At 71.9% G+C, this 224664-nt stretch carries 211 protein-coding genes, 1 tRNA gene, 4 pseudogenes and 1 riboswitch (1 of these 217 only partly in view); of the genes and pseudogenes, 118 read left to right on the top strand and 98 right to left on the bottom strand.

Annotated features, from left to right (window positions below):
• Nucleotides 1–555 carry the 5' portion of a WD40 repeat domain-containing protein gene (locus ACZ592_RS18770; protein ID WP_471582668.1) on the bottom strand. 459 nt of this gene lie to the left of the window's left edge, so only the first 555 of its 1014 coding nucleotides appear in the window; its start codon is at nt 553–555; the stop codon falls past the left edge of the window.
• Nucleotides 556–640: 85 nt separating this feature from the next.
• Between ACZ592_RS18770 and ACZ592_RS18765 the strand changes: the two genes are divergently transcribed.
• Both ACZ592_RS18765 and ACZ592_RS18760 read left to right on the top strand, forming a co-directional pair.
• The gene (locus ACZ592_RS18765) at nt 641–1393 is read left to right on the top strand and encodes a GDSL-type esterase/lipase family protein (RefSeq protein WP_471582667.1); all 753 of its coding nucleotides are present in this window, start codon (nt 641–643) and stop codon (nt 1391–1393) included.
• Nucleotides 1394–1742: 349 nt separating this feature from the next.
• Nucleotides 1743–2735: an aldo/keto reductase gene (locus ACZ592_RS18760; RefSeq protein WP_471582666.1), complete on the top strand. Its 993-nt coding sequence runs from the start codon at nt 1743–1745 to the stop codon at nt 2733–2735.
• 240 nt (nt 2736–2975) lie between these two features.
• Here ACZ592_RS18760 and thpR read toward each other — a convergent pair whose 3' ends face one another.
• Nucleotides 2976–3566 carry an RNA 2',3'-cyclic phosphodiesterase gene (gene thpR, locus ACZ592_RS18755; protein ID WP_471582665.1) on the bottom strand — a complete coding sequence of 197 codons (591 nt, stop codon included), beginning with the start codon at nt 3564–3566 and terminating at the stop codon, nt 2976–2978.
• Between the two features lie 133 nt (nt 3567–3699).
• Between thpR and ACZ592_RS18750 the strand changes: the two genes are divergently transcribed.
• Complete coding sequence (locus tag ACZ592_RS18750; RefSeq protein WP_471583006.1) at nt 3700–4212, top strand: GNAT family N-acetyltransferase; 513 nt, start codon at nt 3700–3702, stop codon at nt 4210–4212.
• 111 nt (nt 4213–4323) lie between these two features.
• Here ACZ592_RS18750 and ACZ592_RS18745 read toward each other — a convergent pair whose 3' ends face one another.
• Nucleotides 4324–5670, bottom strand: coding sequence for an MFS transporter (locus ACZ592_RS18745; protein ID WP_471582664.1), 1347 nt, complete (start codon nt 5668–5670; stop codon nt 4324–4326).
• A gap of 68 nt (nt 5671–5738) precedes the next feature.
• On the bottom strand, nt 5739–6176 hold the full coding sequence (locus tag ACZ592_RS18740; protein WP_359643815.1) for a MarR family winged helix-turn-helix transcriptional regulator: 438 nt from the start codon (nt 6174–6176) through the stop codon (nt 5739–5741).
• 143 nt (nt 6177–6319) lie between these two features.
• Between ACZ592_RS18740 and ACZ592_RS18735 the strand changes: the two genes are divergently transcribed.
• Nucleotides 6320–6502, top strand: a complete 183-nt coding sequence (locus ACZ592_RS18735; protein ID WP_471582663.1) for a ribbon-helix-helix protein, CopG family — start codon at nt 6320–6322, stop codon at nt 6500–6502.
• Nucleotides 6503–6526: 24 nt separating this feature from the next.
• Here ACZ592_RS18735 and ACZ592_RS18730 read toward each other — a convergent pair whose 3' ends face one another.
• On the bottom strand, nt 6527–7975 hold the full coding sequence (locus ACZ592_RS18730; RefSeq protein WP_471582662.1) for an NCS2 family permease: 1449 nt from the start codon (nt 7973–7975) through the stop codon (nt 6527–6529).
• Nucleotides 7976–8175: 200 nt separating this feature from the next.
• Here ACZ592_RS18730 and ACZ592_RS18725 point away from each other — a divergent pair, with 200 nt between their 5' ends.
• Both ACZ592_RS18725 and ACZ592_RS18720 read left to right on the top strand, forming a co-directional pair.
• Entirely contained in the window at nt 8176–8457 is a 282-nt protein-coding gene (locus tag ACZ592_RS18725) for a DUF2530 domain-containing protein (RefSeq protein WP_471582661.1), read from the top strand.
• A gap of 220 nt (nt 8458–8677) precedes the next feature.
• Nucleotides 8678–11080: an HAD-IC family P-type ATPase gene (locus ACZ592_RS18720; protein WP_471582660.1), complete on the top strand. Its 2403-nt coding sequence runs from the start codon at nt 8678–8680 to the stop codon at nt 11078–11080.
• Nucleotides 11081–11086: 6 nt separating this feature from the next.
• Here the strand turns inward: ACZ592_RS18720 and ACZ592_RS18715 are convergent, their stop codons facing one another.
• The 3 genes from ACZ592_RS18715 to ACZ592_RS18705 all read right to left on the bottom strand — a co-directional run bounded on the left by ACZ592_RS18715 (nt 11087) and on the right by ACZ592_RS18705 (nt 16844).
• A complete protein-coding gene (locus ACZ592_RS18715) occupies nt 11087–11920 on the bottom strand; it encodes a calcium-binding protein (RefSeq protein WP_471582659.1) in 834 nt (277 codons plus the stop codon).
• 264 nt (nt 11921–12184) lie between these two features.
• The gene (locus ACZ592_RS18710; RefSeq protein ID WP_471582658.1) at nt 12185–15442 is read right to left on the bottom strand and encodes a sacsin N-terminal ATP-binding-like domain-containing protein; all 3258 of its coding nucleotides are present in this window, start codon (nt 15440–15442) and stop codon (nt 12185–12187) included.
• Nucleotides 15443–15905: 463 nt separating this feature from the next.
• The gene (locus tag ACZ592_RS18705; protein ID WP_471582657.1) at nt 15906–16844 is read right to left on the bottom strand and encodes a DUF3027 domain-containing protein; all 939 of its coding nucleotides are present in this window, start codon (nt 16842–16844) and stop codon (nt 15906–15908) included.
• A 1145-nt stretch (nt 16845–17989) separates the two neighbouring features.
• Between ACZ592_RS18705 and ACZ592_RS18700 the strand changes: the two genes are divergently transcribed.
• From ACZ592_RS18700 to ACZ592_RS18685, 4 genes are all read left to right on the top strand, one after another.
• Entirely contained in the window at nt 17990–19384 is a 1395-nt protein-coding gene (locus ACZ592_RS18700) for an MFS transporter (RefSeq protein WP_471582656.1), read from the top strand.
• A gap of 200 nt (nt 19385–19584) precedes the next feature.
• On the top strand, nt 19585–20094 hold the full coding sequence (locus ACZ592_RS18695) for a DUF2771 domain-containing protein (protein WP_471582655.1): 510 nt from the start codon (nt 19585–19587) through the stop codon (nt 20092–20094).
• 17 nt (nt 20095–20111) lie between these two features.
• Nucleotides 20112–20798: a futalosine hydrolase gene (locus ACZ592_RS18690; RefSeq protein ID WP_471583005.1), complete on the top strand. Its 687-nt coding sequence runs from the start codon at nt 20112–20114 to the stop codon at nt 20796–20798.
• On the top strand, nt 20791–21705 hold the full coding sequence (locus tag ACZ592_RS18685; protein ID WP_471582654.1) for a 1,4-dihydroxy-6-naphthoate synthase: 915 nt from the start codon (nt 20791–20793) through the stop codon (nt 21703–21705). Before ACZ592_RS18690 ends, ACZ592_RS18685 begins: the two co-directional genes overlap by 8 nt.
• A gap of 61 nt (nt 21706–21766) precedes the next feature.
• On the opposite strand, the gene ACZ592_RS18680 is transcribed toward ACZ592_RS18685, so the two are convergent.
• Nucleotides 21767–22150 carry a cold-shock protein gene (locus tag ACZ592_RS18680; RefSeq protein ID WP_076685560.1) on the bottom strand — a complete coding sequence of 128 codons (384 nt, stop codon included), beginning with the start codon at nt 22148–22150 and terminating at the stop codon, nt 21767–21769.
• Between the two features lie 193 nt (nt 22151–22343).
• Between ACZ592_RS18680 and ACZ592_RS18675 the strand changes: the two genes are divergently transcribed.
• Nucleotides 22344–22595, top strand: coding sequence for a hypothetical protein (locus ACZ592_RS18675; RefSeq protein ID WP_471582653.1), 252 nt, complete (start codon nt 22344–22346; stop codon nt 22593–22595).
• 43 nt (nt 22596–22638) lie between these two features.
• On the opposite strand, the gene ACZ592_RS18670 is transcribed toward ACZ592_RS18675, so the two are convergent.
• A complete protein-coding gene (locus ACZ592_RS18670) occupies nt 22639–23271 on the bottom strand; it encodes an HAD family hydrolase (RefSeq protein WP_471582652.1) in 633 nt (210 codons plus the stop codon).
• A gap of 207 nt (nt 23272–23478) precedes the next feature.
• On the opposite strand from ACZ592_RS18670, the gene ACZ592_RS18665 reads away from it, so the two are divergent.
• From ACZ592_RS18665 to ACZ592_RS18650, 4 genes are all read left to right on the top strand, one after another.
• A complete protein-coding gene (locus ACZ592_RS18665) occupies nt 23479–24477 on the top strand; it encodes a FecCD family ABC transporter permease (RefSeq protein ID WP_471582651.1) in 999 nt (332 codons plus the stop codon).
• On the top strand, nt 24474–25568 hold the full coding sequence (locus ACZ592_RS18660) for a FecCD family ABC transporter permease (RefSeq protein ID WP_471582650.1): 1095 nt from the start codon (nt 24474–24476) through the stop codon (nt 25566–25568). The genes ACZ592_RS18665 and ACZ592_RS18660 overlap by 4 nt, the downstream gene beginning before the upstream one ends.
• Entirely contained in the window at nt 25565–26416 is an 852-nt protein-coding gene (locus tag ACZ592_RS18655) for an ABC transporter ATP-binding protein (RefSeq protein WP_471582649.1), read from the top strand. Before ACZ592_RS18660 ends, ACZ592_RS18655 begins: the two co-directional genes overlap by 4 nt.
• Nucleotides 26417–26519: 103 nt before the next feature.
• Complete coding sequence (locus tag ACZ592_RS18650; protein WP_471582648.1) at nt 26520–27524, top strand: ABC transporter substrate-binding protein; 1005 nt, start codon at nt 26520–26522, stop codon at nt 27522–27524.
• A gap of 113 nt (nt 27525–27637) precedes the next feature.
• Here ACZ592_RS18650 and ACZ592_RS18645 read toward each other — a convergent pair whose 3' ends face one another.
• A complete protein-coding gene (locus ACZ592_RS18645) occupies nt 27638–28840 on the bottom strand; it encodes a hypothetical protein (protein ID WP_471582647.1) in 1203 nt (400 codons plus the stop codon).
• A gap of 241 nt (nt 28841–29081) precedes the next feature.
• On the opposite strand from ACZ592_RS18645, the gene ACZ592_RS18640 reads away from it, so the two are divergent.
• The 3 genes from ACZ592_RS18640 (at nt 29082) to ACZ592_RS18630 (ending at nt 30937) form a co-directional block, all read left to right on the top strand.
• Nucleotides 29082–29264, top strand: a complete 183-nt coding sequence (locus ACZ592_RS18640) for a hypothetical protein (RefSeq protein ID WP_471582646.1) — start codon at nt 29082–29084, stop codon at nt 29262–29264.
• 166 nt (nt 29265–29430) lie between these two features.
• Nucleotides 29431–30624 carry a glycosyltransferase 87 family protein gene (locus ACZ592_RS18635; protein WP_471583004.1) on the top strand — a complete coding sequence of 398 codons (1194 nt, stop codon included), beginning with the start codon at nt 29431–29433 and terminating at the stop codon, nt 30622–30624.
• Nucleotides 30545–30937 carry a hypothetical protein gene (locus ACZ592_RS18630; RefSeq protein ID WP_471582645.1) on the top strand — a complete coding sequence of 131 codons (393 nt, stop codon included), beginning with the start codon at nt 30545–30547 and terminating at the stop codon, nt 30935–30937. The genes ACZ592_RS18635 and ACZ592_RS18630 overlap by 80 nt, the downstream gene beginning before the upstream one ends.
• A gap of 90 nt (nt 30938–31027) precedes the next feature.
• Here the strand turns inward: ACZ592_RS18630 and ACZ592_RS18625 are convergent, their stop codons facing one another.
• Nucleotides 31028–32668: a DNA repair helicase XPB gene (locus tag ACZ592_RS18625; RefSeq protein WP_471582644.1), complete on the bottom strand. Its 1641-nt coding sequence runs from the start codon at nt 32666–32668 to the stop codon at nt 31028–31030.
• A gap of 250 nt (nt 32669–32918) precedes the next feature.
• Here ACZ592_RS18625 and ACZ592_RS18620 point away from each other — a divergent pair, with 250 nt between their 5' ends.
• Together ACZ592_RS18620 and ACZ592_RS18615 are read left to right on the top strand one after the other, a co-directional pair.
• Nucleotides 32919–35471: a helicase-associated domain-containing protein gene (locus ACZ592_RS18620; protein WP_471582643.1), complete on the top strand. Its 2553-nt coding sequence runs from the start codon at nt 32919–32921 to the stop codon at nt 35469–35471.
• An 885-nt stretch (nt 35472–36356) separates the two neighbouring features.
• On the top strand, nt 36357–38393 hold the full coding sequence (locus ACZ592_RS18615) for a HelD family protein (protein ID WP_471583003.1): 2037 nt from the start codon (nt 36357–36359) through the stop codon (nt 38391–38393).
• On the opposite strand, the gene ACZ592_RS18610 is transcribed toward ACZ592_RS18615, so the two are convergent.
• The 3 genes from ACZ592_RS18610 to ACZ592_RS18600 all read right to left on the bottom strand — a co-directional run bounded on the left by ACZ592_RS18610 (nt 38390) and on the right by ACZ592_RS18600 (nt 42256).
• Nucleotides 38390–38974 (bottom strand): DUF2165 domain-containing protein, encoded by a 585-nt coding sequence (locus tag ACZ592_RS18610; protein ID WP_471582642.1) that lies wholly within the window; start codon nt 38972–38974, stop codon nt 38390–38392. The genes ACZ592_RS18615 and ACZ592_RS18610 overlap by 4 nt on opposite strands.
• A 65-nt stretch (nt 38975–39039) precedes the next feature.
• Entirely contained in the window at nt 39040–39729 is a 690-nt protein-coding gene (locus tag ACZ592_RS18605) for a copper homeostasis protein CutC (RefSeq protein ID WP_471582641.1), read from the bottom strand.
• Nucleotides 39730–39952: 223 nt separating this feature from the next.
• Nucleotides 39953–42256: a heavy metal translocating P-type ATPase gene (locus ACZ592_RS18600; protein ID WP_471582640.1), complete on the bottom strand. Its 2304-nt coding sequence runs from the start codon at nt 42254–42256 to the stop codon at nt 39953–39955.
• A 176-nt stretch (nt 42257–42432) separates the two neighbouring features.
• Here ACZ592_RS18600 and ACZ592_RS18595 point away from each other — a divergent pair, with 176 nt between their 5' ends.
• The gene (locus ACZ592_RS18595) at nt 42433–43395 is read left to right on the top strand and encodes a hypothetical protein (RefSeq protein ID WP_471582639.1); all 963 of its coding nucleotides are present in this window, start codon (nt 42433–42435) and stop codon (nt 43393–43395) included.
• A gap of 33 nt (nt 43396–43428) precedes the next feature.
• On the opposite strand, the gene ACZ592_RS18590 is transcribed toward ACZ592_RS18595, so the two are convergent.
• Together ACZ592_RS18590 and ACZ592_RS18585 are read right to left on the bottom strand one after the other, a co-directional pair.
• Nucleotides 43429–44082, bottom strand: coding sequence for a CatB-related O-acetyltransferase (locus tag ACZ592_RS18590; RefSeq protein WP_471582638.1), 654 nt, complete (start codon nt 44080–44082; stop codon nt 43429–43431).
• Between the two features lie 129 nt (nt 44083–44211).
• Nucleotides 44212–44889, bottom strand: coding sequence for a maleylpyruvate isomerase family mycothiol-dependent enzyme (locus ACZ592_RS18585; protein WP_471582637.1), 678 nt, complete (start codon nt 44887–44889; stop codon nt 44212–44214).
• Nucleotides 44890–45030: 141 nt separating this feature from the next.
• Here ACZ592_RS18585 and ACZ592_RS18580 point away from each other — a divergent pair, with 141 nt between their 5' ends.
• The 3 genes from ACZ592_RS18580 to ACZ592_RS18570 all read left to right on the top strand — a co-directional run bounded on the left by ACZ592_RS18580 (nt 45031) and on the right by ACZ592_RS18570 (nt 48541).
• Nucleotides 45031–45744 carry an HD domain-containing protein gene (locus tag ACZ592_RS18580; protein ID WP_471582636.1) on the top strand — a complete coding sequence of 238 codons (714 nt, stop codon included), beginning with the start codon at nt 45031–45033 and terminating at the stop codon, nt 45742–45744.
• A gap of 43 nt (nt 45745–45787) precedes the next feature.
• A complete protein-coding gene (locus ACZ592_RS18575; protein ID WP_471582635.1) occupies nt 45788–46864 on the top strand; it encodes a GNAT family N-acetyltransferase in 1077 nt (358 codons plus the stop codon).
• A gap of 450 nt (nt 46865–47314) precedes the next feature.
• Nucleotides 47315–48541 carry a Cmx/CmrA family chloramphenicol efflux MFS transporter gene (locus ACZ592_RS18570; protein WP_471583002.1) on the top strand — a complete coding sequence of 409 codons (1227 nt, stop codon included), beginning with the start codon at nt 47315–47317 and terminating at the stop codon, nt 48539–48541.
• An 18-nt stretch (nt 48542–48559) separates the two neighbouring features.
• Here the strand turns inward: ACZ592_RS18570 and ACZ592_RS18565 are convergent, their stop codons facing one another.
• The 3 genes from ACZ592_RS18565 to ACZ592_RS18555 form a co-directional block, all read right to left on the bottom strand.
• Nucleotides 48560–48862 (bottom strand): NIPSNAP family protein, encoded by a 303-nt coding sequence (locus ACZ592_RS18565; RefSeq protein ID WP_471582634.1) that lies wholly within the window; start codon nt 48860–48862, stop codon nt 48560–48562.
• A 63-nt stretch (nt 48863–48925) separates the two neighbouring features.
• Nucleotides 48926–49192: a DUF4031 domain-containing protein gene (locus ACZ592_RS18560; RefSeq protein WP_471582633.1), complete on the bottom strand. Its 267-nt coding sequence runs from the start codon at nt 49190–49192 to the stop codon at nt 48926–48928.
• Nucleotides 49189–49545, bottom strand: a complete 357-nt coding sequence (locus tag ACZ592_RS18555; protein WP_471582632.1) for a hypothetical protein — start codon at nt 49543–49545, stop codon at nt 49189–49191. The genes ACZ592_RS18560 and ACZ592_RS18555 overlap by 4 nt, the downstream gene beginning before the upstream one ends.
• Nucleotides 49546–49654: 109 nt before the next feature.
• Between ACZ592_RS18555 and ACZ592_RS18550 the strand changes: the two genes are divergently transcribed.
• The 3 genes from ACZ592_RS18550 (at nt 49655) to ACZ592_RS18540 (ending at nt 53199) form a co-directional block, all read left to right on the top strand.
• Nucleotides 49655–50578: a MurR/RpiR family transcriptional regulator gene (locus tag ACZ592_RS18550; RefSeq protein ID WP_471582631.1), complete on the top strand. Its 924-nt coding sequence runs from the start codon at nt 49655–49657 to the stop codon at nt 50576–50578.
• Between the two features lie 88 nt (nt 50579–50666).
• Nucleotides 50667–51653, top strand: a complete 987-nt coding sequence (gene murQ / locus ACZ592_RS18545) for an N-acetylmuramic acid 6-phosphate etherase (protein ID WP_471582630.1) — start codon at nt 50667–50669, stop codon at nt 51651–51653.
• 55 nt (nt 51654–51708) lie between these two features.
• The gene (locus tag ACZ592_RS18540) at nt 51709–53199 is read left to right on the top strand and encodes a PTS transporter subunit EIIC (protein WP_471582629.1); all 1491 of its coding nucleotides are present in this window, start codon (nt 51709–51711) and stop codon (nt 53197–53199) included.
• A gap of 14 nt (nt 53200–53213) precedes the next feature.
• Here the strand turns inward: ACZ592_RS18540 and ACZ592_RS18535 are convergent, their stop codons facing one another.
• Nucleotides 53214–53444, bottom strand: coding sequence for a hypothetical protein (locus tag ACZ592_RS18535; protein WP_471582628.1), 231 nt, complete (start codon nt 53442–53444; stop codon nt 53214–53216).
• Complete coding sequence (locus ACZ592_RS18530; protein ID WP_471582627.1) at nt 53441–53692, bottom strand: hypothetical protein; 252 nt, start codon at nt 53690–53692, stop codon at nt 53441–53443. Before ACZ592_RS18530 ends, ACZ592_RS18535 begins: the two co-directional genes overlap by 4 nt.
• A 1962-nt stretch (nt 53693–55654) precedes the next feature.
• Here ACZ592_RS18530 and ACZ592_RS18525 point away from each other — a divergent pair.
• Both ACZ592_RS18525 and ACZ592_RS18520 read left to right on the top strand, forming a co-directional pair.
• A complete protein-coding gene (locus ACZ592_RS18525; RefSeq protein WP_471582626.1) occupies nt 55655–56920 on the top strand; it encodes an esterase/lipase family protein in 1266 nt (421 codons plus the stop codon).
• A gap of 132 nt (nt 56921–57052) precedes the next feature.
• A pseudogene (locus ACZ592_RS18520) lies at nt 57053–57201 on the top strand (type II toxin-antitoxin system YoeB family toxin); the annotation flags it as partial.
• Nucleotides 57202–57303: 102 nt separating this feature from the next.
• Here ACZ592_RS18520 and groL read toward each other — a convergent pair.
• The 4 genes from groL to thrC form a co-directional block, all read right to left on the bottom strand.
• Nucleotides 57304–58929 (bottom strand): chaperonin GroEL, encoded by a 1626-nt coding sequence (gene groL / locus ACZ592_RS18515; RefSeq protein WP_471582625.1) that lies wholly within the window; start codon nt 58927–58929, stop codon nt 57304–57306.
• 391 nt (nt 58930–59320) lie between these two features.
• Complete coding sequence (locus tag ACZ592_RS18510) at nt 59321–59524, bottom strand: cold-shock protein (RefSeq protein ID WP_005315736.1); 204 nt, start codon at nt 59522–59524, stop codon at nt 59321–59323.
• Nucleotides 59525–59943: 419 nt separating this feature from the next.
• A complete protein-coding gene (locus ACZ592_RS18505) occupies nt 59944–60219 on the bottom strand; it encodes a ubiquitin-like small modifier protein 1 (protein WP_471582624.1) in 276 nt (91 codons plus the stop codon).
• Between the two features lie 118 nt (nt 60220–60337).
• On the bottom strand, nt 60338–61657 hold the full coding sequence (gene thrC, locus ACZ592_RS18500) for a threonine synthase (protein WP_471582623.1): 1320 nt from the start codon (nt 61655–61657) through the stop codon (nt 60338–60340).
• Nucleotides 61651–61808: riboswitch (SAM riboswitch) on the bottom strand. Its footprint overlaps the gene before it by 7 nt.
• Nucleotides 61809–61942: 134 nt before the next feature.
• Between thrC and ACZ592_RS18495 the strand changes: the two genes are divergently transcribed.
• The 4 genes and pseudogenes from ACZ592_RS18495 to ACZ592_RS18480 form a co-directional block, all read left to right on the top strand.
• On the top strand, nt 61943–62887 hold the full coding sequence (locus tag ACZ592_RS18495) for a glucosyl-3-phosphoglycerate synthase (RefSeq protein WP_471582622.1): 945 nt from the start codon (nt 61943–61945) through the stop codon (nt 62885–62887).
• A 65-nt stretch (nt 62888–62952) separates the two neighbouring features.
• Complete coding sequence (locus ACZ592_RS18490) at nt 62953–65046, top strand: DUF7927 domain-containing protein (protein WP_471582621.1); 2094 nt, start codon at nt 62953–62955, stop codon at nt 65044–65046.
• A 98-nt stretch (nt 65047–65144) separates the two neighbouring features.
• A complete protein-coding gene (locus tag ACZ592_RS18485) occupies nt 65145–66539 on the top strand; it encodes an alpha,alpha-trehalose-phosphate synthase (UDP-forming) (RefSeq protein ID WP_471582620.1) in 1395 nt (464 codons plus the stop codon).
• Nucleotides 66540–66610: 71 nt separating this feature from the next.
• A pseudogene (locus ACZ592_RS18480) lies at nt 66611–67648 on the top strand (right-handed parallel beta-helix repeat-containing protein); the annotation flags it as partial.
• A 446-nt stretch (nt 67649–68094) separates the two neighbouring features.
• On the opposite strand, the gene otsB reads toward ACZ592_RS18480, so the two are convergent.
• Genes otsB through ACZ592_RS18465 form a run of 3 tightly spaced genes read right to left on the bottom strand, consistent with a single transcriptional unit; the run spans nt 68095 to nt 70495 of the window.
• Nucleotides 68095–68958 (bottom strand): trehalose-phosphatase, encoded by an 864-nt coding sequence (gene otsB, locus ACZ592_RS18475; protein ID WP_471582619.1) that lies wholly within the window; start codon nt 68956–68958, stop codon nt 68095–68097.
• A 19-nt stretch (nt 68959–68977) separates the two neighbouring features.
• Entirely contained in the window at nt 68978–69220 is a 243-nt protein-coding gene (locus ACZ592_RS18470) for a DUF3263 domain-containing protein (protein ID WP_471582618.1), read from the bottom strand.
• Between the two features lie 9 nt (nt 69221–69229).
• On the bottom strand, nt 69230–70495 hold the full coding sequence (locus tag ACZ592_RS18465; protein WP_471582617.1) for an extracellular solute-binding protein: 1266 nt from the start codon (nt 70493–70495) through the stop codon (nt 69230–69232).
• Between the two features lie 273 nt (nt 70496–70768).
• Between ACZ592_RS18465 and ACZ592_RS18460 the strand changes: the two genes are divergently transcribed.
• The 5 genes from ACZ592_RS18460 (at nt 70769) to ACZ592_RS18440 (ending at nt 75883) form a co-directional block, all read left to right on the top strand.
• Entirely contained in the window at nt 70769–71662 is an 894-nt protein-coding gene (locus ACZ592_RS18460) for an SIS domain-containing protein (RefSeq protein ID WP_471582616.1), read from the top strand.
• Between the two features lie 128 nt (nt 71663–71790).
• The gene (locus ACZ592_RS18455) at nt 71791–72741 is read left to right on the top strand and encodes an ROK family protein (protein WP_471582615.1); all 951 of its coding nucleotides are present in this window, start codon (nt 71791–71793) and stop codon (nt 72739–72741) included.
• Nucleotides 72741–73880 carry an N-acetylglucosamine-6-phosphate deacetylase gene (gene nagA / locus ACZ592_RS18450; RefSeq protein WP_471582614.1) on the top strand — a complete coding sequence of 380 codons (1140 nt, stop codon included), beginning with the start codon at nt 72741–72743 and terminating at the stop codon, nt 73878–73880. Before ACZ592_RS18455 ends, nagA begins: the two co-directional genes overlap by 1 nt.
• A 144-nt stretch (nt 73881–74024) precedes the next feature.
• The gene (locus tag ACZ592_RS18445; RefSeq protein WP_471583001.1) at nt 74025–74963 is read left to right on the top strand and encodes a 1-phosphofructokinase family hexose kinase; all 939 of its coding nucleotides are present in this window, start codon (nt 74025–74027) and stop codon (nt 74961–74963) included.
• Nucleotides 74964–75034: 71 nt separating this feature from the next.
• A complete protein-coding gene (locus ACZ592_RS18440; protein ID WP_471582613.1) occupies nt 75035–75883 on the top strand; it encodes a class II fructose-bisphosphate aldolase in 849 nt (282 codons plus the stop codon).
• A 42-nt stretch (nt 75884–75925) separates the two neighbouring features.
• Here the strand turns inward: ACZ592_RS18440 and ACZ592_RS18435 are convergent, their stop codons facing one another.
• Nucleotides 75926–76915, bottom strand: coding sequence for a carbohydrate-binding protein (locus ACZ592_RS18435; RefSeq protein ID WP_471582612.1), 990 nt, complete (start codon nt 76913–76915; stop codon nt 75926–75928).
• An 87-nt stretch (nt 76916–77002) separates the two neighbouring features.
• Nucleotides 77003–78637, bottom strand: coding sequence for a diguanylate cyclase CdgB (gene cdgB / locus ACZ592_RS18430; RefSeq protein ID WP_471582611.1), 1635 nt, complete (start codon nt 78635–78637; stop codon nt 77003–77005).
• Nucleotides 78638–79126: 489 nt separating this feature from the next.
• Between cdgB and ACZ592_RS18425 the strand changes: the two genes are divergently transcribed.
• Nucleotides 79127–79618 carry a flavin reductase family protein gene (locus tag ACZ592_RS18425; RefSeq protein WP_471583000.1) on the top strand — a complete coding sequence of 164 codons (492 nt, stop codon included), beginning with the start codon at nt 79127–79129 and terminating at the stop codon, nt 79616–79618.
• 96 nt (nt 79619–79714) lie between these two features.
• On the opposite strand, the gene arfB is transcribed toward ACZ592_RS18425, so the two are convergent.
• Complete coding sequence (arfB, locus tag ACZ592_RS18420; RefSeq protein ID WP_471582610.1) at nt 79715–80143, bottom strand: alternative ribosome rescue aminoacyl-tRNA hydrolase ArfB; 429 nt, start codon at nt 80141–80143, stop codon at nt 79715–79717.
• Nucleotides 80144–80367: 224 nt separating this feature from the next.
• Between arfB and ACZ592_RS18415 the strand changes: the two genes are divergently transcribed.
• The 5 genes from ACZ592_RS18415 to ACZ592_RS18395 all read left to right on the top strand — a co-directional run bounded on the left by ACZ592_RS18415 (nt 80368) and on the right by ACZ592_RS18395 (nt 83541).
• Complete coding sequence (locus ACZ592_RS18415; RefSeq protein ID WP_450344746.1) at nt 80368–80943, top strand: TerD family protein; 576 nt, start codon at nt 80368–80370, stop codon at nt 80941–80943.
• A gap of 150 nt (nt 80944–81093) precedes the next feature.
• The gene (locus ACZ592_RS18410; RefSeq protein ID WP_471582609.1) at nt 81094–81480 is read left to right on the top strand and encodes a VOC family protein; all 387 of its coding nucleotides are present in this window, start codon (nt 81094–81096) and stop codon (nt 81478–81480) included.
• 103 nt (nt 81481–81583) lie between these two features.
• Nucleotides 81584–81952 carry a PadR family transcriptional regulator gene (locus tag ACZ592_RS18405; protein ID WP_471582608.1) on the top strand — a complete coding sequence of 123 codons (369 nt, stop codon included), beginning with the start codon at nt 81584–81586 and terminating at the stop codon, nt 81950–81952.
• Nucleotides 81930–82994 carry a hypothetical protein gene (locus ACZ592_RS18400; protein WP_471582607.1) on the top strand — a complete coding sequence of 355 codons (1065 nt, stop codon included), beginning with the start codon at nt 81930–81932 and terminating at the stop codon, nt 82992–82994. Before ACZ592_RS18405 ends, ACZ592_RS18400 begins: the two co-directional genes overlap by 23 nt.
• 37 nt (nt 82995–83031) lie before the next feature.
• Nucleotides 83032–83541 (top strand): GNAT family N-acetyltransferase, encoded by a 510-nt coding sequence (locus ACZ592_RS18395; RefSeq protein ID WP_471582606.1) that lies wholly within the window; start codon nt 83032–83034, stop codon nt 83539–83541.
• Nucleotides 83542–83572: 31 nt separating this feature from the next.
• On the opposite strand, the gene ACZ592_RS18390 is transcribed toward ACZ592_RS18395, so the two are convergent.
• The 4 genes from ACZ592_RS18390 to ACZ592_RS18375 all read right to left on the bottom strand — a co-directional run bounded on the left by ACZ592_RS18390 (nt 83573) and on the right by ACZ592_RS18375 (nt 87543).
• Nucleotides 83573–85006, bottom strand: coding sequence for a M1 family metallopeptidase (locus tag ACZ592_RS18390; protein ID WP_471582605.1), 1434 nt, complete (start codon nt 85004–85006; stop codon nt 83573–83575).
• A 142-nt stretch (nt 85007–85148) separates the two neighbouring features.
• On the bottom strand, nt 85149–86312 hold the full coding sequence (locus ACZ592_RS18385; protein ID WP_471582604.1) for a YncE family protein: 1164 nt from the start codon (nt 86310–86312) through the stop codon (nt 85149–85151).
• Nucleotides 86309–86911 carry an ankyrin repeat domain-containing protein gene (locus ACZ592_RS18380; protein ID WP_471582603.1) on the bottom strand — a complete coding sequence of 201 codons (603 nt, stop codon included), beginning with the start codon at nt 86909–86911 and terminating at the stop codon, nt 86309–86311. The genes ACZ592_RS18385 and ACZ592_RS18380 overlap by 4 nt, the downstream gene beginning before the upstream one ends.
• A gap of 74 nt (nt 86912–86985) precedes the next feature.
• Nucleotides 86986–87543, bottom strand: a complete 558-nt coding sequence (locus tag ACZ592_RS18375; protein WP_471582602.1) for a GlcG/HbpS family heme-binding protein — start codon at nt 87541–87543, stop codon at nt 86986–86988.
• Nucleotides 87544–87793: 250 nt separating this feature from the next.
• Here ACZ592_RS18375 and ACZ592_RS18370 point away from each other — a divergent pair, with 250 nt between their 5' ends.
• The 3 genes from ACZ592_RS18370 (at nt 87794) to ACZ592_RS18360 (ending at nt 90616) form a co-directional block, all read left to right on the top strand.
• Entirely contained in the window at nt 87794–89143 is a 1350-nt protein-coding gene (locus tag ACZ592_RS18370) for a sensor histidine kinase (RefSeq protein ID WP_471582601.1), read from the top strand.
• On the top strand, nt 89140–89781 hold the full coding sequence (locus ACZ592_RS18365; protein ID WP_471582600.1) for a response regulator: 642 nt from the start codon (nt 89140–89142) through the stop codon (nt 89779–89781). Before ACZ592_RS18370 ends, ACZ592_RS18365 begins: the two co-directional genes overlap by 4 nt.
• 334 nt (nt 89782–90115) lie before the next feature.
• A complete protein-coding gene (locus ACZ592_RS18360) occupies nt 90116–90616 on the top strand; it encodes a hypothetical protein (protein WP_471582599.1) in 501 nt (166 codons plus the stop codon).
• A gap of 623 nt (nt 90617–91239) precedes the next feature.
• Here ACZ592_RS18360 and ACZ592_RS18355 read toward each other — a convergent pair.
• Entirely contained in the window at nt 91240–91932 is a 693-nt protein-coding gene (locus ACZ592_RS18355) for a pentapeptide repeat-containing protein (RefSeq protein WP_471582598.1), read from the bottom strand.
• A gap of 266 nt (nt 91933–92198) precedes the next feature.
• Here ACZ592_RS18355 and ACZ592_RS18350 point away from each other — a divergent pair, with 266 nt between their 5' ends.
• The 4 genes from ACZ592_RS18350 (at nt 92199) to ACZ592_RS18335 (ending at nt 96623) form a co-directional block, all read left to right on the top strand.
• Complete coding sequence (locus ACZ592_RS18350) at nt 92199–93452, top strand: NAD(P)-binding protein (protein ID WP_471582597.1); 1254 nt, start codon at nt 92199–92201, stop codon at nt 93450–93452.
• A 148-nt stretch (nt 93453–93600) separates the two neighbouring features.
• Nucleotides 93601–94617, top strand: a complete 1017-nt coding sequence (locus ACZ592_RS18345) for a zinc-binding dehydrogenase (RefSeq protein WP_471582999.1) — start codon at nt 93601–93603, stop codon at nt 94615–94617.
• Nucleotides 94618–94735: 118 nt separating this feature from the next.
• Entirely contained in the window at nt 94736–95968 is a 1233-nt protein-coding gene (locus ACZ592_RS18340) for a GNAT family N-acetyltransferase (protein ID WP_471582998.1), read from the top strand.
• A gap of 145 nt (nt 95969–96113) precedes the next feature.
• Nucleotides 96114–96623, top strand: a complete 510-nt coding sequence (locus ACZ592_RS18335; protein WP_471582596.1) for a hypothetical protein — start codon at nt 96114–96116, stop codon at nt 96621–96623.
• Nucleotides 96624–97004: 381 nt separating this feature from the next.
• Here the strand turns inward: ACZ592_RS18335 and ACZ592_RS18330 are convergent, their stop codons facing one another.
• A complete protein-coding gene (locus tag ACZ592_RS18330; protein ID WP_471582595.1) occupies nt 97005–97481 on the bottom strand; it encodes a GNAT family N-acetyltransferase in 477 nt (158 codons plus the stop codon).
• A 93-nt stretch (nt 97482–97574) separates the two neighbouring features.
• Entirely contained in the window at nt 97575–98462 is an 888-nt protein-coding gene (locus ACZ592_RS18325; protein WP_471582594.1) for an aminoglycoside phosphotransferase family protein, read from the bottom strand.
• Nucleotides 98463–98496: 34 nt separating this feature from the next.
• Here ACZ592_RS18325 and ACZ592_RS18320 point away from each other — a divergent pair, with 34 nt between their 5' ends.
• Both ACZ592_RS18320 and ACZ592_RS18315 read left to right on the top strand, forming a co-directional pair.
• The gene (locus ACZ592_RS18320) at nt 98497–99216 is read left to right on the top strand and encodes a rhomboid-like protein (protein WP_471582593.1); all 720 of its coding nucleotides are present in this window, start codon (nt 98497–98499) and stop codon (nt 99214–99216) included.
• A 313-nt stretch (nt 99217–99529) separates the two neighbouring features.
• Complete coding sequence (locus ACZ592_RS18315) at nt 99530–99814, top strand: hypothetical protein (RefSeq protein ID WP_471582592.1); 285 nt, start codon at nt 99530–99532, stop codon at nt 99812–99814.
• 262 nt (nt 99815–100076) lie between these two features.
• Here the strand turns inward: ACZ592_RS18315 and ACZ592_RS18310 are convergent, their stop codons facing one another.
• Complete coding sequence (locus ACZ592_RS18310) at nt 100077–100856, bottom strand: DsbA family protein (protein WP_471582591.1); 780 nt, start codon at nt 100854–100856, stop codon at nt 100077–100079.
• 144 nt (nt 100857–101000) lie between these two features.
• On the opposite strand from ACZ592_RS18310, the gene ACZ592_RS18305 reads away from it, so the two are divergent.
• Nucleotides 101001–102431, top strand: a complete 1431-nt coding sequence (locus ACZ592_RS18305; protein ID WP_471582590.1) for an NAD(P)/FAD-dependent oxidoreductase — start codon at nt 101001–101003, stop codon at nt 102429–102431.
• 84 nt (nt 102432–102515) lie between these two features.
• Here ACZ592_RS18305 and ACZ592_RS18300 read toward each other — a convergent pair whose 3' ends face one another.
• Both ACZ592_RS18300 and ACZ592_RS18295 read right to left on the bottom strand, forming a co-directional pair.
• Nucleotides 102516–102950, bottom strand: coding sequence for a TerD family protein (locus ACZ592_RS18300; RefSeq protein WP_471582589.1), 435 nt, complete (start codon nt 102948–102950; stop codon nt 102516–102518).
• A gap of 133 nt (nt 102951–103083) precedes the next feature.
• Nucleotides 103084–103157: transfer RNA gene (locus ACZ592_RS18295), tRNA-Thr, on the bottom strand.
• 214 nt (nt 103158–103371) lie between these two features.
• On the opposite strand from ACZ592_RS18295, the gene ACZ592_RS18290 reads away from it, so the two are divergent.
• The 3 genes from ACZ592_RS18290 (at nt 103372) to ACZ592_RS18280 (ending at nt 105961) form a co-directional block, all read left to right on the top strand.
• The gene (locus tag ACZ592_RS18290) at nt 103372–104508 is read left to right on the top strand and encodes an ABC transporter ATP-binding protein (protein ID WP_471582588.1); all 1137 of its coding nucleotides are present in this window, start codon (nt 103372–103374) and stop codon (nt 104506–104508) included.
• Between the two features lie 235 nt (nt 104509–104743).
• Entirely contained in the window at nt 104744–105205 is a 462-nt protein-coding gene (locus ACZ592_RS18285) for a hypothetical protein (RefSeq protein ID WP_471582587.1), read from the top strand.
• Between the two features lie 36 nt (nt 105206–105241).
• Nucleotides 105242–105961 carry a nucleotidyltransferase family protein gene (locus ACZ592_RS18280; protein ID WP_471582586.1) on the top strand — a complete coding sequence of 240 codons (720 nt, stop codon included), beginning with the start codon at nt 105242–105244 and terminating at the stop codon, nt 105959–105961.
• Nucleotides 105962–106086: 125 nt separating this feature from the next.
• Here the strand turns inward: ACZ592_RS18280 and ACZ592_RS18275 are convergent, their stop codons facing one another.
• From ACZ592_RS18275 to ACZ592_RS18245, 7 genes are all read right to left on the bottom strand, one after another.
• Nucleotides 106087–107727, bottom strand: a complete 1641-nt coding sequence (locus ACZ592_RS18275) for a DoxX family membrane protein (RefSeq protein ID WP_471582585.1) — start codon at nt 107725–107727, stop codon at nt 106087–106089.
• Nucleotides 107728–107822: 95 nt separating this feature from the next.
• Nucleotides 107823–108764, bottom strand: a complete 942-nt coding sequence (gene rlmB / locus ACZ592_RS18270) for a 23S rRNA (guanosine(2251)-2'-O)-methyltransferase RlmB (protein ID WP_471582584.1) — start codon at nt 108762–108764, stop codon at nt 107823–107825.
• A gap of 115 nt (nt 108765–108879) precedes the next feature.
• Entirely contained in the window at nt 108880–110283 is a 1404-nt protein-coding gene (gene cysS, locus ACZ592_RS18265) for a cysteine--tRNA ligase (protein WP_471582583.1), read from the bottom strand.
• Between the two features lie 111 nt (nt 110284–110394).
• Nucleotides 110395–110799: a PPOX class F420-dependent oxidoreductase gene (locus ACZ592_RS18260; protein WP_471582582.1), complete on the bottom strand. Its 405-nt coding sequence runs from the start codon at nt 110797–110799 to the stop codon at nt 110395–110397.
• A gap of 75 nt (nt 110800–110874) precedes the next feature.
• Nucleotides 110875–111378 carry a 2-C-methyl-D-erythritol 2,4-cyclodiphosphate synthase gene (gene ispF / locus ACZ592_RS18255; RefSeq protein ID WP_471582581.1) on the bottom strand — a complete coding sequence of 168 codons (504 nt, stop codon included), beginning with the start codon at nt 111376–111378 and terminating at the stop codon, nt 110875–110877.
• Nucleotides 111368–112099, bottom strand: coding sequence for a 2-C-methyl-D-erythritol 4-phosphate cytidylyltransferase (gene ispD / locus ACZ592_RS18250; RefSeq protein WP_471582580.1), 732 nt, complete (start codon nt 112097–112099; stop codon nt 111368–111370). The genes ispF and ispD overlap by 11 nt, the downstream gene beginning before the upstream one ends.
• Nucleotides 112100–112431: 332 nt before the next feature.
• Nucleotides 112432–112914: a CarD family transcriptional regulator gene (locus tag ACZ592_RS18245; protein WP_003953493.1), complete on the bottom strand. Its 483-nt coding sequence runs from the start codon at nt 112912–112914 to the stop codon at nt 112432–112434.
• A gap of 624 nt (nt 112915–113538) precedes the next feature.
• On the opposite strand from ACZ592_RS18245, the gene ACZ592_RS18240 reads away from it, so the two are divergent.
• Nucleotides 113539–114294 (top strand): copper chaperone PCu(A)C domain-containing protein, encoded by a 756-nt coding sequence (locus ACZ592_RS18240; RefSeq protein WP_471582579.1) that lies wholly within the window; start codon nt 113539–113541, stop codon nt 114292–114294.
• Between the two features lie 86 nt (nt 114295–114380).
• Here the strand turns inward: ACZ592_RS18240 and phoP are convergent, their stop codons facing one another.
• Both phoP and phoR read right to left on the bottom strand, forming a co-directional pair.
• Nucleotides 114381–115061 carry a two-component system response regulator PhoP gene (gene phoP, locus ACZ592_RS18235; RefSeq protein WP_030682312.1) on the bottom strand — a complete coding sequence of 227 codons (681 nt, stop codon included), beginning with the start codon at nt 115059–115061 and terminating at the stop codon, nt 114381–114383.
• Nucleotides 115058–116314, bottom strand: coding sequence for a two-component system sensor histidine kinase PhoR (gene phoR / locus ACZ592_RS18230; protein WP_471582578.1), 1257 nt, complete (start codon nt 116312–116314; stop codon nt 115058–115060). Before phoR ends, phoP begins: the two co-directional genes overlap by 4 nt.
• Before the next feature lie 273 nt (nt 116315–116587).
• On the opposite strand from phoR, the gene phoU reads away from it, so the two are divergent.
• Nucleotides 116588–117268 carry a phosphate signaling complex protein PhoU gene (gene phoU, locus ACZ592_RS18225; protein ID WP_471582577.1) on the top strand — a complete coding sequence of 227 codons (681 nt, stop codon included), beginning with the start codon at nt 116588–116590 and terminating at the stop codon, nt 117266–117268.
• 108 nt (nt 117269–117376) lie between these two features.
• Here phoU and ACZ592_RS18220 read toward each other — a convergent pair whose 3' ends face one another.
• Complete coding sequence (locus tag ACZ592_RS18220; RefSeq protein ID WP_471582576.1) at nt 117377–117535, bottom strand: hypothetical protein; 159 nt, start codon at nt 117533–117535, stop codon at nt 117377–117379.
• Nucleotides 117536–117801: 266 nt separating this feature from the next.
• On the opposite strand from ACZ592_RS18220, the gene ACZ592_RS18215 reads away from it, so the two are divergent.
• From ACZ592_RS18215 to ACZ592_RS18205, 3 genes are all read left to right on the top strand, one after another.
• Nucleotides 117802–118056 carry a hypothetical protein gene (locus tag ACZ592_RS18215; RefSeq protein WP_471582575.1) on the top strand — a complete coding sequence of 85 codons (255 nt, stop codon included), beginning with the start codon at nt 117802–117804 and terminating at the stop codon, nt 118054–118056.
• 145 nt (nt 118057–118201) lie between these two features.
• A complete protein-coding gene (locus ACZ592_RS18210; protein ID WP_471582574.1) occupies nt 118202–120196 on the top strand; it encodes a YncE family protein in 1995 nt (664 codons plus the stop codon).
• 35 nt (nt 120197–120231) lie between these two features.
• Nucleotides 120232–120804: a hypothetical protein gene (locus ACZ592_RS18205; protein WP_471582573.1), complete on the top strand. Its 573-nt coding sequence runs from the start codon at nt 120232–120234 to the stop codon at nt 120802–120804.
• Nucleotides 120805–120857: 53 nt separating this feature from the next.
• Here the strand turns inward: ACZ592_RS18205 and ACZ592_RS18200 are convergent, their stop codons facing one another.
• The gene (locus ACZ592_RS18200; protein WP_471582572.1) at nt 120858–121880 is read right to left on the bottom strand and encodes a S66 peptidase family protein; all 1023 of its coding nucleotides are present in this window, start codon (nt 121878–121880) and stop codon (nt 120858–120860) included.
• A gap of 148 nt (nt 121881–122028) precedes the next feature.
• Nucleotides 122029–122790, bottom strand: a complete 762-nt coding sequence (locus tag ACZ592_RS18195) for a phosphoglyceromutase (protein WP_471582571.1) — start codon at nt 122788–122790, stop codon at nt 122029–122031.
• 183 nt (nt 122791–122973) lie between these two features.
• Between ACZ592_RS18195 and ACZ592_RS18190 the strand changes: the two genes are divergently transcribed.
• Nucleotides 122974–124410, top strand: a complete 1437-nt coding sequence (locus tag ACZ592_RS18190) for an MDR family MFS transporter (RefSeq protein ID WP_471582570.1) — start codon at nt 122974–122976, stop codon at nt 124408–124410.
• Here the strand turns inward: ACZ592_RS18190 and ACZ592_RS18185 are convergent.
• From ACZ592_RS18185 to mshA, 3 genes are all read right to left on the bottom strand, one after another.
• Nucleotides 124334–126157 carry a glycosyl hydrolase family 28-related protein gene (locus ACZ592_RS18185; protein WP_471582569.1) on the bottom strand — a complete coding sequence of 608 codons (1824 nt, stop codon included), beginning with the start codon at nt 126155–126157 and terminating at the stop codon, nt 124334–124336. The genes ACZ592_RS18190 and ACZ592_RS18185 overlap by 77 nt on opposite strands.
• Nucleotides 126158–126593: 436 nt before the next feature.
• Nucleotides 126594–127091, bottom strand: coding sequence for a type III secretion system chaperone family protein (locus tag ACZ592_RS18180; RefSeq protein ID WP_471582568.1), 498 nt, complete (start codon nt 127089–127091; stop codon nt 126594–126596).
• Nucleotides 127084–128457: a D-inositol-3-phosphate glycosyltransferase gene (gene mshA, locus ACZ592_RS18175; RefSeq protein ID WP_471582997.1), complete on the bottom strand. Its 1374-nt coding sequence runs from the start codon at nt 128455–128457 to the stop codon at nt 127084–127086. Before mshA ends, ACZ592_RS18180 begins: the two co-directional genes overlap by 8 nt.
• 168 nt (nt 128458–128625) lie before the next feature.
• On the opposite strand from mshA, the gene ACZ592_RS18170 reads away from it, so the two are divergent.
• The 3 genes from ACZ592_RS18170 to ACZ592_RS18160 all read left to right on the top strand — a co-directional run bounded on the left by ACZ592_RS18170 (nt 128626) and on the right by ACZ592_RS18160 (nt 132467).
• On the top strand, nt 128626–129426 hold the full coding sequence (locus ACZ592_RS18170; protein WP_471582567.1) for a class I SAM-dependent methyltransferase: 801 nt from the start codon (nt 128626–128628) through the stop codon (nt 129424–129426).
• 289 nt (nt 129427–129715) lie between these two features.
• The gene (locus tag ACZ592_RS18165; protein WP_471582566.1) at nt 129716–130777 is read left to right on the top strand and encodes a C40 family peptidase; all 1062 of its coding nucleotides are present in this window, start codon (nt 129716–129718) and stop codon (nt 130775–130777) included.
• Nucleotides 130778–131063: 286 nt separating this feature from the next.
• Complete coding sequence (locus ACZ592_RS18160) at nt 131064–132467, top strand: PP2C family protein-serine/threonine phosphatase (RefSeq protein ID WP_471582565.1); 1404 nt, start codon at nt 131064–131066, stop codon at nt 132465–132467.
• A gap of 113 nt (nt 132468–132580) precedes the next feature.
• On the opposite strand, the gene ACZ592_RS18155 is transcribed toward ACZ592_RS18160, so the two are convergent.
• From ACZ592_RS18155 to ACZ592_RS18130, 6 genes are all read right to left on the bottom strand, one after another.
• Complete coding sequence (locus ACZ592_RS18155) at nt 132581–132916, bottom strand: DUF2516 family protein (protein WP_471582564.1); 336 nt, start codon at nt 132914–132916, stop codon at nt 132581–132583.
• Nucleotides 132917–133093: 177 nt separating this feature from the next.
• Nucleotides 133094–133744, bottom strand: coding sequence for a hypothetical protein (locus ACZ592_RS18150; protein ID WP_471582563.1), 651 nt, complete (start codon nt 133742–133744; stop codon nt 133094–133096).
• Nucleotides 133745–133824: 80 nt separating this feature from the next.
• Nucleotides 133825–134352, bottom strand: coding sequence for a helix-turn-helix domain-containing protein (locus tag ACZ592_RS18145; RefSeq protein WP_471582562.1), 528 nt, complete (start codon nt 134350–134352; stop codon nt 133825–133827).
• Between the two features lie 132 nt (nt 134353–134484).
• A complete protein-coding gene (locus ACZ592_RS18140; RefSeq protein WP_471582561.1) occupies nt 134485–136152 on the bottom strand; it encodes an MFS transporter in 1668 nt (555 codons plus the stop codon).
• A gap of 469 nt (nt 136153–136621) precedes the next feature.
• Entirely contained in the window at nt 136622–137230 is a 609-nt protein-coding gene (locus ACZ592_RS18135; RefSeq protein ID WP_471582560.1) for a deaminase, read from the bottom strand.
• Nucleotides 137227–137907, bottom strand: a complete 681-nt coding sequence (locus tag ACZ592_RS18130) for a DsbA family oxidoreductase (RefSeq protein ID WP_471582559.1) — start codon at nt 137905–137907, stop codon at nt 137227–137229. The genes ACZ592_RS18135 and ACZ592_RS18130 overlap by 4 nt, the downstream gene beginning before the upstream one ends.
• A gap of 138 nt (nt 137908–138045) precedes the next feature.
• On the opposite strand from ACZ592_RS18130, the gene ACZ592_RS18125 reads away from it, so the two are divergent.
• The 3 genes from ACZ592_RS18125 (at nt 138046) to ACZ592_RS18115 (ending at nt 141711) form a co-directional block, all read left to right on the top strand.
• Complete coding sequence (locus ACZ592_RS18125; RefSeq protein ID WP_471582558.1) at nt 138046–138420, top strand: MerR family transcriptional regulator; 375 nt, start codon at nt 138046–138048, stop codon at nt 138418–138420.
• 272 nt (nt 138421–138692) lie between these two features.
• Complete coding sequence (locus ACZ592_RS18120; RefSeq protein WP_471582557.1) at nt 138693–141167, top strand: ATP-binding cassette domain-containing protein; 2475 nt, start codon at nt 138693–138695, stop codon at nt 141165–141167.
• Between the two features lie 127 nt (nt 141168–141294).
• Nucleotides 141295–141711 carry a VOC family protein gene (locus ACZ592_RS18115; protein WP_471582556.1) on the top strand — a complete coding sequence of 139 codons (417 nt, stop codon included), beginning with the start codon at nt 141295–141297 and terminating at the stop codon, nt 141709–141711.
• A gap of 36 nt (nt 141712–141747) precedes the next feature.
• Here the strand turns inward: ACZ592_RS18115 and ACZ592_RS18110 are convergent, their stop codons facing one another.
• From ACZ592_RS18110 to ACZ592_RS18100, 3 genes and pseudogenes are all read right to left on the bottom strand, one after another.
• Nucleotides 141748–143187, bottom strand: a complete 1440-nt coding sequence (locus ACZ592_RS18110) for an MFS transporter (RefSeq protein ID WP_471582555.1) — start codon at nt 143185–143187, stop codon at nt 141748–141750.
• Between the two features lie 11 nt (nt 143188–143198).
• A pseudogene (locus ACZ592_RS18105) lies at nt 143199–143516 on the bottom strand (alkene reductase); the annotation flags it as partial.
• Between the two features lie 182 nt (nt 143517–143698).
• Nucleotides 143699–144691 (bottom strand): helix-turn-helix domain-containing protein, encoded by a 993-nt coding sequence (locus ACZ592_RS18100; protein ID WP_471582554.1) that lies wholly within the window; start codon nt 144689–144691, stop codon nt 143699–143701.
• 110 nt (nt 144692–144801) lie between these two features.
• On the opposite strand from ACZ592_RS18100, the gene ACZ592_RS18095 reads away from it, so the two are divergent.
• Together ACZ592_RS18095 and ACZ592_RS18090 are read left to right on the top strand one after the other, a co-directional pair.
• On the top strand, nt 144802–145869 hold the full coding sequence (locus ACZ592_RS18095; protein ID WP_471582553.1) for an NAD(P)-dependent oxidoreductase: 1068 nt from the start codon (nt 144802–144804) through the stop codon (nt 145867–145869).
• 102 nt (nt 145870–145971) lie between these two features.
• On the top strand, nt 145972–147447 hold the full coding sequence (locus tag ACZ592_RS18090; protein WP_471582552.1) for a peptidoglycan D,D-transpeptidase FtsI family protein: 1476 nt from the start codon (nt 145972–145974) through the stop codon (nt 147445–147447).
• 21 nt (nt 147448–147468) lie between these two features.
• On the opposite strand, the gene ACZ592_RS18085 is transcribed toward ACZ592_RS18090, so the two are convergent.
• Nucleotides 147469–149556 (bottom strand): HelD family protein, encoded by a 2088-nt coding sequence (locus ACZ592_RS18085; RefSeq protein ID WP_471582551.1) that lies wholly within the window; start codon nt 149554–149556, stop codon nt 147469–147471.
• Nucleotides 149557–149623: 67 nt separating this feature from the next.
• Here ACZ592_RS18085 and ACZ592_RS18080 point away from each other — a divergent pair, with 67 nt between their 5' ends.
• On the top strand, nt 149624–150322 hold the full coding sequence (locus ACZ592_RS18080; RefSeq protein ID WP_471582550.1) for a TetR/AcrR family transcriptional regulator: 699 nt from the start codon (nt 149624–149626) through the stop codon (nt 150320–150322).
• Nucleotides 150323–150527: 205 nt separating this feature from the next.
• Nucleotides 150528–150755 (top strand): annotated as a pseudogene (locus tag ACZ592_RS18075) (ABC transporter permease); the annotation flags it as partial.
• Here the strand turns inward: ACZ592_RS18075 and ACZ592_RS18070 are convergent.
• The 4 genes from ACZ592_RS18070 to ACZ592_RS18055 form a co-directional block, all read right to left on the bottom strand.
• Nucleotides 150736–151542 (bottom strand): hypothetical protein, encoded by an 807-nt coding sequence (locus ACZ592_RS18070; RefSeq protein WP_471582549.1) that lies wholly within the window; start codon nt 151540–151542, stop codon nt 150736–150738. The pseudogene ACZ592_RS18075 and the gene ACZ592_RS18070 overlap by 20 nt on opposite strands.
• A gap of 153 nt (nt 151543–151695) precedes the next feature.
• The gene (locus ACZ592_RS18065) at nt 151696–153624 is read right to left on the bottom strand and encodes a phosphotransferase (protein WP_471582548.1); all 1929 of its coding nucleotides are present in this window, start codon (nt 153622–153624) and stop codon (nt 151696–151698) included.
• A gap of 91 nt (nt 153625–153715) precedes the next feature.
• Entirely contained in the window at nt 153716–154420 is a 705-nt protein-coding gene (locus tag ACZ592_RS18060) for an HAD family hydrolase (protein ID WP_471582547.1), read from the bottom strand.
• Nucleotides 154421–154483: 63 nt separating this feature from the next.
• The gene (locus ACZ592_RS18055) at nt 154484–155401 is read right to left on the bottom strand and encodes a winged helix-turn-helix domain-containing protein (RefSeq protein WP_471582996.1); all 918 of its coding nucleotides are present in this window, start codon (nt 155399–155401) and stop codon (nt 154484–154486) included.
• A 125-nt stretch (nt 155402–155526) separates the two neighbouring features.
• Here ACZ592_RS18055 and ACZ592_RS18050 point away from each other — a divergent pair, with 125 nt between their 5' ends.
• Nucleotides 155527–155715 (top strand): hypothetical protein, encoded by a 189-nt coding sequence (locus ACZ592_RS18050; RefSeq protein WP_471582546.1) that lies wholly within the window; start codon nt 155527–155529, stop codon nt 155713–155715.
• A gap of 70 nt (nt 155716–155785) precedes the next feature.
• On the opposite strand, the gene ACZ592_RS18045 is transcribed toward ACZ592_RS18050, so the two are convergent.
• Entirely contained in the window at nt 155786–156691 is a 906-nt protein-coding gene (locus tag ACZ592_RS18045) for a FadR/GntR family transcriptional regulator (protein WP_471582545.1), read from the bottom strand.
• A gap of 235 nt (nt 156692–156926) precedes the next feature.
• Here ACZ592_RS18045 and ACZ592_RS18040 point away from each other — a divergent pair, with 235 nt between their 5' ends.
• Entirely contained in the window at nt 156927–157112 is a 186-nt protein-coding gene (locus ACZ592_RS18040) for a hypothetical protein (RefSeq protein WP_471582544.1), read from the top strand.
• Nucleotides 157113–157271: 159 nt separating this feature from the next.
• On the opposite strand, the gene ACZ592_RS18035 is transcribed toward ACZ592_RS18040, so the two are convergent.
• The gene (locus ACZ592_RS18035) at nt 157272–157880 is read right to left on the bottom strand and encodes an RsiG family protein (RefSeq protein ID WP_471582543.1); all 609 of its coding nucleotides are present in this window, start codon (nt 157878–157880) and stop codon (nt 157272–157274) included.
• A gap of 161 nt (nt 157881–158041) precedes the next feature.
• Between ACZ592_RS18035 and dtd the strand changes: the two genes are divergently transcribed.
• Nucleotides 158042–158479: a D-aminoacyl-tRNA deacylase gene (gene dtd / locus ACZ592_RS18030; RefSeq protein WP_471582542.1), complete on the top strand. Its 438-nt coding sequence runs from the start codon at nt 158042–158044 to the stop codon at nt 158477–158479.
• 64 nt (nt 158480–158543) lie between these two features.
• On the opposite strand, the gene ACZ592_RS18025 is transcribed toward dtd, so the two are convergent.
• On the bottom strand, nt 158544–159473 hold the full coding sequence (locus tag ACZ592_RS18025; RefSeq protein ID WP_471582541.1) for a LysR family transcriptional regulator: 930 nt from the start codon (nt 159471–159473) through the stop codon (nt 158544–158546).
• Nucleotides 159474–159587: 114 nt separating this feature from the next.
• On the opposite strand from ACZ592_RS18025, the gene ACZ592_RS18020 reads away from it, so the two are divergent.
• On the top strand, nt 159588–160115 hold the full coding sequence (locus ACZ592_RS18020; protein WP_471582995.1) for a DapH/DapD/GlmU-related protein: 528 nt from the start codon (nt 159588–159590) through the stop codon (nt 160113–160115).
• Between the two features lie 255 nt (nt 160116–160370).
• Here ACZ592_RS18020 and ygfZ read toward each other — a convergent pair whose 3' ends face one another.
• The 3 genes from ygfZ to ACZ592_RS18005 are packed head-to-tail and all read right to left on the bottom strand — an operon-like array spanning nt 160371 to nt 162467.
• Nucleotides 160371–161336, bottom strand: coding sequence for a CAF17-like 4Fe-4S cluster assembly/insertion protein YgfZ (gene ygfZ, locus ACZ592_RS18015; protein ID WP_471582540.1), 966 nt, complete (start codon nt 161334–161336; stop codon nt 160371–160373).
• Between the two features lie 34 nt (nt 161337–161370).
• Nucleotides 161371–161841 (bottom strand): Fur family transcriptional regulator, encoded by a 471-nt coding sequence (locus tag ACZ592_RS18010; protein WP_471582539.1) that lies wholly within the window; start codon nt 161839–161841, stop codon nt 161371–161373.
• Between the two features lie 53 nt (nt 161842–161894).
• Entirely contained in the window at nt 161895–162467 is a 573-nt protein-coding gene (locus ACZ592_RS18005; protein WP_361171267.1) for a heme-binding beta-barrel domain-containing protein, read from the bottom strand.
• Between the two features lie 273 nt (nt 162468–162740).
• Here ACZ592_RS18005 and ACZ592_RS18000 point away from each other — a divergent pair, with 273 nt between their 5' ends.
• A complete protein-coding gene (locus ACZ592_RS18000) occupies nt 162741–163103 on the top strand; it encodes a DsrE family protein (protein WP_471582538.1) in 363 nt (120 codons plus the stop codon).
• Nucleotides 163104–163145: 42 nt separating this feature from the next.
• Here the strand turns inward: ACZ592_RS18000 and ACZ592_RS17995 are convergent, their stop codons facing one another.
• From ACZ592_RS17995 to ACZ592_RS17960, 8 genes are all read right to left on the bottom strand, one after another.
• On the bottom strand, nt 163146–163409 hold the full coding sequence (locus ACZ592_RS17995) for a DUF3099 domain-containing protein (protein ID WP_471582537.1): 264 nt from the start codon (nt 163407–163409) through the stop codon (nt 163146–163148).
• A 104-nt stretch (nt 163410–163513) separates the two neighbouring features.
• A complete protein-coding gene (locus tag ACZ592_RS17990; protein ID WP_471582536.1) occupies nt 163514–163801 on the bottom strand; it encodes a DUF1416 domain-containing protein in 288 nt (95 codons plus the stop codon).
• 33 nt (nt 163802–163834) lie between these two features.
• Nucleotides 163835–164680, bottom strand: coding sequence for a sulfurtransferase (locus tag ACZ592_RS17985; protein ID WP_471582535.1), 846 nt, complete (start codon nt 164678–164680; stop codon nt 163835–163837).
• A 146-nt stretch (nt 164681–164826) separates the two neighbouring features.
• Nucleotides 164827–164907 carry a putative leader peptide gene (locus tag ACZ592_RS17980; protein ID WP_350893136.1) on the bottom strand — a complete coding sequence of 27 codons (81 nt, stop codon included), beginning with the start codon at nt 164905–164907 and terminating at the stop codon, nt 164827–164829.
• Between the two features lie 193 nt (nt 164908–165100).
• The gene (locus ACZ592_RS17975) at nt 165101–165853 is read right to left on the bottom strand and encodes an LmeA family phospholipid-binding protein (protein WP_471582534.1); all 753 of its coding nucleotides are present in this window, start codon (nt 165851–165853) and stop codon (nt 165101–165103) included.
• Nucleotides 165854–165987: 134 nt separating this feature from the next.
• On the bottom strand, nt 165988–167394 hold the full coding sequence (locus tag ACZ592_RS17970) for a hypothetical protein (RefSeq protein WP_471582533.1): 1407 nt from the start codon (nt 167392–167394) through the stop codon (nt 165988–165990).
• Between the two features lie 5 nt (nt 167395–167399).
• Complete coding sequence (locus tag ACZ592_RS17965; RefSeq protein ID WP_471582532.1) at nt 167400–167654, bottom strand: MoaD/ThiS family protein; 255 nt, start codon at nt 167652–167654, stop codon at nt 167400–167402.
• A 12-nt stretch (nt 167655–167666) separates the two neighbouring features.
• Nucleotides 167667–168512: an alpha/beta hydrolase gene (locus ACZ592_RS17960; RefSeq protein ID WP_471582531.1), complete on the bottom strand. Its 846-nt coding sequence runs from the start codon at nt 168510–168512 to the stop codon at nt 167667–167669.
• Nucleotides 168513–168773: 261 nt separating this feature from the next.
• On the opposite strand from ACZ592_RS17960, the gene ACZ592_RS17955 reads away from it, so the two are divergent.
• The 6 genes from ACZ592_RS17955 (at nt 168774) to ACZ592_RS17930 (ending at nt 174369) form a co-directional block, all read left to right on the top strand.
• Complete coding sequence (locus tag ACZ592_RS17955) at nt 168774–169622, top strand: response regulator transcription factor (protein WP_471582530.1); 849 nt, start codon at nt 168774–168776, stop codon at nt 169620–169622.
• A gap of 23 nt (nt 169623–169645) precedes the next feature.
• On the top strand, nt 169646–170668 hold the full coding sequence (locus ACZ592_RS17950; RefSeq protein WP_471582529.1) for a LacI family DNA-binding transcriptional regulator: 1023 nt from the start codon (nt 169646–169648) through the stop codon (nt 170666–170668).
• Nucleotides 170669–170791: 123 nt separating this feature from the next.
• Nucleotides 170792–171826, top strand: coding sequence for a S1C family serine protease (locus tag ACZ592_RS17945; protein WP_471582528.1), 1035 nt, complete (start codon nt 170792–170794; stop codon nt 171824–171826).
• Between the two features lie 93 nt (nt 171827–171919).
• The gene (locus tag ACZ592_RS17940; protein WP_471582527.1) at nt 171920–172150 is read left to right on the top strand and encodes a hypothetical protein; all 231 of its coding nucleotides are present in this window, start codon (nt 171920–171922) and stop codon (nt 172148–172150) included.
• A 42-nt stretch (nt 172151–172192) separates the two neighbouring features.
• Nucleotides 172193–172930: a response regulator transcription factor gene (locus tag ACZ592_RS17935; RefSeq protein WP_471582526.1), complete on the top strand. Its 738-nt coding sequence runs from the start codon at nt 172193–172195 to the stop codon at nt 172928–172930.
• Nucleotides 172927–174369 carry a sensor histidine kinase gene (locus ACZ592_RS17930; RefSeq protein ID WP_471582525.1) on the top strand — a complete coding sequence of 481 codons (1443 nt, stop codon included), beginning with the start codon at nt 172927–172929 and terminating at the stop codon, nt 174367–174369. The genes ACZ592_RS17935 and ACZ592_RS17930 overlap by 4 nt, the downstream gene beginning before the upstream one ends.
• Nucleotides 174370–174433: 64 nt before the next feature.
• On the opposite strand, the gene ACZ592_RS17925 is transcribed toward ACZ592_RS17930, so the two are convergent.
• Nucleotides 174434–175708 carry an LmeA family phospholipid-binding protein gene (locus tag ACZ592_RS17925; RefSeq protein WP_471582524.1) on the bottom strand — a complete coding sequence of 425 codons (1275 nt, stop codon included), beginning with the start codon at nt 175706–175708 and terminating at the stop codon, nt 174434–174436.
• A 135-nt stretch (nt 175709–175843) separates the two neighbouring features.
• Nucleotides 175844–177688 (bottom strand): bifunctional metallophosphatase/5'-nucleotidase, encoded by a 1845-nt coding sequence (locus ACZ592_RS17920; RefSeq protein ID WP_471582523.1) that lies wholly within the window; start codon nt 177686–177688, stop codon nt 175844–175846.
• A gap of 396 nt (nt 177689–178084) precedes the next feature.
• Here ACZ592_RS17920 and mshD point away from each other — a divergent pair, with 396 nt between their 5' ends.
• Nucleotides 178085–179023, top strand: coding sequence for a mycothiol synthase (mshD, locus tag ACZ592_RS17915; protein ID WP_471582522.1), 939 nt, complete (start codon nt 178085–178087; stop codon nt 179021–179023).
• A 153-nt stretch (nt 179024–179176) separates the two neighbouring features.
• Here mshD and ACZ592_RS17910 read toward each other — a convergent pair whose 3' ends face one another.
• Entirely contained in the window at nt 179177–179584 is a 408-nt protein-coding gene (locus tag ACZ592_RS17910; protein WP_471582521.1) for an LppU/SCO3897 family protein, read from the bottom strand.
• 187 nt (nt 179585–179771) lie between these two features.
• On the opposite strand from ACZ592_RS17910, the gene ACZ592_RS17905 reads away from it, so the two are divergent.
• From ACZ592_RS17905 to pstB, 11 genes are all read left to right on the top strand, one after another.
• Nucleotides 179772–180242, top strand: a complete 471-nt coding sequence (locus ACZ592_RS17905) for a GntR family transcriptional regulator (protein ID WP_471582520.1) — start codon at nt 179772–179774, stop codon at nt 180240–180242.
• Nucleotides 180239–181138 carry an ABC transporter ATP-binding protein gene (locus tag ACZ592_RS17900; protein ID WP_471582519.1) on the top strand — a complete coding sequence of 300 codons (900 nt, stop codon included), beginning with the start codon at nt 180239–180241 and terminating at the stop codon, nt 181136–181138. Before ACZ592_RS17905 ends, ACZ592_RS17900 begins: the two co-directional genes overlap by 4 nt.
• A complete protein-coding gene (locus tag ACZ592_RS17895; RefSeq protein WP_471582518.1) occupies nt 181135–182160 on the top strand; it encodes a hypothetical protein in 1026 nt (341 codons plus the stop codon). Before ACZ592_RS17900 ends, ACZ592_RS17895 begins: the two co-directional genes overlap by 4 nt.
• A gap of 138 nt (nt 182161–182298) precedes the next feature.
• Entirely contained in the window at nt 182299–184650 is a 2352-nt protein-coding gene (locus tag ACZ592_RS17890; RefSeq protein WP_471582517.1) for an RNA degradosome polyphosphate kinase, read from the top strand.
• Nucleotides 184631–185764, top strand: coding sequence for a CHAD domain-containing protein (locus ACZ592_RS17885; protein ID WP_471582516.1), 1134 nt, complete (start codon nt 184631–184633; stop codon nt 185762–185764). Before ACZ592_RS17890 ends, ACZ592_RS17885 begins: the two co-directional genes overlap by 20 nt.
• A complete protein-coding gene (locus ACZ592_RS17880; protein ID WP_471582515.1) occupies nt 185734–186216 on the top strand; it encodes an NUDIX hydrolase in 483 nt (160 codons plus the stop codon). Before ACZ592_RS17885 ends, ACZ592_RS17880 begins: the two co-directional genes overlap by 31 nt.
• Before the next feature lie 104 nt (nt 186217–186320).
• On the top strand, nt 186321–186851 hold the full coding sequence (locus ACZ592_RS17875; RefSeq protein WP_471582514.1) for a carboxymuconolactone decarboxylase family protein: 531 nt from the start codon (nt 186321–186323) through the stop codon (nt 186849–186851).
• Nucleotides 186852–187395: 544 nt separating this feature from the next.
• A complete protein-coding gene (pstS, locus tag ACZ592_RS17870; RefSeq protein ID WP_471582513.1) occupies nt 187396–188523 on the top strand; it encodes a phosphate ABC transporter substrate-binding protein PstS in 1128 nt (375 codons plus the stop codon).
• A 112-nt stretch (nt 188524–188635) separates the two neighbouring features.
• Nucleotides 188636–189664, top strand: coding sequence for a phosphate ABC transporter permease subunit PstC (gene pstC, locus ACZ592_RS17865; protein WP_471582512.1), 1029 nt, complete (start codon nt 188636–188638; stop codon nt 189662–189664).
• A complete protein-coding gene (gene pstA / locus ACZ592_RS17860; RefSeq protein WP_471582511.1) occupies nt 189661–190737 on the top strand; it encodes a phosphate ABC transporter permease PstA in 1077 nt (358 codons plus the stop codon). The genes pstC and pstA overlap by 4 nt, the downstream gene beginning before the upstream one ends.
• A 79-nt stretch (nt 190738–190816) precedes the next feature.
• Nucleotides 190817–191593 carry a phosphate ABC transporter ATP-binding protein PstB gene (gene pstB, locus ACZ592_RS17855; protein WP_471582510.1) on the top strand — a complete coding sequence of 259 codons (777 nt, stop codon included), beginning with the start codon at nt 190817–190819 and terminating at the stop codon, nt 191591–191593.
• Between the two features lie 120 nt (nt 191594–191713).
• Here pstB and ACZ592_RS17850 read toward each other — a convergent pair whose 3' ends face one another.
• Together ACZ592_RS17850 and ACZ592_RS17845 are read right to left on the bottom strand one after the other, a co-directional pair.
• Nucleotides 191714–192712 (bottom strand): inorganic phosphate transporter, encoded by a 999-nt coding sequence (locus tag ACZ592_RS17850; protein WP_098243428.1) that lies wholly within the window; start codon nt 192710–192712, stop codon nt 191714–191716.
• Nucleotides 192713–192721: 9 nt separating this feature from the next.
• Nucleotides 192722–193342 carry a DUF47 domain-containing protein gene (locus ACZ592_RS17845; RefSeq protein WP_365354908.1) on the bottom strand — a complete coding sequence of 207 codons (621 nt, stop codon included), beginning with the start codon at nt 193340–193342 and terminating at the stop codon, nt 192722–192724.
• A 215-nt stretch (nt 193343–193557) separates the two neighbouring features.
• Here ACZ592_RS17845 and ACZ592_RS17840 point away from each other — a divergent pair, with 215 nt between their 5' ends.
• Nucleotides 193558–193920, top strand: coding sequence for a metal-sensitive transcriptional regulator (locus tag ACZ592_RS17840; RefSeq protein WP_471582509.1), 363 nt, complete (start codon nt 193558–193560; stop codon nt 193918–193920).
• A 786-nt stretch (nt 193921–194706) separates the two neighbouring features.
• Here the strand turns inward: ACZ592_RS17840 and ACZ592_RS17835 are convergent.
• Nucleotides 194707–194895: a hypothetical protein gene (locus ACZ592_RS17835; RefSeq protein WP_471582508.1), complete on the bottom strand. Its 189-nt coding sequence runs from the start codon at nt 194893–194895 to the stop codon at nt 194707–194709.
• Nucleotides 194896–195031: 136 nt separating this feature from the next.
• A complete protein-coding gene (locus ACZ592_RS17830) occupies nt 195032–195862 on the bottom strand; it encodes an SCO4651 family lipoprotein (protein ID WP_471582507.1) in 831 nt (276 codons plus the stop codon).
• A 392-nt stretch (nt 195863–196254) separates the two neighbouring features.
• Between ACZ592_RS17830 and ACZ592_RS17825 the strand changes: the two genes are divergently transcribed.
• Together ACZ592_RS17825 and ACZ592_RS17820 are read left to right on the top strand one after the other, a co-directional pair.
• Complete coding sequence (locus ACZ592_RS17825; RefSeq protein WP_471582506.1) at nt 196255–197850, top strand: FAD-binding oxidoreductase; 1596 nt, start codon at nt 196255–196257, stop codon at nt 197848–197850.
• A gap of 120 nt (nt 197851–197970) precedes the next feature.
• Nucleotides 197971–198267 (top strand): hypothetical protein, encoded by a 297-nt coding sequence (locus ACZ592_RS17820; protein WP_471582505.1) that lies wholly within the window; start codon nt 197971–197973, stop codon nt 198265–198267.
• Nucleotides 198268–198298: 31 nt separating this feature from the next.
• Here ACZ592_RS17820 and ACZ592_RS17815 read toward each other — a convergent pair whose 3' ends face one another.
• The gene (locus ACZ592_RS17815; protein ID WP_471582504.1) at nt 198299–199012 is read right to left on the bottom strand and encodes a phosphatase PAP2 family protein; all 714 of its coding nucleotides are present in this window, start codon (nt 199010–199012) and stop codon (nt 198299–198301) included.
• 248 nt (nt 199013–199260) lie between these two features.
• On the bottom strand, nt 199261–200271 hold the full coding sequence (locus tag ACZ592_RS17810) for a C40 family peptidase (protein ID WP_471582503.1): 1011 nt from the start codon (nt 200269–200271) through the stop codon (nt 199261–199263).
• 212 nt (nt 200272–200483) lie between these two features.
• Between ACZ592_RS17810 and ACZ592_RS17805 the strand changes: the two genes are divergently transcribed.
• The 4 genes from ACZ592_RS17805 (at nt 200484) to ACZ592_RS17790 (ending at nt 203422) form a co-directional block, all read left to right on the top strand.
• On the top strand, nt 200484–200810 hold the full coding sequence (locus ACZ592_RS17805) for a hypothetical protein (RefSeq protein WP_471582502.1): 327 nt from the start codon (nt 200484–200486) through the stop codon (nt 200808–200810).
• Nucleotides 200807–202039 (top strand): hypothetical protein, encoded by a 1233-nt coding sequence (locus ACZ592_RS17800; protein WP_471582501.1) that lies wholly within the window; start codon nt 200807–200809, stop codon nt 202037–202039. The genes ACZ592_RS17805 and ACZ592_RS17800 overlap by 4 nt, the downstream gene beginning before the upstream one ends.
• A gap of 106 nt (nt 202040–202145) precedes the next feature.
• Nucleotides 202146–202724: a hypothetical protein gene (locus ACZ592_RS17795; protein ID WP_471582500.1), complete on the top strand. Its 579-nt coding sequence runs from the start codon at nt 202146–202148 to the stop codon at nt 202722–202724.
• A gap of 17 nt (nt 202725–202741) precedes the next feature.
• Nucleotides 202742–203422: a hypothetical protein gene (locus ACZ592_RS17790; protein ID WP_471582499.1), complete on the top strand. Its 681-nt coding sequence runs from the start codon at nt 202742–202744 to the stop codon at nt 203420–203422.
• A 211-nt stretch (nt 203423–203633) separates the two neighbouring features.
• Here the strand turns inward: ACZ592_RS17790 and ACZ592_RS17785 are convergent, their stop codons facing one another.
• Entirely contained in the window at nt 203634–204107 is a 474-nt protein-coding gene (locus ACZ592_RS17785; protein WP_471582498.1) for a GNAT family N-acetyltransferase, read from the bottom strand.
• 270 nt (nt 204108–204377) lie between these two features.
• Between ACZ592_RS17785 and ACZ592_RS17780 the strand changes: the two genes are divergently transcribed.
• The 8 genes from ACZ592_RS17780 (at nt 204378) to ACZ592_RS17745 (ending at nt 214798) form a co-directional block, all read left to right on the top strand.
• A complete protein-coding gene (locus tag ACZ592_RS17780; protein ID WP_471582497.1) occupies nt 204378–205085 on the top strand; it encodes a DUF4232 domain-containing protein in 708 nt (235 codons plus the stop codon).
• A gap of 556 nt (nt 205086–205641) precedes the next feature.
• Nucleotides 205642–207168 carry a hypothetical protein gene (locus tag ACZ592_RS17775; RefSeq protein WP_471582496.1) on the top strand — a complete coding sequence of 509 codons (1527 nt, stop codon included), beginning with the start codon at nt 205642–205644 and terminating at the stop codon, nt 207166–207168.
• A 216-nt stretch (nt 207169–207384) separates the two neighbouring features.
• Nucleotides 207385–207693 carry a hypothetical protein gene (locus ACZ592_RS17770; RefSeq protein ID WP_161706025.1) on the top strand — a complete coding sequence of 103 codons (309 nt, stop codon included), beginning with the start codon at nt 207385–207387 and terminating at the stop codon, nt 207691–207693.
• Nucleotides 207694–207942: 249 nt separating this feature from the next.
• Nucleotides 207943–208791 carry a DUF8175 domain-containg protein gene (locus ACZ592_RS17765; protein ID WP_471582495.1) on the top strand — a complete coding sequence of 283 codons (849 nt, stop codon included), beginning with the start codon at nt 207943–207945 and terminating at the stop codon, nt 208789–208791.
• Complete coding sequence (locus ACZ592_RS17760; protein WP_471582494.1) at nt 208781–210136, top strand: hypothetical protein; 1356 nt, start codon at nt 208781–208783, stop codon at nt 210134–210136. Before ACZ592_RS17765 ends, ACZ592_RS17760 begins: the two co-directional genes overlap by 11 nt.
• Nucleotides 210133–211692: an SCO6880 family protein gene (locus ACZ592_RS17755; protein ID WP_471582493.1), complete on the top strand. Its 1560-nt coding sequence runs from the start codon at nt 210133–210135 to the stop codon at nt 211690–211692. Before ACZ592_RS17760 ends, ACZ592_RS17755 begins: the two co-directional genes overlap by 4 nt.
• 21 nt (nt 211693–211713) lie before the next feature.
• A complete protein-coding gene (locus ACZ592_RS17750) occupies nt 211714–213114 on the top strand; it encodes an ATP-binding protein (protein ID WP_471582492.1) in 1401 nt (466 codons plus the stop codon).
• Nucleotides 213104–214798 carry a type IV secretory system conjugative DNA transfer family protein gene (locus ACZ592_RS17745; RefSeq protein WP_471582491.1) on the top strand — a complete coding sequence of 565 codons (1695 nt, stop codon included), beginning with the start codon at nt 213104–213106 and terminating at the stop codon, nt 214796–214798. Before ACZ592_RS17750 ends, ACZ592_RS17745 begins: the two co-directional genes overlap by 11 nt.
• A gap of 55 nt (nt 214799–214853) precedes the next feature.
• On the opposite strand, the gene ACZ592_RS17740 is transcribed toward ACZ592_RS17745, so the two are convergent.
• Nucleotides 214854–215585, bottom strand: a complete 732-nt coding sequence (locus ACZ592_RS17740) for an SDR family NAD(P)-dependent oxidoreductase (protein ID WP_471582490.1) — start codon at nt 215583–215585, stop codon at nt 214854–214856.
• A gap of 95 nt (nt 215586–215680) precedes the next feature.
• Between ACZ592_RS17740 and ACZ592_RS17735 the strand changes: the two genes are divergently transcribed.
• A complete protein-coding gene (locus ACZ592_RS17735) occupies nt 215681–216802 on the top strand; it encodes a helix-turn-helix transcriptional regulator (RefSeq protein WP_471582489.1) in 1122 nt (373 codons plus the stop codon).
• Nucleotides 216803–216846: 44 nt separating this feature from the next.
• Here the strand turns inward: ACZ592_RS17735 and ACZ592_RS17730 are convergent, their stop codons facing one another.
• Complete coding sequence (locus ACZ592_RS17730) at nt 216847–217548, bottom strand: TetR/AcrR family transcriptional regulator (RefSeq protein ID WP_471582488.1); 702 nt, start codon at nt 217546–217548, stop codon at nt 216847–216849.
• Nucleotides 217549–217615: 67 nt separating this feature from the next.
• Here ACZ592_RS17730 and ACZ592_RS17725 point away from each other — a divergent pair, with 67 nt between their 5' ends.
• Both ACZ592_RS17725 and ACZ592_RS17720 read left to right on the top strand, forming a co-directional pair.
• Entirely contained in the window at nt 217616–219142 is a 1527-nt protein-coding gene (locus ACZ592_RS17725) for an MFS transporter (protein WP_471582487.1), read from the top strand.
• Between the two features lie 145 nt (nt 219143–219287).
• The gene (locus tag ACZ592_RS17720) at nt 219288–219905 is read left to right on the top strand and encodes an NADPH-dependent FMN reductase (RefSeq protein WP_471582486.1); all 618 of its coding nucleotides are present in this window, start codon (nt 219288–219290) and stop codon (nt 219903–219905) included.
• A 166-nt stretch (nt 219906–220071) separates the two neighbouring features.
• Here the strand turns inward: ACZ592_RS17720 and ACZ592_RS17715 are convergent, their stop codons facing one another.
• On the bottom strand, nt 220072–220659 hold the full coding sequence (locus ACZ592_RS17715) for a GNAT family N-acetyltransferase (RefSeq protein ID WP_471582485.1): 588 nt from the start codon (nt 220657–220659) through the stop codon (nt 220072–220074).
• A gap of 125 nt (nt 220660–220784) precedes the next feature.
• Here ACZ592_RS17715 and ACZ592_RS17710 point away from each other — a divergent pair, with 125 nt between their 5' ends.
• From ACZ592_RS17710 to ACZ592_RS17695, 4 genes are all read left to right on the top strand, one after another.
• Entirely contained in the window at nt 220785–221747 is a 963-nt protein-coding gene (locus ACZ592_RS17710; RefSeq protein WP_471582484.1) for an ATP-binding cassette domain-containing protein, read from the top strand.
• The gene (locus tag ACZ592_RS17705) at nt 221744–222568 is read left to right on the top strand and encodes an ABC transporter permease (protein WP_471582483.1); all 825 of its coding nucleotides are present in this window, start codon (nt 221744–221746) and stop codon (nt 222566–222568) included. The genes ACZ592_RS17710 and ACZ592_RS17705 overlap by 4 nt, the downstream gene beginning before the upstream one ends.
• A 67-nt stretch (nt 222569–222635) precedes the next feature.
• The gene (locus ACZ592_RS17700; protein ID WP_471582482.1) at nt 222636–223856 is read left to right on the top strand and encodes a sensor histidine kinase; all 1221 of its coding nucleotides are present in this window, start codon (nt 222636–222638) and stop codon (nt 223854–223856) included.
• Nucleotides 223853–224524 (top strand): response regulator, encoded by a 672-nt coding sequence (locus tag ACZ592_RS17695; protein ID WP_471582481.1) that lies wholly within the window; start codon nt 223853–223855, stop codon nt 224522–224524. Before ACZ592_RS17700 ends, ACZ592_RS17695 begins: the two co-directional genes overlap by 4 nt.
• The last annotated feature ends 140 nt before the right edge of the window (nt 224525–224664 follow it).

Here is a 224664-nt window from a genome sequence, read left to right as displayed (position 1 = left end):
GGTCATCCGCTCGGGGCTCTCGTAGAGCCCGCCGCCTTCCTCGTTCTTGCTCACGATGTAGAGGCGGCCGGTCTTCGGGTGCACCATCAGCGACTCCGCGTCGCGCGCGCCGTCGGCGTACTTCACGACGTACTGCGTGGCGCGGATCGTCTGGTCCTTCAGCTGCTTCGGCTCGGGCAGCTTGTAGATCCAGACGTTGGACCAGGTGCCGTTGAGGTTGTCGCCGATGTCGCCGACGTAGATGTTGCCGTCGCTGCCGACCGAGATCGCCTCGACGTCGCGGGGCGCGCCCACGCCGGTCATCGTGACCGTGGCGACGGTCTCGCCCGTCTTCGAGTCGACGGCGTAGAGGAAGGCGCCCTTGTCCTGGTCGTTGTGCGTCCAGTAGACGCCCGGGTGGGCGCGGGAGGCGGCGAGGCCGCTGGACTCGACGATGCGCGGGTCCTTGATGGTGAACTCCTCGTGGTCGTCGGCCGCGGCGGGCACGGCCCCGGCCACGGCGAGGAGCAGCACGGCACCGGCGAGAACAGACGGAACAGCCCGAAGCGAACGCATGGGCCCAAGGTTGCCATCCGCGCGATCCGGGAGCGTGCTCAGCCTCACATCGCAGCCGACGGCCCCGATCCGCGATGATGAGCGGATGCTCAGGTTCATGTTCGTCGGCGACTCCATGACGATCGGAAGCGCGGGGGAACACACCTGGCGCCATCGCATGTGGCAGCACCTGCGCGACACCCTCGGCCCCGAGGGCTTCGCCGTGGTCGGCCCGCGCACCGCCCTCTACGACAAGGCGGCGGGAGAGCCCCTCTCCCACGACTACGCCGACGCGTCCCCGGACTTCCCCCGCCACCACCTCGCGGGCTGGGGAGAGGGCTGGCTGCACATGGCCCCGCAGATCACCGGCGCCCTCACCCGCGACCCCGCCGACGTCCTGCTCATCTCGCTGGGCCTCATAGACCTCGGCTTCTACACGGACGCGGAGCAGACGGCCAGCAACGTCCGCGCCTTCGTCACCGCGGCCCGCACGGCCAACCCCCGCATCCGCATGGTCCTGCTCCCCGTGATCCCCAACATCCGCGCCGAGACCGACGCGCCCTTCGCCGACGAGGTCGCCCGCTTCAACGTGCTGCTCGCGAAGGCCGTCGCCGACCTGGACACCGGCACCTCGCCGCTGCTCCTGGCGTCCCGCCCGCCGTCGTACGACATCCGCACGGACACGTACGACGGCACGCATCCCGCGGCGAGCGGCGAACACAAGCTGGCGGGGGCGTTCGCGGAGGCGCTGGCGCAGGGGTGGGGCATCGGCGGGGCGTACGCAGGCGCGATCGAACCGGGCGCCCGTCCCGTCGTCCCGACGGACACGGCCCACCCACTCATGGCGCCCAGCGGCTGACCCCGAACTTCCCTCCCTCGCGCCGCACTTCGACGGCCCCTGACCCGCGGAAGTGCGCAGGGACGACCGACTCCCTCTCGTCCGCGGCCCGCCCGAGCACCCGGATACGGGACTCCGCGGCCTGCTCGGAGTCCTCGCGGAAGCACGTGCTGCAGGCCGGGTCCGAGGATCCGCACCGGGGCGCGCAGCGGGACGCCGGTGAAGACGGCACGGTCGGTGCCGGACCGCACCCGCGGGACGCACCTCCGGCTTCTCCCGCGATTGATCCGGCCCGCCCGGCCGGTCGACCGCCCCGACCGCCCCGACCCACCCTTGCCTGGAGCCCACTCCAAGCCGTTGGCTGGGTCCCATGAAGTACACGCAGCTGGGACGTACAGGGCTCAAGGTCAGCCGGCTCACGCTCGGGACCATGAACTTCGGGCCGCAGACCAACGAGGTCGACAGCCACTCGATCATGGACGCCGCGCTCGGCGCGGGCGTCAACTACTTCGACACCGCCAACGTCTACGGCCAGAGCACCGGCAAGGGACGCACGGAAGAGATCATCGGGACCTGGTTCGCGCAGGGCGGCGGGCGTCGCGACAAGGTCGTGCTCGCCACCAAGGTGTTCGGGAACATGACCGCCGACGGCGAAGAGGCCTGGCCCAACCACGACCGGCTCTCCGCGCTGAGCATCCGCCGGGCCGTCGACGCCAGCCTCAAGCGGCTGCAGACCGACCACATCGACATCTACCAGTTCCACCACATCGACCGGCAGACGCCGTTCGAGGAGATCTGGCAGGCGATCGACGTCCTCGTCCAGCAGGGCAAGATCCTCTACGCGGGTTCCAGCAATTTCCCCGGCTACAAGATCGCCCAGGCCAACGAGATCGCACGGCGGCGCGGCAGCTACGGGCTCGTCAGCGAGCAGTGCCTCTACAACCTCGCCGCGCGCGACGCCGAGATGGAGGTCATCCCGGCCTCCCAGGACTACGGCCTCGGCGTCATCCCGTGGTCGCCGCTGCACGGCGGACTGCTCGGCGGCGTCCTGAAGAAGGAGGGCGAGGGCTCGCGCCGCACCGGGGGCCGGTCGGCCCAGAAGCTCGCCGAGCCGGAGGTGCGCGCGCAGATCCAGGCGTACGAGGACCTGCTCGACAAGCACGGTCTGCGGCCCGGCGAGGTCGCGCTGGCCTGGCTGCTGACCCGGCCCGGCGTCACCGCGCCGATCGTCGGCCCGCGCACGGCCGGCCAGCTCGACTCCGCGCTGCGCGCCGTCGAGCTCGACCTGTCCGGGGAGCTCCTCGACGCGCTGGACGAGATCTTCCCGGGGCCGGGCCCGTCGCCGGAGTCCTTCGCCTGGTGATCCCCGTCGGGGGCGTCCGAGTCGGGGCGTCCGAGTCGGGGGCGCGCGGCTGTCAGGGGCGTGCGGGGCCGCCCGCGCCGGTCGGCCGGTCAGCGGGAAGACAGGCCGACCGGCCCGCCGGGGGCCGGTCAGCCGAGGGCCGGTCAGCCGAACGCCGCCGCCACCGCCACCACGACGAACATCATCACGAGCACACCGGCCATGATCCGGTTTCTGGTCTTCGGGTCCACACCGTCGAGGTTAACCGGCGCCGCCCGCCGCCCGGACGCCGCCTCCCAGAACCCAGCGCCCCACTGCCTCGTAACGCGGCCGCTCCCCCGGCACTCCGCTCCGGGGAAGATCGCTGCGTACGAGGGTGAGCTCGCGGGCGGTCCACGCCGTGCCCCCGAACGCGGCGAGCTCGTCGGCATAGGGGCGCAGCTCCGTCTCGCCGCGACCGCGGGCCACCGTCAGGTGCGGGCGGTAGTGCCGGTGCTCCTCCATCGTGACGCCCGCCTTGCGCGCCGCCGCGTCCGCCCGCTGGGCCAGCAGCCGCAGCGCGGGCACGTCACCCGTGGCGCCCGCCCACAGCGCCCGGTCGCCGAAGTGACCGCCGCCGTGCAGGGCGAGGGAGAAGGGCGGCGTGCGGTGGGCGGCCCGCTCCAGGCGGGCGGTGAGGTCCGGCACCGTCGCGTCGTCGACCTCCGCCATGAAGGCGAGCGTGAAGTGCCAGCCGTCCCGGTCCGTCCAGCGCAGCGTGTCCGCGCCGGGCAGCCGGTGCAACGCGCCCACGGCGGTGGCCAGTTCGGTGGTCGCGGAGTCCGGCGGGAGCACCGCGGCGAAGAGTCTCATGAGGAGACGTTAGAGCCTGTGGAGCCCGACCCCCCGAGCGCCCTACCCTCCCTCCATGAACGACATGGAGCCGACAGGAACGCCGATACGGACCCCACCGCAGCCGCCGTTGGACACGGCGCCGGATACGCCCATGAAGATCAGGGCAGGCGGGGCCGAGGACATCCCCGCGATCATCGCCCTCTTCGACGGGGCCGTCGAGTGGCTCGTCGCGCGGGGCCGCACCGGACAGTGGGGGTCGAAGCCCTGGTCCGAGCTGCCCGGGGCGGTCGCGATGGTGGAGCGGTACGTGAGGACGGGTGAGCCCTGGATCGCCGAGATCGACGGCACCGTGGTGGGCACGCTGACGCTCACCGACGGGCCGGGCGGCGACACGATCCCCCGGGCCGGCGAGCCCGAGCGGTACGTCCACATCCTCGCGGCCGACCACGGCCGGTACGCGGGGCGCGGGGTGGGCCGTGCGCTCCTCGCGCACGCCGCCGAGGAGACCCGGAGGCAGGGTGTGTCCCTGCTCCGGGTCGACTGCTACGCGGGCGACGACGGCAAGCTCGTCGCGTACTACGAGAGCAACGGCTTCACCGCCGCCGAGTCCTTCACGGGCCCGGACGGCAGCTGGCCGGGACAGGTGCTGGCCCGGCGCGTCTGAAGCCTCCGCCGGGGAGCCGGGAGAGGCGGGCGGCCCGGACGGCCCGGGGGATCCGGACGACCCGGGGGATCCGGGGGATCCGGGGGATCCGGGGGATCCGGGCGTCCTGCCTCACGCCGCTGCCGCCAGCTCCCGCTCACGGGGCACGAACTGCACGTGCCGGCGGCCGCGGCGCAGGTCGACCTTGAGCCGCAGGTTCGCCGCGCGGGCCAGCATCAGGCCGACACCGACCGCGGCCAGCGCGCAGATGAGACCGCCCGCGGCCATGCTCAGCCGGACGCCGTAGGCGTCGGCGAGCCAGCCGAAGAGCGGGCCGCCCAGCGGTGTGCCGCCGGTGAAGACCATCATGAACAGCGACATGACCCGGCCCCGCATCTCCGGGTCCGTGGCCATCTGGACCGAGGAGTTGGCGGTGACGTTGACCGTCAGGCCGAGGATGCCGATCGGCACGATCAGTGCGACGAACATCCACAGCTCGGGCGCGAAGGCGGCCACGACCTGCAGCACGCCGAAGGCGGTCGCCGCCCCGGCGAGCAGCCGCAGCCGCGAGGTGCCGCGGCGGGCCGCGAGCAGCGCGCCGGCCAGCGAGCCGATGGCCATCAGGGTGTTGAAGAGCCCGTACATCCCCACGCCGCCGTGGAAGATGTCGTCCGCGAAGGCGCTCAGCCAGATCGGGAAGTTGAAGCCGAAGGTGCCGATGAAGCCGACGAGGACGATCGGCCAGATCAGCTCGGGGTTCTTCGAGACGTAGTTCAGGCCTTCCCTGAGCTGCCCCTTGCCGCGCGGCTTGCGCGGCGTGTGGTGCAGCTCGCTCGTGCGCATCAGCAGCAGGCCGGTGAGCGGCGCGAGGAAGGACAGGCCGTTGGCGAGGAACGCCCAGCCGGGCCCGACGGCGGCGGTCAGCGCGCTCGCCACGGCGGGGCCGACGAGGCGGGCGGACTGGAAGTTGGCGGAGTTCAGGCTGACGGCGTTGCGGACCTGGTCGGGGCCGACCATCTCGGACACGAAGGACTGCCGCGTCGGGTTGTCGACGACGGTGACGAGGCCGGTGAAGAAGGCCGCGAAGTAGACGTGCCAGACCTGGACGTGGCCGCTGAGGGTGAGGACGGCGAGGAAGAGCCCGCTGAGGCTCATCGCGCCCTGGGTCACGAAGAGGAGGTTCCGCTTGGCGAACCGGTCGGCGATCACGCCGCCGTACAGGCCGAAGAGGAGCATCGGCAGGAACTGCATGGCCGTGGTGATGCCGACGGCCGCGGAGGATCCGGTCAGGCTCAGGACCAGCCAGTCCTGGGTGATGCGGGCCATCCAGGTGCCGGTGTTCGAGACGACGGCGCCGGAGGCGAAGAGCCGGTAGTTGCGGATCCTCAGCGAGCTGAACATCGAGGTCTTGCGGGGGCGGTCGGGCTTGTCGAGGGCGGTCGGTGCGGGGGCGGAGTCTGCTCCGGATCCCGTACTCAAAGTGGGTTCGCCTCCTTGGCGTACGTAACGTCTCCCGCGGGGTGCCGGAGAGCGGGCGCTGTGCGGAGCTACAGGTGCGCGAGCTTCTCCAGGACGGGGGCGGCGGCGCGCAGACGCGCCCACTCGTCCTCGTCGAGATGCTCGACCAGACCGGCCAGCCAGGCGTTCCGCTTGCGGCGGCTCTCCTCGAGCATCGCCTCGGCGGTCTCCGTCTGGGTCACCACCTTCTGGCGGCGGTCCTCGGGGTGCGGCTCCAGCCGGACCAGCCCCTTGGCCTCGAGCAGGGCGACGATACGGGTCATCGACGGCGGCTGCACGTGCTCCTTGCGGGCGAGTTCGCCCGGGGTGGCGGAGCCGCAGCGGGCGAGGGTGCCGAGCACCGACATTTCGGTGGGGCTCAGCGACTCGTCGACCCGCTGGTGCTTGAGTCGACGGGACAGGCGCATCACAGCGGAGCGCAAGGCGTTCACGGCGACGGCGTCGTCACCATGGGAGAGGTCCGGCATGTTCGTTAGCGTAACTCATTACCCTAGCTAAAGACCACTCGGATTCCCTCACTCCCCACGTCGAACCTTTTAGTCACCCGTACGAGTGAGGTGACTTCGGAAAGCGACGCACCGGCCGCGGGGCGGCGAGGACCCTGTCAGGCATGGGATCGCCAGTGCTCAGCCTGCGCATAGACGGTGAGCTGCTCGAACGGCTCCGACACCACGCGGCCAAAAGGGGAATGAGCGTCCAGGACTATGTGGTCCGGACGCTCATTCGCGACGACTTCGACGAAAGGTTCAAAACCTCCGTCGAGGAAACAGAGAGGTTCTACGGGGCGGCCTGAGGCCGGTGAGGGCCTGTCTGCGTCCTACGTGAGGTTCAGCGCCGGCATCAGGTAGTAGAAGGCGAACACCGCCGAGACGACGTACATGGCGACCGGCACCTCGCGCCCGCGGCCCGCGGCGAGCCTGAGCACCGTGAAGGTGACGAAGCCCATGCCGATGCCGTTCGTGATCGAGTACGTGAACGGCATCATCAGCATCGTCACGAACGCCGGGATCGCGATCGTGTAGTCCGCCCAGTCGATCTGGCGGATGGAGCCCGACAGGATCAGGAAGCCGACCGCGAGGAGCGCGGGCGTGGCCGCCTGGGACGGGACCATCGTGGCGATCGGCGTGAGGAAGAGCGCGACGGCGAAGAGCCCGCCGGTCACGACGTTCGCGAAGCCCGTGCGGGCCCCTTCCCCGACGCCCGCCGTGGACTCCACGAAGCAGGTGGTGGCGGAGGCGGAGGAGGCGCCGCCCGCGGCGACGGCGATGCCGTCGACGAAGAGCACCTTGTTGATGCCCGGCATGTTGCCGCGCTCGTCGGTCAGCCCGGCCTCGTCGCCGATGCCCATGATCGTGCCCATCGCGTCGAAGAAGCACGAGAGCAGCACGGTGAAGACGAAGAGGACGCCGGTCAGGACGCCGACCTTCTCGAAGCCGCCGAACAGGCTGATCTCGCCGACGAGCCCGAAGTCGGGCGTCGAGACGGGGTTGCCGGGCCACTCCGGGGTGGTCAGACCCCAGGAGGGGATGTCGGCGACGGCGTTGATGATCATCGCGACGACCGTCATGACGACGATGCTGATGAGGATGGCGCCCGGCACCTTGCGCACGAGCAGCGCCAGGGTGAGCAGCACGCCGAGCACGAAGACCAGGACGGGCCAGCCGTTCAGGTGCCCGTCGCCGCCGAGCTGCAGCGGAACGGTGGTGTGCGCGGCGTCCGGGATGCGCGAGACGAAGCCGGAGTCGACGAGGCCGATCAGCATGATGAAGAGGCCGATGCCGATCGCGATGCCCTTGCGCAGGCCCAGCGGCACCGCGCTCATCACGCGTTCGCGCAGGCCGGTCGCGACGAGCAGCATCACGACGAAGCCGGCGAGGACGACCATGCCCATCGCGTCGGGCCACGACATGCGGGGCGCGAGCTGGAGGGCGACGACGGTGTTCACGCCGAGTCCCGCGGCCAGCGCGATCGGGACGTTGCCGATGACGCCCATCAGGAGCGTGGTGAAGGCCGCCGTCAGCACGGTCGCGGTGACCAGCTGCTTGTTGTCGAGCTGATGCCCGTACATGTCCTTCGCGCTGCCCAGGATGATCGGGTTCAGCACGACGATGTAGGCCATCGCGAAGAAGGTGGCGAAGCCGCCGCGGACCTCGCGGGCGAGGGTCGAGCCCCGCTCGGAGATCTTGAAGAAGCCGTCGAGTCCGCCCTGCGGGGACTTCGGCGGCTCTTTGCTGGCGTCGACCGGGGCGCTGGCCGAGGGAGACATGCGTGACCTCATGGACTCAGAGAAGGGGAAGATCGTTAAGCGGCGACTTCGGTTCGATTTGTTTCTTCGTACGAAAGCAATCGGCCATTAACGAGCCGTTTCAGTATGAATACATGAGAGAGAAATCGCTATCTCCGCGCGTAGACCCCTGTGCCCCAAGGGGTGTACGAGACGGCGTCGGCCCCTCGTAAGCTAGGCGCATGGAGAAGTGGACCCCCAAGCACGAGGCGCCGGAGCCCCTGGAGGGCCCCGTGGTCGCCACCATCACCGGCGGCACGATCCTCTGGTTCGTCCTCTTCGTGGTCCAGCTCCCGTTCTACGGCTGGTTCGACGACCGCGACGCGACCTGGTGGGTGTGGACCTGCCTGGCCGGCGCGGGCCTCGGCCTCATCGGCATCTGGTACGTCCGCACGCGCGACGCGGCCATCAAGCGGGCGAAGGCCGCGGAGGCGGAGCCGAGCACCGCCGAGGCGCGGCCGTAAGCTCCGCCGGGCACAACACGGCACAGCACGACGCAGCACAGCACGGCACTGGACGTCCGCCCGGACGCAGCAACAGGGCCGAAGGTCCCGGCACCCCAGGACCGGACGTCCTGCGCCCGCAGTACTCCGTACACCCACAGGACCGTCCACGTCCTACCGTGGTCGGATCTTTGGGGCATTCAAGGGGTGAAGCCGCAGGACCGCCCTTACCGTCGAATGCATGACGCATATCGACGCGGGCGCCGAACTCGACCCGGTCCACCCGGTGCCACCCCCCACGGGGCGGGCCACCGGCCTGACCGCCGCCGAGGTCGCCGAGCGGGTCGCCCGCGGCGAGGTCAACGACGTACCGGTCCGCAGCTCGCGCTCGCTGGGCGAGATCGTCCGGGCCAACGTCTTCACCCGGTTCAACGCGATCATCGGCGTGCTCTGGGTGATCATGCTCTTCGTCGCGCCGATCCAGGACAGCCTCTTCGGCTTCGTGATCGTCGCCAACACCGGCATCGGCATCATCCAGGAGTGGCGCGCCAAGAAGACCCTGGACGGCCTCGCCGTCATCGGCGAGGCCAAGCCCACGGTCCGGCGCGACGGCACGGCCGCCGAGATCTCCGCCTCCGAGATCGTCCTCGGCGACCTCGTGGAGCTCGGCCCCGGCGACAAGATCCCGGTCGACGGCGAGACCGTCGAGGCCGACAGCCTGGAGGTCGACGAGTCCCTCCTGACCGGTGAGGCCGACCCCGTCATCAAGAAGCCCGGCGACAAGATGATGTCGGGCTCGTTCGTGGTCGCGGGCGGCGGCGCGTTCACCGCCACCAAGGTCGGCCGCGAGGCGTACGCGGCGCAGCTCGCCGAGGAGGCGAGCCGCTTCACGCTCGTCCACTCCGAGCTGCGCAACGGCATCTCCACGATCCTCAAGTACGTGACGTGGCTGATGGTCCCCACCTCCATCGGCCTGGTGATCTCCCAGCTCGTCGTCAAGGACGACAACTTCAAGGAGTCCATCGCCTACACCGTCGGCGGCATCGTCCCGATGATCCCCGAGGGCCTGGTCCTGCTGACCTCCGTGGCCTTCGCGATCGGCGTGATCCGGCTGGGCCGCCAGCAGTGCCTCGTCCAGGAACTCCCCGCGATCGAGGGCCTGGCCCGTATCGACACCGTCTGTCTCGACAAGACCGGCACCCTCACCGAGGGCGGCATGGACGTCACCGAGCTGCGCCCCCTGAACGGCGCGGAGGAGTCGTACGTCCGCACGGTCCTCGGCGCCCTCGGCGAGTCCGACCCGCGGCCCAACGCCTCGCTCCAGGCGATCATCGACGCCTACCCGGACAGCGTGGACTGGCGTTGCACGGAGTCCCTGCCCTTCTCCTCCGCCCGCAAGTACAGCGGCGCCTCCTTCAGCGAGGGCGACGGCACCACGTCGACCTGGCTCCTCGGCGCCCCCGACGTCCTGCTGCCCGACGGCGACCCCTCGCTCGCCGAGATCGAGGAACTCAACCGGCAGGGCCTGCGCGTCCTCCTCCTGGCCCGCGCGTCCGGCGACCTCGACGACGCCGCCGCGGCCTCCGGGGCGCGCGCCACCGCGCTGGTCGTCCTGGAGCAGCGGCTGCGCCCCGACGCCGCCGACACCCTGCGCTACTTCGCCGAGCAGGACGTCGCCGCCAAGGTCATCTCCGGCGACAACGCCGTCTCCGTGAGCGCGGTGGCGGGCAAGCTCGGCCTGCCCGGCGCCGAGAACACCGTCGACGCGCGCCGGCTGCCCACCGAGCAGGACGAGATGGCCCAGGCCCTCGACGACAACGCCGTCTTCGGCCGCGTCACCCCGCAGCAGAAGCGGGACATGGTGGGCGCGCTCCAGTCGCGCGGCCACACGGTCGCGATGACGGGCGACGGCGTGAACGACGTGCTCGCCCTCAAGGACGCCGACATCGGCGTCTCCATGGGCTCGGGCTCGGAGGCCACGCGGGCGGTCGCCCAGATCGTGCTCCTCAACAACAGCTTCGCGACGCTGCCCTCGGTGGTCGCGGAGGGCCGCCGGGTCATCGGCAACATCACGCGCGTCGCCACGCTGTTCCTGGTCAAGACCGTCTACTCGGTGGTCATCGCGCTGCTCGTGGTCTGCTCGCAGGTCGAGTACATCTTCCTGCCGCGCCACCTGACGCTGCTCTCCACGCTGACGATCGGCGTCCCCGCGTTCTTCCTCGCGCTGGCCCCCAACAAGGAGCGCGCGAAGCCGCACTTCGTCCGCAGAGTCATGCGGTACGCGATCCCCGGCGGCGTCATCGCGGGCGTGGCCACCTTCGTGACGTACCTGCTCGCCCGCCACCACTACGCGGGCGACGGCGCGCGGGAAGCCGAGACCAGCGCGGCGACCCTGGCGCTGTTCCTGATCGCCATGTGGGTGCTCGCCATCATCGCCCGCCCCTACACGTGGTGGCGGCTCGGCCTCATCGGCGCGATGGGTCTCGGCTTCCTGCTCGTGCTGACCGTGCCCTGGCTCCAGGACTTCTTCCAGCTGAAGCTGGTGGGCACGACGATGCCGTGGGCGGCGGTCGCGATCGCGGCGGTGGCCTCACTCGTCATCGAGTTCGTCTACCGCTGGGTGGACCGCCGCTTCCCGGCGTAGCGGCTGCTACTGGACGTCGACGAAGTCACTCGTCGACGTCACGGCCGGGGTCGTGGACGTACCGGCGAAGACGTAACGGAAGTAGCCGTCGGCGGAGGCCTTCACCGTGGTCTTCAGGTTGCCCTTGGTGTCGGACTTCACGGTCTTGAGGGTCGTGTAGCTGCTGGCCCCCTTCTTCTTGTACTGCAGCTTCACGTCCTGCTTGGTGTAGCCCGCGTACTTCAGGGTGTCCCAGTTGGCACGGGTGAGAGCACCGGTGACGGTGAGGGTCTTGCCCTTCTTGATGGGCTCGGGGGAGGCGTTGGTGGTGAGGCGGGCGTAGCGCTGGAAGCGGGCGTCGGACTTGTACTGCTCACCCTCGACGTAACCGCCGCTCTTGCCGTCCACCGCGGCGAAGAGCTTCCAGCCCGAGCCGGCCAGGTCGTTGTAGAGGTCCGCCTTCGGGTCGGCGACGACGCTGAGCGTGCAGGTGGACGTGGTGGAGTCGACGACCTTGCACTTGGCGTCCAGGTCGTCCGGGATGAGGGCGCCGTCGGCGTGGTCGGTGTCGGCCCCGTGGTACAGGAAGGCGCTCGCGCCGCCGATGCCGTTCGGGTCGGTAGCGGTGACGGCGATGCTGAACTTCACCTTGTTGGTGGTGCCGACGACGACGTCCTTGCCACCGTTCACGGAGATCTTGGTGATCTTGGTGGCGCCTGCGGCGGCACCCTTGGCGACCTTGGCGACGGCGGCGTCGAGCTGCTTCAACTGCGGGCCGTCGTCGGCCTGCGCGGCCGGGACAGCGAGTGCGGAAAGGGCCAGGGTGCCGGACAGTGCGGCCACGGTGGCACGGATGCGCATGTGTTTCCCCAGGTGGAGAAGGGGACCCGCGGAGCGTGACGCGGTCACGCGGGTCCCAGTGATCTAGGAGTCTGTTGACTCGGAAGAACAGACTTTCGACACGGGCAACTGGTTGTACACCGAGTGAAGAAATTGTGACCGGGTAATGGAATATCCCGTTCCACCCCATCCGTCATATCCGTCACATCCGTCCCATCCGAGATCAGATGTCGCATGCGACGGCTGGCAGACAGGGCGCAGGGCAGGACGCGCGCAGCGCGCGGGTCAGTCGAACCAGCGGTCCCGGGCCAGTTCTGAGGTTCGGGACGGGTCTTCGAGCAGGGCTGCCACCTCGAAGCGGCGGGGCCACTGGCCCGATGCCCAGGCGAGGCCCGCCGCGACGCCCTCGAGCGTCGCCGCGTGCACCGTGCCGTCCGGGGTGCGGCGCCAGTCCAGTTCCACGCCGCCCGCGGTCAGCTCCTCGTACTCGACGTACGTCTCCGGGGCCGCCGGACCCAGCAGGGTGCGGACGGACTCGGGCACCGCGTGTTCGGCGCCCTCCCCCGACGGCTCGACGGCCGCCGTCTCGCTGAGACGCCGTACCTGGAACAGTTCCGCCAGGTCACCGGCGCGGCCGGGCCGCACGGGCAGCAGCGGTACGCCGTCGGCAAGCGGCAGCAGGTCGGGGGCGTCGGCGACCACCGCGTCCGCCGCGTCGACCACCACGACCTCGCCGTCCACCACCGCGCGCAGCTCGTCCGGCAGCGTCACCTGCTCGGGGTCGAGGTCGGCCAGCGCCCCGTACAGGGCGTGCAGCTGGGCCGCCGTGACGGGGCGGTCCGGGTCGGCGAGCCGGTCCAGGAGTTCGGCCGCTCCGCCCGGCTCCTCCAGGAGGGCGCCCACGGACGTCCGTACGCCCAACGCCCGCAGCACCTGCTCGTCGCCGAACCCGGACGCGTCCGCCGCGTCGTAGAGGCCGGCCAGGAGCGGATCGCCGCCCTCCGCACGGAGCCCGGCGGGACGGCGTCCGTCGAGGACGGGATGGCCGCGCAGCCACCACGCCGTGTACGAGCGGACGGTCTCCGTCGTGCCGTCCGGCAGGAGCACCCGCAGCGGCTGCGTCAGCGCGTCCCGCAGCGGCGGGCGCGACAGCATCGCGAGGGCCTGCGGCCAGCAGTCGTCGTCGACCAGGTCGAGGTCCCGTACGGCGGCGATCTCGGTGGCGACCGGCGGCACCGGCGTGTCGGGCAGCCGGTCGAGCACGTCCTCGCACCACACGTCCACCGCGTCGAGGAGACCCGCGTCGTCCGGTTCGGCGAAGTCGCCCTCGCGGGGCTCCAGTTCGTCCGGGTCCAGGACGACGTCGCTGGCGCGCACGAGGGCGAAGGTCGCGAGCACACCACAGGCGGCAAGCGGCTGCTCGCCCCAGCGGCCGGCCAGCTCCCGGTCGACGAGCGCCAGTTCGTCCTCCCGCATGACCTGCTCGAAGTCACTTCCGGGCAGCACGAGTTCGCCGGCCGGGGCGAGCTCACCGTCCTCGTCGGGCAGCGCGAGCGCGCCCAGCCACGGCTCGTCACCGGGCGCCAGATGGGCGTCCCGCACGAGGGCGAGCACGACGTCCGCCAACTCCTCGGCGTCCAGTGCCTCCTCGTCCCACGTGTCGTCGTCGAGGGACGCGGCCACGGCGGCGCGGACCTGCGGCGTGGTGAGGACGGCGCGCGGCGTCGCGGGCAGCGCGCCGAGCTTCTCCAGCAGGGGGTGCACGGCGTCGGGGTGGGCGATCTTCAGCCCGAGGCGGGCGAGGACCGCCGGGTCCCCCTGGCCGCCGGGGGCGGGCAGCAGCACCTGTCGCGGCCCGATGGTCGTACGCGTCGTCCCGGAAGCGGATCCGGACCCTGAAGGAACGGGACCGAAGCCCGCGTCCGAACCGGACAGCAGATCCGCGTCGTCCGCCGGACCACCCTGCCGCCGGCCGGACGAGGCGTCCCCGGCCAGCGGCACCGGAAGGCCCGAGAGCCGCTCCGGGTCGACCCCGGCGAGCGTGTCGTACAGCCGCCGCCACCAGCCCGGCTCGCGCTCGAGACCGGCCAGGCGGTCGATCGCCTCGGTCAGCGGCACCCGGGCGACATCGAGGGTGCGCAGCTCGGCGCGGCGTTCCAGGCCCGCGGGCAGCAGGCACGGCAGCACCTCGGCGAGCACCCGCACGGTGTCGGCCCCCGCGCCCTCCACGACCTCCGCGTCCCTCGGCCGCAGCGCCTGCGGCAGCTCGTCCTCGTCGTCCTCGGCGCGGGGCAGGGCGGGCGGCAGGAAGGCGGTGCGGGGCAGCCGCTCCAGGATGCCCCGACGCAGCGCACCGTCCAGCTCGCTCTTGCCGAGCGGCCCCGGCACGAGCCCGATGATCGCTTGCGTCACCGGCCGCCACTGAGCGAGGAGTTCGACGTACGTCTCCGCCGCCCGCTCGACGAGGAAGTCCGTCAGCGGCCCGGGCGCGGCGTGCCGGCGCGCGGTGTCCAGCGGGAACGACGCGATGAGCAACGCCGGTACGCCCAGGGGCTCGTCGCTCGGCGTCGGCGCGTGCACGACCTGGGTGGTGCGGGGGCGTTCAGGAGCGCCGTCGCCGTCGGCGGGCACGGCCCAGGTGACGGACCAGTGGGGGCGCAGCCGCTCCTCGACGGGACGGTCCTTCAGGAGGGCGCCGTCCAGCGGGCCCTGCCGGCTCGCGGTGCGCCAGCGGGTCGTGCCGTCGCGGCTGTCATCGATGACGGTGTACGGGTCCTCGACGCGGCGCCGCAGCGTACGGGTCGTGCCGTCCGGCGTCTCGATCCGCACCTCCTCCAGACCGGGCAGGGCCAGGAGCAGCGCGTCGTCGACGCCGTCCAGGAGCCGGGACACGAGGTCCTCGGCCGCGGCGTCGCGCAGCGGCAGGATGACCACGGTGTCGTAGCCGTCCGGGGCGGTCCCCTCGGCGGCCATCGGCAGCCGGAGCAGCGGAACGTGTCCGTCCCTGCGCCGGATCTCGTCACCGAGGCCGGGGCTGAACCGGGCGGTCTCCGCGGCGAGTTCACGGGCCTCGACCAGGGACCAGCGGACCCCGCCGGTACGGCCGACGACGGCGGGCTCGTCGGAGACGGCGAGGACGGCGGCGAAGCCGACGCCGAAGCGGCCGACGCTGGTCGCCGCCCCGTCGGCGGGCGCGTTCCGCTCGGTGCCGTCCCGCTTGGCGGAGGCGCGGAGGGTGGAGAGGGACTCGACGCCGGTGGCGTCGATGGGGGCGCCGCTGTTCGCCGCGGCGAGGACCCCGCCGCGCAGGGTCAGCGCGAGACGGCCGGGGACGCCCGCGCGGGCGGCGGCGTCCGAGGCGTTCTGGGCGAGCTCCACGACGAGGCGGTCGCGGTAGCCGCCGAGGGCGAGGTCCTCCTCGGCGTTGGCGTCCTCACGGAAACGGGCCGGGGCGGCGGCCCAGGCGTCGAGGACCCCGCGGCGGAGGCGGGCGGTGCCGAAGGGGTCGATGCCCTCGGCCGCCGGCCGCACGTTCTTGCTCACGGTCGTCTCTCCTCTGCGCGGTCGCTGCTCCCGGGCTGCGCCCGGGGGGCGAACGGTACCGCGTCCTGGTGAGGGGGCCGGGGGCGAGGCGATGGGCGGGGCGAAGGGCGAGGCGATAGGCGGGGGTGAGGCGAAGGGCGAGGGTGAGGCGAAGGGCGGGCCGGGGTGGAGGGGGGACGCCATGACGCGGCGACGCGGTGCGGGCGCGGTGGGGCGCGGTGCCGTGCGGGCGTGGCGTGGTGCGGCGACGCGGTGCGGGCGCGGTGGGGTGCGGGCGTGACGTGGTGCGGCGACGCGGGCGTGAGGCACCCGGCAATCGCCGCGAACGCGACGGAGGCAGAGCTACGGGTGACCGCCCCGGTGCCGGAACACCGAGGCTGCCGAGCACACCGTAGACGCCGAAGACACCGAAGACGCCGAAGACGCCGAAGACACCGAAGCCACCGCTCACCCGCCGCCGGAACTAGGAGTGGCCGAGGTCCTCGCCGGGCCCGTCCACACTCACCGACCCGGAATCCGCCGCGGGCCGCAACGGGAGTACGTCCACACGCGTCTCGTCCAGCACCGGCGGCGCGGGCCGGGGCGGCTTGGGCATGACCGCCGCCTCGGAGTGCCCGCCACAGCCGTACGACAGGGAGACGACCTGCCCGTCCGCGGGCCCGAACTCATTGGCGCAGATACCGAACGCCTGACCGAGCGAGCCACCGATCCGTACGAGGAAGCCGCAGCTCACGCACGCCGCGGGCGCCGCCTGCGCCATCGCGGTCTTCGCGCCGTGCACCTCGTCCCAGCGGTCCGCGGCCACGTGCAGCCCGTAACGGGACAGGACCCTGGAGCGCCGCATGCCCAGCTCGTCGGCGACCGAGGCGATGGAGCCGCGGGCGGGCGCGACCGGCAGTTCGGCGGGCGGCCCCGCCGTGACCTCGGCGTCCTCCGCCTCGACGAGCTCGGCCATCTCCTGCGACACCACGGAGTTCGGCGGCGGCTCCTCCTCGCCCGAGTAACCGGGCTCCAGGCGCAGATCCTCGGCGTCCGTCGGCAACAGGTCGCCCGGACCCATGTCGCCCGGCCGGAGCCGCTCGCTCCACGGCACCCACTCGGGGGCCAGGAGCGCGTCGGGGCCCGGCAGCAGCACCGTCTCGTCAAGGGTGACGATCTTCGCCCGCGAGGCACGGGCGACCGTCACCGCCCAGCGCCAGCCGCGGTAGCCGAACTCCTTGCACTCGAAGAGGTGCGTGACCACGCGGTCGCCCTCCACGACGACCTCGACGTGCTCACCGACCACACCGGGCGCGGCGGCCTCCTCGGCCGCGGCGCGCGCCAGGCCGACCGCCTCGGCGCACAGGCGGTCGGGGGTACGCGGGGTGCGCGGGGTTCGGCTTCGCGTTGTCGCTGCGCTCACAGGTATCGCTTCTCTCCTACGCCGTCTCACGAGTGCGCCACCCTTACGCGGGGGTGCGGACGGAGCGGACCAGGGGGCCGCGTCAACGTCCGCGCCCGACGTTCCGGGGCGCGCCTACGTCACCCATTCTGCGGGATGACCGAGAGGCGCGCGGCCAAGAACAACCGCCGCAGGCGCGCTACGCACGCTACCTTCTCCTGGCCCCTGGGCCTACACCGACGTACGGCACCGGGTCCCGAGCCGTCGTCCGTGGCCCTCGTCCGCCCCGCGTTTTCACCCTCATCGCACCCCGTCCGGCGTGTCCCCCACGGGACTGGCCCCGGGCCCCGTCACACGCCAGATCCGGCCCCGTACTCGCCGGACCTCGGGCCCCGTCCCCGCAGCGCACGCCACTCCCCCGCGCGGCCTCGCCCCCCAGCACCCCACCAGTTCCCCGGCACCTCCACCCCGCCCCGCCGCCGCTCCGCGGCGTGTCCTCGTCCCCGGTACCCCACCACTCCCCCAGCCCCGGGACGTCCCCGCGTCGCCGCTCCGCGGCGTTTCCCCCACCCACCCGCCCATCTCCTCGGCACGCAGCGACCGGCGGGAGCCGAGGGCCTCGTGGCACGGGTCGACGCGGGTCCGCCGCGAGACGGCGTTGCGGGGGGGGCAGACCGGCTCGTGGGACTCAGGGAGCAGCGGCGACGGCAGCGGCCAACGTCGCGCGGTGATGGCCTCCAGGGCGCGAGACGTGAGGAAGGCGTCGCGGCGAGCTGCCGCGAGCGCGCGATCGGGAGCCGGCGAGTCGCTGCCGGGCTGCCGGGCTGTGATGCGGGCGGGTCGGCGCGCCGGGGGGAAAGGGCGGGTGGGTGGGGGAAACGCCGCGAAGCGGCGACGCAGCACCGCCCGGGCTCCGGGCACCCACCAAGACGACGGCACGCGAGACAGCACCGTGGGCCCAGGACCTCGGACCACGGCGGCGCACGGTGGCGGAAAAGGGCGGGTGGGCGGGGGAAACGCCGCGGAGCGGCGACGCGGCACCGCCCGGGCTCCGGGCGCCCACCAAGACGACCGCACAGAACACACCCCACCACGGCTCACAGCCAGTATCCGCACTAGTAGGCCCCCCAAGGGGGCACTATGACGGGGTGGCCCCCACAAGGTCGATGTCCGTAGGAACCGTCTCGCCGGGACCGGCGCGGCGGACCGCCCGTGCGCTGGGCCGCGCCCTGCACTTCCCGTTCACCGGCACGGCCCGCGGCATCCGCAAGGCCACGCACGCGCACGGGGCGGGCGAGTCGGGGCTCGGCAAACTCATCGAGCTGCACGCCGTGAACGGCGCGGGCGACGTCATGATCACCGTCGCGCTCGCCTCGACCGTGTTCTTCTCGGTACCGACGGACGAGGCGCGCGGCCGCGTCGCGCTCTATCTCGCGATCACGATGGCGCCGTTCACGCTCCTCGCGCCGGTCATCGGCCCGCTCCTGGACCGGCTGCCGCACGGCCGCCGGGCCGCGATGGCGGGTGCGATGCTGGCGCGGGCGCTGCTCGCGCTGGTCCTGTCGGGCGCGGTGGTGACCGGGAGCGTGGAGCTGTATCCGGCCGCACTAGGCGTGCTGGTCGCGTCCAAGGCGTACGGGGTGGTGCGCAGCGCCGTCGTCCCGAGACTGCTGCCACCCGGGTTCTCGCTGGTCAAGGCGAACTCCCGGGTGACGCTCGGCGGTCTGCTCGCCACGGCCGTCGCGGCGCCCGCGGGGGCGGGGCTGCAGGCTCTCGGGCCGCGCTGGCCCCTCTACGGCGCCTTCGTGATCTTCGTCTCGGGGATGCTCCTGTCGTTCTCGCTGCCGCACAAGGTCGACTCGTCGAAGGGCGAGAGCAAGGCGCTGCTCTCGGCCGACGAGGAGCACCTGCATCTGCACGCCCGTGCCGAGGCGGCCGACGACACCTCCCGCAAGCGGCGCCTGGGGCTCCGTACGGTCGGCCCGGCCGTCACCCACGCCCTCGCCGCGAACGCGACGCTGCGCTGTCTGTCCGGCTTCCTCATCTTCTTCCTGGCGTTCCTGCTGCGCGAGCATCCCCTGGCGGGGCAGAGCGCGGCGGTCTCCCTCGGCATCGTGGGCGTCTCGGCGGGCGCGGGCAATGCGCTGGGCACGGCCGTCGGCGCCTGGCTGAAGTCGCGGGCGCCGGAGGTCATCATCGTGACCGTCATCGCGGTGGTCCTCGGTGTCGCGGTCACGGCCGCGCTGTTCTTCTCGGCGGTGGGCGTCGCCTGCCTCGGGGCGTGCGCGGGCTTCGCGCAGGCGCTGTCCAAGCTGTCCCTGGACGCGCTGATCCAGCGGGACGTGCCGGAGCAGGTCCGCACGTCCGCGTTCGCCCGTTCCGAGACGATGCTGCAGGTGGCGTGGGTGGTGGGCGGCGCCGTCGGCATCGCGCTGCCGCTGATCGGGACGCTCGGCCTGTCGGTGGCGGCCGCGATCGTGGCGGTGGGCTGGCTGTCGACCGTCCGCGGCCTCCTCGCCTCGGCCCGGCACGGCGGCCCCCGCCGCGCCCGCGTGGTGTGAGGCCCCACCCCGCCACCCCACACAGCACCCCCGTCACCCGACCACCCCCACACAGCACCCCCACACCCCCACACCCCCACACAGCACCCCCACACCCCCACACCCTCGCCCCTCCTCCCCCTCCTCCTCCCCTCCCCCCCACGGCACGCCCGCGACCCCCACGTAGCAGCACCCCCCGACGCGCCCGATAGCCTTCGCCCATGACCTCCCTGCTCCGCGGCGGAGCCGCGAATGTGAACCACGCGGCGCGCCGCCGCCGCACCGCGGCCGCCCTTGGCGCCGTCTCCGCCGGACTCCTCGTCCTCTCGGCCTGTGACAAGCCGACGCCGCTGGCCACCGTCACGGTCGGCAGCGACTCGGTGAACACCGAAGCCTCCTGCTACAACGACGGCGACGAGCTGAAGCCGTCCCAGCTGAAGTCCTGCCTCCAGGACAAGGACGTGAAGTCCATCAAGGTCGATCCCGACGAGAAGGTCCGCTTCGGCGTCGACCCGGAGATGGCCGAGAAGGGCTGGACGCTGCTGATGAACGGTCAGCCGCTGACCGAGGCCAGCAAGAAGACGTACGTGGTCATCCCGGGCAGCGTCTTCTTCAACCAGCAGTACGGCGGTGGCGGCAAGAAGTCCACCGTCAGCCTCCTCGAGGGCGGCAAGGGCTCGGAGTCGAAGGCCACCGGACTGTGGTCGTTCAAGTTCGAGAAGGACTCCTGACCTCGCACCCCGCGTCCCTGCGCGTCCTCGTCGCCACCGCCGTCCCCGCCGAACGGGACGCGGTGGCAAGGGCGCTGACCGGGGATCCGCACGCCGAGGCGCCGGCCGCGGGCCTCGATGCCGACGCGCTGGCCGTCGGCGTGGGCCCGGCCGCCGCCGCGGCGGGCACGGCGACCGCACTCGCCCGTGCCGCCGCCTCGGGCCGGCCCTACGGACTCGTCGTGTCGGCGGGCATCGGCGGCGGTTTCCCGCCCCACGCGCCCGTCGGCTCGCTCGTCGTCGCCGACGAGATCACCGTCGCCGACCTGGGCGCCGAGACGCCCGACGGCTTCGCGCCCGTCACCGAACTCGGGTTCGGCGCCGTCACCCACCGTCCGCCGCGTTCCCTCGTACGGGGTGTGGCCGACGCCTGCGGTGCCGCGAGGGGCACCGTCCTCACCGTCTCCACCGTGACCGGCTCCGCCGGGCGCGCCGCCGAGCTGCGGCGACGCCATCCGCACGCCCTGGCCGAGGCGATGGAGGGTTTCGGCGTCGCCGAGGCGGCCGCCCTGCACGGCCTGCCCGTCCTGGAGGTCCGCGCGGTCTCCAACCCCGTCGGCCCGCGCGACCGCGCCGCCTGGCGGATCGGCGACGCGCTGACCGCGCTGAGCGACGCGTTCGGGAAGTTCGCGCCGGTACTGAGGAGTTGGAACACACATGACTGAGTCCCCGGCGGCAGCCATCGACCGCCCGCTGCACATCGCGTACTCCCCCTGCCCCAACGACACGTTCGTCTTCGACGCCTGGGCGCACGGCCGGGTGCCCGGCGCCCCGGAGCTGGACGTCACGTTCGCGGACATCGACATCACGAACGGCATCGCCGAGCGTGCCGCCGCCGCGCACTCCTCGGCGCCCGCGTCGCTGTCCTCGCCGGACCTGGACGTGCTGAAGGTGTCGTACGCGGTCCTGCCGTACGTCCTGGACGAGTACGCGCTGCTGCCCTGCGGCGGCGCCCTCGGCCGCGGCTGCGGGCCGCTCGTGCTGACCCGTGAGGCGGGCGTCGACCTCACCGGCAAGACGGTCGCCGTGCCCAGCGAGAAGTCGACGGCGTACCTGCTCTTCCGCCTCTGGGCGGCGGACACGCTGGGCGACACCGGTGTCGGCGGGATCGTGGTGCTGCCGTTCGACGAGATCATGCCCGCGGTGCGCGACGGCAAGGTCGACGCGGGCCTGGTCATCCACGAGGCGCGCTTCACGTACCAGAACTACGGCCTGCACCGGCTGGCCGACATGGGCGAGCACTGGGAGGCCACGACGGGCCTGCCGATCCCGCTGGGCGCGATCATCGCGAAGCGGAGCCTCGGCGCGGCGACCCTCGAACTGCTCGCCGATTCGGTCCGCACCTCGGTCCGGATGGCCTGGGACGACCCGGAGGCCTCCCGTCCGTACGTCCTGGAGCACGCCCAGGAGATGGACCCGGCGGTGGCCGACCAGCACATCGGCCTGTACGTCAACGAGTTCACGGCCGACCTCGGCGAGGACGGCTACGCGGCGATCCGCGGCCTGCTGACGCGCGCCGCGGCCGAGGGGCTCGTGCCGCCCCTCGGCCCGGACGCTCTGGCGTTTCCCTAGCGGTGTTCGAGCGGCGCCGCCCCGGCAGGGCTTCCTGCTGGCGGCGGCGTGCGGCGGCGGGCTACACGTCCAGCTGGTCCGCCACCGCCCGCAGGAGGCCCGCGATCTTCGCGCCCGACGCCTTGTCGGGGTAGCGGCCCTTCTCCAGCATCGGCGTGATGTTCTCCAGCAGGGTCGTCAAGTCCTGGACGATCGAGGCGAGTTCGTCGGGCTTGCGGCGCTGGGCTGCGGCCACGGACGGCGTCGGGTCGAGAATCGCCACGGAAAGGGCCTGGTCACCGCGTTGTCCGGCGACGACGCCGAATTCCACGCGCTGGCCGGGCTTGAGTGTGTCGACGCCGGCGGGCAGTACGGAGGAATGCACGAAGACGTCGCCGCCGTCGTCGCGGGAGAGAAAGCCGAAGCCCTTCTCGCTGTTGAACCACTTGACCTTGCCGGTAGGCACGTGAAGTCCTCGTCCTCGTACTCGTCGTACTCGTCTGTGCCGGGTCCGCCCGTCCGGGTACGGCGGGGCGAAAACGGCTCTGGATAGCACTACAGCGGGTCGCTCGACCCGCCGAACCCAAGACTATTGGTCCCGGGGCCGGTGACAAGACGTCCCCAGATTCTTCCTTCGCGCTGGGAACTACCCTGGTGGGGTGCGTGACAAAACCCAAGCGAATTCGGCCGGACCGGGCGACGGCATGGTCCGGACCGGAGCAATCGTCTTCTTCGTCGGAGCGGTGGCCACACTGGTCACCGTGGCCCCGCTGTTCCTCGGCACCGACCCCTTCCCCTCCCTCGCGTACGCGGTGTGCATGCTGATGGGGGTCGGGTTCGTGCTCGCGGCCGTCGGCGTGCTGCGCGGCATCGCCTTCCAGCGGCGGCAGGCCAGGTCCACCACCCCGTGACGGGCGCCCTTCGCCGACCGGCTGACGGCGCCGGCTGTCGGCGCTAGCTGACGGAGTTCCCCGCGGTGTACGCGTCCAGCCAGGCGGGGAACTCCGCGAGGCCGCCGAGCACGACGTCGGCGCCCGCCGCGCGCAGTTCCGCTGCGTCGCACGGTCCGGTCGCCACCGCGACGGACAGCGCGCCCGCCGTACGCGCACCGCGTACATCACCGGTGTGGTCACCGACGTACACCGACGCGTCGTGCGCGCTCAGCGCCTCGGCCTTCGCCTCCGCCCACAGCCAGCCGATGACGGCGTCGGCCTCGATGCCGAGGTGCGCCAGGTGCAGCTTCGCGTTGGGCTCGTGCTTGGCGGTCACCACGATCACCCGGCCGCCGTGCGCGTGCACCGCCGCGACGGCCTCGCGGGCCCCGTCCATCGCGAGCGTCGGCTCGATGGCGTGTGTGGTGTAGATCTCGCGGTATCGGTCGCCGGTCTCCTGGATCTTGTCCTCGGGAAACCAGTTCCGCAGCTCTTCCTCCAGCGGCGGGCCGAGCCGGGTGACGGCCAGATCGGCGTCGACGTACGTCCCCGTCTCCGCGGAGAGGGCCTCGTAGGCGGCCTTGATACCGGGCCGGGAGTCGATCAGGGTCATGTCGAGGTCGAAGCCGACGGTGAACGTGTGTGAGGTGGTCATGGGCCCATTCTGCCGAGGGCGGGCACCGGCCCCGCCCGTAGACTTAGCCAAGCCTTACCAAGCCGTGCCGCAAACGTCAGCCGTACGCGCGGTGCCGCCGGTGCCGGCCGCGCCACGCCCCGCCGAGCAGCCCGCCCCTCTTCCCACGTGACCCGCCCCGCTCCCCGCGTGACCCTTTCCGCTCCCTACGGGAAACGAGCCCTGCCGATGCGTGTGCCCGTCCGACGTGCCACCGTGCTGGCCGCGGCCGTCGTGGCCCTGCTGCTCGCCGTCCTGCTCAGCCTCGCCGTCGGGGCCCGCGCCATCGCGCCGTCCGCCGTCCTTGACGCCCTGCTGCACGGCGGGCACGGCGAATCCGCCGAGGTGATCAGGGAGATGCGGGTGCCGCGCACCGTCATCGGCGTGCTGGTCGGCGCCTCGCTCGCGGTGGCCGGCACGGTGCTGCAGGGCATGACCCGCAATCCGATCGCCGACCCCGGCATCCTCGGCATCAGCCAGGGCGCCTCGGTGGGCGTCGTCCTCGCCATCGCCTACGCCGGGGTGCACACCCTGTCCGGATACGTGTGGTGGGCGTTCGCCGGAGCGGGCATCGCCTCCGTCGCCGTCTACGCGGTCGCGGCCGGCGGCCGGGGCGGCGCGACCCCCGTGAAACTCGCGCTCGGCGGCGCCGCGGTCAACGCGCTGCTGGTCTCCGTGACGACCGCGGTCCTCACCACCAGGGCGTCCGCGCTCGACGAGTTCAGGTTCTGGCAGGTCGGCTCGCTCGCCGGCCGCGACGCCCGGATCGTCGGCCAGATCTGGCCGTTCCTGCTGGTCGGTCTGGTGCTCGTCCTCGTGGTCGCGCGCGGCCTCGACGCGCTCGCGCTCGGCGAGGACGTGGCGAAGGGACTCGGCCAGAACGTGGCGACGGTACGGATCGTCGGCGGGCTCGGCGCGACGGTCCTCACCGGCGCGGGTGTGGCCGCCGCGGGCCCCATCGCCTTCATCGGCCTGGCCGTCCCGCACCTGGCCCGCGCGGTCATCGGCGGCGACCACCGCTGGGTGCTGCCGCTCGCGGCCTTACTGGGCCCCGTGATGCTCCTGGTCTCCGACACGGTCGGCCGGATCGTGTTCCCGCCGAGCGAGGTCCCCGCCGGGGTGATGACCGCGCTGATCGGAGTGCCGTTCCTGGTGGCCCTCGTCCGCGGGAAGACGGTGGCGGCGTGACGACGGCACCGCGGGCCGAACGCCGGACGAGGCCGGGCCCCCGCGTCCGTCCCGCCGGCTACGCCGTGCTCCGCGTGCGCCGTACCGCCTTCCTCGTGCACCGGCGGGCCGCCGCGGTCGCCGTCGCGCTCACGCTGCTGCTCGCCGCGGCCTGTCTCGCGTACCTCTGTGTCGGGGAGTCCTTCGTGCGGCCCGTCGAGGCCCTGAAGGTCGTCCTCGGCCTGCCCTCCCCCGACACCCTGGTCGTCGGCACGCTCCGCGAACCCCGCATGGTGGTGGGCCTGCTGGTGGGCGCCGCGTTCGGCGTCGCGGGCGCCCTCATCCAGACCGTGGCCCGCAACCCGCTGGCCAGCCCCGACATCATCGGCATCAGCCAGGGCGCGAGCGCGCTCACGGTCGGCGCGATGACGTTCGGCGTGACGTCCTCCACGGTCCTGCCCTACCTCTCCGTGCTCGGCGGGATCACCGCGGCCGCCCTCGTGTACGTCTTCGCGTGGCGCGGGGGCCTGCACGCCACCCGCTTCGTCCTCATCGGCATCGGCTTCGCCGTCGCCCTGCGCTCGGTGACGACGCTCTTCATGACCAAGGGCGACTACCTCGTCGCCCAGCAGGCCCAGATCTGGATGACGGGCTCCCTCAACGGCCGGGGCTGGGCCGAGGCGAACCCGCTCGGCCCGACCCTGCTCGCCCTGCTCCCGTGCGTCCTGTGGGCGGCCCGCGCCCAGCGCGCGGTCACCCTGGACGACGACACGGCGACGGCCCTGGGCACACGCCTGGGACACGTACGCCTCGGCCTCGTCGTGCTCGGTGTCGTCCTCGCCTCGGTGGCGACCGGCGCCGCGGGCCCCGTCGACTTCGTGGCGCTCCTCGCCCCGCAGACCGCCCGCAGGCTGACCCGCACCGCGCAGATCCCGCTGCTGTGCTCGGCGCTGCTCGGCGCGCTGGTCGTGGTCCTCGCCGACCTGGCGGCCCGCCGGCTCTTCTCGCCCACGGAGCTCCCGGTGGGGGTGCTCACGGCGGCCGTCGGGGCCCCGTACCTGATCTGGCTCATCGTCCGCAGCCGTTCCGTCCGCAATGGAGGCACGCCGTGACCGCCCCCGCCCGCCTTTCGGCCCGCGAGCTGACCCTCGCCTACGAGGACCGCACGGTCGTCGACCGCCTCGACCTCGCGGTCCCCGACGGCAGGGTCACGGTCATCGTCGGCCCCAACGCCTGCGGCAAGTCCACGACGTTGCGGGCCCTCGGCCGCCTCCTCAAGCCGCGCGGCGGCGCCGTCCTCCTCGACGGCGAGTCGCTCGCCGGGCTCCCCACCAAGAAGATCGCCCAGCGGATCGGCCTGCTCCCGCAGACGCCCCTGGCACCCGAGGCGATCACCGTCGCCGACCTCGTCGCCCGCGGCCGCCAGCCGCACCAGCACTGGTGGCAGCAGTGGTCCGACGCGGACGAGAGCGCGGTGACGGAGGCGATGCAACGCACCGACGTCACGGCCCTCGCCGAACGCCCCGTCGACGAGCTCTCCGGCGGCCAGCGCCAGCGCGTGTGGATCGCGATGGCCCTGGCCCAGGACACGGACCTGCTGCTCCTCGACGAACCCACGACCTACCTGGACATCTCCCACCAGGTCGAAGTCCTCGATCTCGTACGCCAGTTGAACCACGACCGCGGCCGCACGGTCGTCGTCGTCCTGCACGACCTCAACCAGGCCGCCCGGTACGCCGATCACCTCGTCGCCATGAAGGACGGCGAGATCGTCGCCGAGGGCGCCCCGGCGGACATCGTCACCGAGGATCTCGTACGCCGGGTCTTCGGCCTGGAGTGCGTGGTGGTCCCGGACCCGGTGACGGGCTCGCCGCTGGTGGTGCCGGGGGCGCCGTGGTCGGCGCCGCCGCCGACGCCGGCGGCGGGCGACGGCGCGGGGGCCGCCGGGACTCCCGGATGACCACGGATGACCACGAATGACCGCATGGAACTGCCCGGTCCGCACCCGCCCCTGGACCTGACCCTGGCCCTGGCCCCTCGTGAAACTCGTGAAAGGTGTCCGCATGAACCACTCCCGCTTCCCGCTGCACCGCCGCCCCCGCTCCCTCGTCACCGGCGCGCTGGCCCTGACCGGCGCGCTCGCGCTCGCCGCCTGCGGCTCCTCCGGCTCCGGAGGTTCGGAGGGCTCGGGCGACGGCTCCGGCAGGACCCGGACCGTCAAGACGGCGATGGGCGACGTACAGGTGAAGGAGCATCCGCAGCGGGTCGTCGTCCTCGACACCGCCGAACTGGACTCCGCGATCACGCTGGGCGTACGGCCGGTCGGCTCCACGCACGTCGAGGCGTCCTCGGGCTTCCTGAGCTACCTGCCCAAGGACGAGGTGAGCGGAATCAAGGACGTCGGCGAGATGCTGAACCCGAACATGGAGGCCATCGCCGCCCTCAAGCCGGACCTCATCCTCACCTCCAAGATCCGGCACGCGGCCAAGTACGACCAGCTCAAGGCGATCGCGCCGACCGTCATGACGGAGACGACCGGCTACCCGTGGAAGGAGAACTTCCAGGTGCACGCGGAGGCGTTGGGCAAGCAGGCGGAGGGGAAGAAGACGGTCGCCGCGTACACGGCGCACACCAAGAAGGTCACCAGGGCCATCGGCGGCGCCGCGAAGGCCGGACGGACCGAGGTGAACGTCCTCCGCTTCATCGAGGGCGCCGACATCCGCCTCTACGGCGACCAGAGCTACATCGCCACGCTCCTCAAGGACGTCGGCCTCGGCCGCGCGCCGATCTCCGCGAAGGCCAAGGACGGTTTCTCCTACGACCTGTCCCCCGAGAAGGTCGACCTCGCGGACACGGACGTCATCTTCCGTTCAACGTACGGGGATCCGAAGAAGTCCAAGGAGACCCAGACCGTCGGCAGCAGCCTGTGGAAGAACATGAAGGCGGTGAAGTCGGGCAACGTCCACACCGTCGACGACGAGCTGTGGATCCAGGGCATCGGCTACACCGCGGCGGACAAGATCCTGGACGAACTGCAGGCGGACCTGACGAAGAAGACGAAGCAGTAGACGGAACGGGAACCGGAGGGCACCGGGGGGAGCCGGGGAAGCACCCCCGCCCCTCCCTCACAGCCTCACGGCCTCACAGCCTCACGGCCTCACAGCCTCACGGCCTCACAGCCTCACGGCCGCTGACGCTGCGACCTCCACAGCAGGAAGAGCGCGGAGGCGACGGCCGCGCCGCGCACCACCCACGGCCAGGTGTCGGCGATGGCATCGCTCATGTGCCCGTCCCTGATCGGATCGCCCCAGCGCCCTTCGCCCCGCCCCCACAGCCAGGTGACCCCGGCGGCGACGGCGAGACCCGGCAGCCCCAGGACGGCCAACTTCACCTCGGCGCGGGAGAGCCTGCGGGAGGCGTAGGCGATGAGCCAACCCACGCCGAGGGCGAGGAAGTTGCCGAGGACCGCGCCCACGGTGAGGAGAGCGGCGGCGAGCAGGAGCAGCGGGTTGCTGAAGGCGGGGCCGGTGTCCGCGCCGCCCCGAGTCCGCGGAATCCGCAACAGCCGCCGACCGCGCCCCCCACGCTCGACCCACTCTTCTTCCTCCCCCTCTTCGTCATCGTCTTCTTCATCTTCTTCGTCTGCTTCGCCCTTGGCCGGGGCGGTCGACTTCTTGGTGAGGCGGGGACCGTCGGCGGAGGGCGGGGGCTTGAGTATCTCGGGGATCTCGACGCCGCCGACGAAGCCGGGAACGCTGTCGGCGAGACCGAACGGACTGCTGTCCACCCGCCACCAGTCGGGCTCGGAACCGCGGGGCCCCAGTTCGTCCGTGCCGGCGAGATGCGGCGGCGAGGGCAGCGGCCCGTCGAAGCCGTCCGGATACCCGGGCTCGGGAGCCTCCGGCGCTTCCGGGGCGGCGGCGCGGCGGGGCCGGGGCACGATGCGCCGCAGCCCCTTGGGGGCGACTCCACGCTCGTCGTCCCCGCTCTCGCTGCGCTGCCGCCGAGCCTCCCCGTCCCCCCTGAACGCTTTCGGCTCCCTGGGCTCCCTGGGCTCCTTGGGTTCCCTGGGCTCCCGGCGGGGCCGCGACCGGTTGCCGCGCTGCTCGGGTACGGCGGTACGGGACGGTCCTGCCTGCGCCGATACGTCGCCGGAGGTGCCGCCCGCCGCGTCGACGACCTCTTCCGGGGTGCCCAGGCGGTCGAGGATGCGGCGGACCGTGGCGGGGCTGTCGCCGACGCCCTTCGCCCGGCCGCGGTCGATCCGGTTCCGCAGCTCGGAGACCAGCCGCATCCGGTCCCCGGACGGCAACTGCCGCTGCTGGGCCAGGTCTCCGACCCGGCTCAGATAGTCGTAGACCAGCTGATCGCTCTCAATCCCCACGAAGTCCCCTCCGGGGCGGCTGCGTTGACGCGCCGCGGTTGTGCACAGGGCTCTCGACGGTACCGCTTCCTGGCGGGGGCGCCTACGTGGCACCGCATCCAACAGGGCAAGCGGAAGGCACGCCCTAGGGGATCCCCTCCCCCTCAAGACGGACGTCGTCCACCGCAGGGTGCACGGGAGGCCGGGTCCGACTGCACCGCAGGCCGATGCGCGCGGGCCCGCCGGAAACCACCATGAAGACATGAGCGCACCTACCTTCACCCAGGCATCCGCCCGCACGTCGACGACGGCGACGGCCACCGACACCGCCCCCGGCACCCGCACCCGCGGTGCCCTCCGCGCCGCCAAGGCCTTCGCGGCCGCCGCGTTCGGCGTGGTCGTGCTCGGTGAGTACGCCGAGGAAGCGGGCGTACGCCGACACTGACCGCCCTACCCGCACCGCACACCGCACCACCTGCCCCGCCCCGACCAACACCCCGCACTGCACCGCACCCCGGCAAGGCACCCCCACCACCCCCGCCCCGCCCCACTAGGGTCACACCGTGAAACCACGGAAAGTGATCGAACCGTCACTCGTGGCAGCGGTGTTGCTGCTCGCGGGATCCCTCGCCGCACTGGCCGCCCTCTGCGTCGTCCAGCACGTCCCGATGGCCGACACACTGGTCTACCGGGCCGAGGGCGCCGCCGTCGCCGACGGCAGTGACCTGTACGGGTTCACGGTCACCGAGTGGGAACTTCCCGCCACCTACCCGCCGTTCGCCGCGATCCTCTTCGTACCGACGACCTGGCTCCCCCTGGGCGTCCTCAAGGCCGTCTTCCTCGTCGGCAACGTCGCCCTCCTCGCCTTCATGGTCCGCCTCTCCGGCCGGCTCGCGGGCCTGCCCGTCCGCGCCGCGTCCGTCTGCGCAGCCACCGCCCTCGCACTGTGGCTCGAACCCGTCTTCCAGACCGTCCTGTTCGGCCAGATCAACCTCGCGCTCGCCTGCCTGGTCCTCTGGGACCTCACCCGGCCCCCGGGCGCGCTCGGCAAGGGCTTCGCGCTCGGGGTCGCGGCCGGGATCAAACTGACGCCCGCCGTCTTCATCGCGTACCTCTTCCTGCGCGGGCGCACCCGCGAGGCGCTCACGGCCCTGTCCGCGTTCGCGGGGACCGTGCTGCTCGGCCTGCTGGCGCTGCCCGCCGCGAGCGTCGAGTTCTTCACGCGGCGGGTCTTCGAGACGGGCCGGGTCGGCAAGGCGTGGATCGTCGACAACCAGTCGCTGCAGGGCCTGACCGCCCGGCTCCTGCACGACGCGGAGCCGGGCGCGGCCTGGGCCGTACCTGCGGCGCTGACGGCTCTCGCGGGCCTGTGGCTGGCCCGCCGCGCCGCCGACGAGCCCCGCGCCCTGCTCCTGACGGCGTTCACGGCCGTTCTGGTCTCCCCCATCAGCTGGTCCCACCACTGGGTGTGGTGCGTACCGCTGATCGCCCTCCTGATCGCCGCCGGCAGGCCACGGACGGCGGCCGCCGTGGCGGTGCTCTTCACGGCCCGCACGTTCTGGCTGCTCCCGCACGAGGGCGACCTGGACCTGCGGCTGCCCTGGTGGCAGCAGCCGTTGGCGTCGCCGTACCCGCTGCTGGGTCTGGCGCTGCTGCCGCTCCTGAGTACGTACTTGAGTACGCGCACAGAGGTGCCGCCCCCGCGCGCGACGGTTGACTCACCCCATGAACACCGAGACCCACAGCGGGACGGCCAGCGAGACCCCCTCCGGGACGGAGCCGCGCGCCGAGCGGGCCGCGCGTAACGCCGCCGACGCCGCCGCGCACCCCCTCCCGCGCCCCTCCCGCACCCTCGGTCTCGCCCTGGCGACCCCCGCCGTCCTGCTGCTGCTCACGCTCGGCTGGTTCGTCGTCGGACTCGACGCGGAGCTCGGCGACGCGTCGTCGCAGGCCCACCAGGACCTGGTGGCCCGCTATGTCCTCGCGGTGCTCGGGGGCCCCGGATGTCTGCTGGCGGGCTGGCTCACGCCGCGCGACTCGCGCGCGGCGTGGCTGCGGACGGCGTTCGCCCTCATGTCGGTCGTGACGGTCCCGGCGGCGATGCTCGCGGGCGCCTGACGACGCCCGGGCGACCTGAGTCGTTCAGAACCACCCGAGACCACCCGAGACCACCTGAGAGCACCCGGGACTACCCGGGACCACCCGGGACTACCCGGTCAGCAGATCGTCCGCGTCCACGATCCGGTAGGCGTACCCCTGTTCGGCGAGGAACCGCTGCCGGTGGGCGGCGAAGTCCTGGTCGATGGTGTCGCGCGCGACGACGGAGTAGAAGCGCGCCTCGTGCCCGTCGGCCTTGGGCCGCAGCACGCGCCCGAGCCGCTGCGCCTCCTCCTGCCGCGACCCGAACGTGCCCGAGACCTGAATGGCGACGGTCGCCTCCGGCAGGTCGATGGAGAAGTTGGCGACCTTCGAGACGACAAGGACGGAGAGCTCGCCCTGCCGGAAGGCGTCGAAGAGCTTCTCGCGCTGCGCGTTGGTCGTCTCGCCCTTGATGACGGGCGCGTCCAGGTGCTCGCCGAGCTCGTCGAGCTGGTCGATGTACTGCCCGATGACGAGGGTCTGCTCACCGGCGTGCTTCTTGACCAGCGCCTCCGTCACCTTCCGCTTGGTCGCGGTGGTCGCGCAGAAGCGGTACTTCTCCTCGGCCTCGGCGGTGGCGTACGCGAGCCGCTCGCTGTCGGTGAGGTTGACCCGCACCTCCACGCAGTCGGCGGGCGCGATGTAGCCCTGCGCCTCGATCTCCTTCCACGGGGCGTCGAACCGCTTGGGCCCGATGAGCGAGAAGACGTCGGACTCGCGCCCGTCCTCCCGTACGAGGGTCGCGGTCAGGCCGAGGCGGCGGCGGGCCTGGAGGTCGGCGGTGAACTTGAAGACGGGTGCGGGCAGCAGGTGCACCTCGTCGTACACGATCAGGCCCCAGTCCCTGGAGTCGAAGAGCTCCAGGTGCGGGTAAACGCCCTTCCGCTTCGTCGTGAGCACCTGGTACGTGGCGATGGTGACGGGCCGGATCTCTTTCCTGGTCCCGCTGTACTCGCCGATCTCGTCCTCGGTCAGCGAGGTCCGCTTCACCAGCTCGTGCTTCCACTGGCGGGCGGAGACGGTGTTGGTGACGAGGATGAGGGTGGTGGCCTTGGCCTGCGCCATGGCGCCCGCGCCGACCAGCGTCTTGCCCGCGCCGCAGGGCAGCACGACCACACCGCTGCCGCCGTGCCAGAACCCCTCGACGGCCTGCTGCTGGTAGGGCCGCAGCGACCAGGTGCTCTCGTCCAGGTCGATCTGGTGCGCCTCGCCGTCGACGTACCCGGCGAGGTCCTCGGCGGGCCAGCCGAGCTTCAGCAGCGTCTGCTTGATCTGCCCGCGCTCGGAGGGGTGCACGACGACGCTGTCCGGGTCGATCCGGGCGCCGACGAGCGGCTGGACCTTCTTCGACCGCAGGATCTCTTCGAGGACGGGCCGGTCGGTGGTGGTGAGGACGAGACCGTGAGTGGGGTGCTTGGAGAGCGTGAGGCGTCCGTACCGCGCCATCGTCTCGGCGACGTCGACGAGCAGCGCGTGCGGCACCGGGTACCGGGAGAACTCCACGAGCGCGTCCACGACCTGCTCGGCGTCGTGCCCGGCGGCGCGGGCGTTCCACAGCCCGAGCGGGGTGACGCGGTAGGTGTGGATGTGCTCGGGCGCGCGCTCCAGCTCCGCGAAGGGCGCGATCGCACGACGGCAGGCGTCGGCCTGCTCGTGGTCGACCTCGAGCAGGAGGGTCTTGTCCGACTGGACGATGAGGGGACCGTTCACGCGAGCACCTTCCGTTCAGGCCGATAGGCCAAACGTCCAGTGTGCCGCATGGGGGCGCCTCCGGGTGGTGACGTCGGCTACAGGCCGCCGCGCGCCCGGCCACGCCCGCGGACCGTCCACGGGGACGGCGCCCGCCACCCACCACCCCGCCCGTCGCCCCCACAACCCCGCCCCTCCCGCCCACAACCCCGGCCGCCCCGCCGCGAGCGAGGCCCCCGGCAATCCCGCCCGACCCGCTACCGTGAACCGGATGAGCACCGAGCCGCAGCCCACGGACAGCGTCAGCGCGAGCGCGACCGCACCGCCGCGTGGCGCGGACGCGCCCCGGTCCCTGGCCGAGGCGCTGCGGTCGCGGGCCGACGGGGAGCTCGCCGGGCTGCTCCGGGCCCGGCCCGATCTGCTGAGCCCCGTGCCCGGCGACCTCACGCAGCTCGCCACGCGCGCGGGGACCCGTGCTTCCGTGGTGCGCGCCCTGGAGCGGCTCGACCGGTTCGCGCAGCAGGTCGCCGAGGTGCTCGCGGTGGCACCGGAGCCCGCTTCGTACGAGGAACTGCTCCGGCTCCTTGCGGGCGACGACGGGGACGACGCCGTGGAGCGTGCGCTGCCGCACGCGCTCGGCACCCTGCACGCGCAGGCCCTCGTGTGGGGGACGGACGACCGGCTGCGGCTCGTGCGGACCGCCCGCGAGTTGCTCACCCCCACTGCGCAGCATCCGTCGCCGACGGGGCTCGGGCCCACCGTCGCCGAGGCCACGGCCGGCATGTCGCCGACGCGCGTGCAGGACATCGTCGCGGCGGCGGGGCTGCCCACGACCCACGACCCGGTGTCCGCCGTGCAGTCCCTGACGGCCCTGTTCACGGACCGCGCCCGGATGTCGGCGCTGCTCGACGAGGCGCCGGCCGAGTCCGTGGAGGTGCTGTCCCGCCTGGTGTGGGGGCCTCCGTACGGGCAGGTCACCGCCGACCCGGCCCGGCATCTGCGCTGGCTCCTGGACCGGGGCCTGCTGCTGCCCACCGCGCCCGGCACCGTCGTACTGCCCCGCGAGGCGGCCCTGCACCTGCGCGCGGGCCGCGCCCACCGCACGCCCGAGCCGACGCCGCCGCCCGTGGTGGCCGCGCGCGAACACCGTCCACAGGTTGTGGACGCGACGGCCGCCGGACAGGCGTACACCGCGCTCGCCACCGTCGAGGAACTCCTCAAGGACTGGGACGAGGGCGGGCCCACCGTGCTGCGCGCGGGCGGTCTGAGCGTGCGCGACCTGAAGCGGACGGCGGTCGCGCTCGACGCGGCCGAGCCGCTCGCCGCGTTCTGGGTCGAACTGGCCTACGCGGCGGGCCTGCTGGCCTCCGACGGCGAGGCCGACGAGCGGTACGCGGCGACCCCCGGCTACGACGACTGGCAGGAGCTGCCCGCCGCCGAACGCTGGTCGGTCCTCGCCACCGCCTGGCTGGCGGCCACCCGCACGGCGGGCCTGGTCGGCGGCCGCGACGGCAAGGACCGCACGCTCTCCGCGCTCGGCCCGCACCTGGACCGCTCGGCGGCCCCCGAGGTACGCCACCGGGTCCTGGCCCTCCTCGCCGCGCTGCCCGAGGGCGCGGCCCCCGACCCGGACGCCCTCCGGGCCAGGCTGCGCTGGGAGCGCCCGCCCGCCGCCCGCACCCGCCCCGCCAAGGACAGCGGCGCCCCCGGCGGCGCCGCGAACCCCTCCGACTCCCCGACCGCACCGGACCTGCGCGCCCGCATCGCCCGCTGGACGCTGGACGAGGCGGAACTGCTCGGCATCACGGGCCGGGGCGCGCTGGCGGCACACGGCCGGGCCCTGCTCGCCCAGGACGACGCACAGCACGAGGGCCCCGCGATCCGGGACGCCAACGCGGCCCGCGCCGCCCGGCTCCTGGCTCCCCTCCTGCCCGAACCCCTCGACCACGTCCTGCTCCAGGCCGACCTGACCGCCGTGGCCCCCGGCCCGCTGGAGCGGCCGCTCGGCGACGCGCTGGCCGTGCTCGCCGACGTCGAGTCCAAGGGCGGCGCCACGGTCTACCGCTTCACGCCGGGCTCCGTGCGCCGCGCGCTCGACGCCGGGCAGTCCGCCTCCGACCTGCACGCCTTCCTCGCCGCCCACTCCCGTACGCCGGTTCCGCAGCCCCTCGCGTACCTGATCGACGACGTGGCGCGCCGACACGGCCACCTGCGGATCGGCGCGGCCTCCGCGTACGTGCGCTGCGACGACGAGGCCCTCCTCAACGAGATCCTGGCCGACAAGCGCAGCCAGAACCTGCGCCTGCGCCGCCTCGCGCCCACCGTGCTCGCCACGCAGGCGGACCCCGCGGCCCTCCTCGAAGGCCTCCGCTCCATGGGCTTCGCGCCCGCCGCGGAGAGCGCGGAGGGCGACGTCCTGATCACCCGCGCGCACGCCCACCGCACGCCGCCCCGCTCGGCCCCCGAGCCGGTCCCCGACGGTCCGCCGCTGCCGGGCGCGACGCTCGTCGACGCGGCGGTACGGGCGATCCGCGCGGGCGACCTTGCGTCGACGGCGCCCCGCAAGGAGGCGCCCGCCGCGGCGGACGGGCGGCTGCCCCGGACGACGGCGGCGGAGACGCTCGCGACCATGCAGGCCGCGGTGCTCACCGGTGAGGCGGTCTGGATCGGCTACGTCAACGCGGAGGGCTCCGCGAGCCAGCGCGTCATCGCACCCGTGCGGGTGGAGGGCGGCTTCGTGACGGCGTACGACCACACGGCGGACGAGGTCCGCACGTACCCTCTCCACCGCGTGACCGGCGTCGCGGAACTCGCGGACGAGTAGACCTCCGCCGCCTCGGGCCACCCTGCGGGTGCGGGTTCGCCGTGGCCGCTCGCACAGTTCCCCCCGCCGCCGTTGCAGACCACCCCGCGCGGGCAGCTGCGGGCGCGTCGTGGCTCGTCGCGCAGTTCCCCGCGCCCCTAAAAGCCCACCCGCCGTTGCAGACCACCCCGCCCGGGCGGCTGCGGGTTCGTCGTGGCTCGTCGCGCCGTTCCCCGCGCCCCTGAAGACCCACCCGCCGTTGCTGGCCACCCTGCGTGGGCGGGTGCGGGTGCGTCGTGGCTGGTCGCGCAGTTCCCCGCGCCCCTAAAAGCAACAGCCCGCCGCCCTCGTACCCCTAAAAGCAGCAGCCCGCCGCCCCCGCGCCCCAGGAGGCAACAGCCCGCCGCGCCCCGATGCACCGACCCGCCCAAAGCCCCCCTGAGGCACCGCCCCACCCAAGGCCACACCCGAGACCCCCGGGAGGCACCGGCCCTGCGGGGCTTGCCCGACAAACCCCCACCGGGCCGCAGCCGCACACGCGCCCGAGGGGGCGCGGGGGTATGTGCGCACGGAGCACCGAGGAAACAATGGCGTCTTTGTTCGTGCAGCGTGGCGCAGGGATAGCGAGTACGTACATACCCCCGCGACCCCGCCCCACAGCCGCAGCAAAGGCGAACCCATCCAAGGCCCAGGGGCCAGAACCCGGCAAGAAACCGTTGGCCCCACCAGGGACCCGCCCTCTACGATGCCCCCTTCCCGCCTCCCCCCCGCGGAGCGCCGCCGTCCGGACGGAAACCGGGCGGTACCTCGCAGACGACACCGCTGAACCGCCGGAGGCACCCCGTGCACGCGCCCACCGATCCCGACCCCGTCGACCCCGTCGACCCCGTCGGCCCCGTCGACCCCCTGGCCCCCCTCGCCCGCGAACGCGCCCACCTCACCCGGTCCCGTTCCGCCCTGCGGGCCATGCGCGAGGACGCCGAGGCCCTCGACATCCGCGACGTCACCGCGAACTGGGTGAACGCCGCCGTCCTGGAGCGGCAGATCGGCGACCGCATCAAGTCCCTCGCCGACCTCGCCCACACCCCGCTCTTCTTCGGCCGCCTGGACTACCTGCACGCACCGGGCGCCGACCGGGCGGAGGGCGCCGAGGGCGAGCAGTTCTACATCGGGCGGCGGCACGTGCACGACGCCGACGGCGACCCGATGGTCATCGACTGGCGCGCGCCGGTCTCCCAGCCGTTCTACCGGGCGTCCAAGAAGGACCCGATGGACATCGCGCTGCGCCGCCGCTTCGGCTACACGGCCGGCGACCTCACCGCGTACGAGGACGAGCACCTCAGCGACGCCACGGAGGACGAGCGCACCAGCAAGCTCCTCCAGCAGGAGATCGAGCGGCCGCGCGTGGGCCCGATGCGGGACATCGTGGCCACGATCCAGCCCGAGCAGGACGAGATCGTCCGCAGCGGCCTGGGCGGCAGCGTCTGCGTACAGGGCGGCCCCGGCACGGGAAAGACCGCCGTGGGCCTGCACCGGGTCGCCTACCTGCTCTACGCCCACCGCGACCGCCTCGCCCGCACGGGCACGCTCGTCATCGGCCCGAACGCCTCGTTCCTCCACTACATCGAGCAAGTACTCCCCGCACTGGGCGAGTTGGAGGTGAAGCAGGCCACGGTCGACGACCTGGTCGCCCACGTGGAGGTGCGCGGCACGGACGAGGCGCCCGCCGCACTCGTCAAGGGGGACGCCCGGATGGCGGAGGTGCTGCGCAAGGCCGTGCGCTCGCACGTCACCCCGCCCACCGAGCCCGTCGTGGTGGTGCGCGGCTCGCGCAGGTGGCGGATTCCCGCGTACGAACTGGAGGAGATCGTCCAGGAGTTGCTCGCGCGGGACATCCGGTACGGGGCCGCGCGGGACGCCCTGCCGCAGCGCATCGCGCACGCCGTGCTGGTGCGCATGGAGCAGGCGGGCGAGGCGCCGGACGACCGCGTGCAGGACGCCGTGGCCCGCAACACCGCGGTGAAGGCGGCGGTGAAGGCGGTGTGGCCGCCCGTGGACCCCGCGAAGCTCGTGCTGAGGCTGCTCTCCGACGCGGATTTCCTGGCCGCGCACGCCGGGGGGATCCTGAGCGAGGAGGAGCAGCGGACCGTCCTGTGGGCGAAGCCCGCACGGAGCGTGAAGAGCGCCAAGTGGTCGGTCGCGGACGCGGTGTTGATCGACGAGGCGACCGACCTCGTGGCCCGTACCCACTCGCTGGGCCACGTCGTGCTGGACGAGGCGCAGGACCTGTCCCCCATGCAGTACCGCGCGGTGGGGCGGCGCTGCACGACGGGTTCGGCGACCGTGCTGGGCGACCTGGCGCAGGGCACCACGCCGTGGGCGACCCGGAGTTGGGACGAGGCGCTGGGGCATCTGGGCAAGGGCGACGCCGTGGTGGAGGAGCTGACGGCGGGTTTCCGCGTGCCGCGCGAGGTCATCGCGTACGCCTCGCGGCTGCTGCCGGACATCGCGCCGGGCCTCGCGGCGGTCGCCTCGGTGCGCGAGTCGCCGGGTTCGCTCGCCGTGCGCCGCGTGGCGGACGGCGAGGACCCGGACGCGGCCTGCCTGCGGGCCTGCGCCGATTCGCTGGGGCAGGAGGGGTCGATCGGTCTCATCGCCGCGGACGCCCGCATCCCGGCGCTGGCCGGGGCGCTGACGGCGGCCGGGATCACGTATCTGTCCCCGGGCGAGGAGACGACGCCCGACGCCCGGCTCACGCTCGTGCCCGCGTCCCTCGCGAAGGGCCTGGAGTACGACTACGTGGTGCTCGACGAGCCGTCGGCGGTCGTCGACGGCGAGCCCGACGAGCGGACGGGTCTGCGTCGCCTCTACGTGGCGCTGACCCGTGCCGTGTCGGGGCTGATCGTCGTACACCGCGCGGAACTGCCCGAGCAGCTCGCCTAGGGTGCCTGCGCCCCCTTCCCGGGGCCGTCCGCCGGTCCGACCGGTGCACCGGCGGACGGCAGATGCGTCACGATGAGCGCGATGCCCGCGAGGGTGATGACGCGCGTGGCCGCGTCGACGCCGTTCCAGGCCTCCGACTGCCACATGGCGAACCATTCGCCGCCGATGCCGATGAAGCCGACCCCGAAGAGGAGGAGCATCATCAACAGGCCGATGGAGCCGACCTGTTGGGCCCGGCGCAGCCCTTGGGGGCGGCGCAGCCCGCGGGCCCACAGGACGGTGGACGTGGTCAGGACGAGCGCGGCCAGGGTCTCCCAGACGATGACCCCGACGTAGGCGGCGTCCTGGAGCGCGGTGGACTCCACCGCGCGCCATTTGAGGCCGTTGTCCTTGAAGGTGGTGTCCATCGACAGGACATGGCGTACGAACTGCTGGTTGGTACCGAAGTCCGTGATGTTCCCGAACGCGACGAGCGCGATGTAGAGCGCGACCGTCCCGGTGAGCAGCATCGCGGCGACGGGCAGTGCCCCCGCCGCGAGGATCCGCTCCGCGGGACGCGGCTGATGAGCTGGTGTCGGCATGAGATCCCCTCCGTGTCGACCCAGTTCTATCGCGTCCCGCGAAGAAACGATCAACCGGCGACCGCTCAGCCGTCGAGCGCGGCCCGCCATTGCGCGACCGCCGCGGCGGAGACCGGCGCCGACCAGCCGTCGGGCCGCGCGGCCCCGCCGATGTGGAACGCGTCGACGCCCGCGGCCCGCAGGCGCGGCAGGTGGTCGAGGCGCAGTCCGCCGCCGATCAGGAGCTGCGGCTCGTAGCCGGGCTCGCCGCGGCGGGCCGCTTCGGCGAGCAGGGTGGGAAGCCCGTCGTCGACGCCGGCGGCGGCACCCGCGGTGAGGTAGGTGTCCAGGCCCGGCAGGTCGGCGAGTTGCTTGCGCAGGGCGTCGCGGTCGGCGGCGCGGTCGATGGCCCGGTGGAAAGTCCAGCGGCAGCCGTCGAGGGCGTCGACCAGCGTCTCGACGGCCGCCGTGTCGGCACCGCCCGCCTCGTCGAGGAAGCCGAGGACGAACTCGTCGGCGCCCTCGCTCCGCAGCCCGTGGGCGCGGCGCACCAGTTCGTCGACGTCGCCCGCGTCGAACCCGTCGGCCAGCCTGAGCATCACGCGCAGCGAGATGCCGACGGAGGAGCGGATCGCGGCGAAGGTCTCGCGGGACGGCGTGAGGCCGTCCGCCGCCATGTCGGTCACCAGCTCTAGGCGGTCCGCTCCGCCGGCCTGGGCGGCGACGGCGTCCTCGGCATCGAGGGCGATCACCTCCAGGACTGCACGCTTGCTCATGGATGTCTCTTCCTTCTCGTCGCTGCGGCTGGTCTGCAGGATCGCCGGAATCCTGGGCATAGGTCTAGTCCAATTACCCAGCCTACGCGCAGAACACCCCGACGCGAGCCGAGTCGCTCGCACCGGGGTGAAGAAGTGTTCACAGGGGGTGATGTGAACGGAGGTACGGGAGGGGCTCCACAGGCCGCGAGGCGGACGGCCCCTCCGAGGCTCGGGCCACCCCTCAGGCCAACGGCTTGAACCCCCGCAGCCGCAGGCTGTTGCCGACCACGAAGACCGACGAGAAGGCCATGGCCGCGCCCGCGATCATCGGGTTGAGCAGTCCCGCCGCGGCCAGCGGCAGCGCGCCGACGTTGTAGGCGAAGGCCCAGAAGAGGTTCGACCTGATCGTGCCGAGGGTGCGGCGGGAGAGCCGGATCGCGTCCGCCGCGGCCCGCAGGTCGCCCCGGACGAGCGTCAGGTCGCCGGCCTCGATCGCGGCGTCCGTGCCCGTGCCCATCGCGAGCCCCAGGTCGGCCTGGGCCAGGGCCGCCGCGTCGTTCACACCGTCGCCGACCATGGCGACGCTGCGCCCCTCGCCCTGGAGCCGCTTCACCACGTCGACCTTGTCCTGCGGCATGACCTCGGCGATCACGTGCTCGGGGCCGATGCCGACCTCGGCGGCGACGGATGCCGCGACGGCCCGGTTGTCGCCGGTCAGCAGGATCGGGGTGAGGCCGAGCGCGCGCAGCCGCCGGACGGCCTCGGCGCTGGTGTCCTTGACCGCGTCGGCGACCTCCAGGACCGCGCGGGCCTCGCCGTCCCAGGCGACGGCGACGGCGGTACGTCCCGCCGCCTCGGCCTCGGCCTTGGCGCGCGCGAGCCCGGCGGGCAGGTGGATCTCCCACTCCGCGAGCAGTTGGGTCCGGCCGACCAGGACCGCGTGACCTTCCACGACGCCCTGCACGCCCAGGCCCGCGATGTTCGCGAAGTCCTCGGGGGCGGGCAGTTCGCCGGCCGCCGCGACGGCTCCGGCGGCCACGGCCTGCGCGATCGGGTGCTCCGACGAGTGCTCCAGGGCGCCGGCGAGCCGCAGGGCGTCGGTCTCGGTCACGCCGTCGGCGGTGTGGGTGGCGAGCAGGGTCATCCGGCCGGTGGTGACGGTGCCGGTCTTGTCCAGGACGATGGTGTCGACCTTGCGGGTGGACTCCAGGACCTCGGGGCCCTTGATCAGGATGCCGAGCTGGGCGCCGCGGCCGGTGCCGACCATGAGGGCGGTCGGGGTGGCGAGGCCCAGGGCGCACGGGCAGGCGATGATCAGTACGGCCACGGCGGCGGTGAAGGCGGCGGTCAGGCCCGCGCCGTTGCCGAGCCAGAAGCCGAGGGTGGCGAGCGCCAGGCCGATGACGACGGGCACGAACACCGCGGAGATCCGGTCGGCCAGGCGCTGGGCGGCGGCCTTACCGTTCTGCGCGTCCTCGACGAGCCTGGCCATGCGGGCGAGCTGGGTGTCGGCGCCGACGCGGGTGGCCTCGACGACCAGGCGCCCGCCCACGTTGAGGGTGGCACCGGTGACGGCGTCGCCGACGGCGACCTCGACGGGCACGGACTCACCGGTGAGCATGGCGGCGTCCACGGCCGAGGACCCCTCGACGACCTTGCCGTCGGTCGCGATCTTCTCGCCGGGCCGCACCAGGAAGCGGTCGCCGACGGCCAGCTCCCCCACCGGGACGGTCTCTTCACGCCCGTCCTCGCGCACCACGGTGACGTCCTTGGCGCCGAGCCGGAGCAGTGCCTTCAGGGCGGCGCCCGCCTTCCGCTTGGAGCGGGCCTCGAAGTACCGCCCGGCGAGGATGAAGGCGGTGACGCCGGCCGCCGCCTCCAGGTAGATGTTCCCCGCGCCGTCGCTCCTGGCGATGGTCAGCTCGAAGGGGTGCGTCATGCCGGGGGTGCCCGCGGAGCCGAGGAAGAGCGCCCACAGGGACCAGAGGAAGGCAGCCGACGTGCCGACCGAGATCAGCGTGTCCATGGTGGCCGCGCCGTGCCGGGCGTTGGTGAAGGCCGCCTTGTGGAAGGGCCAGGCCGCGTATGTCACGACGGGCGCGGCGAGGGTGAGCGAGAGCCACTGCCAGTACTCGAACTGCAGCGCGGGAACCATCGCCATGGCGATGACCGGCGTGGAGAGCAGCACGGCGGCGATGAGCCGCTGCCGCAGCGACCGCAGGCCGTCGCCCTCCGCCTCCTCTCCCCCGCCCCCGCCTTCCGGGGGCTCCGCGCGGGGCGGCGCGGGCTCCTGCGCGGTGTAGCCGGTGGCTTCGACGGTGGAGATCAGGTCCCGCACGGAGACGTCATCGCCGCGGTAGGTGACCTTGGCCTTCTCGGTGGCGTAGTTGACGGTCGCCTCGACGCCGTCCATGCGGTTGAGCTTCTTCTCGATGCGGGCGGCGCAGGAGGCGCAGGTCATGCCGCCGATGGCGAGTTCGACCTCCGCGGCGGGGGCGGCGGGCCCCGCGTCGGGGGCGCCTGTGGGGGTGGTGAACGCGGCCATGAGGACTCCCGTGCGAGCGAGGAACGAATCAGATACCCGGGCCGGGTATGGATGTCGAGATCCATGTATACCCCTGGGGGGTATTGCGCGCAAGGGTGAGCCCCACTTGACTTCATACCCCTAGGGGGTATGTTCGACGTCATCGAGCCCACCCGGGACCACCAAAGGGAGCCCCCATGAACACCGGACTGAAGATCACCGCATTCGCCGCCACCGTCGCCGCGACCTTCGGCACCGCGTACGGCGTGGGCAAGGGCATCGACCCCGTGACGGAGAAGCCGCAGACGGCACACGGAGAACACGAGAAGGAGGAGGGCACCCCGCAAGAGCGCACGACGGACCGGACAGACCCGGCGCACGGCGCGAGCACCCCCGCCGGCCTGCAGATCTCCGACCGCGGCTACACGCTCGACCTCAAGGACAAGCGGATCGAGGCGGGCAAGGAGCAGCGGCTGCGCTTCGCGGTCGTCCAGGACGCGTCGGGCCGCAACGTGACCGCGTACCAGAAGGAGCACGACAAGGAGCTGCACCTCATCGTCGCCTCACGCGACCTGACGACCTACCGTCATCTGCACCCGAGCCGCGCGGCGGACGGCACCTGGTCGACTTCGGTCCGGCTGCCCGAGGCGGGCGGCTACCGCGTTTTCGCCGACTTCCGCCCCGAGGGCGCGAAGGAGGGCCTGACACTGGGGACGGACCTCGGGGTCGCGGGCGCGTACGAGCCGAAGGAGCTGCCCGCGCACAGCACGACCGCGCGGGTCGACGGCTACGACGTCACGCTGAAGGGCGAGTTGAAGACGGGGGCGGGCGGTGATCTCACGCTGGACGTGGCGAAGAACGGCAGGCCGGTGCCCGACCTGCAGCCCTACCTGGGCGCGTACGGCCACCTGGTGGCCCTTCGCGCGGGCGACCTCGCCTACCTCCACGTGCACCCGAACGGCACGCCCGGCGACGGCAGGACGAAGGCGGGCCCCGGCATCTCGTTCGCGACGGCGGCGCCGAGCAAGGGCGCGTACCGCCTGTTCCTGGACTTCAAGCACGAGGGCACGGTGCGTACGGCGGAGTTCACGGTGCACGCGGGTGGCGACGACGCCCAGAAGCAGGGCGAGACGCGGAAGGACGAGGGCCACCGGCACTGACACCGGATGGCCCTCGCCCGGAATCCCACCGCCCTAGACGGCCGGCGCCACGGCCGCCAGTTCGTCGACGCTGCCCGACATGACGGTCCGGATGTGCGTGGTCAGATGCTCGGCGGGCCAGTCCCACCAGGCGAGTTCGAGCAGCCGCTCGATGTCGGCGGCGGGGAACCGGTGCCGGATGAGCTTCGCCGGGTTGCCGCCGACGATGCCGTAGTCGGGCACGTCGTCGACGACCACGGCGCCCGACGCGATGATCGCGCCGTGCCCGATGCGGACGCCCGGCATGACGGTCGAGCGGTAGCCGAACCAGACGTCGTTGCCGACGACGGTGTCACCGCGCCCCGGCAGCCCGGAGATCAGGTCGAAGTGGTCGCTCCAGGACCCGCCCATGATCGGGAAGGGGAACGTCGAGGGCCCGTCCATCCGGTGGTTGGCGCCGTTCATGATGAACCGCACGCCCTCCCCCAGCGCGCAGTACTTGCCGATGACCAGCCGCTCGGGCCCGTAGTGGTAGAGCACGTTCTTCGTCTCGAAGGCGGTCGGGTCGTCGGGATCGTCGTAGTACGAGAAGTCCCCCACGTCGATCAGCGGCGAGGTCACGAGCGGCTTGAGCAGCACGACGCGCTCCTGGCCGGGCATCGGGTGCACCACGTTCGGGTCGGCGGGTACGACGGCACCGGAAGACATCGCGCAGCGGCTCCTTGGCAGGCAGGTGGTCGGATCCGACGGACCCGACGGATTCGACGGCCCCGACGGCCCCGACGGATTCGACGAATCCGAGGGCAAGTGAACGGACGGGCCCCCTCATGATCCGTCTCAGCCGAAGAGCGTCAACTCCTTTTCCGTGGCGCCCGCGAGCTCGTACCGCGTGCCGGTCAGGGGCCGCCCGGCGCAGATCCGCACCAGCGTCGGCGCGTCCCCGATGTAGCGGGCCGGCGTCCGCTTGCCGTCCCCGGCGCCCAGGGTCAGCGGCTCGTCGCGACCGTCGACGTCGGCGTGCACCTGCGGCACCGGCGCGACGGCGCTGCGCGACCTGCTGAAGTGTCCGAGCAGGTGCAGCGCGTCCGGCAGCCCGTCCCCGCCGTACGCCCCCGGCCTGCCCCACGCCTCCCGTACGTCCCCGGCGTGCACCCACTCCCCCAGCGCGACGCCGTCCAGGCGCCCCTTGGCGGCGGCGAGAACGGGACCGACCTCCGTCATGCCGCGCTCCAGCTCGTCCACGACGCGGGAGTTCGGCCAGTCGGCGCGCTCGGCGATGTCGCGCTCGTTGCTCTCCGGCGAGTACACGCCCTCCTCGAACCGGCTCTCGATCACACGCATCAGCGCGGAGCCGCAGTGCGCGAGCACGTGCCGCACGGTCCAGCCCGGACAACAGGTGCGGACCGCGTACGCCTCGTCGGGTGCGGCCCGCAACAGCGGTATGAGGGCGTCGCGTTCGGTGAGCAGGAGGCGTCCCGCGCGGTCGGGTTCGTACGTCTCGTCGATGGCGTTCATGACCACCACCCAACAGCCTGCGCCCGCGCAGGACAACGCGTCCGACGACACGTCCGACGACAGGTCCGGCAACGCGCCCCCGAGGGACCGCACACTCCCGGCATACCCCCTACCCGTACCCTCCGATGACAGAATCCCCCCATGGCCGACGACAACGACAGCGAGACCGACACCGGCACCGACAAGGACCTCCACGCCCGGTGGGCCGTCACCCTGCTCCGCGCGAGCCGGACCGCCCCCGACCCCGCGCCCTACGCGCAGCGCCTCCTCGCCCGCTGGTCCGAGCCGCAGCGCCGGTACCACACCACCACCCACCTGGCGGCGGTCCTCGACCACCTCGACTCACTGGAGGAGCACGCCGAGGACCCCGAACTCGTCCGCCTGGCAGCGTGGTTCCACGACGCGGTGTACGCGCCCGACCGCTCCGAGAACGAGGAACGCTCGGCCCGCCTCGCCGAACGCGCGCTGCCCGAGGCCGGTCTGACGCCGGACCAGACCGCGGAGGTGGCCCGCCTGGTCCGCCTCACCGTCACGCACGACCCCGACGAGGGCGACCGCAACGGCGAGGCTCTGTGCGACGCGGACCTGGCGATCCTGGCGGCCCCCTCGGACGCGTACGCCGCCTACGCGGCCGCGGTCCGGGAGGAGTACGGCTTCGTGCCGGACGAGGCGTTCCGCGCGGGAAGGGCGGACGTGCTGCGCCAGTTGATCTCCCTCCCGCGCCTGTTCAGGACCCCGTACGGGACGGCCCACTGGGAGGAGCCGGCCCGCGCGAACCTGGCGACGGAGCTGACGCTTCTGTCCCCGCCGTCCCCTCCGTCTCCGCCGCCCCCGCCGTCCCCGCCGTCCCCCTGAAAATCCCTCCGCTTCCACGGGCCCCCTCCCGTACGCTCGGCGCATGCTGCTCATGGGTGGGGACCGGATCGACGAGGCCGTCGTGCACGCGGCGAAGGTGCTGCGTGGGGCGGCTGACCAGGACTGGAGCCGCCCCGCGGACGGGCTCGACTGGAGCTGCCTGAAGACGGCGGAACACATCACGGGCGACTTCATCGGGTACGCGACCCAGCTGACGGGCCGGGCCACCGACTCCTACCTCCCGTTCGACATCACCCTCGACGAAGACATCGACCCCGAGGGCGCGATCCGCACGATCGAGGCGATGGGCCGGATACTCGCGGCGGCCGTCCGCACGACGCCCCGCGGGGTCCGCGCCTACCACCCCTACCCCTCCGGCGGCTCGGACGCGGCGGGCTTCGCGGCGATGGGTGTGGCGGAGGTCCTGCTCCACACGTACGACATCGCGCAGGCGCTCGGCGTCGACGCGGAGCCGCCCACCCCGCTCTGCGAGGCACTCCTCGCCCACCTCTTCCCGCACGTGCCGCCGGCCCCCGCGGGCTCCACGCCCTGGACGACGCTCCTGTGGGCGACGGGCCGCGGCACGCTGCCGGGCCGCACCCGGCTCGCGCAGTGGCACTGGCACAACGCCCACTCGCTGCCGGCCGGCCCGGTCGACCTGCGCGAGGTGACGCCCGCGGCCGCGGCGGACCTCGCCGTGGGCGGCACGGGCGGGCTCACCTGGCTCGACGGCGGCCCCTTCGAGGGGACGCGGACGGCCGCGGAGATGGTCACGAAGGCGTACGCCTCCGGGGTGTACCGCCCCGAGTGGGGCATGTACGCGCTGGTCCGCACGGACGACGAGCTGGCGGTGGGCGGCATGGGCTTCCACGGGCCGCCGGACGAGAACGGGTGCGTGGAGGTCGGGTACGACCTCGTTCCCGGGGCGCGGGGGCGGGGCTACGCGTCGGGGGCGCTGCGCTCGCTCTCGCAGTGGGCCTTCACGCACCCCGAGGTGACGTCGCTCCTCGCCGTGGTCGAACCCTGGAACACGCCCTCGCAGGCGGTGGCGGCGCGGGCGGGTTACATCCGCCTCCCGGACCGCGACACCAACTTCGCGTACGGTCTGCGCCGGGCTTGAACGGTCCTGGGTGCGTTTTCGTCTGCGGGTTCGTCGTGGCTTGTCGCGCAGTTCCCCGCGCCCCTGGGGTCCGGCTGTGGGGCGGGGTCGCGGGGGTATGTACGTACTCGCTATCCCTGCGCCACGCCTCAAGAACAAAGACGCCACAGTCCGCTCAGTGCTCCGTGCGCACATACCCCCGCGCCCCCTCGGGCGCGCGTGCGACTGCCGGCCATCGGTGGTGGACAAGCCCCGCAGGGGCGAGTGGCCTTTAGGGGCGCGGGGAACGGCGCGACAAGCCACAACGCACCCGCACCCGCCAAGCGTCCGGCCCCCCAGCGGCGGGTGGGCCTTTAGGGGCGCGAGGAACTGCGCGACAAGCCACAACGCACCCGAAGACACACCGCCCAAGGAATGTCAGCAGCCAACTCGGCGTTCACTACTGTTATGCCGAACTCCGTCCCCACTCGAATGCCCGTAGCCGTGTACATGCTCGGCCTGGCCGTCTTCGCCCTCGGTACCAGCGAGTTCATGCTCTCCGGCCTGCTCCCGCCCATCGCCGACGACATGAACGTCTCCATCCCGCGTGCGGGCCTCCTCATCTCCGCCTTCGCCATCGGCATGGTCATCGGCGCCCCGCTCCTCGCCGTGGCCACCCTCCGCCTCCCCCGCCGCACGACCCTGATCACGCTCATCACGGTCTTCGGCCTCGGCCAGGTCGCCGGCGCCCTCGCGCCGACCTACGAGATCCTCTTCGCGTCCCGCGTCGTCAGCGCCCTCGCCTGCGCGGGGTTCTGGGCGGTCGGCGCGGCCGTCGCCATCGCGATGGTCGAGTTCAACCAGCGCGCCCGCGCCATGGCGGTGATGATCGGCGGCCTGTCCATCGCGAACGTGCTCGGCGTCCCGGCGGGCGCCTTCCTGGGGGAGAACTTCGGCTGGCGCTCCGCGTTCTGGGCGGTCGGCGCCGCCTCCGCGATCGCGCTCGTGGGCGTGCTCACCCTCATCCCCCGCATCCCGCTCCCCGCGGAGAAGCCGCAGCTGAAGAAGGAGCTGTCGATCTACGGGGACCGCCAGGTCTGGCTGTCCATAGCCGTGACCGCGCTCGCGGCGGGCGGCGTGTTCTGCGCGTTCTCGTACCTGTCCCCGCTCCTGACGGACGTGGCGGGTCTCTCCGAGAGCTGGGTCCCTTCGGTCCTCGGCCTCTTCGGCGTGGGCGCGCTGGTCGGCACGATGATCGGCGGCCGGGTGGCGGACGCCCACCTCTTCGGCGTCCTGCTGAGCGGCATCGCCGCGTCCACGGTCTTCCTCGTCTCACTGGCCCTTTTCGCCGCCACCCCCGCGGCGGCGATCACGCTGAGCTTCCTGCTCGGCGTCTCCGCGTTCTACACGGCCCCGGCGCTGAACGCCCGCATGTTCAACGTGGCGGGCGCCGCCCCCACGCTCGCGGGCGCGACGACGACGGCGGCGTTCAACCTGGGCAACACGGGCGGCCCCTGGCTGGGCGGCACGGTGATCGACCTGAAGCTCGGCTACGGCGCGACGGCGTGGGCGGGCGCGGCGATGACGGCGGTGGCCATCGTGGCGGTGACCCTCTCCCTCCGCCTGCACCGCACGAGCCCCAGTCGCGTGGTCACGGCGTCCTCGACCCGCACCGTGGCGGACACCGCTGTGGAGTCCGAGGCGTCCGCGACCCACTGATTCCTGCTGCCCCCGCCCTCACTCCAGCGGCCGCAAGAACCTCCGCTCGTACCGCCTGATGCACCCCGTCCGCCGCGCCAGCTCGAACGCCTCCTGGCATGCGGGGTCCGTCGTGCTGTCCGTGCGGTACTGCTCGTACGCGGCGAGGCTCGGGAAGGAGAAGAGGGCGTACGCGATGTCGCTGTCGCCCTCGCTCGGCAGGAAGTAGCCGTGGTGCGTGCCGCCGAAGCGGTTGACGAGGCCGACCCAGCGGCGGCCGTACTCCTCGAAGTCGGCGATGCGGTCCGGGTCGATCTCGTACTTCAGATGAACGGTGATCATGCGCCCGACCCTAGGCGCACGAAGCACCCGCGCCCAGGCACGGACAGGCCGGCACCCTGCCCCCTAGGCAGGCCGCCCCTTCGGCCGCCGCAACCCGGCCCCCGTGAGCCTGCGCACCAGTTCCTTGGAGCCGATCTCCACCGCGCCGGCGCGCACCGCGTCGTCGTAGCGGTGGGACGGCACGTCGTAGTGGTCGCGTTCGAAGGCGCGGGGCGGGCAGCCGACCGACGCGGCGAAGGCGTGGAGTTCCTCGAAGGAGACGTCGCTGACCAGGTGGGACCACATGCGGCCGTGTCCGGGCCAGGCCGGCGGGTCGATGTAGACCGTCACGACAGGCCGCCCACCGGCGCCACGACCACGCCCGCCTTCCCGCACACCCAGTGCGGGTCGGGCCCGAGCTCCGGTTCCACGTCGAGCGCGTGCGGGTCGCCGGAGCCGCAGACGGGGCACAGGGGCCAGCGTCCGTAACGTTCCAGGAGGGCGTCCTGGACGTCCTGGGCGACGAGCCCGGCGACGTACTCGACGCCCTCGGGCCACTGCTCGACCCACCAGCGGCGGTGTGCGACCGCCTCCTCGACCAGCGAGACGACCTCGGCCTCCGCGACCTCGCGGGTGACGAGGTCGGCGAGGACCAGTGCGCGGGCGGCGTGCAACGCCTGCTCCAGGGGGTCGATCGTGTCCATGCCGCCATTGTCGCCCCGCACACCCCGGACGGAAAACGACCGAGGTCCCGGCCGATCCCGGGACCAATGGGGTCTTGACCGGTCACCTGTCCGAAAATATCTTTCAGATGTGACCAATGATGTGAAGGAAATTTTCGCGGGTGCCGCGCCCCCCGCCCCCGCCGCCCTCGCGGCCAAGGTGCGGACCCTGGCGCCGTCGATGACCCGCTCCATGCAGCGCGTCGCCGAGGCCGTCGCCAAGGACCCCGCGGGGTGCGCCGCCCTCACGGTCACCGGCCTCGCCGAACTCACCGGCACCAGCGAGGCGACGGTCGTGCGCACCGCCCGCCTCCTCGGCTACCCCGGCTACCGGGACCTGCGCCTCGCGCTCGCCGGGCTCGCCGCCCAGCAGCAGTCGGGGCGCGCGCCCGCCGTCACCGCGGACATCGCCGTCGACGACCCGATCGCGGACGTCGTGGCCAAGCTCGCCTACGACGAGCAGCAGACCCTCGCCGACACCGCCGCCGGGCTCGACACCGTGCAGCTCGGCGCCGCCGTCGCCGCCCTCGCCACCGCCCGCCGCGTGGAGATCTACGGCGTCGCCGCCTCGGGCCTCGTCGCCCAGGACCTCGCGCAGAAGCTGCTCCGCATCGGGCACATCGCGCACGCGCACTCCGACCCGCACCTGGCCGTCACCAACGCCGTGACGCTGCGCGCCAAGGACGTGGCCATCGCGATCACCCACTCCGGTTCGACGGGTGACGTCATCGAGCCGCTGCGGGTCGCCTTCGAGCACGGGGCGACCACGATCGCGATCACCGGGCGGCCCGGCGCGGCCGTCTCGCAGTACGCCGATCACATACTGACGACCTCCACCGCCCGCGAGAGCGAGCTGCGCCCCGCCGCGATGTCGTCCCGTACGAGCCAACTCCTCGTCGTGGACTGCCTGTTCGTGGGCGTCGCCCAGCGTACGTACGAGACGGCGGCCCCCGCGCTCGCCGCATCCTACGAAGCGCTCGCGCACCGCCACAGCCCGCGCGGCGGCAGCCGCTGAGCCGCCCACGAGCCAGGGCCCCCTCACCGATCCCTCTCCTTGAATCCCTCCCCCTCCCCGTACCGGACACGAAAGAGCCGCAGACGCCATGACCTCCACCACCGACGCCGCCACCCCCGCCCCGCAGGGCGACTCCCAGGGCGACGACACCTACGGCGAGCTCCGCGCCCAGCTCGCCACCCTCACCACCGAGGCGTTCCGCCCCGAGCTCTCCGAGATCGACCGGCTGCCCACGCCGGAGATCGCGAAGATCATGAACGGTGAGGACGCCACCGTTCCGGCCGCCGTCGCCAAGCAGCTGCCCGCGATCGCCGCCGCCATCGACGACACCGCCGAGCGCATGGCCCGCGGCGGCCGGCTGATCTACGCGGGCGCGGGCACCGCGGGCCGGCTCGGGGTCCTCGACGCCTCCGAGTGCCCGCCCACCTTCAACACCGACCCCAGCGAGGTCGTCGGCCTGATCGCGGGCGGCCCGAGCGCCATGGTGACGGCGGTCGAGGGCGCGGAGGACAGCAAGGAGCTGGCCGCCGAGGACCTGGACGCGCTGAACCTGACCTCGGACGACATCGTCGTCGGCATCTCCGCGTCGGGCCGCACCCCGTACGCGATCGGCGCCGTCGAGCACGCCCGCCGGCGCTGCGGCGCGCTCACCATCGGCCTGTCCTGCAACGCGGACAGCGCCCTCGCGGCGGCCGCCGAGCACGGCATCGAGGTCGTCGTCGGCCCCGAACTCCTCACCGGTTCCACCCGGTTGAAGGCGGGCACGGCCCAGAAACTCGTCCTCAACATGCTGTCGACGATCACGATGATCCGCCTCGGCAAGACCTACGGAAACCTGATGGTGGACGTCCGCGCCTCCAACGAGAAGCTGCGCGCACGCTCCCGCCGCATCGTCGCCCTCGCCACCGGCGCCGGGGACGACGAGATCGAGGCGGCCCTCGCCGCGACCGACGGGGAGGTGAAGAACGCCATCCTCACCATCCTCGGCCGGGTCGAGGGGCCCGCCGCCGCCGAGCTGCTCGCCGCCGCCGACGGGCACCTCCGCGCGGCCCTCGACGCCGCCCGCACCACCTGACCCCGCACGTCCGAACCACCCCGCCCCCGGGCACCGCACAGCAAGGCACCGCACCATGGCACCTGACAAGAACCGCGCCACCGCCGCCGCGATCCTCCCCCTCGTCGGCGGCGCCCAGAACGTCAACTCCCTCGCCCACTGCATGACCCGGCTCCGCCTGGAGCTGGCCGACCGCTCACTCGTCGACGACGAGGCGCTGAAGGCACTGCCCGCGGTGATGGGCGTGGTCGAGGACGAGACGTACCAGATCGTGCTCGGCCCGGGCACGGTCGCCCGGGTGACCCCGGAGTTCGAGGCCTTGGTGGCGGAGGGGCGCACCGCAGCTCCCGCCGAACACACCCTGACCGCCGACGAGCTGGCGGCTCAGGGTGCCGCGATCAGGCAGGCCCGCAAGGAGAAGAACGCCACCCCGTTCAAGCTCTTCCTGCGCCGCATCGCGAACATCTTCGTGCCGCTGATCCCCGCCCTGATCGGCTGCGGCATCATCGCGGGCATCAACGGACTGCTCATCAACCTGGAGTGGCTGCCCGGCATCACCCCGGCCCTCGCCGCCATCGCCTCCGGGTTCATGGCGCTGATCGCGGTGTTCGTCGGCTTCAACACGGCGAAGGAGTTCGGCGGTACGCCGATCCTGGGCGGCGCGGTCGCCGCGATCATCGTGTACGCGGGCGTCGCGAACATCGAGGCGTTCGGCCAGAAGCTCTCCCCGGGGCAGGGCGGCGTTCTGGGCGCCCTCGGAGCCGCGGTCCTGGCCACCTACGTCGAGAAGTGGTGCAGGAAGTGGGTTCCGGAGGCGGTGGACGTCCTGGTCACCCCCACCCTCACCGTCCTGGTCTCCGGCCTCGTCACGATCTTCGGCCTGATGTTCCTCGCGGGCGAGGTGTCGACGGGCATCGGCACGGCGGCGAACTGGCTCCTGGACAACACGGGCGCGTTCGCGGGCCTGGTCCTCGGCGGTCTCTTCCTCCCCCTCGTCATGCTGGGCCTGCACCAGGCCCTGATCCCCATCCACACCACGCTCATCGAGCAGCAGGGTTTCACGGTCCTGCTGCCCATCCTGGCGATGGCGGGCGCGGGTCAGGTCGGCTGCGCCATCGCGGTCTACCGGCGCCTCAAGCACAACAAGTCGATCCGTACGACGATCAAGTCCGCGCTCCCCGCGGGCTTCCTGGGCGTCGGCGAACCGCTCATCTACGGCGTCTCGCTCCCCCTCGGCCGCCCCTTCGTCACGGCGTGCGTGGGCGGCGCGGCGGGCGGCGCGTTCATCGGGTTCTTCTCGATGCTCGGCGACAAGGTCGGCTCGACGGCGATCGGCCCGTCCGGCTGGGCGCTGTTCCCGCTCCTGGACGGCACCAAGGGCCTCGGCCCGACGGTCCTCATCTACGGCGGCGGCCTCCTGGTCGGCTACCTCGTCGGCTTCTTCGCCACGTACTTCTTCGGCTTCAGCAAGCAGATGCTGGTGGAGCTGAACGCGGATGTCGACGCGGGCGAGTCCCCGGCGGCCCGGGCGGAGGCGGAGCCGGCGAAGGCGCCGGCGGCGGTCTGAGTCCACACCCGCACTCACCGGGGCCGGGCCTGGGCCTGCCGGTTCAGTTCGCGCACGCGCTCCCTCAGGACATCCTCCGGCGGCGCGTCGCCGACCGACGCCGGCGGGCAGTCCCACTCCCTGCCGCCGCCCAGCGGCCTCAGCTGTACGAGTCCTCCCTCGCAGCCCATGACCTGACCGACACTGCCGTCCCGGTAGTCGATCGCGTACGTCCCCGTCTCGGGCACCCCCGGATCCTCGTTCACCGCGTCCCCTCCAGTACCGCCGCGAGGCGCAGCGCCGTGTCCAGGTTGCAGCGCCCCAGCTCCACCAGCGGCAACGCGCCCTCGCTCGCCGCGGTCAGCGGGTCCACCCGCAGCGACGGCAGCGTGACCCCGGCCCCTTCCAGGCCCGCCCTCAACTGCCGTACGGCCTCCTCCGCCGCCCGCATCCGTTCCTCCGCCGTCAGCGCCATGAACTCCGCCTTTCCTACCGGGTGCTTTCGCCTGCTCACCCAGAGTGTCCGCTCGTGCGTTGCCTGAAAAGCGCAGAGGACCCAACAACCCTCCGTGTTCGGATGAGTTGCCCCATGACGCGCCCCAAGGACCTCGCCCCGCCCCCGGCCCTCCGCCACGACCCTCCGCCACGACCATCAAGCACTACCTGCCGCCGCGAGCTGGTCCGCCTTCGTGACGAACCCCAAGCCGGGGGCTTCGGTGGGCCCGCGTCCTTGAACGGTGACCGGGGCCGCCCGGGTTCTTGCGGAGTGTGGCGGCTCCGGGCCGGCAGTAAAGGGCGCTCCCTGCGGTCGCGTCGGCTACGCCGATTCCGCTCCGCTCCACCCTTGACTCCCGTCCCTCCACCGCGCGTTGACCTTTGACCCGGACGGCCAGGGGTGAGGCGGCGGGCGCTGCGGGGATGGGTCATCACCTCTCGCTGCCGGGTGCGGACCGGCCCAACGTGGGTCATCGACATGGTCGAAGCTCGGCCCTCCCGCCAAGCGGCTGCCCCGGCCGGGTCATCCCCCTTCGTCGCCGAGTGCGGACCGGCCCAACGTGGGCCGACGTCAGAGGCAGGGGGCGAGGCTTGGTTCGCCGGGCGGGCTTGGCTCGGCTTGTGGCATGGGCTCTCGGTGTCGGGCGTGGAGCGGGTCATCGTGGGGCGGCGCCGTGCCTGAGGTTCGGCTCGGGTCGGGCGGGTCGGTTACCTACTTTGGGAAAGTTGCGAATGCGGGTGCCGCGCGCCCCCTCCGCACACTCAATGCGCCGTCGGGTAGGTCGGGTAGTTCGGGTTGGTGGGACAGGGGTCCGGGGTGGGGGATGCGCGGGGCGGCGCGCAGGGCGTGACAGGGGGGCGCGCGGCCATCTGGTTCGCAACTTTCCCAAAGTAGGTGTCTGGTCGAGGGCCCGTATGTCCGTCGGCGCTTCGGTGGTGGCGAGTGTGCGTGCGGTGGTCGGCCCGCCGGTCCGCCGACGGTGGGCCGGTCCGTATTCGGCGGTGAGGGGTGGCGGCCCGACCGGGGGTGCCGCGTGGCGGGCAGGTCGCGTGGCGGGCTGAGCCTTGACCGTGGCGCCCGCCCACGTTGGGCGAGCCCGCACCCGGCAGTGAGAGGTGATGACCCGGCCGGTCAAGCCGCTTGGCGGAAAGGCCGAGCTGCCACTCTGACGCCCGCACCCGGTGCGGACCGGTCCGCACTCGGCGACGAAGGGGGATGACCCGGCCGGGGCAGCCGCTTGGCGGGGGGCTGAGCTGTCTCCCTGACGGCGGCCCACGTTGGGCCGGTCCGCACCCGGCAGCGAAAGGGGATGGCCCGAGCGGCGAGGCCGCTTGGCGGGAGGGGCGAGCTGTCACCCTGACGGCGGCCCACGTTGGGCCGGTCCGCACCCGGCAGCGAGAGGTGATGACCCATCCCCGCAGCGCCCGCCGCCTCACCCCTGGCCGTCCGGGTCAAAGGTCAACGCGCGGTGGAGGGACGGGAGTCAAGGGTGGAGCGGAGCGGAATCGGCGTAGCCGACGCGACCGCAGGGAGCGCCCTTTACTGCCGGCCCGGAGCCGCCACACTCCGCAAGAACCCGGGCGGCCCCGGTCACCGTTCAAGGACGCGGGCCCACCGAAGTCCCCGACAGACGCCCACCCAAGGACTACGTCGACTGATCCCGGTCAGGCCCCGGTCAGGCCCCGACCAGGCCCCGACCAGGCCCCCGGCCAGTCCCCGCCCGGGTCGGCTTCGCGACAGAGTTCCCGCCCGTCGGCGGAGACCGCCCCGCCGGGGAATGGCCGACGCGCCGTCCCCCGCGCGCGGAGCGCACCCGTACGTCCCAGGCCAGGGCGGCCCGCCCCACGCGCCCCACCCACGGAAGGCCGAACTCCCCCTGTCCGAAAGGCTCCCGGCAGCCGCGCGGACTGCCCAAGGATGAGCAGCGCACGTCATGCCCAGCGCAGCGCCGTCGCACCGGTACGACCGGAGGGGACTTTCATGAGCGAGACCGACGAACCGAACTGGCCCGCCGACGAACAGGTCGCCGAGGCCCTGGGGAGCGCCGCCCGTATCACCCTCGCGCCAGGCCCGAGGGAGGCCAGGGAGGCACCCGCCGAGGCGCCCGCGCCGGACGAGGAGTGGACGCTGCCGGGCGGCACCGCCTGGGTCTACCTCGCCGACCGGGACAAGGGCCTGACCCGCCCGGTGATCCTCGCCGACGGCTTCAACTCGGGGCCCAGCGAGCTGGACTTCTCGTGGGAGATCCTGGAACGCGGACCGTACCCGTTCCTGAGTGAACTGCGCGCGAAGGGCCGCGACGTCGTCCTGCTCGGCTTCGACGAGCGCAGCGCCTCCATCCTGGACAACGCCGAGGTCGCCCGCGCCGCGATCCGCGAGGCCCTCGCGCGCCGGCAGGGCGACCACCCGCTGGCCGTCGGCGGGTTCAGCATGGGCGGCCTGGTCACGCGGTACGCGCTGGCCAAGATGGAGCACGAGGGCGGCGCGGAGAACGACCACCAGACCGCCCTCTACTTCTCGTACGACAGCCCGCACCGCGGCGCCTGGATCCCGATCGCGCTGCAGTCGTTCGCGCACTACATCCGCAAGCTCAACGCGGCGTTCTCGCACCAGATGAACAGCCCGGCCGCGCGCCAGCTGCTGTGGCAGCACATCAGTGAGTGGGGCGACGCCCCGGAGACCGACAAGGAGCGCGGCACGTTCCTCGCGGAGCTGGAGCGGGTGGGCGGCTGGCCGTCGAAGCCCCGGAAGATCGGCGTCGCCAACGGCGTGCGCATCGGCGAGAGCAACGGCATCCGCCCCGGCGAGAAGGCGTTCCACGGCAAGGGGCTCGCGATCACCGGCACGCACCTGTTCACGCAGGCGGCGGGCGAGGACGAACTCGTCGCGCAGCTGCGGGTGGTGACCCTGCGCAGGCCGCGCATCCGCACCTCGGGCCTGCCCGAGGTCGACGGCGCGCCGGGCGGCACGCTGGAGGGCTTCGGCATCCTCGCCGACGAACTCGACAAGATCCCCGCGCTGATCGGCCTCGGCTCCGAGGCGGACATCCGCGCCCACTGCTTCGTCCCGACGGTCAGCGCGATCGCCCTGCGGGACATCGACACCCACGAGAAGCTCTACGCCCCGGTGTCGGCGTCCGAGGACGCGGAGAGCGACCTGGACGAGTTCCTCTGCGCCTCCCGGAACGAGCCCCACACGCTGGTGACGGAGGAGCTCTGCACCTGGCTCCTGGACCGTCTGCCGTAGTGGGCCGCGAGGATTCAGACGTGCCGTTCCGCGTACGTACGGGATCCTTGTACCTGCTTGAGGGGGCGGTTGAGGGGGCGGTTGAGGGGGCGGCCATGCGCACGATGACCTACGCGGCTGTGACGCCACGGTCACGGCAACGAGGGCATCGGTAAGCCGGAACCTCTGAAGCACGGGTTCCGGGCTACTGGTCCCGCCGCATCACCGACGAGCAGCGGCTCGTCCACAAGGTCGTCGAGGACGGGATGCGCGTCGCGGCCTGCCGCCATCGCTACGCACGCCGAACCGGTATCCACGAAAGCCCGAGGGCGGTACCCCTTCCTGAGAAGGGGTACCGCCCTCGGGTCGCGTAGAGCGATGAACCGCCGATCCGCCGAAGGGGATCAGAAGTCCATGTCACCGCCCGGCATGCCGCCGCCGGCCGGGGCAGCGCCCGCCTTCTCCGGCTTGTCGGCGATGACGGCCTCGGTGGTGAGGAACAGCGCGGCGATGGAGGCGGCGTTCTGCAGGGCAGAGCGCGTCACCTTCGCCGGGTCGAGGATGCCCTCGGCGATCATGTCCACGTACTCACCGGTCGCGGCGTTGAGGCCGTGGCCGACGGTGAGGTTGCGGACCTTCTCCACGACGACGCCACCCTCGAGACCACCGTTGACGGCGATCTGCTTGAGCGGGGCCTCCAGGGCGAGCTTCACGGCGTTGGCGCCGGTCGCCTCGTCACCCTCGAGCTCGAGCTTCTCGAAGACCGCGGAGGCCTGGAGGAGGGCCACGCCACCACCGGCGACGATGCCCTCTTCGACGGCCGCCTTCGCGTTGCGAACGGCGTCCTCGATGCGGTGCTTGCGCTCCTTGAGCTCGACCTCGGTCGCGGCACCGGCCTTGATGACCGCAACACCGCCGGCGAGCTTCGCCAGGCGCTCCTGCAGCTTCTCGCGGTCGTAGTCGCTGTCCGAGTTCTCGATCTCGGCGCGGATCTGGTTGACGCGACCCTGGACCTGGTCGCTCTCACCGGAGCCGTCGACGATCGTCGTCTCGTCCTTGGTGATGACGACCTTGCGGGCGCGGCCGAGCAGGTCGAGACCGGCGTTCTCCAGCTTGAGGCCGACCTCCTCGGAGATGACGGTGCCACCGGTGAGGATGGCGATGTCGCCGAGCATGGCCTTGCGGCGGTCACCGAAGCCCGGGGCCTTGACGGCGACGGACTTGAACGTGCCACGGATCTTGTTGACGACCAGGGTCGACAGGGCCTCGCCCTCGACGTCCTCGGCGATGATCAGCAGCGGCTTGCCGGACTGCATGACCTTCTCGAGGAGCGGAAGGAGGTCCTTCACGTTCGAGATCTTCGAGTTGACGATCAGGATGTACGGGTCGTCGAGCGACGCCTCCATACGCTCCATGTCGGTGGCGAAGTACGCCGAGATGTAGCCCTTGTCGAAGCGCATGCCCTCGGTGAGCTCAAGCTCGAGCCCGAAGGTCTGCGACTCCTCGACGGTGATGACGCCTTCCTTGCCGACCTTGTCCATCGCCTCGGCGATGAGCTCGCCGATCTGGGTGTCGGCGGCGGAGATGGAGGCCGTCGAAGCGATCTGCTCCTTGGTCTCCACGTCCTTGGCCTGCTCGAGCAGGGCGCCGGAGACGGCCTCGACGGCCTTCTCGATGCCGCGCTTGAGGGCCATCGGGTTGGCGCCGGCCGCGACGTTGCGCAGGCCTTCCTTGACGAGCGCCTGGGCGAGGACGGTCGCGGTCGTCGTGCCGTCACCGGCGACGTCGTCCGTCTTCTTCGCGACCTCCTTGACCAGCTCGGCGCCGATCTTCTCGTACGGGTCCTCGAGCTCGATCTCCTTGGCGATGGAAACACCATCGTTGGTGATCGTGGGGGCGCCCCACTTCTTCTCGAGGACGACGTTGCGACCCTTGGGGCCCAGGGTCACCTTGACGGCGTCGGCGAGCTGGTTCATGCCGCGCTCGAGGCCGCGCCGTGCCTCCTCGTCGAACGCGATGATCTTGGCCATGTGAAGTGGTCCTCCCGGACGGGGTGGAAACGCAAACGGATCGTGCTGGTGCCCGCGACGGACGGCCTGCAGCCCTTGTGGTTCCTTGCCCCACCCGGTCTGCGGGCCTCACCGACCCGATCCAAGTTCTGTCACTCTCACGCGGAGAGTGCTAAGCCCAATGATTAGCACTCGACCCCTGCGAGTGCAAGCGCCTCTCACGGATCTCGGACAGCTCCCGGGGCGCGTGCCCGGCGCCCCGGGGGCGCACACCGCGGCGCCCGGCGCCGCACGTACGAGGGGCCCGGCGCCGCACGCACGAGGCGCCCGGCACCGCACACACGAGGGGCCCGTACCCCTGACGGGATACGAGCCCCTCGCGATGCTTGCTTCGGTGGTCGGTCGCGCCGAGCTAGACGGCGAGTTTGACCATGTCCGCCTGCGGACCCTTCTGGCCCTGCGAGATCTCGAATTCGACTCGCTGACCTTCTTCAAGGGTGCGGTACCCGTCCATCTGGATCGCGCTGTAGTGGACGAAAACATCCGCACCACCGTCGACCGCGATGAAGCCGTACCCCTTCTCCGCGTTGAACCACTTGACGGTGCCCTGAGCCATGCCTAACTCCCCTATTACTGGCCCTTGCACAGGACCGCACTTCGCGGACCCGGGTCAGACCTCACCCCCCACTGATTGGGGGTGTGCGCCGGAACGCGTCGACCGCCGCTGAATGTATCTGTCCAACTGCCGTCTGCAACAGGTCAATCGGACGAGAATTCTGGGCACGCCCGATCGGTAATATGCGGAGAATTCGCTGGAATTCAGGGCAAGTCGGGCCAGGCAAATGCCGCACAAGGTTCAAATGGGCAGCGCTCTTTGGCTACTTCTTGTCGACTCCGGGCCGACTTCGTATATGCGCTCGGCACTAACGGCGAAGCACGCTTCCCAACTGTACCGCGCTCAACCATGCAGAATTGCCCCCTCCGTTTCTCGTACGGAGGGGGCAATTCAGATAACGCAGGGTACTTGCGAAAAGATCAGCCGCCGGCGACGGCGGGAATGATCGAGACGCCGGCGCCGTCCGGCGTCGCGGTCTCGAGGCCCTGCTCGAAACGGACGTCGTCGTCGTTGACGTACACGTTCACGAAGCGGCGGAGCTTGCCCTGGTCGTCCAGGACGCGGGCGGCGATGCCGTTGTGGTTCTTCTCCAGGTCGGCGATGACCTCACCGAGGGTCGCCCCCTCGGCGGCGACCTCGGACTTGCCGCCGGTGTAGGTGCGAAGAATGGTGGGGATGCGAACGTTGACGCTCATGGTGTTCACCTCAGAAGTACGGAGTACGGGGGTGGGGCGCCCCTGAACGGGGCGCGGGGGACCGCGCGAGGACGGACCACGACCGGCAGTCGGCGACGCCGGTCAGGCCCTGCGGCGGCTAACCGGCGAGACCCGCGGAGCGGAACGCCTCGAGGCTCGGCTTGATCGTCGCGGTGGCCTGCGAGGTCTCGGCGACAGCGTCCAGCGTCTTGAGGCCGTCCCCCGTGTTGAGGACCACCGTGGTCAGCGAGGGATCGATGAGCCCCGCGTCGACGAGCTTCTTCGTGACGCCCACGGTGACCCCGCCCGCCGTCTCGGCGAAGATCCCTTCCGTACGGGCGAGAAGCTTGATCGCCTCGACGACCTGCTCGTCGTTCACGTCCTCCACCGCACCGCCCGTGCGGCGCGCGATGTCGAGGACGTACGGGCCGTCGGCCGGGTTGCCGATCGCCAGGGACTTGGCGATGGTGTCCGGCTTCTGCGGGCGCACCACGTCGTGGCCGGCCTTGAAGGCCGTGGACACCGGGGAGCAGCCCTCGGCCTGCGCGCCGAAGATCTTGTAGGGCTTGTCCTCGACCAGGCCGAGCGCGATGAGCTCCTTGAGCCCCTTGTCGATCTTCGTGAGCTGTGAGCCCGAGGCGATCGGGATGACGAGCTGGTCGGGCAGCTCCCAGCCGAGCTGTTCGCAGATCTCGTACGCGAGGGTCTTGGAACCCTCGCCGTAGTACGGCCGCAGGTTGACGTTGACGAAGCCCCAGCCCTCGCCCAGTGGGTCGCCGATGAGCTCGGAGCAGAAGCGGTTCACGTCGTCGTAGTTGCCCTCGATGCCGACGAGCTCGCCGCCGTAGACCGCGGCCATGACGACCTTGCCCTGCTCCAGGTCGTGCGGGATGAACACGCAGGAGCGGAAGCCGGCGCGGGCGGCGGCGGCGCCGACGGCGCCCGCGAGGTTGCCGGTGGAGGAGCAGGACAGGGTGGTGAAGCCGAAGGCGCGCGCCGCTTCGAGCGCCTGCGCGACGACGCGGTCCTTGAAGGAGTGCGTCGGGTTTCCGGAGTCGTCCTTGACGAACAGCTTGCCCGCGTCGACGCCGAGTTCGGCGGCGAGGTTGTCGGCCTTGACCAGCTTGGTCCAGCCCGGGTTGAGGTTCGGCTTGTCGGCCACGTCGGCGGGGACGGGCAGCAGGGGGGCGTAGCGCCAGATGTTGGCGGGTCCCGCCTCGATCTGCTTGCGGAGGGACTCCGGGTCGCCGAGCGGCAGGTCGTAGGCGACTTCGAGGGGGCCGAAACACTCGACGCAGGCGAAGATCGGACCGAGCGGGAACTTGGTGCCGCACTCACGGCAGGAGAGGCCGGAGGCGGGGCCGAGGTCTACGGAAGAGGTGGTGTTCTCAGTGGCGACAGTCTGCACAGCCATGGAGGCGAGGCCCTTTCTCCTCATCTTCCTCGCGACGCATCTCGCCGCGAGACGGAATTGGCACCTTCCCGAGCCGGGAGCCTCGCGGCGCGGATCCGATGGATCGCGTACGAGACCGGCTGGAGGGTTGCCGGGGCTTCAACGGGCCGTTTCCCTCTGCCCCTCTGGATGAGCGGTATTCGGTTGTGACGCCCGGGACCCCCGACATGCGATGGTCACCGGCGTTGTTCAAGACTGTAACCGAAGCCCCGGACCCTTGAGATAGTCGTCCGAACCGCGAGATGGATCACATATGGGAGGACCACGACCGTGCTGGAAGAGGTCGAGCACTGGCTGAGCAGGCGTTCCTGGTCCGTCGCCGACCGTCCGCCGGAGCGGCTCGTCGCCGCGAAACGGGCGTCCGGCACCTCGGTGAGCGTCGTCCTGCCCGCGCTCGACGAGGAGGCCACGGTCGGTGAGATCGTCGCCGAGATCCGCCGCGAGCTGATGGAGAAGGTGCGCCTGGTCGACGAGCTGGTGGTGGTCGACTCCGGCTCCACGGACCGCACCGCCGAGGTCGCCGCGGCGGCGGGCGCCAAGGTCGTGCACCGCGACGAGATCCTGCCGCGCATCGCGCCGGTGCCGGGCAAGGGCGAGGTGCTGTGGCGCTCGCTGCTGGTGACGGACGGCGACGTCGTGGCGTTCGTCGACGCGGACCTGCGGGAGTTCTCGGCGGACTTCGTCTCGGGGATCGTGGGTCCCCTGCTCACGGACCCGGACGTGGACTTCGTGAAGGCGATGTACGACCGCCCGCTGGGCGAGGCGGCCGGGCAGGGCGGGCGGGTGACGGAGCTGATGGCGCGGCCGCTGCTGAACATGCACTGGCCGCGCCTCGCGGGGTTCGTGCAGCCGCTGGGCGGCGAGTACGCGGTGCGCAGGTCGCTCCTGGAGCGGCTGCCGTTCCCGGTCGGGTACGGGGTGGAGCTGGGGCTGCTCGTGGACGCGCTGCACACGGTGGGGCTCGACGCGCTGGCGCAGGTGGACGTGGGGGTGCGCAGGCACCGGCACCAGGACGGGCAGGCGCTCGGCCGGATGGCGGCGGCGATCTACCGGACGGCGCAGCTGCGGCTGGCGCGCGGCCATCTGCTGCGTCCCGAGCTGACGCAGTTCGAGCGGGGCGAGGACGGGTTCGCGCCGCGGACGTATCCGGTCGACACGGAGGAGCGTCCGCCGATGACCGATATTGCTGAGTATGCGCGTCGTCGCGTGGCGTAACCTCAGATGATTGTCCGCTTTGCCTACATTGCCTACTTATGTGGGTCAGACATGCAGTGAAAGCCATGCGGCGGGCGGGCGTCCTCACGCTCGCCTCCGCCACCGTCGCGGCGGGCGCGCTCGTCGCGACCGCGTCGCCCGCGTCCGCGGAGGTCATCGAGCCCTTCGCCAAACGCTACGACGAATCGCTCTACGGCGACTTCAAGACCATCGGCAACACGGTCCTTGACTGCCCGACGAGCCCCGCCGACGTGGCCGCCTCCTGCAAGGAGACCCAGCAGGCCCAGGGCACCAAGAACAACAACAACTTCGTCGAGCACCGCATCGACACCGCGGGGCTCACCGGCACCTTCGACTCCAGCACCGGACAGGTGACGATCCCACCGGGCGCCACGGTCGACTACGCCCGCCTGTTCTGGGGCGGCAACGCGGGCACGCACCGCTTCGGCAACACCGTGCGCAACATCTGCGACCTCAACCGCGAGGGCAACAAGCCCGTGGACCCGGCGCCCGGCGACCCGCTCACCACGGCGCCCGTCATCCGGGTCGACGGCGGCGCGCAGAACACCGTGAGCGTCGAGAACGCGGTCCGCTCCCCCAACGCCACGCAGGGCCCGCACTACTACACCGCCGAGGCGAACGTCACCGACGCCTTCCAGGGCGTCACCACCGGCAGCCCCGTCGAGGTCGCGGTCGGCGACGTGTGGGCGCCGACCGGCCAGGGCTGCGTCGGCGGCTGGTCGCTGACCGTCGTCTACAAGTACGACGGCCCCGACGAGCAGTACGCGCCCGACCGCCGCAACGTCTACCTCTGGGGCGGCCACGTCATCCAGCGCTCGGTCAAGAAGCGCGCGGCGGCCCCCAGCGGCTCCACCACCGTCCCCGTCGACGGCTTCTACCGCACCGAGGGCGACATCCACGCCAGCGTGACGGCGTACGAGGGCGACTGGAACACCAAGGGCGACCAGTTCCTGGTCGACGACAAGCCCGTCACCGAGCCGCACACCGGCAGGACGGACAACTTCTTCATCAGTGAGGACGACGGCGCGGTCAAGCCGAAGTACCGCAACAACCTGAGCATCGACGCCAAGGCGTTCGAGGTGCCGGACGGCGCGATCCCCGTCGGCGCCAAGTCGGCCGACCTGACCTTCACCAGCACCGGCGACGTGTACGTCCCCTCCCAGCTGGCCCTCTCCGTGCCGGTGCCGGACCTGGAGGTCACCAAGACCGCGTCGCCGGCCAAGATCAAGCCGGGCGGCAGGCTGACGTACACGGTCAAGGCGAAGAACATCAGCAAACTGCCCTACCCGGGCGCGAAGTTCAGCGACGACCTGAGCGGCAACCTCGACGACGCGACGTACAACGAGGACGCGAAGGCCTCCACCGGCACCGTCTCGTACACGAAACCCAAGATCGGGTACGTCGGGGACATCGGACCCGGCGAGACCGCGACGGTCACCTACTCGGTCACCGTCAACGACCCGGTCAGCGGGGACGGCAAGCTGCTCAACAACGTCGACGTGGAGACCCCGCGCTCCAACTGCGAGAAGGGCAGCAGCGACCCGAACTGCTCCTCCGACCCGGTCATCGACGCCCCGCAGCCGCCGCTCACCGTCGTCTCCTCACCCGCCCGCAGGACCGTCCCGGCCTGCGGAGCCACCACCAACACCATCACCCTGAAGAACCCCTCGCGCAGCCCGCGCCTCGGTGCCTCCGCCTCGTGGCCCGTGACCCGCGGCTCCCGGCCCGTCGCGAGCTCCGGGAAGGTCGTCAAGCAGGGCTCCCGGTACGTGTGGACGGGCGCGGTCCGCGCCAAGGGCAAGGTCACCATCACCCAACAAGTCAAGGTGTCGTGTACTCCCGGCAAGGTCACCGTCCTCACCGTGACCGCTCCGGGCAGCAACTGCGCCAAGACGCGGCGCGGCGGCGACGACCCGTGCACCACGGCGATCCTCGCCCAGCGGGTGCAGGCGCGGCCCGCCCCGCAGCAGCCCGGCCAGGAGGGGCAGCCCGGCCGGCAGGGGCAGCCGCAGACCGGTGCGGGCGGTGAGCTCGCCGAGACCGGCGACTCCACCACCCTGCTGTACGGCGGGGCCGCGGCCGCGCTGTGCGGGCTCGGCATGCTGGTGCTCGCCACGGTGCGCCGGCGCCGCGACTGACCCGCACGGCACGGAGCACACGGCGGCCGGCCTCCCCGGGAAGGGGAGTCCGGCCGCCGTACGTTTGAGCGTTTCCCGGACGGGCTACGTTCTGCCACATGGTCTCCGAGTCCGCATCGCCCGCAGCGCAGGTCCTGGTCGCGTCCAACCGCGGCCCCGTCACGTACACCGTGGGGGAGGACGGCGAGCTGACCGCCAAGCGCGGCGGGGGCGGCCTGGTCTCCGGCCTCAGCGCCATCGGCGACGAGGCCGACGCCCTGTGGGTGTGCGCGGCCCTCGGCGACGGGGACCGCGAGGCGGTGCGGCGCGGCGTCGGGGAACCGGGCGTACGGATGCTCGACATCGACGCCGACGTCCACGCGGACGCGTACAACGGCATCGCCAACTCGGTGCTCTGGTTCGTCCACCACCTGCTGTACCAGACACCGCTGGAGCCGGCCTTCGGACCGGAGTTCCGCGCCCAGTGGGCGGCGTACGAGACGTACAACCGCGCCTTCGCCGAGGCGCTGGCCGCCGAGGCGGCGCCGGGGGCCGCGGTCCTCGTGCAGGACTACCACCTGGCGCTCGTGCCCGGCATGCTGCGCGAGCTCCGCGAGGACCTGCGCATCGGCCACTTCTCGCACACCCCGTGGGCGCCGGTCGACTACTTCCGGATGCTGCCGGACGACGTCGCCGAACAGCTGCTGCGCGGGATGCTCGGCGCCGACCGGCTCGGCTTTTTGACCGGGCGGTGGGCGGACGCGTTCACCGAGTGCTGCGTGCGGATCGTCGGCGGGATCTCCGGCACCCGGATCGGCGTGCACGGGCTCGGCGCCGACGCGGACTTCCTGCGGGAGCGGTCGCGGCGGGACGACGTCGAGGAGCGGATGCGGGCGCTGCGCGAGCAGGCGGGCGCGGACCGCAAGCTGATCGTCCGGGTGGACAGGACCGAGCTGTCCAAGAACATCGTGCGGGGCCTGCTCGCCTACCGCGAGCTCCTGGACACCCGCCCCGAGTGGCGCGAGCGCGTCGTGCACGTCGCGTTCGCCTACCCCTCCCGGCAGGACCTGGCGGTGTACCGCGACTACACGGCGGAGGTCGCCCGGGTCGCCGAGGAGATCAACGACCGGTACGGGACGCCCGGCTGGACCCCGGTCCTGCTGCACGTCGAGGACGACTTCGCCCGCTCGCTGGCGGCCTACCGGATGGCGGACGTGGCCCTGGTCAACCCCATCCGCGACGGCATGAACCTCGTCGCCAAGGAGGTCCCCGTCGTCTCCGACGAGGGCTGCGCGCTGGTCCTCTCGCGGGAGGCGGGCGCGTACGAGGAGCTGGCCGACGACGCGCTCACCGTGAACCCCTACGACGTGACGGCCACGGCACGGGCCCTGCACACGGGCCTGCTGATGCCCGCCGACGAGCGTGCCGAGCGCACCAAGCGGCTCGCGGCGGCGGCGACGGCGCTGCCGCCCGCGCAGTGGTTCCTGGACCAGCTGCGGGCGCTCACGGGCTGACCCCGGCAGTCCAAGGACAGCTTCCGTTTGTCCATGGGCGCGGCCACGCGGGCGTCACTACGGTCCACCGCATGACCCTGCGTCGCACGAGCATCGTGATCCTCACCGTCCTCGCCGCGTCGGGCGCGGGCCTGGTTCCGGCCGCCGCCGCGCGCACCGGCACGGCGTACCACGTCGACTGCGCGAAGGGCGACGACGCCGCGTCCGGCACCTCCGCCGGGTCGGCCTGGCGCACCGTCGCCAAGGCCAGCGGCCACTCCTTCGGCCCGGGTGACCGGCTCCTGCTCAAGCGGGGCACAAGCTGCACGGGGGTGCTGGCTCCCAAAGGTGCGGGTGCGGCCGGCGCCCCCGTGCTGATCGACGCGTACGGCAGCAAGCGGGCGGCCAAGCCGCGCATCGAGGGCCAGGGCGCCCGCGCGGCCCTGCACCTGGTGAACACCGAGCAGTGGGAGATCCGCAACCTGGACCTCTCCAACACCGGACCCGCCACCACCACCGAGCGCCGCGCGGGCCTGTACGTCCAGCTCACCGACTACGGCGTGGCCCGCCACTTCGTCGTCGAGGGGGTGGACGTGCACGACGTGAACGGCGCCGACCTCAAGGACCCGGACCCCTCCGGCGGCATCCTCTTCGTCGTCCAGGGCACGGCGAAACCCACCCGCTTCGACGGGGTGCGCGTGGCGGACTCCACCGTGCGCCACGTCGACCGCACCGGCATCGCCACCGCCTCCACCTGGGGCCGGGACGTCGAGGGCGCCAACTGGCTGTCCACCGGTGTGGAGTTCCGGCGCAACCAGGTGTACGACGTGGGCGGCGACGGCATCGTCGTGCAGAAGGCCCGCGGGGCGCTGGCCGAGCACAACTACGTCGACGGCTTCAACAGGCGCTCGGCGGGCTACAACGCGGGTCTGTGGGCGTGGCAGTCCGACGACGTCGTCTACCAGTACAACGAGGTGACGGGCGGCCACGGGACGCGCGACTCCATGGCGTACGACATCGACGGCGGCAACCACCGCAACGTCTACCGGTACAACTACAGCCACGACAACGAGGGCGGCTTCCTCCTCGTCTGCAACGCCGAGGACACCGTGAGCGACGGCAACCGGGTCCACGACAACATCAGCGTCAACGACCGGAACACCGCATCGCCCTACGCCGTGATCTCCGTGGTGTGCGGCGCCTCCACGGACACCTCGATCTACCGCAACACCGTGGTCACCAACCGCTCCGACACGGCCCTGGTGTCCAACAACGGGCCGACGGGCGTCACCTTCCGCGACAACATCTTCGTCGGCGCGCCCACCGGCTCCGGCTCCCCCATCAAGGACACGGTCAGCACGTACGAGGGCAACCTGTACTGGCGCACCGCCCAGCCCCGCGACCCGAAGGCCGTGAACGCCGACCCGCGCCTGCGCTCCGCCGCGCCGGGCGCCCCCGGCGACGTGCGCCTGAGGGACGGCTCACCGGCGCGGGGCGCGGGCACGGCGCCCGCCGACGGCACGCCGTACGACTACTTCGGGAACCCGATCCCCGACCCGCCCAACATCGGTGCCGATCAGTCGAGTCGAGCGGCGATCCCCGCCAGCAGCCGCACGACGCCGGCCGGTCCGTCGACGACCAGGTCGGCCCGCCCGGCCAGCTCGGCGACCTCGCCGCTGCCGCTGCACACGAGCAGGCCCGCGACGCCGTCCGAGCGGAGCTTCTCCACGGCGCCGAAGGCGGGCAGGTCGCCGAGGTCGTCGCCCGCGTAGAGGACGGACTCGGCGCCCACCTCGCGCAGGTACTCGCCGAGCGCCACGCCCTTGTCCATGCCGGGCGGCCTGAGCTCCAGGACCATGCGGCCCGGCTCGACGATCAGGCCGTGCCGGTTGGCCAGCTCGGCGAGCGGCTCGCGCAGCGCCTCGAAGGCCGCCTGCGGGTCCGCGGCGCGGCGCGTGTGGACGGCGACGGCGCGGCCCTTCTCCTCGATCCAGGTGCCGCGCCAGGCGCCGATCGCGTCGAGGACCCCGGGGAGTTCGGCGCGCACGGCCGCGACCCCGGGGTGCGGCTCGGCGGCGTGCACCGTGCCGGTGACGGCGTCCCAGCGCTCGGCGCCGTAGTGCCCGAGGACCACGAGGTGCGCGAGGCCAGGCACGCCCGCGAAGCCGCCGTAGCGCACGGCGACGCCCGCGGGGCGGCCCGTGACCACGGCGACCGAGCGCAGGCGCGGGGCGAGGGCGGCGAGCGCGGGCACGGCGTCGGGGTGGGCGCGGGCCTGCTCGGGGTCGGGCACGATCGCGGCGAGCGTGCCGTCGAAGTCGAGGGCCACGACGGCCCGTTCGGGCCGGGCGAGGAGCGCGGCGAGGCCGTCGCGCCCGGCGGGCGTCACGGGCTCGGGCAGTCCGGATCCGGCGGGCTGCGCGTACGTAGAGTCACCCATGGGCCCGACCTTAACGGCGTCAGCGCTCGTCGCGCCGTGACTCCCGCACCCGGCGCAGCCGATTGACCGTAATCGGGTCGTGGGCGAGCGCCCGCGCGTCGTCCAGGAGGGCGTTCAGGACCTGGTAGTAGCGCACCGGCACCATGCCGAGCTCCTCACGGATGGCGCGTTCCTTGGCGCCGGGACCCGGCCACTGACGCCGTTCCAGGGCCAGGACCGCGCGGTCCCGCTCGGAGAGTTCCACCGGCTCCTGTTCGCTCATGCCGCCACGCTATTCCGCGCTCTCCTCGGAGACCGCGCGGCTCTGGATCCTGGCGAGGACCGATTCGGGCGTCCCGCCCTTCTCGACGGTCTTGCCGATGTCCTTCTTGATGTCGGCGGAGACCTGCGCCCAGGACGTCTTGCCCACCGGGTAGAGCTGCGAGGTCGGGAGTTCCTTGAGGAACTTGCCGAGCTCGGTGTCGCCCCGGTCCTTGGCCATCGCCTGGGACGCGGACGTCGTCACGGGCAGGATGTCGTACTCGTTGGAGAACTCGAGCACGCTCTTCTTGCTGTAGGCGTAGTCGAGGAACTTGCCGACCTCCTGGCGGTGGCCGTTCTGCTTGAACGCCATCATCCAGTCGGCGACGCCCATCGTGGCCTGCGCCTTGCCGTTGACGCCGGGCGCCGGCACCATGCCGAACTTCACGCCCTTCTTGGCGGCCATCTTCATCAGCGTCGGGTGGCCGTTGAGCATGCCGACCTCGCCGCGCGAGAACGCCGCGAAGGCATCGGCGCGGTTCATCTTGCCGGGTGCCGTGGGGCCGGTCAGGCCCTCGCCGACGAGCTCGTCCCTGAGCCAGGCGAACGTCTTGGCGTTCTGCTGGGAGTCGATGTCGTAGGAGTTGACGTTGTCGGTGTAGCCACCGCCGCCGCTGAGCATCCACATCAGCGTCTCGGCGGGCGCCTCCTCCGGGCCCAGCGGCAGCGCATAGGGGATCTTCACGCCGCGCGCCTTGAGGGCCTTCGCGTCGGACTGCAGCTCGCTCCAGCTCTGCGGCGGCGTGAGGCCCGCGTCCTTGAAGAGCTTGGTGTTGTAGAAGAGCAGGCGGGTGGAGGAGGCGAACGGCATGCCGTACTGGATGCGGTTGACCTCGCCGGCCTGGGCGAGCGGGCCCAGGAAGTCGGCCTGGGTGGCGATCGAGACGAGCTCGTCGGCCTCGTAGAGCTTGCCCTGCGCGGCGTAGTCGGCGTACGCGCCGATCTGTGCCATGTCGGGGGCCTCGCCCTTCTTGACCATCTCCTTGACCTTGCGGTCCACGTCGTTCCAGGAAAGGACGCTCACCTCGACCTTGATGTCGGGGTTCTCCTTCTCGAAGCCCTGGACCACCTTGTCCCAGTACTTCTTCGAGCTGTTCGCCGCGGAGTCGCCGTAGTCGGCGGCCACCAGCTTGAGGGTGACGTCGCCGGAGTCGCCCGGACCGCCGCAGCCGGCGAGTACGCCCGCCATGCCCAGTACGGCCACCGCCGCGGTCAGTCCTGTCACGCGCCGCTGCACAGCTGTCCCACCCTCATTGCTTCCGCGATCCGGGGCGTCTCGCCCCCATGCTCTTGAACTGCGAGTTTCCCCCGCGTACGGACACAAGGTCTACACCACCCGCGTATCACTTGTGCAACGGGCCCGTGCAGCGGCCCCGCACCGCGGGCCACCGGTCGTCGCACCATCGCCGTCCATTGCCGCGCACGCCCGGTGGCTGCTATGCACGTGACGTTCATGCACAGCACATCGGAAATCCCGCACCAGTCCCGCACTGACGAGGAGCCTCGGCGCATGTCGCGTACCGCAGAAGAAATAGCAACCCAGCCCGCGTGCTGGCACCGGGCGGTGGAGGCGGCGGCCGCCTTCGACGGCCTGCCGAAGACGGGTGAGCGGGTCGCCGTCACCGGGTGCGGGACCTCGTGGTTCATGGCCATCGCCTACGCGGCGCTGCGCGAGGCCGCGGGCCTCGGCGAGACCGACGCGTTCGCCTCGTCGGAGTTCCCCGCGGGCCGCACCTACGACCGGGTCGTGGCGATCACCCGCTCCGGCACGACGACGGAGGTCCTCGAACTCCTGGGACAGCTGAAGGGCACCGTGCCGACGGTGGCGCTGACCGCCGACCCCAAGACGCCCGTCATGGACGCGGCCGACGCGGTGGCCGTCCTGGACTGGGCGGACGAGGAGTCGGTCGTCCAGACCCGCTTCGCCACCACGGCCCTCGCCTTCCTGCGGGCCGGGCTCGGCTACATCCCCGGCATGAAGACGGTGGCCGAGGCGGCCGTCGACGCGGAGCTCGCGGTGACCGAGCCGCTGCCGGCCGCGGTGCTCGGCGCGGAGCAGTGGACGTTCCTGGGGCGCGGCTGGACGTACGGCCTCGCCCTGGAGGCGGCGCTGAAGATGCGGGAGGCCGCGGGCGCCTGGACGGAGTCCTACCCGGCGATGGAGTACCGCCACGGCCCGATCTCCATCACCGGGCCCGGCCGCGTGGCGTGGATGTTCGGCCTGCTCCCCGACGGCCTCGCGGAGGACGTGGCGCGCGTCGGCGGCGAGCTCGTCGCCCGCCAGGAGGCGGACCCGCTGGCGGACCTGGTCCGCGCCCAGCGGCTCGCCGTGGCCCTCGCGGAGTCCCGCGGCTTCGACCCGGACCGCCCGCGCAACCTGACGCGGAGCGTCATCCTCAGCTAGGGCGGGTGCCGGAAGGGGTGTCCGGCGCGGGTTCAAGTCGGGCACCCCCACCGAAAAGGACCTTCGGTCCGCCATACGTGGCCGGAGTGGACTAGACCTCTTGCGGGTGACGCGGGAGACTGTCCCCCGTGAGACACGTCATCGCCCTCGATGTGGGCGGCACCGGAATGAAGGCCGCCCTGGTGGGGGCGGACGGCACGCTGCTGCACGAGGCGCGCCGCCCCACGGGCCGCGAGCGCGGAGCCGACGCGGTCGTCGAGAGCATCCTCGACTTCGCCGCGGACCTCCGCGCCCACGGCATCGCCCGCTTCGGCGAACCCGCCGCCGCGGCCGGCGTCGCCGTGCCCGGCATCGTCGACGCCGAACACGGCATCGCGGTGTACGCGGCCAACCTCGGCTGGAGCGAGGTCCCCCTGCGGGACCTCCTCAGCGCCCGCCTGGCAGGCGCCCCCGTCGCCCTCGGCCACGACGTCCGCACGGGCGGCCTCGCCGAGGGCCGCATCGGCGCGGGCAAGGGCTCCGACCGGTTCCTGTTCGTCCCCCTGGGCACCGGCATCGCCGGCGCCATCGGCATCGGTGGCGCCATCGAGCCCGGCGCGCACGGCTCGGCCGGCGAGATCGGCCACATCGTCGTACGCCCCGGCGGCCCGCCCTGCGGCTGCGGCCAGCGCGGCTGCCTGGAGCGCCTCGCCTCCGCCTCCGCGGTCAGCAAGGCCTGGGCCGAGGCGAGCGGCGACCCCGAGGCGGACGCCGCGGACTGCGCCAAGGCCGTGGAGTCCGGCGACCCCCGCGCCCAGGAGGTCTGGCGCGACGCCGTCGAGGCCCTCGCGGACGGCCTGCTCACCGCCCTCACTCTGCTGGACCCGCACACGCTGATCATCGGTGGCGGTCTCGCCGAGGCCGGGGAAACCTTGTTCACGCCGCTGCGGGCCGCCGTCTCGGCACGCATCGTCCAGTTCCAGACGCTGCCGGACATCGTCCCCGCGGCCCTCGGCGACACCGCCGGGTGCCTGGGGGCGGGCCTGCTCGCCTGGGACCTCATCGACCAGAAGACCGAGCCCACGGAGGTAGCCACCTGATGGCCACTAGCAAGGTTCTCGCCGGTGCACAGGTGGTTCTGCCCACCGGGACCCTCACCGAAGGACGCCTGATCGTCGACGGCACGCGCATCGGGGGGAGCGCTCCCGCGGACGCGGAGACCGTCGACCTCACGGGTCACTGGGTGGTCCCCGGCTTCGTCGACATCCACAACCACGGCGGCGGCGGCGCCTCCTTCACCTCCGGCACCGTCGAGGACGTCCTGAAGGGCGTGCACACCCACCGCCTGCACGGCACCACCACCGTCGTCGCCTCGACCGTCACCGGCGAGATGGACTTCCTCGCCGAGCGCGCCGGGGTGCTCTCCGAACTCGCCGAGCAGGGCGATCTCGCCGGCATCCACTTCGAGGGGCCCTTCATCTCGCCGTGCCGCAAGGGCGCGCACAGCGAGAACCTGCTCCGCGACCCCGACCCCGCCGACGTCCGCAAGCTCCTCGACGCGGCCCGCGGCCAGGCGAAGATGTTCACGCTCGCCACCGAGCTGCCCGGCGGCATCGACTCCGTACGCCTCCTCGCCGAGCACGGCGTGATCGCGGCCATCGGCCACACGGACGCGACGTACGAGCAGACGGTCGAGGCGATCGACGCGGGCGCCACCGTCGCCACGCACCTCTTCAACGCCATGCCGCCCATCGGCCACCGCGCCCCGGGGCCGATCACCGCGCTCCTGGAGGACGAGCGGATCACCGTCGAGCTCATCAACGACGGCACCCACCTCCACCCGGCCGCCTTCGAGCTGGCCTTCCACCACGCGGGCGCGCCCCGCGTCGCCCTCATCACCGACGCCATGGACGCGGCGGGCTTCGGCGACGGCCGCTACATGCTCGGCCCGCTGGAGGTCGAGGTGAAGGACAGCGTGGCGCGGCTCGTCGAGGGCGGCTCGATCGCGGGCTCCACGCTCACCCTGGACCGCGCGTTCAAACGCTCGGTGACCGTCGACGGGCTCTCCGTCCAGGACGCCGTCCGCGCCATCTCCGCCAACCCGGCCCGCCTCCTCGGCCTGTACGACAAGGTCGGCTCCCTGGAGCCCGGCAAGGACGCGGACCTGGTGGTCCTGGACGCGGCCTTCGACCTCAAGGGCGTGATGCGCAAGGGCGAATGGGTGGTTGCACCCTTTTAACCCCCAACTCGGGTGATTTCCGCACCCGTTCACTTGTCATGAAACACAAGGCGGTTGGCCCTGACCTCTGGGCCAACCGCCTTCTGTTTGGCATGATCAGAACCCTAGAGAGGCCGGTGGAAAGGTACTTCGGGGGTGGCACGGATGATCCTCACCGTCACGCTGAACGCGGCCCTCGACCTCACCTACCGCGTCCCCGCCCTCACCCCGCACGCCTCGCACCGCGTCACCGAGGTGACCGAACGCCCCGGCGGCAAGGGCCTGAACGTCGCCCGCGTGCTCGCCGCCCTCGGCCACGACGTGACCGTCACCGGCTTCGCGGGCGGCGACACCGGCCGCACCCTGCACGAACGGCTCGCCGCCGAACCGCGCGTCACCGACGCGCTGGCCCCGGTCGCGGGCGCCACCCGCCGCACCCTCGCCGTCGTCGACGCGGCGAGCGGCGACACCACCCAGCTCAACGAGCCGGGCCCGACCGTCACGCCCGCCGAGTGGGCCGCCTTCCTGGACTCCTACGAGGAGCTGGTGCGCCGCGACGGCCTGGCCGCGATAGCCCTCTGCGGCAGCCTGCCGCCCGGCGTCCCCGTCGGCGCGTACGGGCTGCTCGTCCGGGCCGCCCGCGCCGCCCGCGTCCCCGTCCTGCTCGACACCAGCGGCGAACCGCTGCGCCGCGGCGTCGCCGCCCGCCCCGACATCGTCAAGCCCAACGCCGACGAGCTCGCCGAGCTGACCGGCTCCCACGAACCGGACCGGGCCACCCGCGACGCCCGCCGCAGGGGTGCGCACTCGGTCGTCGCCTCGCTCGGCGCCGACGGCCTGCTCGCCGTCACCCCCGAGGGCGGCTGGCGCGCGCTGCCCCCGCGGCGGGTGCACGGCAATCCGACGGGCGCCGGCGACTCGGCGGTCGCGGGGCTGCTGTCCGGGCTCGCGGAGGGCCTGCCGTGGCCGGAGCGCCTGGCCCGCGCCGTCGCGCTGTCGGCGGCGACCGTGGCGGCGCCGGTGGCGGGCGAGTTCGACCCCTCGACGTACGAGGCGCTGTTGCCGCGGGTCACGGTGACCGGAGCCGTGACCGCCCCCACCTAGACCGCACCACCCGCACCGCCCACACCTGGACCGCACAACGGGGCGCAGCGCCCTGGGATTTGGGGAGCACCGTGCCACTGGTCAGCACCGGAGAACTCGTCGCGGAGGCCCGCGCAGGGCAGCACGGAGTCGCCGCGTTCAACGTCATCACCCTGGAGCACGCGGAGGCGGTGGCCCTCGGCGCGGAACGGGCCGGGGCCCCCGCGATCCTGCAGATATCGGAGAACGCCGTGGCGTTCCACGGCGGCAGGCTCTCCGCGATAGCGGCCGCCGCGACCGCGGTGGCCCGCGCCTCCTCGGCCCGCCTCTCCCTGCACCTGGACCACGTCACGGACGTCGAACTGCTGCGCGCGGCGCACCCGGAGGGCTTCAGCTCGGTGATGTTCGACGCGTCGAAGCTGGCGTACGGCGAGAACGTGAAGGCGACGGCTGACGCGGTGCGCTGGGGCCAGGAGCGCGGCATCTGGGTCGAGGCGGAGCTCGGCAAGGTGGGCGGCAAGGAGGGTGAGGCGCCGCTGGACGCGCACGCGCCGGGGGTGCGGACCGATCCGGCGGAGGCGGCCGCGTACGTCGCGGAGACGGGCGTGGACGCGCTCGCGGTGGCGGTGGGCTCCTCGCACGCGATGACGGAGCGCACGGCGGCCCTGGACCACGCGTTGATCGGTTCGCTGGCGGCGGCCGTGCCGGTGCCGCTCGTGCTGCACGGGTCGAGTGGCGTGCCGGACGAGGAGATCCGGCGGGCCGTCGCGTCCGGCATGGTGAAGATCAATGTCGGCACGGCCCTCAACACGGCGTTCACCGGCGAGGTCCGTGCCTACCTCGACGCCCACGACAAGGGCGTCGACCCCCGGAAGTACCTCGTCCCGGCCCGCGAGGCGATGGCCGGGACGGTGGCGGGGTTCCTGGGGCTGCTCAAGTAGCCCCGGGAAGCCCTCCGTCGGCGGGAGGGGGGCGGTGGGGCGTCAGCCCTTGTCGCCCTCCACGAGCCACATCTGGTCGATGTTCGCCCCGACCGACCCGCACAGGTTGCTCTGGTCGCAGGTGAGCGTCACCGTGTTGGTGCCCTTGGTGAGCTGGACCACCGCCCAGGTGTTGCTCCAGCCCTTCTCCCAGTCGCCTTCCTTGGCGTGGGCGAAGTTCTCCATGTTCAGGGGGCGGGTCTGCTTCTTGCCGTTGACCAGGATGGACGCGTTGGAGTCCTTGCCGGGCACGCCGTAGTTCACGCGCAGGCTGTACGCGCCGGCCTTGGGGATGCCGTTGACGGTCCAGGTGACCTGGGCGCCGACCTTGTCGAACCCGGCCACGTAGACGCCGCCGGCGGCCTTGGCGCCGTCGAGGTCGGACGCCGTGGTCGTGCCGCCCTCCAGCTTCAGGGCCTTGGCGTCCGTCTTGGGCAGCTTGACCGGCTTGTCTGGCTTGTCCGACGGCTTCTCGCTGGGCTCGACGCTCTGCGCCTGCGACGGCTTGCCGCCGGCGTTCGCGTCGTCGCCCTTGTCGTCGTCGTTGCCGGTGAGCACCGCGGCACCGATGCCGAGCGCGACGACGGCCACCACGGCGACCGCGGCGATCAGCAGTCCCTTGGTGTTCGGCCCGCGGCCCCGGCCGCCGCCGCCCGCGGGCGCGTACTGCGGGGAGGCGACGGGCGCCCCGCCGGGCTGCGCCTCGGGGGCGGTGTAGTGCGCGTTCGGCTGGCCGTAGCCCTGCTGGGGCTGCTGCTGCGGGACCTGCTGGCCGTACGTCTGCTGGCCGTAGCCCTGCTGACCGTACGAACGGCGGTCGCCGACCGCCCGGACCTGGTTGTACGAGGAGCGGGGACCCGGGTACCCGTAGCCGCCCCCACCGCTGGGCGGGGTCGCTCCGGCCGCCTGTCCGTCCTCGTACAGGTAGCCGAACGGATCGTCGTCGCCCTGCGGCGCGCTCGGCGCGCTCTCGCCGTTGTTGCCGGGCGTCATTCCCTGGTCACTCCCTCACATCGCTGACGCGGGGAGCCTACCCGGTCCGAGTGAGCCCAAGGGGTGGCGTTGACCTCATCAGGCCCCCTAGCCGGCCCGCCGGTGCTGTTTGGCACGAGACCGTTTCTCCACGTACATCCGCTGGTCGGCGGAGTGCAACACTTCGTCGGCCGACATCCCGCAGTGCGCCCAGCCGATGCCGAAACTCGCCCCCACGCGGACGGCCCTCCCGTCGACGCGGATCGGCGGGATGATCGCGTTCCGCAGCCGGACGGCGAGGTCCTGCGCGTCGGCCCGGCCGAGGCCGTCGGCGAGGACGACGAACTCGTCGCCGCCGAGCCGGGCCACCGTGTCCCCGTCCCGCACGCCGCTGGTGAGCCGCCGCGCCACCTCGATGAGGACGGCGTCGCCGGTGTGGTGCCCGAACCTGTCGTTGATCGACTTGAAGCCGTCGAGGTCGCAGAAGAGGACCGCGAGGCCCTTGGTGCCGTCGTCCACGTCGTCGTCGCCGCCCTCGGGGGCGACGGTGTGCACGTGGTGGTCGAAGCCCTCGTCCTGCTGGGAGGCGTGCCCGAAGTCGAAGCCGTGCTCGTAGGCGGCGTCCAGGGAGTCCACCGCGCTGGGCTGGCCCGCGTGGGGCCTGCGACAGAGACGGGCGCTGAGGCGGGCGCGGAGCTCGGCGGAGTTGGGCAGTCCGGTGAGGGAGTCGTGGCTGGCCCGGTGGGCGAGGTGCAGCTCGCGGCGCTTGCGCTCCTCGATGTCCTCGACGTGGGTGAGGAGGAAGCGGGGGCCGTCGGCGGCGTCGGCCACCACGGAGTTGCGCAGCGACACCCAGACGTACGTCCCGTCGCGGCGGCCGAGCCGCAGCTCGGCGCGGCCCCCCTCGGCGGAGGTCCGCAGCAGCGTGCCGATGTCCTCGGGGTGCACGAGGTCGGAGAACGAGTAGCGCCGCATGGCCGACGCGGGCCTGCCGAGAAGCCGACAGAGCGCGTCGTTGGTGCGCAGGATCCGCCCGTGCTGGTCGCCGCCCATCTCGGCGATGGCCATGCCGGACGGGGCGTACTCGAAGGCCTGCCGGAAGGACTCCTCGCTGGCCCGCAGCGCCTGCTGCTCGCGTTCCAGGCGGACCAGGGCGCGCTGCATGTTGGCGCGGAGCCGTGCGTTGCTGATCGCGATGGCGGCCTGGAAGGCGTACATCTGCAGGGCCTCGCGGCCCCAGGCGCCGGGCCTGCGGCCGTTGCGCGGCCGGTCCACGGAGATCACGCCGAGCAGCTCGCCGCCGGCGGCGCCCGTCGCGTACATGGGCGCGAACAGGCGGTCGGAGGGGTGCCACTCGTCCTCGAAGCGCGGCTCGGGCCCCTCGGTGTACCACTGCGGGACGTCGTCGTCGTCGAGGACCCAGCCCTCGGTGTACGAGATGAAGCGCAGCGCGCCCCAGGCCTCGCCCATGGCAAGGCGCCGCTCCCAGGCGTCGCGCGAGCCGACGCGGCCGGTGATCAGGGCCTCCGCCGAGGAGTTGCCCGCGAAGGCGGCGACGACGAGGTCGCCGTCCGGGCGCACCAGATTCACGCACGCCAATTCATAGCCAAGACCGTTGACGACGCCGTCGGCGACGGTCTGCAGCGTGTCCGCCAGGCTCCGGGCCGTGTTGAGCTCCGCCACCACCTGGTGCAGCTGCCGCAGGGTCGCAAGACGGACGTACGGCTCCGACTCGGTCTCCATGCTCGTTCTCCCCGAGACCTCGACAGCAACTCCAGGATGCGCAGCGCCCGCAGTGTTCTTCTTCGTGTTCTTCTTCGCCCTTGTGCCCTCAGTGTCTTATTGCCACCGTCACTGAATCACAGCGAGCTCTCCACCCGGTACACAGGGTCAACAAAATATGGGCCCTGTGACTCAAGTCACAGGTGAGAAGCCGCCGTTGGTCCAGTCCCTTGGACTAGTCCACCGCATTTCGCGGCACCGCGTGCCACTTCTCGGAGTTCTTTACCTACGCGCTGTGATCAACGCCGTCCCCCGGTGCCGCCCGGCCCCCTCGGCCCCGGGTCCTAGGACCGATCTGGGCCCAGAGGCCGATGTTTCGGGCAGGGCCCACGGGCTAGCGTCCCCCTCGTGGCTCACGTACTGAAGACTCTCCCGGCCCCGCCTTCCCCGCGCCGCCCGTCATCGGATGGGCATGCTGATGGGGTGAGCAACGACGAGTTCCGCGCGGCGATGTCCCGCCTGGCCGCGGGCGTGGTCCTGGTGACGGCGCGCGAGCCCGGCCTGGACCCGGACGACCCCCACGCGCCGCTGGGCGAGGACGTGGGCATGACGGCCACGGCCTTCCTCTCCGTCTCCCTCGACCCGCCGCTGGTCATGGTGAGCCTGCGCGAGGGCTCCCGGATGGACGACCTGCTCGCCGAGCAGCCGCTGTGGGCGGTGTCGGTGCTGTCCGAGAGCCAGCGCCACATCGCGGGCCGCTTCGCGATGAAGGGCCGCATCAGCGACCGGCTCCTCTTTGAGGACATCCCCTACGAACGAGGTGCCGCGTCGGGCGCTCCGCTGGTCGGCGGCGCGCTGTCGACACTGGAGTGCCGCACGGAGCAGACCGTGACGGCGGGCGACCACACGCTGGTGATCGGCCGCGTGCTGACCGCGTCGCTTCCCAGCGCCGACGGCGGCCCCCTGACGTACTTCCGCGGGCGCTACCGCCAGCTGGGCTAGCGGGGCGCGTCGGGGCGCGAGGCCGGCACGTGACCGGCTCCGCCGTGTGGGCGCGAGCCACGGAACAGCCGCGCGCGCAGTCCCCCGCGCCGGGCCCTAGCCCCAGCCCTGGCCCGAGCGGCCCCGCTTGGTGTCGCTGCGGGCCTTCTTGTTGCGCAGGCGTCGTTCGTTGATGCCGCGCGGGATCTTCGTGGCGCGCCGCGGCTTGGGCGGCGGGGCGGTGGCCTCGGCGAGCAGGGACGCGAGCCGGGTGGCCGCCATCTCCCTGTTCCGCCACTGGGAACGGTGCTCACTGGCCCGGACGCTGACGACTCCGTCGACGAGCCGCGCGGCCAGCCGCTCCAGGGCGCGCTGCTTCCACACCTCGGGCAGCGCGTCGGTGTTCGCGAGGTCGAACCGCAGCTCCACCTGGGAGTCGCTGGTGTTCACGTGCTGCCCGCCCGGCCCCGACGACCGCGAGAAACGCCACATGAGCTCGGCCTCGGGCAGCGAGACGGAGCCACGGATGACATGGGGACCGGACATGCCTCCATGGTCCCGCGTCTGTCGGGCTCACGTCACGCTCTTTTTCGGCGGGGCGGGGGCGAGAGGGGCGGGCCGGGACCGAGGTAAAGAAAGTAAAGCCAAGTGGAACCTTGGGGACCCCGGTCGGCGTTGGTACCAGTGAAGGTAGCTTCGTCCCCAGTACGAAGCCCGTGCGCACCGCTCACACAGCGGTGCGTCATTAACGAGGGAAGGGACTCCCAACAATGGCAGTAAGCCTGTCCAAGGGTGGCAACGTCTCGCTCACCAAGGAGGCTCCGGGCCTGACCGCCGTCACCGTGGGCCTCGGCTGGGACGTCCGCACCACCACTGGCACCGACTTCGACCTGGACGCCTCCGCCATCGCGGTGAACACCCAGGGCAAGGTCTTCTCGGACCAGCACTTCGTCTTCTTCAACAACAAGGCGACGCCGGACCAGACCATCGTCCACACCGGTGACAACGTCACGGGCGAGGGCGAGGGCGACGACGAGCAGATCAACGTCAACCTCGCGGGTCTGCCGGCCGACATCGAGAAGATCGTCTTCCCGGTCTCGATCTACGACGCCGAGAACCGCTCGCAGAACTTCGGCCAGGTCCGCAACGCGTTCATCCGCATCCTGAACCAGGCCGGCGGCACCGAGATCGCGCGCTACGACCTCTCCGAGGACGCCGCCACCGAGACCGCCATGGTCTTCGGCGAGCTGTACCGCAACGGCGCCGAGTGGAAGTTCCGCGCGGTCGGCCAGGGCTACGCCTCGGGCCTCGTCGGCATCGCCCAGGACTTCGGCGTGAACGTCTGAGTCCAGCCGTCCGAGCACGCCTGAGACGGCACAACCGGCCTTCACGGGCCGGACGCAGGAAGGCCCCGGCAGCGAGTCGCTGCCGGGGCCTTCCTGCGTCCGGCCACGGCGTCCCACCACGCCTTCCGGCCCTCCCCCTACGCTCCCGCCATGATCGCCACACTGCAGTGCACCGTCCTGGACTGCCCCGCCCCCCTGACCCTCGCGGAGTTCTACCGCACCCTCCTGGGCGGCGCGGTCGACCGGCCGGACCGCCGCTGGGCCACCGGCGACGACTGGAAGACCCTCCACACACCCACGGGCCAGGTCCTGGCCTTCCAGCGCGTCACGGACCACCTCCCGCCCCGGTGGCCCGACCCCTTCGCCCCGCAGCAGTTCCACCTCGACCTCCAGGTGGAGGACCTCGACCGGGCCCACGAGCAGGTCGTGGCGGCGGGTGCGACGGTCCTGGACGCGGAGACCGGGGGCAACGGCTGGCGGGTGTTCGCGGATCCGGCGGGCCACCCGTTCTGCCTGGTGCGCCACGGCTCCCCGTAGCCCCCCGCCATCCCCGCACGGCCGCCCGGTTGTACAGATCGCCGACTATTATGGATACTTGAATAGTCGGCAAGACCGAAGAGTTGAGATCCGAGGGGGACCCATGACCGCCGCCACGCCCACCGCGTGGACCCGCGCTGCCCTCCCCCTCTGCCTGCTCGGAATCCTCGACAGCGAGGCGAAGAGCTACGGGTACGCGCTGCTCAGCAGGCTCGGCGACGCCGGGCTCGACGGCGTGAAGGCCGCGACGCTCTACCCCGCCCTCACCCGCCTCGAGGAAGAGGGCGCCGTGGAGGTCGAGTGGGGCGCCGGGGACGGCGGGCCGGGGCGGAAGTACTACCGGATCACCGAGGAGGGGCGGGCGAGGCTGCGGCGTGACCAGGCCGCGTGGGGGAACTTCTCCCGGACCGTCGCCTCGCTCCTCCCGGCGGAGGCGAAGGGGGATGACGATGAGCAAGACACGTACGCCTGAGATCAGTTGGGACCGCAAGGAGGACGAGGAGTGGGCCGCCACCGTCCAGGTGCGGCTCGTGCTCGACGAGGACGCGCCCGCCGGGTTCTCCGAGGAGATACTCGCCGAGGCCCACCAGCTCGTGACCGAGGCGGGCGAGCCCGCCGCCGAGGTGCTCGGCGACCCGGCCGCGTACGCGCGTACCGTCGCCGCCGAGCGGATCAGCGAGCGGTACCGGGCTGGGATCGACACGCGCGGCATGCGCCCCGGGGAGCGGCTGAGCGCCTCGGTCGGGTCCCTCGGGTTCCTCGTGTTCGGCGTCTTCGGCCTGTACTGGATCGAGGACGGCCTCTGGGTGCAGGTGGGCAGGACCTCGATCGCGGGCTTCGCGGGCATCGCGACGGCCGCCGTGCTGGCGTGCGTCGCCTTCACCGCCCGTGCCGCCGGGCTGTTCCGCGGCATGTGGTGGTTCCTCGCGGGCGCGACCGCCGCGCTGGTGGGCGGGATCGGCCTGGCCAACACCCTCCCCGGCGCGGAGCTGTTCCGCGTGCCCGCCCCGGTGCTCATGGCGGCCGGCGCCGTCTGGGCGGTGGGCGCCTACGCCCTGCCGGACGGCACGGTCGACCGCTGGTTCACACCCGCGCGCCCGGACGGCGGCCCCGACGACGAACGCTGGCTGGACCGCCTGGAGAACCTGCTGCGCGGCCGGCACGGCATGGCGGCCGCGGAAGCGCGCGGTCACGTCAGGGAAGCGCGCCAGCACCTCGCCGCGGCCCCCGGGGACGGCACCGCCGTGGACGTCTTCGGTGACGCCGAGATCTACGCCCTGCGCCTGTCGGAGGGGCCGCGCAGGCAACAGCGCATCACGCGCCAGAAGTTCTACGGCGCCCTGTTCTCCGCCGTGCTCTTCGGCGTCCTGACCGTGGACATGCTGCTCGACGCCCAGGACCGGTCCTCCGGCTGGGTCGCCTGCTACGTCGGCGCGTTCGGCTGCTCGGCCTGGGGCGCGATCGGCGAGTGGCGCACCCTGCGCAAGCAGCGCGGGACCGCACCGCGCGGGTGAGCCGGAATCGTGCCGGACAGGCTCTAACCTGCCCCGCATGATCCTCGAACCGCTCACCGCCGTCGACGGCGCCCTGCCCGGTCACCTCCTCACCGAGGTGACCGGGCTGTACGCGTCGAACCGTGAGTTCTTCGCGCTCAGCGGCGACTTCCCCGACCCCGCCGACATCCGTATCGAACAGGTCGCCAAGGCGCTCGCGGACGAACTCGCGCACCCGGACGCGGAGGTGCTGCTCGCGCGCTCGCGCGGGCGGCTCGTGGGCGTCGCCATCACCCTGGCCCGGCACCCCGACCCCACCGACCCCGACCCGTGGATCGGGCTCCTGATGGTCGACGCCCAGGTGCGGCGCACCGGTCTCGGGCGGGAGTTGGCGACGCTCGTCGAGCAGCGGTTCCGGGACGCGGGGCGCGACGCCGTACGCCTCGCCGTCCTGGAGAACAACCCGAGGGCGCTGCGCTTCTGGACCGCGCTCGGCTACCTCGTCATCGGGCACCGTGAGGACCTCGCCCGGCACCGGCCGTGCGCGATCCTGCGCAAGGCGCTGTAGCGCGGTCCGTTCACCCCGCCCGCACCGGCCCCTACGGGTGGCCGGGCTTCCCGTCCCCGTACAGCCAGTCGCCCCAGATCGCGGCGGCCTTCTTGCGCGCCGCCTCGCTGCCCGCGTGCCGTTCGACGTACTTCGTGAACTCCTCGGTGTCCGCGTTCTTGTGGCGGTACGCCTTCGTCCAGCCCTGCACGATGTCGTAGAACGCGTCGTCGCCGACCGCTCGGCGGATCTTGTGGACGACCATCGCGCCGCGTTCGTAGACGGGCGGGTCGGAGATGTTCGCGGCGCTGTCCGGCCGGGCCGGCGGGAACGCCCAGATCGCCTTGTTGTCCTCGGCGTCCTCGTAATAGTCGCCCTTGTACAACGCGTCGAAGATCTCCTGCGCGCTGTCGCCGTCGTGGTCCTCCTGGTACAGCCACTCCGCGTACGTGGCGAAGCCCTCGTTGAGCCACATGTCCCGCCACGTCCTGGGGGTGACGGAGTTGCCGAACCACTGGTGGGCCAGCTCGTGGACGAGGAGTTCGGCGTCCGGGGCGCCGGGGAAGGTCGGGCGGTTCTGCGTCTCCAGGGCGTAGCCCGCGGCCTCCTCGCGGTCGACGATCGCGCCGGCCGAGGAGAAGGGATAGGGCCCGAAGTTGTACTCCTGCCACTCCAGGATGTCCGGGATCTTCGCGAGGACCTTCTCGCCCGCCTCGGCCTGCGAGGGGTCGACGGCCGTGACGATCGGCAGCCCGTCCTTCGTCTTCGACGTCTTCATCTCGTACGCGCCGATCGCCACGGTCGCCAGATAGCTCGCCATGGGTTCGGCGGTGTGCCAGGTGAAGGTGGTGCGGCCGTTCTTGGTCGACTCGCCCTTCAACTCGCCGTTGGACACGGCCTTGAGGCCCTTGGGGACAGTGACCTGCACGTCGTACGACGCCTTGTCGCTCGGGTGGTGGTTGCCCGGGAACCAGGCCATGGAACCGACCGGCTCCCCGAGCGCGAGCGCGCCGCCCTTCGTCCTGAGCCAGCCCTCCTCGGCGCCGTCCTCGTCGGTGATGGTCTCCGGGGTGCCGGAGTAGCGGACGGTGGTGCGGAAGGTCTCGCCCCGGTCGAGTCCGTCGGCGGGCCGGACCGTCAGCTCCTGGCCGGAGCGCTGGAAGCGGGCGGTCCTGCCCTCGACGGTGACGCCGGAGACGTCCAGGCCCTTGAGGTCGAGGTGGAACGAGCTGAGGTCCTGGGTGGCGCGTGCGGTGATCTCGGCGGTGCCGGTGAGGTGCCCGGAGGAGGGGTCGTAGCCGAGCTTCAGGCCGTAGTGGGACACGTCGTAGCCGCCGTTGCCCAGCTTCGGGAAGTACGGGTCGCCCACGCCGTCGGCGCCCGCCGTGCCGTCACCGCCCGAGCCGCCGCAGGCCCCCACCCCGGCGAGCAGGGCGAGGGCGCAGGTGACGGTGACGGCGCGGGAGGCCGAAGATCGCAGGTCCACACCGGTGATCTTATGCGGCAATTGTTCGGGGCGGGGCGATATGGGCACGTCAGGGGCGCGATATGCGCATGTCAGGGGCGCGGGAGGGGTACGGCAGGGGCCGCGCCCCGAAGACCCCGCCTTGATGGGGCCTGCCGACCGGTCAGAGCACCGCGACGCCCAACGGCCGTTCGCCCGCCGGGAGTCGGCGCACCGACCCGTCCTCCGTGTCGACGACCGAGATGCCGTTCCAGTAGCCGTCGCGCGTGAACCCGCCGGTCACGTACGCGGTACGGCCGTCCTTCGCCACGGCCACGTCCTCGTGCGGCCCGTCCAGCGGGAACACCCGCTCCGTGCCGTCCGCCTTCCGCACGGTCAGCGAGGGCCCCTTGTCGGCGTCCGGGTCGATGGGCCCGGTGCCGACGGCGTAGAGCGTGCCGTCGTCGGTGACCGTCACGCCGTGCTGGTGGGTGTTGGCCGTCATCTTCTCGACGTCGTACTCGCCGGTGCGCGGATCGAGCACGACGAGCTTCTCGCCCTCGAAGGGCAGCAGGAGCCGGCCGTCGGAGGGCCGTACGGCGGTGTAGTGCGGCTTCAGCCAGGAGCCGAGGCCGCCCTCGGTCCCGTAGGGGGCGACCTCGATGCGGCGCGGCTTCAGCGAGTCCGCGCGCACGACCGTCACGTCGAAGGAGTCGTGGTCGGTGGCGTAGACCTCGCGGCCGTCCTCGGACACGTCGACGTCGAAGGGCCGGCGGCCGACGGGCACGGTGTCGGCCACCTCGCGCTCCTGCGTGTCGATGACCTCCAACGCGCCTTTGCCGTCGGGGACGTTGACGCCGACGTAGGCGTGCTTGCCGTCCGGCGCGAGGGCGATGCCCATGCCGCCGCCGCGGTACTCGCCGGTGGTGGCGGGGCCTGTCTCCGTCTCGTACGGGATGCGGTCCAGGCGCTCGCGCTCCTCGGTGTCGACGACGGCGACGCCCTCGGCGGTGGCCACCCAGGCCCGGCCGTCCTTCCCCACGGCAAGACCGTAGGGGGCCTTGCCGACCCTCACCGAGTCGATGGGCCCCTTCTCGGGGTCGACGAAGGTCACCGTGTCGGCGCCGAAGTCGGCGACCAGGAGGGTGCCTTCGGGGGTCCTGGTGTCGGCGGGGAGGGTGACCGTGGTGGTCGGGCGTGCGGGTTCGGCGCGGGACGCGGCGGCCCCGCCCGTACCGGCACCGCAGCCGGCGAGGACGGCGGCGGCGAGCAGGACGGCGGTGCCGCCCAGCACCGTGCGGGGCGCGCGGAGGGAGGGGAGGGGGCGGGGCGCGCGGGGCGTCTTCACGACGCGGCCCTCAGCAGCCCCACGATCTCCGCGAAGCCGCGCCGCTCGGCGTGCGCGAGCGGGGTGACGCCGTCCCGGTCGGCGAGGTCCGGCGTCGCGCCCGCGGCGAGCAGCAGCTCCACGATCTCCTGGTGCGCGCGGCCGCCGTCGCCGAGGATCACGGCCTCCAGCAGGGCGGTCCAGCCGAGGTCGTTGACGTGGTCGACGTCGGTGTCGGTGACGCGCAGCACCTCACGTACGTAGGCGACGTGGCCGCGCTCCGATGCCGGGATCACGGAGATCCCGCCGAACCGGTTGCGCAGCGTCAGATCGGGGCCCGCGGGCAGCAGGACGTGCAGCATGGCGACGCTGCCCGTCACCCCGGTGACCAGCCAGGGGCTGTCGGCGCGGTGGTCCTGGGCGTCGACGTCGGCGCCCGCGGCGACGAGCACCCGGGCGGCCTCGACGTGATCACCGGCGGCAGCGAGCAGCAGCGGGCTGCGCAGTTCGGTGTCGCGGATCTCGACGCGGGCGCCCTCGTCGAGGGCGGCACGGACTTCGGCGGCGTTCCCGGCCCGCGCGGCGTCGAGCAGCCGCCGGTCGGCAGCGGTGTGGTTCATGGCGGATCTCCTCGTCGTACGGGTCCCCGCGCGGACGGGCGCGGGGACCGGGAACAGCCTCAGTGGCACGGGGCTCAGCGGCCGAGCGCCGCCACACCCGCCTTCGCGAACTTCTCGTCCTGGTCGCCGCTCGGGGCGCCCGCGACACCGATGCCCGCGATGGGCGCGTCCTTGGCGGTCACCGGGGCGCCGCCCGCGAGGAACAGGGTGCCGGGGATGTCCTTCAGGGTCGGCGTCTGCTCCAGGCGCTTGGTCAGCTCGGAGGTGGGCGCGTTCCAGGAGACGGCGGTGTACGCCTTCTTCACGGCCGACTCGGGGGACTGCGGGCCGGCGCCGTCGCCGCGCAGCTCGACGATGGTGTTGCCGTTGCGGTCGACGACGGCGACGGAGACGCGCTGGTTCTCCTTCTTCGCGGCGTCGAGGGTGGCCTGCGCGGCCTTGGTCGCGGCGGCGACGGTCAGGTGCGTGGACTGCGTGAGGTTCTTGTTGCCGGCGTCGGCGGTGACGGCCGCCTTCGAGGCGGCGTCGGGGGTCTCGGCGGTGGCGGAGACGGCGCCGAAGGTGCCGGCGCCGAGGACGGCGGCGGTGGCGGCGACGGTGAGGACGCGGGTGCGGCGGGAGAGCTTCTGCATCGGGGGCTCCTGGGGTGAAGTGCGGGAGAGGCAGGAGGGGTGTTCGCCTCTGCCCTCAATCCTGTGGCCGCACCCGGGGCCCACCCCTCGGCACAGCGGCTGGGAGCGGCGCGCGACTCGGCCGACACCAGGGTCAACCGATCGGTTGACCCCGGTGTGGCCCCACCGGGTCACAATGAGGGTGTTTGCCCAGTTCAGCGAGGCCGTGACGCAGTAGCGCTGTGACGACGAGACGAGGCGGCACCACGACATGGCAGTACGAGAGGCAGGCGCCCCGGGCGCCCCGGTGGGACAGCACCCGCCCGACCCGGCCGCCCACCGCACCCCGGACCCCGACGCGCGGTGGCTCGCGGCCGTCATGCACGCCACGTTCTACCTGCTCCTCGCCACCTCGCTGGCCCGCTTCCTGCTGCGCCACCCCGGCGGCGCGCGCGTCCCGTGGATCATCGTGCTCTCGGTGGTCCTGGCCTTCCTGTACGCCCTCCCGTTCCTCGCCGCGGCCCGCTCGCGACGCCCCACCACCCGGTCGCGACGCCCCATCCCCCGGTCGGGACGCCCCACCGCTCCCTACCCCGCCACACCCTTCCCCTCCGGCCCGGCGCCCGGCACCCGCCCCACCCGGCGCCGCCTCGCCTGGCTCGCCCTGGTCGTCGGGGTCTGGCTGGTCCTCGTCGTCCTCGCGCCGAGCTTCGGGTGGTGCGCGGTGCCGCTCTTCTTCACCGGCCTGCAGACGCTGCCGCTGCGCGCGGCCCTCGCCCTGGTGACCGTCCTCACCGGCTGCGTCATCGCCTCACAGCTGCGCCTCGCGGGCCGCTACGACCCGGACCTGATCCTCGGCCCGCCCGCCGTCTGCGCCATCGCGACGGCCGTCTTCGTCCACATGCAGCGCCAGGCGGCCCGGCAGCGCGAACTGATCGACGACCTCATCCGCACCCGCCGCGAACTGGCCGCCACCGAACGCCGCGAAGGCACGCTCGCCGAACGCCAGCGCCTCTCCATGGAGATCCACGACACCCTCGCGCAGGGCCTGTCCAGCCAGCAGATGCTGCTGCAGGCGGCCGACCGCGTCTGGGACTCGGACCCCGCCAAGGCCCGCACCCACGTCCGCACCGCCGAATCGATCACCGAACACGGCCTCGCCGAGGCCCGCCGCTTCGTGCACGACCTGGCCCCCGCCGACCTCGCGGACGGCGGCGGTGTCACCGAGGCACTGCGGAAGCTCGCGGAGCGCGAGACGGGCGCGGGCCTCACGGTGCGCTTCCACGCGGAGGGCCCGCCGGTGCCGCTGCCGGACCGGGTCGGCTCGGCGCTCCTGCGGATCGCGCAGGGCGCCCTGGCGAACGTACGCGAACACGCGGACGCCACGACGGCGGCGCTGACCCTCACGCACCTGGACGACCAGGTGGTCCTGGACATCGCCGACGACGGCCGCGGCTTCACCCCGCCCGCCGCCGCGGGGACCCCGGCGGGCGTACGGGGTCACGGGCTGCCCGCGATCCGCGCCCGGGCCGTCCAGCTGGGCGGCACACTGACGATCGAGTCCGCGCCGGGCGAGGGCGCCGTCCTGTCCGTATCGATCCCGCTGGAGCCGCAGCCATGAACACCGCACCGTCCCACCCCGTCCGCCTCCTGGTCTGCGACGACCACGTCGTGGTCCGCGCGGGCCTGCTCGCACTGCTCGGCAGCGCGCCGGACATCGAGGTGGTCGGCGAGGCGGGCACCGGCGAGGAAGCGGTCGCCCTTGCCGCGAAACTGACCCCCGACGTCGTCCTGATGGACCTGCAACTGGGCGAGGGCATCGACGGCGTGGAGGCGACCCGCCGCATCACGGCCCGGCCCCCCTCCCCCCACGTCCTGGTCCTCACCACCTACGACACGGACGCGGACATCACCCGCGCCATCGAGGCCGGCGCGACGGGCTACCTCCTCAAGGCGGAGCGCCCCGAGGAACTCTTCTCCGCGATCCACGCCGCGTCCCAGGGCCGCACGACCCTCTCACCCCCGGTGGCCTCCCGCGTCATGGCCCGCATGCGCGCCCCCCACCCCACCCTCACGGACCGCGAACGCGACATCCTCGGCCAGCTCTCCCAGGGCCTCGGCAACCGCGAGATCGCCCGCGCCCTGTTCATCAGCGAGGCCACGGTCAAGACCCACCTGGGCCGCATCTACGACAAGCTCGGCGTGGACACGCGCTCGGGCGCGGTAGCGGTGGCGAAGGAACAACGCCTGCTGCCGTGAGGGGAACGGCCCCGGAGAGCGTGGCGATCTCCTGGTGCCCGCACTCCTCGCCCGCGGGCTCCGTGCACAGCACGGCGTGCCCGGCCTCGCGGTCGACGAGCAGGCGGACGGGGATGCCGGCACGGACGTACCCGACGTTCCTCTTGCGGCGGTCGTCGTCGCCGGTGGAACGGGAGGTCACGTCGGCGACGAGGCTGCGGGAGCGTGGTCCTTCTGGCCCCCCTCACACCGGCGGAACCGAAAACCGTTCACCCGAACGCGTGAACACCCACGTTTCCGCAGGTCAGAGCAGCATTTCCAGCTCCCGACCGCGGTCCATGACACCATCGACCCCGTGCTCGACATCGGCTACGCGCTCTCCGCCCGCTTCCCGGACCCCCCTCAGCTGGACTACGGCAGGGCGGACGTCCGGACGCTCCGCCACGACCTGTTCTGCGGAGACGTGTACCTCGCCGACACCAAGGCCGACCGGGAACTGTCCACAGCCTGGGGATGGGTTCCCGTCCTCGACTTCGCGTGGGCGCTGTGCGACATCGTGGAGCTCCTCGACAAGGACCCCCTGGGCAGCAGGGCCTCCCGCCCCCAGTACGCGGAGCTCGACTTCACCGAGTCCACCGACCGCATGCTCTTCGCCCGCCGCTTCGGCTGGGTGGACGTCGAGGCGGACTGGATGGACCCGGAGGAGCCGGCGCTCACGTTCTCCCACACGGAACTCCGGCGCGAGGCGCGCGACTTCCTCCACGACCTCGTGGCCGACCTCACGGACCTCCACGACGGCCTCGCGGACAACCCGGCGCTGTGGTCGCTCCTGGGCCGCTTTCCCCGCGTGGGCTAGCGGGGCGCTTCGGGCGGGTGGGGGTTCGTTGTGGCTTGTCGCGTGGGCTGGCCCCTGGGCCTTGGGCGGTGCGGGGTGGGTGGGTTCCTCCCTGCGCGGGCGGGTGCGGGTGTGGTGTGGCTGGTCGCGCAGTTCCCCGCGCCCCTTAAAAGCCCACCCGCCGTTGCGGGGCGCGCTGCGTGGGCGGGTGCGGGTTCGTTGTGGCTGATCGCGCAGTTCCCCGCGCCCCTAAAAGCAACAGCCCGCCGCCCCCGTACCCCTGAACGCAGCAGCACGCCGCCCCCGTACCCCTGAAAGCAACGGCCCGCCGCCCCCGCGCCCCAGGAGGCAACAGCCCGCCGCGCCCCGATGCACCGCCCCGCCCAAAGCCCCCCCCCTGAGGCACCGCCCCACCCGAGGCCACACCCGAGACCCCCGGGTGGCCCCGGCCCTGCGTGGCTTGCCCGAAGAAGCCCCACCGATGACCGGCAGCCGCACACGCGCCCGAGGGGGCGCGGGGGTATGTGCGCACGGAGCACCGAGGAAACAATGGCGCCTTTGTTCGTGCAGCGGGGCGCAGGGATAGCGAGTACGTACATACCCCCGCGACCCCGCCCCACAGCCGCAGCAAAGGCGAACCCGTCCTAGGCCCAGGGGCCAGAACCCGCCACCCGAACCCCCACCTGCGCGGCAAACGCCGGCGCCAGTTCCATCAGCTGTGCCGGACTGATCACCGCACCGGCCAGACACTCCACCCCCCGCGCGACCTCCAGCTCCCCCGCCGCCCGAAGGTCCACGTCCTTCATCCGCACCCCCGTGAAGTCGACCCCCCGCACCACACAGTCCACGAACTCCACCCGCTCCAGCGACGCCTGCCCGAAGTCCGGTTCCACGAGCACGCACCCCTCGAAGACGACATCCCGCAACCGCGCCTTCCGCAGGTTCAGGTAGTCGATCTTCCCGCCCCGCACCACCACCCGCTCCAGCACGCCCCCGTGCAGCTGTACGCCACCGAGCCGCGCGTCGACCACCTCCACGTCCCGCAGCGACGCCTCCGCGAGGTCCGTCCCCACCCCCCGCAGCCCGGTCAGCACCGAGTCCACGAACCGCGCCCGCGCCAGCCGCGTCTCGTCGACCGCACACCCCGTCACCGCGCAGTCCATGAACAGCGCCCCGCCACCGTCCTGCCCGCCGAGGTCGAGCCCGCCGAACTCGACCCCGTCGTAGTCCCCGTCGGGCGACAGCGTCCCTCCGTCGAAGGGCCGGAGCGGAGGCAACCGCACCTCCGCCCGCCGAGCCGCCTTGACCACCTGCGCCGGTTTCGCCTTCTGAGCCATGCCCCCATCGTGCCCGCCCCCACCGACAACGCCCCGCCCCCGGTGCCACATCCGATGCATCCCGATGTCACATCCGCCGCACCCTGGTGCCACATCCGCCGCACCCCGATGTCACATCCGCCGCACCCCGGTGCCACATCCGCCGCACCCCGATGTCACATCCGCCGCACCCCGGTGCCACATCCGCCGCACCCCGATGTCACATCCGCCGCACCCCCGCACGTCCCAGAGGTGAAGCCCCGCACCCACCCCAGAGGGAGCCCTCGATGACCCGCACCAACCCGGCCAAGACCACCACCCACAGCCCCACTCCCTCCACTCCCTCCACTCCCTCCATCCCTCACCACACCACCATCACCGTCATCGGCGGCGGCTTCGCCGGCCTGACCGCCGCCATCACCGCCGCCGAGGCAGGCGCCCGCGTCACCCTGCGCGAGGCCCACCACACCCTCGGCGGCCGCGCCCGCACCGCCGAAGGCACGTACAAGACGAACGAGGGCCCGCACGCCCTCTACAACGGCGGCCCGCACTGGACCTGGCTCAAGCAGCGCGACCTCCTCGGCCCCCTCGCCCCGCTGCCACCCCTCGAAGGCGCCCGCCTGCGCCTGCTCCACCACGGCGAGCTGCGCCGCGTCCCGCCCCTCGCCATGCTCAAGCTGCTGCGCCGCAAGGCCGGACACGCCCCGGTGGACCGGGACTTCACGTCCTGGGCCACGGAGCAGGTCGGCGAGGAGGGCGCGCGGGCCGCCGCGCACTACATCGCCGTGGCCACGTTCCACCACGACCCCGGCTCGCTCTCCGCCCGCTTCGTGCAGGAGCGCCTGCGCCGCGCCACCAAGCTGCCCCCGGAGGCGCACTACCCGCGCGGCGGCTGGGGCACGGTCGTCGACCGCATGGCCGCGCTCGCCTGGAACATGGGCGTACGCACGGAGACCCTGGACCGCGTCGACAGCCTCGGCGACCTGCCCCGGCACGGCCCGGTGGTGGTCGCCACGTCCCTCGACGCGGCCCGTCGCCTCCTCGGCGACGAGTCCCTGCGCTGGGAGAGCGGCCGCACGACGCTCGTCGACGTGGCGTTCCGTACGCGCAGGGGCGACGCCTTCGCCGTCTCCGACCTGGACAGGACGGGCTGGGTCGAACGGTTCACCGCCCAGGACCGCACGCTCGCCCCCGAGGGCGAACAGCTCGTGCAGGCGCAGATCCCGCTCGCCCCCGACGAGTCGAAGGCGGACGGCGTGGCCCGCGCCGAGCACCTCCTCGACCTGGGCTGCCCCGGCTGGCGCGAGCGCCTGACGTGGCGCCGCGCCTCGGTCGCGAACGGCCGCACCGGCGCGCTCGACCGCCCCGGCACCACCTGGCGGGACCGTCCGGCGATCGACCGCGGCGACGACGTCTACCTGGCGGGCGACCAGGTGGCGGCGCCGGGGCTGCTCTCCGAGGTGTCGTTCAACAGCGCCAGGGAGGCCGTCTCGCTGGCCCTGACCACGTCGGCCCTTGACCTCAAGTCCACTTCACGTTGAAGGGTGAGGGCATACCGGAGCAGCCAAGAGGACGGCCCGCAGCACGTGCCGGACCGGCACCCAGCCCCAAGGAGCCCGCATGCCCCCGACGCCCGCCACCACCAAGCCGCCCACCACCACGCCGCCCACCCCCACACCGCCCACCACCATGCGCGCCGTCCGCCTCCACGCCTTCGGCCCCGCCGAGAACCTCGTACTGGAGGAGACGGCGATCCCCGAACCCGCCGCGGGCCAGGTCCGCGTCACCGTCACCGCGGCCGGCGTGCACCTCCTGGACACCGCGGTCCGCGAGGGCATCCAGGGGCCGCTGCCCGAGCTCCCCGCCCTGCCCACCGTCCCCGGCCGTGAGGTCGCCGGCATCGTGGACGAGCTGGGCGACGGCGTGCCCGCGCACTGGCTGGGCAAGCGCGTCGTCGTCCACATCGGCTTCGCCCCCGGGGGCTACGCGGAGCGTGTCGTCACCGAGGCGTCCCGCCTGCACGAGATCCCCGACGACCTGGACGCCGCCGAGGCGGTCGCCCTGATCGGCACGGGTCGTACGACGATGGGGATCCTGCAGTTCGCGAAGCTGACCGCCGACTCGGTGGCCGTCATTCCCGCCGCCGCGGGCGGCATCGGCACTCTTCTCACGAAGTACGCCAAGCACCGCGGCGCCACGGTGATCGGCCTGGCGGGCGGCCCGGAGAAGACCGACCGCGTCCGCGCGAACGGCGCGGACCTGGCCGTCGACTACACCGACCCGGCGTGGCCCGACACGGTCCGCGCCCACCTGGCCGAGCAGCTCGGTGGCCGCGCGGCCACCGTCGTCTTCGACGGGGTGGGCGGTGCGGCGGGCCTGGCCGCGGTCGGTCTGCTCGGCCCGGGCGGCAGCCACCTCGTCTTCGGCTGGTCCGGCAAGGGCCCGCACGACGGCGATGAGCCGAAGTTCACCGAGGAGGAGCTGGCCGAGCGCGGCATCACCCAGATCAACGTCCTCGGCCCGGCGATGATGCGCAAGGCGGGCGGCGACAACCCCGTCCGCACCCTGGAGCTCGCCGCCCTCACCGCCGCGGCGCTGGGTCACTTCACCCCGGCCGTGCAGCGCTTCCCCCTCGCCCGCGCCGCGGCCGCACACCGCGCGCTGGAGAGCCGCGCCACGATGGGCAAGGTCGTCCTGATCCCCTGAGCCTCTGATCCCCTGAGCCCCCGATCCTCCGATCCCTTGAGCCCCTGAGCTGCTCGCGAACCGGCTCGAAATCCGGATGCCCGCACGACTTCCGGGAACTACCGTCCGTTATATGGGTATGGAATCCGTCCAGTTCCGCGACGTCCCCGAGACGGGGATCGACCGCGCTCTCTCCCTCGCCTACCTCGTCTTCCACGAGAGTCCGGAGGAGGAGAAGCGCAAGCACCACCACGACCTGCTGCTCGGCTGCACCCGCATCGGCGCCTACGAGAACGGCGAACTCGTCGGGTTCCTCGCGGCGTTCCCGTTCAAGGTGTCCGTGCCGGGTGGCGAACTGCCCTGCCCCTGCCTGATGTTCGTGTCCGTGGCGCCGACGCACCGGCGCCGCGGCGTGCTCTCCGGGATGCTCGCCGAGCTGTTCGCGAGGGCGGCGGCGGACGGCGCCCCGATCGCGTCCCTGTGGGCGTCCGAGGACGCGATCTACGGCAGGTTCGGCTTCGGCCCCGCCACCCACGGCCACACCGTGGAGATCGACTCCCGGCGCCCGCTGGCGCTGCGCATCACCCCGGACGACCGCCCGCTGCGCCTGGTCGACCCGTCCGACGTCCCCGGCCTCCTCGGTGACTACTACGACCGCACCCGCGCCGAGCGCGCCGGCCGCATCGGCCGCGGCGAGGCGTGGTGGCGCCAGGAGTGGCTGGTCGAGGAGGACGAGGAGGACGACGAGCTGTCGCCGCCCCGCGTGGTCGTCCTCGGCGAGCCCGGCGAGGGCGCGGCCGGCGTCGCCGGATACGCGATCTACCGCACCAAGACCCGCGACGACGCCCCCGGCCTGGTCCGCCTGGACGAGCTGGAGGCCGACACCCCGGCCGCCGAGGCCGCCCTCTGGCGCTACCTGGCCTCGATCGACCTGACGGGCCTGATCCGCGCGTGGGGCCGCCCCGTGGACGACCCGCTGCACCTCTTCGCCGCCGACCGCGACCAGGTGCGCGTCACGGGCGACTTCCCCGCGCTGTGGGTCCGCCTCGTCGACGTGCGCGCCGCGCTCACGGCCCGCTCCTGGGCGGCCCCCGTGGACGTCGTCCTCGACATCCACGACGACCGCGTCCCCGCCAACGAGGGCCGCCACCGCCTGACGGCGTCCCCCGACGGCTGTACGTACGAACCCACGCAGCGTCCCGCCGACCTCACCATCGACGTGCGCGACCTGGCGGCCTGCTATCTGGGCGGTACGACGATCGACGCGATGCTCCGCGCGGGCCTGGCCACGGAACACACCCCGGGCACGGCCGGGGCACTGGACGCGGCCCTGCGTACGCCCCAACTCCCGCACACGGTCGACGAGTTCTGATACGGCCGGCACTCCTGCCCCGTAACGCGTTCCCCATTGGGGAAGTCGAAGGATCGAGCAAGGTCATTGCATGCACGAAGTGCGCGCTGCTAGCGTCGCGTATGCAATGACCAAGCAATTGCGCGAAGTTGGGGGAACAACTTTTATGAACTTGCGCACCAAAGGCATTTCCGTCGCCATCGCCTGCGTCTTGACCGGGGCCGCGGGCAGTACCGCGTACGCGGCGTCCGAGCCCGCCGGGAATGCGAAGGCGGCACAGCCGGCGGCCACTTCCCAGGCCGCGGGCGCGGACGAGATCTGCGCGGTCCTGGGGATCGGCAGCGGTGCGGCGGGCCTCACCAAGGCGCTGGCCAAGGGCGCTTCGTGGGTAGGGATCGGCGCCAGCGTCGGGTGCTACGCGTACACGAAGGCGAAGGAGGCGACGCCCGCACAGAAGCGCGCCGCCATGATCAAGTCGTACAAGAAGTACCAGGCCATGAGCGACCTCAAGAAGCTCGACGCGCTCGGCTACTACTGCCGCAAGGACGGGGGCGGCGGTGGCGGCGGTACCGATGTCGCACCCGCCAACACCGCGTCCGACGTCCAGGTGATGGCCGGGTGGCGGACCATCAAGATGAAGGGCGTCAAGTACTCCTGCACGGCCAGCAGGGACTGACCGTGCGCCGCGGCCCGGGGGACGGCGAGCGCTTTCTGCTCTCTGTCGCGCTGCTCTTGGTGAGCCTGCTGTGGTTCACACGGGACATGGCCCTGTGGGCGAACGTCCTGTGCGGTGTCGGCGCGGTCGGCGGAGCACTGGGAATGGCCCTCTTCGGCCGTAACTATCTGCGCTCACGCGGTAATGCGCGGTGACGCGTTCGCACCGAATGAATTGACGCGAGGAAGAGCCGCCCGCGCCCTCTGGCGAGGGCGGCCTTTCCCCTGCCTTTCCCCTGCCTTTCCCCTTGGAAACGGCGAAACCACGGAATCGCAGAACCAGGAATCGCGGAGCAGTAGAACCGCAGTACCGCAGTACCGCAGAACTACCGAACCGCCGCAGCTAAAGCGCGCCGAGTGACGTCAGCGCGTCCCCGGCCAGCCGGTTCGTCGTCCATTCGTCCATCGGTACGGCACCGAGGGACCGGTAGAAGTCGATGGCGGGCGAGTTCCAGTCCAGGACCGCCCACTCCAGGCGCTCGTAGCCGCGCCGCACGCAGATGCGGGCGAGCTCGGTCAGGAGCGCCTTGCCGTACCCTCCGCCGCGCGCCTCGGGGCGTACGTACAGGTCCTCCAGGTAGATCCCGTGCACACCGCGCCAGGTGGAGAAGTTCAGGAACCACACCGAGAACCCCACCACCTCGCCGGACGAGTCGTCCTGCGCGATGTGCGCGAAGGCGGCGGGCCGCTCCCCGAACAGCGCCTCGCGCAGCTGTTCCTGGGTGGCCCTCGCCTCGTCGGGAACCTTCTCGTACGCGGCGAGGTCGCGGACCAGGGCGTGGATGACGGGGATGTCGTCGGGTGTCGCGGTACGAATCATGGCCGCAGGCTATGCGGCCCGCTCACCGCCCGAGGAGCCCCCGCCCCGGACAGCCCACGGCCGTCCCATCGCCTCAGCAGCCGCCAGGTCGCCTCACCGCCCCAGCAGCCGCCGTGCGATCTCCATGTCGTCCGGCGGCATCGGCCGGCCGTCCTCCGCCTCCCACAGCGCGTTCTGCAGGACCCGCCCCAGCGTCCACGCGCGCGCCCGCTCCCGGTCGAGGCCGAGGACCTCCGTCATCGCGTCGAATCGCCACAGCACCTCGTCGGGCTCGAAGCGGTTGTCGAGTGCGGGCCACAGGTCGAAGCCGGGGTCGCCGGCGAGCGGCTTCGGGTCGATGGCGAGCCAGGGCTCGCGGTCGCTCGCCAGGACGTTCTCGAAGTGCAGGTCCCAGTGGAGCATCCGGTCACCGGGCTCGCCCATGACCTCGCGCACCGCGCCCCCGCACCGCTCGACGAGCGCGCGCTCGGCGGGGTCGGCGATCTTCTTCAGCGCCCCCGGCAGCTCCTCGACCATCTCGGCCGCGATGTCGCCGAGCCGCCGCATGCCGTCCGGCGCGGGGCCCGCGGTCAGGCGCGCGAGGAGTTCGGCGATGACGAGGACGGCCTTGCGGGTGTCGGCCATCGTCGACAACATCCGCGCGGAGTCGAGGCGTTCGAGCAGCATCGTGCCCGTGCCGCCGTCGTGGTCCAGGAGGCGGACCGCGCCGTCGCCGTCCCACACCCGCAGCGCGACCGGCTCGCCCTCGGTCTCCTCGTCAAGGAGCTGGAACTTGACCGCGGCGGGCGTCCCGTCGGCGCGCGTCACGGGCAGCACCAGCGCGGCCATGCCGTGCATGGGGTCGCCGTCCACCGTGAGGTCCCAGCGCTCGACGATCTCGTGAACCCGCCCGGGCAACGCGGCGATGAAGGCCCGCCCCGGCTCCCCCGCGTACAGGTGCTGCGACTCGATCAGTCCGTCCGGAATGCGAATGTCGATCACGTCCGTGACCCTATCGGCGTGCGTGAATCACCGCATGAGGATTTTCCGCGACGTGCCGGGCGGCGTCCGGGCCACCGCCTCGGCCGCCGGGTCCGCCGTCGTGTCGTACGTGCGCGGCGCCCCGGGCACGTACGTCTGGCTGGCGGCGCTCTTCGTCACGACCGTCGCGATGCACCACATGTCGCCGGAGTTCGAGGACGAGTTCCTGCGCCAGCGCTCCACGAACATCCACGAGTTGTCCCACAACCCGGTGCGCGTGCTGATCTCCAGCGCGTTCTGGATCGACGGGGGAAGCTGGCTGTCGTACGCCGTGCTCTACACCCTCTTCCACGCCAACGCCGAACGCCGGCTCGGCACCCGGCGCTGGCTGGCGGTGGCCGCGCTCTCGCACGTCCTGGCCACGCTCATCAGCGAGGGCGTCCTCGCGGTCGCCGTCCACCACGGGGCCGCCCCGCAGTCGTCCGTCAACACCCTTGATGTGGGCGTGAGTTACGCGCTCGCGGGCGTCGTCGCGGTGCTCACGTACCGGATCCCGAAGCCCTGGCGGTACGGATATCTCCTCGTCGTCCTCGCCGTGTACGGCACGCCGCTGGTGACCGGCAGGACCTTCACCGACCTCGGCCACTTCGCCTCGGTCCTGATCGGCCTGGCGTGCTTCCCGCTGACGCGGGCGGCGGGGCCGGAACCGGGACCCGAACCAGGATCGGGACAGGAACCGGGGAACGGGCCGGGACCAAGGTCCCGGTGGCGGTGAGGCCCAAGGCCCCTGGCCGGAGCACGGACGGCCCGCCTACCTTGTGAGTACGTCTTGAGCACATCGCCAGGAACTTGAGCACACCGCCCGGAAGCACCACCGAACCGCCGGGAAGCACGACCGGAAGGAGGCGATCGTCCATGGACCACAGTCCGAGTCCCGCCCCGACCATCGCCTCGTACTCCGGCACGCGCTGATTCCCGCGATCCCCGCCGCCCGAAGCACGGACGGGCACCCGCGTCACGGGTGGCCCACCGCGCCCGGCCACCCGGATCCCGCACGGCACGTGCCGCCTCATCCCGAGGAGGCCACCGTGCCTTACGCGTTCACGCTGCCCGCGATCCGGCTCCCCCTGGACGGCATCACCGCCGTCTACCTCCTGGAGGACCCCGGCACCCTCCCGGCCGGCCTCTGTCCGCCGCCCGGCGCCGTCTACGACCCGCGGGTCCACGCCGCCTGGGTCCTGGCGGGACAGGGCCACCGGACGTCCTGGCTGGCCACGCACCTCGGTCTGCCGCGCCCCGTCACCCGCATGATCGTCGACGCCGCCCGGTACGCCGACGTCCCGGACCGCCTTCCGCTGCTGCACAGCGCCTGAGAAGCAGCGCTCCCAGCGCCACACCCACACAAGACAGACGCGACGGACTCGGCGACTTCAACAAGGACAGGGACCGCCTGAGCCAACTGACGGAGGACCAGGTCAAGTCAACGGTCGAGAACCGCGAACTGGCCGCGGTCACCCTGATGTCCGTGATCCCCTCGACGTTCGACGAGCGGGACGACTCTGCACGGCCGTCGGCCGCGCCGGGGCGTTCAGGGCCGCCGGGTCACCCACCCCGGCGGCCCTGATCCTCTCGGCGTCAGGAAATCCCGGCGTCCTTCAGCTCCTTGGCGAAGGCCGCCTGCTCGTACAGCGACTCGTTCGCGGGCTTGTCGCCGTCGACGAGGACGGTCGGCGTGCCCTGGACGCCGTCGTCGGTGAAGGACTTCATCGCCTCACCGACCCACTTCTTGTACGTCCCGTTCCGCACGGCCTTGTCGAAGGCGCCGCCGCGCAGCCCGTCCACCTTGTCGGCGATCTTCAGCAGGAACGCCGGGGTGTAGGCGTCGTCCGTCTCCACGTCGGCCTGGTTGGCGAAGAGGGCCGCGTGGAACTGCGGGAACCCGCCCGCCTCGACGGACGCCCGCAGCGCGTTCGCCGCGTTCACCGAGCCGCTGCCGCCGAGGTTCTTGTCGAGGAACGAGGCGATCGTGTACTCGACCTTCACCGTGCCGTCGGCCACCGGCTTCACCAGCGCCTGCGCCCCGCCCTCCTCGAACTTCTTGCAGAACGGGCAGCGCGGGTCCTCGTACACCTTGACCGTATGCTTGGCCTTCGGATCACCGACGGTGATCACACCGCCCTTTACCGAGGCAGGCACCTCGGCGAGCCGGGCACTGGACGCCGGCGGCGCCTCGGCCTCCGGGGCACCGGAGTCCGGGGACCGCTCACCGGCCGACGCGGCGGGCTTCTCATCGGCGCCGGCCTTGCCGTTGTCGTCGCCCGGACCACAGGCGGACGCGGCCACCCCGATCAGTGCCGCCGTCGCCACCGCGGCGGCGACGCGCCCTGCCGAGCGTCCGGCCTTGTGTACGGCCATGAGTGAAGCCCTCCCAAAAAATTCGACACGTATCGCTCAAAGTATCGGATCGTGCCCCACCCCCCTGCCGCCGAACGACCCGCCCCGCAGGACCAAAGCCCCGACCCCTGCACACGGCCCCCACCTGCGCAGTAACGTCCGCCCATGAGCAGCGCGAACAACACCCGGCACGGCTCGGGCAGGGCCGACACGGTCAACGGCGGCATATCGTTCTGGTACGCGGACGAGGGGATGCCCGCGGCCCGCGAACCCCTGACCTCCGACGGCACGGCCGACATCTGCATCGTCGGCGGCGGCTACACGGGGCTGTGGACCGCGTACTACCTGAAGAAGGCCGCGCCCTTCCTGCGCGTCACCGTCCTGGAGCAGAAGTTCTGCGGCTACGGCGCCTCCGGGCGCAACGGCGGCTGGCTCTACAACGGCATCGCGGGCCGCGACCGCTACGCCGGACTCCACGGCCACGAGGCGGCGGTCCGCCTCCAGCAGGCGATGAACGAGACGGTCGACGAGGTGATCCGCGCCGCCGCCGAGGAGGCGATCGACGCGGACATCCACCACGGCGGCGTCCTCGAAGTGGCGTACACCCCGGCGCAGTTGGCCCGCCTCAAGGACTTCCACCACACCGAGCTGTCGTACGGCGAGAAGGACCGCACGCTGCACGGCGCCCGCGAGACGGCCGAGCGGGTGCGGATCGCGGGGGCCGTCGGCTCCACCTGGACGCCGCACGGCGCGCGCCTGCACCCGGTGAAGCTGGTGAAGGGGCTCGCGGCCGCGGTCGAGGCACTCGGCGTCACGATCCACGAGTCGACGCCCGTCACGGAGATCACACCGAAGCACGCCATCACCCCGTACGGCACGGTCCGCGCCCCCTACGTCCTGCGCTGCACGGAGGGCTTCACGGCCTCCCTCAAGGGCCAGCGCCGCACCTGGCTCCCCATGAACTCCTCGATGATCGCGACGGAGCCGCTCTCCCCCGCCCAGTGGGAGACGATCGGCTGGGAGGGCCGCGAGACGCTCGGGGACATGGCGCACGCGTACATGTACGCCCAGCGCACCGCGGACGGCCGCATCGCCATCGGCGGCCGGGGCGTCCCCTACCGCTACGGCTCACGCACCGACAACGACGGCCGCACCCAGCCCGCCACGATCGATGCCCTGCGCACGATCCTCACCCGCTTCTTCCCCCAGCTCACCGGCGTCGGCATCGCCCACGCCTGGTCCGGCGTCCTCGGCGTCCCCCGCGACTGGTGCGCCACGGTCACCCTGGACCGCGCCACGGGCCTCGGCTGGGCGGGCGGCTACGTCGGCTCGGGCGTCGCCACCGCCAACCTCGCCGCCCGCACCCTGCGCGACCTGGTCCAGCAGGACTCGGGCCAGGCGGGCCCCACCGACCTCACGGCCCTCCCCTGGGTCAACCACAAGGTCCGCCGCTGGGAACCGGAACCCTTCCGCTGGCTGGGCGTCCACGGCATGTACGCCACGTACAACGCGGCAGACCACCGCGAACGGTCCACCCACACCCCGACCTCCTCCCGCCTGGCCCGCTGGGCGGACCGGGTGGCGGGCCGCAACTGACACCCACCGCGAGGCGCCCGGGGCGCCGAGCACCCACCCGCCCCCGGGCCACCGCCCCACTGCTCGTCAGCGTCCCCTGCTCGTCTACTCGTCGACGTCTATCCCGAACTCCCGGACCAGCGCCTCCAGCCCGCCCGGATAGCCCTTCCCGCCCACCACGAAGCTCCAGTCACCGCTCGCCCGCCGCCGGAAGGACCCCAGGACCAGCGCGGTCTCCCCCGGCCTGCCGTCCGACACCGGAACCTGGTCCAACTCCACGCCCTCCGCATCCCGCAGCCGGATACCGGCGCCGGAGAACTGACCACCGCGAGCAGCAAGGCGACAGCCGTCAGCCCGAGGTCCGCGACGGGCGCGGGCAGGACGGGCGTCCGAGGCACGGGCCGCGCCGCGAGGCTCGACGCCACGCCTCCGCCCCCGATGGGCAGGAGGGCTCCGTTGCGCAGCATGTTCAGGAGGCGGTGGGCGCGACTGGTGGCACTCACCCGGCGAGGACAGGAGGCGGCCCCGGGTCCTCGACATCGTGGTCAGCGACGCGGTCCGGGACCGGAACTGAGACCGAGGACCGTCGCGCGGCCCGCTCCCGCCGCCGACGCCGCATCCGCTGAACAACAAAACCCCAGGTCGGAGTACATCCGGCCTGGGGTTCCAGAAGAGCCCCCTGTCGGATTCGAACCGACGACCTACGCATTACAAGTGCGTTGCTCTGGCCATCTGAGCTAAGGAGGCACGCACGCCGCGCGGGGCGGACGTGCCCGTGCAGTGTAACCAACGTCGTCCGCGCGCCCCTCGAAAATTTCCTCGAAGGTCGCCGACCCCGACTACTGACAGACCGCAGACCTCCGGGGTACGGTCACGAGCAGTTCACTCAGGTGGACTACACCACTCCTCTCTTTACAACGGATCGTCCGGCACGTTCCTGCCGGTGAAGGGGGCCCTCACCATGGCCACTGTTTCGTTCGACAAGGCGACCCGCATCTACCCGGGTGGCGACAAGCCCGCCGTCGACCAGCTCGAGCTCGACGTCGCGGACGGCGAGTTCCTCGTGCTCGTCGGCCCGTCCGGCTGCGGCAAGTCCACCTCGCTCCGGATGCTCGCGGGGCTCGAGGACGTGAACGCCGGCGCCATCCGCATCGGTGACCGCGACGTCACGCACCTGCCGCCGAAGGACCGGGACATCGCCATGGTGTTCCAGAACTACGCGCTGTACCCGCACATGACCGTCGCCGACAACATGGGCTTCGCCCTGAAGATCGCCGGCGTCAACAAGGCCGAGATCCGCCAGAAGGTCGAGGACGCGGCGAAGATCCTCGACCTCACCGAGTACCTGGGCCGCAAGCCCAAGGCGCTCTCCGGCGGTCAGCGCCAGCGTGTGGCGATGGGCCGCGCGATCGTCCGTGAGCCGCAGGTCTTCCTCATGGACGAGCCGCTGTCGAACCTCGACGCCAAGCTCCGCGTCTCCACGCGTACGCAGATCGCGAGCCTCCAGCGCCGCCTCGGCATCACCACCGTGTACGTCACCCACGACCAGGTCGAGGCCATGACGATGGGCGACCGCGTGGCCGTCCTCAAGGACGGTCTGCTCCAGCAGGTCGACTCGCCGCGCAACATGTACGACCGCCCGGCGAACCTCTTCGTGGCCGGCTTCATCGGCTCGCCCGCGATGAACCTCGTCGAGGTCCCGATCACCGACGGCGGCGTGAAGTTCGGCAACTCCGTGGTCCCCGTGAACCGCGAGGCGCTGTCCGCCGCCGCCGACCGGGGCGACCGCACGGTCACCGTCGGCGTCCGCCCGGAGCACTTCGACATCGTCGAGCAGGACGGCACGACCGCGAAGACCCTCTCCAAGGAGACCGCGGACGCCCCGGCCGGCCTCGCCGTCTCCGTGAACGTCGTCGAGGAACTCGGCGCCGACGGCTACGTCTACGGCTCCGCCGAGGTCGGCGGCGAGCACAAGGACCTCGTGGTCCGCGTGAACGGCCGCCGGGTCCCGGAGAAGGGCACGCAGCTGCACGTCGTACCGCGTCCGGGTGAGATCCACGTGTTCTCGACCTCGACGGGCGAGCGCCTCACCGACTGACGCCCCGCCAGATTCCCCGCAGGGCCCCGCACTCCTTGGGTGCGGGGCCCTGCGCGTACGCCCGACCGGACCGCCGCGGCGGCCCCGGGGAATTCCGGGTTGTCGACAAATACCCCGGCACAACGGTCATTTCGCCCCGGCGTCGTCAACACCGCACCAGAGAAACCCGATTCCCTGTCGCTCGACCGAGTGACTAAATGTCGCCAAATCATCACCTAGCGCTACGCTCACTCGCGTGACGCACTCCGCCAACTACACCCAGAAGCCGCGCCGAGCCCACCGGGGCCCCGCCCGCCGCATCGGCCGCACGCTCGCCCTTGTCCTGCCCGTGATGCTGGTGCTTTCCGGGACCCTAGCGGTCACCAGCGTCAACTGGTCGGGGAACTCCTCGGACTCGATGCTGACCGCGAGCGCCGACAACCTCTCCGTACCCGCCAAGTCCCGCGCTCCGCAGGACCTCCTGCGCGACCGGCTCCTCCTGGAACTCCAGGAGAAGAACCCGGCCGTGGCGCTGACCCACCTCCAGCAGGAGGTGAACCGCCACCCCTCGCTCGCGCGGCACTGCGTATCGATCGCCCGCGCGCTGGGCCGCGCCGCCGTGCGCGTGTACGGCCCGAGCCGCGCGCAGTCCTACTCCAGGCCCGTCTGCGACACGTCCTTCGCCACGGGTGTGGCCGCCGCCCATCAGAACGGCTGAGCGGGCCGGCACGCGGCGCCGCGTAGGGTTTCCGGCATGACCACGCTGAAGCCCACGCAGGCTGTCGTCCTGGCCGGAGGCCAGGGTTCCCGGCTCCGCCCGTACACCGACGACCGGCCCAAGCCGATGGTCGAGATCCCCGGCACGGGGACCCCGATCATCGGCCATCAGCTTGCCTGGCTGGCCGAGGAAGGCGTGACGGACGCGGTCGTCTCCTGCGGGCACCTCGCGGAGGTCCTCCAGGAGTGGCTGGACGGCGCCGACCTCCCGCTGAACGTCACCACGGTCGTCGAGAAGGAGCCGCTGGGCCGCGGCGGCGGCCTCAAGTACGCCGCCCGCCACCTGCCCCACGCCGACCAGCCCTGGTACGCGACGAACGGCGACATCTGGACCCGCTTCTCGCTGCGCGACATGGCGGCCTTCCACGCCGAGCGCGACGCCACCGCGACCCTCGCCCTGGCCCGCCCCCGCATCCCGTGGGGCGCCGTCGAGACGGACGCGTTCGGCCACATCACGGACTTCATCGAGGCCCCGCCGTCCCCGTACCTCATCAACGCGGGCGTGTACGTCTTCGCGGACGCCTTCACCGCGCTCCTGCCGGACCTCGGCGACCACGAGCGCACCACGTTCCCGCGACTGGCCCGGGAGAAGCGCCTGGCGGGCTTCCCGCTGCCGCAGGGCGCCTACTGGCGCGCGATCGACACCGCGAAGGACCTCACCGAGGCCGCCAAGGAGCTCGCCGCACAAGGCCGTTGAGGGCCCACTGGGCCGACTGCGGTCCTCCTCTCGTACGTACGCCGACGGGGCCCCGCACACACGCTGTGCGGGGCCCCGTCGGCGTACCGGAGGAGGCGGGACCCGAGGAGGACGGGCCAAGGGACTCAGCGGCCGAGCACGCCGCCCAGCAGACCGCCGGGCTGCTCGCCCCCGGTGCTGCCCGAGCCGCCCGTGGTGCCCGAACCTGCCGTGCCGCCGCCGGAACCGCCGCTGGTCGTCGGACCGGCGCTGGTGGCGGCGGGCTGCTGCTGTTGTTGCGGCACCGACTGCTGCGGCGGGGCCTGGCCCGTCGTGCCGCTGCCCTGCGTCTGGCTCGGCTGGGTGGCTCCCGCCGCGCCGCCCGTCTCACGCCGGGTCGCGCCCGGCGTCGTGGCGCCGGCGCCCCGCGTGGGGCTCGCGGAGCTGCCCTGCGTCGGCGCGCCGGACGAGGTGGCCGGGCCTTGCGACTGGCGGCCCTGCCGCTTCTTCGCGGGGTCTCCGGGGAGCGGGGAACCCGGCAGCTCGTTGCGCGGCGCCTCGCCGGGTCCTGGCACGGTGACGCGGTCCGCGTCCCGCACCGCGCCGCCCAGCATGGAGCCGATGAGCAGCGTCAGACCGATCGCGATCCCGCCGATGAGACCGCCGCGCCGCAGCACCCGCCGCCGCAGGTCCCAGATGTCGGCGCGCGGCCCGAGCGTGCGCCAGGCCTCGCCCGCGAGGCGGCCGTCGACGGAGTAGACGGGCGCGCCCGCGATGATCAGCGGTGACCAGGCGGCGAGGTAGATGATGTCCGGCGCGTCGTAGGCGGGGACGGTCTTCCAGCTGACGGTGACGATGAGCGCCGCCGACAGGAGCACGCCGATCGAGGCGGCGACGCGCTGCCAGAGCCCGAGCACCGTCAGGACGCCGACGACGACCTGGAGGAAGGCGATGGAGAGTCCGGCGCCCACGGGGTGCTGGAGGGCGAAGTCGCGCAGCGGTTCGGCGAGCGCCCACGGGTGCAGCGAGTTGAGCCACTTGACCATGGAGCCGCGTTCGCCGCCGTCGAAGTAGACGGGGTCGCAGAGCTTGCCCATGCCGGCATAGACGGAGATGAATCCGAGGAAGACGCGCAGCGGGAGCAGCACGACGCCGAGGTTCATCCGGCGCCCGGGGTAATAGGCGTGCCGGACCGGGTCGGAGCCGTGCCTGCGGACCCGCTCCTCGCCCTCGTCCCCGTCGTCGTACGCGGCGGCCTCCTGCTCGGCGAGGCGCTCGTCGTAGTCGCTGCCCGGCAGCCGCATCTGGGGCAGCAGCCGGGTCTCGGAGCCGGGGTTGCGCGGTCCGATGACGGCGGGCGTCTCCGCGGTCTCGGGGCCGTCGTCGAGGTCGACGCGCGGGATGACCTGGGTGGCGCCGCCGTCGTCGTAGGGCCCTGCCTCATCGGCCGAACGGCGCACACTGCTGCCGCGCACGGCCTGCAGCAGTCTGATCGCGCCGGTGTCGTCCGGGTCGGACTTCCCGCTCCAGACGACGGGGGCGCGGCGCCTGGCCGCCGTGCCGACGACGGGGATGCGCACCGTCTGGTCGGGGGTGCCCAAGTGCCGTGAGATGCGGGGGGATTGAGTGCGCCCAGCGGCGGGAAGCTGCACGCGGAAACTCGCGTGATTGACGATGACCTGCGCCGGGTCGCTCGGCACCTTCACCATGCTCAGCGCGGGAGCATCGTCGAAACCTGACGAGCTTCCCCCCGTGGGAGTGCGGGGTGTTCTGGTGTCCACACTCATCTAACCGAGTGATGTGTGTTTAGGACACTGCCTTGACCATGTGGAAATGTCCGGGCCGCGTCAAGAGATCAACGCGGCCCGGACATCGCAGAGGATCAGACGCGGCGGCGGGACGCCTCGTAGAGCACGACACCCGCCGCGACACCGGCGTTCAGCGACTCGGCGCCGCCCGGCATGGGAATCCGCACGCGGTAGTCGCAGGTCTCCCCGACGAGCCGCGACAGGCCCTTGCCCTCGCTGCCGACCACGACGACGACCGGGCCGCCCAGCGCCGCCAGGTCACCGACCTCGTGCTCGCCGTCGGCGGCGAGACCGACGACGGCGACGCCCGCCTTCTTGTACGCCTCCAGGGCGCGCGTCAGGTTCGTGCAGCGCGCGACCGGGGTCCGCGCGGCGGTGCCCGCGGACGACTTCCACGCGCCGGCGGTCATGCCGGCGGCGCGCCGCTCGGGCACGAGGACGCCGTGGCCGCCGAAGGCGGAGACGGAACGGACGACGGCACCCAGGTTGCGCGGGTCCGTCACGCCGTCCAGGGCGACGATCAGCGGGTCCTGGCCCTCGTCGAACGCGGCGGCGACGAGGTCCTCGGGGTGCGCGTACTCGTACGGCGGGACCTGGAGGACGAGGCCCTGGTGGTTCAGGCCGTTCGTCATGCGGTCCAGCTCGGGCCGCGGCGCCTCCATCAGGTGGATGCCGCCGCGCTCGGCCGCGAGCTGCAGGGCCTCGCGGACCCGCTCGTCGTTGTCGATGAACTGCTGGACGTAGAGCGTGGAGGCGGGCACGCCGTCGCGCAGCGCCTCGAAGACCGGGTTGCGGCCCACGACCATCTCGGAGGACGACTTGCCGCCGCGCCTGGGCGCAGGACGGCGGCCGACCGACTTCTTGGCCTTGGCGTTGGCGATGCGGTTCTTCACATGCCCCTTGCGCGCTTCGGCGGGCGGCGTCGGGCCCTTGCCCTCGAGGCCGCGGCGCCGATTGCCGCCGCTGCCGACCTGCGCGCCCTTCTTGCCGGACATGCGGCGGTTGTTAGCGGCCATGACCTACCTGTCTGTCGTGATGCTTCTGCGCATACGTACGTACGCGCACGAGGTGTACGTCTATGAAGTGTGCCGCCCGGAAGGCCGGGAGGCACATCAGCGGGTGCCCGGGGCCCTAGCGCGGGCCCAGCGTCCAGCGCGGGCCGCTCGGGCCGTCCTCGATGACCAGGCCGGACTGGTTGAGTGAGTCGCGGATGGCGTCGGCGGTGCCCCAGTCCTTGCGGCCGCGGGCGGCCTCGCGCTGGTCGAGGACCAGGCGCACCAGGGTGTCGACGACGCCGTGCAGGTCCTCGCCCCGGTCGCTCTCGCCGCCGGCCCAGTGCGGGTCGAGCGGGTCGAGGCCGAGGACGCCGAGCATGGCCCGCACCTCGGCGAGGCGTGCCACGGCGGCTTCCTTGTCGTCGGCGGCCAGCGCGGAGTTCCCCTGGCGCACCGTGGTGTGCACGATGGCGAGCGCCTGCGGGACGCCCATGTCGTCGTCCATGGCGTCGGCGAAGGCGGGCGGCACCTGGTCGGCCGGGTCGACGACCCCGCCGGCCTTCTCCACCACGCGCTGCACGAAGCCCTCGATGCGCGCGAACGCGGACTCGGCCTCGCGCAGCGCCTCCGGGCTGTACTCGATCATCGAGCGGTAGTGCGGGGTGCCGAGGTAGTAGCGCAGGACGATGGGACGCCACTGCTTGACCATCTCGCTGACGAGGACCGAGTTCCCGAGGGACTTCGACATCTTCTCGCCGCTCATGGTGACCCAGCCGTTGTGCACCCAGTACCGCGCGAAGGTGTCGCCGTAGGCCTTGGCCTGGGCGATCTCGTTCTCGTGGTGGGGGAAGATCAGGTCGATCCCGCCGCCGTGGATGTCGAACTCGGTGCCCAGGTACTTGTGGGCCATCGCCGAGCACTCCAGGTGCCAGCCGGGACGGCCGCGGCCCCACGGGGTCTCCCAGCTGGGCTCCCCCTCCTTGGCGGACTTCCACATCGCGAAGTCGCGCGGGTCGCGCTTGCCCGTCTCGCCCTCGCCGGAGGGCTGGCGCAGGTCGTCCAGGTCCTGGTTGGAGAGCTCCAGGTAGCCGGGGAAGGAACGCACGTCGAAGTAGACGTTCCCGTCGGCCTCGTAGGCGTGGCCGCGCTCGATGAGGCCGCGCATCATCTCGACCATCTCGGTGATGTGGCCGGTGGCGCGGGGCTCGTAGGTGGGCGGGAGGCAGCCGAGGGCGTCGTAACCGCTGTTGAACGCGCGCTCGTTCTCGTACCCGATCGACCACCAGGCGCGGCCCTGCTCGGCCGACTTCTTGATGATCTTGTCGTCGATGTCGGTCACGTTCCGCACGAACGTCACGTCGTACCCGCGGTAGGCGAACCAGCGGCGCATGATGTCGAAGTTCAGGCCCGACCTGATGTGCCCGATGTGCGGGGCCGCCTGCACCGTGGCACCACAGAGGTAGATCGAGACACAGCCGTCGACGAGGGGGCTGAAGTCACGGATCTGCCGGGCGCTGGTGTCGTACAGGCGAATCGTCACCACTCCAGGGTAGTGGGCGCAGGGCAGTGCCCCGTGACCGCTTGGGCCACAGGGCACGGAACTGTGACGTTGCGGCTCCCGGACGGCGTCCGTCCGGCTGCCGCGGGGCGCTCAGATGCTGCCGACCACCTTGCGCGCGGAGACGCGGACGACGACGCGCTCGCTGTCGTCCTTGGAGCCCGGATTGAAGTCGGCGTAGTCCTTGCCGGTGTACTTGCGCGACAGCTCGTCGATGAGCTCCTGACCGCCCTCGGTCGTCATCTCGGCGGTGCCGCGGATCTCGGCGTACGTGTACGGGGAGTCGAACGGCTGGACCAGCACGGTCACGCGCGGATCGCGCCGCAGGTTCTTCTCCTTGCGGCGGTCGACCGTCGTCGAGAACAGCACGTCGTCCCCGTCCCGCTTCACCCAGACCGGGGAGACCTGCGGGCTGCCGTCGGGCTGGATGGTGGCGACGTTGATGAAGACGGGGGTGTCGAGCAGCGCCTTGAGTGCGTCGGACAGTGCGGCGGACATGTACCTCACTCCTTCGTGGACCGGACGTACGGGGCATTCGCCTGTACGAGGCATACGACTACCCCGTCACGCGCCTCACGACGACGTACGTACGACCAACGCGGTGGCGATCGCCGCGAGCCCGTCGCCACGGCCCGGGAATCCGAGGCCGTCGGTGGTGGCCCCGGAGACGGAGACGGGCGCGCCCGCGGCCTCGGAGAGCACCTTCTGCGCCTCGTCCCTGCGCTTGCCGATCTTCGGGCGGTCGCCGATGACCTGCACGGCGACGTTGCCGACGGTGAAGCCGGCGTCCCGCACGATCCGGGCCGCCTCGGTGAGCAGGGTCAGCCCGGAGGCGCCGGACCACTCGGGGCGTCCGGTGCCGAAGTGGGCGCCGAGGTCGCCGAGGCCCGCGGCGGAGAACAGCGCGTTGCAGGCCGCGTGCGCGACGACGTCGGCGTCGGAGTGCCCGGCGAGCCCGGGCCCCTGGTCCTCCCACTTCAGGCCCGCGCACCACAGCTCGCGGCCCTCTTCGAAGGCGTGGATGTCGGTGCCGATGCCGACCTGCGGCAGCGGGAACGGCGGCGTCTCAGAAGCCATCGTTGGCCCTCCTGCGGGCGAGGACGGCCTCGGCGAGCACGAGGTCCAGGGGGCGCGTCACCTTGAAGGCCTCCTCGTGTCCCGGCACGACGACGACGGGCAGGCCGAGCTGCTCGACCATGCTCGCGTCGTCCGTGACGTTGTCGGTGACGCTCTCGTGGGCGCGCACGAGCGTGGCGCGGTCGAAGCCCTGCGGGGTCTGCACGGCGCGCAGCCTGGCCCGCTCGGGGGTGGCGACGACGGGCTCGGGCTGTCCGGGGCGGTCCGCGGGCTCGACCTGCTTGACGGTGTCGGCCAGGGGCAGCGCGGGGACCACGGCGGGCGCCCCTTCGCGTACGGCCTCGATGACGCCGTCGACGGTGTCGACGGGCACCAGCGGGCGGGCCGCGTCGTGCACGAGGACGACGTCGAAGCCGGGCGGCAGCACGTCAAGGCCGGCCCGCACGGACTCCTGCCGGCTCTCGCCGCCGGGCACGACGAGGAAGTCGGTGCGCTCGGGCAGCGCGTGGTCGTCGAGGAGGGTCTTGACCTCGGGGGCGCCGTCCGGCGGTGCCACCACGACGACGAGGGAGACGGCCCGGGACTCCGCCATGGCGCGCACGGCGTGGATGAGCATCGGGGTGCCGTTGAGCGCGCGAAGCGCTTTGGGGGCGCCAGGGCCGAGGCGCACGCCCCGCCCTGCCGCGGGAATGACCACCGCGGTACGGGATTCGCTAGACATCGGTTCCGTTCAGGTTTGTGTGCTCGGCCGACGTGGGTATGGCCTGGGCGTGCCCCCTGCTCGAGCGAAGAGCTTGGGGAGAGTGCCGGGCGCGAGCCTCGACCGGACCCCTTCCGTGACATCCGGTCGGATCGGCTGCCGAGCCCGGCACGCCCAACACGGTCCCTTCGGGGGGCCGCCTCACCACATCTGCCCGGATGAGTCAGGTTTTCGATCCGGGTACGAACATGCCGCAGCGCCCGGCGACTCCAAGAAGGGTCAGCGGGCACCGCGGCATTACTGCGTCAGTTCGGCGCGAGAACTGCCGAGGCATGCGCCTCGGACCGTCCGCGTCAGGACGCGAGGACCTCGTCCAGCAGGGCCTCGGCCTTGTCCTCGTTGGTGTTCTCCGCGAGGGCGAGCTCGCTCACCAGGATCTGGCGGGCCTTGGCGAGCATGCGCTTCTCGCCGGCCGACAGTCCACGCTCGCGCTCACGACGCCACAGGTCACGCACGACTTCCGCGACCTTGATGACATCGCCCGAGGCGAGCTTCTCGAGATTCGCCTTGTAGCGACGCGACCAGTTCGTGGGCTCTTCGGCGTACGGCGCGCGCAGTACTTCGAAGACCCGGTCGAGGCCGTCCTGCCCGACCACATCACGCACACCCACGAACTCCGCATTGTCCGCGGGCACACGCACCGTGAGGTCGCCCTGGGCGACCTTCAGCACCAAGTAGGTCTTGTCCACGCCTTTGATCTGGCGAGTTTCGATGGCCTCGATCAGCGCGGCCCCGTGATGGGGATAGACCACGGTGTCGCCAACCTTGAACGTCATGTGACAGGTACCCCTTCCGTGGCTATCCATCCTAACACGAGAATCGCCTCTTCTGAATGGCGTTTTCGCAGGTCAGGGCATATCTCGGGGCTTGACAACAGCAACAGGAACGTGCTGCGCGGGCCCTCCGGAACGGGGTATTCGCAGGTCGGAGCCGCTCTCCGGGGAACCGGAAACATGCCCGTCACAGCCCCCTCAAGAGTGCGCCAAGCGGCCGAACGTCCCGGTTTGCGCGGTTCCGGACGGCGGACTTTCGCTACTCCGTTCGGTGGACGAAGAGGCGTGCCGAGTGACGTCCGACGCGATTCCCGAATTGATCACGCCGGTGGATGATCAATTTCCCGGACCCCCATGCATTCCTTACCGGAAATCCGCAAGGCGGGCCGCGCGAGCCCTTGACGGCACTTATGTGAATGGCGGCCGAGGGGCCAATGGGACGGATGTGGCACAGGATGCCCGCGGAGGCTCCCGAGCCCCGGAGGTGGGTCGGGGGCGCTAAGGGGCGGGTCGGGTGCGGCGGCACCGGAACGGCTCGGTAATGTAAGCGCGCTGACACACCCTTAGGACGGCTTTACCGCCGTCCGACCGTCCTGTACCGCCCACGTTCAAGGAGTTGCCGCCGCCGTGAGCCGCAGCCTTCGACGCGGCGCCCTCGCCGCCACCGCCCTCGCGTTCTCGCTTGCCTCGCTGTCCGCGTGCGCGGCAGGCAACAACGCTCAGACGATGGAGGTCAAGCCGGACAACGCCGCGACCTCCGTCGGCGACATCAAGATCCAGAACGCCATGGTCATCACGCAGCCCGACCTGCAGTCCACGGGCCCGGCCGCGGTCGCCGCCACGATCTTCAACACCGGTGACAAGCCGCAGACCCTGGAAGCCATCTCGGTCGACGGCACGCCCAAGAAGGCCAAGCTCACGCCCGGCAAGGACGACAAGGACTCCAAGCCGAACGGTCCGCTGACCATTCCGGCCGGCGGCTCCATCGTCATCGGCGGCAAGGACAACGCCTCGGCGGTCCTGGACGCCAGCCGCGAGGCCGTCAAGGACGGCAACGCGCAGCCGGTCACGTTCTCCTTCAGCAGCACCGGCGACGTGAAGATGCAGGCGTTCGTCGTCCCCGCCGAGAGCTACTTCAGCAAGTGGGGCCCGAGCGAGCTGCCGCAGGCCCCCGACGGCAAGCCGTCCAAGCCCGCGAAGCCCGGCCAGTCCGGCAAGCCGGGAGAGTCCGGCAAGCCGTCGACGGGTGCCTCCACCGACCCGTCCGGCAACCCCTCGGGCAAGCCGTCCGGGGAAGCGGGCACGGACGCGTCCGGCGCCGCCGGCGACCCGTCGGGCGACGCCTCGCACGGTGCGGGTGCCGGGACCGGCACGGAGCACTGATCTCGGTACGCCGTACGTCAACGCACGGTACGTACGAAGAAGGGCGGGACCCCACCGGGGTCCCGCCCTTCTTCGTGAGCCGCTGTTTACGGCTCGAACTTGTAGCCCAGGCCCCGCACCGTGACCAGGTAGCGCGGCGCCCCCGGGTCCGGCTCGATCTTGGCGCGCAGGCGCTTCACGTGGACGTCGAGGGTCTTGGTGTCGCCCACGTAGTCGGCGCCCCAGACCCGGTCGATGAGCTGCATGCGGGTCAGCACGCGGCCCGCGTTGCGCAGGAGCATCTCCAGGAGGTCGAACTCCTTCAGGGGCAGGTCGACCTTGGAGCCGGAGACCGTGACCACGTGGCGGTCGACGTCCATGCGGACCGGTCCCGCCTCCAGGGCCTGCGGGGTGACCTCCTCGGGCTCGCCCCTGCGGCGCAGGACCGCGCGGATGCGGGCGACCAGTTCGCGCGAGGAGAAGGGCTTGGTGACGTAGTCATCGGCTCCTATCTCCAGGCCGACGACCTTGTCGATCTCGCTGTCCTTGGCGGTCACCATGATCACCGGGACGTTGGAACGGCTGCGCAGCTGGCGGCAGACCTCGGTGCCGGGCAGGCCGGGCAGCATCAGGTCGAGCAGGACGAGGTCGGCGCCGTTGCGCTCGAATTCGTCGAGTCCGTCCGGGCCCGTCGCCGCGATGGCGACTTCGAAGCCCTCCTTGCGGAGCATGTAGGACAGAGCGTCGCTGAAGGATTCCTCGTCCTCGACGACGAGCACTCGGGTCACGGAAGGACCTCCGGGGCAGGAATGGGTTCGTACGAAGTGGTCTCGTCGGACTGGGCGGTCTCTTCGTCGAGTCCGCCGCCGTGACCTGTTCCGCGGTCGCGGTGCGCGGCCGCCTCCGGCAGCCGCAGGGTGAACGTGGAGCCCTGTCCCTCGGAGCTCCACACGGTGACCTCCCCGCCGTGCGAGGCGGCCACGTGCTTGACGATGGCGAGGCCGAGGCCGGTACCGCCGGTGGCCCGTGAGCGGGCCGGGTCGACGCGGTAGAAGCGCTCGAAGATGCGCTCCTTGTCCTTGTCGGAGATGCCGATGCCCTGGTCGGTGACGGCGACCTCGATCATGTCTCCGCCCGGCGCGGCGACCCGGCGGGCGGCGATGCCCACGCGGGTACGGGCCGGCGAGTAGTTCACGGCGTTCTCGACGAGATTGCCGAGGGCCGCCGCGAGCTGGCCGCGGTTGCCCCATATCTGCAGGTCGGCGGTGCCGCCCGAGGCCATGGTGATCTGCTTGTGGGAGGCCTGGTGACGGCTGCGGTCGATCGCCTCCGCCACCAGTTCATCGACACGGACGGGTTCGGCGTCCTCCAGGGGATCGTCGTTCTGCACCCGGGAGAGGTCGATGAGCTCCTGGACGAGGCTGGTCAGGCGGGTCGCCTCGATCTGCATGCGGCCCGCGAAGCGCTCGACGGCCTCCGGGTCGTCCGAGGCGTCCATGACGGCCTCGGAGAGCAGGGAGAGCGCCCCCACGGGGGTCTTCAGCTCGTGGCTCACGTTGGCCACGAAGTCGCGCCGTACGGCCTCGATGCGGCGGGCCTCGGTGAGGTCCTCCACGAGGAGCAGGACGAGGCGTGAGCCGAGCGGGGCCACGCGCGCGGAGACCGCGAGCGCCTCGCCCCGGCCGGTGCCGCGCCGGGGCAGGTCCAGCTCGACCTGGCGTATCTCCCCGTCACGGCGGGTGTCCCTGGCCATCTGCAGCATCGGTTCGACGGCGAGCTTCCCGCCGCGCACGAGTCCGAGCGCGTACGCCGCCGAGCTGGCCTTGACCACGCTGTCGGCCTCGTCGAGGACGACGGCGGAGGAGCGCAGCACGGAGAGCACCGTGTCCACGCCCGGCGGCAGTACGGGGTCGGTGTGCAGGGAGGTCCGGGTGGGGCGTTTCTGGTCGCGCTCGCTCCATCGGAACGCCAGCATGGCGATGACGCCGGTGCACACCCCGGCGATCGCTGCCGCTGCGGCGACCGCCGCGTTCACGTCCATGCACCCAGGTTATGCGCCGGATAAGCACCGGTCACAGCCATACGGGTGCGGGCTCGAACACTCGTCGCCCAGAGTTCACCGTGGAGACGGCACCGGTTCATTTCCCCTGAGCGGCCGAAGACCGGTGTTGCCACGGATGCCGCCCGCCGTCGCCCACAGTTCACCTTGATGACGGTGGCGATTCATGTGGGGTGCCGGAAACGGACGCGTCCGGCCCGCACCGTGGGAGCGTAGGGGCCAGCCCCCTGAGACGTACTAGAGAGGGACAGCCACATGCGGGACGCGTACCACGAGGAACTTGACTCGATCGGCGAGAGCCTGGTCGAGATGGCCCGCCTGGTCGGGTCCGCGATCGGGCGCGCCACGACGGCCATGCTCGACGCCGATCTCAAGATGGCCGAGAGCGTGATCGCGGCCGACCAGAAGGTCGACGATCTGCAGCACGACCTGGAGGCGCGCGCGATAGCCCTGCTCGCCAGGCAGCAGCCGGTCGCCACCGACCTGCGCATCGTCGTCACCTCGCTGCGGATGAGCGCCGACCTGGAGCGCTCGGGCGACCTCGCCCAGCACGTCGCGAAGCTGACGAGGCTCCGTTTCCCCGACTCGGCGGTGCCGCGGGACCTGCACGCCACCATCCTGGAGATGGGCCAGCTCGCGCAGCGCCTGATGGCGAAGGCGGCGGAGGTCATCATCACCAAGGACGTCGACCTGGCGCTCCAGCTGGAGCAGGACGACGACGAGATGGACCAGCTGCACCGCACGCTCTTCCAGCACCTGATGGACGACCGCTGGAAGCACGGCATCGAGACGGCCGTCGACGTGACGCTCCTCGGCCGCTACTACGAGCGCTTCGCGGACCACGCGGTGTCGGTGGCGAAGCGCGTCGTGTACCTGGTCACCGGCGAGCACGCGGACGAGATCCAGCCGACGGGGGCGCCGGTGGAGGGGGCGTAGGCGCCCGGCCGGCGGCGGGGGCGCGGGCCCCGGCTCCCCCGCCGCACGCGTGCGTGCCCCGCCCGACGTCAGGTCGTCGCGCGGGGCACAGCTCTGTCGGTCAGCGGGTCATCCGCAGCCGCCGCCGCACTGGCAGGAGCCGCCGGACTGGCAGCCGCAGCCGCAGCCCGGGCCGCAGCCGCAGGCGCCCAGCAGCACGAGCGCGGGCAGGCCCGGTGTGTCGGCGGGCTGCTGTGGGACGGATTCGCGCGTAGGGGACTCGGCCATGGTCTCCTCCTCGAAGGCGTACCGGCGTACTGCCTGTTGCCCATTCCATGCCCACGAGGACGGGGCGCGTCAACGGCGCACGCGCGCGTGGCCGCGGCCACGGCGCGGGCGGGGCGTGAATTCGCCCCTGCCCGCGCGCCGATCCGGCCCCGCATGAGCGCTTTGCTGCCAAGTACAGGGAAGTGCCCCACCGCGTCACTCCGGCCGGGCTACACAGGAATGTCCGGGTGTTCCGGGTGTTCGCTCCTGTCGGGAGGGGTGGCCCAGTGGTCCTGTCGATCGATCTCGCGTTTCTCCTGGCCGTCGTCATCGTCATCCTGCTGCGCAGGAAGGTGCAGGCCCGCTCACGCTCGGACACGCTCCTGACCATGACCGTGGTGCTGGTCTTCGGCATCCTGGTGGCCCCGACGGACTTCGGCCAGGGCGTCCAGGACGTCGTCACGGACCTGGCGCGGGGCATCTCGGACTCGGAGGCGGGTGGCGGGAGCGGGGGCGGCGGCGGGAGTCCGGGGACGCGGTGACCCCGCCCGGCTCTCCCTTCTCCGCATCCCACTTGTGAAACTCCCTCCACAACTGTCACAGACATGCCATACCCTGCGCCGTGACGGGGGATCAGGCGGCCAGGGCGCACAGCCCGGCCGCATTCATGTGGGGGGTCACATCACTGTGCGCACGCGCAGCATCTCGACCGCGACGGCGCTCGCGGTCATCTTCGGTTCGGTGGTCCTGACGGCCGGCACGGCGGGCACCGCCGCGGCCGACTCCGCCGAGGTCCTGCCGGTCTCCGCGGTCGGGGACATCGTCGTCGACGGCGTCCACCGCCGGGTGTACGTCTCCGACCCGCTCGTCGGCAAGATCGTCGTCACGGACTACGCGGGCAAGGTCGAGGGCACGCTCACCGGCCTGCCGGGCGTCTCCGGCCTCACCCTCTCCGCGGACTCCAAGCAGGTGTACGCGGCGGTCTCCGACAAGAACCGCATCGTGTCCGTGGAGACCGACACGTACACGCAGACGGCGAGCTACGACCTCGCGGGCGCGAAGGGCCCGGCCACGCTGGAGACGGTCGACGGCAAGGTGTGGTTCGGCTACGAGGGCGGCCTCGGCTCGCTGGACCCGTCCGGCACCTCCGGCGACGAGCCCGCGGTGAAGCTCGTCGAGGCCCCTGGCGTCGACTGGGACGGCGTGCCGCTGCTCGGCGCGGACCCGAAGGCGCCCGGCGTCCTGGTGGCCGGCGAGCGCGGCAACACCTGGGCCGACATCGCGGTGTACGACGTCTCGGGCGCCGAGCCCGTCCTGCGCACGACGAAGAACCTGACCGGCAACTTCAAGCAGCTGGACCTGACGCCGGACGGCGAGCAGGTGCTCACCACCTGGGGGGACGGGTTCGGCTACTCCTTCCCCGCGTACTCCACCAAGGACCTCTCCCAGGAGACGGCCTATCCCACGGACGCCTACCCGAACGCCGTGGCCATCGCCTCCGACGGCACGATCGCGGGCGGCAGCGACTCCATCTACGACCCCGACGTGCACATCTACCAGCCGGGCGTGAAGGTGCCGGTGCGGGAGTACGACTTCCCGAACACCGGCAACACCAGCGGCGCCGACGAGCTGGTGCCGGCGGCCCTCGCCTGGGCCCCGGACGACAGCCACCTCTTCGCGGTGTCCGTGAACTCGTACGGCACCTTCTCGCTGCGCACCATGGCCGAGCCGGGCAAGTCCCTGCCGACGCTGACGGTGACCGCTCCGGAGAAAGCGCCCCGCGCCAAGCCCCTGACCGTCACCGGCAAGCTCACGGACACAGTGCCGCTGCCGGCCGGGACGCCCCTGTCGGTCACGCGCACGGACGTGGAGTCGCCGGCCCCCGGCAAGGCGCTGCCGGGCACCAAGACCAAGGCGGACGGCTCCTTCTCCTTCACCGACAGCCCGCCGGCGGGCGGCAAGGTGACGTACAAGGTCACGTACGCGGGAGACGTCACGCACGCCGCGGCGAGCAAGTCGGCGTCGGTGACGGTCTCGCGCTCCAAGTCCACGCTGACCCTGAACAACAACAAGAAGACGTACTCCTACGGGGCGGACGTCCCCTTCACGGCACACCTCGGCAGCACGTACAAGAACCGCACCGTCGAGATCTGGGCCGACCCCTACGGCGGCGACAAGCCGAAGAAGCTGGTCAAGAAGGGCACGGTCAACTCGCACGGCAACCTGTCGGCGACACTCGACATGAAGCGGGACACGAAGGTGACCGCGGTCTTCTCCGGAGACGCGCGCTCGGCCTCCGCGTCGGCCACGTCCACGGCGTACGCCAGGGTCAAGATCTCCGGCACCGTCTCCAGGCACTACAAGACGGGGAAGATCGGCTCCACGAAGTACCACTACTTCCACAAGAACACCGACCCGCAGCTCGCGACGACGATGACGTACTACAAGGGCCGCAAGCAGCGCTTCGAGGTCCAGGTGTACGGCGCCGACCACAAGTGGCACGCGACCGGCTCCCAGTACTTCGCCCTCGCCCCCGACGGCACCTCCACGGTCCGCCTGGAGGCCCCGGGCCAGTCGGGCATCCGCGCCCGGATCCGCTCGGCGTACGTGAACGCGACGTCGGGCGACAACGTCAACTCGACGACGTACGGGGCGTGGAAGTACCTGAACTTCACGCGATAGGACCGCGGGAACCCACCGGCCGATACGCTCGGCCGGTGGACGTCCTGTGGGTGGGTACCGTCTCCACGGTGGTGGGCGCCGTGGCCGGCGCCCTGCTGCAGGCGTGGCGGGAACACGCCGTGCACAGACGGCAGTTGGCGGTCCGCTGGGACGAGGCACTGCTGACCGGACTCGCGGAGTATCTGGCGACGGCCGACCGCGCGCTGAGGGCGCTGCTGCGGTGGCGCCGTGCGCGGGACGCGGGGGCCTCGGGCGGCGCGGGCAGTGCGGGCAGTGCGGACGGTGCGGACGGTGCGGACACGGACGCTCTCGACGCGATGGCGACGGCGGCGCTGGAGGCCTACGAGTCCCTGCACGAACAGTCCCAGCTGATCGCCCTGCTCACCGGCGACCGGTCGGACCCCCTGCGCGTGGCGGCCCGCGGTATGCGCAGGTCCCTGCTCCCGATGTGCGACGAGGCACACGGCGGCGCACACCTGGACGGCCCCCACGTGACCGACCTCATCACCCAGCACCGCGAGGCCCGGGAAGCCCTGATCCTCCAGGCACAAAGGAGACTCAAGGGGGCGTCGCCGGTGGGGTCTTCGGGACGTGACGGGGAGGCGTAGGAGGCGGGACCCCGGAGCGGTCACCGACCGGCCGGCAGCATCCGTCGCGGCGCTCAGTCTCCCGGTCCGGTCTCCGTGAGCGGGCGTACCGCGGGTTCGAGCAGGGCCAAGGTCCGCTGTCGCGCGTCGAGGGCGACGCGCGTACCGACGGGCATCGGGAGGTTCGGGCCGGCGTGTCCGAACTCGACGTTGCCCAGCACGGGGATGTCGCGGTCGCCGAGGACGTCGAGGACCAACTCGGGCAGGGGCGGGGACGCGTCGGGCGAGTCGAGTCCGTCGATCGCGTACGGGACGCCCACGACCATGCCGGAGATGCGGTCGAGGACGCCGCTGTGCCGCAGCACCTGCAGATAGCTCCACACATGCGCTGCCTGGGCCCCCATCTCCTCCCAGAACAGCACCGCGCCGTCGAACCGTTCGAGCGGCAGCGCGTAACGCGTCGCCTGCGTCAGCACGAGGCGATTGAGCAGCCCGCCGATCAGGCGTCCCTCGGCGCGACCGGCACGCCAGCACTCCCACGACGGGGTGGCCGGCAGCGCACCGATCGCCTCCGTACCGGTCAGCAGCGTCGAGTAGAGCCGTTCGAGCTCCGCCCGGCGTGCCGCGGGGGCGGTCTGCCAGTGCCCGCCGAGTCCTGGAGTGGCCAGGTCGGTGTGGAAGCCGACCAGCCCCGTGCGCGCGAAGAGCACGAGGTGCAGCAGTGAGATGTCGCTGTGGCCGAGGATCGGCTTGGGGTCGGACCTGATCGCCTCGACGTCGATCAGGTCGAGGTAGCCGAGCGCTGAGCTGCCGCCGTCATGCGCGACGATGGCCCGCACCTCAGGATCCCGCAGAAGTGCGTTGAGTTCCCCGGCGGTCTCCGCCGGTGTCGCCGCACTCCACCAATGGTGCCGCCCCGCTTCGAGGAGCGGTGCCCGACGCACGCGGAACCCCATCCGCTCGAGTACGCCCACCGCCTGCTCGAGGTCGGGCTCGTACCGGGCGTGCAGCGGCCCGGACAGCGACGCGACGACGACGAGGTCTCCGGGCTTCAGGGCACGAGGGCGAAGGAGTTGAGGCAGCGCGGTAGCGGTCACCGCGGCAGTATCCCGACGCCGCCCACGCCGTGCGACACGTTTTCCGTTCACCGGCCCGGCGGATCCAGCCCGCCGGACAGAGCGGCCCCCCACCGGCGGAGAACCGCAGGTGGGGGGCTGGCAGCGGTGGGGGCTGGAAGCGGTGGGGCTACTTCTTCTTGCCCTGGTTCTTGACCGCCTCGATCGCCGCCTTCGCGGCGTCCGGGTCGAGGTAGGTGCCGCCCGGGTTGAGGGGCTTGAACTCGGCGTCGAGCTCGTAGGAGAGCGGGATGCCCGTGGGGATGTTCAGGCCCGCGATGTCCTCGTCGGAGATGCCGTCCAGGTGCTTGACCAGGGCGCGCAGCGAGTTGCCGTGCGCCGCGACCAGGACCGTCCTGCCGGTGAGGAGGTCGGGGACGATGCCGTCGAACCAGTACGGGAGCATGCGGACGACGACGTCCTTCAGGCACTCCGTCTGGGGGCGCAGCTCGGGCGGGAGCGTCGCGTAGCGGGGGTCGGAGAACTGCGAGTACTCCGCGTCGCGGTCGAGCGCCGGCGGCGGGGTGTCGTAGGAGCGACGCCACAGCATGAACTGCTCCTCGCCGAACTCGGCGAGCGTCTGGGCCTTGTCCTTGCCCTGGAGGGCACCGTAGTGGCGCTCGTTCAGGCGCCAGGAGCGGTGGACCGGGATCCAGTGGCGGTCGGCGGACTCCAGGGCGAGCTGCGCGGTGCGGATCGCGCGCTTCTGGAGCGACGTGTGGACCACGTCGGGGAGCAGGCCGGCGTCCTTCAGCAGCTCACCGCCGCGGACCGCCTCCTTCTCGCCCTTCTCGTTGAGGTTGACGTCCACCCAGCCGGTGAACAGGTTCTTCGCGTTCCATTCGCTCTCGCCGTGGCGGAGGAGGATCAGCTTGTACGGTGCGTCGGCCATGCCTCTGAGCGTAATCGAACCCGGGGGCGCACCGCGCGCGCGGGCGCGGGGGTGAGACGCGGGCGGGACGACGTGCCAGTTGACGGCTCCCGTCAATTGGGTGGCGGGCCGGGACCTTGGACTCGTAACGTTCACATGCCTTAGGAGCCACTTACACATACTGACGCATTCCGGGGGATCACCATGCCGTTCACCGCCGTGAGACGCGCGATCAGCGAGAGCGTCTCGGGCCTGCCCCGCGCCTTCTGGTGGCTGTGGACGAGCACCCTGGTCAACCGGCTCGGGGCTTTCGTCGCCACCTTCATGGCCTTGTACCTGACCTTGGAGCGGGGCTACTCGGCGTCGTACGCGGGGCTCGTCGCCGCCCTCCACGGGCTCGGCGGCGTCGTCTCCTCGCTCGGCGCGGGCGTGATGACCGACCGGCTCGGACGGCGGCCCACGCTGCTGATCGCGCAGGCCTCCACGGCCGTGTCCGTGGCGGTGCTCGGCTTCATGGAGCACCCCGTGGCGATCGCGGGCGTCGCCTTCGCCGTCGGCATGGCGAGCAACGCGTCCCGGCCCGCCGTCCAGGCGATGATGGCGGACATCGTGCGCCCCGAGGACCGTGTGCGGGCCTTCTCCCTCAACTACTGGGCCATCAACCTCGGCTTCGCCGTCTCCTCGGCGGGCGCCGGGTTCATCGCCTCGTACAGCTACCGCGCCGGCTTCCTGATCGAGGCCGTCATGACGATGGCCTGCGCGATCGTCGTCTTCGTGAAGCTGCCGGAGTCCCGGCCCGTGCGGACGGCCCTGGAGAAGGCGGCGGAGCCGGCGGTCGGCCTCGGCACCGTCCTGCGGGACGGCCGGTTCATGGGCGTGGTCGGGCTCTCCTTCCTCGTCGCGCTGATCTTCCAGCAGGGTTCGGTGGGGCTGCCGGTCGCCATGGGCGAGGCGGGCTTCACGCCCGCCGACTACGGTGTCGCGATCGCCGTCAACGGCGTGCTGATCGTCGCCCTCCAGATCCCCGTCACCCGGTTCATCGAACACCGGGACCCGCGACGGCTGTTGGTGATCTCCTCGGTCCTCGCCGGGTACGGCTTCGGGCTCACCGCGTTCGCCGGGTCGGTCGGGGTCTTCGCGCTGACGGTGTGCGTGTGGACGCTCGCCGAGATCGTCAACGCGCCGACCCAGACGGGCCTGGTCGTGCGCCTCTCCCCCACCCACGGGCGCGGCCGCTACCAGGGCATGTACACGCTCTCGTGGTCCGTGGCCGCTCTCGTCGCCCCGCTGATGTCCGGCTTCATGATCGACCGGTTCGGGGCGGAGTGGCTCTGGGCGGCGTGCGCGGTGCTCGGGACGGTGGCGGCGCTCGGGTACTGGGGGCTCATGCGGGGGCTCGACGACGCGTCCCCCGAGTTCTCCGCCCAGACGGTCGTGCCGGTCGGGCCCGTCGACCCGGTGGGTCCGGCGGGGCCGGTCGCGGCGGCGGAGGTCGCCGGTGCGGTGGCGGCCGTCGCGACCGTCCCGGCCGCCGCGACCGCCGTGCCCGCCGCGCCCGCCGACGTCAGGTCCGCGGATACCGGCCGTTCGGCAGGTCCCGCTGCGCCTCGTACAGATTCCGTGGGCGCACCGCGTCCATAGTGCCGTAGAGCTCCAGGCGGGCGTGCAGGTCGCCGGTGAAGTCGGGGACGTCGGTCTGGTCGAACTCGCGGACCGTGTTGAGGCCGACCGTCGCGCTGTACGGCGCGAGGCCGTCGATCTTCATCAGGCCGGCGCGTTCGTTGGTGACGCGGATGTTCCAGTGCGTGAAGCGGGCGCCGAAGAGGGGGCCCGCGCTCGCGTCGCCGCCGTGCCTGCCGTCGTTCTCGACCGTGATGTCCGTACGTACGTTGGCGAAGGGCATCCCGCGGTGCGAGTCGAACGTGCCCATCTCCATGCGGCCCCGCGACCAGACGTTGTGGGAGGAGAGGCCCTCGACGTTGATGCCGTGCAGCTGGGTGCCCGCGGGGGCCGGTGCCGTGCGCTTCTCGATCACGAAGTCCTCGACGAGGTTGTCGTGCGAGCCCTCGCGGCAGAAGTACGGGTGGTGGGCGCCGCGGCCCGCCACGCGGGTGCGGCGCAGGGTGCAGGCGGAGGCGGCGACGAGTCCGAAGCCGTTGTCGACGTGGCGTACGACGACGTCGTCGGCCCAGCAGTCGTACGCGCACTGGAAGGTGATCCCGTTGTACCCCTTGTCAAGGAGGTGCGGGGACTGCGGCGTCTCCACGGCCTCCAGCGTCAGGCCCGCCACTCCGGAGCCGGTCAGCGCCGTGACGTGGGTGGTCAGCCGGGGATCCCACTCCGGGCGTACGTCCAGGGGGAGCGGCCGCTCGAAGGTGACCCGGCGCTCGGCGCGGTCGACGGCGGCGATCCGTACGGGCCACTCGTAGGGGACGTACGAGGTGAGCTTCGTCTTGTCGTCCCAGGTGTACGCCTCCGGGCCCGCGCCGCCGCCCGCCATGTGCTCGAGGAGCGTGTGGCCGGGGTCGTCGGCCAGACGCAGGAGCACGAGGTCCCCCTTGCGCAGGCGGGAGATGTCGGCGACGGCCACGGACCAGGAACCACGGTGGGCAGGGCGGACGGTGGTCAGGCTCTCCCAAACGTCGCGCTTGTTGCCGGTCCAGCCCTCGAAGGGCCAGTCCTTCGCCCTGATGGCACCGGTGAGCTCTTCCCAACGCTCCTGCGGACAGAGCCAGATGAGGCCGCCGGCCCAGGACCAGCTGGACTTGTCGCCGCCGTAGCGGGACCCGTAGGGGCCGATCAGCTCGGTGAGGCTCTTCGTCGCGAGGAGGGTGGTGCGGGCGCTGCCCGCGCCGCGGAGGGTGACGTTGTCGTGGGCGATGCGGATGACGTCGTCGACGCGGTAGGTGCCGGGCTGCAGGACCACGGTCCCGCCGCCCCTGCGGCCCGCCTCGGCGAGGGCGCGGTTGATGGCCGGGGCGGAGTCGGAATCGGTGCCGGGGTGGACGCCGTGGTGGCGGGCGTCCATGGAGTGGGGGGAACTGTCGGGGAGGGCGCGTCCTCCCGTACGGAATCCGGCTCGGCCGATGTAGGGGATCTGGGGGTGGGTGCAGGGGTTGGCGATGAACTCCCGCCAGAGGGTGGGGGTTTGGGATGGAGATGGGGCGGGGGCGGGGGTGACGGCGTGGGCGGTGCCGGTGGCGGTCGCGGTGGCCGCCGCCCCGGCTGCGACCGCGGCTATCGCGCCGGTCAGGAGGGTGCGCCTGCTGGGGGCGTGGGGGGTGTGGGGGCCGTGGGGACTGTGGGGGGTGCTGAGCCTGCCGGGGTGCTGGTCCATGGTGCCGCCGCCTTCCATCATCCATCGTCCACAGATGTGAATGGAGTTCATGTTTGCGATGACTTGATGGGCCCGGAGCATGCCATGGCGTCGCGCTGGACGGAAGGGGGTGGGGGTGGGGGTGGGGGCGCCGGGGTGAGCGACCGGGCAAGTCGCCGAGCGGCGGCGGGGGTTGTCGACCCCCGGGCGACCGGGCGGTACGGAGCAAAGCGCCGCGCGGCGAAGGGAGTTGCCGCTCACCGTGCGGTGCGGTGCGGTGCAAACGGGTGGGCCGGTGGGGGGGAACGCCGCGCAGCGGCGGGAAAGCAACCCACCGGACCGCGGCCCGCACTCAACGCCAGCAGGCCACCCCACAGCAGCGGGCCTGCCGCCCACCGCACGGTGCGAGGCAAGGGGCAAGGAGCAAGGAGCATGGGGCGACCGGCCGGGTGGGAGCGGGCGAGCCGTACGTGTGCCCGGCGGGAGGATCCCGCCAAGCCCCCCTCGCCTACGCCCCGGGGCGAGTCAGATGCGTGAACGCATCAAGGTTCCGCGTCGACTCCCCCCGGGAGATCCTCCACTCGTACTCCTTGCGGATCGCCGACGCGAAGCCGAGCTCCAGGAGCGTGTTGAAGGAGTCGTCCGATGCGGAGAGGACCGAGCCGAGGAGGCGGTCCAGTTCGGCGGGGGTGACCGCGGAGAGCGGGAGCTTGCCGGCGAGGTAGATGTCGCCGAGGGAGTCGATCGCGTAACTGACCCCGTAGAGGCGGAGGTTCCGCTCCAGCAGCCAGCGGTGCACCGCCTCGTGGTTCTCGTCGGGGTGCCGGATCACGAACGCGTTCAGGGAGAGGGAGTGGTTGCCGGCCCGCAGCGAGAGGGTCGTGGAGAGTTTCCGGGTGCCCGGGAGCTTCACCACGTACGAGCCGGGCTCGGTGCTCTCCCATGCGAGCCCGGCCTCGTCCAGGGTCCGCTCGATGATCGCCGCGGTCTCCGCCTGATCAGCCATGGTGCGAGCGTACGTGACGCTGAGCCGTGCGGAAGTCGTGCATCGCGGCGGTGTAGACGTCCGCCGTGGCGGACGCCGCCGTGTCCCAGCCGAAGGACTGCGCGTGCCGGGTCGCGGCCTCGCCCATGCTGTCCACAAGGTGGGGACGGTCGGCGAAGTCGCGCAGCACGCGCGCGTAGTGGGCCGGTTCGTGGCCGTCGATCAGGAATCCGGTCACCTCGTCGCGCACGGCGACGGGCAGACCGCCCACCGAGGCCGCGAGGACCGGCGTGCCCGCGGCCTGCGCCTCGATGGCGACCAGGCCGAAGGACTCGCTGTAGGAGGGCATCACCAGGACCGACGCCGCCCTGAACCAGTCCGCGAGCTGCTCCTGGCCGACCGGCGGCTGGAAGCGGACCACGTCCGCGATCCCCAGCCTCGCGGCGAGCTTCTGCAGCCCTTCGGGCTTCGCGAGGCCGCTGCCGCTCGGGCCGCCCACTATGGGGACGACGATGTTCGAGCGCAGCGCCGGGCGCTCGTCCAGCAGGACGGCGACCGCGCGGAGCAGCAGGTCGGGGGCCTTCAGCGGCTGGATGCGGCCCGCGAAGAGCGGCACGAGGGCGTTCTGGGGCAGGCCCAGGCGGTGCCGGGCCGCGGCGCGTCCGTCGGCGGGCCGGAAGCGGTCGAGGTTGACGCCGGGGTGGACGACGGCGACCTTGCCGGGCTCGGCCTCGTAGTGGCGTACGAGCTCGTCGGCCTCTTCGGCGGTGTTGGCGATGAGGCGGTCGGCGGCGCGGACGATCTGCGTCTCGCCGATGACGCGGGCGGCGGGCTCGGGGGTGTCGCCGTCGGCGAGCGCCGCGTTCTTGACCTTCGCCATGGTGTGCATGGCGTGGACGAGGGGGACGCCCCACCGTTCGGCGGCGAGCCAGCCGACGTGGCCGGAGAGCCAGTAGTGGGAGTGGACCAGGTCGTAGTAGCCGGGGCGGTGGCCCGCCCAGGCCTGCATGACGCCGTGCGTGAAGGCGCAGAGCTGGGCCGGCAGCTCTTCCTTGGCGAGTCCTTCGTAGGGACCCGCGTCGACGTGGCGCACCAGGACGCCGGGCGCCAGGTCCACGGCGGGCGGGAGTCCGCCGGTGGTGGCGCGGGTGAAGATCTCGACCTCGACGTTGATCGCGGCGAGGCGCTTGGCGAGCTCGACGATGTAGACGTTCATGCCGCCCGCGTCCCCCGTGCCCGGCTGGTGCAGCGGCGAGGTGTGCACGCTCAGCATGGCCACGCGGCGGGGGCGCCGGTGGGTGCTGGGGATGCCGGGAATCCCGGGGATGCGGAGGCGTGACGGGGCCGCCTGGGAGCGACGCCCGAGCCTGGACACGTACTGGCTCACGTGGCGGTCCTCCTTGCGTACGGGCATGACTACAGGGAGGGCGTACGGTCCTCCGGAGGAGGAACACTGGAAGCGGCTGCTCCATTTCCACCTGAGGGCCACTCTTCCCGTTTTTGCCAAAGCATTACGCTGCGCCTCTCAACTGTTGTCCCCGCATACCCTTCTCCCATGGCCCCACGCACCCCTTCCCGCCCCGTGGGAACGGTGACGCGCGGGACCACGAACCCGAACCGGCTGCGCCGCATGGACCGCTGGATCGCCGCCTCCCACGGCGCCGCGCTGCGCCGCGCCGCGGACCCCGTCGCCGTCGACCTCGGGTACGGCGCCTCCCCCTGGACCGCCGTCGAGCTGCTGCTCCGGCTCCGTACCGCCGCCCCACGCGCGCGCGTGGTCGGCATCGAGATCGATCCGGCCCGGGTCGCGGGCGCCGCGCCCTACGCGCGCGAAGGGCTCTCCTTCCGGCACGGCGGCTTCGAGGTGCCGCTGTCCGGCGCCGACCCCGTCCTGATCCGGGCCGCGAACGTCCTGCGGCAGTACGACGAGGAGCAGGTCGCCGCCGTCTGGGAGCGGCTGTGCGCCCGGCTCGCTCCCGGCGGACTGCTCGTCGAGGGCACCTGCGACGAGATCGGGCGGCGGCACGTGTGGGTCGCGCTCGGGCCCGAGGGGCCGCGCACGGTGACCTTCGCGACGCGGCTCGGCTCCCTGGAGCAACCCTCCGACCTCGCCGAACGCCTCCCGAAGGCGCTGATCCACCGGAACGTGCCCGGCGAGCCCGTGCACGCGTTCCTGCGGGACTTCGACCGGGCCTGGGCGGCCGCGGCGCCCTACGCCTCGTACGGGGCGCGGCAGCGGTGGATCAGGGCGGTGCGGGACCTGGCCGCCGACTGGCCGGTGCTCGACGGGACTTCGCGGTGGCGACAGGGGGAAGTGACCGTGAGGTGGGCGGCCTTGGCGCCTCGGGCGGACTGAAGCGGCGCCGCGGAGGGGCGGGGAGCGCGTCGGGGCCCGGCCGTCGGCGGTGCGAACACCCGGGTGTCGTACGAGGGTTGCGCCCGGCCCTTCGGCACAGTCCGGCGCCCCGCCCGCAATCGTGCCGCGGTGACCTGCGGGGAACGATCTCCGCGTGCTGTTCGTCACATGGGGCGAGTGGGGGGATCCAAGTGGCTGACGGGCTCTGTCGAATCGGGCTCCGGCATGGCACCATCCCGATGGCGACCAAAAGTTACTGACGGTAAATCAGCTTTGGGGGTGGCGGAGCGTGACTGGCAAGCGATACTCGACGGCGACGGCCGTGGCGCTGATCTGCGCGGCGACGGTGCTGGCGGCACCGGGGACGGCCTTTGCGAGCCCGGCGAGTGCTCCCGCCGACCCGACGCCCCGGACGGACAAGTCCCTCGAAGAGATCCGCAAGGAGATCGACGAGCTCTACCACGACGCGGGCGTGGCCACGGACGCGTACAACGCGGCCGAGGAGAAGGCCGACAAGCAGTCCGAGCAGATCGTGAAGCTGGCCAAGGACATCGCCGAGGGCCAGGCGAAGGTCAAGAAGCTGAAGGCCCGCGCGGGCGCCGCGGCCCGCGCGCAGTACCGCGGCGGCGGCATGCCGAGGGAGGCCCAGCTGATGCTCAGCGACAGCCCGGGCCAGTTCCTGGACGGTGCCGGGCGCATGCGGCAGGGCGAGAAGGCCACCAAGGGCATGCTGACCGAGCTGGAGCGGACGCAGGACGACCTGCGGGTCTACGCCAAGGACGCCACCGCCCGCTGGAAGAAGCTGGAAGCCAACCGCAAGGCGAAGGCCGCGTCGAAGAAGAAGATAAAGAAGAAGATCGCGGACGCCGAGAAGATCGAGTCGACGCTGGAGAAGGAGGAGCGGGAGCGGCTGCGCAAGATGGAGGAGGCCGCCGCCCGCAAGAAGCAGTCGGCGTGGGTGAGTTCCGGCGTCCTGAAGGACGTCGGCGGCGACGCGTCGGCCCGTGGCAAGAAGGCCATCGCGTTCGCCACCGCCCAGATCGGCAAGCCGTACGTGTGGGGTGCCGAGGGCCCGGGTTCGTACGACTGCTCGGGGCTCACCTCGAAGGCCTGGAGTGCGGCGGGGCGCGGCATTCCGCGCACCTCGCAGGAGCAGTGGAAGCAGCTGCCGCGCGTCGACATCAAGAACATGCGCCCCGGCGACCTGATCATCTACCACGCGGACGCGAGCCACGTCGGCATGTACCTGGGCGACGGCGCCATCGTGCACGCGCCGCGTCCGGGCCGGGACGTGACCATCGCGGGCGCGGGGTCGATGCAGATCCTCGGGGTCGTACGCCCCGACAAGTAGTCCGCGCGGCGGCCCGGACGGCAGCCGGCACCCGATGTGCGTCGGGTGCCGGGCATCCGGTGTGACCCAGCGCACCCCGGGCCGCCCCGCTCAACCCTCCCGGCGTGATGTTCGTCATCCCTGGCGGGACCGTGCCGTGCCCAATTGCGTTCCTGGATGCGGCATATGACGGTGGCTGTTTGCCGCGCGCCATTCCAATGGAGGCGCGGCTACCGCTAGGGTCCCCGTCGGTGCCGCGTCGACCTGCGCGGCACCATGCCCTCGGGGGGAGGGAAGGAACCAAGCGATGCCCGTACCCATACCGCGGCAGAGAGCGATCCCGGCCGCGGAAGGCGGTCAGGCTCATGCGGCGCCCCCGTACGACACGGCGGCGCCCACCCACGACGCCGGGGCCCCCGCCCACGACCCGGCGGCCTCCGACCGTCCCACAACCGACAAGGGCAACGGCTCGGGCCCTGGCTCCGGACTCACCCTGCTGGTGATCGAGGACGACCCGGCGGGCTCGCTGACCGTTCCCGAGCTGCTCGACTCCGCGGGCAAGCCCATCCGCATCCGCACCGCCCGCAACCTCACCGAGGCCGAGCGGCTGCTCACGGACGACGTCCACTGCATCCTGCTCGACCTGGCCCTGACCGTCCCGGGCTCCGCGACCTCGTCGAACGGGAACGCGCGCTCCGCCCATGCGGACGAGGGCAAGGGCGAGCGCGAGGACGAGCTCGCCGCGCTCCACCACGTGCTGCGGCTCGCGCCCCGGCACGCCGTCCTCGCGCTCACCGCGAACGACGACTCCGAGCGCGGCGCCGAGGCCGTGCGCGTCGGCGCGCAGGACTATCTCTTCCGGGACGAGCTGGACGGGCGCCTGCTCAGCCGCGCCATCCGGTACGCGGTGGAGCGCAAGCGCGCCGACGCCGCCCAGCGCCAGCTGACCGAGTCCCGGCTGCACGCCCAGGAGAACGCCCGCCTGGAGCGCGGGCTGCTGCCGACGCCGCTCCTGGAGGGCTCACCGCTGCGCTTCGCGGCCCGCTACCGGCCGGGACGCTCCCGCGCGCTGCTCGGCGGCGACTTCTACGACACCGTGCGCACCCCCGACGGCTCCGTCCACGTCATGATCGGCGACGTCTGCGGTCACGGACCCGACGAGGCGGCGCTCGGCGTGGAGCTGCGGATCGCCTGGCGCGCCCTGACCTTCGCGGGGCTGTGCGGCGACGAACTGCTCTCCACGCTCCAGAAGGTCCTGGAGCACGAGCGCGCGGACGACGAGATCTTCGCGACGCTCTGCACGGTCGACATCGCCCCGGACGGCCGCCGGGCCGGCCTCTGCCTCGCCGGGCACCCGTCGCCGCTGATCGCCCGCGAGGGGCGGCTCGCCGAGCTGCTCCCGTACGAGGACGGGGGCCCCGCCCTCGGTCTCCTGCCGCGCGCCCGCTGGCCGCGCCGGCAGGTCGAGCTGGGCGGCGCGTGGAGCCTGATGCTCTACACGGACGGCCTGATCGAGGGCCGCATCGGCCGGGGCAACCAGCGCCTGGGGCAGGACGGCATGGTGGACATGGTCCGCCGCCAGCTCGCCACGGGACTGCGGGGCGACGAACTGCTCGAGGCCGCCGTGAACGAGGCGCGCGACCTCAACGGCGGGGATCTGACGGACGACGTGGCGGTCCTGCTCCTGGACCGGACACCGGGCGCGAGGTGAGTCCGGGCCGGGCGCGAGGTGAGTCCAGCGAGGTGAGTCCGCGGACAGGAACGCCCGGCGCACGCTGAGCGTGGCCGGGCGACTGCGGGGGCGTCCGGGGAGCGGGGTGACCGCTACCGGCCGCCGTTGTACGGGCCGTACGGGCCGTCGCTGCTGGAGCCGCCGCGGCGGCCACCGCCGCCACCGGTGATCTGCCGGAGCGCGGGGCGCACGTCGACCATGTACACGATCGTGGCGACGAGGCCGATGATCGGCAGGAACGACAGGATCGGGAAGAGCAGGTTCACCACGAAGGCGATGCCGAGAATGATCAGCCAGAACGGCTTGGTCTTCTTGTCCGTCGCGCGGTAGGCGTCCTCGCGCCGGACGGCGGCGTCGATGAGCGCGAATCCGCTGAAGACGATCAGGGCCAGCGACAGCAGCCACATGAAGTTCGCGAACCCTTGCATCAGCACAACGTCCACCACCAGTCTCGGCTCATCGATTACCCGGCCACGGTACCCGCTACCCCGTCAACGGAGCGGACACGCCGGGAGTGCCCGCCCCGTGCACACGACGGAATCGTCCCGGAACCCCGGAACCCCGGAACTCCGGAACCCCGGACCACCGGGGCCCGGGGCCCGGGATCACTTCGCGGGCGGCGTGGTCTTCTTCGCCGTCGTCTTGCGGGCCGGGGCCTTCTTCGCGACCGGCTTCTTCGCCGGGGCGGCGGCCACGCCCTTGGGCTCGGCGGTCGCCCCGGTGTCCTTGGCCACGATGGTGTCCTGGGAGGCGGTGGCGGCGACGCTCTTGGCGCCCTGGCCCTCGCCCGCCGTCGGCTCGGCGTCGGGCTCGACCGTCTCGGCGAACTCGAGGATCTCCTCGGCTGCCTCGCCGCGCCAGGACTTCACGGCCTGCTCGCCGTGCTCGGCGACCTCGTCGTACTTCTCGCGCGCCTTGACCGCGAACTCGGCGGCCACGCCGACGCTCCGCAGCGCGAAGTCCTGAGCGGTCTCGCCCAGCTTCTTCAGGTCGGTGTCGAGCGTGCCGAGCACCTCGGTGACCTTGGCCTGGAGGGACTCCTGCGCCTCCTTGGCGCGGGCGGTGGCCTTGTCCTGGACGGCCTTGGGGTCGGTGTTGCGCACCGCGTCGATGCGGGACGGCGCCTCGGCGATCAGCTGCTCGACGAGGCCGGGCACCTTCTTCGCCTGCTGGAGGGCGAGGTCCGCGGACCCGGCGACGAAGTACGCGGGGGTGGGGTTGCTGAGGGTCTTGCGCAGGTCATCGGTGATGGCCATGACGATGGTCCTCCCGGAATCGCGTGGTCTCGGTCAGCTCGGCCGGCCGGATGCGGCCTCGTGGGCTGCGTTCGGCCCGGTCAGTTCGAGGGTGGTTGCTTCGGTTTCTTCTTCTGCTTCGCTTGCTTCGGGTCGGCAGCACTGCGCCCGGCCGTGCGGGGGCCTTCGGCGACGGTGTCCTGGTCCTGCTCCGTGTCCTGAACCTGCTCCGCGAACGGCTCCCGGCCGTCGTACGAATCCTGCTCCGCGTACGACGAGGTCTCGAAGCCGTTCTCCTTGCGGAACGACTCGTAGATCTGCAGGAGCACCTGCTTCTGGCGCTCGTTGATGGAGGGGTCGGCGAGGAGGACGGCACGCGTCTCCAGCTCGTCCCGCTCCTTCTCGTCGAGGATCCCGGCCCGTACGTACAGCGTCTCGGCGGAGATCCGCAGGGCCTTGGCGACCTGCTGCAGGACCTCGGCGCTCGGCTTGCGCAGGCCGCGCTCGATCTGGCTCAGATACGGATTGGACACCCCGGCGGCGTCGGCGAGCTGCCGCAGCGACAGCTGCGCGTTGCGCCGCTGGTCGCGCAGATACTCACCGAGATTGCCGACGTTGAGTGATGCCATGCGTCGATGGTGCAGCACCCTTGCTAACTTTTGCAAGCGCCTGCTTGCAAAAGTGCGCCACGCCACGTCGGGCGGGCCGGGGCGGGGGCGGCGGTGCCTCGGGGTGCGGGCACCGCCGCCGGGGGGAGTTGCTCAGCCGGTCTGGTTCTCGGTCTGGGAGTCGGTTTGGTTTTCGGTCTGGGTTTCGGTCTGGTCAGTTGCCTGGTTGTCGGCCTGTTCGGTGGCGTGCCGGGGCAGGCAGAACAGCAGGGTCCACATCAGGGCGAGGAGGCCGCCGACCCACCACAGCACGGTGACGAACGCGTCGCGGTTGAGTCCGGCCTCGGGCGAGCCGTCGGTGGCGGCGAAGAACACGAGGGCGGTCAGCGCGGTGCCCAGCGCGATGCCCAGGTGCATGGCGGTGTTGAAGAGGCCCGAGGCGGCCCCGGCGTCCTCGTGCGGGACTCCGGCCAGCGACATGTCGGCGAGCGGGCCGCCGACCATGCCGAGGCCGAAGCCGATCAGTACGACCGGAGCGGTCATCGCCACGAGGGTCAGGTCCCCCTGGACCGCGTCGGCCTGAAGTCCGTGGGCGGCCATCGCGGCGAGCGCGATGAGAGCTCCGGCCTGGGGCAGCCTGCGGGCGAAGCGCCCGCCGCTCTTCGCCGCGACCGTCGCACCGGCCAGCTCCCCCACCGAGAGCAGCACGAAGGCCAGCGCCGCGTGGAAGGGGCTCATGCCGAGGCCTCGCTGGAGGTAGAGGGTCCAGGTCATGAAGAACAGCCCGCACAGCAGGCCGAGCGTCAGTTGCGCGGACACTCCGCCGGAGAACGGCCGCCTCTGGAAGAGGGACAGGGGCACAAGGGGCGCTGACAGTGCTCCGGCGGACTGCTTGCGGTTCACGGACTGCTTGCGGTTCACCAGCTGCTTGCGGTGCACGGACTGCTTGCGGTGCACCGGCTGCTTGCGGTTCTGGTGGCGCAGGAAGACACCGAGGACGACGAAGCCGGCGACGAGCAGGGCGAAGCACCACAGCGGCCAGTGGTGGAGATGTCCCTCGGTGAGCGGGAAGACGATCAGGACGACGGCCAGTGCGGACAACAGCATGCCGGTGAGATCGAGCCGGTCGGCCTTCTTGACGGTCGACTCGGGGACGAACCGGCGTCCCAGGACGATCACGGCGAGGCCGACGGGCACGTTGACCAGGAAGACCGGCCGCCAGGACAGCCCGAACAGGTCGGCCTCGGTGAGCAGGCCGCCCATCACCGGGCCCAGGACGTTGGCGAGCGAGAGGACCGCCCCGTACAGGCCGAACGCCTTGCTGCGGTTCCGGCCCTCGAAGGTGACATGGAGGGTGGCCAGGACCTGCGGGATCATCAGCGCGACTCCCACGCCCTGGAGCGCCCGGGCGGCGATCAGCACGCCCGGGCCGGTGGCGAGGCCGCACAGCAGTGAGGCCGTCGTGAACACGGCGGTGCCGATGAGGAGGATCCTGCGCCGGCCGTGGAGGTCGCCGAGACGTCCGCCGGTGATCAGCCCGACGGCGACGGGCAGTGAGTAGCCGGTCGTCAGCCACTGCACCGCGGCCGGTCCCGCGCCGGTCGACTCCTGGATCGCGGGCAGCGCGGTCAGCACGACCGACTGGTCGAGGATGTCCATGAGCTCGGCGACCAGCACCACCAAGAGAGCGATCCGGGCCGCCATGGCCATCTTCGGGTGGTGGGGTGCTGGGGGACGGGGTGCCGAGTGGTGTGGAGGCTCGGTGATGTGCTGCGGCTCGGTGGTGTGCTGCGGCTCGTTGCCGAGCGCGGAGGAAGACACGACGGGAAACTCCTGATCCAAAGGGATCGGGGAGCCCTGCCGGCAGCCACACCGGGGGCCGGGAACCAACACGGCCGGAAAACACGAAACCCGGGGGCAGACGGCAGAGCTGCACCCGGGAAGGAAAACTGCGGGGAGCGGTGACGCAACTCAGGCCAGCGCGACGTCCGCCCCCGGACACGTGCGACAAGACAGCACGCGGGGAACACGGACGACTACATGGCCTGGTTGATAGGACGTCACCTCAAGATCTACGCAGAAGGAACAGGAAGTCTGTCGTTGTCGCCGTCGCCGATGTCTCCGGCGCAGCAAGCAGCTTGTTCACGGTACGACATGGCCGGGTCTTGCCGCACACGAGTTTTTGCCGCACACGAGTCAGTGCGTACGCCCCTGAGGGGGGGTCGTCAGCGGCGCGTCCAGATCTTGCCGCCGGTGTCCTCGTCGTAGCCCTCGCAGCAGACGCTCACGGTCACGGCCCCGGACGTGCCGGGGAGGACGGCGAGGGCGAGGCAGAGCCAGTGCGCGTGAGCGCCCCGTGGCCGGTGAAGTCGTGGCGGTGCAGGGCGGCGTAGCGGGTGAAGGGGGCCAGGCCCCGCTCCACGGGGAGTCGCCGGGCCGTCGCCGCCAGGGGCAGTCGATCGGTCGCGTCGGCGGCGTAGCCGGCCCGGTAGTCGAAGCCCCACGCGGCGGCGGTGTCGCGGCCGACGGCGAAGCGGACGGCGGCGACACCGTGAGCTGCGGCGACGCGGTAGCACAGGGCACACGGCTCTCCCGTCGCCAGCAGGGTGGCCCCCCGCGGAGCGGAACGGCCACGGGCCCGGACGGCCCCCCGCAGGGCGACGATCTCCGCGTGGGCGGTGGGGTCGCCGGTCTCGTGGACGAGGTTCACGCCGGGGTCGGAGACCCACCCGTCGTCTCCGACGAGCAGTCCGACGAAGGGGACCCCGCCGGACTCGACCCGGCGGACGCAGATCTCCACGGCGTGGGCCATGAGAGCCGTGTGGTCCGTGAGATCTGTGTGGTCCGTGAGGGCCAGGATGTCTGTGAGGTCCGTGAGCCGGTTTCTGTCCCCGGTCATGCGATCGTCTCCGCGGCCAAGGCGGTCGCGCCCGCGGCCAAGGCGGTCGCGTCCACGGCCAAGGCGGGCGCGTCCACCGACACACGCGCCGCCGCATCACGCAGTGCCCGGCGGATCGCGCCTTCGGTGGCGACGCCTTCGATGCGCCGGGTGCCGATGACGATCGTGGGTACGACGGTGATCTTCATCCGGGCCGACTCGGCCAGCGCCTGCCGGTGCCGCTCGGCGTACTTCCGCTCGTCGAGGGCCGCCGCGTGGGCGACCGGGTCCAGTCCGGCCTCCTCGGCCAGGCGGGCCAGGACCGCGCGGTCCCCGATGTCGAGGTCCTCGCGGAAGAACGCGGTCATCACGCGCCGGTGATAGGCGTGCGCCCGCCCTTGCTCCGCGGCGTACTGGGCGCCCCGGAACGCCAACTCGGTGCGGGGCTGCGGCGATACGGTCGGCAACCGCATCGGCACCTGGTGGTGGCGTGCCATCGGGTACACGGCGCGCTCCCAGATGTCGGGCAGGTACGGGTCCTCCGGCCGCAGCGTGGGCGTCGGCCGGGGGCGCAACTCGTGCGCGTGGTGGACGACTTCGACGTCGGGCCGGTCGGCGGTCACGCGCTCGACGATCTCGTCGGCGATCAGGCAGAACGGGCAGACGTAGTCCGACCACAGATGGATCTGAGCGGTCACGGCGACCTCCGGTTCCCGAGGCACCCCCGGTGGGTGCGACACCCGGATCGTGTAACTTCACGCCGGTGTCAACTGCAAGGAACGGCAGTTGACGCGGAGCCGGAAGGGCTTGAAGAGGTCGAAGGTTCAGGAGGTCTCATGCGCATCGGTGAGCTGGCGGCAGCCAGCGGCGTCAGCACCCGGTCCCTGCGGTACTACGAGGCGCACGGGCTCATCCGCTCCGAGCGCACCCCCGGCGGGTGGCGCGACTTCGACAGTTCCATGGTCGAGCGGGTCGTCATGATCCAGCACCTGTTCGCCGCCGGCCTGGGCAGCACCACCATCGACGAAGTACTCCCCTGCATGGAGGCCCCGCCGGAGGAGCGCAACGGCGTCATGGAGCAGCTGTTCGCCGAGCAGGCCGAGCGCCTCGAGGCCAAGCGGCGTGACATCGACCGCGAACTCGACACCCTGCAGGCGCTCCGCGTCGAGACGGCCCTGCCCGGCGAGGCCCCCGAGGTCCACCGCAGCTGACCGACCGTCCGCGCCCCGGCGGGCGGGCGACCACTGACGACCGCACACCGAACGGGTCCGGAATCAAACCGCACACCGAACGGGTCCGGAATCGAGAAGCGCCCGCCCTCCGGCGCCGCTAGCGTGGCCCCACAGACCGTTACGCCCGATGACAGCGGCACCGCCCTTCACGCCGACTCCCCCGCACAGCCCACGTGGCGTGCCGGACCTCGATGCGCGGCCGCCCGAGGTGGACCGCCGGCCGGTCCGAGGCCCGACAGATGGAGACCACGATGAGCCAGGCCAGGAAGACACCGAGGACCGGGCAGACGCCCCCGTCGGACCCGCCGGCGGCCGCCGCGCACGCCGCCGACACCCACGACCTGATCCGCGTGCACGGCGCCCGGGAGAACAACCTCAAGGACGTCAGCATCGAGATCCCCAAGCGCCGTCTCACGGTGTTCACGGGCGTCTCCGGCTCGGGCAAGAGCTCGCTGGTGTTCGACACGATCGCCGCCGAGTCGCAGCGGCTGATCAACGAGACGTACAGCGCCTTCGTGCAGGGCTTCATGCCGACACAGGCGCGGCCGGAAGTCGACGTACTCGACGGGCTGACCACCGCGATCACCGTCGGCCAGCAGCGGATGGGCGGCGACCCCCGCTCCACCGTCGGCACCGCCACCGACGCCAACGCGATGCTCCGCATCCTCTTCAGCCGGCTCGGCAAGCCGCACATCGGGCCGCCCGGCGCGTACTCCTTCAACACCGCGTCCGTCCGCGCGAGCGGCTCGATCACCGTCGAGCGGGGCGACAAGACCCACGCACAGAAGGCGACCTTCCAGCGCACCGGCGGGATGTGCACGCGCTGCGAGGGCCGGGGCACGGTCTCCGACATCGACCTGACGCAGCTCTACGACGACTCCAAGTCGCTCGCCGAGGGCGCGTTCACCATCCCCGGCTGGAAGTCGGACAGCCAGTGGACCGTGCAGGTCTACGCCCAGTCCGGCTTCGTCGACCCGGACAAGCCGATCCGCAGGTACACGAAGAAGGAGCTGCAGGCCTTCCTGTACGGCGAGGCGGTGAAGGTGAAGGTCAACGGCGTCAACCTCACCTACGAAGGGCTGATCCCCAAGATCCAGAAGTCGTTCCTGTCCAAGGACAAGGAGTCGATGCAGCCCCACATCCGGGCCTTCGTGGAGCGGGCGGTCACCTTCACCACCTGTCCCGAGTGCGACGGCACCCGGCTCACCGACGCCGTCAGGTCCTCGAAGATCAAGCGGAAGAGCATCGCCGACGCCTGCGCGATGGAGATCAGGGACCTGGCCGAATGGGTCCGCGGCCTCGGCGGCGACGCCGGACCCTCGACGGCGGGCGCCTCGACAGGCTCCTCCGACGGTACGTACGAGTCCGTCGCGCCCCTGCTCGACGCGTTGCAGCAGACCCTCGACTCGTTCGTGGAGATCGGGCTCGGCTACCTCGCGCTCGACCGCCCCGCGGCCACCCTGTCGGGCGGCGAGGCACAGCGCGTGAAGATGATCCGCCACCTCGGCTCCTCCCTCACCGACGTCACGTACGTCTTCGACGAGCCCACCATCGGCCTGCACCCGCACGACATCCGGCGGATGAACGACCTGCTGCTGCGCCTGCGGGACAAGGGCAACACCGTGCTCGTCGTGGAGCACAAGCCGGAGACGATCGCGATCGCCGACCACGTCGTCGACCTCGGCCCCGGCGCGGGCACCGGCGGCGGCACCGTCTGCTTCGAGGGGACCGTCGAGGGCCTGCGCACGTCCGACACCGTCACCGGCAGGCACTTCGACGACCGGTCCGCGCTGAAGAAGGGCGTGCGCGAGCCCACCGGCGCCCTGAAGATCCGCGGCGCGGACGCGCACAACCTGCGCGGGGTCGACGTCGACGTCCCGCTCGGGGTGCTCACCGTCGTCACCGGCGTCGCGGGCTCCGGCAAGAGCTCGCTGGTGCACAAGTCGATCCCCGCCGACGAGGGCGTGGTGGCGGTCGACCAGACGCCGATCCGCGGCTCGCGGCGCAGCAACCCCGCGACGTACACCGGTCTCCTCGACCCGATCCGCAAGGCGTTCGCCAAGGCCAACGGCGTGAAGCCCGCGCTGTTCAGCGCCAACTCCGAGGGCGCCTGCCCGACCTGCAACGGCGCGGGCGTCATCTACACCGACCTCGGCATGATGGCGGGCGTCGCCAGCCCCTGCGAGGACTGCGAGGGCAGGCGGTACCAGGCGTCGGTCCTGGAATATCACCTGGGCGGCCGTGACATCAGCGAGGTCCTCGCGATGTCCGTGGCGCAGGCCGAGGAGTTCTTCGGCGCGGGCGAGGCGCACACGCCCGCCGCCCACCGGATCCTGCGGCGCCTCGCCGACGTCGGGCTGGGCTACGTCAGCCTGGGCCAGCCGCTCACGACGCTGTCCGGCGGCGAGCGCCAGCGGCTCAAGCTCGCCACGCACATGGCGGAGAAGGGCGGGGTCTACGTCCTCGACGAGCCGACCACCGGCCTCCACCTCGCCGACGTCGAGCAGCTGCTCGGCCTGCTCGACCGGCTCGTCGACTCCGGCAAGTCGGTGATCGTCATCGAGCACCACCAGGCGGTCATGGCGCACGCCGACTGGATCATCGACCTCGGTCCCGGCGCGGGCCACGACGGCGGAAAGATCGTCTTCGAGGGCACGCCCGCCGACCTGGTCGCCGCCCGCTCCACGCTCACGGCGGAGCACCTCGCGGAGTACGTGGGGGCCTGAGGGTGGCCTCCCGGGCTGGCCCGGGCCTCCACCGGCACGGTCGGACACGGTCCGGCACGGTCCGGCACGGTCCGGCACGGTCCGGCGCGACAGGCGAACCCCGCCGCCCGTGCCTAGCGTGGACGGCATGAACATCGAACTCGCACAGTGCTTCATCGCCGTCGACGACCACGAGAAGGCGCTCGCCTTCTACCGCGACGTACTCGGCTTCGAGGTGCGCGACGACGTCGGCTACCAGGACATGCGCTGGGTGACCATCGGGTCGCCCACGCAGCCGGACGTCGCGATCGTCCTCGAACCGCCGCTCGCGGACCCGAACGCCCCCGAGGCCGACCGGCGTACGGTCACCGAGCTGATGACCAAGGGCATGCTGCGCGGCGTCAACTTCCGCACCGACGACTGCGACGCGACCTTCGAGCGGATCCGCTCCGGCGGCGGCGAGGTGCTCCAGGAGCCGACGGACCAGCCCTACGGCGTCCGCGACTGCGCCTTTCGCGACCCGGCGGGCAACATGGTCCGCTTCGCCGAACCGCGCACGAAGTAGCGGCCGGCCGACGCGGGGAGCGGCCCGCAGGCCGGTCTACGCCGTCGGCCGCGCTGTCCCCGCCCGCCCCGCGAGTACGGCGACCAGGACGCTCGGCACCAGGAGGAGGCCGAACGCCGCGCCGTAGCCCGCCGCGTCCGTCGGGCTCACCGCGAGGAACGCGGTGAACAGGGCGGAGGCGAGGGCCATGACCGTGACCTGGCCGAGGTTCTGGGTGGTCTGCATCGCGCTGCCCGCGTACCCCGTGCGGTCCGGCGGGCTGTGCGAGAGCGAGAGCAGGGTGAGGGAGGGAGCGACCAGGCCCATGCCGACGGCGGCCACCAGCATCGCCGACGCGGCCGTCAGCACCGGCATTCCGGGGAGCGTCCCGAGGGCGGCGAGCGCGACCGCCGCCGCCAGGACCAGCGCGCCCACGACGACGAGGCGGTGGCGGGGCCCGCGGTCCAGGACATGGCCCTGTACCCAGGAGGCGCCGGCCCAGGCCACCGCGGCGCCCGTGAACGTCAGGCCCGTCACCAGCGGCGCCACGTGCCGTTCGGTCACGAGGTACAGCGGCACGAAGGCCTCCAGCGTGAAGAACGCCCCGGACGACAGGCCGCGCAGCAGCACCGAGGCGGGCAGGCCCCGCGCCGCACGCCAGGTGCCGGACGGCAGCAGCCGGGACGCGAAGGCGCCGAGCAGCGCGAACCCGGCGACCCCGCAGAGCAGGTGCAGCAGGTCCCAGTCGGACACGGCGTACTGCGCGAGGGCCGCGCCCACGCTCACCGCCGCCGCCACGAGGAGCGGGGGGCGCCGGGGCGTGTCCTCGGACCCGTCGGGAGACGTGGTGTGCGCGTCGGTCGGCGCGGAGCGGTCGGGCCGCCCCCGCAGCAGCACCACCACGGCGAGCGCGGGCAGGACCGTCACGGCCGCGAGGCCGTAGAACACCGCGCGCCAGGACCACCAGTCGGCGACCAGGCCCGCGAGCGGGGGCCCGGTGAGGGACGGCACGATCCAGCAGGTACTCATCAGGGACAGGGCGCGCGGCCGCAGCCGCTCGGGGTAGGTCTGGGCGACGGCGCTGTTGACGGCGACGGCGATCATTCCGGCGGCCAGGCCGTCCAGGAAGCGTCCTGCCGCGAGCTGCCAGACCGTCGTACTGGTGGCGGAGATCAGCAGGGTGGCCACGGCCAGCGCCACGCCCGCGGCCAGCGGCCCGCGTGCCCCCGCGCGGTCCGCCCAGTCGCCGCCGAGCACCCCGCCCAGCAGGCTCGCGGCGACGAAACAGCCGGCCACCAGCGGGTAGAGCGCCACCCCGTCCAGGTCGCGCGCGGCGAGGGGCAGGGTCGGCACGACGGCGAGCGCGGCGAATCCGGTCAGGAACATCACGGCGGCGATGCTGCCGGTGGCCGCGAGGTACCGCGAGCTCCACAACCCCCCGTCGTCCGGCTCGACTTGAGCACCGGACCGTACCCGCACCTTCGGATGATCAGTCACGAGCGCACAAGCTAGGCGCGGTGTCCGACCGACCGCCACCCGTTTTCGACGGCCGCGCCGGTCTCCTCGCCGAGGGCCGGGTAGTCCGTGTAGCCGGTCGCCCCGCCCACGTACATCAGGCCCGTGTCCCGGGGGGAGTTGACCGGCGCGCCGACGCGGATCCGCTCGACCAGGTCCGGGTTGGCGAGGAAGGCGCGGCCCAGCGAGACCAGGTCCGCCCCTGCTTCGAGCAACCGCTCACCGGCGTACCGTCCACCGTCGGCGGGCAGCGGGCCGCCCCGGCCGAGGGCCGGGTTGGCGATCAGCGTGCCCGGCCGGTTCGCGCGGATCAGTGGCGGTGGCGGTGGTCATGGCGTGCGTGCTCCCCTGGCCGGCTCGGCGACTGGCTGGCTGGCTGGCTGGCTGATGCGGTGCGCCGGGCTGCTGCCCCGCACCGCTCTGCCTGACAGGGATGACTCTGCGCCGCGCCGCTTCGGGAGCGCTGACGGTGCCACCGCGCGAAGGGGTTCGCTCAGGCGGCCGGGCGGCTGAAGAAGGCGCGCCGGTAGTCGCCGGGTGACACCCCGACCTGCTTGAGGAAGTGGTGGCGGAGGTTGTTCGCCGTGCCGAGGCCGCTCAGTTCGCCCACCTTCTCGACGGGCAGGTCCGTGCTCTCCAGGAGGCTCTGGGCCCGGGCGACGCGCTGGTTCAGGAGCCACTGGAGCGGTGTCGTGCCGGTGGCGGCCTGGAGGCGGCGGTAGAACGTGCGCGGGCTCATCGCCGCGCGGCGCGCCAGCTCGTCGACGGTCAGCGGCCGGTCCAGGCGCGCGCGGGCCCAGTCCAGTACGGGTCCGAGTCCCGCGTCGTCCGTCTCGGGCACGGACAGGTCGATGAACTGGGCCTGGCCGCCCGGGCGGTGGGCGGGCACCACCATGCGGCGGGCCAGCTGGTTGGCGACGTGCGCGCCCAGGTCGCGGCGGACCAGGTGCAGGCAGAGGTCGAGTCCCGCGGTCAGCCCCGCACTGGTCAGGACGTCGCCGTCGTCCACGTACAGGACGGAGTCGTCGACGGTCACCTTCGGGTGACGGGCGGCCAGTTGGGCGGTGTGCATCCAGTGGGCGGTGGCCCTGCGGCCGTCGAGGAGGCCCGCCTCGGCGAGCGCGAAGGCGCCCGTGCACAGCGACACCATCCGGGCGCCCGCCGCGTGGGCCCGGCGCAGCGCGTCGGTGAGACCCGGCGCCAACGGCTCGCCCCGCTCCACGCACGCGTCCGGCACCGAGGTCACGACGACGGTGTCGGCGCCGGCCAGCCCTTCGAGGCCGTACGGGGTGCGCAGCGAGAGGCCGAAGTCGCCCCCGGTGCCGTGCCGTTCCCCCGTCGCGCACACCCGTAGGTCGTACCAGTCGTCGGACAGGTCGGGCTGCGGCTTTCCGAACACCGTGAAGGGGATGCTCACTTCGTACAGATCCCAGGAGGGGATCCCGATCTCATCGGCCACGACGACCGCGACGGAACCAGCGCTCATGCCCCGAGCGTACGAGGGCGAGGGTGCCCCTCGACGGCTGGCAGGAATTTGGTGATCACCGTCACCCCTGCAACTGTCGGGCGGCGCCGGGCCCTGCGAGCGTGATCCGCATGACCGCAGAGAACAACATCACGAACGCCGAAGACACCGCCGCGAACACAGGGACCCCCGAGAACACAGCGAACCCCGAGAACACAGGGAACCCCACGCACCCCGAGAACACCGCGAACACCGCGAACACCGCGAACACAGGGACCTCCGCAAACCCCGGGAGCCCCGCCCCCGTCACCGTCCTGGGCCTCGGCCTCATGGGATCCGCCCTCGCCGCCGCCCTCCTGGAGCGCGGCCACCCCACCACCGTCTGGAACCGCTCCCCGGAGAAGGCCGCTCCGCTGGCCGGCCGCGGCGCGCGCGTGGCCGCGACACCGGAGGAGGCCGTCGCCGCCGGTGACCTCGTGCTCGCCTGCGTACTGGACCACGACGCGCTGCACACCGTCCTTGACCGGCCGGCCGCGGCGGGCGGCCTCGAAGGAAAGTCCCTGGTCAACCTCACCTCCGGATCTCCGGAGCAGGCGGACGCCATGGCCGCGTGGGCCGCTTCGCACGGCGCCGGGTATCTCGACGGCGGCATCATGACCACCCCGCCGGGCGTCGGAAGCCCCGAGATGATGTTCCTGTACAGCGGCGCGGAGGCGGTCTTCGCGGCCCACCGTCCCACCCTCGCCGCACTCGGCGACCCGGTCCACCTCGGCCCGGAGCCGGGTCTCGCCTCGCTGTACGACTCCGCCCTGCTGGGCCTGATGTGGGCGACGTTCACGGGCTGGCTGCACGGCACCGCCCTGGTGACCTCCGAGGGGACGTCGGCCACGGCGTTCACCCGGGTCGCGCTGCGCTGGCTGGGCGGCGCGGTCGCCGGCTTCCTGACGACGTACGCGCCGCAGGTGGACCGGGGCGGCTACCCGGGCCCCGGCGAGCCCGTCGACGCCACCGTCGACATTCAGATCGCCACGATCGACCACCTCCTGCACGCGGCGGAGCTCCGCGGCATCGACAACTCCCTTCCGCGGCTGCTGAAGTCGACGATGGAGCGGGCGGCCGGGGCGGGCCACGGCGGCGACAGCTACGCGAGCGTGATCGAGGTGCTGAGGAACCCGGACGCGCGCCCGCACCACGGATAGCCGGCACAGCGCCCCCGGATCCACCGTTTCCCCACTGCGCCGCCCCCGGAGCGGACAGGATGGATCGAACAGTTCGTCCGTCGGCACCGGGGGGAGCCAGCCGTGAACCGTCCGCTGCGCCACATAGCCGTCTTCTGCGGCATCCTCACACTCGCCCTGCTGCTGCGGGCGACCTGGGTGCAGTTCGCGGAGAACGACAAGCTGGCGAACCACGCGAAGAACCGCCGCGTGCAGATCGAGGCCTTCTCCCACCCCCGCGGCGACATCATCGTCGGCGGCAAGTCCATCACGGACTCGAAGACGACCCACGGCACCGACTTCAAGTACAAGCGGGTCTTCAAGCAGGGCCCGATGTACGCGCCGATCACGGGCTACTTCTCGCAGGCGCAGGGCGCCACCTTCCTGGAGGGCGTCCACAACGGCATCCTCAGCGGCAACGACGACCGGCTCTTCATCAAGCGCACCCTGGACATGCTGACCGGCAAGCCGCAGCAGGGCGGCGACGTCGTGACGACGATCGACCCCAAGGCGCAGAAGGCGGCCTACGAAGGCCTGGTGAACCTCGACGCCAAGGGGGCGGTGGTCGCGCTCGACCCCCGCACCGGCAAGGTGCTCGCCCTGGCCAGCACGCCCTCGTACGACCCCTCGGTCTTCGCGGGCATCTCGGAGGCGGAGAGCGCCAGGTTCAAGGCGCTCGACAAGCGTAAGGACAGTCCGCTGAGCAACCGCGCGCTGCGCGAGATCTACCCGCCGGGCTCCACCTTCAAGATCCTCACCGCGGCGGCCGCCCTGGAGCACGGTGTGGTGACGGACATCGACGAGCCGACGGGCGCCGAGACCCCGTACAAGCTCCCCCTCAGCTCGACCCGCATCGGCAACGACGTGCCCGACGCCAACTGCGACAAGGTGTCGATGAAGACCGGCATGCAGTGGTCCTGCAACAACGTCTTCCTCGACCTCGCGCTCAAGGTCGGCAAGGACAGGATGCGGGAGACGGCGGAGAAGTTCGGCTTCAACGAACAGCAGTTCATCCCCGTGCGCGCGGTGGCCGGCAGCTACCCCGAGAAGCTCGACAAGCCGCAGACCGCGCTGACCGGCATGGGCCAGGGCAGCGTGTCCAGCACGCCGCTGCAGATGGCGATGGTCACGGCGGGCCTCGCCAACGACGGCAGGGTCATGAAGCCGTACCTGGTCGAGGAGTTGCGCGGCCCGGACCTCTCGACGATCGAGAAGGGCGAGCCGCACGAGCTCGACCGCGCCGTCTCGGAGAAGACCGCGAAGACGGTGCAGGAGATGATGGAGAACACCGTCGAGAACGGCACGGCGAACAAGGCGCGCATCGACGGCGTCACGGTCGGCGGCAAGACCGGCACGGCCCAGCACGGCGCCGACGTCAACGACGAGCGGCCGTACGCCTGGTTCGTCTCCTACGCCAAGAACGACGACGGCGAGTCGCCGGTCGCGGTGGCCGTCTTCGTCGACCCGTCCAAGATGAGCATCCCGCGCTCGGAGATCGCGGGCGGCAAACTGGGGGCGCCGATCGCGAAGGCGGTCATGGAGGCGGTCCTGGAGCGCTGAGGCGACCGCAGGGGCCAGGATTCACGCCTCTTCCCAAGGAAGCGGCCTGCTGTGCAGTACGTCGAGGCGGGAGACGGCCCGGGTCAGCACCACGTAGAGCCGGTGCAGGCCGCGCGCCTCGGCCTCCGCGACGGCGGCCGGTTCGACGGCGACGACGTGGTCGTACTCCAGGCCCTTGGCGACGGAGGCGGGCAGCACGGTCACGCGGGCGCCCAGTTCGTCGGGGCCCGCCGCATCGATCCCGGCGGCGGCGAGGGCCGCGCCCAGCCGCTCCACGTCACGGTCGGCGGCGATGACCCCGATGGAACCCTCCCGGCCGAGCCCGTCGCGTACCGCGTCGACGGCCGCGGCGACCACGTCGTCCGTCTCCCTGATCCTCAACTCCCCGTCCGCGCGTAGTGACGTGGCGGGCGGTACGGCCACGTCGAGGCGGGCCAGGAGCTGGTTGGCGAGGCCCACGAGGGCGCGCGGCACACGGAAGCCGACGGTCAGCGGGGCCACCGTGGCGTCGGGCTTGCCCAGATGGACGAGGAGCTCGGGCCACCTGCGGGCCGCCCAGGGGGTGGTGGCCTGCGCGAGGTCGCCGAGGACGGTGAGCGAGCCGAAGTCCGCGCGGCGCGCGATGGCCCGGCACTCCATGGGCGAGAGGTCCTGCGCCTCGTCGACGACGATGTGCCCGTACCCGGCGGGCCGCTCCATGAGCCCCTCGATCTCATCCATGAGGACGAGGTCGGCGGCGGTCCACTTCGCGGACTTGTACGAACGCGGGAGCCGGCCCCACCGGATCGCCCGCTGCTCCTCCTCGGTGAGGACGCCGTCGGCCGCGGCAGCCAGCGCGGCCGCGTCGCCGAGCAGTCCCGCGAGCAGTTCGCCGGCCCGGACCCTGGGCCAGGCCGCGTCGACGAAGGCGCTCACCGGACGGGCCCGCCCGATCTTCTGCAGCCAGGTGTTGTTCTGCGGCCCTGCCCGGCGCTCGGCCTGCTCCTGGATGGCACGGACGACCCGGCTCCGCACCCGCTCGCGCCCGACGGCGTACGGCGGTTCCTCGCGCCGCACGTCCTCGATGATCCGCTCCAGGTCGCCGAGCGGCACCCGCCAGCGGTACGAACCGTCCGGCACCGCGACGGGCTCGGCGGGCGGCGCGACGCGGGAGTACAGGGCCCTGCGCAGCACCTCCGCCATCCGGGCGTCGTGCTTGACGACGGCGGCGGCCGGGTCGTCGAGGGCGCGCACGGGGTGCCGCGCGATCTCGTCCTGGACGGTGGACTGGCGCACCCCGGTCTCGCCGAGAGAGGGCAGCACCTCGGCGATGTAGCGCAGGAAGGTGCGGTTGGGCCCGAGGATGAGCAGCCCGGACCGCTGCACGCGCTGGGGGTGGGTGTAGAGGAGGTACGCGGCCCGGTGCAGCCCCACGGCGGTCTTGCCGGTGCCGGGGGCGCCCTGCACGCAGACGGAGGCGGCGAGTTCACCGCGTACGAGGTCGTCCTGCTCGGGCTGGATGGTGGCGGCGATGTCGCGCATGGGGCCCACCCGGGGCCGCTCGATCTCCCCGGCGACGATCCGGCTCCCGTGCCCGCCGGGGCGCCGGCCCGCGCCCGCGCCCACATCCGCGCCCACGGAAGGGTGTTCGGAAAGGTGCTCGTCCTCCATGCCCGTGAGGTCGGCGGAGTCGCCCTTGCTGCCGGGCGCCCAGCCGAACCTGCGGCGGACGGCGACGCCCTGCGGGTCACCCGCACCCGCCTGGTAGAAGGCGCGGGAGACGGGGGCGCGCCAGTCGACGACGAGGGGCGGGGCGGCGGGGTCCTCGGTGATGCGCAGCCGCCCGATGTGGTAGCGCTGCCCGCGGTGATCACCGGCGGCGTCGGCGTCCTCGGCGGCCTCGGAGAAGTCCAGCCTCCCGAAGAACAACGGCGCCTCGGGAAGCTCGCGCATCGCTTTGGCGTGGCTGCGGAACTGGCGGCCGAGCACTTCGGCGTCGGCCCCCGACGCGGAGACGTCCGCCCCCACGACGACCCGCTCCTGGGCACCGTCGACCATGCCGACGAGGGCGGCGCGGCAGGCGTCGTGGTAGCTGCGTTCCAGGGCGAGGGCATCGGGTGTCGTCGTCATGCGCCCCAGAATAATGTAACCGAGTTAAATTCGTAACCAGGTATCGAACGGGTTGTACACTCCCCCCATGAGCGGCGAAAGCACAGACACCCACACCCCCGCCGAGACGGCCGAGGCAGCCGATACGGCCGAGGCAGTCACGACAGGGGGCCTGCGCGCACGCAAGAAGCAGCGCAGATACGAGACGATCTCCGAGACGGCGATCGCCCTCTTCCTTGAGAAGGGCTTCGACAAGGTGTCCGTCGCGCAGGTGGCGGAGGCGGCGGAGATCTCCAAGCCGACCCTGTTCCGCTACTTCGCCTCGAAGGAGGACCTGGTCCTCCACCGCTTCGCCGACCACGAGGACGAGGCGGCACGCACGGTCGCCGCCCGCCCCGCCGGAACCACCGCGCTCGACGCCCTGCACGCCCACTTCCTGGACGGCCTGGAGCGCGACGACCCGATCACCGGCCTGAACGACCACCCCGGCGTCCTGGCCTTCCACCGCCTCCTCTACGGCACCCCGTCCCTGGTGGCCCGCCTCTACGGCTACCAGGACCGCACCGAACAGGCCCTCGCCGCCGCCCTGACGACCGCCCACGGCGGCAACCCGCTCGAAGCGCGCCTGGCCGCAGGACAGATCGTCGCCGTGCAGCGGATCCTCGCCGAGGAGAACTGGCGCCGCGTCGCGGCGGGCGACCCCGTGGCCGAGGTCCGCGCGGACGCGGTGACGGCGGCGAACGGCGCGTACGGCCAACTCCGTTCGGGCCTGAACCGCTACGCCTGAACCCCTGCGCCCACCCCTCACGAGGCCCCGGGCCACCGGCCACCAGGCCACCTGGACCCTGAGCTCAGCCCTCGCGAGCCCGAACTCGAACTCCGCGCCCTCGGCGTCCTCGGCGTCCGCCTCACCGAGCACCCCGGCGGCGAGCAGGCGGCGCAGTGCGGGGAAACGGCCGGGGTCGGCCGAGGTGAGGGTGTCGACCGTGCGCTTCCTGCCCTACCCCAGCAGCGCGTTCGTCCCCACGGACAAGATGCCCGGCTGGCTGCACGCCTTCGCGGACCACCAGCCGGTGACCCCGGTCATCGAATCCCTCAGAGCCCTCCTCCTCGACCAGCCCGCAGGCACCACACCGTGGCTGGCGCTGGCGTGGTGCGCGGGGATCCTCGGGGCCTCGGGGGCCGTGTCGGGGCTGCTGTTCAGGAGGCGCGCGCGCTGACCAGGGGGGTGGCCACGCGCCAGAGGGTGTCGAACAGTTCCTGCCGCTCCGCGACCTTCGTGCGGCCGACGGCACCCGACTCCGCGCCCCAGTGCGTCAGCACCGCCTGGTACCCCTTGAGGTCGAGGACCTGGCGGTTCGGGAGCGTCGGGGAGGGCCCCTGCACCACCTTGTCGTAGATGCCGTCGAACAGCTCATCGCCGTTGATCAGGCAGAACTTCAGCAGCGGGGTGATGCGCAGGACGCGGTACTGGACGTCCAGCTCGGCCCGGCGTTCCTCGCTCAGGACCTGCGCGAGGATCTCCAGTTCACGGGCGTACCGCTGGACCTTGCCGAGCAGATGCGCCCGGTACACCGGATCGTCCACGGCCCGCCCCTGCGCGTCCAGCGTTCCGGGAACCGCCATCGGCGCCGTGAAGTCGGGCACGAGGATGCGGACCCGCACCTCGCGCCGCGTGCCCTCCTCCAGGGCCTCCAGGCTGCGGCTGACCGGATCCTGGATGGTCTCCCCCGTGTAGGCGACGGCGTCGATGCGGACCCGCCTGGCCCTGCGGTATCCCAGCACCCGGTCGAAGTGCTCCCGCAGTTCGACCGTGCGTATCTCGGCGCCGGCCTCGGGGATGAGCCTCCGGTTCAGCCCTCTCACCTCGGTGTAGAGCACGTATCCCACCAGGCTGAGAATCGCGCCGCCCAGATAGGTCTTGCCCTCCAGCGCGTCTCCCACGGGCCGCACGAACTGCGCGACCAGACCGAGGACGAACACACCGATCAGCAGCGCCCTGGTCACGGCGCTCTCCGTCCGGTCCCAGAGGTCCCCGCCCCGCCCGCGGGCGGCACGTCGTCGGCTCACTGTCACCAAGTCCCCCTTGCAGCAGGTGAGTTGCACACCGTCCCGGAAAGGAGACCATCGTGCCCGCACCCGTGCCGGTCAGGAAGAGCGTCAGGAAGAGACCGCCCCCAGGAGAGCCGTCAGCGGATCCAGGGCCGGGACGACGCACTCCGCCCCGCCCGCGCGCAGCCGCCGCGCCCCGGCCTCGTCACGGGCGCGGCCGACGAAGAGCACCTTGGCGTCCCTGGCAGCGGCAAGACCGGCCTCCGTGTCACCGATCATCACCGCGTCGACGGGCTCCGCTCCCAGCGCGCGCAGGGCCCTGCCAAGGGGTCCGGAGTCAGGACCGGCCGGGCCCGGCCCGCCGGACCGACCGTAGACATGCCTCCCGAAGTCGTCGCTGAGGCCGTGCCGGTGGAGGTACACGGCGACGGCCCGGGGCGAGCGGTCGGTGACCGCGGCGAACCGGTAGCCGCGCGCGGCCAGCTCCCGTACGAGCCGATGGGCACCGGGCGCGGGAAGAGCCGTCAGCGCGGCCGCCGCCTCACTCCGCATCAGGAGCGCTTCGAGCTCGTCGACCAGCGCGCTGTCCGGAAACGCGCGGACCACGGCACGCAGGACGACGTGCGGATCGGCGGTCCGCTCCTCGTGCGGTGAAAAGAACCCGTGGACGCCATGCCCGCGGGTGACCTCCCTGAGGTCGTCGGCGACGCGCCCGGCCACTCCGTCCGGGAAGAGCCTGCACAGGGCCCCGTCGAAGTCGAGGAGCACGCAGGCCTCGGCGGGCGACGCCAGCAGACGGCGCGGCGCTTCCAGGTCCGGCGCGTCGAAGTCGGCCACCTCGTCGAAGTCGGCCACGCCACCGACGGGGCCGGCCGGCACCTGTCCCGCCGCGCACCCCTCCTCCCCCAACCCCCGCCCGAACGGCCCCCCGCACCACTCCCGAAGAGCCCGCTCCGTCTGTCCCTCGTCGGGGACCTCGTCCAGCTTCAGGGGTTCGGCGGCGCGGCGCAATGCCCGGCAGACCCGGGCGGCCGCGCCCGCGTAGGCCGCGGCGTCCGGCTCCTCGGGGAGCAGGGTCAGGTCGAGCGCGGCCCGCATGATGTCGGGGAACACGGACTGGGCGTACTCGAAGTCCAGGTAGACGGGCAGGTCGGCGGCCATGGCGACCGTCATCGGGCCGTGGCCCGCCGCGCACATCGCCTCGGCCCACAGCTCCTTCATCCGGGTCTGCTCGTCCTTCTCGTAGTCCATGCGTACGAGATGGGTGGCGAGGTCATGGAGCGGGTCGCCGTACATGGCCAACTCCCAGTCGATGACGGCGAGTTGCCGACGGTCGACGACGACGTTGGCGCGGTGCACGTCGGTATGGAGGAGGCAGAAGGGCCGCGGCGTCAGGGGCGGACGGTCCGGGTCGTCGAGGAAGGCCGCCATCGCGTCGGGGCGGATGCCGACGGCCGCGAAGAGGTCGTCGAAGCGCCAGCGGTTCGGCTCGTGCACCTGGCGCCTGGTGAAGTCGACCAGCCAGTGCAGGAAATCCTCACTGCGCCACGACCGCGGCCAGTCGGCGGGCCTGGCCGGCAGTTCCGCGTCCGGCACGCCGGCCGTCCTGGCGAAGAACTCGGCGAACGAGCGCAGCATGGGCTCCCCGATGGGCCCCTCGGGGAGCAGTTCGGAGAGCGCCTGTCCGGCCCGGTAGGAGTGCAGCGACCAGTCGCCGAAGTCCCGGAAGCAGCGCGGGACTTCCTTGAGGTGGCGGCTGACGACGGCGAGCAGCTCTGTTTCACTCGGCCAGATGCGGGGCACCACTTCCACCGTGTCGCGCGGCATCCGGCACTTGACCCGGGCCCGGAAGGGCATCGTGCGCAGCAACAGCGCCAGCCGCCAGCCGAGCGGCACGACGTAGTTGATGTTGTGGTGACCGGCCACGACGCGGCGTTCCGGGTGGTCCCGGTGCGTGTCGGCGAGGCGTCGGATCCACGACTCGCGGCGACCGCTCTTCGGCGCCTCGTGGGGGGAGCGAGGCGGAGGTGACGGCATGAGCGCAGAGGGTATCCGCTGGACGGAACCGTTCCTGCCAGTTGCCACAATGTGGACATCGGCGCGCCGTTCGCCACCCCAGCCTGCTCCTTTACCGCATCTTGTGCGCGCCTGCGGCGTATACGACTTTCAGAACCGGCTTCAATGACGCCACCAGGTACTTCGCGCCCGCCTCGCGCAGGAGGCGCGCCTTGCGCTCGTTGCGCGCGTACCCCAGGAAGCCCACGCCCGCCGCACGCGCCGCCACGCAGTCCGACGGCGCGTCGCCGATCATCAGGGTGAGCGCCGGATCGGCGCCCATGGCGCTCAGGGCGCGGTTCACGCAGTGCGGGTCGGGCTTGAGCAGGCTCAGGTCCCGGGTGCGGCCGTAGAGGTGCGGGGCGAAGCACTCCAGGATCTCGCGTGCGCGGAGGTAGGCGCTCACCGCGACCGGCGCGTTGTTGGTGGTGATCGCGAGCCGCGCGCCGGTCGCCGACCAGGTGCGGATCAGCGGGTCGACGTACTCGGTGGGCCAGGCGGACCCGACGGCGTTCACCTCCTGCCGGGTGAGCCACTCCTCCAGTTCGTCGACCAGATCGCTGCCGGGGTGGCGACGGTCCACCGCACGCAGTACGACGTACGGGTCGGGCTCCGCCCGCTCCTCGGCGGTGAGCAGGTCGTGCAGGCCCCGCCGCCCCAGCCACTGGACGAGGTCCTTCGCCACCTGTTCCGCCGAGTGGCCCGCGAAGAGGCGACAGATGGGCCCGTCGAAGTCGAAAAGCACAAAACGAACGGGATCGATCAGATTTCGGAGCATTTCAATCTCGTCATTGCCCGTCTCGGACCAGGTCGCGTCAGATTGCGTCGAGTCAGGAGTCACCTAAGAGAGTGTCAGGTCCGTGGTGATGGTTGCCCAGAGTGCGTCGAACCACTTCTTCGACTCCTCCACGAACGTGGTGTCGCGCGAGGCCGTCCCGCCCTTCCGGAAGGAGAAGAGCGTGGCCTGGATGCCCCCGACGTCGTAGAGATCCACCACTTCGCCCTCGGTGTCGCCCTCGGTATCACCTTCCAGTTCGACCTGGTCCTCGCCGAGCGTGTAGTACGCGAGCAGCGCCTCGCTCCCGTTCAGCAGGTAGAGCTTGACCGGTGTGGTGAACGGCAGCGCGCGGAACTGCACGTCGACATCGATGCCGTGCGAGGAGCGCAGGGCACGGAGGTTGTGCCGGAGCACCTGCCCCTGCGCGTTGCGCTGCTTGAGCCAGCGGTCGTGGAGCCGCCGCCGCCCCTCCTCGTCGGGCGCGACCGGCACCGGAAACGCCAACTCGATGTCGCTGCTCGGCAGCAGAATGCGCACCGTGATCGATTCCGGCCGGATCTGCCCGAGATGGATCAGCCGCACCGGCTCGCCCAGCGCGATCATCAGCGTCTCCGCGGTGTACGACACCACGTCGATCGTCACGTGCGGACGCGAGAACGCCTCCGTCAACCGCGGCGCCAACGCCACCATCGACGGCTGCGGACCCTCGCTCACCGCGACGGCGGGTGCCGCCTCCGCGACCCGGGGCGGGCTGCCCTTGCTCACGTTGGACAGGAGCCCCTCGCTCTGGAGTTTCTTCATCGCCTGGCGTACGGCACCGCGTTCGACGCCGAACTCCTCGGCCAGCTCGGCCTGGGTCGGCAGGCGTTCTCCCGCTTTGAGCTCGCCCGCCCGGATGCGGCCACGGAGGGTGTCGGCGATGTCCTGGGGTGAGAGTTTTCTGCTGCCGTTCACTGCCACGTTCTCCTGGGTCACGACCAGACGATACAACTGACCGCCATCTCGGGGCAGTTGATGGGAAGTTGTTTATCTAGTCGGACCAAGTGGGGACAACCAAAGCAGAGTTGGTTGCCAACTGGCTCAAGATGGCAGAAGGAGGAACCACCATGCCCGCCATAGCCCTCCTCGCAGCCGTGGTCGCCGTCAGTATCGAGCAGCTCGTGCAGTGGAAGTACGGACCGATGGGCATCGTCGGCCTCCTTCTGCTGACCGTAGGTGTCAAGGCGAAGAACCCCACGTGCAGTTCCATCGGCGCCGTCGTCCTCGCCCTCATGGTGACGGGTCCGGCCGCCTGACCACCGAGCGGCGGCCGGCCGGGGACCGGAAACGACCCCCTGGGCCCTGTCTTCGTACGGAGGACAGGGCCTAGCCCGCCGCCAGCTCCAGGTCCTGGCTGATCGTGTTCCACAGCGCGTTGAACCACAGGTGGGACTGCTCCACGAACGTCGTGTCCCGCAGCCCGTCCCCCTGCTGGAACGGGAAGAGCATCGACTGCGTGCCCTGTGCGTCGTACATCTCCAGGGACTCCTGCCCGATCTCCTCGTCACGCTTGGTCAGCGTGTAGTACGCGAAGAGCGCCTCCGAGCCGTTGATCAGGTACAGCTTCACCGGCGGTGTGAACGGCAGCGCGCGGAACTGCACGGAGACGTCGATGCCGTGCGAGGCCCGCAGCGCGAGGAGGTTGTGGCGCAGCACCTGCCCCTGCGCGTTGCGCTGGTCGAGCCAGCGCCGGTGGACCTGGCCCCCCTCGTCGTCCCCGCCGTCGACGGGCGCGGGGAACGCGAGGTCGATGTCGCGGCTCGGCAGCAGCACCCGGACGTCGACCTTGGCCGGATTCCGCCGCCCCGCGTGGATCTGCCGCAGCGGTTCGCCGATGGCCATGGTGAGGGAGATGGACGTAAGACAGAGCGCGTCTATCTCTACGTGCGGGGCCTCGAAGGCGGCGGCGATGCGTGGGGCCAGACCGACCATCGTGGGCTGGGGGCGCACCGACCCCGGACCCGACAGCGCGTGCTCCGCGGCCTCGGCGACGGTGGCCGGGCTGCCCTTGGACACGTTGGACAGCAGATGCTCCCGGTGCAGGATGCGCAGCGCTTCACGCACCGCACCTCGCTCCACACCGAACTCGTCGGCCAGCTCGGCCTGCGTGGGCATGCGCTGCCCCGGCCGCAGCGAGCCGGACCTGATCCGGTCGCGCAGCACGTCGGCAACGTCGCGGTGTGACCGCTGCGGCCGCTTGCGACCGTTGAGCGCGGCATGGTCGGTGCTCACAACCAAACAGTACAACTTCGCGCCATCTTAGGGGAGTTGCAGGAAAGGTGGTTATGAGTCGACTCACCGCGGAGATAACTCAGTTGAAGTTGGTAGCCAACTTCGGCGACATGGTCAGACCCTCCCGGGGTTGGCCACCAGCCGTCGGCCGCCACCACGAAGTCCCGCTCCGTGGCAGCCAGTTGGCCACCGACCGAACGGGGTCCGCCGCCCCGATCCCGAAGGAGGGACCGTCATGCCGCTCATCGCCCTCGTCGTCGCCGTCCTCGCCATCGGTTTCGAGCAGCTCGTCCAGTGGAAGTACGGACCGCTCGGCATCGTCGCCTTCGTCCTGCTGACCGTGGGCATCAAGGCCAAGAACGTCAAGCTCAGCGGTGTCGGAGCCGGACTGCTCGTCCTGCTCCTCGCCCAGTCGGGCTGACAGGCCCGGCCGCCAGGCCCGGCTGACCGGGCTCCCATCCGGAGGGGAGCCGGGAGTCCGGTCAGCCGTTGCAAACAGAGCCCCGGCTCCCGGCTACGGGGGAGCCGGGGCTCGCCCTGCGCGACCCCGTCAGCGCCCCGCCCGTCCGGCCCGCCCCGCTCACGTCAGCAGGTCGTCGACCTGCGCCTCGCCCGCCCGGTAGCGGCGGGCGATCTCCGCGCTGCAGTCGTCCGTGGTGCGCTGCAGCAGGTGGCGGCGGCGCGAGACCTGCTGTTCGTGGCGGACGAGGCGGCCCATGGCCGTGTGCAGCTCGTCGTCCGTCCGCGCCGCCAGGTCCGAGAGCTCGACCTCGGCCAGCATCTCCGTGGCGAGGATGCGGTACTCCTCGCCGAGCGGGGTGCCGAGCGTGACGTGCCGGGCCGAGGAGCGGTGGCGGGCCGGGGCGTCCGTGAGGATCTCCGAGAGCCGCGACACGACCGTCGCGTCCGGCGCCGGCGCCGCCGCGTGCGGCTCCCTGCGGCGCGCGATCTCGGCCCGCAGGATGTCGATGCGCCCCTGCAGCAGCCGGCGCAGATAGCTGAGGTCGGCCTCGTCCTGCTGCGCCGCCCTGCGCAGCTCACGGAGCTCGGGCAGCCGCAGCGCGCCCAGATCGTGCTCGGGCACGTCGGGCAGCAGCCGGCCGCCGGTGCGCTGCGCGGGCGGCCGTGACACCTGCGTGCGCCGCAGCGAGATACGGCCGGGCGACTGCCCCGTACTTGGTGTGCTCATCTGCCCTACCCGTCCCCTCGACCGGCCGACGCGGCTGCACCGCGTGTGAGCATGGTGCCACCCCGAGTGGCCGCTATGTGAACGAGTGCCCTAAATCGGCCCCGGATGGGGGGATCGGGGGCAGCTCCCGGGCGCCGTGCGCGGCACGGCATGATGGCCGTATGCGAGCAGTGGTGCAGAGGGTCGACGGCGCGAGCGTCGTCGTCGAGGGCGAGGACGGCCCGGAGACCGTGGGCGAGATCGACGGCGAGGGCCTGTGCGTCCTGGTGGGCGTCACGCACGACGACACCAAGGAGAAGGCGGCCCAACTGGCCCGCAAGCTCTGGTCCTTGCGCATGCTGGCCGACGAGAGATCGTGCAGCGACATCGACGCGCCGCTCCTGGTCATCAGCCAGTTCACGCTCTACGGCGACGCCCGCAAGGGCCGCCGCCCCACGTGGAACGCGGCGGCCCCCGGCGACGTGGCCGAGCCCCTGGTCGACGAGGTGGTCTCACAGCTCCGCGCCCTCGGGGCGACGGTGGCGACGGGCCGCTTCGGTGCGCAGATGCGGGTGGGCCTGACGAACGACGGCCCGTTCACCGTGCTGTTGGAGATGTGAGGACGCCCGGGTCCGGTCCCCGCCCTGAGCGCCCCGGGGCGGGTCCGTCAATCGGGTCGTCCGGTCAGCGGTCTGCCCAGTGCGGCACCCACACGTCGTGCGGGGTTCGCGGGCCTGCGGTGCGCAGATGGTCGCGCAGCGCGGTCAGCGCGGGGTGCTGGTCCCCGCTGCGGAACAGCAGCACGTGCGGGTAGACCGGGGTCGGGTCGTGCAACGGGATGCGCCGTAGATCGTGGGTCTGGGGCCACAGGTACCGGTCCCCGCTGCCGACGAGGGTGGCCAGCGAGGCCGAGTCGGCCAGCGCGTCCATCAGGGCCTCGTCACCGAAGTCGGGGCCGAGCGCGTCGATGCTCAGGCCGAAGGCCTCGGACAGCGCCTGGTAGAACGCCGCCCACTCCGTGCCCGGTCTGATCCCGGGGATCCAGATGCGGTGACCGGCCAGGTCCGCGGGACGGACCCAGGGCGCGTCAGCCAGCGGGTGGCCGGGTCCGACCAGGAGCTCCAGGGGTGCGTCCAGCAGTCGTTCGGTGCTGATCCCGGCCGGGACCTGGTCGGGATGCACGGCACGGAAGGACGCGTCGACGGTCCCTTCGAGCACCGCCCGGGCGGCCTGGGCGGCGTTCTCCGTGCTCAGAGTGACCGCGTCCAGGTCCGTCCCGGGGTGGGAGCGGTAGAACCGGTAGACGGCCTGGGCCGGGGAGATGCGCCGGTTGAGGACATCGACGCGCAAGGGACGGCTTCCGGGGCGCACGGCCTGCTCGGCCTGCTCGACGGCCGCCAGGACCTTCTTGGCGTGCGGCAGGAAGACCTGCCCGTCCAGGCTCGGCCGGGAGCCTCGGGAGGTCCGCACCAGGAGCGTGACCTCGATGTGCCGCTCCAGGGCCGCGATCCGCTTGGAGGCCGCCTGCTGGCTGATCCCCAGCTCGTCGGCGGCGGCCTGGAACTGGCCGGTCTCGGCAACGGCCACGAACGTCCGGAGCCCTTCAACATCCACGCTTCCACCGTACTTCCACAGCCAATGGTTGTGTCCGGTGTGGTGCGGGGTTGTTTGATCGAGTGTTCTGCGCGGTGGTGGGATCAGCGCATGTCCACCCGCACAGAGCAGGTCATGTACGTCCGGACGCCTGAGTTCACGCGTCATGCGGAGCGGATCGTGGAGGTGACCGATGCGACGTCCCGGCTGAACGTGCTTCCGTTCAGCGACAGCGAAGGTCGTGCGGAACTACTTTCCGTTGTGTTCGGTGGCCCGCTGTCGGAGTCGGTGGTGATCTACCCGCCGTTCGTCACCGAGCACGGACTCAACACGACGTTCGGGGAGAACGTCTTCGTCAACCAGGGGTGCACCTTCATGGACAAGGGAGGCATCCGTATCGGGAACGGCGTCATGATCGCACCGAAGGTCAGCCTCGTCACCGGAGGCCATCCACTCCCCCTGGCCGAGCGCCGTGAGTACCTCTCCTTCGCCACGATCGCCATCGAGGACGACGTCTGGATCGGGACGGCTGCCGTGATCACGCAAGGGGTGACCATCGGTGCCGGTGCGGTGGTCGCCGCCGGTGCGGTGGTCACCCGTGATGTTCCTGCCGGCACCGTGGCCGCGGGAGTGCCCGCCCGGGTGATCAAGACGATCGACTGAGCCGGGGCGGGCTGCCGGCCCGGGTGCGCAGCACCTCTGCGGTGTGGTCCTGATGCCTCGTCACGCCGGTCCGACCGACCGGCAGTGGGACCGGATCCGACCTGGTCGGGCGATCCTTCGCCCTGCTCAAGCAGCGGCCGGGCCCGGCCACGCGGTTCGACGAGCGCGCGATCGTCCACCGCTCGGCCGCGACCCTCGGCACGGTGCCGGTCCGGGCTCGCGGGTGACGACTGTGACGACTGTGACGATCATGTTCTAGGGCTCGACGACCGCTTCCTGGGCCGCGGCGGTGTCCCCCGCCACGAGTGCCGCGTCCAGCGGCACGTTGCGCTTGATGAGGCCCAGCGCGATCGGGCCGAGCTCGTGGTGGCGCACGGCCGTGGTCACGAAGCCGAGCTTGCGCCCCTCGGGGCCCTCGCTCGCCAGGTGCAGCGGCGTGCCGGGCACCGGCAGGTGCACCTCGCTGCCGTCCAGGTGCAGGAAGACCAGGCGGCGCGGCGGCTTCCCGAGGTTCTGGACGCGGGCGACCGTCTCCTGACCGCGGTAGCAGCCCTTCTGCAGGTGCACCGCGGTGCCGAGCCAGCCCAGCTCGTGCGGGATGGTGCGGTGGTCGGTCTCGAAGCCGAGGCGCGGCCGGTGGGCCTCCACGCGCAGCGCCTCGTACGCGAGGAGTCCGGCGGCCGGGGCGTTGGCGGCGGCGTACGTCTCCAGGTCCGCCCGCGGCAGGAACAGGTCGCGGCCGTGGGCGGTCTCGCGCACGACGACGCCGTCCGGCACCGGGGCGATGGAGCCGGCCGGCAGGTGCACGACGGCGAACTCCTCGGTGCGGTCGGCCACTTCGACCCGGTAGAAGAACTTCATGCTCTCCAGGTACGCGATGAGCGTGTCCTGCGTGCCGGGCTCGACGTGCAGCCAGACCGTCTCGCCGTCGTCGACGAGGTACATGGCGTGCTCGATGTGGCCGTTGGCGGAGAGGATCAGCGCCTCGGTGGCCCGGCCCGTCGGCAGCTCGCTGACGTGCTGGGTGATGAGCAGGTGCAGCCAGCTCAGCCGGTCGGAGCCGGTGACGGTGATGACGCCGCGGTGCGAGAGGTCGACGAATCCGGTGCCGTCGGCGAGGGCGCGCTGCTCACGGAACAGTTCGCCGTAGTGGGCGGCGACGCCTTCGTCCACGCCCTCGGCGGGGACGGCGCCGGGCAGGGACAACAGGGGGCTCTTCATGTTCACAAAGACTACGACCAGTGGGGCGCCGCTTTTATTTCTGGTCGGCGGGACCGTCCGTGCCGGATTCGGCGCTCTCCGCCTTTTTCCGGCACTTCTCGCACTGTCCGAAGATCGCGAAGTGCTTCAGGTCGGTGTCGAAGCCGAAGGTGTCGCGCAGCTTGCCGGTGAAGTCCGCGGCGATCTCGGTGCCGGCCTCGATGACGTCGGTGCAGTCCCGGCAGACGAGGTGGATGTGGTGGTGCCGGTCCGCCAGGTGGTACGTCGGGGCGCCGTGCCCGAGGTGGGCGTGGCTGACCAGGCCCAGCTCCTCCAGGAGCTCCAGGGTGCGGTAGACCGTGGAAATGTTGACCCCCGACGCCGTCCTGCGCACTTCGCAGAGGATGTCGTCGGGGGTCGCGTGTTCCAGGGTGTCGACGGCTTCGAGGACAAGCTGACGCTGCGGCGTCAGCCGGTAACCGCGCTGACGCAGGTCGCTCTTCCAGTCGGAGTCGGTGCTCGCCACACCCAGAAGTCTAGGACCACTTCGGGAAAGCGGGTCTACTTGGGCGAGCGGGTCTACTTGAAGAAGGCGATGCCGTCGTCCGGCAGGTCACCGAGGTTGCGCGCCATGGCGGCGACGTCCTCCGGGGAGACGACCTTCTTCAGCTGGGCGGACATGTACGGGCGCAGCGGGACCTCGGGGGTCTGCTTCTCGCCGACCCACATCAGGTCGCCCTTCACGTAGCCGTACAGACGCTTGCCGCCGGTGTAGGGGCCGGAGGCGGCGGTGCGCGCCACGGCGTCCGTGACCAGGTCGATCTGCGGCTTCTGGTCGGCCAGCTCGCCGTACCAGACCTCGACGACACCGTCGTCGCGGACCATCACGACCTCGACCTTGCGGTCCTTGTCGATGCGCCAGAAGCCGGACTCGGACTCCAGCGGCTTGACCTTGTTGCCCTCGGCGTCGAGCACCCAGGTGTACGAGCGGTACTCGATGAAGTCCCGCCCGTCGTGCGTGAAGGAGACCTCCTGGCCGAAGTTCGCCTTCTCGGCGCCGGGGAAGTCGGTGACGCCCGCGCCCGCCCAGTTGCCGAGGAGGAAGGCGAGGGGGACGAGGTCGGGGTTCAGGTCGGACGGAATCTCGATCATGGGAAGCTCAGGCGATCTGTGGAGGTCGGGGTGGGGGTCGTCAGCGCTGGCCCTGGTACAGCTTCTTCACGGTCAGCCCGGCGAAGGCGAGAACGCCGACGCAGACGAGAACCAGCAGGGCGGAGAAGAAGGCCTCAAGCACGGGGTGCTCCTCGGTGAGCGGTGGGGCAGGTATCAGAGCCGGTCCCACTGTAGTCGGGGTGCGGCCGTCCCTCTCTGTGAGGTCGCCCCCTCGGGGGACGGGCCCGGTGGGCGCGGGCCTACGATGCGGCCATGGCGAAGAAGCTCGTGATCAAGGTGACCGCCGGGGCCGACGCCCCCGAGCGCTGCTCGCAGGCCTTCACGGTGGCGGCCGTGGCCGTGGCCAGCGGGGTCGAGGTGTCGCTCTGGCTGACCGGTGAATCGGCGTGGTTCGCGCTGCCGGGGCGGGCCGCGGAGTTCGGGCTGCCGCACGCCGCTCCCCTGCCCGACCTGCTCGACTCGATCGTGGCGGGCGGTCTGGTCACCCTCTGTACGCAGTGCGCGGCCCGCCGCGACATCACGGAGAAGGACGTCATCGAGGGCGTGCGGATCGCCGGGGCGCAGGTGTTCGTGCAGGAGGCCATGACGGACGGCGTCCAGGCGCTCGTCTACTGATCACCTGGCAGGTCCCGGGGGAGGTCGCGGAGACGGCACCCCCTAGGGGCGCCGGCGCCGCTTCCCGTCCAGCTCGTCCCACCAGTCGTCCGACGTGGCGTCCCCGCTGGGGTCGTCCCACCAGCGGTCCTCGGGGCCGCGCCGGTTCGCGACGATGGCGGCGAGCGGCGGGATCACCATCGCCACGACGCACATGCCGACGGCGACGGGGATCGACCAGAGCCGCACGACGCCCCACGCCAGGACGAACAGTGCGATGCACGTGCCCATCATGGCGAAGTACCAATGGCGCCTTCGTGCGTACATACGTCCAGCGTAGGACGGAACGAACCGGAGGGCCGCACCCCGTTCCAGTGGCGTCCAACCCCCTGGGGTGCGGCCCTCCGGCCGTCCGTCGCGCGGCGGCGTGCTCAGACCGCGATCGCGACCTCCGCGAGACCGCCGGTCCGGGCGACGACCGTACGGTCCGCCGTCCCGCCGGGGATCAGCGCGCGAACGGTCCACGTGCCCTCGGCCGCGTAGAAGCGGAACTGACCGGTCGCCGAGGTCGGGACCTCCGCGGTGAACTCGCCGGTCGAGTCGAGGAGGCGCACGTAACCGGTGACGGGCTCGCCGTCGCGGGTCACGTGGCCCTGGATCGTGGTCTCACCGGGCTTGATCGTCGAAGCGTCGGGGCCGCCGGCCTTTGCTCCACACATACGTACTCCTAGGGGATGAAAGGGCGGTCGTGCTTACTTGTTGGCGCCGAGCTCGATCGGGACGCCGACGAGCGAGCCGTACTCGGTCCAGGAGCCGTCGTAGTTCTTGACGTTGGTCTGGCCGAGCAGCTCGTGCAGGACGAACCAGGTCAGGGCCGAACGCTCACCGATGCGGCAGTACGCGATGGTGTCCTTGGCGAGGTCGACCTGCTCGTCCTCGTAGAGGGCCTTGAGCTCCTCGTCGGACTTGAAGGTGCCGTCGTCGTTGGCGTTCTTCGACCACGGGATGTTGCGGGCGCTCGGCACGTGGCCGGGGCGCTGCGACTGCTCCTGCGGGAGGTGGGCCGGGGCGAGCAGCTTGCCGCTGAACTCGTCGGGCGAGCGCACGTCGACCAGGTTCTGCGCGCCGATGGCGGAGACGACGTCGTCGCGGAACGCGCGGATCGAGGTGTCCTGCGCCTTCGCCTTGTAGTCGGTGGCGGGGCGGGCCGGGACCTCGGCGCCGTCGACCAGGTCGCGGGAGTCGAGCTCCCACTTCTTGCGGCCGCCGTCGAGGAGCTTCACGTCCTGGTGACCGTAGAGCTTGAAATACCAGAAGGCGTACGAGGCGAACCAGTTGTTGTTGCCGCCGTAGAGGACGACGGTGGAGTCGTTCGCGATGCCCTTGGCCGAGAGGAGCTTCTCGAAGCCCTCCTGGTCGATGAAGTCGCGCCGGACCGGGTCCTGGAGGTCCTTGGTCCAGTCGATGCGGATCGCGTTCTTGATGTGGTTCTTGTCGTACGCGGAGGTGTCCTCGTCGACCTCGACGATGACGACCTTCGGGTCCTCGATGTGGGCCTCGACCCAGTCGGCGTCTACCAGGACGTCGCTGCGGCTCATGCTTCTCTCCTCCGGGGCAGTTGCGGCGGTGCATAGGGGCGTGCGCGGTACGGGTGGTGCGGGGAGGCACGGCTGCGTACGGCGGCACGGGGAGGCCCTGACGGATGGCGTCGACAGGCCTGGGGGGAATACGGGAGGACGTCCCGTCAGAAGGTGCGACAGAGCATGGCGGCGACGCGGCACAGGTCCACTGCCCGCCGCTTCGTGAGGTCCGCCTGTCGGTGCATGGGTCCGATCGTAGGGACGGAGGGGCGGCCGTGTCACCGGCGCTCCGTATGGTGAGACACGATCGTCCACGATATGAGAATCGTTGAAGTCCGGGGCCGCCCCGGCGGGGCCCCGGGCCCGGTGTCGCCCCCGTCACATCCGTCCGCCGGACGACTTCGTCTCGTACTGCGGACTCGGGGTCGCGAGGACCGCTCAGCCGGCCAGCCGCACCTGGGAGCCGGTCACCGACATGTCCACGCCGTCGGGTGCCGCCTCGACCTTCTCCAGCTTGATGCCGGCGGGCAGCTCGTCGATCTTCTGCTCGAAGTCGGTGACGTCCCGTGCCATCCCCTCGGGGAGCGGGATGGAGACGCCGAGGACCTGGAGGTTCTTCGGGATCCGGTCGGCGTGCACCTTGATGGTGTCGCCCTCGACACGGACCGAGCTGAGCACGTGGACGGGCTTGGGCAGCTTCGCGCCGCCCTTGCTGACCTCGATCTCGACCTTGATCTTGCCGTTGCCGCCGTCGGAGAGGCCGACCACCTTGCCGGTGGCGCCCAGCGGCAGCTCGACGGGCTCGGCCTTGCTGGCCTTCAGGAGCTCGTCGTAGGTGACGCGCGCGGTGCCCGACGCGGTCGCGGCGGTCGCGGAGCTGTAGTCGCCGGAGAACTTCACGCCCTTCATGTGGGCCTCCAGGTCGGCGATGCGGATCGAGTCGGAGCCGGACCTGGCGTCGTAGTTCTTGATGCCGACCTCCACGTCGTCGAGCTCACCGCCCGCGACCTGGGTGAGGAAGGGGAAGCCCTTGATGGAGACGTCGGGCGTCTCGCTCAGCCCCTCGCTGGTGCGCATCTTGTCCGCCGCCTCGCCCTCGGCGAAGTTCACGGCGAGTCGGTCGGCCGCCACGAAGAGTCCCCCGAGGATCACGACGACGATCAGAAGTATGCGTACGGCTCGCTTGCTCATGTCCGGCGTTCCCCCACCTTGTCCCCCGTCCCAACTGTTCCTGCGGCGAGCCTAAAGGACAGGTCCCCGGCCGCAGAGCTCGGCCGGGGACCTGTCGATCAGCTGTGACGAACGCCGGCAGCCGGGACGGTGGCTCAGCCGATGGCGCGGCCCAGCACGTAGACGACGGGGGCCGCGGCGGCGAGCGGCAGCGCGACGCCCGCCGTCATGTGCACGAAGCGCGACGGGTAGTCGTAGGCGGCCACCCGGTGCCCGACCAGCGCGCAGACACCGGCGCCGAGGGCCAGCAGCGCGCCCTTGCTGCCGTAGTCCGTCATGCCGCCCACGGCGACGCCGGAACCGGCGGCCGCGAGCAGCGCCACGACCACGGAGGCGGGCGTGGGCAGCGGCAGCGCGCGGGCGAGGATCGCGACGGCGACGGCGATGCCGCCCACCGTCGCGGCGTCGGACGCGGCCGCGAGGTGCCCGGCCGCGACGATCGCGAGCGCGGACGAGGCGACCGTGGCCATGAGCCCGTACATCCGCTCGTCGGCGCTCGCGTGGCTGCGCAGCTGCAGCACGAGGACGAGCAGCACCCACACGCCGAGGGTGCCGAGGATGGCGGCGGGCCCGTTCTCCTTGCCGACGACCAGCAGCGCGGCGTCCGCGACGACACCGCCGAGGAAGGCGAGGGCGATGCCCTGGCGCGCGGGCCACATGCCGTTGAGCCGGAACCAGCCGGCGGCGGTCACGGCCTGCAGGAGCACCAGCGGTACGAGCAGCGCGTACTGCCCGACGGCGGCGCCCGCGGCGATCAGCAGTCCGAGCAGCGCGGTCAGCGCGGCGGGCTGCATCCCCGGTTCTATGATCGGCGACCGCCCTTCGGCGCGGGCCCGCTGGGCGTCGGTGACGCGGGGGTTGCCGGTGGTGGTGGCGCGTCCGTACGACGGGTTCTCGCCGGGGGACGCCCCGGACTCATCGGCGCGGGGCGCGTCGGCGGGGCGCGGGGCGGGTGTGGGCGGCTCGGGCCGCCGCGGCTCGGGCTGCTGGGCGGAGTCCTCCGGGGGCAGCGGCTGCCCGTACGCGGCGTTCGCGCCCTGCACGGGCAGGTACGCCGTCTCCGTCACGTCCACCGCGGCGACGGGCCGGTGCACCTGCGTCTCCCAGGTCTGCCCCTGCCACTGCTGGGTGTACTGGTCCTGCGCGTACTGCTGCGGCTCGGCGTAGTACTGCTGGGGCTGCGCGTACGGCTGCTGGTCCTGGGCGTAGGCCTGCTGGTCCCCCTGCCGGGGGTGGGCCTGCTGCTGGGGCTCGGCGTAGTACGGCTGCTGGTGCTGCTGCGGGTACCCGTGCTGCTGCGAATGGGCCTGCTGGCCCGGGTACCCCTGCTGCTGGTCCGGGTACCCCTGCTGCTGGCCCCCGTACTGCTGCTGCGGGTCCTGGTACTGCTGCTGCTGCGGGTCCTGGTACTGACGGCCCGGCTGCTGCTGCCCGGGGTACTGGTCCGGGTACGGCTCGTACCCGTCGTACCCCTCGTATCCCTCGTAGGGCTGATTGGACATGGCGCTCATCCTCCTGCGAACGGCGGGAGCACCTCGACCGTGCCGCCCTCGGCCAGCCGTACGGTCTCATGCCGCCGGGTTCCGACGGGGTCGCCGTCGACGAGGAAGGAGCAGCGCTGCAGGACCCGGACCAGTTCTCCGGGATGCCGCTCGCGGGCGGCGTCCAGCGCCTCGGCGAGCGTCGCCGCCGCGTACGGCTCCTCCGCGATGCCCGCGGCCGCCTTGGCAGCGGCCCAGTAACGAATGGTGCCGTTCACCATGCGACTCCCCTTTCAGTCGGCGGTTGCCGACGTCCATGATGCCGTGGCCCACGCGCCGATCCGCGCGATCAGCTCGTCGGTGGCCGCGTGCTCCGCGTGCCCCATGCCCTCTTCCAGCCACAACCGGGCCCCGCCGGCGGCCGCGGCCGCGAGCATCCGCGGGTGGTCGAGCGGGAAGTACGGGTCGCGGTCGCCGTGCACGATGAGCAAGGGCGTCGGGGCGATGAGCGGGACGGATTCGACCGGCGAGAGGGGGACGGGGTCCCACTCGTGCGGGTGGATTCTCGTGCGCAGCCCGAGACGCCCGACCGCGCGGCCCGCGGGCCGCGTGACCACCCAGTGCAGCCGCCGCATCGGCGCCGTTCCCCGGTAGAACCAGCGCGCCGGGGCGCTCACCGCGACCACCGCGTCGGTCCGCGCTTCCGTGCGCCCCCTGTGCAACGCCGCGTGCCGCAGCACGACGGAACCGCCCATCGAGAAACCGACGGTCACCACGTGTACGTAGCCGAGCGAGCGCGCCCACTCCACCGCCGCCGCCAGGTCGAGCACCTCGCGGTCGCCGACCGTGGAGCGCCCGCCGGAGGCGCCGTGCCCCCGGAACGAGAACGTGATCACGCCCGCACGCTGGGCCAGGACGCCCGCGATCCGGCGTACGTGCGGCCGCGAGAGGCCGCCCGAGAAGCCGTGCGCGAGGACGATCGCGACCTCCCCCGCCGGGTCGGGCCCGGGGTCGTGGACGGCCTCGACGGCCACCTGGTCGTGTGTACGCAGCGTGGCGCGCTGTTGAACGTGACGCTGACCGCGAGTGATCGGCGGCACAGAAGATCGCGCCTCTCGACCTGCCGGACCGGAACTCATGTGGGCTATTCTGCTGGGCAGAGGATCCGGGCAGCGCAGCCCCCGGGTCCTTTCGTGCTTTCCGGAGCGGTCAATTCCGACCGCATCGTGAGACACGGCGGTGCGGCTCCCAGGGCGCGGAAGCCGCGGCGCGGAGATAGAACGCAGTACGAAGCAGTGCCACATACGTCCTCGCAGGGACCGAGGAGGAACCGACGTAATGGGCGAGCGAAACGTGCACGATCGAAGGACGAGCAGGACCACCCGGGCAGGTGGGGCGCGATGAGTTCTCTGCTGCTCCTGACCAACGCCCTCCAGCCGTCGACGGAGGTGCTCCCCGCTCTCGGCCTGCTCCTTCACAACGTGCGCGTCGCCCCGGCGGAGGGGCCCGCTCTCGTCGACACCCCCGGCGCCGACGTCATCCTCGTCGACGGCCGCCGCGACCTCCCGCAGGTGCGCAGCCTCTGTCAGCTGCTGCGCTCCACGGGCCCCGGCTGTCCACTGATCCTCGTCGTGACGGAGGGCGGCCTCGCGGCCGTCACCGCCGACTGGGGCATCGACGACGTGCTCCTCGACACGGCGGGCCCCGCCGAGGTCGAGGCACGGCTGCGGCTCGCGATGGGCCGCCAGCAGATCACCTGCGACGACTCCCCCATGGAGATCCGCAACGGCGATCTCTCCGTGGACGAGGCGACGTACAGCGCGAAGCTGAAGGGCCGGGTCCTGGACCTGACCTTCAAGGAGTTCGAGCTGATCAAGTACCTGGCGCAGCACCCGGGCCGGGTCTTCACCCGCGCCCAGCTGCTCCAGGAGGTGTGGGGCTACGACTACTTCGGCGGCACCCGGACCGTCGACGTCCACGTGCGGCGCCTGCGGGCGAAGCTCGGCGTCGAGCACGAGTCGCTGATCGGCACCGTCCGCAACGTCGGCTACCGCTTCGTCACGCCCGAGAAGGTCGAGCGGGCCGCCGACGGCGAGAAGGCGAAGGCCGCGACCCCGCGGGCCGAGGGCGAAGGCGGCGGGAGGCCGGCTCCCGCCCCGGGCACCGCGGACCGCCCCGGTGCGCAGGCCGCCCGGGACGCCGGGACGTCCGCTGCGAAGGAAGCCGCCGTACGGCCTGCCCAGCGGTAGTTCCATCCGCGTAGACTCCGCGCGTGGCCAAGGTGACTCGGGATGATGTGGCGCGACTGGCGGGTACTTCGACCGCGGTCGTCAGTTACGTCATCAACAACGGACCCAGGCCGGTCGCCCCGGCCACGCGCGAGCGGGTACTCGCAGCGATCAAGGAGCTGGGCTACCGGCCCGACCGGGTTGCCCAGGCCATGGCCTCGCGGCGCACGGACCTCATAGGCATGATCGTGCCGGACGCGCGCCAGCCCTTCTTCGCGGAGATGACGCACGCCGTCGAACAGGCCGCGTCCGAGCGCGGAAAGATGGTCCTGGTCGGCAACTCCGACTACGTGGAGGAGCGCGAGACGCACTACCTCCGCGCCTTCCTCGGCATGCGGGTCTCCGGTCTCATCCTCGTCAGCCACGGCCTGACCGACCAGGCGGCCGCGGAGATCGACGCGTGGGACGCCCGGGTGGTGCTGCTGCACGAGCGGCCCGAGGCCATCGACGACGTCGCGGTCGTCACCGACGACGTCGGCGGCGCGCAGCTCGCCACCCGGCACCTCCTGGAGCACGGCCACGCGTACGTCGCCTGTGTCGGCGGCACCGCGGACACCCCGACCGTCGGCGACCCCGTCTCCGACCACGTCGAGGGCTGGCGGCGTGCGATGCGGGAGGCGGGACGGTCGGTCGAGGGCCGCCTCTTCGAGGCCCCGTACAACCGCTACGACGCCTACCAGGTCGGCCTGGAGCTCCTGGCCCGCCCGGACCGGCCCACCGCGATCTTCTGCTCCACGGACGACCAGGCGATCGGCATCCTGCGGGCGGCGCGCGAGCTCCGGCTCGACGTGCCGGGCCAGCTGGCCGTCGCCGGCTTCGACGACGTCAAGGAGGCGGGTCTGACGGATCCGCCGCTGACGACGGTGGCCTCGGACCGGCCCGCGATGGCCCGCGCCGCGGTGGACCTGGTCCTCGACGACGGGCTGCGGGTGGCGGGTTCGCGCCGCGAGCGCCTGAAGCTGTTCCCGTCCCGGCTGGTCGTGCGCCAGTCCTGCGGCTGCCAGTAGCCGCCGCGGGCCCCGGATCCGGGACCGTCCGCCCCTGGCCTTTATAAGGGGCATACGCACTTCTGCCGGGCTTCTCAGGACGTACTCAGGCAGCTCTCATGTACGGCCGACAGGCTCATAGTCATGACCGAGACCTTCCGCCACAGCGGCGAGTACCCCCAGCAGCAGTCGTCAGCGCCTGTGCACCACGGCGGTACGCAGGGCGCGTACGCGCACGGCGTGTACCCGCCCCCGCCCGCTCACGCGCCGGAAGCACCTCAGGGGCCCGTGCCCCGGCGCCGCCGCGCCAGGGGGCCCGCGGCCCTGCTCGCCGCCGTCGCCATCGCGGCGGCCGCGGTGGGCGGCGGCACCGCGTACGCCGTGCAGACGCTCACCGACCGGGACGGCGGCTCGTCCGCCACCAGTACGGACGTCGTGCCGACGAGCAAGAGGGGGACCGTCGCCGGGGTCGCCGAGGCGGTCAGCCCCAGCATCGTCGAGATCAGCGCCACCACCGGGCAGGGCAAGTCCACCGGATCCGGCGTGATCACCAAGAGCGACGGCGAGATCATCACCAACAACCACGTCGTCGCCGGCGCCTCCTCCATCAAGGTGCGGACGAACGACGGCAAGACGTACAGCGCCGAGGTCGTCGGCACCGACAGCAAGAAGGACCTCGCGCTCATCCAGCTGAAGGGCGCCGCCGGGCTCAAGCCCGCGACCCTCGGCAACTCAGACAACGTCAAGGTCGGCGACGAGGTCGTCGCCATCGGCTCCCCCGAGGGCCTCACCGGCACCGTCACCAGCGGCATCGTCTCCGCGCTCGACCGCGACGTCACCGTGGCCACCGGCGACGGCCAGGAGCAGCAGCAGAACCCGCAGGGCGGCTGGCCCTTCGAGTACGGCGGGCAGCAGTTCAACGGCGACACCGGCTCCTCGAAGACCACGTACAAGGCGCTGCAGACCGACGCCTCGCTCAACCCCGGCAACTCCGGCGGCGCCCTCATCGACATGAACGGCAACATCGTCGGCATCAACTCGGCGATGTACTCGCCCAGTTCGTCGGGGAGCCAGGGCACCGGCGAGACCGCGTCGGGCAGCATCGGCCTCGGCTTCGCCATACCGATCGACGCCGTCAAGGACGACCTCGGCAAGCTCCGCTCCGGCTCCAAGACCTGATCACCCGCTTCCGTACCCCAGAGCTCCCGAACTACTGAACTCCTGACCTACTGAACTACCGAGCGCATCCCCGTACGACCCCAGGAGGCCGCCATGGCCGGCACCACCTTCACCAGCGTCACCGTCAACCGCGCCCGGCACGCGCTGGCCGTCACCGTCGGCTGGGGCAGGCCGGACACCGATCCGGCCGGCACAGGCCTCCCGCTCGACGTGGCGCGGGAGCTGCACGGCGCGCAGGCGGCGCGCGCCCCCGAGGTGGCGGCGCCCGCCACGAACGCCCGCTCCGCCGCGCGCCGCACCGCCCGCGGCCGCGTGCGAGGCTGATACCGGCCCCGTCCGACCCGTACCCGAGGAAGTCCGAAGCCCATGAGCCCCGCCGAAGGCGACCGCACCGGTGACCGCGAACAGCAGCGCATCCTGATCGTGGACGACGAACCCGCCGTGCGGGAGGCGCTGCGGCGCAGTCTCGCCTTCGAGGGGTACGGCACGGAGGTCGCCGTCGACGGCGCCGACGCGCTGGAGAAGGCCGCGGCGTACCGCCCCGACCTGGTCGTCCTCGACATCCAGATGCCCCGCATGGACGGCCTCACCGCCGCGCGCAGGCTCCGCGCCACCGGATCGACCACCCCGATCCTGATGCTGACCGCGCGCGACACCGTCGGCGACCGCGTCACGGGACTCGACGCGGGCGCCGACGACTACCTGGTCAAGCCCTTCGAGCTGGACGAGCTGTTCGCCCGCATCCGGGCACTGCTGCGCCGCAGTTCGTATGCCCCCGAGGCCGGGCAGGCCGAGGAGGGGGACACCCTCGCCTTCGCCGACCTGCGGATGGACCTGGCGACGCGCGAGGTCACGCGGGGCCCGCGGACGGTCGAGCTGACCCGCACGGAGTTCACCCTCCTGGAGATGTTCCTCGCGCACCCGCGCCAGGTCCTCACCCGCGAGCAGATCCTCAAGGCGGTCTGGGGCTTCGACTTCGAGCCGACCTCCAACTCCCTCGACGTGTACGTCATGTACCTGCGCCGCAAGACGGAGGCGGGCGGCGAGCCGCGCCTGGTGCACACGGTGCGGGGCGTCGGATACGTGCTGCGGGGCGGCGAGTGAACGCGATCGTCCGGCGGTTCCGCGGCCTCCCGCTGCGCTCGCGACTCGCCCTGCTGGTGGCGACGGCGGTCGCGGTCGCGGTCGCGGCGGCTGCGGTGACCTGCTGGTTCGTGGTGCGCGACACGTTGACGGAGTCGCTGGACGACGCGCTGAGCGGCAAGCGGCCCAAGCCGGGCCAGGTGATCCAGCAGATCGACATCGACGCCGTGGCGCGCAACGCGAAGTGTCTGCGCGAGATCCCCGGCCGCGACAACCCGGACCTGTACAACCAGACCATCCAGGTCGTCGCGAAGAACGGTACGAACTGCGTGATCCTGGGCCGTCAGTCGGTCGGGGTCACCGACGCGGACACCGCCGTGGCCAAGCGCGAGCAGAAGGCGACGTTCCACGACACCACCGCGGACGACGGCGAGAAGTACCGCGTCTACACCTACCCGTTGGACGAGTACCCCGAGCTCCAGCTCGCCGTCTCCGTCGCCCGCCCGCTCAGCGAGGTCGACGACACCCTCGACAACCTCACCCTGATCCTCCTCTTCGTCGCCGGCATCGGCGTCCTCGGCGCCGGCGTGGCCGGCCTCTGGGTCGCGCGCACCGGACTGCGGCCCGTGGACCGGCTCACCGAGGCCGTCGAACACGTCGCCCGCACGGAGGACCTGAACCTCCGCATCCCCGTCGAGGGCGACGACGAGATCGCCCGCCTGTCGGAGTCCTTCAACTCCATGACCGCCTCGCTGGCCTCCTCGCGCGACCTGCAGCAGCAGCTGATCGCCGACGCGGGCCACGAACTGCGCACCCCGCTGACGTCCCTGCGCACGAACATCGAGCTGCTCGCCCGCAGCGAGGAGACGGGCCGGGCCATCCCGCCCGACGACCGCAAGGCGCTGCTCTCCTCGGTCACCGCGCAGATGACCGAACTGGCCGTGCTCATCGGCGACCTGCAGGAACTCTCGCGGCCGGACTCCGGCGACGCGGGCGGCAAGGTCCAGGTGCTCGCCCTGCACGACCTCACCAGGACGGCGATCGAGCGGGCCCGGCTGCGCGGCCCCGAGCTGACGATCACCGCCGACCTCGCGCCCTGGTACGTACGCGCGGAGCCGCCCGCGCTGGAACGGGCCGTCGTCAACATCCTCGACAACGCGGTGAAGTTCAGCCCGCCGCACGGCCGGGTGGAGGTCACGCTCGACCGGGGCCACCTGACGGTGCGGGACCACGGCCCCGGCATCCCCGCGGACGAACTCCCGCACGTCTTCGACCGGTTCTGGCGCTCCCCGACCGCACGCTCCCTGCCCGGTTCGGGCCTCGGCCTGTCGATCGTGGCGCGCACGGTGCAGCAGTGCGGCGGCGAGGTGGCCCTGCGGGCGGCGGAGGGCGGCGGCACGGAGGCGTCGATGCGGTTGCCGGGGGCGCCGACGCCGCCGCCGCAGACGCCTTCTTCCTGAACCCGCCCGGTCCTCGACCGCGTCATGAAGCCGGCGTGGCCGCCGCCCCGGCAGCCGCCCCGGCCTACTTCCCGATCCCGATCCCGGAGCCGGCGATCCGGACCCGGATGCCCTCCTTCTGCACCGTCACGTCCTTGAGCGACATCGTTCCCTCGCCCGGCAGCTTCGGCAGTTGGAAGGCGAGGGTGAGACGGTCGGCGAGGACGGGGCGGGTGAGCTGGGAGAGGCCGTTCAGGAGGGCGGGGTCCAGGCCGAGCTTCTTGAGGAGCTCGGGGTGGCCCATCGCCACGTCGATGAGGTTCAGGCCCATCACGTCGTCCACGAACTTCGCCGAGCCGGTGAGTTCGTCGAGCCTGGTATCGCTCTTCAGGGCCCCGCGCACCACGTCGTCGGGGACGCCGAGCCGCTGGACGATCGCCGGGACGGAGAGCAGCGCCTTCGCCTTCGCGGTCTCCTTCGCGACGCGGTCGGCGGAGCTCTTCGACAGGTGCAGGCCCTCCTTCTCGCGCGTGCCGGGACGGTACGTCGCCAGGTCGCCGAGCTGCAGGCTCATGCCGCCGATGTCGGTGGAGATGCCACGGTCGCCGTTGCGCTGGATGCGGGCGTCGGCGCGCACCTTCAGGTCGTGGCCCGCGACGGGCAGCGTGCCGCGCGCGAGGACCTGGTCGCGGCCGTTGCCGGTGAAGGTGACCTGGGAAGCGCCCAGTTCACGGTTGAGGTCCTCGAAGGAGAGCAGCACCTCGCCGTTCATCTCGCCGATGCTGGCGCCCTTGATGGAGGTGGGCCCGTCGCCGTTGATCGTGACGTTCGTGGCGGTCGCGGAGACCTTGGCGAGCGAGACCCGGTCGGCCGCGACGTCGGGGACGGTCACCTTGACCTTGTCGACGCGCTTGTCGAAGACCTGGGTGAGGAAGGGGAACCCCTCGATGTCGACCTCGGGCGCCGCGCTCAGGTTCATCTGGTCCTTGAGCTTGTCCGCGGCCTCGTGCTCGGCGTAGAGCAGCGCCCAGCGGTCACCGAGCGCGAGGAAGGCGGCGGCGACGAGGACGGCGACCAGGGCCTTCGCGGCGATCGGCAGCCCCGCGAACCGGGTGCGGCGGCGGCTGCCGCGCCGGTGGTTCGGCGGCGTCCAGGGAACGTCGGCGCCCGGTTCGTCCTTCTCCTCGTGGAGGAACTCCTCCAGCGGGCTCGGGGCGAGGGCGCCCAGCTCGTCGTACGGATTGGTGTACGAGGAGACCGGCAGCCGGGCGGTGTCGTTCCTGGTGCCGTTCTCGTGGTCGTCGTGGTCGTCGCGTGGGGCATCCGCAGGACGCGTGGCTATGCGGTGGGGGGAACGCATCAGGTGATCCCACCATACGTTCACACCCCACCCCAAGCCTTACACCCGGTAACACCCGGTTTGGGCCGCTTCTTTAACGCGCTGTTTTCACGGCACGCCATCCTGTGGCCATGCGTCGGCCAGCTGCGTGACGAGCTACCGCACGCCCTGCTTCACGACCGTGATGCGGTCCGCCTTCGGGGGCGTGATGGGCTTGTCCGCCGAGGAGTTGGCGGTCAGGTAGTCGTTGAACGCCTTCAGGTCGTCGCTGCCGACCAGCGGCTTCGTCCCCTTGCCCAGCTCGGCGAAGCCGTCGCCACCGCCCGCGAGGAAGGAGTTCATCGCGACGCGGTAGGTGGCCGCCGGGTCGATCGCCTTGCCGTTCAGCTTGATGGAGCCGGCGACGACGCGGTCCGCGCCCGACTTGGTCATGTCCAGCGTGTACGTCAGCCCGTCGGAGACCTGAAGGATCTTCGGCGCGGCCTCGTTCGACCCGCTGACCTGCTGCTTCAGACCGGTGACGAGCTGCGCGCCGGTCAGGTCGACCAGGTTGACGGTGTTGCTGAACGGCTGCACGGTGAACGCCTCGCCGTACGTGACGACTCCGTCGCCCTCACCGCCGCTCGCCTTGTGGACGATGTCGGAGCGGATGCCGCCCGGGTTCATCAGCGCCAGATCGGCCTCGGGGTCGAGGGACTTGGCGTGCGCGAGCTGCGCGTCGGAGATGAGGTCGCCGAGCGGCGACTCGGGGGTGCCGGCGCCGCGGCCGGGGATGTCCGCCGAGATGTAGCCGACGGGCTTGTTGGCGACGGGCGCGGCCAGCTTGTCCCAGCGCGAGATGAGCGAGGTCATGTCGGGCGCCTTGGCCTGCTCACGGCTGACCACGTGGTTCGCGGACTTCACGCTGGTGCGCACGATGTCCTTGGTCTTGCGGTCGTACGTGAGCGTGGTGTCCGTGTAGAGCTTCCCGAAGGAGGACGCCGAGGTCACCATGCGGGGCTTGCCCGCCGGATCGGGGATCGTGCAGACGTACGCGTTGTGCGTGTGCCCGGTGACGAGCGCGTCGACCTTGGGCGTGATGCCCTTGGCGATGGCGGTGATCGGCCCGGAGATGCCGTCGCCGGCCCCCGGGGAGTCACAGTCGTAGTTGTACGCCTGGCTCGCCGGGGCGCCGCCCTCGTGGATGAGGGTGACGATCGACTTCACGCCCTGCTTGTCGAGGATCTTCGCGTACTTGTTGACGCTCTCGATCTCGTCGTGGAACTTGAGCCCCTTGACGCCGTCGGCGGAGACGATGTCGGGGGTGCCTTCGAGCGTCACACCGATGAAGCCGACCTTGACGCCCTTGTGCTTCCACACCCAGTAGGGCTTGAGCAGCGGCTTCCCGGTCTTCTCTTTCGTGACGTTGGCGGTGAGATACGGGTAGTCCGCCCCCTCGAACCGCTTCCCCTCCCCCTTCTTGTCCTTCTCGAAGCAGCCGTCCTTGGGGTGGCAGCCACCGTTCTGCATCCGGGCCAGCTCCGTGGCCCCCTCGTCGAACTCGTGGTTGCCGACGCTCGAGACGTCCAGGTCGAGCTTGTTCATCGCCTCGACGGTGGGCTCGTCGTGGAAGAGCCCGGAGAGGAGCGGGCTGGCACCTATGAGATCGCCGGCGGCCGCGGTGACGCTGTAGGGGTGCGCCTTGCGGGCGTTGCGCAGCGAGGTGGCGAGGTACTCGACGCCGCCTGCGTCGATCTTCTTCTCGCTCCCGTCGGCCTGCTTCTCCGTGACCTGCCCCGAGGACCCGGCCGGTGCCTGCAGGTTCCCGTGGAAATCGTTGAAGGACAGCAACTGCACATCGACGGTGCGCTTCTTGCCGCCCTTGCCCCCGCCCGCCCGGTCCTGCCCGGCGTCGGCGGGAAGCGCGGCGGCCAGCGCGCCGACGGTGGCGAGCGAGGCGGCCGCGACGAGCACGCGATAGGCGCGGCGTCGGGGCCGGCGCGGCTGGGGTGTGGCTGACACGTGTCCCCCTGGGGATGGTGTGAGACGACTGGGACGGCAGACCTGCCGCCCCGCAGCCTAAAGTCAACGCGCGTAGCGCGACAGAGGGTTGCCGGTTACATCCTGGTTGCCGTCAGGGGCGAAACGAGCGAGCAGCACGCCTCACAGCCCGCCCGGCACTTGAGGACGAGCGCGCCGCACGACACCCCACCACGCCCCGCACCCGAAGAGCGAGCAGCACGCCTCACAGCCCGTCCGGCGCTTGAGGACGAGCGCACAGCGCGACATGAAGCCCGTCCGGCGCTTGAGGACGAGCGCGCAGCGCGACACCCCACCACACCCCGGAAGCAGACGAACCCCCAAAACCCCCCAATCCCCCCACCCCCCAAGGCGCCCCGCCAGACTACGCTCGGGGGCATGACAGACGACCGCCCCGCCGAGGCACCCCCCGCCGCCGCCCAGCTCCGGACCATCGACACCCTCGCCGAGCTCACCTCCGCGCAGGCCGACGCGGTCCTCGCGCTGCTCGCCGAGGCCGCCCGCACGGACGGCCAGCAGGCGGTGTCCGAGCAGGGGCGGCTGCAGCTGAGGGGCGGCGCCCGCGACGGCGTCCGGCACCTGCTGCTGAGTGTCGGCGACGACCTCGTCGGCTACGCGCAGCTGGAGGACACCGACCCCGTGGAGGCGCCCGCCGCCGAACTGGTCGTGCACCCCGCGCGCCGCGGCCACGGGCACGGCAGGGCGCTCGGCACGGCACTGCTCGCCGAGTCGGGGCGCCGGCTGCGCGTCTGGGCGCACGGCGGCCACTCGGCGGCCCGGCACCTCGCGCAGGTGCTCGGCCTCGCCCTCTTCCGTGAACTGCGCCAGATGCGGCGCCCGTTGGCGGACCTCGACCTGCCCGACCCCTCCCTCCCCGAGGGCGTCACCCTCCGCACCTTCGTGCCCGGCCAGGACGACGCGGCCTGGCTCGCGGTGAACGCCGAGGCCTTCGCGCACCACCCCGAGCAGGGCTCCCTCACCCAGCGCGACCTGGACGACCGCAAGGCCGAGCCGTGGTTCGACCCGGCGGGCTTCTTCCTCGCGGAGAAGGACGGCGCGATCGTCGGCTTCCACTGGACGAAGGTGCATGCCGAGGAAGGGCTCGGCGAGGTGTACGTGGTGGGCGTACGGCCCGGCGCCCAGGGCGGCGGCCTCGGCAAGGCCCTGACCACCACCGGTCTGCGCCACCTCGCGGCGGCGGGCCTGCCGACCGCGATGCTGTACGTGGACGCGGACAACAAGGCGGCCGTGAGCGTCTACGAGCGCCTCGGCTTCGTCACGCACGAGACGGACCTGATGTACCGCACGGAGTCCTGAGCGCCGGCCGCCACCTCCCTTCCACCGCACCGCACCGCACGACGGAGGGCGTGACGTTCCCGCGGGAACGTCACGCCCTCTTCGTACACCCGAGGCCTCGCACAGCCGGCCTCGCACACCCGCGCCCTCGTCCGGACGCGGCCCGGGTTCGGCCTACTTGGCCCCGGCCGGCGTCAGGCACAGGGAGAACTGCACCCGGCCGCGGCGCGTCTGCTCGTAGCGCGACCGCCCCGGCTCGCACTCGCGCTCCTGCGTGCCGGCCACCTTGTACTCGGCCTTGGCGTCACCGCAGTCGACGACCTCCATGTCGGGTTCGTCGTCGGACCCCTCGTTCTGGACGCAGTCGCCCACCTGGGCCGCCGCGGGCTGCCGGGCCGTGTCGCTGTCGGGCCCCGTGGTGTTGCCTCGGCTGGTGTACATCCAGACGCCGGCGATGACGGCCGCGATGACCAGGACCGCCACCTTCATCAGGGGCGAGAGGCCGTTGAAGGCGCCGCCGCCACCGCCCGCCGGGAAGTGCCGCGACGGCCCGGACGGCCGGTCCTGCTGGAACGTGGACAAGGCAATACCCCCGCATTTCGTGCGTGTTCACGTCAATTTTCGGCGGCAGACGCTACAAGATCGCGACCCCGGCACCGAACCCGCCCCCGCGGCTCCCCGAAACCCCCGCCGCACGCCCCTCTTGACTGCGCACCCCCTCTTGCACCACCCTTTCACTACTCAATTAGTGAAAGGGTGGTGCAAGGCAGTGGTCGAATACCGCATCGACCGACGCAGCGGCGTCGCCACGTACCTCCAGATCGTCCAGCAGACCCAGCAGGCCCTGCGCCTGGGCCTGCTGGAGCCCGGCGACAAGCTGCCGACGGCCCGCGAGGTGGTCGAGGCCACGGCCATCAACCCGAACACGGTCCTGAAGGCCTACCGCGAGCTGGAGCGCGAGGGGCTGGTCGAGGCCCGGCGCGGCCTCGGCACGTTCGTCCGGCGGACGCTGGGCAGCGCACCGGCCCACTCGCCGCTGCGGGGGGAGCTCGCCGAGTGGGCCGCGCGGGCCCGGCGGGCGGGTCTGGAGAAGGACGACGTGACCGCGCTCTTCCACGCCGTACTGGAAGAGCAGTTCACCGAGCAGCACACCGAACCGCACGGCGCGCGGCACGCCCACGCGCAGGGAACCAGGGCGCAGGGCACCAAGACGCAGGGAACCAAGGGGGATTCCGCATGACCGACACCGCCATCGAGGCGTCCGCGCTGACCAAACGCTACGGACGGCGGCGCACCGCCCTGAACGACTGCGCGTTCCGCCTGCCCACCGGACGCGTCTGCGCGGTCGTCGGCCCGAACGGCGCCGGCAAGTCGACCCTGCTGGCCCTGGCCGCGGGCCTCGACCGGCCCACCGGCGGCACCCTCACCGTGCTCGGCACCGAGCCCGGTCAGGCCCGTCCCCGTATCGCCTACGTCGCCCAGGACAAGCCGCTCCACCCGCACCTGACCATCGCGGACACGCTGCGTCTCGGCGCCGAACTCAACCCGGACCGCTGGGACATGGACATCGCCGAGCGGGTCGTGAACGGTGGCGGGCTCGACGCGAAGGCCCGTGTCCGTACGCTCTCCGGCGGCCAGCGCACCCGCGTCGCGCTCGCCCTCGCGCTCGGCAAGCGCGCCGAACTGCTGCTCCTGGACGAGCCGATGGCCGACCTGGACCCCCTCGCCCGGCACGAGCTGATGGGCACGCTCATGGCCGAGGCCGCCGAGCACGGCACGACCGTCGTGATGTCCTCGCACATCGTCACCGAACTCGCCGACTCCTGCGACCACTTGCTGCTCGTGTCCGGGGGCCGGATCCGCCTCGGCGGCGGCATCGACGACCTGATCGGCGCGCACCGTCTGGTCACCGGGCGCGGGTCCGCCGGCCGTCTCCACCCGCACACGGTCGTCGAGTCCCGTGCCACCGGCCGCGGTGTCACGGCCCTGATCCGCACCGAGGGCCCGGTCGGCGACGACTGGGACACCCAAGAGCCTTCCCTGGAGGAGCTGTTGCTCGCCCATCTGCGCACTCCGGACACCGCGCCGCTGCTGACACCGGGCACCGCCCCCGTCGCCCCGGCGGTGACCGCGTGACCACGTTGACGAGCGCACCCGCGCCCACGCCCGCCGAGTCGCGGGGCCGCCGCACCGCCCTCTCCCTGCCCGGGCCCTGCCGTGCGGTCCTGCGCCAACACCGAACGGCCCTGTGGATCACGGTCGCGCTGTTCGCGCTCGCCGCCGCGGCGCTGATCGCCGACCGTCTGTGGGTCTCCCACGCGGCCGACGTCTTCGCCGCCTCCGACTGCTCGATCCGGCACACCACAAGGGAGTGCGGCGCCTCGGTCCGCGGCTACCTCGATGCCGAGCGGCAGTTCGACCGCATCCTCGACTACCTGGGCATGGGCCTGCTCGCGCTGCCCTGTCTGATCGGGGCGTTCGTCGCGGGGCCGCTCATCGGGCGGGAGCTGGAGACCGGCACGTACAAACTCGGCTGGACCCAGTCGCTCACCCCGGCCCGCTGGCTCGCCGACCGCCTCGTCGTGTGCGCCGCGCTCGTGGTCACCGGGACGACCCTGCTCGTCGCCGTCCAGCGCTGGGCCTGGACGACCGGGCCGGAGCACGCGTACACCAGGGCCCCCTGGTACGAGCGGGCGATGTACGGCTCGGTGGGCCCGGTCGCCCTGGCGTACGCCCTGCTCGGCCTCGCCGTCGGAGCGCTCGCCGGGATGCTTCTGCGCCGCACGGCGGCCGCGGTCGGCGCCGCGGTGGCCGTCACCGCGGCCGCGGTCGTCACGATGCCGCTGATCAGGCCCCGACTGTGGCCGACCGAGACGGGCAACTGGGCCGTGAACGGCCCGGTCACGGTCCCGGACTTCGCCCACGAGGTGGAATGGGGCCTGCTCACCGCCGACGGCAGGCGGATCCCGGAGTCGCGGTGCTGGGTGGCGGAGGTCGAGCGGTGCTTCGCCGACAACCACGTCACGGGCCGATACGGCGAGTTCCACCCCCCGTCGCACTTCTGGCCCCTCCAGCTCGTGGAGACCGGCATCATCCTGGTCCTCGCGGCCGCCGCGGCCTGCCTCGCGTTCCGCGTCCTGCGCCGCCGCGCGGCCTGAACCAGTGGTCCGGCCCCGGCCGGAACCCTGCGACCGGCCACGACCCCCGGGCGGTGGACGCCCGGGGGTCGTCGGCCGATGTCCCGCACGTCATGTCGCCGTAACCGGCGATTCAGACAGGCTTGCGACGCTCACTGAATGCAGCCCGCCGTGCCCGACCCCTCCCCGCAGAACGGGAAGCTCCGCCTCGCTCCCGCGCTCTCCGACGCGCCCATCGGCGTGCCCGCGCGGAAGAATGGGGACATGAGCCAGCCGAACACGCAAGGTACGGTCCAGCACGCCCAGCCCTCCGTAGGCTCGATCGCCGCACACCGGCCGCACACCATCGCCGCCACCGTCTCCGACCTCGACCCCGACATCGACGCCGATCTCGACGCGTACGACGAGGACGCCCAGGTCGGGCACGACGGCGCCGAGCTGCCGCAGGGCCGTTTCCTGGACCGGGAGCGCAGCTGGCTCGCCTTCAACGAACGGGTGCTCGAACTCGCCGAGGACCCCCACACGCCCCTCCTGGAGCGGGCGAACTTCCTGGCGATCTTCGCCTCGAACCTGGACGAGTTCTTCATGGTCCGGGTGGCCGGCCTCAAGCGCCGCATCGCGACCGGGGTCGCCACCCGTTCGGCCTCCGGCCTGCAGCCCCGCGAGGTCCTCGAACTGATCTGGAACCGCTCCCGCGAGCTCATGGCCCGGCACGCCGCCTGCTACCAGGACGACGTCGCCCCCGGCCTCGCCGACGAGGGCATCCACCTGGTGCGCTGGCACGAGCTGACCGAGAAGGAGCAGTCCCGGCTCTTCACGCTCTTCCGGCAGCAGATCTTCCCCGTCCTGACCCCGCTGGCCGTGGACCCCGCGCACCCCTTCCCGTACATCTCGGGGCTCTCCCTGAACCTCGCCGTGGTCGTGCGGAACCCGGTCTCGGGCCATCAGCACTTCGCCCGTGTGAAGGTTCCTCCGCTGCTCTCCCGCTTCCTTGAGGCCTCCCCGCAGCGGTACGTCCCCATCGAGGACGTCATCGCCGCGCCCGCACACCTCCAGGAGCTCTTCCCGGGCATGGAGATCCAGGAGCACCACATGTTCCGGCTCACCAGGAACGAGGACCTGGAGGTCGAGGAGGACGACGCCGAGAACCTGCTCCAGGCCCTGGAGAAGGAGCTCATGCGGCGCCGCTTCGGCCCGCCCGTGCGCCTGGAGGTCGAGGAGTCCATCGCCCCGAACGTCCTCAGCCTGCTGGTGCGCGAGCTGAAGATCAGCGAGGCCGAGGTGTACCCGCTGCCGGGCCCGCTCGACCTCACCGGCCTCTTCAGCATCGCCAAGCTGGACAGGCCCGAGCTGAAGTACCCCAAGTTCGTGGCGGGCACCCACCGCGACCTCGCCGAGGTCGAGTCGGCGTCCGCCCCCGACATCTTCGCTGCCCTTCGCGAACGCGACGTACTGCTGCACCACCCGTACGACTCGTTCTCCACGTCCGTGCAGGCGTTCCTCGAGCAGGCGGCGGCCGACCCCGACGTCCTCGCCATCAAGCAGACGCTGTACCGCACCTCGGGCGACTCCCCCATAGTCGACGCGCTCATCGACGCCGCCGAGTCCGGCAAGCAGGTCCTCGTCCTCGTCGAGATCAAGGCCCGCTTCGACGAGCAGGCCAACATCAAGTGGGCGCGCAAGCTGGAGGAGGCCGGCTGTCACGTGGTCTACGGCCTGGTCGGCCTGAAGACCCACTGCAAGCTCTCCCTCGTCGTGCGCCAGGAGGGCGACACCCTCGTCCGCTACTCGCACGTGGGCACCGGCAACTACCACCCCAAGACCGCCCGCCTCTACGAGGACCTGGGCCTGCTCACCTCCAACCAGGAGGTCGGCGCGGACCTCTCCGACCTCTTCAACCGGCTCTCCGGCTACTCCCGCAGGGAGACCTACCGCCGCCTCCTGGTGGCCCCCAAGTCCCTGCGCGACGGCCTCGTCTCGCGCATCAACAAGGAGACGCAGCACCACAGGGCGGGCCGCCCCGCCCACGTCCGCATCAAGGTCAATTCGATGGTGGACGAGGCGGTCATCGACGCGCTGTACCGCGCGTCGCAGGCGGGCGTCGAGGTGGACGTGTGGGTGCGCGGCATCTGCGCGGTGCGCCCCGGCGTCGCGGGGCTCTCGGAGAACATCCGGGTGCGCTCCGTCCTCGGCCGCTTCCTGGAGCACTCCCGCGTCTTCGCCTTCGGCAACGGCGGCGAACCGGAGGTGTGGATCGGCAGCGCCGACATGATGCACCGCAATCTCGACCGCCGTATCGAGGCGCTGGTCAGGGTCCAGGACCCGGCGCACCGGGCGGCCCTCAGCCGGCTCCTGGAGACCGGCATGTCGGACACCACCGCCTCCTGGCACCTGGGCGCGGACGGCAGCTGGACCCGCCACTCGGTGGACCCGGAAGGCCAGCCCCTGCGGAACGTACAGGAGATGCTCATAGACGCCCGGAGGCGCCGGCGTGGCACAGCAACACCATGAGATGACGGGTACGGGCACGGGTTCCGCGGGCGAGGCCCTCACGGCCTACCTGCAGGACCAGGCCACCGGGTTCCTCCGCTCGCTGCGGCTGCACCGCGAGTCCACGGCGGACGCGCAGGGCGCCGAGGAGGCTCTCGCCGCGGCCCGCTCCCTGCGCGGCGCGGCCCGCCGCATCGGCGGCACCCTGCACACCTTCCGCCCGCTCCTCGACGCGGAGTGGGCCACCTCGCTCCGCCCCGAACTGGCGTGGCTCTCGGGCACGTTGGGCCAGGAGTACGCGTACGAGTCGCGGCTCGCCCGCCTCCTGGAGGCGCTGCACCGCCTGTCGGGCCCGGCACCGGTACCCGGCCCGAGCGAGGAGCCACGGGCGGCCGCGGCCGATGTCGCCGCCGCGGGCAGGCACTCCGTACGGCGGCCGGGGGCTCCCCTGCCGGAGCGGGGCCGAGGACTCGGGGACGGCTGGGCACAGCCCACAGACACCCGCCCGAGCGGCGGCGCCCCGCGCGGCCTGACCGTGGGCGCGGCCAAGGCGGCGGCCCTGCTGGAGCGCCAGCTGACGCTCGCCAGGACGCGCGCCCACTCCGCCGCCCTCCAGGCCTTCGGTTCCTCCCGCTTCCACGCGGTGGCGGACAACGTCGCCGTCCTGGCGAGCGACGTCCCGCTGAGCGGCGCCACGGAGGACCTCAAGCCCGGTGCGGAGCGGGCGGAGTCGGCCCTCGCCGAAGCGGTCGCCGCCCTCCCCCTCGGTCAGGCGGGCCACCCCTACAACGCGGGCGCGCTCGTCCACGGCCTCGCGTCGGACACCGCCCCGGACGCCCAGGACGCCCCCTGGCTCAAGGTCCGCTCCCTGCTGCGCCTGCACCGGTACGCCCAGGAGGTCCTCCTGGGCGTACCCCCCGAGCCCCGCATCGCGGACGCGAGCCACGCCCTGAACGTCCACCGCGAGGCGGCCGCGGCCGCGGCCGCCGCCGCCCAGGCGGCCCGCACCCCGCGGATCGCCCCGGCCACGGCGTACGCGCTGGGCGTGCTCCACGCCGACCAGCGCCACGAGGTCGAGGCGGCACGGTTCGCGTTCCAGCGGGCATGGCTGTACGAGGAGGCGAGGACACGGTGACGTACAGGGAGGGCACCCGCGGCGAGGGGACCACCGTCCGGGCGGCGGGCTGCGTCCTGTGGCGCCCGGCGCCCTCGGCCGTGGGCGGCATCGAGCTCGCGCTGGTCTTCCGGCCCAAGTGGGAGGACTGGTCCCACCCCAAGGGCAAGCTCAAGCGCGCGGAGTCCGCGGCCGACGCGGCACGGCGCGAAGTGCTCGAAGAGACCGGCATGCGGTGCGAGCTCGGCGCGGAGCTGCCCACCGCGCACTACCGGGACGCGCACGGGCATCCGAAGGAAGTGCGGTACTGGGCGGCCGAGGCGGTCTCCGGCACCTTCGCCCCCAACTCCGAGGTGTCCCGGCTGCGGTGGCTGGACCCCGAGGCTGCCCGCCGTCGCCTGACCCGGCCGCGGGACGCCGAACTCGTCACCGAACTGCTCGCCGTGCTCCACCCGGCGGAAGGTGACCGCTAGCCGGTCACGCCGGGACGGTCACCTGTGGCCGGTCACGTTTCTCCGCCGCGTTCCGTCATCGCCATGACAGCAGCGCGAAGGCCCGAGGTCTTGAGGAGACAGCGATGGAAACAACGACGAACGCAGCGGTGGGCACACGTCCGGTCACGGCGGAGATCCCGATGGTCCCGCGGATGCCCGAGGACCCCGCGGAGCTCGTCCCCGAGCTCGCGGACGTGTCGGCGGCCCTGTTCCGGGCCGTCGGCAACGGTTCGATACCGCGCTCCACGATCAGCCTGGTCCAGCTCCGGGCGGGCCAGATCGTCGCCAGCACGTACCTGACCGTCCTGCACACGGGATTCCTGCGCAAGGCCGGGGAGTCGGAGGAGCGGATCACCTCGGTGTCCTCGTGGCAGGACTCGCCGTACTTCACCGGCCCCGAACGGGCGGCGCTGGCGCTCGTGGAGGCGGTGCTCCAGCCGCCCGCGCGCGGCGAGCGGGTCTCCGACGAGCTGTACGCGCGGGCCGCCGAGCACTACGGGCCCAAGGCGCTCGCCACCCTGATCTTCGCGATCGGGCAGGTCGGCTTCTTCACCCCGGTGGCACTCATCGCCAAGCCGGTGCCGGGCCGGTCGTTCACCGACCCGTGGAAGTGAGCGGGCCCGGACGAGGACCGCGTACGACACGTACGACAGCACGTACGCGACGACGTACGAACTGAGGGCCGTACCCGGCCGCCACGGCGGGTACGGCCCTCAGCCGTGCGAGCGCGCCGCGGCGCGCGCACATCCGTCACGCACGCCGTCGCGCCCGGCACTCCCGGCAGAACTCCAGGCCCGTCCAGACGGCCACCGCGGCGACCGTGACCAGGACGGTTACGCCGACGACAAACGGGATGATCATGCGCTGAGCGTAGCCCGTACGGTCGCCGGGCGGCCCGCAAGGAGGCCGCCTCCCGGCTCCGGGGCCCCCGGCCGCCCGCCCGGCAGCGCCCCACGCAGCGTCCCTGACGCTGCGCATCCGACCGGTTACTTTTTGTAGCGCGGCATCTCACCGGGCCGACCGCCGAGGTTCACCCGCCGTTCACTCGTGCCCATCGGCCGCTTCACCTGTCCTGCCTAATTTCGGCCTTACAACACGACGCAAGTCATCGCACGCCGCCAGCAAAGGGCCGGCGGCTCCCGGAAGGAAGACCCGAAAGTGAAGCTTCAGCGCAAGAACCGGCTCCGCGCCCTCTCCCTCGGCGCCATCGCCGTCTCCGGCGCCCTGGCCCTCACGGCGTGCGGCTCCGACGACACCAGCGACTCGGGCAGTGGTGGCAAGGAGACCAGCGCCAACGCCAACATCAAGTGCGACGACGCCAAGGGGCAGCTCGCGGCCTCCGGCTCGTCCGCGCAGAAGAACGCGGTGGACGCCTGGCGGAAGGTCTACACGACCAACTGCAAGGACGTGCAGCTGAACTACAACCCGACGGGTTCGGGCGCCGGCATCACCGCGTTCCTCCAGGGCCAGACCGCGTTCGCGGGATCCGACTCGGCGCTGAAGCCCGAGGAGATCGAGAAGTCGAAGAAGGTCTGCAAGAGCAGCCAGGCCATCGACCTGCCCATGGTGGGCGGCCCGATCGCCATCGGTTACAACGTCCCCGGCGTCGACAACCTGACCCTGGACGCCAAGACCCTGGCCGACATCTTCAACAACAAGATCAAGAGCTGGGACGACAAGGCGATCGAGAAGCTCAACCCCGGCGTCAAGCTCCCCAGCACCAAGGTCCAGGCCTTCCACCGCTCCGACGAGTCCGGCACCACGGACAACTTCACCAAGTACCTGAAGGGCGCCGCCCCGAGCGCCTGGCCCTACGAGCCGGGCAAGTCGTGGGAGCCCAAGGGCGGCCAGTCCGCGAACGGCTCCGCCGGTGTCGCGGGCCAGGTCAAGCAGACCGCGGGCGCCATCTCGTACTTCGAGCTCTCCTACGCCGGTGAGGGCGTCAAGACCGTCGACCTGAAGACCGAGGCCAAGGAGCCGGTGAAGGCCACCGTCGACAACGCCTCCAAGGCCATCTCCGAGGCCAAGGTCGTCGGCAAGGGCAAGGACCTCGCCCTGGAGCTGAACTACAAGCCCACCGCCGAGGGCGCCTACCCGATCACCCTGGTGACGTACGAGGTCGTCTGCGAGAAGGGCAACAAGGCCGACACGCTCGCCGCCACCAAGTCCTTCCTGACCTACATCGCCAGCGAGGACGGCCAGAACGTCCTCAAGGAGAACGACTACGCGCCGATCCCGGCCGAGATCATCTCCAAGGTCCGCACGACCGTCGCGGGCCTGAGCTAGCTGAACCGCGTGCGGCCGGCCCCGCAGCTCCGGGCCGGCCGCACCGTCCGGTGCACCGCCGCCACGGAGCGCCTGCCTCAGCGCACGGCGCCTCCGCAGACCGGAGAACCCCATGGACATACCAAGCAATACGACCGCACCTCCCCCCGTTGACGACGCGAAGCCGACGGCCCCGGCCCCGGTCGACAAGGCAGCCGCACGCGGCGCCACCCGCCCCGGCGACCGGATCTTCCTCGGCCTCTCCCGCGGCTCCGGCATCGCGCTCCTGGCGATCATGGCCGCCATCGCCGCGTTCCTGACGTACCGCACGGTGCTCGCCCTCTCCGACAACACGGGCAACTTCCTCACCACCTTCGAGTGGGACCCGGCCGGTTCCACCACCGGCGGCAAGCCGTACTTCGGCATCGCCGTCCTGGTCTTCGGCACCGTGGTGAGCTCGCTGATCGCCCTCTTGATCGCGGTCCCCGTCGCCATCGGCATCGCGCTGTTCATCTCGCACTACGCGCCGCGCAAGCTGGCCGCCCCCATCGCCTACGTGATCGACCTGCTGGCCGCCGTGCCCTCGATCGTGTACGGCCTGTGGGGCGCCCTCGTGGTCGCACCCAACCTGACCGGCCTCTACAGCTGGCTCGACGACTACTTCGGCTGGACCGGCATCTTCGAGTACGAGGGCGGCGCCCCGCGCTCCCTGATGACCGTCGGCATCCTCCTCGCCATCATGATCCTGCCGATCATCACGAACGTGAGCCGCGAGGTCTTCCTCCAGGTCCCGAAGATGCACGAGGAGGCCGCGCTGGCCCTCGGCGCCACGCGCTGGGAGGTCATCCGCATGTCGGTGCTCCCCTTCGGCCGCTCCGGCATCATCTCCGCCTCGATGCTGGGCCTCGGCCGCGCGCTCGGCGAGACGATCGCCGTCGCCACCGTGCTCTCCCCGAACTTCCTCATCAACGCCTCCGTACTGGACTACGGCGGCGGCACGTTCGCGCAGAACATCGCGAGCAAGTTCAACGAGGCCACCGAGTACGGCCAGGACGCGCTGATCGCCTCCGGCCTGGTCCTGTTCGTCATCACGCTGCTGGTCAACGGCGCCGCCCGCCTGATCATCGCGCGCCGCAAGGAGTACTCGGGGGCCAACGCATGAGCACCACGACACCCACCCAGCAGCCCGACCCGCTGGTCAAGCCGCCCTCCACGCTCAAGGCGGCCAGCCTCCCGCGCTGGACCCCCGCGGCCGTCGCGCTCGGCTCCGCCGCCGTGGCGACAGCCGTCGGCGCCGGAGCGGGCCTGGACAGCCGCATCCAGTGGGGCCTCATAGCCGCCCTGCTCTTCATCGTCGGCTCGTACGCCCTCGCGGTGGCCGTCGAGGGCACCCGCCAGGCCAGGGACCGTCTCGCCACCTCGATGGTGTGGGTCATGTTCCTGCTGGCCGTCGTCCCGCTGGCCTCGCTGATCTACGAGACCGTGCAGCGCGGCATCAAGGTCTTCGACGTCTACTTCCTGACCCACTCGATGGGCGTCGTCGCCGACGACGAGGTCGGCGGCGGTGTCTACCACGCGCTCATCGGCACCCTGGAGCAGGTGCTCCTGGCCTCCGTGATCGCCGTGCCGATCGGCCTGCTCACCGCGGTCTACCTCGTCGAGTACGGACGCGGGAAGCTCTCCAAGGTCATCACGTTCTTCGTGGACGTCATGACCGGCATCCCCTCGATCGTCGCGGGCCTGTTCGTCCTCAGCTTCTGGATCCTCATCCTCGGCTTCGACTTCTCCGGCTGGGCCGGCGCCATGGCGCTCGCCATCCTGATGATGCCGGTGGTCGTCCGCTCCACCGAGGAGATGCTCAAGCTCGTCCCGAACGAGCTGCGTGAGGCCTCCCTCGCCCTCGGCGTACCGAAGTGGCGGACCATCCTCAAGGTCGTGCTGCCCACCGCGATCGGCGGCATCACCACGGGCGTCATGCTCGCGGTGGCCCGCATCGCCGGCGAGACCGCGCCGGTCCTGCTCCTGGTCTGGGTGAACCCCCTGATCAACACGAACCCCTTCGAGGGCTCGCAGGCCTCGCTGCCGCTGTACATCTACCAGCAGTACGCGGCCGGCAACGACGCCTCGTACGACCGTGCCTGGGCCGCGGCGCTCGCCCTCATCGGCTTCATCATGATCCTCAACCTGGCGGCCCGCGGCGTAGCCCGCTGGAAGGCCCCCAAGACGGGCCGCTAAGGCCTCCATCGGTCGGCTCCGCCGACGGGCGGCCACTCAGCGGCCCTCTCGAACTTCCTCGAAAGAAGCAGTGATCCCCATGGCCAAGCGAATCGACGTATCGGGCCTGACCGCCTACTACGGTTCCCACAAGGCGATCGACGACATCTCGATGACCGTGGAGCCCCGCTCCGTGACGGCCTTCATCGGCCCGTCCGGCTGCGGCAAGTCCACGTTCCTGCGCACCCTGAACCGCATGCACGAGGTCACCTCCGGCGGACGGGTCGAGGGCAAGGTGCTCCTGGACGACGAGGACCTGTACGGCCACGGCGTGGACCCGGTGGCCGTGCGCCGCACGATCGGCATGGTCTTCCAGCGCCCCAACCCGTTCCCCACGATGTCGATCTTCGACAACGTCGCGGCGGGCCTGAAGCTCAACGGCTCGTACAAGAAGAGCGAGCTCAACGACGTCGTCGAGAAGTCCCTCAAGGGCGCGAACCTCTGGAACGAGGTCAAGGACCGCCTGAACAAGCCCGGCTCGGGCCTCTCCGGCGGCCAGCAGCAGCGCCTGTGCATCGCGCGGGCCATCGCGGTCGAGCCGCAGGTGCTCCTCATGGACGAGCCGTGCTCGGCCCTGGACCCGATCTCGACCCTCGCCATCGAGGACCTGATCGGCGAGCTGAAGGAGCGCTTCACGATCGTCATCGTGACGCACAACATGCAGCAGGCGGCCCGCGTCTCGGACCGCACCGCGTTCTTCAACCTCGCCGCCGTCGGCCAGCCCGGCAAGCTCGTCGAGATCGACGAGACCGAGCGGATCTTCTCCAACCCGTCGGTGCAGGCGACCGAGGACTACATCTCGGGCCGCTTCGGCTGAGCCGCCCCCACGACTCCCCGCGGTGCTGCATGGCGGTGCCACCGCAGGGACACCAAGAAAGGCCCGCCCCTGGCTCCCGGGGGCGGGCCTTTCCGTACGTCGTTCGCGCTGGAGTCCGCGCTACAGGAACGCGAGATTCACGATCCAGAAACTCACCGCGGCGACCAGCGCCGCGGCCGGCATCGTGATGAACCAGCCCAGGATGATGTTCTTGGCGACGCCCCACCGGACCGCGTTGACCCGCTTCGTCGCCCCCACACCCATGATCGCGGAGGTGATGACGTGGGTCGTCGAGATCGGCGCGTGGAACATGAACGCCGTCGTGAACATGATGCCCGCGCCGGTCGTCTCGGCCGCGAAGCCCTGCGGCGGGTCCAGTTCGATGATCTTGCGGCCGAGGGTACGCATGATGCGCCAGCCGCCCGCGTACGTACCGGCGGAGAGCATCAGCGCACAGGCGATCTTGACCCAGATCGGGATGGGCGCGTCGGCGCTCTGCACGTCGGAGATGACCAGGGCCATCACCACGATGCCCATCGTCTTCTGCGCGTCCTGCAGGCCGTGCCCGAGCGCCATGCCGGCCGCGGACACCGTCTGCGCGATGCGGAAGCCGCGCTTGGCCTTGTGCGGGTTGGACTTGCGGAACATCCACATGATGGCGCACATCACCAGATAACCGGCGACGAGGCCGACCACCGGCGACAGGAACATCGGGATGACGATCTTGTCGACGACCCCGGACCAGATGACCCCGATCCCGCCGGCCAGCGCCGCGCCGACCATGCCGCCGAACAGCGCGTGCGAGGAGGACGAGGGCAGCCCGAAGTACCAGGTGATGAGGTTCCACACGATCGCGCCGATGAGGGCGGCGAAGAGGATCCACATCCCCTTGTCACCGTGCGGGGTCTCGATGATCCCCTCGCTCACGGTCTTGGCGACCCCGCTGCCCATGAAGGCACCGGCGAGGTTCATCACCGCGGCCATGGCGAGCGCCGCGCGGGGTGTCAGGGCACGGGTGGAGACGGAAGTGGCGATGGCGTTCGCGGAGTCGTGAAAGCCGTTCGTGTACGTGAATCCGAGCGCGACGCCGATCGTCACGATCAAAGCAAAGGTGTCCATGGCGAGGCCTCAGGACTCCTTTACCGCGATGGTCTCCACAGTGTTCGCCACATGCTCGAAGGCGTCGGCGGCCTCTTCCAGCACATCCACGATCTGCTTGAGCTTCAGCACCTCGATGGCGTCGTACTTGCCGTTGAAGAGCTGCGCGAGGAGCTTGCGGTGGATCTGGTCGGCCTGGTTCTCCAGGCGGTTGACCTCGATCCAGTACTCGGTGAGGTTGGACATCGTCCGCAGGTTCGGCATGGCCTCGGCGGTGAGCTCGGCGGCTCGCGCGAGCACCTCGATCTGCTGCTCGACGCCCTTGGGGAGCTCCTCGACCTGGTACAGAACGACCAGGTCGACGGCCTCCTCCATGAAGTCCATGATGTCGTCGAGGGACGACGCGAGGTTGTAGATGTCCTCACGGTCGAACGGCGTGATGAACGAGGAGTTCAGCTGGTGGAAGATCGCATGCGTCGCGTCGTCTCCCGCGTGTTCCGCGGCCCGCATTCGCTCTGCGATCTCGGCCCGTGCGGAGGAGTCCGCTCCGAGCAGTTCCATGAGGAGCTTCGAGCCCGTGACGATGTTGTCCGCGGATGCGGCGAACATGTCGTAGAAGCTCGTCTCCCTGGGGGTCAGACGAAAGCGCACGTGGGGTCCTCGGGGTGCTTTGGATGCGGTCAGGCTGATGCTAGGCGCATCATCCGGCCACGGCTAACCGGCCGCCCCCCAGTGTCGCCCATCAGGCACAGTGATCAGCACACCCCCCGAGAAATCGGCTACCATATACCCACCGGGGGTATATGGATCTGCAGAAATGCGGGAAGGTCCGACGGGAAGCCCCGTAGGAAGTCCAGGAGGACGCGATGACGACCACCGAGGCGGCCGACGCGGCCGTGCCCACCCCGGGCACGCCCGAAGCGCCCACCACCGACCACGACCGCGGGGTGCACGGCTACCACAAGCAGAAGGACGAACACCTCAAGCGCCTGCGCCGCATCGAGGGCCAGATCCGCGGCCTGCAGCGCATGGTCGAGGAGGACGTCTACTGCATCGACATACTCACGCAGGTCTCGGCGAGCACGAAGGCCCTCCAGTCCTTCGCGCTCCAGCTCCTGGAGGAACACCTGCGCCACTGCGTGGCCGACGCGGCGGTCAAGGGCGGCGAGGAGATCGACGCGAAGGTCGAGGAGGCGACGAAGGCGATCGCACGCATGATGCGGACGTAACGCTCCCGCGAGGGGAACCAGCGCCACGGGGTGGGCCCGCGCCGTGTCCGGCACGGTGCCGGGGCCGGGGCCGCTGCCCGGCCGGCGCGTCGCCGGGGCCCGCGGCGCACCACGTCGGCCCGTGCCGTCGCCTCGGGCGGCATCCGTTGACCGGCCTGCGTGGCACCCGGGCACACGCCAGCCTGCGGCGCCACGGCGGCCCGCGCCGGACCACGGCGCCGCGTCGGCCCGCCCCGTCACCTCGGGCGGCGTCCCTTGACCGGCCTGCGTGGCACCCGGGCACACGCCAGCCTGCGGCGCCACGGCGGCCCGCGCCGGACCACGGCGCCACGGCGGCCCGCGCCGCCGCGTGGGACAGCAATCGCCGCCCGGTCCGCGCCGACGCGTCAGCCGGTACCGCTGCCTGGTCGCCCGCCACCGGGCCCTGCGTCGGCCCGAACGTCATCGCGGCCCGCGCCTCCGCCTCGCCCTGCGACGGAACGTGCCGCATGCCCGCTTCGCGGGCCTTTCCCCACCCGTCCGCCCGAATCTCCCCATTCCCGGCGCCGGGGGGCACCGGGAACCCCGAACGCCCACCGCGCGGTGGCCGGGCAAACGGGTGGGTGGGGGGGGAGGTCTCGCCGCGAAGCGGCGGACAGGTCTGCCACGACGGCGGACGCGGAAGCACACGAGACGGGGACCAGCACGGCCAACCGCCCCGCACGGGCCGGGGAACGAGTGGTCCAACCCCGGCGAGGGGGACGTCGTGCGCGGACCCGGGAGGGGGCGGGCCGCGCCCGAGCGGGGCTAGGCGTCGTCGCCGGAAGCCCCGCCCTCCCACCCGTCGGAGACCTTCAGCACCTCATCGATCCGGTCGAAGCTCAACCGCTCGGCCGCCGCACTCGCCGCGATGATGAGGTCGCCGCACAATTCGATCTCGGCGAGGGCGACGTGGTCCTGAACCGCCGTACCGCCACGCATCGGAGCCACGTTCATCACCTCTTCCTGACTGACTCGCGTACCCGTTCCCCCGTCGGCACCGCCGTCCCGGCCGATGCCGACTTCCTAGGGTAGGGAGCGGTCCGCACGACGCGCATGGCACGGACGGACCATTTCCACCAGTCGTACGCGACTACTGCTCGGCAATCTTCCCGGCGAAGATGTCCTTCTCGGCCGGAAGTCGCACCTTCGACGGCGCCCCGAAGTCGTAGAGGAGTGTGGTCGACGCCACGTTCGCGTCGGCCACGCGGAACTGCTGCCGCACCTTCCGCACCCGCCCCCGCTCGTCGAGGTAGACGTCGAAGGGCACGCTCCCCTTGCTGAACCCTTTCGCCGCCGCGACCCCCAGCGCACCGCGCTGACCTGCGGAGGCCGCCCGCGCGGCGGCGCGCAGGTCCACGACCCCGCGATAGTGGCGGACCTCGGCCCCACCGACCCGCTCGTCCCCCACGAACCTCACCTTCCTCGCCCCGCGCAGCAGTTCCGCCGCCGCGAGGGGGTCCGTGGCTCCGCCGGTGACGAGGTTCCCGTCGGGGAGCGAACCTGTCTCGATCCGTACCCACTTGTCGGAGGGCACCCCGGCCCCGCGGTTCTTCATGTAGAGCGCTCCGGCGGCCAGCAGTTCGGTGATGGGCCGGTGCTCGTCCGTGCCCGCGGGATCCTTCGGCAGCATCACCTCGAACCGCCCGGCCTGCCGCCCGAAGTCGTAGACGCCCTCGCCGCGGATGGTGACGCGCGTACCGCCGCTGGCCATCTCCATGGAGGTCGTCGCCTTCGAACTGCCCGCCCTGACCAGGGAGTCCGCGGACCGCCGCACCACGTCCCCGGCGCCCCCGGGACCCCCGGCGCGACTGCCGTCGGCGGCGGCGCCGGTGGACGAACATCCGGCGGTGACGGCCATCAGACCTGCCGCCGCCACCGCGACGGCCACCGTCCCGCCCGTGCGCCTGTGCCGCTGCACCATCGCCTGTCTACCCCCAAGCGTTCCCGCGCCTGTCCGGTTCCCCCGTCGTTTCCCTAACGACGGGTACGTTGACCCGTCACGCGGACGGGTACCCGACGGATCCGTCGACGGCCGTTCACCCCGGGTCGGTACCGTGACCGCGTGGCCGATCAGCAAGCCCCCGCCCCCCACCGGACGACGACGGTAGAGAAGGGCCGTTTCATCGCGGCGCACTGTGCCTGCGGCTGGCGCGGCCCCGCCCGGCGCGCGCGCAGCAAGGCCCGCTCGGACGCGGCAGAACACGAAGCATCCCCCTGACCCCACACCTCCAACTCCACCCCTGACCGCCCCACCGAACGGAACCCCCGCGCCCCGCACACCGTCTCGTTCTCCGGGAAGCAACGGGAGGCGTCATGGAACGACGTACGTTCATCGGCACGACGGCGGCCACACTGGCCGCGGCCACGGTCGCGGGCTGCTCCGGCAGCGACCCGGCCGGCGGCGACACCGCCACCGGCACCGCGTCACGCGGCGGCAGTGGCAGCGGGAGCAGCGGCGGCGGCACGCCCATCAGAACGTCCAGCGCCGCCTCCACCTCCCCCGCGACCCTCAAGGCACTCGCCCGCGACCTGGACGGCACCCTCGTCCGGCCCGGCGAGGCCAAGTGGGCGGCGGCGCGCCAGCTGTACAACACGCGCTACGACGACCTGAAGCCCACCGCGGTCGCCTACGTCGCGCACCCCGACGACATCCGCACCGCCTTCGCGTACGCCCGCGCCCACCGCACACCGGTCTCGATCCGCAACGGCGGTCATTCGTACGCGGGTTGGTCCTCCGGCGACGGACGCCTGATCATCGACGTGTCGAAGCTGAACAAGATACGGGCGAGCGGGAACAGCGCGACCATCGGCGGCGGCGCGAAGCTCATCGACGTCTACCGCTCGCTCGCCGCGAAGGGCGTGACCATCCCCGCGGGCTCCTGCCCGACCGTGGGCATATCCGGCCTGACCCTCGGCGGCGGCCACGGCGTCGTCTCCCGGGCCTACGGCCTGACCTGCGACAGCCTGACGTCCGCGACGCTCATCACGGCGGACGGCAAGCAGCTCACGGTCTCCAAGTCCGAGAACAAGGACCTGTTCTGGGCGCTGCGCGGCGCGGGCAACGGCAACTTCGGCGTCGTCACCGAGCTCGGCTACCGCACGCACGCCGCGCCGCAGGGCGTCTCCGCGTACATGACCTGGCCCTGGTCGAAGGCTGCGGCGGTCATCAAGGCGTGGCAGGAGTGGGGTCCGGACCAGCCGGACGAGATCTGGTCCTCCGCGCACCTGGCGAACTCCCCCGGCGGCACGCCCACCGTCTCCGTCGCCTGCTTCTCGCTCGGCACGTACGGCGGCCTGCAGAACGCCGTCGACCGCCTCGCCGACACGATCGGCGCCCCGGCGCGCAGCGTCTCGCTGAAACGGCGTACGTACGAGGAGTCGATGGAGGTGTACGCGGGCTGCTCGTCCTTCTCGGCGGACGCCCAGTGCCACCTGCCCGGCGCGACACCGGGACGCACCCCGCAGGGCGCCCTCAACCGCGAGACGTACGCGGCCGGTTCGGACTTCTTCGACCGTTCCCTGTCGGCGGCGGGCATCCGCACGCTGCTCTCGCAGATCGAGAACGTGACGGGCGCGAGCGCGGGCAGCATCGCGCTCACCGCGCTCGGCGGCGCGATCAACCGCGTCGACCCGACGGCGACCGCCTTCGTGCACCGCCGCTCGCGGATGCTGGCGCAGTACATCGCCTCGTGGCGCGCGGGCACCTCCGGCAAGCCGGCCCAGGCGTGGCTGAAAAAGGCGCACGGGGCGATGGGGCGGTACGCGTCCGGCGCGGCGTACCAGAACTACACCGACGCCACTCTGACGAACTGGCGCGAGGCGTACTACGGGGACGCGGCGCCGCGTCTGAAGAAGCTGAAGAAGCAGTACGACCCGACCCGCTTCTTCGACTTCCCGCAGGCGCTGTAGGCGTCAGGGGATGCGCCGTGGGGCCACTCCGCTGCCGATCGGGCTGCTTTCCCCACCCGTTCGGCCCCGCCGGCACGCCCTCGGGTGGCCCACCGCGCCGGACGGCGCTGCTCTGAGGACATGACTCGACGCCGCAGCACCCCGCGCAGCCCGCGCAGCGCCTCTCGCTCCCGAATAGCCGCCGCAGCGACGGCCACCGCCGCGCTGGCCCTCACCCTGACGGCCCCGGCACTCGCCGAGGCCCAGGCGCCCGAAGCGCCCCGCCCCGCCGGGGCCGCCCGCACGGCCGGCCCCGAGCACCCCGCGTCCGGCCCGCTGACGTTCGCCTCCGCCGGGGTCACCGGCGCCGCGGCCGGCGTCGGGGTCTGGCTGCTGCGCCGCCGCAAGGCCCGCGACACGGGCACGGAACAGCGCTGAGGCGCAGGAGAGGCACACCCTGCGGCGCGCCTTACGCGGCCAGGTCCCGCTCGTCCGGATCCGCCGCAGTACCCGGCGCCGTCGCCGGGCCGCTCAACGGAGCGGCGACAAGAGCGACTTTCCGGTCCCACACCAGCCATCCGGCGCGCCCGGAGCGGCCGATCATCTTGGTGAGCGGCGTGAGCAGCGCCATGGCGAGCGGTGACAGGAGCAGGGCGACGGCGGTGCCGAGCGCGAATCCACCGACGACGTCCGTCGGGTAGTGCACGCCCATGAAGACCCGGCAGAAGCCCTCCAAGGCGGCGAGGCCGAGGCCGACGAGCCCGAACTTCCGGTTGGCCACGAAGAGTCCGGCGCCGACGGCCATGGCGAGCGTCGCGTGGTCGCTGACGAACGAGAAGTCGTTCTTGCCGTCCACCAAGAGCTCGATGCCGCGGTGGTCCCGGAAGGGGCGTGGCCGTTCCACGAAGCCGCGGATGGGGATGTTGACGAGGACGGCGATGCCCGCGGCGAGCGGCGCCCAGACGACGGCGGCCACCGAGGAGGCGGCGTCGTCGAGGGTGCCGCGCTTGCGCTGGCCCCACCAGCACCACACGACGAGGAGCACCAGGGCGAGCAGCAGCCCGTACTCCCCGACGAACGCCATGACGCCGTCGAACCAGGACGGGGAGTCCTTGGCGAGGCCGTTGATGTCGTAGAGCAGGCTGATATCGGGGTTCGACCCGGATTCATCGAGTCCAGCCATGGCGCAGCGGCCCCTTGTCTCCTAGCCCACGGGCGCACCTTTCTGTGCGCCCTGCCCATCAACCCCCGTGGTCGGTCCAGTCAAGGGAACGCCCTCTCCCCCGTCATACGTTCCACCCTCCACCGAAAGATCACTCAGACGTTATCGAAGAGAGATACATCGCCGCAGCTCAGGGAAGTGTTCTAACGGAGAGTTCAAGCCACCTCACCCCTCGCGTCCACCACTTCGCGCCACCGTCCGGCCGTCCCTCAGACCGCCGACGGCTTGGCGGGCAGGGCCTTGGCGCCGTCCTCCGTGACACGAGTCGCGCCAAAATAGTCAGGCGTGTCGACCGGGTCGAAGCGGATCACCGCGCCGGTCCTCGGGGCGTCGATCATGTAGCCCCCGCCGACGTAGATCCCGACGTGCCGGATGGTGCGGGAGTTGGTCAGGTCGTCCGAGAAGAAGACGAGGTCGCCGGGGAGCAGCTCGTCCCGCTTGGGGTGCGGTCCCGCGTTGTACTGGTCGTTGGCGACGCGGGGCAGCGTGATGCCGACGGAACGGTAGGCGGCGAGGGTGAGGCCGGAGCAGTCGAAGCGGCCGTTCTGCTCGGGGGTGCCGTTGCCGCCCCAGAGGTACTCGGTGCCGAGCTTCTTCTGCGCGTAGTAGATGGCACCGGCCGCCTGCCGCGAGGGCGCCACCCTGCCGACGGGCCGCGCGAAGCTCTTGGAGAGGTTGGTGATGGTCTTCACGTAGTTCTGCGTCTCGCGGTAGGGCGGCACGCCGCCGTACTTGATGACGGCGTACGCGCCCGCGTTGTACGCGGCGAGCATGTTCTTCGTGGCGTTGCCGGGCGCGTCCTTCACGTACCCAGCGAGCTTGCAGTCGTACGACGCCGCGGAGGGGATGGCGTCCTCCGGGTCCCAGACGTCCCGGTCGCCGTCACCGTCACCGTCGACGCCGTGCGCGGCCCACGTGCCGGGGATGAACTGCGCTATCCCCAGGGCCTTGGCCGGACTCTTCGCGCGCGGGTTGAACCCACTCTCCTGGTAGAGCTGGGCGGCGAGCAGGGCGGGGTTGATGGCCTTGCAGAGATTGCCCCACTTCTGGACGAGGGGCTGATAGGTGGCCGGCACGGCCCCCTTGGCGAGGCCGACGGACCCACCGCTCACGCCGCCCGCCAGACTTCCCGCGGCCATGTACGTCCCGACGACGAGCAGCGCGATGAAGCTGAGGGCCCCGCCGATCCCGACGGACGCGACCAGCCACGCCTTACGCACCGTCAACCACCCCTCACCCGCCGGTAGTCCACCGGCGCTCAGTGTAGAGCCCGCACGTGACAGCGCCAGGACCCCTTCCCCAAATCTCCCGGAACCCCGCGGCCGCTGCCGGCCGCCCCCGGCCCGGGGCCATTCTTCGCACTGGCGAAACCGCACACCCCGTGGATAGCCTCATTCGGCTCATGACACCCTCGCCCCACCGAGGAGCAGGAATGGCGGAGAAGCTGAGAGTCGACGCGGTCGAGCTCGATGACTTCATGAAGTTGCTCAAGGGGTCGGTCACCTCTCTGAAGGGCCTGCGTACCGCCCTGGCCGGCGCGACCGTCGGCGGCCTCGGCACGGAGGACCTCGACAAGGCGTGCGAGGACTTCCAGGCGGACTGGAAGTACGGCGCGGAGCAGATCGGCGAACAGACCGAGAACCTGAGCAAGATCATCGAACAGAACAAGGACGCCTTCATGGAGGTCGAGGACGCCCTTGCCAAGGCGATGGACAAGGCGGGCAAGACCAAGGACGACATCGTGGAGGTCCCGAAGTGACGAGCGCCGCCGCGTATCCGGACCTCGGGTTCGATCCGACACCCGGAGACTGCGACACCGTCAAGGCGCTGCACAAGAAGCTGGACAGCTGTGTCACCGTCCTGCGCGACACCCGCAAGGTCGTCACCAAGCTGATGGACGGCAGCTACTGGGAAGGCGATGCGGCCGTCGCCTTCCGCGAGACGATCGAGGACGGACCGCTCACGCTCAACCTCAAGAACGCCGCCCGCTCCATCGAGAAGGCGGCCGCGCAGCTGGTGCGCTGGGAAGGTGAGCTGGACGACTTCCAGCGGCGGGCGAAGGGCCTGAACACCAAGGCCAAGGAAGCCAGGGAGGCACTCGCGGCGGCCAAGGGGCAGGCCGACACCGCGGGCGACGACCCCGCCCTGGACAAGAAGGGCACCGGACAAGAAGACGCCAAGAAGGCCCTGAAGCTCGCCGACGGCAAGGTCGAGGACGCCCAGGCGGAACTCGACCGGATCCTCGGACGGGCGCGGGCGCTCCAGCACGAGCACAGCGAGAAGTCCCAGTACCGCGCACGCAGGATCCGCGACGCCACGGACAAGCTGGCACCGCATGAGCCCGGCTGGCTGGAGGACGCGTGGGACTGGATCAAGGAGAACCTTCCGGACATCCTCAGCGCGATCGCGGGGGTTCTGGCCTTGGCGGCGATGATCGTCACCGGCCCTGCGTGGGTGGCCGCTCTCGTTCTGGTGGCAGCGGCTCTCAGCGCGACCGCGCTGGTGACTCGCCTTTCGGATCCGGTGGTCCGGGAGTCGCTGATGGACGGCTTCACCAAGGGTGAATTCGACGCAGACTTCTTCAGCAACTTGGTCTCTGTGGGGGCCGACGGCCTCGGAATGGTTCCGGGCCTCGGGGCCACCGTCAAGGGTGGTCTCGGAGCCGCGCGATCGGTGCGGACCGGAGAGACGGCCCTCAGCCTCGGGCAGAAGCTGGCCCTCTACGGCAGCAAGACGGCGGAGAGCGCACGCGACGTGAGCGGCGTGGCAAATCCCCTCCTGCAGCGCGTGTTCAGCCGCACCAGCAACCCGGGCGTGGTGATCGACGCCATCGGCAAGGGCTCAGGCGCCATCGGCCTTGTGACGGCCGGCTACGGGCTGGCCTCCGAAGACGAGATCAAGGGGCAGGTGGGCACCGGGATCGACGGCACACGGCTCGGCATCGATCTTCCCGCGCTCCCGGGTCTCCTGCGCGCCGCCGTCTCCTAATGTCTTCCACCGTGGAAAGAGTGTCCAAGTGAACCCTGTCGAATTCACCGCTGCCTGGGACCATCCGCCTACGCGTCGTGCCTGGACGCTGCACATGTTCCTGAACGTGGCCGGCCTGATCGGTTGGGTCGGCGGATGGATCGCCCTGCTCGAAATCTCCACCAGAACGCCGAACTGGGTCGTGTGGATCTTCATGCCGTACTTCATCTACGGCTTCTACCGGGCATACGTTCAACTGCGCTACTTCCCCGCGGCACTGAGCATGCGGCGCATCCTGCGCGCCTTCCCGTGGCAGGTGCTGTCCCATGTCCCCCGCGGCCTGACGGACTATCCGGGAGTTGTGGGCCCCCAGCACGGCTGGTTCGAGTTTCCCAATCCGGCCGCCCCGGAGCAGAAGCTCCCCCTCGTCTTCACCCAGCACTACCGGCTGAACTGGTGGAGCAGGCGGTTGGCGCCCCGCGCGAATCCCCGGCTGAAGGCAGAGATCGAGACCATTTGGTTCGCCGGTGACCCGCGCATGATCGGCCTCATCGCCGTACCGACTCCGGCTGGACAGCGGCCCCGCCGCTTTCAGATCCTCGACCAGGGACTGGGGAAAGCCGACGGCAACCGCCTCACGGAGTGGGGTGTCACACCCGCGGACCTCGAACGCGGCCGACGCGCCGGAGTCACGGTCAACCCCTGACATTTGGAGAATCCCTGTTGAGCACGCCCGAGTTCGTTCTCGACGAGTCTGCCGGTGACCCCAAGGGTGATGTCTGGTTCGCCGAGCCGGCGGGGTTCACTTCGATCCCTGTCAACGCGCTCCTGCATCGTCCTGGCTCCTCCGGGGCCGACGAGTTGCGCACTGCCGTCGAACCACTGCTGAACTCTGCCCCGGACGACGCCGCCCGCAGGCAATTCCTCACTCACGTCGCCGGCAGCCAAATAGTGTTGGCAGCTCTGGCCGAAGCCGGCACCGCCCACTGCTCGGTCGGCGTGCACCGCGACGACGTGTCCGACCAGAGCGACCACGCGCTCCTCTTCTCCCTCTTCACCCTGTCCTGGCGAGACATCGCCACAGCGGCGCCCGCCGTCACCGCCGCCCGTGCCGTAGCGGGTGCCGAAGGGCACACGAACGTCGAGTACCTGGAGCTTCCCTGCGGCCCGGCCTCGTTCAGCGAACGAGTACGTACCCCGAACGCCGACTCCGGTCTCCCCCAGGACCCACTCCTCCAGGTGTTCGCCCACCTCCCGCACCCCGACGGGAAACGCCTCGTGGTGCTCACCCTGGGCACCCCCGCCGTACACCGTCGCGCGGAGTACCGGAGCCTGCTGCACCAGATCGCCGAGAACGTCAGCTTCGAGAACCCGCTTCCCGAGCGCGAAAAGGCCACCTGCTGACGCCCCAGCCCCGCTGGCCCCACCGGGCCGCAGCCGCACGCGCGCCGGAGGGGGCGCGGGGGTATGTGCGCACGGAGCACCGAGCGCACTGTGCCGCCTTTGTCCGTGCAGCGTGGCGCAGGGATAGCGAGTACGTACATACCCCCGCGACCCCGCCCCACAGCCGGACCCGGGGCGCGCAGCAGGTCAGGGCCGCGCTGGACGTCCCTCCCTAGCCCACCGGCATCTCGGCGACGACCTCCGTGCCGCTCAGTTCCCCCGTCGGCCGGAACCCGAGCCCCAGGTAGAAACCCTCGGGCCCGCCCTCGCCCGGCGTCCACGTCACCGTCACGGTCGGCTCGCCCCGCCGCCGCAGCTCCTCACGGACGGCCGCCACGGCGAACCGCCCGTACCCGCGCCCCTGGCGCCCCGCGGCCACGTTCAGCCGCCAGAGGCCCGAGCGGTACCGGTCGCCGGGGTTCTCCGGAGCGAAGCGGACCCGTAGGAATGCCATGACGAAACCGACCATCTCGTCACCGTCGAAGATCAGGCGCGGCCAGGCGACGTCCGGCGAGGCGTACGCCTGGGCGAGGGACGTGGCGACGGGCGACACGAACCTCCGCTGCTCCGGCAGCACTTCCAGCTCGACCGCGGACTCCACGTTCTCGGGTGTGATCTTCTCCAGGCGGAGGCGAGGCGTCGTCATCCGCGCACCGTACAAGTGCCCGAGCACACATCCCACCGAGATTCACCGGCACGCGCGGACGTGCTGGTCGCGTCCCACGCCGGCGTCCCAGGGGGACGATGTTTCCCCAGGTCAGCCCCCTGCCCGCATCCCACCGTCCCTGATCCCCCGCCGTCCCTTGCCCCGCCCCGACGGCCCCCGCTTCGCTGTTCACCAGGCCGATCCGACCGCCACGGCCCCGTACGGCGGAAACCCGTACCCACCACACGACACACCTCACGGGGGACCTTCATGAAGCATGCCCACGCCACCAAGACCCTGCTCGCCGGCCTCGCCCTGATCAGTGCCCTGGGCCTGACCGCTTGCAATGGCGACGACGACGGCAGCGGCAGCGGCAGCACGGGTTCGGCCGGCTCCGACGCCTCCTCCAACGCTCCGGCCGACGGAAACGACAGCAACAGCGACGGCGGCGGAAACAGCGACGGCCAGGGCACCACCACCGGTGCCGGCACCGACACAGACACAGACACCGGCACCGGCACCGGCACCGGCACCGGCACCGGCGAGAACGGCAAGGCCGGCATCTGCCGCAGCGACGATCTGGAGATGGCCGCCACCAACAACTCCACCGACAAGACGGAGGGCGTCGTCACCGTCCAGTTCAAGAACGGCGGCGGCCGCGACTGCACCATCAACGGCTACGCGGGCGTCGACCTGCGGACGGCCGCGGGCGACACGCTGTCCGTGGGCCGCAACGGCGAACAGCCCCGCCCCGAGGTCCTCAAGAACGGGGAGTCCGCGGCCTTCAACATCACGTTCGCCGCCAACACCACCGGCGGCTCGGGCGTGCGCGTTGTCAAGCTCCTGGTGACGCCGCCCAACGAGACGAAGACCGTCACCCTCGACTGGCCCGCCGGTTCCCTCCCGGTGAGCGACTCCACCGGCACGAAGCCCTCGCTCTCTCCGGTCGGCAAGGTCAGCGACTCCCCCAGGGGCTGACGGATCCAAGCGGGCGAGTGGACGGGCGCGGGCGCGGGCCGAGGTACTCAAGTGACTCCTGTGGTCAGGGAAACCCCCTGGTCACAGGGGTTCAGCCCGTTCCTTCACCGCCGATTGACGTGCCCTCAACGATCCCCGATGGTAGGTGAATTGGCCGTCAGGCGACCGCCGCGTGCCGCCGCGGCACAGGGGTCACGGCTGGGGGGAGCCGCCGATGGATGCCAGGGACGACCGTGCCGCCGATTCCGCGGGCGAGCCGGAGGACCGCCGCCCCGACGAGTTCGGACCGCCACCTCAGGAACCACCCCCGCCCCAGGGACCACCGCCACCTCAGGGACCGCCCCTGCCCCAGGGACCACCGCCACCTCAGGGACCACTTCCGCCCCAGGGGCCACCCCCGCCTCCACCACCGGCATCACAGCCGCCCACCCCACCCTCCACAGCACCAGCGCCAGCACCAGCGCCAGCACCAGCACCAGCGCCATCACCAGCACCCGCACCCCCAAGAACAGCACCGCCCCCTCTCCCACCCCACCCCTCCTACGCCCCCGAGCCCGTGCTCACCCCCACCCCCACACGCACCCCCGACGACCCCACCCACCCCCGCACCCCCCTCCGCCCCGCAGCCGTCGCCCTCCTCAACCTCAGCGGTCTCGGGCTCGGCTATCTCCTCATCCGGCACCGGCTCCTCACCGCCCTCTGCTGTGCCGTGACCGTCACCCTGCTCCTCGTCGCGCTGCCCGCCGACGTCGACCGCGTGCCCACCGGCGTCCTCGTCGGGTACGCCGCCCTCCTGCTGCTGGCCGCCGCGCACGGCGCGTACCGCGCGAGCCGCGACCGGAACCGGTGGCCGCTGCGGGCGCCGCTCGCCGTCGCGCTCGGCGTCGTCCTGCTCGCCGTGCCCGCGGGCGGCTCCTTCGCGTACGAGTCCGCGCACGACGAGGCGGTCGAACAGATGCTCCTCGACCGCCTCGACAAGGCCGACCGCATCGTCGCGGGCCTCGAAGGACGGGCCTTCGGGCGCGCGACGGAGCGGCAGTACGAGCGGGCGCTCGCCATCTACCGCGGCCTCGCCGGGGACCACCCGGACTCGAAGGCCGCAGGCCGCCTGCCCGCCAGCCTCGCCACGTACTACAAGGCGGCCGCCGCCCCGTACGCCGCCAAGCGGTACTGCGACGCACTCGCCCCGCTCCAGCACCTGCGGACCGTCCCCGCCACCCTCGGCGCGCGCGGCAAGGACCGCCTCGGCACCCTCGCCACCTGGCCCGACGACCGCCTCGCCACCTCGCTGTACGAGTGCGGGGTCGCCGGCCTCGGCAAGGCGGACGCCCATGACCCGCTGGGGAAACTCCTGACCACCTTCCCCGAGTCGGACCAGGCCGCGAAGGTCGAGCCCGCCCTGCGCGACGCCATCGACACGCGCGCGGCCGCCCTCAAGGGCGCCGACCCCTGCCAGGGCGTCACCGAGCTGCGCGCCCTCGCCGGGACCGCGGCGGCGCTGCCCGGCGACCGGGTCGACACCGAGGCCCTGCGCGGCGCCACCGACCGTGCCGTGGAGCGCGGGGTCTACGCCTGCGGGGTGGACGAGTTCGAGGACGCCGACTTCACGAAGGCCGCCTCGACCCTGAACGGCTTCGCCGAGCAGTACCCGGGCAACAAGAAGCGCGACCGTGCCCAGGACATCGCGGTCGCCGCGGAGATCGCCGCCCTGCGCCCGGCCGCGGGCCGCCGCCTGCCCCCGGCCCGCTCGTCGGGCGGCGGCCCGGTCGAGTTCGTCGTCGCCAATCTCGGCCCCGGCGAGCTGGAGCTCCTCTACACCGGCCCCACCACGGGCTCCCTGAAGGTCAAGGACTGCGCGTCCTGCCGCATCTACGCCACCAAGTCCCAGGGCGACGCCGCCTGCAAGGCCGGCGTATCGACGTACCCGAAGAGGACGCTGCGGCTGCCCGCCGGCGAGTACCACTTCCTCTACAAGCGGGCCACCGTCCGCGATCGAGCCGACGGCGGGAGGCTCAGCACCTCCTACCGTTACACCGACTGCTCCTTCGTGACCCGCGGCACCGCCGGGCTCGGGCTCACTTAACACCTGGTCAGGGGCACGCCGGACCGTCATTGCCCGGCGTCGTACCGCGTGATACACAGAGTGACCAGACCTCATGTACGAGGAAACGTACGAAGTCAGCCAACGAATGGCGCCAAGGCGACACTCGCGGGCCCGATTGTCGGCGAGAATGAGCTGTCCTCTGCACCGAGGCGGGCAGAGACGGCAGAACAACCCACTACGGGCGGTGAGTTACACATGCTTTTGGCAGCCGAGAAGGGCGACATCACCACCATCATCGGCGGGATCGCCCCCGACTGGGGTCCCTTCGGGACCCTGGGCAACGAGGCACGCGTGATGATCGAGGTCGTGATGGCGATCGCCATCCTCCTCTGTCTCGGCATCGCGATCTGGGGCGCGGCGAAGCAGCGCATCGGCGCGACGGCGCTGCGTGACACCTTCAGCGCGGAACAGGGCAAGGGCCTCATCGTCGCGGGCCTGACCGGCGTCTTCATCATCGGATCGCTCGGCACGCTGTTCACCATCGTGTACGGCATGGCGGTCTAGCCGGCGCGGGCCCCACCCCGCGACCGCCGCCCGCCGCCCTTCCTGTCCCACCCCGACCCGTCCCGCCCCACCCCGCCCCTCTTCGTCCCCCTTACTCCCCCACCCGTTACTCCCCCACCCGTCCGTCGTGCCCACCGGCTGAGGTTGCGTCTCCCTGATGTCGAGTCACCACACCGCGCCCGCGCGGGAACCAGCAGGGCTACCGTCGTACGTGGCGGTTCAGCGAGAGGTTGAGGGGGCGTACGCGGAATGAGTCTCGACGACGAGCGGAACAACGGACTCTTCGGCGGCTCGGGAGAGACCAGGACACGGCTCCCCGAGGGCGAGGGCGGCGACGACGTCTACGGCAACGCGCGCAGATCCGGCCGCGGCGGCCGGTCCTCCTCACGCAGCCTGGTGACGGTCGTCGGGGTCGTGGTCCTGCTCATCGCGGCCATCGCCTTCGCCAACCGGGGAGGCGACGAGTCCTCGTCGGGGGACGGTGGCGGGGACGGCAAGAAGGCGGGTTCCTCACCGACGGCGGCCTCGGGGACGAAGCCGGTCGGGGGCAAGAACGACGGCATCGCTTCCGGGTTCGCCAAGAGTGAGCAGGGCGCCCAGAGCGCCGCTGCGAACTTCGCCGTGCCGCTCGGCTCCGCCGAGATGTTCGACAAACCCAAGCGCGACACGATCCTCAACACCGTCATGGCTCCGTCCAGCGTCGCCAAGTTCCAGGCGCAGCTGGACAAGGCGTACACAGGGCCGTTCTTCAAGAACGTCGGTCTGAACGAGGACGGTTCGACGCCGAACGGCTACCAGTTCATCTCCCGCACGACCCCGATCGGCACAAAGGTCACCGAATTCTCGGCGGACAAGGCGACCGTCGAGGTCTGGTGCAGTGGCTTGCTCGGCCTGGCCGGGGAGAAGTCCACCAAACCAGTCACCAACAGCTGGTTCACGATCACCATGAAGCTGGCGTGGCTCGACGGCGACTGGAAAGCCGTCACACACTCCCAAAAGGACGGTCCCGCCCCGGTCCCGGGCGACGACCGCGCATCGAATTCCGACGAGATCGCCAAGGCGGTCGAAGGATACGGAGGGTTCACCTATGCCCGGTAGCCGCCGTGTACTCCGACTCAGTGCCGCTGTCGCGGCCGTGCAGGCCACGGCGGTGCTCTTCGCGACCCGGGCCCTCGCCGCGCCGGATCCCAAGGACGACAACGCCTGCGACCTGATCCACGGCCCCGCCAAAAAATACTGCGAAAAAGGCAAAGAGGGCGGCAGCGGAGGCGGCGGCGGCAAATACCCCGCCGACTCCCCCCTGGGCGACACCCTCGACCCCCTCAGCTCCCTCGCCAAGGGCTGCGCCGACGCCGCGTCCTGGACCGTCGACAAGCTGTCCGACGCCGTCAAGGACACCGCGAACGTCGACTTCACGAATTCCAAGTTCCTCCAGCAGTACGCCGTCGTCTTCGCCGCCTCGACCGTCCTGACGCTGCTCCTGTGGCTGATGGCGGTCGCCAAGCGGGCGGTGCGCGGCGTGCCGCTGACCACCGCGATCTCCGAGGCCATCGGGTTCCTGTGGCTCACCGTCCTGGCCTCCGCCTTCACCCCGCTGATCCTGTACACGGTCGTCTCGGCGACCGACGGCGTCACGGATGTCATCGCGAAGGCGACGGGCGGTCAGACGGACACGTTCTTCGGGACGTTCTCGGGCGCCCTGAAGAAGGGCGAGGACATCGGCGGCGGCCCGATCATGCTGATCGTCGTCTCGCTCGTGTCGATCCTCGCGGCCGGCGTGCTCTGGCTGGAGCTCGTCATCAGGGCGGCGCTCCTGTACGTAGGAGCGCTCCTCGGCACCGTCGTGTACGCGGGCCTCGTCGACAAGAACCTCTGGTCGCACGTGCGCCGCTGGGCGGGGATCATGATCGCCGTCATCCTCGTCAAACCGATCATCGTCATCGTGCTGGGCCTCGCGGGCGCCCTCTCGGCCGACGACGGGCCCGACTCGTTCTCGGCCGTCGTCTCCGGGCTCTCGATCATCCTGCTCGCCATCTTCGCGAGCGCCATGATCTACCGCTTCGTGCCGGGCTTCGGTGACGAGATCGCGGGTTCCCGCAACAACCGCATCATGCGCGGCGCCGAGAACAAGGCCGCCGCCGTCATCAGCTCTCCCGCCTCCCTCGTCTCCCAGGGCATCAAGACCCACAGCGCCCGGGGCAACGGCGGCGGTGGCGGTGGCGGTGGCGGGAGCAGCCAGCCCCGGCCCGCCAACCCCGCCAGCGGCGGTGTCGCCGCACACAGCAGTCGTCCCTCCGGGGGCGGCGGCTCCTCGAACGGCGGCGGATCTGTCCCCTCCGCCGCACCCCAGCCGCGCGGCAGCGCGACGAACACACCGCACGCGGGCAACCGCGGCGGGTCCGGCAAGAGCAGTACCAACCGCACGGGAGGTGAAGGGCGTTGACGACCCAGTCCCACGTGTCCCAGCCGGTCGCGCCCCGCCGCACATATCTGATCGGCCGGGCCCGGCCGAGCGCGATCGTCGGCAAGAACCGCGAGACCGGGGAGATCGCCCTGATCATCGTGGGGGCGTTCCTCGGCATGATGTGCGGACTCCTCGTCCCCGTCCTCTCCCTGCGCATCGTGCTGCTCACGGGCCTGCCCATGCTCGGCATCGCGGCGGTGTACGTCCCGTACAAGGGCCGGACGTTCTACAAGTGGTTCGAGATCAACCGGAGTTACAAGCGCTCCCTCAGGCGCGGCACCGCCTACCGCTCCGCCGCGCCCGAGGCGGGCCTGCGGCTCGACGGCCGCGAGGTGGAGATCGGCCCGCCGCCCGGCATCGGCCGCATCAACTGGCTGGCCGCGCCCTTCGGCCCCGACGAGATCGCCGTGCTGCTGCACGCGGACCGCAGGACCGTCACGGCGGCCATCGAGATCGAGGGCCCCGGTGTGGGGCTGCGCGACTCGGAGGACCAGGAGGCGCTGGTCGACCGGTTCGGCACGCTCCTCAAGCACGTCGCGAACGGCGACGGCTTCGTCACCCGCCTGCAGATGCTCGCCCGTACGCTGCCCGCCGACCCGGACGCCCACGCCAAGGACGTCAGCCAGCGCGGCGACGACCGGTCCCTGCCCTGGCTCCAGCAGTCCTACGACCAGCTGCAGTCGATGGTGTCGACCAGCAGCGAGCAGCACCGCGCCTACCTCGTCGCCTGCATGCACTACTCCCGCGACCTGGCCGCCGAGGCGCAGGCGATGGCCCGCGCGGCCCGGCCGCACGGCGGCAGGAAGCTCGACAAGGACGCCGGTCTCGCCGTCGTCATGGCGCGCGAGCTGACCGACATCTGCTCGCGGCTGCAGGAGGCGGACATCCGTGTGCGGCAGCCGCTCGGCCAGGGCCGCCTCGCCTCGCTCGTGCACTCCATGTACGACCCGGACCACCCCATCGACCACATCCAGGCGATGACGAAGCGCAACGCCTGGCCGGCCGAGCTCGACGCCATGGAGGCCACCTACCTCCAGGCGAAGACCCGCGAGTCCTCCACCCGCGCTCCCTGGTGCCACTCGACGGCCTGGGTGAAGGAGTGGCCGATGACGCCCGTGGGCGTCAACTTCCTCGCACCGCTGCTCGTGCACACCCCGGACGTGATCCGGACGGTGGCCGTGACGATGGACCTCGAACCCACCGAGGTCGCCATCGAGCGGATGCTGACCGAGAAGACGAACGACGAGGCGGAGGCCAGCCGCCAGGCCAAGATGAACCGCACGGTCGACCCCCGCGACATCGCCTCGCACTCCCGCCTTGACCAGCGCGGCGAGGACCTGGCGAGCGGCGCGGCGGGCGTGAACCTGGTCGGCTACATCACGGTCTCCTCCCGTTCCCCGGAGGCGCTCGCGCGCGACAAGCGCACCATCCGCGCCTCCGCCGGCAAGTCGTATCTGAAGCTGGAGTGGTGCGACCGCGAGCACCACAGGGCCTTCGTCAATACGCTGCCGTTCGCGACCGGCATCCGACGCTAGACGTAGAGGCAGGCTGTTGAGATGCGGGATCCGCTGACCGTCCTCACGGACGCCTTCACCGCCTTCCTGTTCGGGAAGGTCGAGACGACCAGGCTTCCGGTGCGTACGTCGACGGGGCAGGCCCAGGCGGTCTACCTCCCGACGGCCGCACCGGGCCTCGGCGACTCGGGCGTGATCATCGGGCGTGAGGTCTACTCCGGCAAGGGCTACATCTACGACCCCTTCCAGCTGTACGGGCAGCAGCTGCCCGCGCCGCACTGGCTGGTGCTCGGCGAGTCCGGCAACGGCAAGTCGGCCCTGGAGAAGACGTACGTCCTGCGCCAACTGCGCTTCAAGGACCGCCAAGTGGTCGTCCTGGACGCACAGGGCGAGGACGGCGTCGGCGAGTGGAACCTCATCGCGCAGGAGCTGGGCATAACGCCGATCCGGCTCGACCCGACGGCGGCCCTGGACATGGGCATCCGGCTCAACCCCCTCGACCCCGCGATCACGACGACGGGCCAGCTCGCGCTGCTCCGCACGATCATCGAGGTCGCGATGGGGCACGGCCTGGACGAGCGGTCGGGTTTCGCGCTGAAGGTCGCGCACGCGTACGTGAACGAGACGATCGTGGAGCGCCAGCCGGTCCTGACCGACATCGTCGAGCAGCTGCGCCACCCCGAGCCGGAGTCGGCCGAGGCCATGAACGTGGCCATAGACGACGTGCGGGCGTGGGGTCTGGACGTGGCGCTGGTCCTGGACCGACTGGTCGACGGTGACCTGCGGGGCATGTTCGACGGGCCGACGACGGTGGGCATCGACCTCGACGCCCCGCTGATCGTCTTCGACCTGTCGCACATCGACCGGAACTCCATCGCCATGCCGATCCTGATGGCGATCGTCGGCGTGTGGCTGGAGCACACGTGGATCCGGCCCGACCGCAAGAAGCGGATCTTCCTGGTGGAAGAGGCGTGGCACATCATCAACTCGCCGTTCGTGGCCCAGCTGTTCCAGCGGCTGCTGAAGTTCGGGCGGCGGCTCGGCCTGTCGTTCGTGGCGGTGGTCCACCACCTGAGCGACGTGGTGGACGGGGCGGCGGCCAAGGAGGCGGCCGCGATCCTGAAGATGGCCTCCACCCGGACCATCTATGCCCAGAAGGCGGACGAGGCACGGGCGACGGGCATGGTGCTCGGGCTGCCCAGGTGGGCCGTCGAGATCATTCCCACGCTCACGCCCGGCATCGCGGTCTGGGACGTCAACGGCAACGTGCAGGTGGTCAAGCACCTGATCACCGAGACGGAACGGCCACTGGTCTTCACGGACCGCGCCATGACCGAGTCGTCGGCGGACCTCCCCGACGACGCCCCGGCCGACGACGCGCTGCGGGCGGCCGAGCTGGAGGCGGAGGAGCGGGCGGCATACATGGAGCAGCATGCGGGATGAGTGGGAGCGGGGCCGTTCCTCCGACGGACGGCCCGCTCACGGACGGGGCCCCGACCGGGGAGGCCGACCCGAACGCGGCGTTCCCGACGGCCTCTTGGTGGGCTTCCTGGCCTTCCTGATCGGGGCCACGGTCCTGGTCTGGTCGGCCACGAACCTGGCAGGCCGGTTCGCGCACGGGGCGTGGCCCCGGAACGTCTCCTTCGGCGATACGCCCCCGGCGGTACGCCACTTGATCGGCAGCCCGCAGGACGTGGCGGGCGCCTGGCCCACCACACCGGCGGGCGAGCTGTCGGGGTACGGCCTGTTCTGGGGCCTGTTCCTCGGCCAGCTGATGATCCTGATCGTGCTGACGGTCTTCGTGATGGGGACCCTGGCACGCTGGCGCGCGGTGCGCAGGGAACGGCGGGAGGCGCGGATGTCCCGCGGCCGGCCCGCGGGCGCCGGATCCGGCGCCCCCTCGTCGCAGACCGCTCCCGCCGCGCCCACGCAGCCCACGCAGCCCTCTCCGGCGGCCCAGGACGCCCAGCCCGCCATGGGCGTGGAGCACGCGGCCCGCGCGGACGCACCGCTCACGGACGCACCGCTCACGGACGCACCACTCTTGGAGAAGCCGCTCGTCGGCGGCGCGGAGACCTTGATCCCGGCCCCGGCCCCGGCCCCCGCACCTGCCCAGGCTCAGGCTCCGGCCCCGACCTCGGGTTTCGAGTCCCCCCACGCCGGAGGACCCCCGGGAACCACCGTCCCGACCCCCCGTGTCCCCCTGGTCCTCGGCAGCGCCGAGGACCGCCGGCCGCACGCCGTCCAGGCCGTCCGGGACGCCGAGGGTGCCGCCCTGGTCCTGACCTCCGACCCCACCCTGTGGGCCGAGACGAAGGACGCCCGCGCCAAGCTGGGCCCCGTCCTGCTCTACGACCCCTCCCACCTGTGCGACACCCCGGCCCGCCTCCACTGGTCCCCCATCACCGGCTGCCAGGACAGGGCGACGGCCGACGCACGGGCCGCCGCGCTGCTCGCCCCGACAAGACCGGCCGCGAAGCTGGACCTCGCCGTGGCCGACACGGCCCGGGTCCTGCTGCGCAGCTTCCTGCACGCCGCCGCCGTGGCCGACAAGCCGATGAAGCTCGTCCACCGCTGGTCCCAGGGCACGCAGATCCAGGAGGCGGTACGCATCCTCCGTACGCACCCCAAGGCGTCGTCCGGTGCCGCGGGCGAGCTGGAGGCAGCCCTCACCGCGTATCCGGAACGGCGGGACATCGCACAGGAGTTGACCGCCCGCACCCTGTCCGCGCTCTTCACCGTCCACGTCCGCGAGTCCTGCACCCCGAACCGAACTGACGCGCTCTCCCTGGATTCCTTCGTCGATGAAGGGGGCACGCTTTTTGTGGTGGGTGAGGCGATCGAGGATCCCAAGTCCCGCCAGGGCCCGGGTGCCATGCCCCTCTTGACGGCACTCGCCTCCAGCGTGGTCGAGCACGGCCGGCGCATGGCCGAACGGTCATCCTCCGGTCGGCTCGACCCACCAATGACGCTCGTCCTGGACGACGTCGCCGCGGTGGCTCCGCTGCCGCAGCTGCCGGAGCTGCTGGCCGGCGGGGCGGACCGGGGTCTGCCGACCTTGGCCCTGCTCCGGTCGCGGGAACAGGGCAGGGCGCGCTGGCCGGACGGCGAACTCCCGTCCCTGTGAAGCCGGGGCGCCGGGGCGGGGCGCCGGGGCGGGCCGCCGGGAGCGCGGCGGTCACTCAGCGCTTCCCGCCGTCCACGTCCAGCGTCGTCCCCGTGGTGAACGAGTTCTCCATCAGGTAGGCGGCCGCGTGCGCGACCTCCTCCGCGGTGCCGGGCCGCCCCACCGGCAGCCGCCCACCGGTCTCCTCGCGGTAGGCGCGGTGCTCCTCGGGGGTCATCAGGTGCGCGTGCGTGTCGGTCGGGCCCGGCGCGACCGCGTTGACCCGCAGCGGGGCGAGCTCCATCGCCAGGGACTTCACGGCGGCCTCGACCGCACCGTTGACGGCGGCGAAGGCGAAGTAGCCGGGGTCGGCCTTCCGGTAGAGGTAGCCGGAGACGAGGGTGACCGACCCGGTCGTCTTCGGCATGTACGGCAGCGCGGCCCGCAGGCACCGGTACTGCCCCCACCACTTGATCTCGAAGAAGCGCCGCACCTGCGCCTCCGTGAGCTCGCCGAAGGGGGCGATCACGCTGCCGGACGCGCAGGTGAAGAGGTGGTCGATGGTGCCGACCGACCCCATGACCGCTTCGACGGCCGCACCGTCGGTGACGTCCAGGGCGCGGAACTCCGCCTCGGCGCCGGTTAGTTCGCGGATCCGCTCGGCGTGCGGGCGTACCGCGTCCGCGCTGCGGTCGGTGAGGACGACGCGGGCGCCGCGCCGTGCGACGAGTTCGGCGGTGGCGAGCCCGATGCCGCCGCCCGCGCCGGTGATGACGACGGTGCTGCCGGAGAGATTCACAAGAATCACGTCCCCTTCGATTCCCAAGCGATTCGACTTCTTCGCTTCGAGTCTCACAGCGTCACCCTTCATTGACCTTCGAAATCCCGGTGCATAATCGTGCGATGCACGATGACGCACATGCCGCGGACGCCGTGGGCGCCGCCGAGGACCCCGGCGCCGGCTGTCGGTGCACCGGCACCGCCGCCGCCCCCTGCGCCGAGGGCCTGAGCCGCTACCGCGCCGCCGTCGTCAAAGGGTGCCTGCCGCGCGCGACGGCGCCCCGCTGCCTCGTACGCCTTGGGCTGCTGACGCCACCGCCGGACGACCCGGCCGTCCTCGTGCCCGTATCGCCGCAGACGGCCGAGTCGGAACTCCTGACCCCGGTAAGGGAGTTGCTGGAGAGCCAGCAGGAGCGGCTGCGGTCGATCAGTTCCGGGTTCTCGCCGGTGCACGCCATCTACCGGGCGGCCCGGCGCGAGTCCCAGGACTGGCTGACCGCGGTCGACGGCGCGGAGGCCGTGCCCGCACTCCTGGAGCAGGCCGTACGGGGATGCCGCACCGAACTGCTGACGGTGCAGCCGTCGGGCGACCGAGGCCCGTACGACCTGACCGACCCGGCCCTCGTCCCGCCGGGCGTCACCCACCGCGCCCTGTTCCCGCACGCGGCCCGCACGCACGCCGCGCAGTGGCGGCACATCCAGGAGATCGAGCGGGCGGGCGGCCGGGTGCGCACCCTGCACCGGCTCACCGGCCGCCTGATCCTCTGCGACCGCACGACCGCCTACCTCGCACACCGCGAGGAGAGCGACGGGATGCGGCCCGGGGGCCGCGACGGGAGCGGTGACACGCGGCCCGGAGGACACGACGAGGGCGGAACCGCGGGAACCGCGGGAACCGGGGGCGCCGGAGCGGTCCGGGCCCACCGGGGCGCGGTCGAGCTACGCCACCCCGCCGTCGTCGCCCACCTCGCCGCGGCCTTCGACGACGCGTGGGAGCGGGCCGTGCCGGTGGCCGAACCGGCCGCCGCCCGCACCCGGGAGCCGCTGATCGTCGACGAGGTCCGCCGCGCGGTCGTGCGGCAGCTGGTCGCGGGCCTCACGGACGAGGCGATCGCGCGCCGCCTGGGGGTGTCACGGCGTACGGTCGCAGGTCATGTGGCCGCCATCTCCAGGGAGTTGGGGTCGCGTTCGCGGGCCCAGCTCGGCTACCTGATCGCCCGCGCGGAACCCGACCTCCACCCCTGAGGAGCCCCCGGGCCGACCGCCGCGTCACACGCCACGGCCCCGACTCACCCCGCACGACCTCCCTCACCCCGCCCGTAGAGCAGCAGGAAGATCTCCACCCCGTCCCGCACGATCTCCTCGACCTGGGCCTTCTCCAGCGGGAGCGCCCCGAAGTACGACTCGGCCGTCACCCCGCCGCCCACCATGAGCGCGAAGTGCCGCGCCGCCTTGCGCGCGTTCGTCTCGTCGACGGCGAGATGGCCCTGCCGCCCGAGCTCCAACAGCCAACGCCCCAGCGCCTCTTGAGAGGCCTGCGGCCCGACCCGCTGCCACTCCTCCAGGACGTCGAGGGGCAGCCGGCCGCCCTCCGGGATGATCTGGCGCACGACGGAGAAGTGCGCGGGGTGCGCCGCGCTCTGGCCGACCCAGTCGCGGGCGAGGTCCAGGAGGTCCTCGTCGACGTCCCGGATCTTGCGCAGATGCCGCTCGAAGAGGGCGTCCGCGGCCGCCGTGACCGACGCCGCGCTCTCCAGCAGCACGGCGCGGAAGAGGCCCGCCTTGTCGCCGAAGTGGTTGTAGATGGTGCGCGTGGAGACGCCGGCCTCGGCGGCGATGGCGTCGATGCTCGCACGCGTGTAGCCCTCGCGCCCGAAGACGGTGCGGGCACCGCTCGTGATGGCCCTGCGCTTCTCCAACATCCCCTTGCGCGGGGGCTTCTGCCCCTCTTCACGCCGCCCTGCTTCACCCTGTTCTGCCTTGTCCGCCATCTCACCTCTCCCAGAAAAATTACAATGACCGTTGTAATCATTACAACGTTCGTTGTACTTTACTCGCATGCCTACCGAGACCGCTCCGCAGGCCCCGCCGCTTGTCCGCAGGGGCCGTCCCGTCCTGACCCTCCTCGTCGTCCTGCTCGGCATGCTCACGCTGCCGATGGCGATGTCCGGCACCACCGTGGCCCTGCCCCGCATCGGCTCCGACCTCGACGCGTCGGGCGCGGCCCTCCAGTGGGTGGTCGTCGGCTACTTCCTCGCCGCCTCCTCCTTCATGCTCGTCGCCGGCTCGCTCGGCGACATCTTCGGCCGCCGCCGCGTCCTCACCACCGGCGCCGCGCTCTACTCGGCAGGCACGCTCGCGGCCGCCTTCGCCCACCACATCCTGCTCCTGGACGCCGCCCGCCTCCTCTCCGGCGCGGGCGCCGCCGGGGTCATGGCGAGCGGCGGCTCCCTGCTCGCGGCCACCTTCACCGGCGCCGCGAGGACCAGGGTGTTCGCCGCCCTCGGCACCACGGCGGGCGTCGGCCTCGCCATCGGCCCCACCTTCTCCGGATGGATGGTGGACGGACTCGGCTGGCGCACCACGTTCCTGGTCTTCGCCGCCGCGGGCGCCCTCATCCTCACCGGCACCCGCTTCCTCGCCGAGTCCCGCGCCGCCGCCGCGCCGCACGTCGACAAGGCCGGCGCCGCCACCTTCATCGGCGGCCTCTCCCTGACCCTGTTCGCCGTCACGCAAGGCTCCAAGTCCGGCTGGGGGTCGGTGGGCACGCTGCTGCCGCTCGCCGCGGGCGTGGCGCTGCTGATCACCTTCGTACGGGTCGAGAAGCGCCTCACCGCCACCGGCGGGCACCCCATCCTCGACCTCTCCCTGGCCCGCAACCCCGCCTTCCTCGGCTGGTCGCTCGGCTCGTTCGGGCTCGGCGCGGGCACCACCGGCGTCCTGGTCTTCCTGCCCACCTACCTCCAGGGCACCAGCGGCACCACGGCACGCGAGGCGGGCCTGATCCTGCTCCTGATGACCGTCCCCGTCCTCGCCCTGCCCCCGCTCGGCGCCCGCCTGACCAACCGCGGCGTCCCGGCCCGCCACCTGCTCGTCCTGTCCCTGCTCCTGATCGCCGCCGGCAACGCCTGGCTGACCACCCTGCACCCCGGCATCTCCACGGCGGCGCTCGCGGGCCCCCTGCTGACCGTCGGCGTCGGCCAGGGCCTGTCGCTCGGCATCATCGACGCCCAGGCGCTCGGCATGGTCGAGCCCGCCCAGATCGGCATGGCGTCGGGCTTCCTCAACACCGTCCGCGGCGGCACCGGCGCCGTGATGCTCACCCTCTTCGGGGCACTCCTGCTGGCCCTCGTGGAGTCCCGGGTCGGCTCGGCGGAACTCGCGGGCCGCGTCACGGCCGGCGCGGGCGGCCACGCGGGCCCGTTCACGGAGGCCTGGCGGATCACGCTCTGGACGGTGGCGGGCGGCGCCGCCGCACTCGCGCTCCTGACCGCCCGCCTGCTGCGGCCACCCGCCGCCCGCCCCACGACGGACACGACCTCACCGGCACGGCCCGAACCCAGGACCCCGGCCCGGACGCACTGACCCGGCACGGCTGGGCCCGGCTACCACCCGGCACGGCTCAGCCCGACTACCACCCGGCCCAGCGCACCACGGCCCAGCAAGGCCACAGAACCGACCGACTTCCCGCCCTTACGCACCTACGGGCACCACTCTTGAGGAGAACGCCATGTCCACCACCCCGAACGCCACCCCCGCCTCCGCCACCGAGGCCCCCGCCCCGCTGCGCCTCGCCGTCATCGTCGGATCGACCCGCGACGGCCGTTTCGGCCCCACCGTCGGCACCTGGTTCACCGCCCTCGCCGAGCGCCACTCCGGCTACACCGTGGACGTCATCGACGTCGCCGGCCTGGTACTGCCGTCGGCGCACCCGGACTGGGGCACCGAACGCACCCCGGCCCTCACCGCGCTCGCCGAGCGGGTCGACGCCGCCGACGCGTACGTGGTGATCACCCCGGAGTACAACCACAGCTTCCCGGCGGCCCTGAAGCACTTCATCGACCTGCACCGCACCGAGTGGGAGGCCAAGCCGGTCGCCTTCGTCTCGTACGGCGGCCTCGGCGGCGGCCTGCGCGCGGTCGAGCAGCTGAGGCTGGTCTTCGCCGAGCTGCACTGCACGACCGTCCGCGACGTGGTCAGCTTCCACAACGCCTGGGACCACTTCGGCGAGAACGGCCGGGCGCACGAGGAGAACGGCGCGGCCGGCGCCGCCAAGGTCATGCTGGACCAGCTCTCCTGGTGGGCGAGGGCCCTGCACACGGCCCGCACGGAAACCCCGTACAACTGATCCGCGTACGACTGGCCCGCGTACAACTGACCCGCGTACAGCGGCCCGCGCCACACGAGCCCAGAAGCCACAAAGCCACCCAAGACCCCACGCGCCGCCCGGACCGTCTCCGGGCGGCGCGTCCTCGATCCCGTCTCCCGGCGGCGCGTCCTCGACGCCCGGCCCGTCAGCCCCGCTTCAGCACCATCTCGAACTCCCGTGAAGCGGAGTCACCGGGCACCGGAACGGCGACTCCGCTGCTCACGAACCCGAACCGCCGGTAGAACGCCTGTGCCCGCGGATTGTTCTCGTGGACGTACAGCCGTACCCGGTCGAGGTCGGCCAGGGACCACGCCCAGGCGACCGCCGCCTCGAACAGCGCGTCCGTCGCGCCGCTCCCCCGGTGCTCCGGCCGCACATAGACGGCCACGAGATGCGCCTGCCGCTGCGCGACGACCCCGCCGAACACGTCGTCCGCCCCTGCCTCCTCGACCAGCACGGTCACCGTGCCGGCCCACACGCCGTGCGGCCCCTCCGCCACGAACTGCCGGACGGCCGTCCCCCGCGCGGCGCCCGCCGCCCGCTCCCGCCAGAACGCGTCCGGTTTCGCCGCCGCCTCCTCGTACGTCTCCAGGAAGGCGACCGGCGCCGCCGGGTCCCGCAGCGCGGCCAGCCGGACCTCCCTGACCTGCGGCCATTCGTCGGCGCGGACGGCACGCACCGTGTATTCGCGGTCCAGCCCGCGACCTGTCCCGTGAGCCGGCCCCTGAGCCATCCCTTGATCCATCCCCTGATCCTAGATTTCTCGGGGTCGCCGTCGTACCGGGGTACTACCCCCGGCCCGTACTTCCCGCCCCCGGTCCGACGATCCGCGCCCCCGCCGACGCCAGGATCGACACCATGATTAGGGCATACGGACTGACCAAGCAGTACGGCGGCAAGCCCGCGAAGAAGGCGGTCGACGACCTCAGCTTCGAGGTCCACCCGGGCACCGTCACCGGCTTCCTCGGCCCCAACGGCGCGGGCAAGTCCACCACCATGCGGATGCTCCTCGGCCTCGACGCCCCCACCCGGGGCCGCGCCACCGTCGGCGACCGCGCCTACGCGGCCCACCCGGCGCCCCTGCACGAGGTGGGCGCCCTCCTGGAGGCCCGCTCGGTCCACCCGGGCCGCTCCGCGTACCACCACCTCATGGCGCTCGCCCACACGCACTCCATCCCGAAGAGCCGCGTGGACGCCGTCCTGGAGCTGGCGGGCATCAACGAGGTCGCCCGCAGGCGCGTCAAAGGGTTCTCGCTCGGCATGGGCCAGCGCCTGGGCATCGCGGCCGCCCTGCTCGGCGACCCCGCCACGGTCATCCTCGACGAGCCGGTCAACGGACTCGACCCCGAGGGCGTCCTGTGGATCCGCAACCTCCTCAAGTCCCTTGCCGCCGAAGGCCGTACGGTCCTCGTCTCCTCGCACCTCATGAGCGAGATGGCGCTGACCGCCGAGCACCTGATCATCATCGGCCGCGGCAGGCTCCTCGCGGACACCACCGTCGAACGATTCGTACGGGATGCGGGCACCGGATCCGTCAAGGTCGTGACCCCCGAGGCCGGCCTCCTGAGCGAACTGCTCGCGGGGCCCGACGTACGCGTCACCGGCGAGGTCCCCGGCGTCCTCGACGTGCGCGGCGCGGACGCCGAACACATCGGCCGCACCGCCGCCTCCCACGGCATCCCCCTGTTCGAACTCACCCCGCACACCGCCTCGCTGGAGCAGGCGTTCATGGACCTCACCCGGGACTCCGTCGAGTACGTCGCCTCGGCCGTCCCGACCGACGTGACCGGCACCCGCCGACCGGAAGGAGCAGCGGCATGAGCAGCAGCACCGCCACCCGACCCGCCCCGCAGACCCCCGGCGCCCGGGGGAGCGCCGCCCCCGCCTGCCGTCTGAGCGCCAAGGGCATCGCCCGCTCCGAATGGCACAAGCTGTGGACGCTCCGCTCCACCTGGATCACCCTGGGCACCGCGAGCGCCCTGGTCATCGCCGTCGGCATCACGATGGGCGTCACCTACGACGGCGACGACTCCGAGATCGACACCATCGTCTTCACCCTCTTCGGCACCCAGCTCTCCCAGATCTGCCTGGCCGTCCTCGGCATCCTCGTCACCGCGGGCGAGTACTCGACGGGCATGATCCGGGCCTCCCTCGCGGCGGTCCCGGCCCGCCTGCCCGTCCTGTGGGCGAAGGCCGGTGTCTTCACGGCCCTCGTCTTCGTCAGCTGCCTCGTGACGAACATCGCCACGTTCCTGCTCGCCCAGATCTGGCTCTCGGGCAGCGACAAGGAACTCTCGCTCACGGACTCCGGCGTCCTCGGCGCCCTCACCACGAGCGCCGCCTCGATCACCCTGCTCAGCCTGATCGCCCTGGGCCTCGGTGCCCTGCTCCGCTCGGTACCCGGCGCCATCGGCGCGTTCGTCGGCGCCGTCCTGATCCTCCCCGAGGTCCTGTCGATGCTGCCTTTCGGCGCCGTCGACACCGCCATCAGCTACTTCCCCGCCCAGGCCGCGAGCTCCCTCGGCTCGATCGCCCGCGTGGAGGACACCATCGCCCCGGGCACGGCCTTGGTCACCCTGGCCCTCTGGGCCGTCGCGATCACCGCCGCGGCATCGGTGCTGCTCAAGCGCCGCGACGTATGACATGCACCGCGAGGTGCTCCTGCGAGAGAAGCCCTTGCGAGAAGAACTCTTGTACGAGGATGAGGCCGTGACCGAGCCCCACCCCCTCACCCAGCTCCTCCAGCGGTCGACGCAGCGGGTGCGCGCCTTCGACAGGCGCCGCCCGCTCGTCTGGGACCTGCTGGTCACCGGCTTCTTCGTGGTCGCCGCCCTCGTCGACGCGAGCGGCGGCTGGCGCACCACCGCGCCCGACGACGACGTGCCGGGCCCGCTCATCCTCCTGATGAGCGTCGCCCTTTCACTTCCGGTGCTGTGGCGCCGCCGGCACCCCCTGGCGGTCCTCGCCGTCATGGCGGCCACCAGCCTGGTCAGCAGTTGGACCGGCGCGATGCTCCAGGCCTCCCTGATCCAGATGGTCGTCCTGTTCAGCATCGCGATGCGGCTGCCCCTGCGGACGCTCGGCTGGGCCGGGCTCATGATGACGGCACCCCTCGTGGTGGGCGCCGTCCGCTATCCCGAGGACAGTTGGGACCAGCAGGTCATCCCGTACGTATGGGCGTACGCGCTCGTGGCCCTCTTCGGCATCGCGGTGCGTTCCCGCCAGGACTACACCGAGGCCCTCGTCGAACGCGCCCGCCGCCTGGAGGTCGAACGCGACCAGCAGGCCCAGCTCGCCGCCGCCGCCGAACGCACCCGCATAGCCCGCGAGATGCACGACATCATCGGCCACAACCTCTCCGTCATCACCGGCCTCGCGGACGGCGGTTCGTACGCGGCCGCCAAGTCCCCGGAACGTGCGGCCCAGGCCCTCGAAGCCATCGGCGCCACCAGCCGCCAGGCCCTCACCGAACTCCGCCGCCTCCTGGACGTCCTGCGCCACGACGCGCCCGCCACCGCCGAACTCGCCCCGCAGCCAGCCCTGACGGACCTGGACCAGCTCATCGACGGCGTACGCGCCGCGGGCCTCCCGGTACGCCACACCCTGCGGGGCCGCGCCGGCCGGCTCCCCGCAGGACGCCAACTCACCGTCTACCGGGTGGTGCAGGAAGCCCTCACCAACACCCTCAAGCACGGCGGTCCCGACGCCACCGCCACGGTAGACGTCTCCTACGCGGACGACGGCGTGACGGTGGAGGTCACGGACACCGGAGCGGGCGGCGTCCCGGGACCGGGCGGCGGCCGCGGACTGACAGGAATGCGCGAGCGAACCTCGTTGTACGGCGGCACACTTGACGCGGGGCCACGCCCTCATCCGCCGGGCGGCTGGCGGGTGCACCTCCATCTCCCGAAGGACGACGAAACCCCGTGACGACCGTGCTCATCGTCGACGACCAGCCCATGCAGCGCTTCGGTTTCCGCATGCTCCTGGAGAGCCAGGACGACATGACGGTGGCGGGCGAGGCCGGGAACGGCAGCGAGGCGGTCCGCATGACGGCCGACCTCCACCCGGACGTCGTCCTCATGGACATCCGCATGCCCGGCCTCGACGGCATCGAGGCCACCCGCCGCATCGTCGCGTCGGGCGCCCGCACCCGCGTCCTGATCCTCACCACGTTCGACCTCGACGAGTACGCGTACGCGGGGCTTCGCGCGGGAGCGTCCGGCTTCCTCATCAAGGACGCCCTGCCCGAAGAGCTCCTCGCCGGAATCCGCGCCGTCGCCTCGGGCGACGCGGTCGTCGCCCCGAGCCTGACCCGCCGGCTCCTCGACGCGTACGCGGACCGCCTACCGGAGACCGGCTCCGCCCCCTCCGATCCGGCGGCCCACCCGCGCCTCTCCTCGCTCACGCAGCGGGAACGCGAAATCCTGACGGTCATGGGCCAGGGATGGACGAACGCGGAGATCGCGGGCCGACTGCACCTGGCGGAGTCCACGGTGAAGACGCACGTGGGCCGCATCCTCGCGAAGACGGGCGCGAGGGACAGGGTCCAGGCGGTGATCCTGGCGTACGACACCAAATTGGTGAGCCCGTCGTAATCTCACGCCCTCGCCCGGCCCTCGGACGTCCTCGCAGAGGAAAAGACCCCAGAACGCAGAAAACCCCCGCACCAGAGGTGCGGGGGTTTTCCTTAAAAGGAGTTCGGCGGCGTCCTACTCTCCCACAGGGTCCCCCCTGC

It is taken from the genome of Streptomyces sp. NPDC040622, from assembly GCF_055593965.1.
This window is presented reverse-complemented; position numbering and strand designations above follow the sequence as displayed.

What these genes read in the sequence shown, in the direction of transcription:
- ACZ592_RS18765 (WP_471582667.1), top strand. Translation starts at nt 641, where the DNA reads ATGCTCAGGTTCATGTTCGTCGGCGACTCCATGACGATCGGAAGCGCG.
- ACZ592_RS18760 (WP_471582666.1), top strand. Translation starts at nt 1,743, where the DNA reads ATGAAGTACACGCAGCTGGGACGTACAGGGCTCAAGGTCAGCCGGCTC.
- thpR (WP_471582665.1), bottom strand. Translation starts at nt 3,566, where the DNA reads ATGAGACTCTTCGCCGCGGTGCTCCCGCCGGACTCCGCGACCACCGAA.
- ACZ592_RS18750 (WP_471583006.1), top strand. Translation starts at nt 3,700, where the DNA reads ATGAAGATCAGGGCAGGCGGGGCCGAGGACATCCCCGCGATCATCGCC.
- ACZ592_RS18740 (WP_359643815.1), bottom strand. Translation starts at nt 6,176, where the DNA reads ATGCCGGACCTCTCCCATGGTGACGACGCCGTCGCCGTGAACGCCTTG.
- ACZ592_RS18735 (WP_471582663.1), top strand. Translation starts at nt 6,320, where the DNA reads ATGGGATCGCCAGTGCTCAGCCTGCGCATAGACGGTGAGCTGCTCGAA.
- ACZ592_RS18730 (WP_471582662.1), bottom strand. Translation starts at nt 7,975, where the DNA reads ATGTCTCCCTCGGCCAGCGCCCCGGTCGACGCCAGCAAAGAGCCGCCG.
- ACZ592_RS18725 (WP_471582661.1), top strand. Translation starts at nt 8,176, where the DNA reads ATGGAGAAGTGGACCCCCAAGCACGAGGCGCCGGAGCCCCTGGAGGGC.
- ACZ592_RS18720 (WP_471582660.1), top strand. Translation starts at nt 8,678, where the DNA reads ATGACGCATATCGACGCGGGCGCCGAACTCGACCCGGTCCACCCGGTG.
- ACZ592_RS18715 (WP_471582659.1), bottom strand. Translation starts at nt 11,920, where the DNA reads ATGCGCATCCGTGCCACCGTGGCCGCACTGTCCGGCACCCTGGCCCTT.
- ACZ592_RS18700 (WP_471582656.1), top strand. Translation starts at nt 17,990, where the DNA reads ATGTCCGTAGGAACCGTCTCGCCGGGACCGGCGCGGCGGACCGCCCGT.
- ACZ592_RS18695 (WP_471582655.1), top strand. Translation starts at nt 19,585, where the DNA reads ATGACCTCCCTGCTCCGCGGCGGAGCCGCGAATGTGAACCACGCGGCG.
- ACZ592_RS18685 (WP_471582654.1), top strand. Translation starts at nt 20,791, where the DNA reads ATGACTGAGTCCCCGGCGGCAGCCATCGACCGCCCGCTGCACATCGCG.
- ACZ592_RS18670 (WP_471582652.1), bottom strand. Translation starts at nt 23,271, where the DNA reads ATGACCACCTCACACACGTTCACCGTCGGCTTCGACCTCGACATGACC.
- ACZ592_RS18665 (WP_471582651.1), top strand. Translation starts at nt 23,479, where the DNA reads ATGCGTGTGCCCGTCCGACGTGCCACCGTGCTGGCCGCGGCCGTCGTG.
- ACZ592_RS18650 (WP_471582648.1), top strand. Translation starts at nt 26,520, where the DNA reads ATGAACCACTCCCGCTTCCCGCTGCACCGCCGCCCCCGCTCCCTCGTC.
- ACZ592_RS18640 (WP_471582646.1), top strand. Translation starts at nt 29,082, where the DNA reads ATGAGCGCACCTACCTTCACCCAGGCATCCGCCCGCACGTCGACGACG.
- ACZ592_RS18630 (WP_471582645.1), top strand. Translation starts at nt 30,545, where the DNA reads ATGAACACCGAGACCCACAGCGGGACGGCCAGCGAGACCCCCTCCGGG.
- ACZ592_RS18620 (WP_471582643.1), top strand. Translation starts at nt 32,919, where the DNA reads ATGAGCACCGAGCCGCAGCCCACGGACAGCGTCAGCGCGAGCGCGACC.
- ACZ592_RS18610 (WP_471582642.1), bottom strand. Translation starts at nt 38,974, where the DNA reads ATGCCGACACCAGCTCATCAGCCGCGTCCCGCGGAGCGGATCCTCGCG.
- ACZ592_RS18605 (WP_471582641.1), bottom strand. Translation starts at nt 39,729, where the DNA reads ATGAGCAAGCGTGCAGTCCTGGAGGTGATCGCCCTCGATGCCGAGGAC.
- ACZ592_RS18600 (WP_471582640.1), bottom strand. Translation starts at nt 42,256, where the DNA reads ATGGCCGCGTTCACCACCCCCACAGGCGCCCCCGACGCGGGGCCCGCC.
- ACZ592_RS18595 (WP_471582639.1), top strand. Translation starts at nt 42,433, where the DNA reads ATGAACACCGGACTGAAGATCACCGCATTCGCCGCCACCGTCGCCGCG.
- ACZ592_RS18590 (WP_471582638.1), bottom strand. Translation starts at nt 44,082, where the DNA reads ATGTCTTCCGGTGCCGTCGTACCCGCCGACCCGAACGTGGTGCACCCG.
- ACZ592_RS18585 (WP_471582637.1), bottom strand. Translation starts at nt 44,889, where the DNA reads ATGAACGCCATCGACGAGACGTACGAACCCGACCGCGCGGGACGCCTC.
- ACZ592_RS18580 (WP_471582636.1), top strand. Translation starts at nt 45,031, where the DNA reads ATGGCCGACGACAACGACAGCGAGACCGACACCGGCACCGACAAGGAC.
- ACZ592_RS18575 (WP_471582635.1), top strand. Translation starts at nt 45,788, where the DNA reads ATGCTGCTCATGGGTGGGGACCGGATCGACGAGGCCGTCGTGCACGCG.
- ACZ592_RS18570 (WP_471583002.1), top strand. Translation starts at nt 47,315, where the DNA reads ATGCCCGTAGCCGTGTACATGCTCGGCCTGGCCGTCTTCGCCCTCGGT.
- ACZ592_RS18565 (WP_471582634.1), bottom strand. Translation starts at nt 48,862, where the DNA reads ATGATCACCGTTCATCTGAAGTACGAGATCGACCCGGACCGCATCGCC.
- ACZ592_RS18555 (WP_471582632.1), bottom strand. Translation starts at nt 49,545, where the DNA reads ATGGACACGATCGACCCCCTGGAGCAGGCGTTGCACGCCGCCCGCGCA.
- murQ (WP_471582630.1), top strand. Translation starts at nt 50,667, where the DNA reads ATGACCTCCACCACCGACGCCGCCACCCCCGCCCCGCAGGGCGACTCC.
- ACZ592_RS18540 (WP_471582629.1), top strand. Translation starts at nt 51,709, where the DNA reads ATGGCACCTGACAAGAACCGCGCCACCGCCGCCGCGATCCTCCCCCTC.
- ACZ592_RS18525 (WP_471582626.1), top strand. Translation starts at nt 55,655, where the DNA reads ATGAGCGAGACCGACGAACCGAACTGGCCCGCCGACGAACAGGTCGCC.
- groL (WP_471582625.1), bottom strand. Translation starts at nt 58,929, where the DNA reads ATGGCCAAGATCATCGCGTTCGACGAGGAGGCACGGCGCGGCCTCGAG.
- ACZ592_RS18510 (WP_005315736.1), bottom strand. Translation starts at nt 59,524, where the DNA reads ATGGCTCAGGGCACCGTCAAGTGGTTCAACGCGGAGAAGGGGTACGGC.
- ACZ592_RS18505 (WP_471582624.1), bottom strand. Translation starts at nt 60,219, where the DNA reads ATGAGCGTCAACGTTCGCATCCCCACCATTCTTCGCACCTACACCGGC.
- thrC (WP_471582623.1), bottom strand. Translation starts at nt 61,657, where the DNA reads ATGAGGAGAAAGGGCCTCGCCTCCATGGCTGTGCAGACTGTCGCCACT.
- ACZ592_RS18490 (WP_471582621.1), top strand. Translation starts at nt 62,953, where the DNA reads ATGCGGCGGGCGGGCGTCCTCACGCTCGCCTCCGCCACCGTCGCGGCG.
- ACZ592_RS18485 (WP_471582620.1), top strand. Translation starts at nt 65,145, where the DNA reads ATGGTCTCCGAGTCCGCATCGCCCGCAGCGCAGGTCCTGGTCGCGTCC.
- otsB (WP_471582619.1), bottom strand. Translation starts at nt 68,958, where the DNA reads ATGGGTGACTCTACGTACGCGCAGCCCGCCGGATCCGGACTGCCCGAG.
- ACZ592_RS18470 (WP_471582618.1), bottom strand. Translation starts at nt 69,220, where the DNA reads ATGAGCGAACAGGAGCCGGTGGAACTCTCCGAGCGGGACCGCGCGGTC.
- ACZ592_RS18460 (WP_471582616.1), top strand. Translation starts at nt 70,769, where the DNA reads ATGTCGCGTACCGCAGAAGAAATAGCAACCCAGCCCGCGTGCTGGCAC.
- nagA (WP_471582614.1), top strand. Translation starts at nt 72,741, where the DNA reads ATGGCCACTAGCAAGGTTCTCGCCGGTGCACAGGTGGTTCTGCCCACC.
- ACZ592_RS18445 (WP_471583001.1), top strand. Translation starts at nt 74,025, where the DNA reads ATGATCCTCACCGTCACGCTGAACGCGGCCCTCGACCTCACCTACCGC.
- ACZ592_RS18435 (WP_471582612.1), bottom strand. Translation starts at nt 76,915, where the DNA reads ATGACGCCCGGCAACAACGGCGAGAGCGCGCCGAGCGCGCCGCAGGGC.
- cdgB (WP_471582611.1), bottom strand. Translation starts at nt 78,637, where the DNA reads ATGGAGACCGAGTCGGAGCCGTACGTCCGTCTTGCGACCCTGCGGCAG.
- ACZ592_RS18425 (WP_471583000.1), top strand. Translation starts at nt 79,127, where the DNA reads ATGTCCCGCCTGGCCGCGGGCGTGGTCCTGGTGACGGCGCGCGAGCCC.
- arfB (WP_471582610.1), bottom strand. Translation starts at nt 80,143, where the DNA reads ATGTCCGGTCCCCATGTCATCCGTGGCTCCGTCTCGCTGCCCGAGGCC.
- ACZ592_RS18415 (WP_450344746.1), top strand. Translation starts at nt 80,368, where the DNA reads ATGGCAGTAAGCCTGTCCAAGGGTGGCAACGTCTCGCTCACCAAGGAG.
- ACZ592_RS18410 (WP_471582609.1), top strand. Translation starts at nt 81,094, where the DNA reads ATGATCGCCACACTGCAGTGCACCGTCCTGGACTGCCCCGCCCCCCTG.
- ACZ592_RS18405 (WP_471582608.1), top strand. Translation starts at nt 81,584, where the DNA reads ATGACCGCCGCCACGCCCACCGCGTGGACCCGCGCTGCCCTCCCCCTC.
- ACZ592_RS18400 (WP_471582607.1), top strand. Translation starts at nt 81,930, where the DNA reads ATGAGCAAGACACGTACGCCTGAGATCAGTTGGGACCGCAAGGAGGAC.
- ACZ592_RS18395 (WP_471582606.1), top strand. Translation starts at nt 83,032, where the DNA reads ATGATCCTCGAACCGCTCACCGCCGTCGACGGCGCCCTGCCCGGTCAC.
- ACZ592_RS18380 (WP_471582603.1), bottom strand. Translation starts at nt 86,911, where the DNA reads ATGAACCACACCGCTGCCGACCGGCGGCTGCTCGACGCCGCGCGGGCC.
- ACZ592_RS18375 (WP_471582602.1), bottom strand. Translation starts at nt 87,543, where the DNA reads ATGCAGAAGCTCTCCCGCCGCACCCGCGTCCTCACCGTCGCCGCCACC.
- ACZ592_RS18370 (WP_471582601.1), top strand. Translation starts at nt 87,794, where the DNA reads ATGGCAGTACGAGAGGCAGGCGCCCCGGGCGCCCCGGTGGGACAGCAC.
- ACZ592_RS18365 (WP_471582600.1), top strand. Translation starts at nt 89,140, where the DNA reads ATGAACACCGCACCGTCCCACCCCGTCCGCCTCCTGGTCTGCGACGAC.
- ACZ592_RS18355 (WP_471582598.1), bottom strand. Translation starts at nt 91,932, where the DNA reads ATGGCTCAGAAGGCGAAACCGGCGCAGGTGGTCAAGGCGGCTCGGCGG.
- ACZ592_RS18350 (WP_471582597.1), top strand. Translation starts at nt 92,199, where the DNA reads ATGACCCGCACCAACCCGGCCAAGACCACCACCCACAGCCCCACTCCC.
- ACZ592_RS18345 (WP_471582999.1), top strand. Translation starts at nt 93,601, where the DNA reads ATGCGCGCCGTCCGCCTCCACGCCTTCGGCCCCGCCGAGAACCTCGTA.
- ACZ592_RS18340 (WP_471582998.1), top strand. Translation starts at nt 94,736, where the DNA reads ATGGAATCCGTCCAGTTCCGCGACGTCCCCGAGACGGGGATCGACCGC.
- ACZ592_RS18335 (WP_471582596.1), top strand. Translation starts at nt 96,114, where the DNA reads ATGAACTTGCGCACCAAAGGCATTTCCGTCGCCATCGCCTGCGTCTTG.
- ACZ592_RS18330 (WP_471582595.1), bottom strand. Translation starts at nt 97,481, where the DNA reads ATGATTCGTACCGCGACACCCGACGACATCCCCGTCATCCACGCCCTG.
- ACZ592_RS18320 (WP_471582593.1), top strand. Translation starts at nt 98,497, where the DNA reads ATGAGGATTTTCCGCGACGTGCCGGGCGGCGTCCGGGCCACCGCCTCG.
- ACZ592_RS18310 (WP_471582591.1), bottom strand. Translation starts at nt 100,856, where the DNA reads ATGGCCGTACACAAGGCCGGACGCTCGGCAGGGCGCGTCGCCGCCGCG.
- ACZ592_RS18305 (WP_471582590.1), top strand. Translation starts at nt 101,001, where the DNA reads ATGAGCAGCGCGAACAACACCCGGCACGGCTCGGGCAGGGCCGACACG.
- ACZ592_RS18300 (WP_471582589.1), bottom strand. Translation starts at nt 102,950, where the DNA reads ATGTCGAGGACCCGGGGCCGCCTCCTGTCCTCGCCGGGTGAGTGCCAC.
- ACZ592_RS18290 (WP_471582588.1), top strand. Translation starts at nt 103,372, where the DNA reads ATGGCCACTGTTTCGTTCGACAAGGCGACCCGCATCTACCCGGGTGGC.
- ACZ592_RS18280 (WP_471582586.1), top strand. Translation starts at nt 105,242, where the DNA reads ATGACCACGCTGAAGCCCACGCAGGCTGTCGTCCTGGCCGGAGGCCAG.
- ACZ592_RS18275 (WP_471582585.1), bottom strand. Translation starts at nt 107,727, where the DNA reads ATGAGTGTGGACACCAGAACACCCCGCACTCCCACGGGGGGAAGCTCG.
- rlmB (WP_471582584.1), bottom strand. Translation starts at nt 108,764, where the DNA reads ATGGCCGCTAACAACCGCCGCATGTCCGGCAAGAAGGGCGCGCAGGTC.
- ACZ592_RS18260 (WP_471582582.1), bottom strand. Translation starts at nt 110,799, where the DNA reads ATGTCCGCCGCACTGTCCGACGCACTCAAGGCGCTGCTCGACACCCCC.
- ispF (WP_471582581.1), bottom strand. Translation starts at nt 111,378, where the DNA reads ATGGCTTCTGAGACGCCGCCGTTCCCGCTGCCGCAGGTCGGCATCGGC.
- ispD (WP_471582580.1), bottom strand. Translation starts at nt 112,099, where the DNA reads ATGTCTAGCGAATCCCGTACCGCGGTGGTCATTCCCGCGGCAGGGCGG.
- ACZ592_RS18245 (WP_003953493.1), bottom strand. Translation starts at nt 112,914, where the DNA reads ATGACGTTCAAGGTTGGCGACACCGTGGTCTATCCCCATCACGGGGCC.
- phoR (WP_471582578.1), bottom strand. Translation starts at nt 116,314, where the DNA reads ATGGACGTGAACGCGGCGGTCGCCGCAGCGGCAGCGATCGCCGGGGTG.
- phoU (WP_471582577.1), top strand. Translation starts at nt 116,588, where the DNA reads ATGCGGGACGCGTACCACGAGGAACTTGACTCGATCGGCGAGAGCCTG.
- ACZ592_RS18220 (WP_471582576.1), bottom strand. Translation starts at nt 117,535, where the DNA reads ATGGCCGAGTCCCCTACGCGCGAATCCGTCCCACAGCAGCCCGCCGAC.
- ACZ592_RS18195 (WP_471582571.1), bottom strand. Translation starts at nt 122,790, where the DNA reads ATGGCCGACGCACCGTACAAGCTGATCCTCCTCCGCCACGGCGAGAGC.
- ACZ592_RS18190 (WP_471582570.1), top strand. Translation starts at nt 122,974, where the DNA reads ATGCCGTTCACCGCCGTGAGACGCGCGATCAGCGAGAGCGTCTCGGGC.
- ACZ592_RS18185 (WP_471582569.1), bottom strand. Translation starts at nt 126,157, where the DNA reads ATGAACTCCATTCACATCTGTGGACGATGGATGATGGAAGGCGGCGGC.
- ACZ592_RS18180 (WP_471582568.1), bottom strand. Translation starts at nt 127,091, where the DNA reads ATGGCTGATCAGGCGGAGACCGCGGCGATCATCGAGCGGACCCTGGAC.
- ACZ592_RS18170 (WP_471582567.1), top strand. Translation starts at nt 128,626, where the DNA reads ATGGCCCCACGCACCCCTTCCCGCCCCGTGGGAACGGTGACGCGCGGG.
- ACZ592_RS18160 (WP_471582565.1), top strand. Translation starts at nt 131,064, where the DNA reads ATGCCCGTACCCATACCGCGGCAGAGAGCGATCCCGGCCGCGGAAGGC.
- ACZ592_RS18155 (WP_471582564.1), bottom strand. Translation starts at nt 132,916, where the DNA reads ATGCAAGGGTTCGCGAACTTCATGTGGCTGCTGTCGCTGGCCCTGATC.
- ACZ592_RS18150 (WP_471582563.1), bottom strand. Translation starts at nt 133,744, where the DNA reads ATGGCCATCACCGATGACCTGCGCAAGACCCTCAGCAACCCCACCCCC.
- ACZ592_RS18145 (WP_471582562.1), bottom strand. Translation starts at nt 134,352, where the DNA reads ATGGCATCACTCAACGTCGGCAATCTCGGTGAGTATCTGCGCGACCAG.
- ACZ592_RS18135 (WP_471582560.1), bottom strand. Translation starts at nt 137,230, where the DNA reads ATGACCGGGGACAGAAACCGGCTCACGGACCTCACAGACATCCTGGCC.
- ACZ592_RS18125 (WP_471582558.1), top strand. Translation starts at nt 138,046, where the DNA reads ATGCGCATCGGTGAGCTGGCGGCAGCCAGCGGCGTCAGCACCCGGTCC.
- ACZ592_RS18120 (WP_471582557.1), top strand. Translation starts at nt 138,693, where the DNA reads ATGAGCCAGGCCAGGAAGACACCGAGGACCGGGCAGACGCCCCCGTCG.
- ACZ592_RS18115 (WP_471582556.1), top strand. Translation starts at nt 141,295, where the DNA reads ATGAACATCGAACTCGCACAGTGCTTCATCGCCGTCGACGACCACGAG.
- ACZ592_RS18100 (WP_471582554.1), bottom strand. Translation starts at nt 144,691, where the DNA reads ATGAGCGCTGGTTCCGTCGCGGTCGTCGTGGCCGATGAGATCGGGATC.
- ACZ592_RS18095 (WP_471582553.1), top strand. Translation starts at nt 144,802, where the DNA reads ATGACCGCAGAGAACAACATCACGAACGCCGAAGACACCGCCGCGAAC.
- ACZ592_RS18085 (WP_471582551.1), bottom strand. Translation starts at nt 149,556, where the DNA reads ATGACGACGACACCCGATGCCCTCGCCCTGGAACGCAGCTACCACGAC.
- ACZ592_RS18080 (WP_471582550.1), top strand. Translation starts at nt 149,624, where the DNA reads ATGAGCGGCGAAAGCACAGACACCCACACCCCCGCCGAGACGGCCGAG.
- ACZ592_RS18065 (WP_471582548.1), bottom strand. Translation starts at nt 153,624, where the DNA reads ATGCCGTCACCTCCGCCTCGCTCCCCCCACGAGGCGCCGAAGAGCGGT.
- ACZ592_RS18060 (WP_471582547.1), bottom strand. Translation starts at nt 154,420, where the DNA reads ATGCTCCGAAATCTGATCGATCCCGTTCGTTTTGTGCTTTTCGACTTC.
- ACZ592_RS18050 (WP_471582546.1), top strand. Translation starts at nt 155,527, where the DNA reads ATGCCCGCCATAGCCCTCCTCGCAGCCGTGGTCGCCGTCAGTATCGAG.
- ACZ592_RS18040 (WP_471582544.1), top strand. Translation starts at nt 156,927, where the DNA reads ATGCCGCTCATCGCCCTCGTCGTCGCCGTCCTCGCCATCGGTTTCGAG.
- ACZ592_RS18035 (WP_471582543.1), bottom strand. Translation starts at nt 157,880, where the DNA reads ATGAGCACACCAAGTACGGGGCAGTCGCCCGGCCGTATCTCGCTGCGG.
- dtd (WP_471582542.1), top strand. Translation starts at nt 158,042, where the DNA reads ATGCGAGCAGTGGTGCAGAGGGTCGACGGCGCGAGCGTCGTCGTCGAG.
- ACZ592_RS18020 (WP_471582995.1), top strand. Translation starts at nt 159,588, where the DNA reads ATGTACGTCCGGACGCCTGAGTTCACGCGTCATGCGGAGCGGATCGTG.
- ygfZ (WP_471582540.1), bottom strand. Translation starts at nt 161,336, where the DNA reads ATGAAGAGCCCCCTGTTGTCCCTGCCCGGCGCCGTCCCCGCCGAGGGC.
- ACZ592_RS18005 (WP_361171267.1), bottom strand. Translation starts at nt 162,467, where the DNA reads ATGATCGAGATTCCGTCCGACCTGAACCCCGACCTCGTCCCCCTCGCC.
- ACZ592_RS18000 (WP_471582538.1), top strand. Translation starts at nt 162,741, where the DNA reads ATGGCGAAGAAGCTCGTGATCAAGGTGACCGCCGGGGCCGACGCCCCC.
- ACZ592_RS17995 (WP_471582537.1), bottom strand. Translation starts at nt 163,409, where the DNA reads ATGTACGCACGAAGGCGCCATTGGTACTTCGCCATGATGGGCACGTGC.
- ACZ592_RS17990 (WP_471582536.1), bottom strand. Translation starts at nt 163,801, where the DNA reads ATGTGTGGAGCAAAGGCCGGCGGCCCCGACGCTTCGACGATCAAGCCC.
- ACZ592_RS17985 (WP_471582535.1), bottom strand. Translation starts at nt 164,680, where the DNA reads ATGAGCCGCAGCGACGTCCTGGTAGACGCCGACTGGGTCGAGGCCCAC.
- ACZ592_RS17980 (WP_350893136.1), bottom strand. Translation starts at nt 164,907, where the DNA reads ATGCACCGACAGGCGGACCTCACGAAGCGGCGGGCAGTGGACCTGTGC.
- ACZ592_RS17975 (WP_471582534.1), bottom strand. Translation starts at nt 165,853, where the DNA reads ATGAGCAAGCGAGCCGTACGCATACTTCTGATCGTCGTCGTGATCCTC.
- ACZ592_RS17970 (WP_471582533.1), bottom strand. Translation starts at nt 167,394, where the DNA reads ATGTCCAATCAGCCCTACGAGGGATACGAGGGGTACGACGGGTACGAG.
- ACZ592_RS17965 (WP_471582532.1), bottom strand. Translation starts at nt 167,654, where the DNA reads ATGGTGAACGGCACCATTCGTTACTGGGCCGCTGCCAAGGCGGCCGCG.
- ACZ592_RS17960 (WP_471582531.1), bottom strand. Translation starts at nt 168,512, where the DNA reads ATGAGTTCCGGTCCGGCAGGTCGAGAGGCGCGATCTTCTGTGCCGCCG.
- ACZ592_RS17955 (WP_471582530.1), top strand. Translation starts at nt 168,774, where the DNA reads ATGAGTTCTCTGCTGCTCCTGACCAACGCCCTCCAGCCGTCGACGGAG.
- ACZ592_RS17945 (WP_471582528.1), top strand. Translation starts at nt 170,792, where the DNA reads ATGACCGAGACCTTCCGCCACAGCGGCGAGTACCCCCAGCAGCAGTCG.
- ACZ592_RS17940 (WP_471582527.1), top strand. Translation starts at nt 171,920, where the DNA reads ATGGCCGGCACCACCTTCACCAGCGTCACCGTCAACCGCGCCCGGCAC.
- ACZ592_RS17935 (WP_471582526.1), top strand. Translation starts at nt 172,193, where the DNA reads ATGAGCCCCGCCGAAGGCGACCGCACCGGTGACCGCGAACAGCAGCGC.
- ACZ592_RS17925 (WP_471582524.1), bottom strand. Translation starts at nt 175,708, where the DNA reads ATGCGTTCCCCCCACCGCATAGCCACGCGTCCTGCGGATGCCCCACGC.
- mshD (WP_471582522.1), top strand. Translation starts at nt 178,085, where the DNA reads ATGACAGACGACCGCCCCGCCGAGGCACCCCCCGCCGCCGCCCAGCTC.
- ACZ592_RS17900 (WP_471582519.1), top strand. Translation starts at nt 180,239, where the DNA reads ATGACCGACACCGCCATCGAGGCGTCCGCGCTGACCAAACGCTACGGA.
- ACZ592_RS17890 (WP_471582517.1), top strand. Translation starts at nt 182,299, where the DNA reads ATGCAGCCCGCCGTGCCCGACCCCTCCCCGCAGAACGGGAAGCTCCGC.
- ACZ592_RS17880 (WP_471582515.1), top strand. Translation starts at nt 185,734, where the DNA reads ATGGCTGTACGAGGAGGCGAGGACACGGTGACGTACAGGGAGGGCACC.
- ACZ592_RS17875 (WP_471582514.1), top strand. Translation starts at nt 186,321, where the DNA reads ATGGAAACAACGACGAACGCAGCGGTGGGCACACGTCCGGTCACGGCG.
- pstC (WP_471582512.1), top strand. Translation starts at nt 188,636, where the DNA reads ATGGACATACCAAGCAATACGACCGCACCTCCCCCCGTTGACGACGCG.
- pstA (WP_471582511.1), top strand. Translation starts at nt 189,661, where the DNA reads ATGAGCACCACGACACCCACCCAGCAGCCCGACCCGCTGGTCAAGCCG.
- pstB (WP_471582510.1), top strand. Translation starts at nt 190,817, where the DNA reads ATGGCCAAGCGAATCGACGTATCGGGCCTGACCGCCTACTACGGTTCC.
- ACZ592_RS17850 (WP_098243428.1), bottom strand. Translation starts at nt 192,712, where the DNA reads ATGGACACCTTTGCTTTGATCGTGACGATCGGCGTCGCGCTCGGATTC.
- ACZ592_RS17840 (WP_471582509.1), top strand. Translation starts at nt 193,558, where the DNA reads ATGACGACCACCGAGGCGGCCGACGCGGCCGTGCCCACCCCGGGCACG.
- ACZ592_RS17835 (WP_471582508.1), bottom strand. Translation starts at nt 194,895, where the DNA reads ATGAACGTGGCTCCGATGCGTGGCGGTACGGCGGTTCAGGACCACGTC.
- ACZ592_RS17830 (WP_471582507.1), bottom strand. Translation starts at nt 195,862, where the DNA reads ATGGTGCAGCGGCACAGGCGCACGGGCGGGACGGTGGCCGTCGCGGTG.
- ACZ592_RS17825 (WP_471582506.1), top strand. Translation starts at nt 196,255, where the DNA reads ATGGAACGACGTACGTTCATCGGCACGACGGCGGCCACACTGGCCGCG.
- ACZ592_RS17820 (WP_471582505.1), top strand. Translation starts at nt 197,971, where the DNA reads ATGACTCGACGCCGCAGCACCCCGCGCAGCCCGCGCAGCGCCTCTCGC.
- ACZ592_RS17815 (WP_471582504.1), bottom strand. Translation starts at nt 199,012, where the DNA reads ATGGCTGGACTCGATGAATCCGGGTCGAACCCCGATATCAGCCTGCTC.
- ACZ592_RS17805 (WP_471582502.1), top strand. Translation starts at nt 200,484, where the DNA reads ATGGCGGAGAAGCTGAGAGTCGACGCGGTCGAGCTCGATGACTTCATG.
- ACZ592_RS17785 (WP_471582498.1), bottom strand. Translation starts at nt 204,107, where the DNA reads ATGACGACGCCTCGCCTCCGCCTGGAGAAGATCACACCCGAGAACGTG.
- ACZ592_RS17780 (WP_471582497.1), top strand. Translation starts at nt 204,378, where the DNA reads ATGAAGCATGCCCACGCCACCAAGACCCTGCTCGCCGGCCTCGCCCTG.
- ACZ592_RS17770 (WP_161706025.1), top strand. Translation starts at nt 207,385, where the DNA reads ATGCTTTTGGCAGCCGAGAAGGGCGACATCACCACCATCATCGGCGGG.
- ACZ592_RS17765 (WP_471582495.1), top strand. Translation starts at nt 207,943, where the DNA reads ATGAGTCTCGACGACGAGCGGAACAACGGACTCTTCGGCGGCTCGGGA.
- ACZ592_RS17760 (WP_471582494.1), top strand. Translation starts at nt 208,781, where the DNA reads ATGCCCGGTAGCCGCCGTGTACTCCGACTCAGTGCCGCTGTCGCGGCC.
- ACZ592_RS17750 (WP_471582492.1), top strand. Translation starts at nt 211,714, where the DNA reads ATGCGGGATCCGCTGACCGTCCTCACGGACGCCTTCACCGCCTTCCTG.
- ACZ592_RS17745 (WP_471582491.1), top strand. Translation starts at nt 213,104, where the DNA reads ATGCGGGATGAGTGGGAGCGGGGCCGTTCCTCCGACGGACGGCCCGCT.
- ACZ592_RS17735 (WP_471582489.1), top strand. Translation starts at nt 215,681, where the DNA reads ATGCACGATGACGCACATGCCGCGGACGCCGTGGGCGCCGCCGAGGAC.
- ACZ592_RS17730 (WP_471582488.1), bottom strand. Translation starts at nt 217,548, where the DNA reads ATGGCGGACAAGGCAGAACAGGGTGAAGCAGGGCGGCGTGAAGAGGGG.
- ACZ592_RS17725 (WP_471582487.1), top strand. Translation starts at nt 217,616, where the DNA reads ATGCCTACCGAGACCGCTCCGCAGGCCCCGCCGCTTGTCCGCAGGGGC.
- ACZ592_RS17720 (WP_471582486.1), top strand. Translation starts at nt 219,288, where the DNA reads ATGTCCACCACCCCGAACGCCACCCCCGCCTCCGCCACCGAGGCCCCC.
- ACZ592_RS17715 (WP_471582485.1), bottom strand. Translation starts at nt 220,659, where the DNA reads ATGGCTCAGGGGCCGGCTCACGGGACAGGTCGCGGGCTGGACCGCGAA.
- ACZ592_RS17710 (WP_471582484.1), top strand. Translation starts at nt 220,785, where the DNA reads ATGATTAGGGCATACGGACTGACCAAGCAGTACGGCGGCAAGCCCGCG.
- ACZ592_RS17705 (WP_471582483.1), top strand. Translation starts at nt 221,744, where the DNA reads ATGAGCAGCAGCACCGCCACCCGACCCGCCCCGCAGACCCCCGGCGCC.